The organism is Microvirga sp. BF8 (assembly GCF_059888585.1).
In genome coordinates, this window is the sequence record NZ_CM187619.1 from 2666734 (window position 1) to 2897419 (window position 230686).

The 230686-nt window shown below is 63.8% G+C and carries 210 protein-coding genes, 2 tRNA genes and 1 pseudogene (2 of these 213 running past the window's edge); 84 read left to right on the top strand and 129 right to left on the bottom strand.

All coding sequences use genetic code 11. The features are described from left to right. On the bottom strand, positions 1 to 44 hold the 5' portion of the coding sequence (locus AC522E_RS12715; protein WP_500746631.1) for an ADYC domain-containing protein. Its footprint begins 760 nt before the window's first position; the window shows 44 of its 804 coding nt (coding positions 1-44); the start codon lies at positions 42 to 44; its stop codon lies beyond the left edge, outside the window. A 58-nt stretch (positions 45 to 102) separates the two neighbouring features. Continuing rightward, a complete protein-coding gene (locus AC522E_RS12720) occupies positions 103 to 303 on the bottom strand; it encodes a hypothetical protein (RefSeq protein WP_500746632.1) in 201 nt (66 codons plus the stop codon). A gap of 527 nt (positions 304 to 830) precedes the next feature. Between AC522E_RS12720 and AC522E_RS12725 the strand changes: the two genes are divergently transcribed. Both AC522E_RS12725 and sigJ read left to right on the top strand, forming a co-directional pair. Beyond that, positions 831 to 1145, top strand: a complete 315-nt coding sequence (locus AC522E_RS12725) for a putative quinol monooxygenase (RefSeq protein ID WP_500746633.1) — start codon at positions 831 to 833, stop codon at positions 1143 to 1145. Between the two features lie 17 nt (positions 1146 to 1162). Further along, on the top strand, positions 1163 to 2050 hold the full coding sequence (gene sigJ / locus AC522E_RS12730; RefSeq protein WP_500746634.1) for an RNA polymerase sigma factor SigJ: 888 nt from the start codon (positions 1163 to 1165) through the stop codon (positions 2048 to 2050). Positions 2051 to 2265: 215 nt separating this feature from the next. Here the strand turns inward: sigJ and AC522E_RS12735 are convergent, their stop codons facing one another. Then, entirely contained in the window at positions 2266 to 2499 is a 234-nt protein-coding gene (locus AC522E_RS12735; protein WP_500746635.1) for a hypothetical protein, read from the bottom strand. 185 nt (positions 2500 to 2684) lie between these two features. Further along, the gene (gene dusA / locus AC522E_RS12740) at positions 2685 to 3701 is read right to left on the bottom strand and encodes a tRNA dihydrouridine(20/20a) synthase DusA (RefSeq protein WP_500746636.1); all 1017 of its coding nucleotides are present in this window, start codon (positions 3699 to 3701) and stop codon (positions 2685 to 2687) included. A gap of 239 nt (positions 3702 to 3940) precedes the next feature. Between dusA and AC522E_RS12745 the strand changes: the two genes are divergently transcribed. Beyond that, positions 3941 to 4744: a phospholipase A2 family protein gene (locus AC522E_RS12745; protein ID WP_500746637.1), complete on the top strand. Its 804-nt coding sequence runs from the start codon at positions 3941 to 3943 to the stop codon at positions 4742 to 4744. A 57-nt stretch (positions 4745 to 4801) separates the two neighbouring features. On the opposite strand, the gene ybaK is transcribed toward AC522E_RS12745, so the two are convergent. The 7 genes from ybaK to AC522E_RS12780 form a co-directional block, all read right to left on the bottom strand. Beyond that, positions 4802 to 5272, bottom strand: coding sequence for a Cys-tRNA(Pro) deacylase (gene ybaK, locus AC522E_RS12750; RefSeq protein ID WP_500750677.1), 471 nt, complete (start codon positions 5270 to 5272; stop codon positions 4802 to 4804). Between the two features lie 34 nt (positions 5273 to 5306). Beyond that, a complete protein-coding gene (locus AC522E_RS12755) occupies positions 5307 to 5915 on the bottom strand; it encodes an urease accessory protein UreE (RefSeq protein WP_500746638.1) in 609 nt (202 codons plus the stop codon). 58 nt (positions 5916 to 5973) lie between these two features. Further along, positions 5974 to 6459 (bottom strand): nucleoside deaminase, encoded by a 486-nt coding sequence (locus AC522E_RS12760; protein ID WP_500746639.1) that lies wholly within the window; start codon positions 6457 to 6459, stop codon positions 5974 to 5976. A gap of 133 nt (positions 6460 to 6592) precedes the next feature. Continuing rightward, the gene (gene xdhC, locus AC522E_RS12765) at positions 6593 to 7573 is read right to left on the bottom strand and encodes a xanthine dehydrogenase accessory protein XdhC (RefSeq protein WP_500746640.1); all 981 of its coding nucleotides are present in this window, start codon (positions 7571 to 7573) and stop codon (positions 6593 to 6595) included. Further along, positions 7570 to 9882, bottom strand: coding sequence for a xanthine dehydrogenase molybdopterin binding subunit (xdhB, locus tag AC522E_RS12770; protein WP_500750679.1), 2313 nt, complete (start codon positions 9880 to 9882; stop codon positions 7570 to 7572). Before xdhB ends, xdhC begins: the two co-directional genes overlap by 4 nt. Positions 9883 to 9931: 49 nt before the next feature. Continuing rightward, on the bottom strand, positions 9932 to 11410 hold the full coding sequence (gene xdhA / locus AC522E_RS12775; RefSeq protein WP_500750680.1) for a xanthine dehydrogenase small subunit: 1479 nt from the start codon (positions 11408 to 11410) through the stop codon (positions 9932 to 9934). A 132-nt stretch (positions 11411 to 11542) separates the two neighbouring features. Continuing rightward, on the bottom strand, positions 11543 to 11983 hold the full coding sequence (locus AC522E_RS12780; protein ID WP_500746641.1) for a VOC family protein: 441 nt from the start codon (positions 11981 to 11983) through the stop codon (positions 11543 to 11545). A 193-nt stretch (positions 11984 to 12176) separates the two neighbouring features. On the opposite strand from AC522E_RS12780, the gene pepN reads away from it, so the two are divergent. Both pepN and AC522E_RS12790 read left to right on the top strand, forming a co-directional pair. Continuing rightward, entirely contained in the window at positions 12177 to 14828 is a 2652-nt protein-coding gene (gene pepN, locus AC522E_RS12785; RefSeq protein ID WP_500746642.1) for an aminopeptidase N, read from the top strand. A gap of 194 nt (positions 14829 to 15022) precedes the next feature. After that, positions 15023 to 17350: a sensor histidine kinase gene (locus tag AC522E_RS12790; protein WP_500746643.1), complete on the top strand. Its 2328-nt coding sequence runs from the start codon at positions 15023 to 15025 to the stop codon at positions 17348 to 17350. Between the two features lie 191 nt (positions 17351 to 17541). On the opposite strand, the gene AC522E_RS12795 is transcribed toward AC522E_RS12790, so the two are convergent. The 19 genes and pseudogenes from AC522E_RS12795 to AC522E_RS12885 all read right to left on the bottom strand — a co-directional run bounded on the left by AC522E_RS12795 (position 17542) and on the right by AC522E_RS12885 (position 40892). Beyond that, the gene (locus AC522E_RS12795; RefSeq protein ID WP_500746644.1) at positions 17542 to 20529 is read right to left on the bottom strand and encodes a bifunctional [glutamine synthetase] adenylyltransferase/[glutamine synthetase]-adenylyl-L-tyrosine phosphorylase; all 2988 of its coding nucleotides are present in this window, start codon (positions 20527 to 20529) and stop codon (positions 17542 to 17544) included. A gap of 89 nt (positions 20530 to 20618) precedes the next feature. Beyond that, complete coding sequence (locus tag AC522E_RS12800) at positions 20619 to 22067, bottom strand: HAMP domain-containing sensor histidine kinase (protein WP_500746645.1); 1449 nt, start codon at positions 22065 to 22067, stop codon at positions 20619 to 20621. Next, a complete protein-coding gene (locus AC522E_RS12805) occupies positions 22064 to 22762 on the bottom strand; it encodes a winged helix-turn-helix domain-containing protein (RefSeq protein WP_500746646.1) in 699 nt (232 codons plus the stop codon). The genes AC522E_RS12800 and AC522E_RS12805 overlap by 4 nt, the downstream gene beginning before the upstream one ends. A 146-nt stretch (positions 22763 to 22908) precedes the next feature. After that, the gene (locus tag AC522E_RS12810) at positions 22909 to 24117 is read right to left on the bottom strand and encodes a trypsin-like peptidase domain-containing protein (RefSeq protein WP_500746647.1); all 1209 of its coding nucleotides are present in this window, start codon (positions 24115 to 24117) and stop codon (positions 22909 to 22911) included. Between the two features lie 113 nt (positions 24118 to 24230). Further along, on the bottom strand, positions 24231 to 24680 hold the full coding sequence (locus AC522E_RS12815) for a cytochrome c-type biogenesis protein (RefSeq protein ID WP_500746648.1): 450 nt from the start codon (positions 24678 to 24680) through the stop codon (positions 24231 to 24233). A gap of 3 nt (positions 24681 to 24683) precedes the next feature. Further along, positions 24684 to 26666 carry a heme lyase CcmF/NrfE family subunit gene (locus tag AC522E_RS12820; protein WP_500746649.1) on the bottom strand — a complete coding sequence of 661 codons (1983 nt, stop codon included), beginning with the start codon at positions 26664 to 26666 and terminating at the stop codon, positions 24684 to 24686. A gap of 13 nt (positions 26667 to 26679) precedes the next feature. Continuing rightward, on the bottom strand, positions 26680 to 27159 hold the full coding sequence (gene ccmE / locus AC522E_RS12825) for a cytochrome c maturation protein CcmE (protein WP_500746650.1): 480 nt from the start codon (positions 27157 to 27159) through the stop codon (positions 26680 to 26682). Next, on the bottom strand, positions 27156 to 28256 hold the full coding sequence (gene ccmI / locus AC522E_RS12830; protein ID WP_500746651.1) for a c-type cytochrome biogenesis protein CcmI: 1101 nt from the start codon (positions 28254 to 28256) through the stop codon (positions 27156 to 27158). The genes ccmE and ccmI overlap by 4 nt, the downstream gene beginning before the upstream one ends. Before the next feature lie 72 nt (positions 28257 to 28328). Then, a complete protein-coding gene (locus AC522E_RS12835) occupies positions 28329 to 29708 on the bottom strand; it encodes a sensor histidine kinase (RefSeq protein ID WP_500750681.1) in 1380 nt (459 codons plus the stop codon). Between the two features lie 14 nt (positions 29709 to 29722). After that, on the bottom strand, positions 29723 to 30394 hold the full coding sequence (locus AC522E_RS12840; protein WP_500746652.1) for a response regulator transcription factor: 672 nt from the start codon (positions 30392 to 30394) through the stop codon (positions 29723 to 29725). A 14-nt stretch (positions 30395 to 30408) separates the two neighbouring features. Beyond that, positions 30409 to 30723 (bottom strand): PepSY domain-containing protein, encoded by a 315-nt coding sequence (locus tag AC522E_RS12845; RefSeq protein ID WP_500746653.1) that lies wholly within the window; start codon positions 30721 to 30723, stop codon positions 30409 to 30411. Between the two features lie 97 nt (positions 30724 to 30820). Beyond that, on the bottom strand, positions 30821 to 31030 hold the full coding sequence (locus tag AC522E_RS12850; RefSeq protein WP_500750820.1) for a hypothetical protein: 210 nt from the start codon (positions 31028 to 31030) through the stop codon (positions 30821 to 30823). Between the two features lie 83 nt (positions 31031 to 31113). After that, positions 31114 to 31662, bottom strand: a pseudogene (locus tag AC522E_RS12855) (glycoside hydrolase family 108 protein); the annotation flags it as partial. Next, a complete protein-coding gene (locus AC522E_RS12860) occupies positions 31604 to 33139 on the bottom strand; it encodes a DUF2793 domain-containing protein (RefSeq protein ID WP_500746654.1) in 1536 nt (511 codons plus the stop codon). The gene AC522E_RS12860 and the pseudogene AC522E_RS12855, both read right to left, overlap by 59 nt. Positions 33140 to 33265: 126 nt before the next feature. Continuing rightward, positions 33266 to 34405 carry a GGDEF domain-containing protein gene (locus tag AC522E_RS12865; RefSeq protein WP_500746655.1) on the bottom strand — a complete coding sequence of 380 codons (1140 nt, stop codon included), beginning with the start codon at positions 34403 to 34405 and terminating at the stop codon, positions 33266 to 33268. 151 nt (positions 34406 to 34556) lie between these two features. Further along, positions 34557 to 38426, bottom strand: coding sequence for a baseplate multidomain protein megatron (locus tag AC522E_RS12870; RefSeq protein ID WP_500746656.1), 3870 nt, complete (start codon positions 38424 to 38426; stop codon positions 34557 to 34559). 19 nt (positions 38427 to 38445) lie between these two features. After that, on the bottom strand, positions 38446 to 38865 hold the full coding sequence (locus tag AC522E_RS12875; RefSeq protein WP_500746657.1) for an NlpC/P60 family protein: 420 nt from the start codon (positions 38863 to 38865) through the stop codon (positions 38446 to 38448). A 321-nt stretch (positions 38866 to 39186) separates the two neighbouring features. Then, positions 39187 to 40077, bottom strand: a complete 891-nt coding sequence (locus tag AC522E_RS12880) for a phage/gene transfer agent baseplate hub protein (RefSeq protein WP_500746658.1) — start codon at positions 40075 to 40077, stop codon at positions 39187 to 39189. Positions 40078 to 40253: 176 nt separating this feature from the next. Further along, positions 40254 to 40892, bottom strand: a complete 639-nt coding sequence (locus tag AC522E_RS12885) for a phage distal tail protein, Rcc01695 family (RefSeq protein WP_500746659.1) — start codon at positions 40890 to 40892, stop codon at positions 40254 to 40256. Positions 40893 to 40977: 85 nt separating this feature from the next. On the opposite strand from AC522E_RS12885, the gene AC522E_RS12890 reads away from it, so the two are divergent. Then, on the top strand, positions 40978 to 41220 hold the full coding sequence (locus AC522E_RS12890; RefSeq protein WP_500746660.1) for an HP1242/YdcH family protein: 243 nt from the start codon (positions 40978 to 40980) through the stop codon (positions 41218 to 41220). A gap of 7 nt (positions 41221 to 41227) precedes the next feature. Here the strand turns inward: AC522E_RS12890 and AC522E_RS12895 are convergent, their stop codons facing one another. From AC522E_RS12895 to AC522E_RS12925, 7 genes are all read right to left on the bottom strand, one after another. Next, complete coding sequence (locus AC522E_RS12895) at positions 41228 to 41905, bottom strand: phage tail tape measure protein (RefSeq protein ID WP_500746661.1); 678 nt, start codon at positions 41903 to 41905, stop codon at positions 41228 to 41230. 336 nt (positions 41906 to 42241) lie between these two features. Further along, the gene (locus AC522E_RS12900) at positions 42242 to 42445 is read right to left on the bottom strand and encodes a rcc01693 family protein (RefSeq protein WP_500746662.1); all 204 of its coding nucleotides are present in this window, start codon (positions 42443 to 42445) and stop codon (positions 42242 to 42244) included. Next, complete coding sequence (locus AC522E_RS12905; RefSeq protein WP_500746663.1) at positions 42442 to 42789, bottom strand: gene transfer agent family protein; 348 nt, start codon at positions 42787 to 42789, stop codon at positions 42442 to 42444. The genes AC522E_RS12900 and AC522E_RS12905 overlap by 4 nt, the downstream gene beginning before the upstream one ends. 13 nt (positions 42790 to 42802) lie before the next feature. Then, positions 42803 to 43213, bottom strand: coding sequence for a phage major tail protein, TP901-1 family (locus AC522E_RS12910; RefSeq protein ID WP_500746664.1), 411 nt, complete (start codon positions 43211 to 43213; stop codon positions 42803 to 42805). A 242-nt stretch (positions 43214 to 43455) separates the two neighbouring features. After that, positions 43456 to 43866, bottom strand: a complete 411-nt coding sequence (locus tag AC522E_RS12915; RefSeq protein ID WP_500746665.1) for a DUF3168 domain-containing protein — start codon at positions 43864 to 43866, stop codon at positions 43456 to 43458. Next, the gene (locus tag AC522E_RS12920; RefSeq protein WP_500746666.1) at positions 43863 to 44198 is read right to left on the bottom strand and encodes a phage head closure protein; all 336 of its coding nucleotides are present in this window, start codon (positions 44196 to 44198) and stop codon (positions 43863 to 43865) included. The genes AC522E_RS12915 and AC522E_RS12920 overlap by 4 nt, the downstream gene beginning before the upstream one ends. A 192-nt stretch (positions 44199 to 44390) precedes the next feature. Continuing rightward, a complete protein-coding gene (locus AC522E_RS12925; RefSeq protein WP_500746667.1) occupies positions 44391 to 44951 on the bottom strand; it encodes a head-tail connector protein in 561 nt (186 codons plus the stop codon). Positions 44952 to 44972: 21 nt separating this feature from the next. On the opposite strand from AC522E_RS12925, the gene AC522E_RS12930 reads away from it, so the two are divergent. Both AC522E_RS12930 and AC522E_RS12935 read left to right on the top strand, forming a co-directional pair. Continuing rightward, the gene (locus AC522E_RS12930; protein WP_500746668.1) at positions 44973 to 45710 is read left to right on the top strand and encodes a S1 family peptidase; all 738 of its coding nucleotides are present in this window, start codon (positions 44973 to 44975) and stop codon (positions 45708 to 45710) included. Between the two features lie 85 nt (positions 45711 to 45795). Next, a complete protein-coding gene (locus AC522E_RS12935) occupies positions 45796 to 46605 on the top strand; it encodes a S1 family peptidase (protein WP_500746669.1) in 810 nt (269 codons plus the stop codon). An 18-nt stretch (positions 46606 to 46623) separates the two neighbouring features. Here AC522E_RS12935 and AC522E_RS12940 read toward each other — a convergent pair whose 3' ends face one another. The 7 genes from AC522E_RS12940 to AC522E_RS12970 all read right to left on the bottom strand — a co-directional run bounded on the left by AC522E_RS12940 (position 46624) and on the right by AC522E_RS12970 (position 51347). Next, a complete protein-coding gene (locus AC522E_RS12940; protein ID WP_500746670.1) occupies positions 46624 to 47859 on the bottom strand; it encodes a phage major capsid protein in 1236 nt (411 codons plus the stop codon). A gap of 75 nt (positions 47860 to 47934) precedes the next feature. Then, entirely contained in the window at positions 47935 to 48141 is a 207-nt protein-coding gene (locus AC522E_RS12945) for a hypothetical protein (RefSeq protein ID WP_500746671.1), read from the bottom strand. A gap of 100 nt (positions 48142 to 48241) precedes the next feature. Then, the gene (locus AC522E_RS12950; protein WP_500750683.1) at positions 48242 to 48766 is read right to left on the bottom strand and encodes an HK97 family phage prohead protease; all 525 of its coding nucleotides are present in this window, start codon (positions 48764 to 48766) and stop codon (positions 48242 to 48244) included. Between the two features lie 11 nt (positions 48767 to 48777). Continuing rightward, positions 48778 to 48930, bottom strand: coding sequence for a hypothetical protein (locus AC522E_RS12955; protein ID WP_500746672.1), 153 nt, complete (start codon positions 48928 to 48930; stop codon positions 48778 to 48780). Next, positions 48927 to 49127 (bottom strand): hypothetical protein, encoded by a 201-nt coding sequence (locus AC522E_RS12960; RefSeq protein WP_500746673.1) that lies wholly within the window; start codon positions 49125 to 49127, stop codon positions 48927 to 48929. The genes AC522E_RS12955 and AC522E_RS12960 overlap by 4 nt, the downstream gene beginning before the upstream one ends. Positions 49128 to 49263: 136 nt before the next feature. Further along, on the bottom strand, positions 49264 to 49665 hold the full coding sequence (locus tag AC522E_RS12965; RefSeq protein WP_500746674.1) for a VOC family protein: 402 nt from the start codon (positions 49663 to 49665) through the stop codon (positions 49264 to 49266). A 503-nt stretch (positions 49666 to 50168) separates the two neighbouring features. Further along, entirely contained in the window at positions 50169 to 51347 is a 1179-nt protein-coding gene (locus AC522E_RS12970) for a phage portal protein (protein ID WP_500750684.1), read from the bottom strand. 132 nt (positions 51348 to 51479) lie between these two features. Here AC522E_RS12970 and AC522E_RS12975 point away from each other — a divergent pair, with 132 nt between their 5' ends. Continuing rightward, positions 51480 to 51869, top strand: a complete 390-nt coding sequence (locus AC522E_RS12975) for a DoxX family protein (protein ID WP_500746675.1) — start codon at positions 51480 to 51482, stop codon at positions 51867 to 51869. Between the two features lie 9 nt (positions 51870 to 51878). Here AC522E_RS12975 and AC522E_RS12980 read toward each other — a convergent pair whose 3' ends face one another. From AC522E_RS12980 to AC522E_RS12995, 4 genes are all read right to left on the bottom strand, one after another. Further along, a complete protein-coding gene (locus tag AC522E_RS12980) occupies positions 51879 to 53195 on the bottom strand; it encodes a DNA-packaging protein (protein ID WP_500750688.1) in 1317 nt (438 codons plus the stop codon). Then, positions 53140 to 53697 carry a hypothetical protein gene (locus AC522E_RS12985; RefSeq protein WP_500746676.1) on the bottom strand — a complete coding sequence of 186 codons (558 nt, stop codon included), beginning with the start codon at positions 53695 to 53697 and terminating at the stop codon, positions 53140 to 53142. Before AC522E_RS12985 ends, AC522E_RS12980 begins: the two co-directional genes overlap by 56 nt. Before the next feature lie 325 nt (positions 53698 to 54022). Continuing rightward, positions 54023 to 54511 carry a DUF1772 domain-containing protein gene (locus AC522E_RS12990; protein ID WP_500746677.1) on the bottom strand — a complete coding sequence of 163 codons (489 nt, stop codon included), beginning with the start codon at positions 54509 to 54511 and terminating at the stop codon, positions 54023 to 54025. A gap of 347 nt (positions 54512 to 54858) precedes the next feature. Next, the gene (locus AC522E_RS12995; protein WP_500746678.1) at positions 54859 to 55884 is read right to left on the bottom strand and encodes an endonuclease/exonuclease/phosphatase family protein; all 1026 of its coding nucleotides are present in this window, start codon (positions 55882 to 55884) and stop codon (positions 54859 to 54861) included. A gap of 162 nt (positions 55885 to 56046) precedes the next feature. Between AC522E_RS12995 and AC522E_RS13000 the strand changes: the two genes are divergently transcribed. From AC522E_RS13000 to AC522E_RS13025, 6 genes are all read left to right on the top strand, one after another. Beyond that, positions 56047 to 56196, top strand: a complete 150-nt coding sequence (locus AC522E_RS13000; RefSeq protein WP_500746679.1) for a hypothetical protein — start codon at positions 56047 to 56049, stop codon at positions 56194 to 56196. 128 nt (positions 56197 to 56324) lie between these two features. Further along, positions 56325 to 57767, top strand: coding sequence for a sensor histidine kinase (locus AC522E_RS13005; protein WP_500746680.1), 1443 nt, complete (start codon positions 56325 to 56327; stop codon positions 57765 to 57767). Between the two features lie 182 nt (positions 57768 to 57949). Beyond that, positions 57950 to 59038, top strand: coding sequence for a TRAP transporter substrate-binding protein (locus AC522E_RS13010; protein ID WP_500746681.1), 1089 nt, complete (start codon positions 57950 to 57952; stop codon positions 59036 to 59038). 142 nt (positions 59039 to 59180) lie between these two features. Next, positions 59181 to 59783 carry a DUF2939 domain-containing protein gene (locus AC522E_RS13015; RefSeq protein ID WP_500746682.1) on the top strand — a complete coding sequence of 201 codons (603 nt, stop codon included), beginning with the start codon at positions 59181 to 59183 and terminating at the stop codon, positions 59781 to 59783. Positions 59784 to 59813: 30 nt separating this feature from the next. Further along, the gene (locus AC522E_RS13020; RefSeq protein WP_500746683.1) at positions 59814 to 60200 is read left to right on the top strand and encodes a hypothetical protein; all 387 of its coding nucleotides are present in this window, start codon (positions 59814 to 59816) and stop codon (positions 60198 to 60200) included. Between the two features lie 51 nt (positions 60201 to 60251). After that, positions 60252 to 61346: an AI-2E family transporter gene (locus AC522E_RS13025; RefSeq protein ID WP_500746684.1), complete on the top strand. Its 1095-nt coding sequence runs from the start codon at positions 60252 to 60254 to the stop codon at positions 61344 to 61346. A 148-nt stretch (positions 61347 to 61494) separates the two neighbouring features. On the opposite strand, the gene AC522E_RS13030 is transcribed toward AC522E_RS13025, so the two are convergent. Continuing rightward, positions 61495 to 62445, bottom strand: a complete 951-nt coding sequence (locus AC522E_RS13030) for a class I SAM-dependent methyltransferase (protein ID WP_500746685.1) — start codon at positions 62443 to 62445, stop codon at positions 61495 to 61497. Between the two features lie 481 nt (positions 62446 to 62926). On the opposite strand from AC522E_RS13030, the gene AC522E_RS13035 reads away from it, so the two are divergent. The 3 genes from AC522E_RS13035 to AC522E_RS13045 all read left to right on the top strand — a co-directional run bounded on the left by AC522E_RS13035 (position 62927) and on the right by AC522E_RS13045 (position 64389). Beyond that, positions 62927 to 63286, top strand: coding sequence for a hypothetical protein (locus tag AC522E_RS13035; protein WP_500746686.1), 360 nt, complete (start codon positions 62927 to 62929; stop codon positions 63284 to 63286). A 187-nt stretch (positions 63287 to 63473) separates the two neighbouring features. Beyond that, positions 63474 to 63902 (top strand): nuclear transport factor 2 family protein, encoded by a 429-nt coding sequence (locus AC522E_RS13040; protein ID WP_500746687.1) that lies wholly within the window; start codon positions 63474 to 63476, stop codon positions 63900 to 63902. Positions 63903 to 64128: 226 nt separating this feature from the next. Beyond that, on the top strand, positions 64129 to 64389 hold the full coding sequence (locus AC522E_RS13045) for a winged helix DNA-binding protein (RefSeq protein WP_500746688.1): 261 nt from the start codon (positions 64129 to 64131) through the stop codon (positions 64387 to 64389). Between the two features lie 60 nt (positions 64390 to 64449). Here the strand turns inward: AC522E_RS13045 and AC522E_RS13050 are convergent, their stop codons facing one another. Together AC522E_RS13050 and AC522E_RS13055 are read right to left on the bottom strand one after the other, a co-directional pair. Next, positions 64450 to 64695 carry a hypothetical protein gene (locus AC522E_RS13050; RefSeq protein WP_500746689.1) on the bottom strand — a complete coding sequence of 82 codons (246 nt, stop codon included), beginning with the start codon at positions 64693 to 64695 and terminating at the stop codon, positions 64450 to 64452. 415 nt (positions 64696 to 65110) lie between these two features. Continuing rightward, a complete protein-coding gene (locus AC522E_RS13055) occupies positions 65111 to 65617 on the bottom strand; it encodes a YcgN family cysteine cluster protein (RefSeq protein ID WP_500746690.1) in 507 nt (168 codons plus the stop codon). Positions 65618 to 65832: 215 nt separating this feature from the next. On the opposite strand from AC522E_RS13055, the gene AC522E_RS13060 reads away from it, so the two are divergent. From AC522E_RS13060 to AC522E_RS13080, 5 genes are all read left to right on the top strand, one after another. Then, positions 65833 to 68055, top strand: a complete 2223-nt coding sequence (locus AC522E_RS13060; RefSeq protein ID WP_500746691.1) for a transglycosylase domain-containing protein — start codon at positions 65833 to 65835, stop codon at positions 68053 to 68055. Between the two features lie 239 nt (positions 68056 to 68294). Continuing rightward, positions 68295 to 68888, top strand: coding sequence for a DUF1214 domain-containing protein (locus AC522E_RS13065; protein WP_500746692.1), 594 nt, complete (start codon positions 68295 to 68297; stop codon positions 68886 to 68888). Continuing rightward, positions 68885 to 69460, top strand: coding sequence for a DUF1254 domain-containing protein (locus tag AC522E_RS13070; protein ID WP_500746693.1), 576 nt, complete (start codon positions 68885 to 68887; stop codon positions 69458 to 69460). Before AC522E_RS13065 ends, AC522E_RS13070 begins: the two co-directional genes overlap by 4 nt. Further along, positions 69460 to 69966 carry a GNAT family N-acetyltransferase gene (locus AC522E_RS13075; RefSeq protein WP_500746694.1) on the top strand — a complete coding sequence of 169 codons (507 nt, stop codon included), beginning with the start codon at positions 69460 to 69462 and terminating at the stop codon, positions 69964 to 69966. Before AC522E_RS13070 ends, AC522E_RS13075 begins: the two co-directional genes overlap by 1 nt. Positions 69967 to 70463: 497 nt before the next feature. Next, on the top strand, positions 70464 to 71468 hold the full coding sequence (locus tag AC522E_RS13080) for a hypothetical protein (RefSeq protein ID WP_500746695.1): 1005 nt from the start codon (positions 70464 to 70466) through the stop codon (positions 71466 to 71468). 5 nt (positions 71469 to 71473) lie between these two features. On the opposite strand, the gene AC522E_RS13085 is transcribed toward AC522E_RS13080, so the two are convergent. Then, a complete protein-coding gene (locus AC522E_RS13085) occupies positions 71474 to 71815 on the bottom strand; it encodes a DUF1491 family protein (protein WP_500746696.1) in 342 nt (113 codons plus the stop codon). 52 nt (positions 71816 to 71867) lie between these two features. Then, complete coding sequence (locus AC522E_RS13090) at positions 71868 to 72662, bottom strand: peptidoglycan-binding domain-containing protein (protein WP_500746697.1); 795 nt, start codon at positions 72660 to 72662, stop codon at positions 71868 to 71870. Between the two features lie 383 nt (positions 72663 to 73045). Between AC522E_RS13090 and AC522E_RS13095 the strand changes: the two genes are divergently transcribed. After that, complete coding sequence (locus AC522E_RS13095; RefSeq protein WP_500746698.1) at positions 73046 to 73393, top strand: hypothetical protein; 348 nt, start codon at positions 73046 to 73048, stop codon at positions 73391 to 73393. A gap of 69 nt (positions 73394 to 73462) precedes the next feature. Next, positions 73463 to 73888, top strand: a complete 426-nt coding sequence (locus AC522E_RS13100) for a SufE family protein (protein WP_500746699.1) — start codon at positions 73463 to 73465, stop codon at positions 73886 to 73888. 375 nt (positions 73889 to 74263) lie between these two features. Here AC522E_RS13100 and AC522E_RS13105 read toward each other — a convergent pair whose 3' ends face one another. Continuing rightward, complete coding sequence (locus tag AC522E_RS13105; RefSeq protein WP_500746700.1) at positions 74264 to 75229, bottom strand: DUF6456 domain-containing protein; 966 nt, start codon at positions 75227 to 75229, stop codon at positions 74264 to 74266. Positions 75230 to 75399: 170 nt separating this feature from the next. Then, on the bottom strand, positions 75400 to 75843 hold the full coding sequence (locus tag AC522E_RS13110; RefSeq protein ID WP_500746701.1) for a rhodanese-like domain-containing protein: 444 nt from the start codon (positions 75841 to 75843) through the stop codon (positions 75400 to 75402). Positions 75844 to 75931: 88 nt separating this feature from the next. On the opposite strand from AC522E_RS13110, the gene ftrA reads away from it, so the two are divergent. Beyond that, the gene (ftrA, locus tag AC522E_RS13115) at positions 75932 to 76975 is read left to right on the top strand and encodes a transcriptional regulator FtrA (RefSeq protein WP_500746702.1); all 1044 of its coding nucleotides are present in this window, start codon (positions 75932 to 75934) and stop codon (positions 76973 to 76975) included. Positions 76976 to 77028: 53 nt separating this feature from the next. Here the strand turns inward: ftrA and AC522E_RS13120 are convergent, their stop codons facing one another. Next, on the bottom strand, positions 77029 to 77457 hold the full coding sequence (locus AC522E_RS13120) for a Ros/MucR family transcriptional regulator (protein WP_500746703.1): 429 nt from the start codon (positions 77455 to 77457) through the stop codon (positions 77029 to 77031). Between the two features lie 430 nt (positions 77458 to 77887). Here AC522E_RS13120 and AC522E_RS13125 point away from each other — a divergent pair, with 430 nt between their 5' ends. The 3 genes from AC522E_RS13125 (at position 77888) to AC522E_RS13135 (ending at position 83051) form a co-directional block, all read left to right on the top strand. Further along, complete coding sequence (locus AC522E_RS13125; protein ID WP_500746704.1) at positions 77888 to 79999, top strand: S9 family peptidase; 2112 nt, start codon at positions 77888 to 77890, stop codon at positions 79997 to 79999. Positions 80000 to 80102: 103 nt separating this feature from the next. After that, positions 80103 to 82493 carry a PAS domain-containing protein gene (locus AC522E_RS13130; RefSeq protein WP_500746705.1) on the top strand — a complete coding sequence of 797 codons (2391 nt, stop codon included), beginning with the start codon at positions 80103 to 80105 and terminating at the stop codon, positions 82491 to 82493. Positions 82494 to 82496: 3 nt separating this feature from the next. Then, positions 82497 to 83051: an isochorismatase family protein gene (locus tag AC522E_RS13135; RefSeq protein ID WP_500746706.1), complete on the top strand. Its 555-nt coding sequence runs from the start codon at positions 82497 to 82499 to the stop codon at positions 83049 to 83051. Here the strand turns inward: AC522E_RS13135 and AC522E_RS13140 are convergent. Next, positions 83044 to 84060: a hypothetical protein gene (locus AC522E_RS13140; protein ID WP_500746707.1), complete on the bottom strand. Its 1017-nt coding sequence runs from the start codon at positions 84058 to 84060 to the stop codon at positions 83044 to 83046. The genes AC522E_RS13135 and AC522E_RS13140 overlap by 8 nt on opposite strands. Positions 84061 to 84232: 172 nt before the next feature. On the opposite strand from AC522E_RS13140, the gene AC522E_RS13145 reads away from it, so the two are divergent. Further along, a complete protein-coding gene (locus AC522E_RS13145; protein WP_500746708.1) occupies positions 84233 to 84832 on the top strand; it encodes a superoxide dismutase in 600 nt (199 codons plus the stop codon). Between the two features lie 94 nt (positions 84833 to 84926). Here the strand turns inward: AC522E_RS13145 and AC522E_RS13150 are convergent, their stop codons facing one another. Then, positions 84927 to 85541 carry a 3'-5' exonuclease gene (locus tag AC522E_RS13150; protein WP_500746709.1) on the bottom strand — a complete coding sequence of 205 codons (615 nt, stop codon included), beginning with the start codon at positions 85539 to 85541 and terminating at the stop codon, positions 84927 to 84929. Positions 85542 to 85619: 78 nt separating this feature from the next. Beyond that, on the bottom strand, positions 85620 to 86495 hold the full coding sequence (locus tag AC522E_RS13155; RefSeq protein ID WP_500746710.1) for a ChbG/HpnK family deacetylase: 876 nt from the start codon (positions 86493 to 86495) through the stop codon (positions 85620 to 85622). 110 nt (positions 86496 to 86605) lie between these two features. Between AC522E_RS13155 and AC522E_RS13160 the strand changes: the two genes are divergently transcribed. Next, the gene (locus AC522E_RS13160; protein ID WP_500746711.1) at positions 86606 to 87592 is read left to right on the top strand and encodes a glycosyltransferase family 2 protein; all 987 of its coding nucleotides are present in this window, start codon (positions 86606 to 86608) and stop codon (positions 87590 to 87592) included. A 3-nt stretch (positions 87593 to 87595) separates the two neighbouring features. Further along, the gene (murJ, locus tag AC522E_RS13165) at positions 87596 to 89122 is read left to right on the top strand and encodes a murein biosynthesis integral membrane protein MurJ (RefSeq protein WP_500746712.1); all 1527 of its coding nucleotides are present in this window, start codon (positions 87596 to 87598) and stop codon (positions 89120 to 89122) included. A 4-nt stretch (positions 89123 to 89126) separates the two neighbouring features. Here the strand turns inward: murJ and AC522E_RS13170 are convergent, their stop codons facing one another. Together AC522E_RS13170 and AC522E_RS13175 are read right to left on the bottom strand one after the other, a co-directional pair. After that, entirely contained in the window at positions 89127 to 89843 is a 717-nt protein-coding gene (locus AC522E_RS13170) for a DUF1194 domain-containing protein (RefSeq protein WP_500746713.1), read from the bottom strand. A gap of 165 nt (positions 89844 to 90008) precedes the next feature. Continuing rightward, the gene (locus AC522E_RS13175) at positions 90009 to 90884 is read right to left on the bottom strand and encodes a branched-chain amino acid aminotransferase (protein WP_500746714.1); all 876 of its coding nucleotides are present in this window, start codon (positions 90882 to 90884) and stop codon (positions 90009 to 90011) included. Positions 90885 to 91048: 164 nt separating this feature from the next. Here AC522E_RS13175 and AC522E_RS13180 point away from each other — a divergent pair, with 164 nt between their 5' ends. After that, positions 91049 to 91732, top strand: coding sequence for a haloacid dehalogenase type II (locus AC522E_RS13180; protein ID WP_500746715.1), 684 nt, complete (start codon positions 91049 to 91051; stop codon positions 91730 to 91732). On the opposite strand, the gene AC522E_RS13185 is transcribed toward AC522E_RS13180, so the two are convergent. From AC522E_RS13185 to AC522E_RS13195, 3 genes are all read right to left on the bottom strand, one after another. Then, complete coding sequence (locus AC522E_RS13185; protein ID WP_500746716.1) at positions 91729 to 92424, bottom strand: glutathione S-transferase family protein; 696 nt, start codon at positions 92422 to 92424, stop codon at positions 91729 to 91731. The two genes, AC522E_RS13180 and AC522E_RS13185, sit on opposite strands and share 4 nt — an antisense overlap. Positions 92425 to 92429: 5 nt before the next feature. Continuing rightward, positions 92430 to 93812, bottom strand: a complete 1383-nt coding sequence (locus tag AC522E_RS13190) for a M20/M25/M40 family metallo-hydrolase (protein ID WP_500746717.1) — start codon at positions 93810 to 93812, stop codon at positions 92430 to 92432. A gap of 573 nt (positions 93813 to 94385) precedes the next feature. Next, on the bottom strand, positions 94386 to 95927 hold the full coding sequence (locus tag AC522E_RS13195) for a helicase HerA-like domain-containing protein (protein ID WP_500750690.1): 1542 nt from the start codon (positions 95925 to 95927) through the stop codon (positions 94386 to 94388). Between the two features lie 124 nt (positions 95928 to 96051). Here AC522E_RS13195 and AC522E_RS13200 point away from each other — a divergent pair, with 124 nt between their 5' ends. Then, positions 96052 to 96432 (top strand): DUF2267 domain-containing protein, encoded by a 381-nt coding sequence (locus AC522E_RS13200; protein ID WP_500746718.1) that lies wholly within the window; start codon positions 96052 to 96054, stop codon positions 96430 to 96432. 39 nt (positions 96433 to 96471) lie between these two features. On the opposite strand, the gene AC522E_RS13205 is transcribed toward AC522E_RS13200, so the two are convergent. Together AC522E_RS13205 and gstA are read right to left on the bottom strand one after the other, a co-directional pair. Continuing rightward, the gene (locus AC522E_RS13205; RefSeq protein WP_500746719.1) at positions 96472 to 97155 is read right to left on the bottom strand and encodes a glutathione S-transferase family protein; all 684 of its coding nucleotides are present in this window, start codon (positions 97153 to 97155) and stop codon (positions 96472 to 96474) included. Positions 97156 to 97226: 71 nt separating this feature from the next. Then, a complete protein-coding gene (gene gstA, locus AC522E_RS13210; protein WP_500746720.1) occupies positions 97227 to 97847 on the bottom strand; it encodes a glutathione transferase GstA in 621 nt (206 codons plus the stop codon). A gap of 147 nt (positions 97848 to 97994) precedes the next feature. Between gstA and AC522E_RS13215 the strand changes: the two genes are divergently transcribed. The 4 genes from AC522E_RS13215 (at position 97995) to scpA (ending at position 103573) form a co-directional block, all read left to right on the top strand. Further along, the gene (locus tag AC522E_RS13215; RefSeq protein WP_500746721.1) at positions 97995 to 98906 is read left to right on the top strand and encodes a LysR family transcriptional regulator; all 912 of its coding nucleotides are present in this window, start codon (positions 97995 to 97997) and stop codon (positions 98904 to 98906) included. A gap of 83 nt (positions 98907 to 98989) precedes the next feature. Continuing rightward, positions 98990 to 100858, top strand: coding sequence for a methylmalonyl-CoA mutase family protein (locus tag AC522E_RS13220; protein WP_500746722.1), 1869 nt, complete (start codon positions 98990 to 98992; stop codon positions 100856 to 100858). 40 nt (positions 100859 to 100898) lie between these two features. Further along, a complete protein-coding gene (locus AC522E_RS13225) occupies positions 100899 to 101294 on the top strand; it encodes a hypothetical protein (RefSeq protein ID WP_500746723.1) in 396 nt (131 codons plus the stop codon). A 110-nt stretch (positions 101295 to 101404) separates the two neighbouring features. Then, entirely contained in the window at positions 101405 to 103573 is a 2169-nt protein-coding gene (gene scpA / locus AC522E_RS13230) for a methylmalonyl-CoA mutase (protein WP_500746724.1), read from the top strand. A gap of 40 nt (positions 103574 to 103613) precedes the next feature. Here the strand turns inward: scpA and AC522E_RS13235 are convergent, their stop codons facing one another. After that, positions 103614 to 104240, bottom strand: a complete 627-nt coding sequence (locus tag AC522E_RS13235; RefSeq protein ID WP_500746725.1) for a LysE family translocator — start codon at positions 104238 to 104240, stop codon at positions 103614 to 103616. A gap of 316 nt (positions 104241 to 104556) precedes the next feature. Then, the gene (locus tag AC522E_RS13240) at positions 104557 to 105537 is read right to left on the bottom strand and encodes an alpha/beta hydrolase (protein ID WP_500746726.1); all 981 of its coding nucleotides are present in this window, start codon (positions 105535 to 105537) and stop codon (positions 104557 to 104559) included. A 162-nt stretch (positions 105538 to 105699) separates the two neighbouring features. Between AC522E_RS13240 and AC522E_RS13245 the strand changes: the two genes are divergently transcribed. Then, positions 105700 to 106464, top strand: a complete 765-nt coding sequence (locus AC522E_RS13245) for a DUF3750 domain-containing protein (RefSeq protein ID WP_500746727.1) — start codon at positions 105700 to 105702, stop codon at positions 106462 to 106464. A gap of 88 nt (positions 106465 to 106552) precedes the next feature. Then, positions 106553 to 107539 carry a methylmalonyl Co-A mutase-associated GTPase MeaB gene (gene meaB, locus AC522E_RS13250; RefSeq protein ID WP_500746728.1) on the top strand — a complete coding sequence of 329 codons (987 nt, stop codon included), beginning with the start codon at positions 106553 to 106555 and terminating at the stop codon, positions 107537 to 107539. Positions 107540 to 107555: 16 nt separating this feature from the next. Here the strand turns inward: meaB and AC522E_RS13255 are convergent, their stop codons facing one another. Further along, positions 107556 to 108563, bottom strand: a complete 1008-nt coding sequence (locus AC522E_RS13255) for an asparaginase (RefSeq protein ID WP_500746729.1) — start codon at positions 108561 to 108563, stop codon at positions 107556 to 107558. Between the two features lie 156 nt (positions 108564 to 108719). Between AC522E_RS13255 and AC522E_RS13260 the strand changes: the two genes are divergently transcribed. Next, a complete protein-coding gene (locus AC522E_RS13260; RefSeq protein WP_500746730.1) occupies positions 108720 to 110027 on the top strand; it encodes a UDP-glucose dehydrogenase family protein in 1308 nt (435 codons plus the stop codon). Between the two features lie 96 nt (positions 110028 to 110123). Next, positions 110124 to 110360: an Lrp/AsnC ligand binding domain-containing protein gene (locus AC522E_RS13265; protein ID WP_227383279.1), complete on the top strand. Its 237-nt coding sequence runs from the start codon at positions 110124 to 110126 to the stop codon at positions 110358 to 110360. A gap of 57 nt (positions 110361 to 110417) precedes the next feature. Here AC522E_RS13265 and AC522E_RS13270 read toward each other — a convergent pair whose 3' ends face one another. Continuing rightward, positions 110418 to 110849 (bottom strand): cupin domain-containing protein, encoded by a 432-nt coding sequence (locus AC522E_RS13270; protein ID WP_500746731.1) that lies wholly within the window; start codon positions 110847 to 110849, stop codon positions 110418 to 110420. 59 nt (positions 110850 to 110908) lie between these two features. Between AC522E_RS13270 and AC522E_RS13275 the strand changes: the two genes are divergently transcribed. After that, a complete protein-coding gene (locus AC522E_RS13275; protein ID WP_500746732.1) occupies positions 110909 to 111394 on the top strand; it encodes a MarR family winged helix-turn-helix transcriptional regulator in 486 nt (161 codons plus the stop codon). Positions 111395 to 111397: 3 nt separating this feature from the next. On the opposite strand, the gene AC522E_RS13280 is transcribed toward AC522E_RS13275, so the two are convergent. From AC522E_RS13280 to AC522E_RS13290, 3 genes are all read right to left on the bottom strand, one after another. Beyond that, positions 111398 to 112489, bottom strand: a complete 1092-nt coding sequence (locus AC522E_RS13280) for a transglycosylase SLT domain-containing protein (RefSeq protein ID WP_500746733.1) — start codon at positions 112487 to 112489, stop codon at positions 111398 to 111400. Between the two features lie 160 nt (positions 112490 to 112649). After that, positions 112650 to 113096, bottom strand: coding sequence for a Crp/Fnr family transcriptional regulator (locus AC522E_RS13285; RefSeq protein ID WP_500746734.1), 447 nt, complete (start codon positions 113094 to 113096; stop codon positions 112650 to 112652). Continuing rightward, positions 113093 to 115816: an ABC transporter transmembrane domain-containing protein gene (locus tag AC522E_RS13290; protein ID WP_500746735.1), complete on the bottom strand. Its 2724-nt coding sequence runs from the start codon at positions 115814 to 115816 to the stop codon at positions 113093 to 113095. The genes AC522E_RS13285 and AC522E_RS13290 overlap by 4 nt, the downstream gene beginning before the upstream one ends. A 179-nt stretch (positions 115817 to 115995) precedes the next feature. Here AC522E_RS13290 and AC522E_RS13295 point away from each other — a divergent pair, with 179 nt between their 5' ends. Genes AC522E_RS13295 through AC522E_RS13330 form a run of 8 tightly spaced genes read left to right on the top strand, consistent with a single transcriptional unit; the run spans position 115996 to position 127573 of the window. After that, on the top strand, positions 115996 to 117237 hold the full coding sequence (locus AC522E_RS13295) for a glycosyltransferase family protein (RefSeq protein ID WP_500746736.1): 1242 nt from the start codon (positions 115996 to 115998) through the stop codon (positions 117235 to 117237). Between the two features lie 10 nt (positions 117238 to 117247). Next, positions 117248 to 118525: a glycosyltransferase family 4 protein gene (locus tag AC522E_RS13300; RefSeq protein WP_500746737.1), complete on the top strand. Its 1278-nt coding sequence runs from the start codon at positions 117248 to 117250 to the stop codon at positions 118523 to 118525. After that, positions 118522 to 119652, top strand: coding sequence for a glycosyltransferase family 4 protein (locus tag AC522E_RS13305; protein WP_500746738.1), 1131 nt, complete (start codon positions 118522 to 118524; stop codon positions 119650 to 119652). The genes AC522E_RS13300 and AC522E_RS13305 overlap by 4 nt, the downstream gene beginning before the upstream one ends. Next, a complete protein-coding gene (locus AC522E_RS13310; protein ID WP_500746739.1) occupies positions 119649 to 121574 on the top strand; it encodes a glycosyltransferase in 1926 nt (641 codons plus the stop codon). Before AC522E_RS13305 ends, AC522E_RS13310 begins: the two co-directional genes overlap by 4 nt. 41 nt (positions 121575 to 121615) lie before the next feature. Continuing rightward, the gene (locus AC522E_RS13315) at positions 121616 to 123481 is read left to right on the top strand and encodes an ABC transporter ATP-binding protein (protein WP_500746740.1); all 1866 of its coding nucleotides are present in this window, start codon (positions 121616 to 121618) and stop codon (positions 123479 to 123481) included. Continuing rightward, positions 123478 to 125397: an ABC transporter substrate-binding protein gene (locus AC522E_RS13320; protein ID WP_500746741.1), complete on the top strand. Its 1920-nt coding sequence runs from the start codon at positions 123478 to 123480 to the stop codon at positions 125395 to 125397. Before AC522E_RS13315 ends, AC522E_RS13320 begins: the two co-directional genes overlap by 4 nt. Beyond that, complete coding sequence (locus AC522E_RS13325) at positions 125394 to 126413, top strand: ABC transporter permease (RefSeq protein WP_500746742.1); 1020 nt, start codon at positions 125394 to 125396, stop codon at positions 126411 to 126413. Before AC522E_RS13320 ends, AC522E_RS13325 begins: the two co-directional genes overlap by 4 nt. Next, the gene (locus tag AC522E_RS13330; protein ID WP_500746743.1) at positions 126410 to 127573 is read left to right on the top strand and encodes an ABC transporter permease; all 1164 of its coding nucleotides are present in this window, start codon (positions 126410 to 126412) and stop codon (positions 127571 to 127573) included. The genes AC522E_RS13325 and AC522E_RS13330 overlap by 4 nt, the downstream gene beginning before the upstream one ends. Before the next feature lie 152 nt (positions 127574 to 127725). Here AC522E_RS13330 and AC522E_RS13335 read toward each other — a convergent pair whose 3' ends face one another. Then, positions 127726 to 128199 carry a VOC family protein gene (locus tag AC522E_RS13335; protein ID WP_500746744.1) on the bottom strand — a complete coding sequence of 158 codons (474 nt, stop codon included), beginning with the start codon at positions 128197 to 128199 and terminating at the stop codon, positions 127726 to 127728. A 495-nt stretch (positions 128200 to 128694) separates the two neighbouring features. Between AC522E_RS13335 and AC522E_RS13340 the strand changes: the two genes are divergently transcribed. Then, positions 128695 to 129312, top strand: a complete 618-nt coding sequence (locus AC522E_RS13340; RefSeq protein ID WP_500746745.1) for a hypothetical protein — start codon at positions 128695 to 128697, stop codon at positions 129310 to 129312. A gap of 439 nt (positions 129313 to 129751) precedes the next feature. Continuing rightward, positions 129752 to 130447, top strand: coding sequence for an OmpW/AlkL family protein (locus AC522E_RS13345; protein WP_500746746.1), 696 nt, complete (start codon positions 129752 to 129754; stop codon positions 130445 to 130447). Positions 130448 to 130515: 68 nt separating this feature from the next. Here AC522E_RS13345 and AC522E_RS13350 read toward each other — a convergent pair whose 3' ends face one another. After that, complete coding sequence (locus AC522E_RS13350; RefSeq protein ID WP_500746747.1) at positions 130516 to 130902, bottom strand: ArsR/SmtB family transcription factor; 387 nt, start codon at positions 130900 to 130902, stop codon at positions 130516 to 130518. Positions 130903 to 131021: 119 nt separating this feature from the next. Between AC522E_RS13350 and AC522E_RS13355 the strand changes: the two genes are divergently transcribed. Together AC522E_RS13355 and AC522E_RS13360 are read left to right on the top strand one after the other, a co-directional pair. After that, positions 131022 to 132242, top strand: coding sequence for an MFS transporter (locus AC522E_RS13355; protein WP_500746748.1), 1221 nt, complete (start codon positions 131022 to 131024; stop codon positions 132240 to 132242). A gap of 87 nt (positions 132243 to 132329) precedes the next feature. Next, entirely contained in the window at positions 132330 to 132707 is a 378-nt protein-coding gene (locus AC522E_RS13360) for a putative quinol monooxygenase (RefSeq protein ID WP_500746749.1), read from the top strand. 73 nt (positions 132708 to 132780) lie between these two features. Here AC522E_RS13360 and AC522E_RS13365 read toward each other — a convergent pair whose 3' ends face one another. After that, positions 132781 to 134244: a DEAD/DEAH box helicase gene (locus AC522E_RS13365; RefSeq protein WP_500746750.1), complete on the bottom strand. Its 1464-nt coding sequence runs from the start codon at positions 134242 to 134244 to the stop codon at positions 132781 to 132783. 329 nt (positions 134245 to 134573) lie between these two features. On the opposite strand from AC522E_RS13365, the gene AC522E_RS13370 reads away from it, so the two are divergent. The 4 genes from AC522E_RS13370 to wecB all read left to right on the top strand — a co-directional run bounded on the left by AC522E_RS13370 (position 134574) and on the right by wecB (position 139987). Continuing rightward, the gene (locus AC522E_RS13370; RefSeq protein WP_500746751.1) at positions 134574 to 135770 is read left to right on the top strand and encodes an MFS transporter; all 1197 of its coding nucleotides are present in this window, start codon (positions 134574 to 134576) and stop codon (positions 135768 to 135770) included. Positions 135771 to 135860: 90 nt separating this feature from the next. Further along, entirely contained in the window at positions 135861 to 137381 is a 1521-nt protein-coding gene (gene glpD, locus AC522E_RS13375; RefSeq protein ID WP_500746752.1) for a glycerol-3-phosphate dehydrogenase, read from the top strand. 31 nt (positions 137382 to 137412) lie between these two features. Continuing rightward, positions 137413 to 138897, top strand: a complete 1485-nt coding sequence (glpK, locus tag AC522E_RS13380) for a glycerol kinase GlpK (RefSeq protein WP_500746753.1) — start codon at positions 137413 to 137415, stop codon at positions 138895 to 138897. Positions 138898 to 138946: 49 nt separating this feature from the next. Further along, on the top strand, positions 138947 to 139987 hold the full coding sequence (wecB, locus tag AC522E_RS13385; RefSeq protein ID WP_500746754.1) for a non-hydrolyzing UDP-N-acetylglucosamine 2-epimerase: 1041 nt from the start codon (positions 138947 to 138949) through the stop codon (positions 139985 to 139987). 329 nt (positions 139988 to 140316) lie between these two features. Here wecB and AC522E_RS13390 read toward each other — a convergent pair whose 3' ends face one another. After that, complete coding sequence (locus AC522E_RS13390; RefSeq protein WP_500746755.1) at positions 140317 to 140742, bottom strand: HIT family protein; 426 nt, start codon at positions 140740 to 140742, stop codon at positions 140317 to 140319. A 179-nt stretch (positions 140743 to 140921) separates the two neighbouring features. Between AC522E_RS13390 and AC522E_RS13395 the strand changes: the two genes are divergently transcribed. Further along, positions 140922 to 143690, top strand: coding sequence for an FG-GAP repeat domain-containing protein (locus AC522E_RS13395; RefSeq protein WP_500746756.1), 2769 nt, complete (start codon positions 140922 to 140924; stop codon positions 143688 to 143690). Positions 143691 to 143806: 116 nt separating this feature from the next. Here the strand turns inward: AC522E_RS13395 and asnB (AC522E_RS13400) are convergent, their stop codons facing one another. The 15 genes from asnB (AC522E_RS13400) to AC522E_RS13470 form a co-directional block, all read right to left on the bottom strand. Continuing rightward, positions 143807 to 145702, bottom strand: coding sequence for an asparagine synthase (glutamine-hydrolyzing) (asnB, locus tag AC522E_RS13400; protein ID WP_500746757.1), 1896 nt, complete (start codon positions 145700 to 145702; stop codon positions 143807 to 143809). A gap of 5 nt (positions 145703 to 145707) precedes the next feature. Beyond that, positions 145708 to 147264, bottom strand: a complete 1557-nt coding sequence (locus tag AC522E_RS13405) for a glycosyltransferase (RefSeq protein ID WP_500746758.1) — start codon at positions 147262 to 147264, stop codon at positions 145708 to 145710. A 54-nt stretch (positions 147265 to 147318) separates the two neighbouring features. After that, positions 147319 to 148599 carry a polysaccharide deacetylase family protein gene (locus AC522E_RS13410; protein WP_500746759.1) on the bottom strand — a complete coding sequence of 427 codons (1281 nt, stop codon included), beginning with the start codon at positions 148597 to 148599 and terminating at the stop codon, positions 147319 to 147321. Positions 148600 to 148650: 51 nt separating this feature from the next. After that, entirely contained in the window at positions 148651 to 149535 is an 885-nt protein-coding gene (locus tag AC522E_RS13415) for an AAC(3) family N-acetyltransferase (protein ID WP_500746760.1), read from the bottom strand. A 49-nt stretch (positions 149536 to 149584) separates the two neighbouring features. Next, positions 149585 to 151117 carry a hypothetical protein gene (locus tag AC522E_RS13420; RefSeq protein ID WP_500746761.1) on the bottom strand — a complete coding sequence of 511 codons (1533 nt, stop codon included), beginning with the start codon at positions 151115 to 151117 and terminating at the stop codon, positions 149585 to 149587. Positions 151118 to 151350: 233 nt separating this feature from the next. Beyond that, a complete protein-coding gene (locus AC522E_RS13425) occupies positions 151351 to 152892 on the bottom strand; it encodes a hypothetical protein (RefSeq protein ID WP_500746762.1) in 1542 nt (513 codons plus the stop codon). 67 nt (positions 152893 to 152959) lie between these two features. Then, a complete protein-coding gene (locus AC522E_RS13430) occupies positions 152960 to 154498 on the bottom strand; it encodes an ABC transporter ATP-binding protein (RefSeq protein WP_500746763.1) in 1539 nt (512 codons plus the stop codon). Positions 154499 to 154509: 11 nt separating this feature from the next. After that, entirely contained in the window at positions 154510 to 155322 is an 813-nt protein-coding gene (locus AC522E_RS13435; RefSeq protein ID WP_500746764.1) for an ABC transporter permease, read from the bottom strand. Between the two features lie 22 nt (positions 155323 to 155344). Then, on the bottom strand, positions 155345 to 156418 hold the full coding sequence (locus AC522E_RS13440) for an NAD-dependent epimerase/dehydratase family protein (protein WP_500746765.1): 1074 nt from the start codon (positions 156416 to 156418) through the stop codon (positions 155345 to 155347). A gap of 19 nt (positions 156419 to 156437) precedes the next feature. Next, the gene (locus AC522E_RS13445; RefSeq protein ID WP_500746766.1) at positions 156438 to 157379 is read right to left on the bottom strand and encodes an NAD-dependent epimerase/dehydratase family protein; all 942 of its coding nucleotides are present in this window, start codon (positions 157377 to 157379) and stop codon (positions 156438 to 156440) included. Between the two features lie 9 nt (positions 157380 to 157388). Then, positions 157389 to 158336, bottom strand: a complete 948-nt coding sequence (locus AC522E_RS13450; RefSeq protein ID WP_500746767.1) for an NAD-dependent epimerase/dehydratase family protein — start codon at positions 158334 to 158336, stop codon at positions 157389 to 157391. 15 nt (positions 158337 to 158351) lie between these two features. Then, the gene (asnB, locus tag AC522E_RS13455) at positions 158352 to 160289 is read right to left on the bottom strand and encodes an asparagine synthase (glutamine-hydrolyzing) (protein WP_500746768.1); all 1938 of its coding nucleotides are present in this window, start codon (positions 160287 to 160289) and stop codon (positions 158352 to 158354) included. A gap of 100 nt (positions 160290 to 160389) precedes the next feature. Further along, the gene (asnB, locus tag AC522E_RS13460; protein WP_500746769.1) at positions 160390 to 162291 is read right to left on the bottom strand and encodes an asparagine synthase (glutamine-hydrolyzing); all 1902 of its coding nucleotides are present in this window, start codon (positions 162289 to 162291) and stop codon (positions 160390 to 160392) included. Positions 162292 to 162294: 3 nt separating this feature from the next. Continuing rightward, positions 162295 to 163611, bottom strand: a complete 1317-nt coding sequence (locus AC522E_RS13465; RefSeq protein WP_500746770.1) for a glycosyltransferase — start codon at positions 163609 to 163611, stop codon at positions 162295 to 162297. 17 nt (positions 163612 to 163628) lie between these two features. Beyond that, positions 163629 to 163859, bottom strand: a complete 231-nt coding sequence (locus AC522E_RS13470; RefSeq protein ID WP_500746771.1) for a hypothetical protein — start codon at positions 163857 to 163859, stop codon at positions 163629 to 163631. Between the two features lie 172 nt (positions 163860 to 164031). Here AC522E_RS13470 and AC522E_RS13475 point away from each other — a divergent pair, with 172 nt between their 5' ends. Beyond that, entirely contained in the window at positions 164032 to 164226 is a 195-nt protein-coding gene (locus AC522E_RS13475) for a con-10 family general stress protein (RefSeq protein WP_500746772.1), read from the top strand. A 160-nt stretch (positions 164227 to 164386) separates the two neighbouring features. On the opposite strand, the gene AC522E_RS13480 is transcribed toward AC522E_RS13475, so the two are convergent. The 6 genes from AC522E_RS13480 to AC522E_RS13505 form a co-directional block, all read right to left on the bottom strand. Next, entirely contained in the window at positions 164387 to 164935 is a 549-nt protein-coding gene (locus tag AC522E_RS13480) for a hypothetical protein (RefSeq protein ID WP_500746773.1), read from the bottom strand. A gap of 27 nt (positions 164936 to 164962) precedes the next feature. Further along, the gene (locus AC522E_RS13485; RefSeq protein WP_500746774.1) at positions 164963 to 165199 is read right to left on the bottom strand and encodes a hypothetical protein; all 237 of its coding nucleotides are present in this window, start codon (positions 165197 to 165199) and stop codon (positions 164963 to 164965) included. Between the two features lie 285 nt (positions 165200 to 165484). Next, a complete protein-coding gene (locus AC522E_RS13490) occupies positions 165485 to 166213 on the bottom strand; it encodes a PRC-barrel domain-containing protein (RefSeq protein ID WP_500746775.1) in 729 nt (242 codons plus the stop codon). A 283-nt stretch (positions 166214 to 166496) separates the two neighbouring features. Continuing rightward, entirely contained in the window at positions 166497 to 168329 is a 1833-nt protein-coding gene (locus AC522E_RS13495; RefSeq protein ID WP_500746776.1) for an ABC transporter ATP-binding protein/permease, read from the bottom strand. 40 nt (positions 168330 to 168369) lie between these two features. Next, a complete protein-coding gene (locus AC522E_RS13500; RefSeq protein ID WP_500746777.1) occupies positions 168370 to 168819 on the bottom strand; it encodes a hypothetical protein in 450 nt (149 codons plus the stop codon). 285 nt (positions 168820 to 169104) lie between these two features. Beyond that, the gene (locus AC522E_RS13505) at positions 169105 to 169908 is read right to left on the bottom strand and encodes a response regulator (RefSeq protein ID WP_500746778.1); all 804 of its coding nucleotides are present in this window, start codon (positions 169906 to 169908) and stop codon (positions 169105 to 169107) included. A gap of 182 nt (positions 169909 to 170090) precedes the next feature. Here AC522E_RS13505 and AC522E_RS13510 point away from each other — a divergent pair, with 182 nt between their 5' ends. Both AC522E_RS13510 and AC522E_RS13515 read left to right on the top strand, forming a co-directional pair. Further along, complete coding sequence (locus AC522E_RS13510) at positions 170091 to 170309, top strand: NepR family anti-sigma factor (protein ID WP_500746779.1); 219 nt, start codon at positions 170091 to 170093, stop codon at positions 170307 to 170309. Further along, positions 170306 to 170851: a sigma-70 family RNA polymerase sigma factor gene (locus AC522E_RS13515; RefSeq protein ID WP_500746780.1), complete on the top strand. Its 546-nt coding sequence runs from the start codon at positions 170306 to 170308 to the stop codon at positions 170849 to 170851. Before AC522E_RS13510 ends, AC522E_RS13515 begins: the two co-directional genes overlap by 4 nt. Positions 170852 to 170964: 113 nt before the next feature. Here the strand turns inward: AC522E_RS13515 and AC522E_RS13520 are convergent, their stop codons facing one another. Beyond that, entirely contained in the window at positions 170965 to 171138 is a 174-nt protein-coding gene (locus AC522E_RS13520) for a DUF1328 domain-containing protein (protein ID WP_109596226.1), read from the bottom strand. Positions 171139 to 171334: 196 nt separating this feature from the next. Between AC522E_RS13520 and AC522E_RS13525 the strand changes: the two genes are divergently transcribed. Then, positions 171335 to 171538, top strand: a complete 204-nt coding sequence (locus tag AC522E_RS13525; RefSeq protein ID WP_500746781.1) for a hypothetical protein — start codon at positions 171335 to 171337, stop codon at positions 171536 to 171538. A gap of 63 nt (positions 171539 to 171601) precedes the next feature. Here AC522E_RS13525 and AC522E_RS13530 read toward each other — a convergent pair whose 3' ends face one another. Next, complete coding sequence (locus AC522E_RS13530; RefSeq protein ID WP_500746782.1) at positions 171602 to 172462, bottom strand: SDR family oxidoreductase; 861 nt, start codon at positions 172460 to 172462, stop codon at positions 171602 to 171604. 136 nt (positions 172463 to 172598) lie between these two features. After that, positions 172599 to 173933 (bottom strand): solute carrier family 23 protein, encoded by a 1335-nt coding sequence (locus tag AC522E_RS13535; RefSeq protein WP_500746783.1) that lies wholly within the window; start codon positions 173931 to 173933, stop codon positions 172599 to 172601. Between the two features lie 160 nt (positions 173934 to 174093). Here AC522E_RS13535 and AC522E_RS13540 point away from each other — a divergent pair, with 160 nt between their 5' ends. Further along, positions 174094 to 175113 (top strand): alpha/beta hydrolase, encoded by a 1020-nt coding sequence (locus AC522E_RS13540; protein ID WP_500746784.1) that lies wholly within the window; start codon positions 174094 to 174096, stop codon positions 175111 to 175113. A gap of 5 nt (positions 175114 to 175118) precedes the next feature. Here AC522E_RS13540 and AC522E_RS13545 read toward each other — a convergent pair whose 3' ends face one another. From AC522E_RS13545 to AC522E_RS13565, 5 genes are all read right to left on the bottom strand, one after another. Then, positions 175119 to 176063 carry an NAD(P)/FAD-dependent oxidoreductase gene (locus AC522E_RS13545; protein ID WP_500746785.1) on the bottom strand — a complete coding sequence of 315 codons (945 nt, stop codon included), beginning with the start codon at positions 176061 to 176063 and terminating at the stop codon, positions 175119 to 175121. 71 nt (positions 176064 to 176134) lie between these two features. Continuing rightward, on the bottom strand, positions 176135 to 177358 hold the full coding sequence (locus tag AC522E_RS13550; protein ID WP_500746786.1) for a fumarylacetoacetate hydrolase family protein: 1224 nt from the start codon (positions 177356 to 177358) through the stop codon (positions 176135 to 176137). Positions 177359 to 177488: 130 nt separating this feature from the next. Beyond that, positions 177489 to 178028, bottom strand: a complete 540-nt coding sequence (locus AC522E_RS13555; protein ID WP_500746787.1) for a methylated-DNA--[protein]-cysteine S-methyltransferase — start codon at positions 178026 to 178028, stop codon at positions 177489 to 177491. Between the two features lie 180 nt (positions 178029 to 178208). Continuing rightward, the gene (gene asnB / locus AC522E_RS13560) at positions 178209 to 180056 is read right to left on the bottom strand and encodes an asparagine synthase (glutamine-hydrolyzing) (protein ID WP_500746788.1); all 1848 of its coding nucleotides are present in this window, start codon (positions 180054 to 180056) and stop codon (positions 178209 to 178211) included. Positions 180057 to 180058: 2 nt separating this feature from the next. Next, positions 180059 to 181177 (bottom strand): glycosyltransferase family 2 protein, encoded by a 1119-nt coding sequence (locus tag AC522E_RS13565; RefSeq protein WP_500746789.1) that lies wholly within the window; start codon positions 181175 to 181177, stop codon positions 180059 to 180061. A 436-nt stretch (positions 181178 to 181613) separates the two neighbouring features. On the opposite strand from AC522E_RS13565, the gene AC522E_RS13570 reads away from it, so the two are divergent. Then, complete coding sequence (locus AC522E_RS13570) at positions 181614 to 182222, top strand: acyltransferase (RefSeq protein WP_500746790.1); 609 nt, start codon at positions 181614 to 181616, stop codon at positions 182220 to 182222. A 39-nt stretch (positions 182223 to 182261) separates the two neighbouring features. Here the strand turns inward: AC522E_RS13570 and AC522E_RS13575 are convergent, their stop codons facing one another. The 9 genes from AC522E_RS13575 to AC522E_RS13615 all read right to left on the bottom strand — a co-directional run bounded on the left by AC522E_RS13575 (position 182262) and on the right by AC522E_RS13615 (position 193234). Next, positions 182262 to 183203 carry a lysylphosphatidylglycerol synthase transmembrane domain-containing protein gene (locus AC522E_RS13575; protein WP_500746791.1) on the bottom strand — a complete coding sequence of 314 codons (942 nt, stop codon included), beginning with the start codon at positions 183201 to 183203 and terminating at the stop codon, positions 182262 to 182264. 28 nt (positions 183204 to 183231) lie between these two features. Beyond that, positions 183232 to 185112, bottom strand: a complete 1881-nt coding sequence (gene asnB / locus AC522E_RS13580) for an asparagine synthase (glutamine-hydrolyzing) (protein ID WP_500746792.1) — start codon at positions 185110 to 185112, stop codon at positions 183232 to 183234. A 110-nt stretch (positions 185113 to 185222) separates the two neighbouring features. After that, on the bottom strand, positions 185223 to 186170 hold the full coding sequence (locus tag AC522E_RS13585; protein WP_500746793.1) for a class I SAM-dependent methyltransferase: 948 nt from the start codon (positions 186168 to 186170) through the stop codon (positions 185223 to 185225). Beyond that, a complete protein-coding gene (locus AC522E_RS13590) occupies positions 186163 to 186930 on the bottom strand; it encodes a class I SAM-dependent methyltransferase (RefSeq protein ID WP_500746794.1) in 768 nt (255 codons plus the stop codon). Before AC522E_RS13590 ends, AC522E_RS13585 begins: the two co-directional genes overlap by 8 nt. Positions 186931 to 187144: 214 nt before the next feature. After that, on the bottom strand, positions 187145 to 189133 hold the full coding sequence (locus tag AC522E_RS13595; protein ID WP_500746795.1) for a hypothetical protein: 1989 nt from the start codon (positions 189131 to 189133) through the stop codon (positions 187145 to 187147). A gap of 222 nt (positions 189134 to 189355) precedes the next feature. Beyond that, on the bottom strand, positions 189356 to 190159 hold the full coding sequence (locus tag AC522E_RS13600; protein ID WP_500746796.1) for a class I SAM-dependent methyltransferase: 804 nt from the start codon (positions 190157 to 190159) through the stop codon (positions 189356 to 189358). Next, positions 190149 to 191324 carry a glycosyltransferase family 4 protein gene (locus tag AC522E_RS13605; protein ID WP_500746797.1) on the bottom strand — a complete coding sequence of 392 codons (1176 nt, stop codon included), beginning with the start codon at positions 191322 to 191324 and terminating at the stop codon, positions 190149 to 190151. The genes AC522E_RS13600 and AC522E_RS13605 overlap by 11 nt, the downstream gene beginning before the upstream one ends. Before the next feature lie 13 nt (positions 191325 to 191337). After that, complete coding sequence (locus AC522E_RS13610; protein ID WP_500746798.1) at positions 191338 to 192780, bottom strand: hypothetical protein; 1443 nt, start codon at positions 192778 to 192780, stop codon at positions 191338 to 191340. 379 nt (positions 192781 to 193159) lie between these two features. Further along, positions 193160 to 193234 (bottom strand) — tRNA-Gln (locus AC522E_RS13615). A 153-nt stretch (positions 193235 to 193387) separates the two neighbouring features. On the opposite strand from AC522E_RS13615, the gene AC522E_RS13620 reads away from it, so the two are divergent. Further along, positions 193388 to 193464, top strand: a tRNA-Pro gene (locus AC522E_RS13620). Positions 193465 to 193840: 376 nt separating this feature from the next. Further along, on the top strand, positions 193841 to 194866 hold the full coding sequence (curA, locus tag AC522E_RS13625; protein WP_500746799.1) for an NADPH-dependent curcumin/dihydrocurcumin reductase: 1026 nt from the start codon (positions 193841 to 193843) through the stop codon (positions 194864 to 194866). A gap of 206 nt (positions 194867 to 195072) precedes the next feature. Here curA and AC522E_RS13630 read toward each other — a convergent pair whose 3' ends face one another. The 4 genes from AC522E_RS13630 to AC522E_RS13645 all read right to left on the bottom strand — a co-directional run bounded on the left by AC522E_RS13630 (position 195073) and on the right by AC522E_RS13645 (position 200601). Then, the gene (locus AC522E_RS13630) at positions 195073 to 197262 is read right to left on the bottom strand and encodes a tetratricopeptide repeat protein (RefSeq protein WP_500746800.1); all 2190 of its coding nucleotides are present in this window, start codon (positions 197260 to 197262) and stop codon (positions 195073 to 195075) included. A gap of 424 nt (positions 197263 to 197686) precedes the next feature. Then, positions 197687 to 199177, bottom strand: coding sequence for a M81 family metallopeptidase (locus AC522E_RS13635; RefSeq protein WP_500746801.1), 1491 nt, complete (start codon positions 199175 to 199177; stop codon positions 197687 to 197689). Continuing rightward, positions 199174 to 200097 carry an SIS domain-containing protein gene (locus AC522E_RS13640; RefSeq protein ID WP_500746802.1) on the bottom strand — a complete coding sequence of 308 codons (924 nt, stop codon included), beginning with the start codon at positions 200095 to 200097 and terminating at the stop codon, positions 199174 to 199176. Before AC522E_RS13640 ends, AC522E_RS13635 begins: the two co-directional genes overlap by 4 nt. 27 nt (positions 200098 to 200124) lie before the next feature. Then, positions 200125 to 200601: a RidA family protein gene (locus AC522E_RS13645; RefSeq protein WP_500750691.1), complete on the bottom strand. Its 477-nt coding sequence runs from the start codon at positions 200599 to 200601 to the stop codon at positions 200125 to 200127. A 192-nt stretch (positions 200602 to 200793) separates the two neighbouring features. Between AC522E_RS13645 and AC522E_RS13650 the strand changes: the two genes are divergently transcribed. Further along, entirely contained in the window at positions 200794 to 201822 is a 1029-nt protein-coding gene (locus AC522E_RS13650) for a pyridoxal-phosphate dependent enzyme (protein ID WP_500746803.1), read from the top strand. Further along, the gene (locus tag AC522E_RS13655; protein WP_500746804.1) at positions 201819 to 202835 is read left to right on the top strand and encodes a succinylglutamate desuccinylase/aspartoacylase family protein; all 1017 of its coding nucleotides are present in this window, start codon (positions 201819 to 201821) and stop codon (positions 202833 to 202835) included. The genes AC522E_RS13650 and AC522E_RS13655 overlap by 4 nt, the downstream gene beginning before the upstream one ends. Here the strand turns inward: AC522E_RS13655 and AC522E_RS13660 are convergent. After that, positions 202825 to 204108: an ABC transporter substrate-binding protein gene (locus AC522E_RS13660; RefSeq protein ID WP_500746805.1), complete on the bottom strand. Its 1284-nt coding sequence runs from the start codon at positions 204106 to 204108 to the stop codon at positions 202825 to 202827. The genes AC522E_RS13655 and AC522E_RS13660 overlap by 11 nt on opposite strands. 379 nt (positions 204109 to 204487) lie before the next feature. Between AC522E_RS13660 and AC522E_RS13665 the strand changes: the two genes are divergently transcribed. The 5 genes from AC522E_RS13665 to AC522E_RS13685 are packed head-to-tail and all read left to right on the top strand — an operon-like array spanning position 204488 to position 208605. Beyond that, entirely contained in the window at positions 204488 to 205321 is an 834-nt protein-coding gene (locus AC522E_RS13665; protein WP_500746806.1) for a carbohydrate ABC transporter permease, read from the top strand. Next, complete coding sequence (locus tag AC522E_RS13670) at positions 205311 to 206144, top strand: carbohydrate ABC transporter permease (protein ID WP_500746807.1); 834 nt, start codon at positions 205311 to 205313, stop codon at positions 206142 to 206144. Before AC522E_RS13665 ends, AC522E_RS13670 begins: the two co-directional genes overlap by 11 nt. Before the next feature lie 47 nt (positions 206145 to 206191). Then, positions 206192 to 207082, top strand: coding sequence for a DUF6772 family protein (locus AC522E_RS13675; RefSeq protein ID WP_500746808.1), 891 nt, complete (start codon positions 206192 to 206194; stop codon positions 207080 to 207082). Further along, complete coding sequence (locus AC522E_RS13680) at positions 207082 to 207414, top strand: hypothetical protein (protein WP_500746809.1); 333 nt, start codon at positions 207082 to 207084, stop codon at positions 207412 to 207414. Before AC522E_RS13675 ends, AC522E_RS13680 begins: the two co-directional genes overlap by 1 nt. A 21-nt stretch (positions 207415 to 207435) precedes the next feature. Next, a complete protein-coding gene (locus AC522E_RS13685; RefSeq protein ID WP_500746810.1) occupies positions 207436 to 208605 on the top strand; it encodes a mandelate racemase/muconate lactonizing enzyme family protein in 1170 nt (389 codons plus the stop codon). A 591-nt stretch (positions 208606 to 209196) separates the two neighbouring features. Here AC522E_RS13685 and AC522E_RS13690 read toward each other — a convergent pair. Beyond that, positions 209197 to 209610 (bottom strand): hypothetical protein, encoded by a 414-nt coding sequence (locus AC522E_RS13690; RefSeq protein ID WP_500746811.1) that lies wholly within the window; start codon positions 209608 to 209610, stop codon positions 209197 to 209199. 588 nt (positions 209611 to 210198) lie between these two features. On the opposite strand from AC522E_RS13690, the gene gdhA reads away from it, so the two are divergent. After that, entirely contained in the window at positions 210199 to 211548 is a 1350-nt protein-coding gene (gene gdhA, locus AC522E_RS13695; RefSeq protein WP_500746812.1) for an NADP-specific glutamate dehydrogenase, read from the top strand. 400 nt (positions 211549 to 211948) lie between these two features. On the opposite strand, the gene AC522E_RS13700 is transcribed toward gdhA, so the two are convergent. After that, positions 211949 to 212767: an IclR family transcriptional regulator gene (locus AC522E_RS13700; protein ID WP_500746813.1), complete on the bottom strand. Its 819-nt coding sequence runs from the start codon at positions 212765 to 212767 to the stop codon at positions 211949 to 211951. Positions 212768 to 213117: 350 nt separating this feature from the next. Between AC522E_RS13700 and AC522E_RS13705 the strand changes: the two genes are divergently transcribed. Genes AC522E_RS13705 through AC522E_RS13725 form a run of 5 tightly spaced genes read left to right on the top strand, consistent with a single transcriptional unit; the run spans position 213118 to position 218334 of the window. After that, entirely contained in the window at positions 213118 to 214710 is a 1593-nt protein-coding gene (locus tag AC522E_RS13705) for an ABC transporter substrate-binding protein (protein WP_500746814.1), read from the top strand. 39 nt (positions 214711 to 214749) lie between these two features. Next, positions 214750 to 215691: an ABC transporter permease gene (locus tag AC522E_RS13710; RefSeq protein WP_500746815.1), complete on the top strand. Its 942-nt coding sequence runs from the start codon at positions 214750 to 214752 to the stop codon at positions 215689 to 215691. Then, positions 215688 to 216569 carry an ABC transporter permease gene (locus AC522E_RS13715; protein WP_500746816.1) on the top strand — a complete coding sequence of 294 codons (882 nt, stop codon included), beginning with the start codon at positions 215688 to 215690 and terminating at the stop codon, positions 216567 to 216569. Before AC522E_RS13710 ends, AC522E_RS13715 begins: the two co-directional genes overlap by 4 nt. Next, on the top strand, positions 216566 to 217384 hold the full coding sequence (locus AC522E_RS13720; protein ID WP_500746817.1) for an ABC transporter ATP-binding protein: 819 nt from the start codon (positions 216566 to 216568) through the stop codon (positions 217382 to 217384). Before AC522E_RS13715 ends, AC522E_RS13720 begins: the two co-directional genes overlap by 4 nt. Further along, positions 217381 to 218334, top strand: a complete 954-nt coding sequence (locus AC522E_RS13725) for an oligopeptide/dipeptide ABC transporter ATP-binding protein (RefSeq protein WP_500746818.1) — start codon at positions 217381 to 217383, stop codon at positions 218332 to 218334. The genes AC522E_RS13720 and AC522E_RS13725 overlap by 4 nt, the downstream gene beginning before the upstream one ends. A gap of 3 nt (positions 218335 to 218337) precedes the next feature. Here the strand turns inward: AC522E_RS13725 and AC522E_RS13730 are convergent, their stop codons facing one another. The 7 genes from AC522E_RS13730 to AC522E_RS13760 form a co-directional block, all read right to left on the bottom strand. After that, on the bottom strand, positions 218338 to 219285 hold the full coding sequence (locus tag AC522E_RS13730) for an ABC transporter permease (RefSeq protein ID WP_500746819.1): 948 nt from the start codon (positions 219283 to 219285) through the stop codon (positions 218338 to 218340). Positions 219286 to 219288: 3 nt separating this feature from the next. Continuing rightward, positions 219289 to 220164 carry an ABC transporter permease gene (locus AC522E_RS13735; protein ID WP_500746820.1) on the bottom strand — a complete coding sequence of 292 codons (876 nt, stop codon included), beginning with the start codon at positions 220162 to 220164 and terminating at the stop codon, positions 219289 to 219291. Further along, the gene (locus AC522E_RS13740; RefSeq protein ID WP_500746821.1) at positions 220161 to 222212 is read right to left on the bottom strand and encodes an ABC transporter ATP-binding protein; all 2052 of its coding nucleotides are present in this window, start codon (positions 222210 to 222212) and stop codon (positions 220161 to 220163) included. The genes AC522E_RS13735 and AC522E_RS13740 overlap by 4 nt, the downstream gene beginning before the upstream one ends. 43 nt (positions 222213 to 222255) lie before the next feature. After that, positions 222256 to 223803 carry an ABC transporter substrate-binding protein gene (locus AC522E_RS13745; RefSeq protein ID WP_500746822.1) on the bottom strand — a complete coding sequence of 516 codons (1548 nt, stop codon included), beginning with the start codon at positions 223801 to 223803 and terminating at the stop codon, positions 222256 to 222258. A 263-nt stretch (positions 223804 to 224066) separates the two neighbouring features. Then, positions 224067 to 224864 carry an IclR family transcriptional regulator gene (locus AC522E_RS13750; RefSeq protein ID WP_500746823.1) on the bottom strand — a complete coding sequence of 266 codons (798 nt, stop codon included), beginning with the start codon at positions 224862 to 224864 and terminating at the stop codon, positions 224067 to 224069. 59 nt (positions 224865 to 224923) lie between these two features. Then, positions 224924 to 226225, bottom strand: coding sequence for an alanine racemase (locus tag AC522E_RS13755; protein WP_500746824.1), 1302 nt, complete (start codon positions 226223 to 226225; stop codon positions 224924 to 224926). Continuing rightward, positions 226216 to 227679: a M81 family metallopeptidase gene (locus AC522E_RS13760; protein ID WP_500746825.1), complete on the bottom strand. Its 1464-nt coding sequence runs from the start codon at positions 227677 to 227679 to the stop codon at positions 226216 to 226218. Before AC522E_RS13760 ends, AC522E_RS13755 begins: the two co-directional genes overlap by 10 nt. 321 nt (positions 227680 to 228000) lie before the next feature. Between AC522E_RS13760 and AC522E_RS13765 the strand changes: the two genes are divergently transcribed. From AC522E_RS13765 to AC522E_RS13775, 3 genes are all read left to right on the top strand, one after another. Next, positions 228001 to 229500 (top strand): M81 family metallopeptidase, encoded by a 1500-nt coding sequence (locus tag AC522E_RS13765; RefSeq protein ID WP_500746826.1) that lies wholly within the window; start codon positions 228001 to 228003, stop codon positions 229498 to 229500. Continuing rightward, positions 229497 to 229886 (top strand): RidA family protein, encoded by a 390-nt coding sequence (locus AC522E_RS13770; RefSeq protein ID WP_500746827.1) that lies wholly within the window; start codon positions 229497 to 229499, stop codon positions 229884 to 229886. The genes AC522E_RS13765 and AC522E_RS13770 overlap by 4 nt, the downstream gene beginning before the upstream one ends. Before the next feature lie 107 nt (positions 229887 to 229993). After that, positions 229994 to 230686 carry the 5' portion of an aspartate aminotransferase family protein gene (locus AC522E_RS13775; protein WP_500746828.1) on the top strand. It continues 675 nt past the right edge of the window, so the window shows 693 of its 1368 coding nt (coding positions 1-693); it begins with the start codon at positions 229994 to 229996; the stop codon falls past the right edge of the window.

Sequence of the window (230686 nt, forward strand, 5' to 3'; positions counted from 1 at the left end):
GATCCGAGAAGAAGCGACAGAGCAATGGTTGCCAGGTTTCGCATGGGAGCCTCGCGGAAGACGGAGCCTTCCGTTTCCGGAAGGCTCCGGCAGTGTTGTCGTTCAGCGAAGGCGGACGGCCGCCCCATCCTGCAACCGAAGGGTCGCGGGCCGCGAAGCGGCAGCGACGAGGCCCCGGGCCTCACGGCCATTCACGCTGAGTCCATTGACGCTAAGGCCATTCGCAGTCTCGTGGGCCGTGGCGGCAGTTGCCGACAAGGCCATGGCGGTCCCGAGCAGCACACCATGAAAATGCTTCAACATCGTTCTTCTCCATGAAAGGGTTTTGGAAGGAAATTTGCTGGCGTAGCCTGACAATGGCCCCGCTGACGCAAGTGACTATCAACGTGATATCGTTATAGTCAAGTTATTTCGTTTCATTTTACAGTGTTATCGTTTTCAATTCGTGTAAATACATTCTTAGATTATGTATATTGACGCGTTATCAATCTTAGATTGCATGTCGCATCGGACGTTAAGAGAATGTTAACTCTACGGCCACAGCCACAATTTCACAGAAATGAACGGTGAAGGCCCGAGTTGCCCTTCAGGCACCTCACCGTGCAGGCAGAAAAAGCGGCATTCGGAAGCAAAAACACCAACTGCCCCCTGCCTGTCTCCGACAGGGCAAGCTCACCCGGCCTCCGGCCGACCTGACGCTCGATCAAAAAGTGGCGTGAATTTTTGTGGGGCGGCGTCACAACCCTGCCCGCTGGTCCGTCATAGGACCAGATGGCTGCGGCCGAGCCGCGGGACATCTCACCATCGATCAGCACAACCCGGAGGTTCCGATGAACAAGGCCGCTCTTCTTATCACGCACAAGACCCTTCCCGGAAAACGTGACGAGGTTCGTCAGGTCTGGGAGAGGCACCTCAAGCCCAACATTGCCGGCAACCCGGCGCATGAGGCCTATTTCTATTGCTATGACGACAATGATCCCGACGTCATCTGCGCCTTCCAGCAGTACAGGGACCGCGTGTCGCCGCAGGACTTCGTCAGGGCTCCGTGGTATGCCGCCTACATCGAGGAGGTGACACCCCTGATCGCCGGAGCGCCGGAGGTCCGCGCCATCACCCCGGTGTGGGTGAAGGGTGGATCGAACTGACGCCGGGAGACCACGTGATGCTGGAGCGCAATGACATCCTCGCCTTCGAGCAATCGAGGTCCAGGCTCCTGGGACTGGCCTATCGCATCCTCGGCTCCAGGGCGGATGCCGACGATGCCGTTCAGGATACCTTCCTGAAATGGCAGGGGACCGACCGGGGCCTGATCGAAAATCCGGCATCCTGGCTGACAACCGCCTGCACCCGGCGCTGCATCGACATGCTGAGAGCCCCCAACAAGGCCAGGGTCGACTATGTCGGCCCCTGGCTGCCGGAGCCGATTCAGACCGTTACCAGCGATTTCCCGGAGGACGGGCTGCCGCTCGCGTCCACGCTCTCGACCGCCTTCCTGCTGATGCTGGAGCGGCTCACGCCCAAGGAGCGGGCCGCCTACCTGCTCCACGACATCTTCGAGATGCCCTATCCTGAAATCGCGCAGACGCTCGGCCTTCAGGAGGTGACCTGTCGCAAGCTCGTCTCGCGAGCCCGCGAGAACATCGCCCGGAGCAAGGTCAGGCACGTCACGCCGGCCGCCCGGCAGGAGGAACTTCTCGCCGCCTTCGAGGCTGCGATCGCCAGCGGCACCGCCGATCCGCTGGCGGCCCTGCTGTCGGACGAGATCGAACTCAGCGCCGACAGCGGTGGCAAGGTTCCCACCATCCAGCAGATCCTGCACGGCAAGGCCGCGGTGCTCGCATTCCTCGACCAGGCCCGCCAGTGGTGGAGCACCTATGACTGGGTGGCCGCGGAGCTCAACGGCGGCCGGAGCATCATCCTGCGCAAGGACGGCGCGACGACGGCATCGATTTCCTTTGCCTACGACGAGCGCGGCCACGTCACCAACATCTACATCATGCGCAATCCCGACAAGCTCTCCCGGCTGCACGAGGCGCAGCCGCTCGAATGAGGTGCGCTGACGGCAAGGGCTGCCACGCGGAAAACCCATTCCAACCAGCGGCATGCTTGCCCCTTGACGGTCTTTGCTTCCGAATGCCGGAAAATGCAGCCGAAGGATGGTCCCTCCTGGCGTGACGCTCCGCACGAAGTGACCGACTTCACCGACGAAAAAGCCCTCCCGCCACGGCGGGAGGGCTTGTCGCGACGTGGGATCGGGAGAGGTCGCTATTTCAGAGAAACGGACGAGCCGTCCGGCAGGACCACGCCCTTCACTACGGTCGCGCCGGATCTCACTCCATTCGTGGCGAGGCCGTTTGTCGAAAAGCCATTGAGGGTCAGTCCATTGAGGGTCAGACCATTGAGGGTCAGGCCATTCGCAACCACAGCTGCCCCTGCCTCCGTGGCCAGAGAAAGGCCCAGGGCTGTCGCGAGAATCGCGGCGCCGGTAGAAAGACGCATGTTCGTACTCCCTTTGTAGGCGATTGAAGTCTCGCATGAGACCAACCTTAACAGGGAGCAATCCTAATGCGAATATTATTACATAAAAGGGGTGTCGGGATCAGGGAGGCGTTCGGCTGTGCAAAAACGCACCTGCCCGTCACTTAAGATTGCAAATCGCAACCTGGGCGGGCATTCTTTGAGGGTCACTCCTCCGCCATGACAGGAATCCTGTTGCCGGATGCAAGGCGCTCCGTCGCGCGCGATACATGGGCGACCGCGTCGCGCAGGGTCTCGAGGCCAGCTCCGGGCTTGACCGCCTCGGTCGCCAGATGGCGGCGATAGGCCCGGGCGCCGGGGCGGCCGGTGAAGAGGCCGAGCATGTGACGGGTCATGGTGTGGAGGCGCTCGCCCTCAGCGAGACGGGCCGACAGATAGGGTTCGTAGGCCTCGATGGCTTCGAACCCGTCCGCGACGGGCGGCGTTTCCCCATGGAGTTCCGGATCGACCGCGAGCAGGATCTCCGGCTCCTGGTAGGCCACCCGACCGAGCATGACGCCGTCCACGTGGCGCAGGTGCTCATGCACCTCCGCCATAGTCTTGATGCCGCCATTGATGGCGACCGGGAGCCCTGGGCGGGCCTGCTTCAGCCGGTAGACCCGCGGATAGTCGAGGGGTGGGATATCGCGGTTCTCCTTCGGGGAGAGCCCTTGCAGCCAGGCCTTGCGGGCATGGACCGTCAATTCGTCGCAGCCGGCGGCGACGACAGCATCGGTCAGCCGGTCCAGCGCCGTCTCCATATCCTGGTCATCGACCCCGATGCGGCACTTCACCGTCACCGGCAGGGTCACGGCCGCCTTCATGGCGGCAACGCAGTCTCCCACCAGGTCCGGCTCCTGCATCAGGCAGGCACCGAAGCGGCCGTTCTGCACCCGGTCGGACGGGCAGCCGACATTGAGGTTGATCTCGTCATAGCCGAAATCGGCGCAGATGCGCGCGGCCTTCGCCAGCTCCGCCGGATCGGAGCCGCCGAGCTGCACCGCGACCGGGTGCTCCGAGGAATCGAAGCCGAGCAGCCGCTCCCGCGGTCCGAAGATGACCGCGCCCGTGGTCACCATCTCCGTATAAAGCCGCGCCCGGCGCGACAGAACGCGATGGAAGGCCCGGCAGTGCCGGTCCGTCCAGTCCATCATCGGGGCGACGGTGAAGAATTTCTGATCCATGGCGAGACAAATGACCCTTGAGGCGGGCTTTTCCAACAGGACGGCTGTGATCTCAAGGAAAATCAGCGGATGCCAACGTCACAGACGGCACCGGAGCGCGCTGCGGTGCCCTCCTACAGCCAAGGCAACGCATTGTCGCCCGATTGGCTCTCTTAGCTGGCTCTCACGGCAGGCCTGGGAGCACAGCCTGTCTCCAGCCGAACATTTTTCATGCGACTTGCAATCCAAAGGGAATATTCATGTCGATCAATTGGCTCATCACGGCTCAGAGCGCGCAGGACATTCCGGTTCCGACCTATGGCAATTACGGCGGCCCCGATTACTCCGGGGGGGATATTATCGGCCCCGGCGAAACACCCGATTTCACGGTGCAGCCGACAGACCCGCTGGACCAGCTGTTCCAGCAGCATGACGAGGCCTATTACGACCCGGATGCGACGCAGGAAGATCTCGCGAATGCCGATCTCGCTCTGATCCAGGGCATCCTGGCGCTACCGGACGACGCGGTGACGGGCGAAGGCGACCTCTATGCCGGGGCGGCCGTCCTGGCCCTGATCTATCAGATCAGCGTCGTCAACGAGCAGCCGCAGCTCCTGACCCAGCTCGATCTTCCGGAGGTCGTGCAGCAGGCTGCAGGCCTCATCGAGCAGGGGCGCGTCGAGCCCGATGCGCAGGAAATCGCCGCGATCGTTCCGTGGATCGAGAGCACTGGCCGGGCCCTCGCATCGACAGGAGATCCGAACCTCGCCCAAGCTGCGCGGATAATCGAGGATCTCGCAGCCGCCCTCGATCCTGCGGATGCGGCACATCTCCAGGCCGTCCTCCAGGACAATCCGTTCGACTTCCTTTCCGATTCGACGCCGCCGCTGGAGCAGGTGGTGGATTTCATCGCCGGGCTGCCTCTCGACACCCTCGGGAGCCACGTTACCGGCAATGATTCCGGCCCCGGACAGCAAGCTGTTGCCGACACGGCTCTCCCGGCCGACCTGCAGGCCTTCGTGCAAAAGCTGGCCGGAGCGGCGCATCACGACTTCGTGCTATAGGCCCGACTGCATCCCTGAACGTATCCCTGGACCCGCGGCGCGGTCGTGTCGCGGGTCTCAGATCAGGCCGACGACCTTGGCATCCAGAGCCTTGACGGCGTCGGCCGGTCGGAGTCTCACCTGAAGCCCGCGCTGGCCGCCATTGATGAAGACGCTTTCGTGGGCGATAGCCGTTTCCTCAACCAGGGTCGGGACCTTTTTCTTCTGCCCGAACGGACTGATGCCGCCCACGTGGTAGCCGGTCACGCGCTCCGCATCCACCGGCTTCATCATCTCGGCGGACTTGCCGCCGAGAGCGGCAGCGAGCTTCTTCAGGTTCACTTCCCGGTCGGAGGGCACGACCACGCAGGCCGGCTTTCCATCGACCGTGACCATCAGGGTCTTGAGCACCCCGTTGGGATCGACGCCAAGGGCCTCCGCAGCCTGCAGGCCGATGCGCTCGGCGTGAGGATCGTAATCGTAGGAATGCACCGTGAAGGAAACGCCCGCCTTTTGAAGGGCGAGCGTGGCGCGGGTCGTCCTGGACATGATCGGCCTCTCGGGAACCTGACCGCCGGCGCGGTCAATGTTCGTGCTTGTGCCCATGGTCATGGCCGCATCCGCAGCCGGGGCCGTGATCATGGTCATGATCGTGCCCGTGCTGATGCTCATGATGAGCATGATCGTGAGCGGCATGATCGTGAGTGTGATGGCCGTGATCGTGTCCATGGTGATGATGGCCATGGCCGTGATCATGGTCGCAGTGATGGACGCTCTGCTCGGGTCTGAAGGGGCGGTCGACCGGCGTCGCCACGCATCCCTGCCCGCGGGCAAGCTCCGCCAGGGCGGGGTCGTTCTCGATGTAGAGGGCGTCCGCCGTGATCTCGGCAAGGCCGTGCTGGCTGCCGAGATGCCAGGCGAGGCGCATGAGGCGCAGGGGATTCTCAGCCCGGACTTCGAGGAGGGATTCCGCCGCCGCCTTTACCTGCACGAGGCGCCCATCCTCCAGCCGCAGGGCGTCGCCATCGTTGATGACGGTCTCCATATCGAGATCGAGGTGGATCTCGGTGCCGCCTTCGCCCTTGAGATGGGCATGGCGGCGGCTGCGCTCGGCATGACCGAGGGTGATCGTGTCGACGACGCGATCCGGCTTCACGGCGGGCTTGCGGACGATGGTGGCGACGCGGTGCATGGAATGTCTCGTCAAAAGCTGCAAACGGAATGGGAGATGGGGATCGTCGGGCTGCCTGCTAATAGGCCATCTTGTCAGGCTTTTCGGCCCAGGCGTCAAACACCGCCTTGGCCTCCAGGCTCGGGACGTGATCCATCGGGATGATGCGCTCGGAAACCGGCTTCGGAATCTCCTCGTAGATCAGGCTGTCGTCGAAGCCGATCTCGGCGGCATCGTCGCGGGTATTGGCATAGACGATGCGGGAGACCCTCGCCCAATAGGCCGAGGCGAGGCACATGGGGCAAGGCTCGCAACTGGTATAGAGGACCGCTCCCTGGAGCGCGAAATCGCTCACCGCCTCGCAGGCCCGGCGGATCGCCACCACTTCCGCGTGGGCGGTCGGATCGTTCGTAGAGGTGACCTGGTTCCACCCCTCGCCGAGAACGCGGCCATCGCGGACGACGACGGCCCCGAACGGTCCACCGGCCCCGTTGTGCATGTGCTCCCGCGACAGGGCGATGGCGCGCGACAGGTAGCGCTGGTCTTCATTCTTGATATCGCTCATAGGGCGGTTTTACCGTTTGACGGGAGGGGAAGCGAGAATTTTTGATGGTCGCTCATTCCGGGGCGCCGCAGGCGAACCCGGAGTTTATAGGCGCTGACAGTGCAGAAAGAAGACCAACGGCTGCCGTTGCCCTTCATCCTGAACCTGTGGAGGTTACGGATTCCTGGCCCGCAATGACGGCGGTGGAACTGGGAGGGATTCGCTCCCGCACCTGCAGGAGCTGCGCCGCGACGGAGGCCGCGATGACGGCCGGCTCCTTGCCGGCGATCCCGGGGACACCGATGGGACAGATCAGGTCTCGGAGGCGCTCCTCCCCCAGCCCAAGCTCGCGGAAGCGCTTCTCGAACCGGGCCCGCTTGGTGGCGCTGCCGATGAGGCCGACGAAAGGGAAGCCCCGGCTCAGGGCGCTCGCGGTGATCGCCATGTCGAGGGGATGATCGTGGGTCATGACCAGGATGAACGAATCCGGCGGTGCCGCGGCGATCTCAGCCTCCGGATCCTTCATCAGGACGGGCGTGGCGTGGGCCGGGACGTGCGCGGGAAACACATCCTCCCGCGTGTCGAGCCAGCGGATCTCGAAGGGAAGCGGCGCCAGTGCCAGAACCAGCGCCCGCCCGACATGGCCGGCGCCGAAGAGAAGGAGAGGCGTGCGCGCCTCGCCGTGAACCTCCCGCCACTCCGTCCAGGTATCGTCGCCGACGGAGGAGGAGATCTCGCGCCTGACGCGGCCGTCCTCGAGGCGGCATTCGACCGTGAACAGGCCGCCCTCCGCCTCCTGCGCCGCCATCGCCTCGATATCCTTCCGGTCGCGCCTGTCGAAAGTCTCGACAAGAATTTTCACCCGCCCGCCGCAGCATTGGCCGAGATCGGGGCCGAGCGCCTGGTCGAGGATGCGCGCGGGCTGGCGTCCCTGTTTCAGCATCTCCTGCGCGATGGCGAGCATCTTCATTTCGAGCTGCCCGCCGCCGATGGATCCGTAGAATCCGCCATCCGGCCGCACGACCATGCGCGCATCCGTCTCTCGCGGTGCGGACCCTTTGACTTCGTGGACGCTCACGAGGGCGGCGGCGCCGTGTGCGCCGAGGAGTTCGGCAAGGCGATGCCAGATCCTCACCCCAGCGACCTCCCCCGCAGCGCCTCGCAGGCGCGCAGGATCGCCTCGGGCGTCGCGGGCGCGTCGAGGGGCACGGGTTTCAATGGATCGAGGGAATGTACCGCGTCGCTCAGTGCGCAGAACACGCTGTTCGCCAACATGATTGGCGGCTCGCCGACGGCCTTGGAGCGATAGACCGTCTCCTCGCGATTGGCATTCGGGAACAGCGCCACACGGAAATCGGCCGGCACATCGGAGGCGACGGGAATTTTGTAGGTGGAGGGCGCGTGAGTGAGGAGGCGCCCTTCGCTGTCGAAGACGAGCTCTTCCGTCGTGAGCCAGCCCATGCCCTGGACGAACCCGCCCTCGATCTGGCCGATATCGATGGCCGGGTTCAATGAACGGCCGACATCGTGAAGAATGTCGGTGCGCAACAGCCTGTTCTCGCCCGTCAGGGTATCGATGACGACCTCCGAGCAGGCCGCGCCATAGGCGAAGTAGAAGAACGGACGGCCCGTCGCCTTCTCCCGGTCCCATGTGATTTTCGGCGTGCTGTAGTGACCCGCTTCCGAGAGCGGAACGCGCGCGAGAACGCATTTCCTGGCAAGCTCGGTGAATGTGAGGCACTCATTGCCGGCGAAGATCCGGTCATCCCGGAATTCGATCTGGTCCTCCGGGACACCGAAGAGACCCGCCGCATGCGCCGCCATGCGCCGCTTGATGGCGCCGGCGGCGATCCGCGCCGCCATGCCATTGAGATCGGAGCCGGAGGACGCCGCCGTCGGCGACGTGTTGGGCACTTTCGCCGTCGATGTCGCAGTGATGCGCACGCGCTCGATGGCGATGCCGAATTCCTCCGCGACGACCTGTGCCACCTTGATATAGAGCCCCTGCCCCATCTCGGTGCCGCCGTGATTCAGATGCACTGATCCGTCCTGATAGACATGGATCAGCGCGCCCGCCTGGTTGAGATGGGTCAGCGTGAAGCTGATGCCGAACTTCACCGGATTGAGGGAGATTCCGCGCTTCAGGATCGGCGAGGACGCGTTGAACGCCGCGATTTCCTCGCGGCGCGCACGATAATGGGACGTGCGCTCCAGGCGGCGCACGAGGTGGCACAGCGTGTCGGTCTCCTCGACCTCCATGCCATAGGGCGTGAGATTGCGCCCCGGCGCGTAGAAATTGGCATAGCGCACGTCGAGCGGATCGCGCCCCGTCGCCCAGGCGATCTGGTCCATGACATGCTCGATGGCAAGCATGCCCTGCGGGCCTCCGAAGCCACGGAACGCCGTGTTCGACACCGTGTTGGTCTTCAGCCGCTTCGAGGCCACCCGCACGGCAGGCATCCAATAGGCATTGTCGGCATGGAACATAGCGCGGTCGACCACGCCGCCGGACAGGTCGGCGGAATACCCGCAACGGGCGAGAAGGTCGATCGCGTATCCCGCGATGCGGCCATCGTCGTCGAAGCCGACCTGCCAGTCGCAGCGGAAATCGTGCCGCTTGCCAGTGAGGATGAAGTCGTCGTCACGGTCGAGCCGCAGCTTGCATGCCCGCCCGGTCAGCCGCGCCGCGAGCGCGGCCATCACGGCCCATTGCGTCGCCTGGCTTTCCTTGCCGCCGAAACCGCCTCCCATGCGACGCGTCTCGCAGACCACGAAGGCATCGGGCAGGTCAAGCACGCGGGCCACCACATGCTGCACCTCGGTCGGATGCTGGGTGGAGGAATAGACATGGATATCGCCATCTTCGCCGGGCACCGCGAGGGCAACCTGACCTTCGAGATAGAAATGCTCCTGCCCGCCGACGCGGAATTGCCCGTCGAGGCGATGCCTCGCTTCCGCGATCGCGCCGTGCGCATCACCGCGCCCGAAGGCGTAGTCGGGCAGCACGGTCTCCCCGCGCGCAAGCGCATCCTCGACGGTGATGCTCGGCGTCTCCGCCTCGATCTCGACGATCGCATGCCGGACGGCACGCCGCGCCGTATCACGGCTCGTGGCGACGACGGCGAACAGCGCCTGACCGAGGAAGCTGATCTCGCTGTCGGCGAAAAGCGGGTCGTCTCCGAAGGCCGGGGAAATATCGTTCTTGCCGGGAATATCCGCCGCGGTCAGCACAGCGACGACACCCGCCTGCACACGCACCGCCGTCAGATCGAGAGAAGCGAGCCGCCCGCGCGCCTTCGGCGACTGTCCGATGGCAATGTGAAGCGTGCCATCCGGCTCACGGATGTCGTCGATATACTGCGCCGTGCCCTGCACGTGCTTGACGCCGGAATCGTGCGGCAGCGGGCGATGGACGTGGCGGAGCGGATCGGCATGCTCCTGCATCGAGGGAGACGTGAGGGACGCGCCGGTTTTGACCGTCTCGTTCATCGCCCTACTCCGCCGCCTGTAGCGCTTCACGGCGGCCGGCGATGCGTGTCGCATTCGTCTCGCCCGACGCAACCTCGCTCAGTGCCTTGAAGAGAAGGTTTCGCGCAACCGTGGAGCGGTAGTCGGCCGACGCCCGATGATCGTCCATCGGCTGAAAGTCGCGCCCGAGCGCTGCCATCGCTTCGCCCCAGGTCTCCGGCTCGTCGAGGGAGATGGCAGCAAGCGCCCGTTCCGTCGCATCCGCCCGTTTCGGAATGCCTGCCATGCCGCCGAACGCGATGCGGGCCGACGCGACCCGTCGCCCGTCGAGCAGGAACCGGAAGGCACCCATGACGGCCGAGATATCCTCGTCGAAGCGCTTCGACACCTTGAAGGCGCGAAAAGCCTCGCGCGGCCGAAGTTTGGGCACGAGAATTCGACGGAGGAATTCCCCGGGCGCGCGGTCCTGCCGGCGATACGCGATGAAGAAGTCCTCGAGCGGGATGGTGCGCAGCGTATCGCCGCTGCGAAGTTCAATCGTCGCGTCAAGGGCGATCAAGGCCGGAGCGAGATCGCCGATGGGCGAGCCGTTGGCGATGTTGCCGCCGACCGTGCCGGAGGCACGGATCTGGGCCGAGCCGAATCGGCGGACGAGCTCGCCGAGATCGGGATCGGTGCGGGCCAGGCTCGCATGGGATTCCGCGTGGGTCGCGGTTGCGCCGATCGCAAGGAGTTCGGCGCTGTCGTCGATCACGTCGAGTCCGGCCACGCGCCCGAGCCAGATGACCTTGCCGAGATCCGCCATGGCCTTCGTGACCCAGAGGCCGACATCGGTGCTTCCGGCCACGAGAGTGGCGTCCGGGTGCCGGGCATAGAGCGCTGCCAGGGAAGCTTCGGTGGCTGGAGCGGCGAAGAACCGTGTGTCGCTCCCGACGAAAACGTCGTGGCCGTCGGACAGCGCGGTCAAGGCCTCTATCGTCCGCTCCGCATTGGCATGGAATGCATCGGAGGGATCGCCATCGCAGGCTTTCGAAGCCGCTTCGACGATCGGACGATAACCCGTGCAACGACAGAGATTGCCCGCGAGCGCGTCGTTCACGCTTTCACGGCTCAAGGGGCGTTCGCCCGCATGGTAGAGCGCGAAGAGACTCATGACGATGCCGGGTGTGCAGAAGCCGCATTGCGAGCCATGGCTCTCGGCCATGGCGGCCTGGACCGGATGCAGCCGGCCGCCGGCCGCGAGATCCTCCACGGTCACGAGCTCGGCGCCATCGACCTGGCCCAGCAGCAGGATGCAGGCGTTGACCGGCTCGTAGTGCATGCGCCCGCCGCGGATGCGTCCGAGCACGACGGTGCAGGCTCCGCAATCGCCCTCGGCGCAGCCTTCCTTGGTTCCGAAATGGCGCTGCTGCAGTCTCAGGTAATCCAGAAGCGTAGTCCGGGGGTGAAAATCGGCAATCTCGACCAGCCGTCCTTGCCGCCAAAAGCGGATCGCTTCCCGTATCACATTCGTCCTCCGCCGGAGAACCCGGCTCGCCATGGTGAGCCGGGTCGCCGGAGGGAGCAAGGCCTTTTCGGCAAATATCCCACTTCCGGGAGGCCTCGAGGAGTCCCGGTCCGCGCAGAGCGGCTCAGCTTACCACGTTCCGGTATTCGGCATGGACGTCCAGGGCTCCTGCGGCGGCTTCGGTTCGCCACGCTGGAGAAGCTCGATGGAAATGTTGTCCGGGGTCCGGATGAAGGCCATGTTGCCGTCGCGCGGCGGCCGGTTGATGGTCACGCCTGCGTCCATGAGCTTCTGGCACGTGGCGTAGATATCATCGACGCGATAGGCCAGGTGGCCGAAATTCCGCCCGCCGGCATAGTCGTGCTCGTCCCAGTTATAGGTGAGCTCCAGCAGCGGCGCCCGGGATTCCTTGGCTTTCTCCACGTCGCCGGGAGCGGCCAGGAAGACCAGGGTATACCGCCCCTTTTCGTTGTCCATCCGGCGGACCTCGACGAGGCCGAACTTGTTGCAGAAGAAGTCGAGTGATTGCTCGAGGTTCGAGACCCGAACCATCGTATGCAGGTACTCCATTATCGTCTCCCATATGATCGCGGGTAGGTGATGGCGCATTTGGCGCATAGATCAAGTCCCGGCCTTCCGGATCGGGCATCGCGCGCTCATTATTCAGAAGTCGTTTACCTTTCCCTGCCTTCCTCTGCACGGCCTTGCGGAATTCGGCATGGGCCCTATTTCGTAATATAATTTCACTTTGATGAGAGAGCGCATGCGGCCCGACGAGTCCCACATCATCCAGCTCAAGGATTACCGGCCGAGCGATTTCCTGATCGATCGGGTCGAGCTGGACGTACGCCTCGATCCGCGGGCGACACGGGTCACGGCCACGCTCACGGTCCGGCCCCATCCGCGAGGCCGTGCCGATGCCCCGCTCGTGCTCGACGGCGACGATCTCAAGCTGAGGAACGTCACGCTCGATGGCCGATCCCTTCCCGACAGCGAGTTCGAGTCGAGCCCGCATTCCCTGACGATCAGCCAGCCGCCGCGCCAGCCCTTCACCTTGACCGTGGAAACCGAGCTCGATCCGACCGCCAATACCAAGCTGATGGGACTCTACAGGTCGGGTGGCAATTACTGCACCCAGTGCGAGGCCGACGGCTTCCGGCGCATCACCTATTTCCTCGACCGTCCCGACGTGCTCTCCGTCTACACGACGCGCATCGAGGCCGATCGGAACGAGGCGCCGGTCCTGCTCGGCAACGGCAACCCGGTCGAAAGCGGTACGGTCGAGGGCACGAGCAGGCACTATGCGGTATGGCACGATCCACACCCGAAGCCATCCTATCTCTTCGCCCTCGTCGGAGGCCGGCTCGGTCATGTGGGCAAGGACTTCGTCACCATGAACGGCCGTCCCGTACGGCTGAAGGTTTATGTGGAGCCCGGCAAGGAGGATCGCGCCGGTTACGCCCTCGACGCCCTCGAGCGCTCGATGCGGTGGGACGAGCGGGTCTTCGGGCGGGAATACGACCTCGACGAGTTCAACATCGTCGCGGTGTCGGACTTCAACATGGGCGCCATGGAGAACAAGGGTCTCAACATCTTCAACGACAAATACGTGCTCGCGAGTCCCGAGACGGCCACCGACGCGGATTATGCCAACATCGAAGCTATCATCGCGCACGAATATTTCCATAACTGGTCCGGCAACCGGGTCACCTGCCGCGACTGGTTCCAGCTCTGCCTGAAGGAAGGCCTGACGGTTTTCCGCGACCAGGAATTTTCCTCCGACGAGCGGTCGCGGCCCGTGCACCGCATCGCCGAGGTGAAGACCCTGCGAGCGCGGCAATTCTCCGAGGATGCGAGTCCCCTCGCCCATCCGGTCCGGCCGCAGCAGTATCGCGAGATCAACAACTTCTATACGGCGACCGTTTACGAGAAGGGAGCCGAGATCGTCCGCATGCTCAAGACGATCATCGGCGACGAGGACTTCCGCCGCGGGATGGATCTCTATTTCGAGCGTTGCGACGGCACAGCGGCGACCGTCGAGGATTTCCTCGGCGCCTTCGCGACGGTGACGGGCCGGGACCTGACGCATTTCGCCCGCTGGTACGCGCAGGCCGGGACGCCACGGGTCGGCGTCCGCGGCACATACGATCCTGCCACGCAGACCTACCGGCTCGATGTCAGGCAGGCGACCCCACCCACACCGGGACAGCCGGAAAAGGAGCCCATGGCGATTCCCATCGCGCTGGGTCTCGTCGCCCGCGACGGCTCGACGCTGACCGCCACATGTGATCGGGTCGGCCCGCAAGGTGTCTTCCTGTTCGACAAGGCAGAGGACAGTCTCGTCTTCACCGGCGTCTCCTCGGCCCCGGTGCCATCGGTCTTCCGGGACTTCTCCGCGCCGGTGAGGACATCGCTGGATCTCACGAACGAGGATCTCCTTGTCCTGCTGCGCTACGATACGGATGCGTTCAATCGCTGGCAGGCGGCCCAGACGGTCGCCATGCGCCTGCTCGCCGGTCTCGCCACCGGGACAGCGCTTCCCGAAAACGGTTTAGATGGCCTCGCCTCGGCCCTCCGCGCCTTCCTGGAGAGAGATGCCCAAAAGGATCCGGCCTTCGCCGCCCTGGTCCTCACCCTGCCCAGCGAGACAGACGTGGCGCAGGAGATCGGAGCCGATGTCGATCCCGACTCCATCCATCGCGCCCGCCTGCATCTGCGCCACGCCGTCGGCGCAGCCTGCGCGGGCAAATTACAGGATATCTACGAATATCTGGCCGAGACCGGCCCCTACAGCCCGGATGCCGCGAGCGCCGGGCGCCGGGCCCTGCGCAACACCTGCCTCGACTTTCTTGCCGCCGCCGATCCGGAGCGTGGCGAACAGCTCGCCAGCACGCAATTCGCGGCAGCGAGCAACATGACCGACCGTCTCGCGTCCCTGGGCGTCCTGATGACGTTGCCGGGCGCGGCACGGGAGAATGCGATCGCGGCCTTTGGCGAGCGCTATCGCAACGAGCCCCTGGTTCTCGACAAGTGGTTCACGCTTCAGGCGGCGATCCCGGAGCACGATACGCTCGAGCGGGTCAGGCGCCTGATGGACCATCCCGCCTTCTCGATCGGCAACCCCAACCGCGTCCGCTCTCTCGTGGGCAGTTTCGCCATGCTCAACCCGACTCAGTTCAATGGACCCGACGGACGTGGCTATGATTTCGTGGCCGACATCGTCCTGCGCGTCGATCCCCTGAATCCACAGCTCGCGGCTCGGTTGCTGACGGCCTTCAGCGCTTGGCGGATCATGGAAAAGGGCCGTCGCGAGCACGCAAGACGAGCTCTTGTCCGCATTGCGCAAAACGCGAGTCTTTCCCGTGATGTAGGCGACATTGTGCAACGCTCTCTCGAAGAAACGTCGGCTAAATAAGGTTTTGAAAAGAATTATCTTTCGGCGACAGGCATCCGTCGCCATCTTTCCTAACGAAGCATTAAAAATTTTGGGGTCCTAGGCCTTTGCATAGCTAGACAAATCACGCGGCGATGATTCTATTGTTAGTGATTCGGGAAGATGCGGCACGTCCTTCCGAATAGGGACAACGAGGGATTCCGGAGGGAGATCGCATGGCGGGCGCGGCGACCGCATGCGTACCCGCACGCGCGGGTACAATTCTAGGGGTGACGCGGACGGACGCGCATCCGACCTATCGTCGGCTTGAGCAATACGAGCCTTTGCTTCGTCTGGCAGTTCCTGCTCTGCTCGCGCTTTTTCTCGTCACCCTGGCGGCGAGTGCGTGGATCCAGGTTCGCAATGGCCGCGAGGATACCGTTCTCGACGCCATCGGTGACATTGACGTCATCGCGTCGCTGTCCGCTGCGAAACTCGGCGCGCACAAGGCTCCTGCCAACACGGCCGAGGCCGGATCGCAGCTGCAGAACCTCGTCAAGGGCATGCCCGCAAGCGCGCTGTCTCAGAACCGCATCCTGCTGCTGGCGGATGCGTCCGGCCTGGTGATCGCGGTCCATCCGGCGACGAAGAACGCACCCAAGTCTCTCAACGAAATTCTCGGTGACGCGCAGCCTCTGACGACTTTTGCCGACCGGGCCGGCGTCATGACCATCAGGCTCGCTTCCGGCGACCAGGGCATCGCCACCGTGCGCTCGCTTCCGGCATCGTCGGGACAGATCGCCATCGTGCAGCCGCTCCCGCATGTTCTGTCGGGCTGGTGGACGCGCACCATCGGTCACGTCTCGCTGCTCGGCGCGACCATCGTGGTCCTGCTCGGCATCGGCATCGCCTACGTGATGCAGGCGAACCGCGCCCGCGCCGCCGACGAGGTGTGCGAGAAGGTGCGCGACCGGATCGACTCCGCCCTCAATCGCGGCCGCTGCGGACTCTGGGACTGGGACATCGGACGCGGACGACTCTACTGGTCCGACTCCATGTACGAATTGCTCGGCTACGAGCGGCAGGACGAGTTCCTGTCCTTCGGCGAAGTCAACGCCATGATCCATCCCGAGGATCAGGATCTCTATACGCTCGCCGAACAGCTCGCCTCCGCGAAGACCTCGCTCGTCGACTACGAATTCCGCATCCGCAGCGCCGGCGGCGAATGGGTGTGGCTGCGCGCCCGCGCCGAGCTGATGAGCGATCCGGACGACGCGGCGAGTCACCTGGTTGGAATTGCCGTGGACGTGACGGAGCAGCGCGGGCTCGAAGAGAAGACTGCGAAGGCCGATGCGCGCCTGCATGATGCCATCGAGGCCATCTCCGAGGCCTTCGTCCTCTGGGACGCGAACAACCGCCTCGTGCTGTGCAATTCGAAATTCCTGAAGCTGCACGAGCTTTCGCCGGACGCCGAGATCCAGGGCAAGTCCTATGCGGATGTCATGGCCCAGGGCCGCCCGCCGGAAATCCAGCACCAGTTCATGCGCGCCCAGAAGCAGGATGTGGGTGCCCGCAGCTACGAGGCGCGCTTGCAGGACGGCCGCTGGCTGCAGATCAACGAGCGGCGTACCAAGGACGGCGGCTACGTCTCGGTGGGTACCGACATCACTGCGTTGAAGCGGCACGAGCAGCGTCTCGTCGAATCCGAGAAGGAGCTGATCGCGACGGTTCTCGACCTCAAGCAGTCGCGCCAGAAGCTCCAGGCGCAGACACAGCAGCTCGCAGATCTCGCCGAGCGCTATCTTGACCAGAAGGCCCAGGCCGAAAGCGCCAACCGCGCGAAATCCGAGTTCCTGGCCAATATGAGCCACGAGCTGCGTACGCCTCTGAATGCCATCATCGGCTTCGCGGAAGTGATGCAGAGCGGTATCTTCGGAGCGCTCGGATCCGACAAGTATGAGGAATATTGCAGCGACATCCGCTCGAGCGGCGAGTACCTTCTCTCCGTCATCAATGACATCCTCGACATGTCGCGCATCGAGGCGGGCCGGACCAGCCTCACCAAGCAGCCTATCGAGGTGAACGCGTCGATCCAACGTGCGCTTCGCCTCGTCAACGAGCAGATCAAGGCGAAGAACCTCTCCATCACGGTGGACGTCAACCCGGAGGACATCATCGTCCCTGCCGACGAGCGCGCCATCCATCAGATCCTCGTGAACCTGTTGCAGAACGCCACCAAGTTTACGAGCGATGGCGGCTGCATCACCGTGCGCACGCGCCAGGCGGGCGACGCGATCAACATCTATGTCGAGGACAACGGCATCGGTATCCCGGCGAGTGCCCTGCACAAGCTCGGCCAGCCCTTCGAACAGGTCGAGACGGAGTTCTCCAAGAGCTACAAGGGTTCGGGGCTCGGCCTCGCCATTGCCCGCTCCCTGACCGAGCTCCATGGCGGCACGCTACGCATCCGCAGCCAGGAAGGCGTCGGCACCATCGTGCTGGTCCACCTGCCCCTGACGGAGGCGACGAGCGCCGTCATCGCGCTGGCGGACGCCGCGGCATGACGATGGCCTGAGGCCGGCAGGGCCGCACGAAATCGTCGTTGAGAGGACATCACATCGGACTGATCCGGGCGGCGATGCTGCGTCTGACCCGTGGGGCACCGGTCCCTCGCCTTGTGCGGCCCGACGGACAGGTTTCGTCCGGAGCGATACCACCGCCCTCGCTTTCCAGGGCGGGTCCCACAGCCTGCCGTTCAGGTCCTCCGGCCCGTGGATTTCCGGCCCGACGCAACCGCCAATATCCGCTCGTAGAGGTTCCCCACCCGCGCCTCCTTTTCCCTGAGCTCATGGAGGAGCACCTTCGAATTCGGCAGGCCAGCGACGGTCGCGAGACGCTTCAGGATGGCGGGCGACACGGATGTGGGGTCGAAGCGTCCTTCGATGGTGAGGCGCTGCCATTGGAAGATGGCCTGATACAGCCGGTGAGCCTCGACCAATTCCCTCGCCGCGTCCTCGCTGATCAGGCCCGCCTTGCAGGCCTCCATGAAGGTTTCCTCCGGCGCGTGGCCGAGAAGGGCTGCATGGTCAGCGCCATGCGCCAGCACCAGGGCCTGTGCGATGAAATCGAGATCCGTCAGCCCGCCCCGCACCAGCTTGAGATCCCAGGGATCGTCGTCGCCCTTCTCCTGGGCGATGAGTTCGCGCATGGACCGCACTTCCGCGAAAACATTCGCGGCATCGCGTGGCGCTCCGACGATGTCACGCACGGCATCCTGCACGATGCTCCCGAAGTCCTCGTCTCCGGCCAGCACACGCGCGCGGGTCAAGGCCATGTGCTCCCACAGGTCGGCCTCGCTTCTCTGATAGGCGAGGAAACCCTTGAACTGCGAGGCGACGGGCCCCTTCCCTCCCTGCGGGCGCAGGCGCAGATCGACCTCGTAGAGCAGCCCGCGCCGGGTCGGCACGGTGAGTGCCGCCACGAGGCGTTGCGTCAGACGCGTGTAGTAGACCACGGCGTCGAGCCTGCGCAGTCCGCTGCTCTCGCGGTTGTCCTCGTCGAAATCGTAGATGACCACGAGGTCGAGATCCGAGCCCGCCGTCAATTCGCGGGAGCCCAGGCGGCCAAGGCCGAGGACGGCAACCTTTCCTCCCGGCACCGTTCCATGCTCCGCTTCGAACAACGCACGGACCTGCTCCAGAGACGCCCGCAGGATGGCGCGGGCAATCGCGGCATAGGCACGACCCATCTGCGCCGGAGAGAGAATGTCGGAGAGAAGCCGGGCGCCTGTGATGAAGCGCATCTGCCGGGCAGCATCGCGGGCGCGGTCGAGGAAATCCTCGTAATCCCCCGGGCGGCCGATGATCTGCCGGACCTGTTCCTCGATGCCGTCATCGTCGCTCAAGGGATCGACGAAGGCGGGATCGATCAGCGCATCGAGAACGTGGGGCGATTGCGCCACCGTATCGGCAAGGCGCGGAGCCGTGCCGAGCAGATCCGCGAAGAGCAGGCGCAGGCGATCGTGCGACTGGAGAATGGTGAGAAGCTCCACGGCCGCGGGCATGCGTCCAAAGGCGCGGTCGAGCGCGGCCAGGGCACCGTCCGGATCGGCCGTTCCGCCCAGGGCGGCGAGAAGGGCCGGCACGAGCTCGGTCAGCACCTCGCGGGCGCGGTTGCTGGTAATGGCGGACCGGCGCCCGAAATGCCAGCCGCGCACCGTCTCCGCAACGCGCGCGGGATCGCGAAAGCCGAGACGTTCCAAGGTCGCCAGCGTCTCGGGATCGTCGGATGTGCCCGTGAAGACCAGATTGCCGACGTCGGAGGCGAGTTCGGGCCCCTCCTCGAACAGAAGCGCATAATGTCCCTGGACAATGCGCGCCTGGTCGGTAAGCGCCCTCGAAAAGGCATCGAGGCTGGGATAGCCGCAGAATGCGGCGAACCGCGTCAGCTCCTCCTCGTCGGAAGGCAGGCGCTGGGTCTGTTCATCGGCCACCATCTGCAGGCGGTGCTCGATGCCGCGCAGGAAACGATAGGCGTGGGAGAGCTCGTCGCGCGCCTGCGCGGTGATCCAGCCCTCGTCATGGAGCGCACCCAGCATGTCGAGGGTGCGGCGACCCCGCAAGGCGGGCCGGCGCCCGCCGAAGACGAGTTGCTGCGTCTGCACGAAAAACTCGATCTCTCGGATGCCGCCGCGCCCGAGCTTGATGTCGTGACCGGCGACCGCGATCTCGTCATGGCCGCGAACCGCATGGATCTGCCGCTTCATGGCATGCACGTCGGCGATGGACGCGAAGTCGAAATACTTGCGCCAGATGAACGGCCGCAGATCGTCGAGGAAACGTTCGCCGAGGCCGAGATCGCCCGCCACGGGCCTCGCCTTGATCAGCGCCGCGCGTTCCCAGTTCTGGCCGACCGTTTCGTAATAGGTATAGGCGGAAGGCAGCGAGACGGCGGTGGGCGTCGAGCCGGGGTCGGGACGCAAGCGGTAATCGACCCGGTGCACATAACCGTCCGGCGTACGCTCCTGGAGCAGGCGGGCGAGCTGCTGCGCGACCCGGGTATAGAAGGTGGCCGCCTCGGCGTTCTCGGGCAGCGCCGTCGCTCCCGGATCGAAGAACACCACGAGGTCGATGTCGCTCGAATAATTGAGTTCGCCCGCCCCATGCTTTCCCAGTGCCAGCACGGTAAAGCCGGATCCCTCGCCCGGCGCATCCGGATTCACGAGGGCGATGCGGCCGAGATCGGCCATCTCGGTGAGGACGAGGTTGACGCCGCCACGGACGGACGCATCCGCGAATTCGGAAAGGGCGCGGGTCACCTCCTCCATGCCCCACAGACCGCCGATGTCGGCGAGCGCGACGAGGAGGGCATGGCTATTGCGGTTGCGCCTGAAGGCGCTGACCACGTCATCCCGCGACAGTTCTCCCGCCCTGAACCGGAGGAAGAGGCTGGCCTGGTCCTCGACGATGGCGCGATGGCTCTCCTCCGGCGGCCGCGCCGCGAGACCGGCAAGGCGCGCGGGTTCGTTGCGGATCAGCTGCCAGAGAAAGGGAGAGTGATCGGCGATGGACAGAAGCAGGTCGCGCAAGGGCCCGCCCTCGAGCGCGGGCAGGACGGCGACCGCCTCGGGGATGTCATCAGCCCGTTCCAGGAGGTCCGCCAGCTGCGCTTTGGCCTTCCCGCGGTCCGACACAGGCGGGGCCTGCTTCAGGCGGCTGAGAAGGGATGAATTCACGTCCGACACGGCCCCTCCGACGAATCCTGGGTGCGGGCCAAGTGTCCATGCCGCGGGAGGCGAGGCAACCGAAATGTTGGTCCGGCCCGCGCTTCCGATCAGGCGCCGATTCCCGCCATGAGAGGCGCCCCCGTCGCCGGCCGCAGGGGAAGGACCAGCATGGCGCGCAATCCCGGCTCGTTGTCTTCGAGCCGCAGCGAGCCGCCATGGAGGCGCGCAACCGCGGTCGCGAGGCTGAGGCCCAGGCCGAAGCCGGGGCGCGACCGCGCCGTCTCCAGCCGGACGAACCGCTCCAGAACATGGCCGCGCTCGGCCTCGGGAATTCCGGCTCCCCGATCCGCTACCACGATCTCGGCAGAGGAGCCGACCCGCCGGGCCGTGACCGTGACCGGCTCGGCGGCCTCGTCGGCACCGGTCGGCGCACCGTATTTCAAGGCATTGTCGAGCAGGTTCGCGACCGCCTGCCCCAGAAGCTCGCGACTGCCGTGAAGGGGCAGGTCGCCCTGAATATCGACCTCGAGGGGAACGCCTGCTTCCTCGGCAAGCGCCTCATAGAGTTCGGCGATGTCGCGCACCGCTTCGGCGCCGTCGAAATCCGACAATCCCTCCTGCGCATTGCCCGCTTCGAGCCGCGCGATCATCAGGAGCGCGTTGAAGATGCGGATGAGGTTGTCGCTCTCCTCGATATTGGCCTCGAGCGCGACCTTCAGTTCGTCCGGCGTCTTGGCGAGGCGCAGGGCCTCGTCGGCCTTGTTGCGCATGCGCGTCAGCGGTGTCTTCAGATCGTGCGCGATGTTGTCGGACACTTCCTGCATGCCGTGCATCAGCTCGCCGATCCGATCGAGCATGTCGTTGAGATTGTTGGCGAGCCGATCAAGCTCGTCGCCCGTCCCCGCGACCTTGACGCGCCCACTGAGATTTCCCGCCATGATGGTACGGGTCGTATCGGTCATGTCGTCGATGCGCTTCAGGACGCGGCGGGTGATGAACCAGGCGCCGCCGCAGCCGAGGACGCCGATGAACAGAAGCGAATAGGCGAAGGCGCGCCGGATCACGTCACGCAGGCGGGCGCTCTCCTCCATGTCCCGTCCGACGAGGAGGCGAAATCCTCCGGGGAGAAGATAGACGCGCACGAGGGCGTGGCTCGGCGGAGCGTCCGCGTCCTCGGTACGGGCATAATTGGTCTCGAACTGGCCGGGATGGTCGATCGCGCCCGGTGGCAGTGCGGCGACATTGCCCGCGATCTTCTCGCCGGCATTCGTCGTCACGAGATAGAGGGAGGCGCCGGGCGCGCGCGAGCGCCGCTCGACGATGTTGACGAGGCGGCGAAGGCCGCCGAGCCGGTACTGCTCGGACAGGCCGTTGATCTCCGCGTCGATGGTCGAGGTGAACTGGTCGGAGAGCAGGCGCTGCGCATTCCAGGCCACATAGCCCAGCGCGACGAAGGCGAAGAGCGCGAAGACCAGCAGATAGGCGAAGGACAGCTTGAAGGCGGTCGTGCGGACGAGAGCTCCGAGGGCAGAGAGCGCCGATGCGGGCCTGCTCATTCCTCGCCCTCGGCGGGGCCGACCCGCACCGTGTAGCCCGCGCCGCGGATGGTATGGATCAGCGGCTTCGCAAAGCCCTTGTCGATCTTCGCCCTGAGCCGCGACACGTGAACGTCGATGACATTGGTCTGGGGATCGAAATGGTAATCCCACACATGCTCCAGAAGCATCGTGCGCGTCACCACCTGGTTGGCGTTCTTCATGAGATATTCGAGGAGCCGGAATTCCCGGGGCTGGAGCACGATCTCCTGGCCGGAGCGGGTGACGCGATGGGAAAGCCTGTCGAGTTCAAGATCGGCAATGCGATAGACCGTCGCTTCCACGTTCGGCGCGGTGGCACGGCGGCGCGAGAGCACCTCGACGCGGGCCAGCAGTTCGGAGAAGGCGTAAGGCTTGGGCAGGTAATCGTCGCCGCCGGCGCGCAGGCCCTTCACCCGATCGTCGACCTGGCCGAGGGCTGAAAGGATCAGCACGGGTGTTTCCACCTTCTGCTCGCGCAGGGACCGGATCAGCGACAGGCCGTCGAGCTTCGGCAGCATGCGGTCGACCACAAGCACGTCGTACTCGCCCGCTTCGGCCATGGCGTAGCCGTCGAGACCGTCCGCTGCATGATCCGCGACGTGGCCCGCTTCCCGAAACGCCTTGACGAGATAGGAGGCCGCCTCACGGTCGTCCTCGATGATGAGAATCCGCATGGCCGTGCTTATAGCAAAAATTGAGCCCGACGGCAGACCGGCCTTGGAGGGGTGGCCGGCCTGCCGCGGGCGAAGATACCGGGCTTGACGCGAGGGACAAGCGACAGGGGGAAAGCCCGGTATCCTAGGGGTTACCGAAAAGCGCGTCAGGCGCCCTTCGGCTGGTTCCCGACCTCGACGGTGACGGTGCGTTCCTTGCCGTCGCGGTAGAGAGTCAGGCTGAGGCTCTTGCCCGGGGCGACCTGCGCCACCTTTCGGGAGAGATCCTTGGCCTCCTTGATGGTTTCGCCATCGGCGGCGACGATGGTGTCGCCGGTTTTGATACCCGCCTTCTCGGCCGGGCTGCCCTTGACCGTGTCGGCGACGAGGGCGCCCTTGGGTTCCTTCAGGCCGATGGCTTCCGCGATCTCCTTCGTCACCGGCTGCATCTGCACGCCGATGAAGCCGCGGGTGACGGTGCCCTTGTCCTTGAGGGACGCGACGACCTGCTCGACGGTGCTCGCCGGGATGGCGAAGGCGATGCCGACGCTGCCGCCGGAGGGCGAATAGATGGCCGTGTTGACGCCGACCACCTCTCCGGCGAGGTTGAAGGTCGGTCCGCCCGAGTTGCCCTTGTTCACGGGCGCGTCGATCTGGATGAAGTCGTCATAGGGACCGGCGCCGATGTCGCGGTGCTGCGCGGAGACGATACCCGCCGTCACCGTGCCGCCGAGGCCGAACGGATTGCCGACGGCCAGGACCCAGTCGCCGATGCGGGCCTTCTGGGGCGCCAGACGAACAAACGGGAAGTCGTTGCCGCCATCGACCTTGATCAGGGCGAGATCGGTCTTCGGGTCGGTGCCGATGACCTTCGCGCTCAGCTCCTTGCCGTCGTCCATGGTCACGGTGACGGACGAGCCGTTCTCGACCACGTGATTGTTGGTCACCGCATAGCCATCAGCGGAGATGAAGAAGCCGGAGCCGAGGGCCTGGCCGAACTGGCGGGGCTGCTGCCGCTGGCCGCGCGGACCACGCTGATCGGGCATCTGGTCCCGGAACTGGCGGAAGAATTTCTCGATGCCGGGAGGCAGGTCCTGCATCCCGAACTCTTCGCCGTCGTCGCCGTTGTCCCGGCTCGCCACGTTCTGAACCTTGACCTTGACGGCGATCACGGCGGGCTTCACACGGTCGATGACGTCGGCGAAGGACGGCATGCCCTGAATGGGCTGGGCCATGGAGCGCAGTTCGGCGTGGGCGGGATTGGGTGCCACGAGCCCGCTCTCGACGGCGCCGCCGGCGATCAGGGCGGCGACGGCAGCGGCGCCGAGCCATTTGGTGACGCGCTTGCGGGCGGGCGTGGAAGCTTTATCCAACATGGTGTCTCTCTCCTCGAGGAACCTCTCGGGTTCGCGATGAGAGCAAACATGGCCCTTCCCCCCTTACGGTTCACTCACCCCAGCATGAAATGTTCGTAAGGTTCGGACGGGCGTCATTCGCGCTTGAGCAGGGCATCGAGCGCCCTGCGCTCATCCTCGTCGAGGGCGGCGCTGGCCTTCGGGCGCCGCCGCAGGGCCACAGCGGCACCGATCCCCCCGACCACGAGGACCAGGAGCGGCGCGAGCCAGAGCACGAGGGTGTGATTCCCGAAGGTGGGCTTCAGCAGCACGAATTCGCCATAGCGCTGGACGAGGAAATCCCGCACCTGCCGGTCGCTGTCGCCGGCGGCGAGGCGCTCGCGCACGAGGAGCCGCAGGTCGCGGGCGAGCTGGGCGTCGGAATCGTCGATGGACTGGTTCTGGCAGACCATGCAGCGCAGGCCCGCCGAAATCTCGCGGGCCCGATGCTCCAGGACCGGATCCTTCATCACCTCGTCCGGCTGCACGGCCAGGACCGGGCCGCCAAGGACAAAAGCCAGGAGAAGGGCCAGAACGACGCGCATGTCCTACTCCGCCGGAACTGGGGCGACGGGCGCCGCCTTCGCCCGCGCGGGAGCGGCGATCCGCAGGCGGCGGTCCGTGAGGGAGAGAGCTCCCCCGAGGGCCATCACCACCGCGCCGAGCCAGATCAGCAGCACGAGCGGCTTATAATAGAATCTCACGCCGATGGAGCCATCAGGCTGCACCTCGCCAAGGCTGGCATAGACCTGGCTCAGGCCGGAGGTCATGATCCCCGCCTCCGTCGTGGGCATGCCGCGCGTGACATAGAGGCGCTTCATGCTCTCGAGGGTCCCGAGTTCCTGTCCGTTCCGGAACACGCGGAAGAGCGCGGCATCCTCGCGGTAATTGGCCTCCTGGCGCGGCACAACGCGCTCCAGACGCAGCTGATATGGACCAACGCCGAGACGATCGCCCGGCTTCATGGTTCCGAGGGTCTCCACGTCCCAGGCGGTGGCGGAGATCCCGAGCACCATGAGCCCGACACCCGCATGGGCAATGGCCGTGCCCCATGTGGAGCGCGGCAGGCCGCGCGCCTTGGCCCAGGCCACGCCCAGGGGCTTCCCCCGGCTCCAGGAGCGCGTCACGATCTCGTTGAGGGACCCCAGCATCAGATAGACGCCGAGACCCACGCCGAACGGCGCAAGCACGGGACCGCCGCGCGTGAAGGCAAGCGTCGCCAGCACAACGAGGATGGACAGGCCGAAGACCACATAGAGCCGCTGGGCCGTGCCGAGAAACTTGCCGCGCTTCCAGGCCAGCGTCTGCCCGAGGGGCAGGAGCAGGAGCAGCGGCAGGATGAGAGGCAGGAAGGTGAGATTGAAGAAGGGCGCGCCGACCGAGATCTTGTCGCCGGTCAGCACCTCGAGCGCGAGCGGATAGAGCGTCCCGACGAAGACCGTGGCGCAGGCGCTCGCCAGGAAGAGGTTGTTCACGACCAGCGCGCCCTCCCGCGAGATCGGTGCGAACAGGCCACCCTGCTGCAACATCGGCGCCCGCCAGGCGAAGAGGGCGAGCGATCCGCCGATGAAGATGACGAGGATGCCGAGGATGAAGGTCCCGCGGGCCGGGTCCACGGCGAAGGAATGGACCGAGGTCAGGACGCCGGAGCGGACCAGGAAGGTGCCGAGAAGCGACAGGGAGAAGGTGAGGATGGCGAGGAGGATCGTCCACACCTTCAGGGCATCGCGCTTCTCCATTACCACCGTCGAATGAAGCAGTGCGGTGCCAGCGAGCCAGGGCATGAGGGAGGCGTTCTCCACCGGATCCCAGAACCACCAGCCGCCCCACCCGAGTTCGTAATAGGCCCAGTAGGACCCCATGGCGATGCCGAGCGTCAGGAAGCACCACGCCCCAAGCGTCCAGGGGCGGACGATCCGTGCCCAGACCGCATCGATGCGGCCATCGATGAGGGCCGCGCAGGCGAAGGCGAAGGAGATCGAGAAGCCGACATAGCCGATATAGAGGAGCGGCGGATGGATCGCGAGACCCGGATCCTGCAGGAGGGGGTTCAGGTCCTGTCCCTCGGCGGCAGCCGGCACGAGGCGCCGGAAGGGGTTCGAGGTGATGAGGATGAACAGCAGGAAGGCCACGGTGATGGCGGCCTGGATCGCCAGGGTGTTGGCCTGAAGCCGCATGGGGATGCTGTTCTTCGACAGCGCGACGACGGCGCCGAAGAGGCAGAGGATCAGGACCCAGAGCAGCATGGAGCCCTCATGGTTCCCCCATACGCCGGAGATCTTGTAGATCAGAGGCTTGGTCGAATGGGAGTTCTCGACCACGTTGAGGACCGAGAAGTCGGAAGCCACGTAGGCGAAGGTCAGGGCGAGGAAAGCGAAGGCGACGCACCCGAGCACGGCCAGGGCGGAGGACGGCGCCACCGCCATCAGGACCGGATCGTTCGCCCGCGCGCCCCAGAGCGGAACCACGAACTGGATCAGGGACAGGCCCAGTGCGAGCGCAAGCGCGAAATGTCCGGCCTCGACCAACACGAAAGGCTACTCCCTAGTTCTGCTGCGTCTGCTGCGAGGCTTTTGCTTCGCCCTGCCAGTGGCCCTGGCGCTTCAGTGTATCCGCAACTTCGCGCGGCATGTAGTTCTCGTCATGCTTGGCGAGCACCGTATCGGCCCGGAAGACGCCGGACGGTTCGAGACGTCCCTCGGCGACGACGCCCTGCCCTTCCCGGAACAGGTCCGGGAGCAGCCCCTGATATGTGACGCGGAGCGAACTCTGCGCATCCATGACCTCGAACTCCACCTGTTGCTTGTCGCCGCGGTGGACCGAGCCTTCCTTCACAAGGCCGCCGAGCCTGAACCGGGTGCCGGGAGCAACGTTCTTCGCCTGCACGTCGGCGGGCGAGTTGAAGAACACGATGGTATCGTTCATCGCATAGAGTACGAGACCCAGCGCGATGGCGAGCACGCATCCGGCGACGGCGATCAGAGTCAGGCGGCGGGTTTTGCGGGTGCGGATCTTGCGGGTCATGGTGTGGAATCGGTCAGCTTCAGTTCCTGCGCCATCGCGTCGACGGCCTGCAATCCGGCCTTGTCCTGCGCCAGCGCCTCGCGGGCGCGCTTTGTCGCGGCCACAGCCTTATCACGCTGCCCGAGAACCGCATAGGAACGCATGAGGCGCGCCCATTCCTCAGGCGTGCCGCCTTGCGATTCCAACCGGTTCGCCAGACCCTGGACCATGCCGGCGATGACGTCGGCATTGGGACCTTCTCGCACGTTTTCCTGGGTGCCTCTTTGATCCCCGTCAATCCGGGCGATCTGCTCCTGGACGAAGCTCCGCCATGGAGCATCCGGCGGCGAGGATGAAAGAATCGCCTGATATTCCGACCTCGCCTTCTCGACCTGGCCATCCTGCTCGGCGGCTCTTGCGAGGTAAAGCCGCGCTTTGGCCGAGGACTTGTCGAGAGCGAGCGCCTCCTGGAAGGCGGCCTGCGCCTCCGCCGTGACCATGCCGTCGCGCGCGATCACGAGCGCTTCGCCATAATTCGCCAGGCGTCCCGCATCCCGCCCCTGATAGCGCAGGGCCGCCTCGTATGCCTTGACCGCCTCGTCCGTGCGGCCCATTCGCAGATAGACGGGAGCGACCACGTCCCAACCGCGGCCATCCTGCGGATTCTTGGCGAGGTGGGCTTCGATCTGGGCGACCGCCGATCCCAGGTCGAGCTTGTCCGCGTCGCGGCGCAGCTGGACCCCGGGAGGCTCGCTCAGCAGATGCGGGGAGCCATAGGCCCCGTAGACCGCCAGGGCGACGATGGGCAGCACCGACAGGGCAAGGGTGGAGACGGCGCGACGGCGACGCAAGGCCGGCTCCCCAACGGCGAAGGTTTCTGCATTCTTCGCGCCATTGGCGCGGAGCAGGCGTCGCCCCGCCTCCGCCTTTGCGGCTTCCGCCTCCTCGGGCAACAGCATTCCGCGGTCCCGGTCACGCTCGATCTCGGCGATCTGATCCCGGTAGAACTGCGTGTTCGGATCGACCTGTCCTGCCAGTGCGACCGAGCGCGACAGCGGCCACAGGACCGCCATCACGGCCGCGGCCGTCATCGCCATGAGAATGACCCAGATCATCATAAGAGCCTACTTAACGCGGGCCTTGCTGAAGCACGACGGTGGCACGGTGTCACGCGCTAATCTTGTCCACCATCAATTTCGGTCGCCCGGCAGATCAAGAACGGCGCGCAGCCCGCCCAGGGGCGAAGCATCGAGCCGGAGCGAGCCGCGATAGAGAACGGCGAGGTCGCTGACGATGGAAAGTCCGAGGCCGGAGCCCGGTTTCGTCTCATCGAGCCGGCGGCCGCGCTTGATCATCTCGGTCCTGGCCGCCTCCGGCAGGCCCGGGCCGTCGTCGTCGATCAGGAGGCGGATGCGCGAGCGCTCGTCGCCGTCGCGCAGGAACTCGGCCGTCACGGCGATCCGGCTCGAGGCCCATTTCGCCGCATTATCGATGAGGTTGCCGGCCATCTCCTCGAGATCCTGCCGCTCGCCGCGGAATCGCAGGCCCGGCGGGACCGTCACCTCGATGTCCAGATCCTTGTCGCGATAGATCTTGGTGAACGTCCGCGTCAGTCCGTCGATGACGGGCTCGACCTCCGTCAGGGTGCCGAGGGTCCCGGCGAGAGCCGCAGCGCGCGCGCGGTCGAGATAGTAGTTCACCTGATCGCGCATCAGGGCCGCCTGTTCGCGGATCTTCGCCGCCACGTCGCCCGGCGCGCCCTCGGCTTCGTTGACGATGATACTCAAGGGGGTCTTGAGGGCGTGGGCGAGGTTGCCGACCTGGGTCCGGGCCCGATTGAGGATTTCCCGGTTCGTGTCGAGGAGCAGGTTCAGATCTTTCGCCAGCGGCGCGATGTCCCGAGGATATTCTCCGACCACGCGCTCCGCATCGCCCCGGCGGATGGCACCGAGCGCATTGCGCAGGTTCGCCAAGGGCCTCAAACCGAAACGGATCTGGAGAAGGGTCGTGAAGCCCAGCGCCAGGCCGAGCAGGGTGAACGTGATCGTGAGCGCGAAGAGGAAGCGGCGGACGTCGTTGACGATCTCGTCCGCGGGACCGGCCACGCGGATGATGAAGCGCCCATCCTCCCCGAGATCGATGTCCCGCTCGATCACGCGCAGCTCGCGTTCGTCGGGAGCCTTGCCGTAGCCGCGCCGGATCTGGCCGAAACCGTCCTCGCCCGGCATGGCAAGCGCCGGCAGCTGTCCGCCGAAGAGCGATTTCGAGGACCTGACGTCGCGCGGAGCCGCGTCAGGTCGGCCGACCTGCCAGTACCAGCCGGACAGGGGCAGCTCGAAGCGCGGATCGCCGACCGGACCGAGGTCACGGTCAGGATCGCCCGGCGCCACGAGGTTGGAAGCGAGCGTATTGGCATAGACCAGCAGGCGCTGGTCGAAGGCTCGTTCGGTATTGTCGCGATAGAGGGTCGAGAGAATAAGTCCGGCGATCAGGAGGATGGCGAAGCTCCAGAACACCGCCGACATTGCCAGTCGGACGGCGATCGAGCGGCTTGCAAGCCGCTCGAGGATCGACGGCTTCGCGGTCACGTCCTGGTCTGGCCGGTATCGAGGAGGTAGCCGAGACCGCGCACCGTCTGGATGATGTCGACGCCCAGCTTCTTGCGCAGCCGGCCGATGAAGACCTCGATGGTGTTGGAGTCGCGGTCGAAATCCTGATCGTAGAGATGCTCGGTGAGCTCCACGCGCGATACGATGCGGCCCGTATGATGCATCAGGTAGGACAGCAGCCGGTATTCGTGCGAGGTGAGCCTGATCGGGTTGCCGTCCACCGCGACGCGGCCCGAGCGGGTGTCGAGCTTGACCGGGCCGCATGTGATCTCGCTCGTGGCGTGGCCCGTCGCGCGGCGCAGGAGCGCGCGCACCCGCGCCAGCAGTTCCTCGATATGGAAGGGCTTGGTGACATAGTCGTCGGCGCCCGCATCGAAGCCCTGGACCTTGTCGCTCCAGCGGTCGCGCGCGGTCAGGATGATGACCGGCATCTTGCGCCCCTCCCGTCGCCAGGCGTTCAGGACGGAAACCCCGTCGACCTTGGGAAGGCCGAGATCGAGGATGGCCGCGTCATAAGGTTCGGTCTCGCCCAGAAACTGCCCCTCCTCCCCGTCGAAGGCGGAATCCACGGCATAGCCGGCATGTTCCAGGGCCGTCACGATCTGCTGATGGAGAGTCCTGTCGTCCTCGACAACGAGAAGGCGCACGCTTCAAGCTTCCTTTAGTGAACCGATTTGACCTTGCCCGACGGACCGTCGATCGTCACCTGGACGATCCGCCCGTTCTTCTGCAGGGCCATGATAACATAAACGAGAGCGTCGTTGCTGCGACACAGGCTGGCGCGCACCACATCGGCATTGGGAACCTGGCGACGGGCGGTGATCACGGCAGAGGCCGGCGCGACGATGCTCTTGGAGGCGACGGCCTCCTGCATTTCGCGCGGCAGCAGGCAGTTCCCGACCGATGACGTCGCGCTCTGCGCATGCAACGCACCCATCAATCCCCACAGGGCTATGATCGACAAAACCAGACGCATGCGGGGACTTTGCCGCAGGAGCTGTGAACGGTTCCTGAATGTAATATTGGATCATTTCCGTTCCGATGGGATCGCGCCGCCGGGCGCCGCGTCCCTCCTAGTTCAGGATCTGCTTCGTCGCCAGGATACGAAACACCGTCGAAGCGACAAAGCTCGCCGCAGCGACGATCTGCATGACAGCCCCGATGAGGGGTTCCGTTTCGAGCCCGGAGACGTCGAAGCCGAGGATGCCGAGCAGGAGGGCGGCCAGCCCGATGAGATTGGACCAGACCGTGCGGCTGGCGAGGATCGTCTTGGTATCGGGCATGTTGGTTGTCCGTTTCGGGAAGGTGTCGAGACAGAGGCGAGCCGGATGGCCTCGCGCTCGGTGGAGAGGACCCGCCTGCGCCATCCGCGCCCGAACACGGGCCATGCCGCGAGGCGGGAGAGAAACCCGAGCCGCTTGCGGGTCAGGGCACGGACGACGTCCGCGGCATTGGTGGCGCGAGCGGCTTGGAGCGTGCGCGGTCCGGGAATGCCGTCCACAGGAATGCGCAGGACCTCCTGAAGCAGGCGTACGGCGCGGACGGGTCCGGAATTGACGGCCATGTCGAAGACGACGAGGCCGAGGCCGGGCGGAAGGTCGTCGCCCCGGATCACATCCCAGTAGAAGCGGCGGTAGATCGATGCCGCCTCGACTCGGGCGAGCCCGCGCACATCCTCTGCGGAGGCGGACCGTCCCCTCGCCTGGGACAGGGTCTGTCGCGTGATGCCGAAATTGGTGGCTCCGCCGGCATCGCGCGGATGCCGGACAAAACCGCCTTCCAGCGCGAGGACATGCGTCAGGGCGGATTCGAAGGATGGGGAGAGTCGGGGCGGAGCCGCCATGGGTGCCGCCATGTCAGATTTCCGCCTGCAGCCCGATGTAGCCCGATGATCCAAGATAGAGATTTCCGACATTGCCGGCCGTGCCGCTGAAGGCAGCGCCGGCCTGGAACCTCAGGATGATCGACGACGGTGTGGGGAGCCCGGCCAGGGATGCGACAACACCTCCGGTCTGATTGATCCATGCGCCTGCGACATTGTCGAGGAAGCCGAACTGATGGCCGCTGGGAGACGCACCGGACCAGGAGAAAGCGTTTGTCAGCAGCGTCGGCGCGGCGCGCATGGGGATGGGGAGCATGAGGGGAAAGTCGATCAGGTTGACCGATCTTCGCTGTCCGAGAACCGGCAGAACACCCGGCGCCGTCCCGACGGGGACGAGCCTCTGGTAGTAGCGCCGGCACCGCACCTCCTCGATTTCGTCAGGCTCCCGCAGCCAGGGCGTCGAATTCGGGCCGATTTCGAGCTTGATGCGCCTGAACGTGACGCCGTTCCCGCTCGACAGCTGCAACCTGACATGGCCGGTCTCGGAGGCATCCAGTGTCACGGTGGCAGAGCTTCGCCCAGGGCCGGCGGGGAGCATCGTCTCCTTCGCGCCGATGGTCGCCAGGATCGGCAGCGTGAGGTCATCGACCGACAGCGTCAGGGTGCAACCGCCGAAATCACCCGCCTCGAGCAGAGACTCGGCGAGGGATACGTCGACGACCTGTTCGAGTGTTCCCGCAAAAGATACCGTGCCATCCGCGCTGCGCGAGAGGCTGCAGCCGCCCGGGCCGCCGCGCCAGCGGTCGAAACCATAGGCACCTGATCCGAGAGAGCCGCCTGCGAAAGCACGCTGGTTGATCGAGAAACCGGAATTCATCAGCAGGTTGTCGCCGACCGGCGTGGTGCCGCACGGGAATGTCACCACCCCCGAGAGGCTGTCGACCACCATCGCATCCCGCCATAGAACTCCATCCGACGAAACGCGAAGGCTGAAGTCGTCGCGGCCGATCAGGCCCGCTTCCGCCCTCCCGCCATAGGCGCTCTGGTACAGCAGCGAGAGGACGCCGGAGGATAGCGGCTTGTTGAGAACGAGGCGCAGATCGTCCGTTCCGCCCTGCGCGATCCTCTGCGCATCGAAGAGAGCGGCATTGAGCCTCGCGGCGAAACGGTTAAGGTCGTCGGCCGCCGTACCGATCCCAAGGCGATCGAGTTGCTCGATCGCGTGGACGTAGTGGCCGATCCCGTTCCATGCGGCACCGTCGAAGACCACGAGCGCATCCTCGGCTTCCACAAAGGCGCGCCAGCCGGGCCGCGGAGGAAAGAAGCGCCAGACTCCGAGATCGAACAGGGCGATATCCCCATCGTGACCTTCGAAAATCCCATCCGCACCGGCGCCGATGAGATAGCGGTCCCCCTCCTCCGGCGCGACGGGTGCGCTCGTACGATTGCGCTCCTTGACGGAGAGATGGACGAGGGCATCGAGGAAGGCGATGGCTTCATTGTGGGTGACGTGCTTCTGCGCCTGCGCTGCGGCAAGCAGCGGCAGCGCCAGATGAGGCGTTGTCGACATGGAAAACCTGTTGTTGGAAGGCGAACGAACGAGTGCGGCCGGCCCTGGCCCGTGCAGGGCCCAGGACGGGGCGGTTATGCCCGGAGAGGAGCGAGGCCTCGTGGCCGGAGGAGGCGGGCCCGGTTTCTAGATTTCGGCGCTTCTGAACGAAGCCACGGCATTGCGACCGTCCGCTTTTGCGCGATAGAGCGCGACATCGGCCTTGCGAAGGAGATGTTGAACGGTGGAGCCGACGCCCGTCACGCAGCCGACGCTGACGGTCACCTCGACCCTGAGGCCGAGCACGATCTTGCCCACCGACGAGAAGGAATGCCGAACCTTCTCGGCCAGCGCTTCGGCCTCCGAGGCTTCCAAGGGCGCCATCGCCGCGAATTCCTCGCCGCCCAGGCGACCGAACACCCCGCCGGGAAGATGGTCCGCCAGGACACGGCCGAAAAGCACGAGAATATGGTCGCCGACTTCGTGGCCAAAGCCATCATTGATGGCCTTGAAATTATCGAGGTCGAAGAGAAGGCAGCTGACGGGCGCATCCTCGTGCCGGGACAGCAAGGTCGTGGCCTTGGCGAAGAAGGCTCTCCTGTTCGGAATGCCGGTCAGGGAGTCGACGAGCGCAGCCTGCTTGTATTCGTATTCGAGCTGTTCCTTCGCCATGGACAGGAAGACGAAGGCCAGAGTGGGCATGAACGTCGCCATCGCGATGGCCATCTGGCTCGTCCAACGCTGGGGGAAACCATCCAGCCAGAGCGTTTGGGCAAGGGAGAAACCGAGCATTGCGCGAAGCGCGTTGTATCCGACCAGGCCGACGAGCAGACAGATGGCAATCATCTGCGAGGCGAGGCGATGCCGGGCATGCTGCCAGAGCTCCCAGGCCGCCAGGGCCGCATAGCCTCCCGAAACCATCGCTACGGCTACGAGCCGGACCGCCGAATGTTCCATGATGAACGGGAAGGCGAGGCACCAGAGGCCCACACCGGCAAGCATGGATACCCATGTCGGCGATCGCCCGTTGAAAACCCGGCAGCCGGTATAGAGAACTCCATAGGCCAGCAGGAGGGAGCTGTTGGCCACCCACAGAATGAACGGCGTCGGTTCGCCACCCCCGAGGCTCACGAGTCCGATGGCGATGAGCACCAGAAAGAACGCCACTCCCCACCAGGCGAGCGCCTGGACTTTGCGATTGAGCGCCCATGAGAACAGCAACAACGCCCCGAGGACTGCCGTCATCTGCACAAAGACTGCGCTGAGAGTGTAGAGATCGAGCGTCATGAGGCGCTGTGTGATGTTGCTACGTTAGGAAGGGGAGTCGGAACTTTGCATTTTATTATTTGAAGTTTGAGATTTTCGCCTCCTTATCACTATCGGCACGAGCTTGACCAGCGATCCCTTTATTGTGTGCGGTGAACGACGCTCCGTCCGCTCAGGCGACCCTCAGCGTCACGGTTCGCTCGAAGCCTCGCCCCGCGGCGGCGCTGATCTGCATGACGCGACAACTCAGGAAGGCTTGCGGAATGCCGAAGTCGGCCATCTCCTGCTCCGCCGTATAAAGAACAGCAGGCTCGGTGCTCGAGAGCGTGCGCCTGACGATGCCGCCGGCGAGAATGTCGATCTCGTAGCGCTCCCCGTCCTCGGCGACCGGCACATCGACCGTTTCCCAGGAATCGCCGTTGCGACGCGTGCGGCGTATCCAGGCCAGTCGGATTCCCGAACCCTCCCGCCGTCCGGTCACGTGAACCGGGCTCAATGGTTTGAGGGCCTCCCGCCCGGGAGCAGCGGCGAGTTCGACGACCGACGGATCCGCATGGTCCCGCCCTGCCGGAGCGATCCGGTAGATGTATCTCTGTCCGAGGTCGTCGGGATCGCTCGTCAGGGGAACGACCGCTTCGTCCAGCCGGACGATGACGGCTCCGGCGGGCACCGTGCGGCCCGCCTCGGGCTCGCTCCCTCCGAGCCCGCGCAGCAGGCGCGAGAGTCGGAAGCGGCGTTCGCCGATCAGTTCCGCCCGCGCGGCCGAGAGAATTTCCCAACGTCCACCGCCGCCCCTGATGGCGAGGAGGTTGCCGCCGCCCAGCGCGGCTTCGTCGTCGACGGCACTCAAGGTTCCGGACGAGATTTCGACCTCGAAGGCCGAGAGGGGATCCCAGCGCCAGAGCGGCCCCGGTCCGAGATCCGACAACGTGGTTCCGATCACCGCCGGCAGCTCGATGAACCGATGAAGCGTGAAGGTCGCACCGTTGACGGAGCGCCAGACCGCCATGGCACTCGGCCAGGGCGAGGCCGCGATCGCCGCATATTGCAGCGGGCTCGGGTCGGCGGGGCTCACGGGCAGATCGAGGATCACCGCATATGGCTTTCCCGCCACCGGCGGCGGCCGCCGGGGTGGCTTCGGGAGGGACGCGCCCGGCGTCTCGAAGACCGCGGGCTCGACGGCGCGCGTCGTGACCTTGCGGGTCGGGCCGTCGACGATGCGCAGGATGCGATGAAGCTTCGCGCCCGCGTCGGTCGGCACGGCGATGACGTCGCCGGGCTCCAGGTCGATGCGCCGCGGCGACAGTTCGAATTCGGCGCTTTCGCGCCCGGCCCAGAGATCCTGCAGCCAGGAATCGGCCAGGCGCTGCGCCTCGCCGCGGCGGGTGACGATGGCGCTGTCGGCCCGCGCCTCACGCCTGCTGACGCCTGCCAGGCGCCGCGAGGCGACGGCGGCGCGGCGATACTCGCCCTCCCCGTCCGTGTACCCTATCTCCACCTGCTGCGGCAGATCCGTTTCCTGGGCGCGGGTGAGCTTGAGGGTCGGGTTGCGCTCACCCATGACAAGATCGTCCCGGTCGAGCGTCACGACGGCCCGGCCGCCACGCCCGCGCCAGGCGATGCCACCGCCGCTCGCCACCGCATCGACGCCGAAGAGCCGCATCAGCGGCTCCAGGGCGCCACGGGCGGACATGGGGCGATCGATGACATAGCCGTCCACGAACCCGTCAACGGGCAGCGACTTCGGCGCAGCGAGGCCGAAATCCTTCAGGATCGCCACGATGAGCCTGTCGAGCGTCGCACCCTCTACGCGGCCCGTGATCCAATGCCCGGTTTCCCAGTTGCCGCCATCGGCCCAGACGGACGTGAAATCGGGAAAGGCGGGAAAGGGCCGCGCATCCCAGGCCCAGACGAACATGTGGCCCGGATCGACCATGCGCCCGCCATAGGCCGGCGAGACGGGATTGTCTTCGTTGGAGAACCCTTCGAGCGCGGGATCGAAGCGCGACAGGATCGCCTCCAGGCCACGTGCCTGGGCGAGGTCGTCGCGCACGCCGCGGGAAAACGGCGGATAGGCCGACTCCGAGGATTTCGGATCGGGAAAGACATTGGGCCCGTTCGGCCCCTTGTCCACGGCGGGAATGCCGATCTCGGTGAGCCAGATCGGCTTCGCCTTCGCCCGCCAAGCCGTAGTGCGGATTTCCGCGCCACCGACGCGCTCCACATGCGGATTCGACCACCAGGAGACGAGGTCCTTCGCGCGGTAGATCCACGGCTTGTCGTAGGCGCCGTCGGTGATCGGCCTGCGTCTCTGCGCATTTCGGTCGGCGGCGTTCGCGTAGTACCAGTCGAAGGCTTCGCCGCTTCCGAGCCTCCGGCGCAGATAGGAAACGTCATAGGCGCTGCGCGCATCGGCAAGATCCGAATGGTCGGGACCGTCGCGCCAATCGGAGACGGGCGGATAGTAGTCGATGCCGATCGCGTCGATGGCATCGTCCGCAAACAGCGGATCGAGGGGAAAGCGCACCTCGTCGCCGCCGTCCAGCACATGGGCGCCGTATTCCGTCCAGTCGGCGGCATAGACGATCTTCGTGCCCGACCGGAGGATGGCCCGCACGTCTCCCGCGAGGGCCTTGAGTTCGTTCACCGCCGGATAGGCGCCGGGCGCGGACCGGACACGGGTGAGGCCGACCAGTTCGCTGCCGAGGATGAAGCCCTCGACGCCGCCCGCCTCCTCCGCGAGCTTCGCATAATGCAGCACCAGGCGGCGAAAGCCCCAGCTCCGGTCGAACCATTGCGAGACCTGCGTCGCCGCGGCAGCGGTCCCGTCGGGCGAGCCCGGCTGGCCCGGCGCCGGGTGGCAGGTGATGCGCCCGCGCCAGGGATAGGCCGCCTGCCCGGTCCTTCCATAGGGATCCGGCAGCGCATTGCCGATGGGAACATCCATCATCACGAAAGGATAGAGGACGACCTTTAGGCCACGCCCCTTCAACTCGGCGATCAGCCTGAGGACGGTTTCATCCGAGGGAGTGCCGCCATAGGCCGGCATGCCGTTCACCCGCGAGACCGGCTTCGCGTCCGCGCGGGCCAGGCCGGCAACGGACCACGTGGCGCCGTCGGTCTGCTTCGTGGTCACGTCCACGCGCGGCTCGACGATGCAGGACCCTGCGCGCAGATCGCTGCCGAACCAGCTGACGACGAGAGACACGCGTTCGAGATTCGGGCAGAGGGATTGCAGCGCATCGAGGGAGGCGTTCACGTCCGTTGCGCGCTGCAGCTGATGACGGTTTTCCGGCTCCGTCGCCCCCAGCCCCAGGACCTTCATGACGAGCGTGTCGTCATAGCCGAATTCCGTGGCGCCGGGGATCAGGCAGACGGCCCGCAGCATGCGGTTCAATCCATCCACGGGCCGCACGACCTCGAAGGAGAATTGCGGCACGCGGTTGCCGTAATCGGCCAGCGGCAGTCGCTCGAACACCACATAGGCGAGGCCGCGATAGGCGGGTGCGTCGGCGGCCCCTTCCTTCGCGACGATCAGCGGGTCCGCGCTCTGCGTCTCATGGCCTTTATGGATGCGCATGACGATGGCGTTGAGATCGACCTCGCGGCCATCCGCCCAGACGCGGCGGATGAAAGCGATGGGACCTTCGCACAGACCCACCGCGAGGTTCGCATAGTAGGAATAGGTCACGGTCTTTGTCTGGGCACCCTTGCCGCCCATGCTCTTGCCGCCCTGGGCACCGGAGCGCTCGGCTTTGGTGTTCGCCACCTCCTCGAGCCGCGTCGCCCAGATGAGCTGTCCGCCGATGCGCGCGCGGCCATAGACCCTCGGGATCGGTGCGCCCTCGGTCGAGGTGAGCCCGTCGATCTCCTTCAGGCGCGGCCCCTCGACGACCTTGCCGCCGTCGGCGGACCCGAAGAGCGCATTGTCGATGGCGGCGCCAGCAAGTCCGCCGAGCGCACGCCCTGCAAGCGCCCCCAGGGGACCCGCGACCATGCCTCCGACGACGGAGCCGACAGTTTGAAGAACAAGTGTGGCCATGACGATCTTTCAATGGCTGTCAGACGGGAAAGCGGAACACGTGCGCGAGGTGCCGCCGCCACCAGGGGCGGAACGCCACCTCCGTGACGCAGGCGCCGTCATGGGCATGGACCATGGTGTCGGCGGAGGTCGCGATGGCGCAGTGCTTGACGGGACGGTCCGCGCGCCAGCGGAACAGCAGCACGTCCCCCGGAGTGACGGAATGGCCTGCCTCGATCAGGTGCCGGCGCGCCGCCGCGAGCAGCGTCTCGCCGCCTGATTCCGCCCAGTCGGGCGAGTAGGGCGGCGGCAGTTCCGGCTCTGCCCCCATAACCTCGCGCCACACGCCGCGCAGCAGGCCGAGACAATCGCAGCCGATCCCTTTCAACGAGGCCTGATGCCGATAGGGCGTGCCGATCCAGGCGCGGGCGGCACTGACGATGAGAGCGGGTGCGGGCATGACGAATTTTCAAAGATCGGTTTTCTGGAACCACGGGTGCGGGGAGACACGCCATCGTCACTCCGGGATGGTCGACGGGACCAATCCCGGAAATCATAGGCGCCGACGTTGCACAATTCGGCGCCGTGGCTGCGGTGGCTCGCTATCCTGTGACGCTGGTGGTTATGGGTTCCGGGCTCGCCTGCGGCGCCCCGGAATGACAGCGTGAGAGCATGAACCTCCGTCATTCCGGGATGGCCCGCAGGACCAGGCCCGGAACCCATAAACGCTGACGATGCCGGAGAAAGTGCAGCGGCCGCCGTAGGACTTCATCCTCGCGCCTCACCGGAAGAAGCTGCCGCCGTCGAGGCCGGGCTCGCCCTGGCGCGGAACGCGGATGATGAAATCGTTGCCCGGCATGTGCGGGAAGCCGCGGAAATTGATGGCGTTCCTGAATCTGTCGCGACAGGCCGCATGGGTCTTGCCGCATCCGGCCGTGACCCGGAACGTATCGCCGACCGAGATCGTCTGCGGCGCGCGCTGCCAGAGGTCGAATTCGTCCGTGCCGCCGACGGCACGATGAACCTTCACCTCGACGGAGACGCCCGCGTTCGGGCCGGTGAGCCATGTCAGGCGACCGCCGGTACACCAGCCATCGGCGAAGCCGATTCCGGATGCCGCGATTGCGAGCGCCCCGTCCGTCCGGCTGACGGCGCCCGTCTCGGAATAGGTCGACGATGACAGGTTCACGCCGCACCGCGCGTCGCCGAGATCGGCGGAGCAGGTAGCACGGAACAGGCGCCCGCGCTCCTCGTCGAGCCGGTGCATGAGCCCCCTCACCTCGGCGACGAAGCCGCCATCCGTGCGGCGGATCTCGCCGATGGAGCCGATGTCGAGGAGGAGCCTGTGCCCCACGTCGCTCCAGTCGACGAGCCAGGTTTCCACGCTGGCATCGTCGTAGAAGCCCGACGAAATATCGTCCTCCGTCAATCCGGCGGAGACGAGCGCGCCCGAGACCTCGCCGCCGCCGACCGCGAATCCGAGCTCCGACGCCGCCTCCGCGGCTTCGAGACCGGAGCGCGCGGCGTAGACCGTGCCGCCGAAGGAGAGATCGCCATCGTGATCGGTGAATCCGAAAACCGTTCCATCGCGGCGGATGAGCTTCCAGCAATGGCACAGATGGGTCGCGCCTTCCGCCAGATGCGCGGCGAGGCCGAAAGGGATGGTTCGCATGGGACACTTTCGGTTCTGGCTCGTGATTCCGGGACGGCGCATAGAACTGCGCCCGGAACCGATAACCACCAGCGTTGCAGGATCGAGAGCGGCGATCTCCGCTGCTCTTCATTCTGCACTGGCAGCGTTTATGGGTTCCGGGATCGCCTGCGGCGCCCCGGAATGACGGCGAGGGGTTACGGCACGACCTCGATGAGCGGGATCTGCGGGATCGCGCCTGCGTCGAAGGCGGAGAGGTCGATATCGAGTTCGTCCGTATCGAAGCGCACGGGCACGTCGAAGGCGAACCCGGCGGTGATCGCGACCCCTGGAGCCGGCGGCGCGACGAACGTCACGAGGCCTGTCGTGGGATCGCAAGAGAAATCCGGGCCCGCCGCCTGCTCGACGCCGTCGAGTGCGACGCGGACCGTGGCACCGTCGGGCTTCGTGATGACCCGGCGATAGGGCGCGTAGGCCGCCCCGTAGGTCTTGGCGAGCTGGAACTGCCGCGCCGCGCCGTCCCCCGTGCCGATGCGCTGGTCGAGGGGCGTCGGCGCATGGGATGGCGGCCCGGACCGCCAATCGGCGCGGTCGCGGAAACGGAAGCCGACGAGGCGGCCGCGCCGCTCCTCGAAGAAGGCGATGACCGCGTGAAGGGCATCGATGCTGCGCACCCCCAGCCCTGCATCGTAGCGGCGGCGGGACTGCGCCCAGCGGCTGTTGCGATGCTCGCGCCCGGAGGCTAGCGTGACGATGTCGGTGCGCCGCACCGGCCCTCCCCTGCTGCCGAGGCTGACATCGAGGGGGAAGCGGACCTCGTGAAAATCGGATGCCATGGTTCATCCTTGACGATCATGAAACGGAAAACGGGCGCGTGACGTTGTCGTCGCGAAGCTTCACCGACGAAGGAGACGAGACTCGATGACGAACACCCCGAACCTCGCCGACGATTTCCCCGGCCAGGCCGACCGGATTCATCGGCTGAAGACCAGCAACAACCATTTCGCGCGGCTCTATGACGAATACGACGAGCTCAACCGCACCATTCACCGGGTCGAAAGCCGCGTGGAGCCCACCACCGAAGACGTGGAAGAAGAATTGAAGCGTCGCCGCGTCCAGCTCAAGGACGAGCTCGCGGCCATGCTCGCCGCCGACAAAGCCTGAAAAGCCATCACATGCCACGCTGGCCGCGCGCGACGGCGCGGGCCAGCGCCGCGGAGACCTGCGCCTCCGAGCGGCGAAAGCTGTCCGCATCCGGCGTCGAGACGTTCACCGTCACCGACAGGGGCCGCCCGCCCCCGCCGGACCGGACACCGAGGCGCCCGTCGGGCCCCCGTGCCAGCGGCATGACCGCCTCCGCGCCCTTCTCGCCCATCACCCCGAGGCCATGCCCCAAGGGAAAATAGGACGGAGCGCCGACGACACCGCCCTGGGCGAACGGCATCACCATGCCGCGGGAGAACACGCCGCCCCTGGCGAAGGGCGACGGGGCATCGGCGCCCGAGCCGAAGAGCGAACCGATCCCTTTGAAGAGCCCGCCGAGCATCCCCCCGAAATCGAGCGGCGTCGCACTGCCCAGCCCCCCGGTCGAGATCGACTTGGCGCTCTGGCTCAGGGCCGTCTGCAGGGGCGCGAGAGCCAGGTGTAACCCTGTTTCCACAAGAGACTGGCGCAGCGATTTCAAAACCCCGTCGAATTTCTTGCCTTCTGTAACATTCTTCGCAAAAGCATGAGACAGAGAGTCACCGAATTTTTCGGAGAGTCCGATGAGCGTATTGAGCTGGCGATCCTTGTCGCCGAGGACTTCCCTGCTCTTTTGTTCATTCCTTGAGTCGGTTGAATCGGCCATCTCGCGCACCTTTCCGAATTGCGTTTGTCTGCTTTCCGTTCTCGCGGTCGCGGCCTGTCAGCACGAGAGCCCGTCGCTGGTCTTCGACACCGCCCGCCTTTCTCAAACGGAATGGATACGGATGCAGGAGGAATGCGATTACGAGGCCGAGAAGGCCACGGGCTCTGCCGCACCTGAGATCAGGTTCTCCCGCTGGCAGAGAATCTACATCGCCTGCATCGAATTGAGGGGCATCAGGTATCTCGGAACGACGGATCAGTTTCCTCATCTGAAGAGGCGGCGCCCCGGCGAAGGCTGATCGACCGACGAGACCTCGCGGCAGCGGGACCCTGTCCGTCACCGTTCGTCCGGAAAGCTTTTCATCAGGCGAGCAAGGTCGCTTCCGAGCGCGGAGGCTCTTCCGGCGCCGCGCTGTGTCGAATCGAGCGCCGCCATCACCTCGCGCGGCGTCGCGCGCCAGAATTCAGCAGGGCTCCACCGCAGGAGGCCGAGGCCGAGATGCATGACGTCATCCCAAGGGAAGGCCTGCTTCTCGCTCACACCTCCTGCGGCTGCGGAGGGTTTGTGGGCGGCGCCTCGCCACCGAAGGTCACGATGAGCAGATCGGCAATGGCTTGCGCAACGGGCCCGATACCCTCATGCAAGGGCAGGCTCGCCGCCTCCGCGTCGCTCACGTCATGCCCGCCGCCACGCAACGCGACGACAAGCATCGTCAGGAGATCGCGGCTCGAGAGACGGCCGCTGCCGAACCGCTCGGCGAGTGCATTGAGATCCTGCACGCCGAACGCATCCTCGAGTTCCGCGAGGGCGCCGAGAGTGAGGCAGAGCGTGTAGCGCCGATCGCCGAGGTCCAGCGCCACTTCGCCTCTTCGTCTGTTGGCCATGGCCGAACTCCTGTCAAAGCGCGACGAAAGTGAGCGCGCCGGCGGATTCGAAGGCCATCTCGAACGTCACTTCGCCCGCATGGTCGCCGCGATATTCCAGGCTCGTGATCTGGAACGGCCCTTCGATGCGGCCGAAATCGGGGATGACAATCTGGTAGGTGAGGATGTCGCCGTCGAAGAAGACCTGGCGCATCCGCGCGTCGGAGGCTTCGTCCTTGAACACGCCGGAGCCGGTGATGCCGGCGCGGCGCACGCCGACGCCGGCGAGCAGTTCGCGCCAGCGCCCGGAGGATTCCGAGTTCGTCACGTCGACGGTCTCGGCGTTGAAGGCGACCTGGCGCGTGCGCAGCCCCGCCACCGTGACGAAACCCGAGGCCCCGTCGCCGATCTTGATGAGCAGATCCTTGCCCTTCTGAGCAGGCATGGGGTGTTCCTTATATGCTGGGGAGATGGATGAGAGGGGATTGGCGCTCCGGCGGACGTACAGTCACTCCGGGCACGGGGCGCCGCCATTGTCATTCCGGGGTCGCGGCAGCGGAGCCCGGAACCCACAACCACCGCGGTTCAGAACGAGGGGTCATGGTTGCCTTTGCTCCCGATCCTGCGCTGCCGGTGTTGATGGGTTCCGGGCCTGGTCCTGCGGACCATCCCGGAATGACACATGGCTCAAACCGCCTCCGTCACGGCGCGAAGGCGAAGCGTCACGCGGGTGAGTTGCGTGTCCTTGTCGCGGATGGCGGCAAGTTCCGTCGCTCGCAGATTGACGAGACGGTGGGTGTCGAGAGAGAGCGCCGCATCGTCGAGGATGGCGGCGAGGCGCTCTGCCACGGCGAGCGCCGTCCTCGCGGTGCCCCGCTCCGCCCAGACCACGACGGCCAGGACCTGCTCGTGGCCGCGGTCGAAATCGGTCGACCAGTCGGTGGCGGTGACATCGCCGAAGAGGGCATAGACGGGCGGCGCGGCGCGGGGCGGTTCGTCATAAAGACGCAAGGCGCCGCCCATCAGGGTCCTGAGTTCGTCATCCGCCGCCGCGGCATCGAGGATGGCACGGCGCAGGGCAAGGATCGGGCTCGTCATCCTTTCACCTCCTCCACGAGGCAGACGAGGTCGCGCCGGGCCCCGTCGGGATCGGCGGCGGCGCGGATCGCGAAACGCCGCAGGCCGGAGGTGAGCCGCATCGCCCCGGTCACGCCGTCGCGATAGCGCAGGGTGACGCGGTGGGTGAGCGTCTGCTCCGGCCTGTCGGCGCGGACACGTTCGACGCCCGAGAGCATCTCGATCGCTCCCCAGAGCTGCGGTCCCGGCGCATAGGAGCGGATCACGCCGCCGAAACCGTCCGGCCTGTCGAGCGGCAATTCGAGCACGAAGCGGCGCGAACGCGCGCCGATGGGCAAGGTTCTGGTTTTCATGAAATGGCCAGGAAGAAGAGGGGAATGTGTTGGATGCGGAAGTGACATTCGTTCGCCACTCCGGAGATCGGGACCAGAAACCGCTGACGATGCAGGAGCGGGCACAGATGCGGCCGCGATTCTCTGTTCTGAACCGTGAGCGGCTATGGCTTCCGGCTCGCCTGCGGCGCCCCGGAATGACGGGAAATGATTCTAAAGCCGCGCCCGCTGGAAGGGGGCGACGAGCGCGAGGGCCTCGGGCGGGACAGCCTGGACGCCGGCCACGTCGCCCCGGTTCTCATGCCAGCGCGCCACGAGGATCTTGATGGCGAGGCGCAAGGTCGCGGGCACCGCCTCCGGCGTCGCGCCGAAACCGGCGCGCAGGTCGATGGCGATGCCGTTATGATCTTTCCCGGGGGGCGGCATATCCCGGAACAGGATGCGCGGCGGATCGCTCATGCCGTCGCTCTCGTAGGCATCGGGCGGCAGGGTGGCAGGCGCGCCGGAGGCGTCGTAGACCTGGACCGCGTCCACCGAGAGAAGCGGCGAGATCGGCAGCAGCACCTCGCCCCCCTGGGGCCAGCGATGCAGCATGAGCCGCCACCGCTGCGCAATGAGGACGCGGCGCGCGCCGGCCTCCACCATCAGGCGCGCGGCCTTGACCAGCCCGACGATCAGGTCGTCCTCCGCATCGTCGTCGATGCGCAGATAGGCCTTCATCTCGGACAGCGGCACGGGCTCGACGGCTGGGCCTTCGACGAGTATCGGAAACATGAAACGGGAATCCTTCTTGTCATGAAACGTGTCATCCTTTCGCTCTTCGCGACGGCCCTCTCCGTCGCTCCCGCGCAGGCCATCGTCGGCGGGGCGGAAGACCAGGGCCCCCTCTCCCGCGCGAGCGTGATGGTGCTGGGTTCGAACGGCGGCGTGTGCAGTGCCGTCGTCGTCGCGCCGGACGCGGTGCTCACCGCCGCCCATTGCGTGACGGGCGCGGCGGAACACCGGGTGCATTTCCGCGACGAGGCGGGGGAGCCGATCCTGATCGTGCCGGCGGCGAAGGCGGTGCATCCGGGCTACGACGCCAAGGCGATCGCGGCGCGGCGGCGCTCCATCGACCTCGCGCTGCTGCGCCTTCCGGAACCCCTGCCCGGCCGGTTCGGGACGGCGGTGCTCGGCATGGCGCAGCCCCGCGCAGGCGCAGGCGTGAAGGTCGGCGGCTACGGGCTCGCCCGAGAGGGAGAGGCCAGGACGACGGGAACCTTCCGCATCGCCGACCTCGCCGTGGTCGAGCCCTACGGGCCGAGCAGCATTCTCCTGTGGTCGCAGGGCACCGGCGCCATGGGCGCCTGCCAGGGAGATTCCGGCGGTCCCATGGCCTCGGGCCAGACGGTGGTCGCCGTCACCAGCTGGTCCTCGGCGGCCAAGGGGCGAAGCTGCGGCGGTATCACGCAAGGCATTCTGGTCGGACCGCAGCGAAACTGGATCGACCGGATTCTGAGTGGCTGGAATCGCGCCGCGCGATGGAACGAATAGCAGCCGGCGGGGTCATCCACACGGGATCCGTCGCCCATCCGTCACTTCCCTTGCGTAAGCTCCACTCAGATCTCAAAGTCCCAAGATGCGGTTCCAATCCATCACCGGCGCCATCGCCGGCTTTCTCTCCCTCATCTGTCTCGGCCTTCCCGCGCACGCGGTCGTGCAGGGTACGCCCTTGCGCGATCCGAATGGGCTGCGCCGATCCGTCGTGGCGGTCGAGAGCAGCGGCGGCGAGCTGTGCTCCGGCGCCCTCGTGGCGCGGGACCTTGTCCTCACCGCCGCCCATTGCCTCACCGACAAGGCCTCGTATCGCGTCGTGGCGGTCGGCCGGTCGTTCAAGCCGCAGCGTGTCAACGTGGTGGCCATCGCCGTTCACCCGACCTTCGTGGCCGGAACCACGCCGCGGACGCAGCCCGGGACCGACCTCGCCCTCCTGAAGCTCGCGCATCCCTTCGGGGCCGATTTCAGCCCCTTCGATCTCCGGGCCGCGGGCGCGATCGGCGAAGGCGACATGGTCACCATCGCCGGCTTCGGCGTGTTGTCGGAGCGGCTGAAGAACTCGGCGCGCGTCCTGCGCCAGACCCAGCTTCTCGCTGTCGGGACCGTGCAGGTCGCCAACCGGGTGGTGATCGCCACCGACCGCGACAGCCTGGCAGAGACCGCGGGAGCCGGCGCGTGCCGGGGCGATTCCGGCGGTCCGGTGCTGACCGCGGCGCGCGGCGGCTATCGGCTCTCGGGGATCGTCAGCTGGTCGAGCGGCGCCCTGCGCACGAACGGACCGAGCGCCTGTGGCGGGCTCACCGCCGTGACCTCCCTGGACGACCACATGGGCTGGGTCCGTCAGGCGATGGGAAGCCTCGACAGCGTGGAAGGGACGTGGACGCGGCGCTGACCCCGTCCACGACGTGGATCAGGCCGCGAACTTCAGCAGCTTGATCGCAGCATAGTCCTGCACGCCGCCGCCGACGCGCTTCGTGGTGTAGAACAGCACGTAGGGCTTGGCGGAATAGGGATCGCGCAGCACGCGCACGCCGGCGCGGTCGACGACCAGGTAGCCACGCCTGAAATCGCCGAAGGCGATGGCGCAGGCATTGGCCGCGATGTCGGGCATGTCCTCCGCCTCGACGATGGGGAAGCCCATCAGGGTCGCCGCCTGGCCGAGGCTCGCGGGCGGAGCCCAGAGATACTGGCCGCTGTCGTCCTTGAACCGCCGGATGGCGCTCTGGGTCCTGCGGTTCATCACGAAGGAGGCGTTCTGGCGGTATCCCGCCCTGAGGGCATAGATCAGTTCCACCAGCACGTCGGACGGGTTCGCGGCGGGAAAGTCGGCACCGCCTGTCTGCACGGTGCCGAGGCGGCCCCATTCCCAGATCTCGTCCTCGACGGTGTCGGAGGCGAGGAAGCCCTTGGGCTTGTTGACGCCGTCTCCGTTCACGAAGGCTGCACCCTCCTGCTCCGCGAAGGCGGCCTCGACCTCTTCAGCGATCCAGCGGTCGATGTCGACCACCGCATCGTCGAGGAGCGTCTGGGTCGCCGCGGGCATGGCATAGAGCTCCATGGCCGGAAAGTTCATCTCGGAAAGGCCTGGCCCCGACGTCTGCGGCCGGGGCGCCGTTTCGCCGACCCAGCCCGAAGCCGGACCCGTGGCGGAAAAGGCGCGCTTGTACTGGCCGCCCGAGATCACCTTGACGGAGGAGATCGCCCGGATCGGAGAAACGCTCGCGAGACGGCGCAGCACCTCGCGCTCGACCACGTCGGGCACGAGATACCCGCCATCGGGTCCGCTGCTCGCGGACAGCGCCTTCTCCTCCAGCCGCTTGAGGCCGGAGGCCTCGCCGCTGCGCATATAGGCATGGAAGGCCTGCTTGTGCTCGGCGAGAAGCGGGTCGCCCGGGCTCTCGCTCCCTGCACCGAGCGGCGGACGCGAGCGCTCGAGCGACAGGCGGTCGATGCGGCGCTTGGCGTCATCGAGAGCGGTGTCGATGCGCATCAGCTTCTCGTCGGTGACGACATCGCTGCCCAGCCGCGTCTCGATCTGCCCGAGGCGCGTGTCGTTGGTCTCCTTGAACGCCTCGAAGGCGCGGGCGAAGTCCTCGAACGCGGAGGAGACGTCGTCGGACGTCGATTTGGTTTCTACAAAGGTCATGATGGAAATCACCGGGTTGTGAGAAAAGAAAAGCCCGCCGGGCGGCGGGCTTTGTGGTTGACGGGCGAAACAGGATCAGCGGGTCGCGCGGCGAACCGTGCGGGTGGCTGCCGGCCCGGTCGCGGCGCCGACCGCGCCACCGGCCACGGCCCCGACCGGACCCGCAACGGCACCGACACCGGCGCCGACGGCTGCGCCGCCGACCCGTTCCTGCGTGGTGGTGCAGCCTGCGAGGGCGAGAGCGGCAAGAGTGGCAAGAGCGGCGAAAGCGAGTGTCTTCATGGCGAACCTCCGAATGAGCGGATACGGGACCCGCCCGAGGGCGACCCGCGGCCTCCGCTCTTCCACGGGCTCATGCTTAACGCCGCTTCCCGGGCGGGGTTCAGGAAAATAGTCGAGAGGCGGCGCTGCGGATCCTGTCCGCCAGGTCCTCCTTCGCGTATTTGACCCTTTCCACCCGCGCACCGGGCAGCATCGGGAAGGTGACGATGGAGATCTCCCACAGGTCGAGCTTTTCGAGGCGCCTCAGGCCGGTGGGGCGTTCGGCGCGGGCGCGCTCGACGCGAAAGCCGATGGACAGGCCGTCGACGGCGCCCTCGCCCAGCAGAGCATGGATCTCGCGGGCGCGCTCGACCGCGAGATTGAGTTTGCCGCGCACCTTCAGGCCGCGCCGGTCCTCGACGATGGAGAGCCATCGCCCGATTGGCTCGGACGGATCGTGCTGCCACAGCAGGCGGATGTTGCCCGTGCCGCGCTTCTTCAGGCTGTCGGCGAAGGCGCCGGGCACGACGACGTCCTTGCCGAGATCCGCGATGCCGAACAGGCTCGCATATCCCTCGAAGACACCTTCGACATCGATGGTCTGCAGCGGCCCGGACAACAGCTTCATCTCGCGCACAATGGGCATGCCGCGGCGCATCAGCGGCCTCCCTGGCGGACGACCTTCGGTGCCCGTGCATCGAGCTTCTCGAGCTGGCGCACGAAATCGCGAAACACATGCGTCGCGGCGCGGCCCTGGGCCTCGCGCACGGCTCTGGGCTTGCGCACGGCGCGCGCGGTGGAGCGGTTCATGACGGATCTCCCGATTGACGGCGGTTGAAGAGGGACAGCTCGCGCACGAACTCGTCGAAGCGGCGGTTGGCCGCGAACAGGTCGCGAAGGGTCATGGCGAGGAGCGTGGAGGCTCCGCTCGCCCAGACGAACAGGGCAAGATGAGCAAGGTCGCCGCGGCTGATCACAGCCTCGGCGATCCGGTCGAATATGTTCATGATTTGTTCCTGACATGGATTGACTTGTTGATGACGGTCAGGAGACGCAGGCATGGGGGATCGCGGCCGCTCGGCCTGGATCCTTGTCCCTCGAAGGCCGGGTCCTCCGGCAGAACGCCGGAGGAAGGTACGGGAACTAGGGCAGGTTGAGCTGCCAGGACACGCCGAACCGGTCGTTCACCCAGGCGAATTGCTGGCTGAAGCCATAGGCACCCTTCGGCATGAGCACGGCTCCGCCTTCGGACAGCGCGTCGAAGAGCTTGGCGAACTGCTTTTCGTCCGCGCATTCAACGAAGAAGGAAAAGGAGGGCGTGAAGCTGAAATTGTGCTTCACGAAACTGTCCGAGCACATGACCGTCTGACCGGCGACGGTAAAGCTTGCCACCTTCACGGTGCCCTCGGGGCCCGCTTCACCGGGTCCGTAGGCAGTGGCGCTGATGATCTCCCCGTCCGGGAACAGGGACAGATAGAAGTTCATCGCTTCGACTGCGGCGCCTTCAAACATCAGAAACGGGCGAACGGTGGTCTGCGTCATCATCCATCCTCTCGGCTCATTCGATCGCCTCCTCTGGAGCATGGCCCGCCTCGGTCGGGCGGAACTCCAAGCGATCGCAGGTGAATCGATTTCGGAAGCCGGCCCCCTCGTCAAGCTTCCTCAGGGTGGTCATGTACGGCGACCTTGAAGACGCGCAGGAGCGCGACAACGGCGGTCATGAGGCGTCCCATGCTTTCGAATGGAAGGCGGAACGCCGTATATTGTCATTCCCACCCTGTCATTCCGGGGCGCCGCAGGCGGGCCCGGAACCCATCACCCCGACATGGCCCGGTGAAGCATCGCGGCTGCCGTCTCATCTCATCCTGCCTCATCAGCGGCTGTGGGTTCAGGATCAAGCACCGCGGATATCGCACCCCCGATCCTGAAACGCTGGTGAATATGGGTTCCGGACTTGCCTGTCGGCAATCCGGAATGACGGTGCAGTGAATCGGTGCGTCCCGGCATGACTGCGGGCAGTTCCGGACCGGCCGTCGCTGGTCGACGCTTCAAGCCAGTGCCCTCCCCTTCCCTGCGGCGGCTCCCTTGACGCGTCCATAGCCCACCGCCTCGCGCTTCTCGTCCTCGCTCAGGAAATCCGCCGCCGAGACGCGGCGCCAGAGGCTTTCGCGCTCGCTGGACAGGGCCTCGATGGCGTCGAGGTCGGGTTCGAGGCGAACGTCCTCGCCGAAGGCCGGGGAGAGCCACTGCGCGAGGGCCTGCGCCGTGCGCTTCACCAGCGGGATCACGGTCTGGCGGTAGAAGGCGCGGTTCGCCTCCGCATAGTTCGCATGGGTGTTGTCGCCCGGCAGGCCGAGCAGCAGCGGCGGCACGCCGAAGGCGAGCGCGATGTCCCGCGCCGCAGCGGCCTTCGCCTCGACGAAATCCATATCCTTCGGCGTGAGCGCGAGCGGCACCCATTGCAGGCCGCCTTCGAGCAGGAGCGGACGCCCCGCATTGGCGGCGCCCTGGTAGTTCGTCTCGAGTTCCTCCTTGAGGCGGCCGAACTGCGCCTCGCTCAGCACGCCACCGCCGACGACGAGGGCGCCGGAGGGGCGCGCGGCGTTGTCGAGCAGCGCCTTGTTCCAGGCCCCCGCCGCGTTGTGGATGTCGAGGGCGGTCGCCGCCGCCTCCATCGGCGACAGGCCGTAATGATCGTCGGCCGGATGGAAGAGGGTCAGGTGCAGCACCGGCGCTACGACATCGCCCACCCCTTGCGCGAAACGGATGACCTGCGTGCCGACTGCGTAGTCGTAGGCCATCGGCCAGCCGTCCGCTCCCGGCACGATGCGCATCCGGTCGGGCCGCAGGGCATAGAGCTCCCGCGGCGCCCCATCGACGCACGTTGCCTCCACATAGGCGTTGCCCGAGACAAGCAGGTGACCGAACACGCCTTCCAGGAAGCGTTGCCCACCCTCCCGCCCGTTCGGATGCGCGAGAAGGTCGAGGAGCGGATGATCCGTCACCTCCCCGCCCCGCTCCTTCAGGACGAGCGGCAGGGACGCGGCGGCCTCCGACACGAGCCGCACGGCCCTGTGCACGACGGCGTTCTTCTGGAAGCCCTCGCGCGCGAGGGCCGCATAGTCGCGCGGCGTCCAGACCGCCTGACCGGCGACGTAGAGCGCGACGCTCGACGGCGCGCGCGAAGCCTTGGCTTCCGGGGGGTCCCGGAACCAGCGGGTCAGCATCGTCAACATGAAAATCTCCGGCCCATCGGCGCGTAGGAAAAGAATGGTTTGCACAGTGCCGCGCGGCGCTGCAAATTCAGCATGGGACCCGGGCGTGGGATCGGCCCGCCACATCAAACGAGGAGCGGTTTCATGCGCGACACACTTCTTCTGATCGGCCGCATTCTCCTGGCCGCCATCTTCATCATTTCCGGCATCACCAAGTTTTACGCGCTCGGCGCGACCGCCGGTTACATCGCCTCGAAGGGCCTGCCCGTGGCCTGGCTCCTCGCACCGGTCACGGCGGTGGCGGAAGTCGCTCTCGGCCTTGCGATCGCCGTCGGCATCAAGACCCGCTGGGCGGCGCTGGCGCTCGCGGTCTTCACCCTGCTGACGATCCCGTTCTTCCACGATTTCTGGAACATGGTCGACCAGGAGCGCAACATGAACCAGATCAATGCGATGAAGAACCTGGCCCTCGTCGGCGCCTTCCTGATCCTCATCGGATCGGGGCCGGGACGGCTCTCCGTGGACCGGAACTGAGGCCGCCACTCACAGCATCCTCACCCGCGGCTGCGCCGTCTCGCGCAGCATCAGCTCCGTCAGCGCCCAGACGAGCGCGTCCATCCGGTCCGGGGACCGGCCCGAACTCAAGCCGCCCGGGCCGAAATCGCAGAGCTCGTCCTCGAGCTCCGGAAAGACGCCCGCGTGGCGAACGCGGTCCCGCGCATAGAGAACCGAGACCGGCTCGGCGCGCAGGTATTTTCCGCGCGTCGCGCGGACTCCGATCACCGGCACGCCCGCATCGATCTCCCGGATGACCTGGATCGCCATGTCGCCGCCCTGGTTGGTCTCGACCACCAGTGCGTCCGCCTGCAGACGGCGATAGAGCGCGACGGCTTTCTCGCCCCATTGCGGTGGCTTGAGGCCCGAGGCGGTCTCGTCCGCCAGCACGTAGGCCGTGCCGCCCTCGTCGATCCCCGCAGCGACGATGCCGCAGGCATCCGCGCGCCGGGACGAAGACGCCGGCGGATCGACCGCGACGACGACGCGCATCAGCGCCGGCGCCGCGTCGCAGCGGCTCAATTCTATTCCCTCGCGAGTCCAGAGCGCATCGGCGCGATCCTCGATGATCTCGCCCTCAAGTTCCTGGCGCCCGAGACGGGTGCCGGCATAGCGGCCGACCACATGATCGAGGAATGCCGGCGCGAGGTGGTCCGCGTTGTCGGCGGTCCTCGCGCGCGACACCGCGACCAGCGGATCGGCGAGGAAGCGCTTGAGCAGAGGGATGGGACGCGGCGTCGTCGTCACCATCTGGCGCGGCTGCGCGCCCAGGCGCAGGCCGAACTGCAGCATGTCCCAGGTTTCGTCGGCGTGCCGCCACTTGGCGAGCTCGTCGGACCACGCGGCCTCGAATTGCGGACCGCGCAGCGAATCCGGATCCTCGGCGGAGAAGACCTGCGCCACTGCGCCGTTCGGCCATTCAAGCTTGCGCAAGGACGGCGACCAGGACGGCCTCTCGGAGCGCGCGTGCACGGCGAGGATGCCGGCTGGCCCCTCCACCATGACGCTGCGGGCATCGGCGAAGGTTTCGCCGATCAGCGCGATGCGGCCGAGCGGTGCCTGCGCGAAATCAGGATGCCCGAGGGCGATGCCACGCACCCATTCCGCGCCGGTGCGCGTCTTGCCCGCGCCGCGTCCGCCGAGCATGAGCCAGGTGGTCCATGGATCGCGCGCACGGCTGACGCCGGGCGGGCGCTGCGCGTCGTGGCAGCGGATCGGCCAATGGCTCAGGGCGCGTTCGAAATCGCGCTCACACCAGGATGCCGTCGCCTCCGCGAGCTTCCTCCTCCGCCACAATGCGCTCAAGGTGGCGAGAAAGCTCGTCGCGGAGGTCGTGGATGCTGCGGGCCGGGGCCGCGTCGTGGTGATGCCCGGTGTCATCGAGCCTGTCATCGTCCTGTTCCAGAAGCGCCTGCGCGGCGGTCAGCGTCTTGGCATAGGCCGCGAGCGTGCGGGCCGCCCTGTCGTGATCGAGGGGCGCGTTCGAATGCTGTTCGCGGACAAGCGCGTCGATCCGCGCGCGTGTCACCGCCGCCAGCGACAGCGCCGCCTCGCGCAGGCTCGAGGGACCGCGAGTGGAGGCGACATGCGCGTCGCCGATCGCTCCTCCGGCCTCCGGCGATGCAGGGACGGAGGATGTCAGCGCTTCCGCCCGTGGCGGCCAGCACCAGGCCCGCCGCAGGCGAAAGAACGTCGCGGGACTGATGCCGAGGAAGGATGCGATGGACTTGATCGGGACCGACCGGTGATGAACGTAATAATCGAAGGCCCGCTGCTTCATGTCAGCGGAGATCGCAATAACCGTCATGGGAAAACCAATAAAAAAAACCGCTCAGGCACGAGGCCGGAGCGGTGATGGACCGACGTGAGCGACGGGGGGCTGTGTCACTCACACTTTGTCAGTGTTCTTGTTTTGTACTCTAAGAGCGCGACGCTGTCAAGCCTGCCATTGATGGGGCGGTGTCATTTCAGGGCGGCCCGAAGAGACGCGCCGGCACGTGGCCCCCTGAGCATGATCGAACGGCGCAACGGTGCCGTGATTCTCTGTTGCGAATCGCCGCGCTCATGGATCCCGGGTTCGCCATCGGCGCCCTGCAAGGACGGCTGACCGTGGGAATGCGGGGGAAGCGCTTCTAGTGCATCGGCGTCGAGGTCTCCGGCGGGTGCAGGACCGACAGGACAAGGGCCGTGAACCCTGCCAGCTTGAGGGTCGCGATGACGATGTGCCCGAACTCCCAGCGGTTGCGCAGGGTGAAGAAATCGTCGGGAATCGGTCCCGGCTGCCAGGTAGCGAGCACGGCATTGACCGGCGCGACGACACTCAGCCAGACGGCCAGGCTCGCCAGGAAGAGGAGCGTACCCACCAGCGCGTACCAGAATCCCGGCCGGTCCCGGCGCATCCCATAGGCCAGCACGGCCGCGGCCAGGATCGCTCCGCCGTCGAGGGGCCCGCCGAGGAGGCCGAAGAGCTGGTACTGGCCATTGAACACGGTGGCTTCCCGCCACAGCTCGGGCGGCCACACGCTCAGCCGCGGGGGCGCCTCGAGCGCATGGGCGAAGGACGGACCGAGACTGAGCGCCGCGACCACCAGCGTGAGGCATTTCCAGACGAGCAGCCTCATGGAAAGCCCCTCCCCGCGATATGGTGGACATCGACGGCAAGAAACAGGCGGAAACCATTGTTCGCTGTTTGTGCCGATAGGTCAGGTGTGATGGATAAAATTTCGTGATGCGCCGATCAGAAAGTGAACACAACGCAAATAGAAAATGAACAAATACAACCGTTACCGCACAATTGTGGACGATATATATTTATATAGCAGCATTAATACAAAGCGTCAAATGGAATTACATACCAGTTGCTTTCTGCGACCTCAGAGTTGCTCACGCGATATCACGCGCCAGCGCAGATACCGGCGCAGCGTGGCTCCTTCCCCAGCGGAAGGCTCGGCCGTCGCGCACTGTGCTGTCAGAACGTGAAATCCGCAGCGATCATGTCGTGGTCGGAGATCGGCTTCCCCTGCCCGTCGAGGGCGGGCAGCACCTGCGGCTTCGCCGAGCGCACCCCGCGGGCGACCAGCCAGTCGAGCTTTCCGAAGGGAGGCCTGTGCTTGCCCTGCGGACCGGCGCGCTGCGTCGGCGCCGCGACATTGGCGCCGGTCCATGTGAAGCCTGCCCGCCTGAGGTCCTCGAACAGCGGCTCGTAGCGCTCGGGCCGATCGAGGAGACGGTGGCGCTCCTCCGGCTCGCGCGGCAGAGCCTTGGTGTTGAAGTCGCCGCCGATGATCCAGGCAGCGGAGGGAGCGAGCCTGTCGATGGCTCCGAGCAGGGCCCGGATCTGCGATTGGCGATCCGTCTCGTCGGTCTTGCTTTCGAGGTGAAGGCTTGCAAGCCACAAGGGCCGGGGCGCGTCCGCCACGCGCGCCGCGACCGCGATGCGTCCGCCGATGCGCCTTTGCGCGCCGCCTTGTCCGGCAAACCAGAAGCCGCTTTCCTCGAGCGCAATCACATGGGCATCGGCCAGGGCCAACGGCGTGACGAGGGCGTTGCCGTGAAGGCTGCGCGCATTGCGCTCGCCCGCACGCTTGCGCATCTCCTCGGCATCGCCGAGGTCGAGCTCCACGTACTCGACGCCGTAGAGATAGCCGGCGCCCGACGATCCGATCATCTCGCGCAGAGGATGTCCGTTCCCCGACCGGGCCATGCCGAGATCGACTTCGCTGAAGAGACCGACCTGCGCGCCGGACGCTGCGAGAAGGTCCCGCGCCGCCGCGGGCGATTTCATCCGTTCCGCGTTGAAAGCCGCGACGCGCGGAGATCCGGGCCACGGGAGCGGATCACGCGGGGGCCGCCGTTCGACCACATGAAGCGCTTCGATGTCACGGAGAAAGCGCGCATGGCGATCCGGCGTCGCCGGCGCTTGCCGCGCCAGCGCCAGCAGATCCGCGTCGGGAGCCGGCATGTCGGCAACGATCCTGTCGATCAGGGGGCGCATGGGCGGTACAGCCGAAGACGGGACGTTTACCCTATCGGAAATAGGGCGCCGCCGGTCGCGGGCGAAAGCGACGTAACGTCAAAAAAGTTTTCGACGGTCGGAACTTCTTTTGCTAAGGGGAGTTTATCGGCGGGACCAAAGATCTTCTTGGGGAGATAGCCCATGCTTACCTGGGCTGGAATTGTTGCGCTTGCACTCGGCGTTCTCACCTACTTTTCCGGTGATGCAGCCGCGATTCTTCGAGGCGCCGCAGAACTCGGCGCCGTGATCGCGCTCTTCACGCTTGTCTGCGCCGCCGAGGCGTTCAACTGAACCCTCACCTCGCCACCTGAACGCCCTCGCCCTGATCGCGGTTCCGGACCGCCCCGCCTGATCCCCTTACGTCCCGTCCGGTTCATGCCTCAGTCGATCCTGTCATTGCAACGTTATCTCGTCAACATATGAACGTCGATCCCGCCTTCCCCGAGCCTGCCCCGGACTCTCATCCATCGCCGCCGGCCATTCCCCGGAGCGCGGCCCCGGAGCCGTCGGAGGCGGAGGCGGAGCAGCGGTTAGCCGTCATTCTCGAGCAGATCGGCAGCCCGTTCTATGCCCTCGATGGTGGCTGGCGGGTCACGTCGATCAACCGGGCCGCGGAAACCTATTACGGGGTTCCGCGCCAAGCGGTGCTCGGCCGTGTCGTCTGGGATCTCATTCCTGCATCGGCGTCGCTGCGTGCGGCCTATGAAAGGGTCCTGGCAACCGGCGAGCCGATCCTCGTCAGGACGGAGGCCCGGAGCGCCTCCGCCCCGCTCGCGGTCAAGGTCTTTCCCTACCATCGGGGCGTCGGGGTCAGCTTCAGCGAGTGGGATGCGTGGCATCGGGCCGAGGAGGTGATGCGCGAAAGCCAGGCGCAGCTCAGCGCCCTCGCGGACAATCTGCCGCTCGGCGTCGTCTACCAGATGAACGACGCCGTCGGCTTCGAGGAGCGCCGATTTCTCTACCTGTCGGCGAGCTGCGAGCGGCTGAACGGAATCCCGGCGGAACAGGCGCTCGAGAATCCGCACCTGCTCTTCGAGCTCATCCTGCCTGACCATCGCGAGGCCGTGGCGCGGAAGCAGTTCGAAGCCCACCGCGACCGGACGCCGTTCGACATCGAGTTTCCGATCCGCCATGCCAAGACCGGCGAGATCCGCTGGCAGCGGATCGTCGACGCGCCGCGCCAGCTCCCGAACGGGGCCTATGTCTGGGACGGAATCCAGGTCGACATCACGGATCACAAGCGTGCCGAGGAGCATCTGCGGCTTCTCGTCAATGAGCTCAACCACCGGGTCAAGAACACCCTCGCCACCGTGCAATCGCTCGCGGCGCAGAGCTTTGCCCGCGTCGAGTCCCATCCGGACGACGCCTTCGCAAGAGCCCGCCTGGCCTTCGAGGCCCGCCTTTTCGCCCTCGCCCGCGGCCACGATGTGCTGACGCGGGAGAACTGGGAGGGTGCCCGCCTCGCCGACATCGTGAACCAGGCCTTCGCGCCCTATCAGCATCGCGCGGCCGGCTCCGACGCCATCACCACCTCGGGACCCGACCTCCGGGTCCCGCCGTCCATTGCCCTGAGCCTGTCGATGGCCCTCCATGAGCTCTGCACCAACGCCCTGAAATACGGCGCCTTGAAGGAGCCGGGCGGCCAGGTGCGCATCGTCTGGACCGTGGCCGTCGAAGAGGACGCGCGAAGGCTGCGGATGCGCTGGGAGGAGCGCGGCGGACCGCCCGTGGCGCCGCCCTCCCAAAAGGGTTTTGGCTCGCGGCTGATCGAAGACGGCCTGTCGCGCGAGCTCGACGGCACGGTTCATCTCAGTTTCGAGACGGCAGGCCTCGTCTGCACCATCGACGTGCCGCTCCGCTAGGCATGAGGCCCGGCGCCCGAAAGCGTCTTCCGAGCCGGTCCCGCCGGGTCCGCAAGGCTGTCCGGAGCGGAAGCGTCTCAGCCATTGGTCGATAGGGCCTTGAATCCGTCTTGCAGGGGCATCCAGTTTTGTTGTCAATACGAGCCAAGTGACACAGTCACGAATCCAGGGAGGAGTAACCCATGAAACGTCGTCAGTTCCTGCAGGCCGCCACGATCGGTGCGGCCTCGACGGCCGTCGCCGCCCCGGCGATCGCCCAGTCGATGCCGGAAATCAAGTGGCGCCTGCAGTCCGGCTTTCCGAAGTCTCTCGACACGATCTACGGCGCCGCCGAGGTGATCTCGAAATTCGTCTCGGAAGCGACCGACGGCAAGTTCCAGATCCAGCCTTTCGCCGCCGGTGAAATCGTCGGCACGCCGCAGGTGGCGGATGCCGTGGGCAACGGCACCATCGAGATGGGGCATACCTGCTCGTACTACTATTTCGGCAAGGATCCGACCTTCGCCCTCGGCACGGCAGCGCCCTTCGGCCTCAATGCCCGCCAGATGAATGCGTGGCTCTACCACGGCACCGGCAACGATCTGCTCAACGAATTCTACGCCAAGCACAATCTCTACGGCATGCCCGCCGGCAACACGGGTGTGCAGATGGGTGGCTGGTTCCGCAAGGAGATCAAGACCCCGCAGGATCTCCAGGGCCTGAAGATGCGCATCGCGGGCATCGCCGGCATGATGCTGGCGAAGCTCGGCGTGGTTCCGCAGCAGATCCCGGGCGGCGACATCTATCCGGCCCTCGAGCGCGGCACCATCGACGCGGCGGAGTGGGTCGGCCCCTACGACGACGAGAAGCTCGGCTTCGCGAAGGTCGCGCCCTACTACTACTATCCCGGTTTCTGGGAAGGCGGCCCGGCCATCCACCTGTTCATCAACCAGGGCAAGTGGAAGGATCTGCCGAAGCCGTACCAGGCGGTCCTGACCGCCGCGGCCGGCTACGCCAACGCGGACATGCTGGCGAAATACGACGCCCGCAACCCGGCGGCTCTGCGCCGCCTGCTCGGCGCCGGCACCCAGCTGCGCCCGTTCTCGCAGGAGATCCTCGAAGCCGCCTACAAGGCCGCCAACGAGGTCTATGACGAGGTCTCGGCCAAGAACCCGGACTTCAAGAAGGTGTACGAGAGCATGCGCGGCTTCCGGAACGAGGAATATCTCTGGTTCCAAGTGGCCGAATACTCCTACGATACGTTCATGATCCGCGCCCGTGCCCGCGGGTAAGGCTTTCACGACTTCGTGAGCAGAGGGCGGCCCCCGGGCCGCCCTTTTTTATCTGCCGTCGAGCTTTATCTGGAGGACATTCATCGGTCCTCCACCCGATCTGCGGAGGCCGCCACGCGCAACCGGCCGGGGGATCGGCACCATGATCTGGACGCTCCGCGTCAGCTTTCTGCTCTTCCTGGCCTGGCTGATCTTTCTCGTCTCGCCCTTCGTCGCGCTCTACGACCTCGCCCAGTCGATCCAGGCGCGGGACACCGCGCGGATCGAGCAGCGCCTCAACGTCCACGCCCTGCGGGTTTCCTTCTCCCGGCAACTCCTCGGCGAATACCTGAAGACGTCCAACGGGGAAGAGATCGGCGGTTTCGACCGGAATGCGGCCGCCAGTGCCGGGGCCGCGGTGTTCGATCCCTATATCGAGAAGCTGGTGACGCCGCAGGCGATCGTGGATCTCCTGGAGAAGGGCTCGCCCCAGCAAGGGCCCGGCGCGACCTCGCCCGATATTCTCGCCTTCGACATGACGTCGCTGAACACGGAAAACCTCCGCAAGGCCTGGGATCTGTTCATCGCGTCCGAGTCGCAGGGTTTCCGCAGCGTCGTCATGCCGCTGCCGCCGGACCGGCCGAAGGACGAGCAGTTCAAACTGACCTGGCGCCTCAGCGGCACCACGTGGCGCCTGACCGGGCTCGACCTCCCCAAGGCCCTGCGCGAGGAGTTGATCAGGCGGATGCCACCGCCCGCGGGCTAGCGCACCGCGCGGCCCCGAAAGAGCGGACCCTTGGAAGTGGGCACTGGTTTTCCGGGGGCGCCGATGCGCTGCCTTCGTGAGAAGTTTTTGGTGAGGATGGATTGGACGGACCCGAAAGCGATTTCACTCTCGGATCCGATGCTCAAGCCGGTCAATAGCGGCCGGAAGTGCCGCAAAACAGATATTGACGCGCGCAGGATCAGCTTTGCAGAAGAAGCCACCCCACGGTTGCAAGTGGAAATACGGTTCCAAGCAAGAAACAGATCACACCGGAAGACATTTCATAACCCTCCTGTGCTTGAAAACTCCCTCGTTAACCTTCTGTTCCTAGCGTTCTACCGCGTCATTCTGCTCGCCGGCCCAAAAGGGGCTGTCGATACGGGCATCCACCCTGTGTCGGCCTTCCGGCGCCGGTGAGGAACCGAGCATGGCGATCCCGATTGTCTGAACAGGCCAGGGGACGAAATCATGAACCATCGGAATGACCCACCAGGGGAGCGCATCAGCAACGAGGAGTTCATCCGCAAGACGCTCATCCTCATCGCTCTCGTCGTTTTCGTCCTGATCCTCTGGCAGCTGTCAGCCGTTCTTCTGCTGGCCTTCGGTGCGATCCTCGTGGCCATCATCCTGCACGCGGTCGCCGATGCGCTTGTGGCCTATTTGCGTGTTCCGTCGCGATGGAGCCTTGCAACGGCAAGTCTCCTGATCTTCGCGCTGTTCCTGGGGCTGGCCTTCCTGTTCGGCGCCAATATCAGGGCGCAGCTGAGCAATGTCGCGGAGCAGTTGCCGGTCGCCCTCGATGCCTTCGGGCGCAAGATCGGTGTCGGGCCGATTTCCGACAGCCTCTCGGAGATGGTGAGCCAGATCCCGAGCACCGGCCTCGCGCAGCGGATCGCCGGCATCGGCGGCACGATTCTCGGCGGCCTCACCGACTTCGTGCTGGTGGTGATTTCCGGGCTTTACATCGCCGCTTCCCCGCGCCTCTACGTCACAGGCTTCGTGAAGCTCTTCCCCATCAGCCAGCACGAGCGCATCGAAGATGCTCTCGACGCCTGCGGCCAGGCCCTGCGCCTCTGGCTCCTGGCCCAGTCCATCGCCATGATCTGCGTCGGCCTCCTGGCGTCGTTCGCGTTCTGGATCATCGGCCTGCCCTCCCCCTTCGCGCTCGGCCTGATCGCGGGCGTCCTGGACTTCATTCCCTTCATCGGCCCCGTCCTCGGAGCGGTCCCGGCGGTCCTGATCTCGTTCACGTTCGGCGGTGACACGATCGTCTGGACTCTGATCGCCGTGGTCATCGTGCAGCAGCTCGAAGGCAACCTGATCCTTCCGCTCGTCCAGCGGAAAATGGTCAGCATCCCGCCGGCACTCGCCATGTTCGGCATCGTCATCGGAGGCGTCGTCTTCGGGACGCTCGGCCTGATGCTGGGCTTCCCGCTGGTGGTCGTGATCTTCGTTCTGGTCAAGAAGCTCTACGTGCGGGAGGTTCTCGGCGAGGCGACGCCGGTTCCCGGCGAGCCCAAGGACGCGGAGAAGTCCGCGCCTTCCGCGAGTGCGGGACATTGATTGCGCAAGAGCGGGTCTCCCTGTCGCCGACGTGACCCTCCGGTTCCATGCCCTGGCTCGCGTTGCGGCGAGCGATGGTCGAGACAATCCGTTCCGTGAGAGGCGCGGTGTCGGGCCTTATCCGATCCGTGCGAGTGAGCTTACAGTGTCATGGGACCGAGGGGGCTTGTGGCGCATTGCCTACCGGCGCGTCGACCTCGTTGTCCTTTCGCCAGGACACGCTGAATCCGTGGGTCAGCAGTTCCTCCATCGTGTAGTCCGCCAATTCGCCCTGCTGCTGGAGGGCAAGCGCGGTGGGGCGCAGGATCGCGGCATTCGGCTGGTGCAGCTCGATGGTTGGGTTCGGCAGATTCGCTTCGATGCGCTGGCGCCATTCCGCCAGGCGGAGTTTGTTCAGCCAGGCATTGCCGCTGACCCGATGCGCGTGACCGGGCCGCAGATGCGCCCAGTAGGGAATTTCGCTGCGGTCGCCGCTGTAAAGGCGCGGATCCAATGATCCGTTCTCGCTCGTATAGAGGTGCACCGTAAAGTACCCGACGGCGCCGGGGCGAAGCACACGGTTCATTTCCCGCAAAGCAACGTCCACGTCGGGCACACACTGGAGGACGGTCGCGCAATAGACGAAATCGAAGCTGTCGGAGGGCAGCGCCATGGCGGTGACATCCATCTGCAGGACCGGGAGATCCTCGGCCGTGCGCCCCAGCTCCCGGCGCAGGGCCCTGTGATATTTCCTGTCGAGGCCAAGAGCCTTGCGAGCGAGAGTCTTGATGACGCGATTGGCACCGTTTGCGCGCCACATCCTCAGATAGGGCCGCGGCGACCAGCCTTTGGGTATGACATCGAGATCGATGCCGACAACACGATTGTGACGGGCAAACCAGGCCGATTGAAGTTGCTGCTGACCGGTGCCGATATCGAGAATGTCGAGGTCCTCGAGAGTGAGGTCATAGCGCGCCTGCAGCATGGCCGCGAGTTCCTCCAGGTCCGCCATCGTCTGTCGCACCCGCGCGACGGCCTGCTCGACATGCCACCGGCGAATCCGCTGCACCTCGCGGATCTTCGTCACCAGGCTCGTGTTACTGGTGTAGGATGTCATCATCAACACACACCAATTCGCCGGAGAGTTACCGGGCCAGCGTTACTGCGGCATGGTTGGCCTGCCTAGCCGCAATTGTGGCTGCTCATCCGGAAGGTGCGGTGCTCATCCTTTGGAGATCGGACGATACCTTTCGAGATGAAACGACCGCATCCTGGCGAGCGAGCAAGGAGGGAGCCGATGACGTTCCGTCCCAGCCGACGGCGAACAGGATTTTTTCCCCTCCGGGACGACCGGAGAGTGAAATTCCTGGTGAAGGAGTCTCATAGGTTACGCCGGTATACGGGTATGACATGGGCGGCCCGAAAGGAGAGATCCTCCGGTTCTCATTCGGCGGCCGTTCATGCGGCTGCGCGATCCTTCCGGACATGTCAGGTCGCAATCCTGTCCGCATTCCTGAACGCAAATCGCGAGCGACGAGTGCCATTGCTTTTCGTGCTCGCGAGCGCTGCTCGCGTGATATGCTTTCCGCGGGAGCTGCCTCATGCGCCTTGGGACAATCGCGGCTAACGTGACGGCCCTGTCGTTCTGCCTGGCCGTTTGTGCGTTCCTGGCCGTGCTGATGGTCGCTGTCGGCTTCCTGGCGGTTCTCGTGACTGGTCTTGTCGCCCTGGTGATCGCCTATAACGTCGAGATGGAGGACGGCTCGGCGATTGGTCATCCCCGAACGCCGGAACTCTTTGCGATGCAACAGCGGCGGCTGGAGCAACCGGAAAGTCCGGAAGAATGGGCTGCGCGACAAGCCGAACGCAGCGAGAGGCGAAGGATACTCAGGATCACCAAGTGGGTCGGCGCCGCGCTCGTCGCAATCGGCGCGCTCGGCTTTTTCTTCGTCCAATTGTAGCCCCTACCAGCTCGCCGCCGCCTGCGCCCTGTCGATGGGCTCATCGGAACGTGTGGGCAGCCGGCGAGCAATCCTCTTCCTGCGACTCTTCCGGCAGGAAACGGGTGTTGCTTCCTGCATCCGGCTTCTAGGCATCCTCATTCCACAGTTCGGAGCTGGCATGGCCAGCCCATTGGCGAGGATGACGATGAACGAAACGACCCAAATCCGGCTGACCGCCATGCAGCTTCTCGAGCGCATGTTCGAAGTCGAGATGACATTCATCCAATCGGGGGCGGATGATGTGGAGGCTTTGGCTAAAGCCTTCCATCCCGATGTGGTGGTCCACGAACCGGCGTCTCTGCCCTATTCAGGTGACTGGAAGGGTTTCGCAGGCGTCGGCGCCCTCTTTCATCGCATGCGGCAAGTCTGGAGCGATATGAGAGTCGAAGGTCTCACCGCAATGCGGGAAGGCGACACCGTATTCATGGCGTGCACCCTCCATTTGACGTGCCGCAGCAGCGGGGTGGCCATCAAGCAACCTTTCGCGGAGGTCTTACGGTTTCAGGATGAGCTCCTGATTGAAGGGACGCCCTTCTACTACGATACCAGTGAGATCGTATCGGCTCTCGGATAGGAGGGACGGCAGACCCGGAAAGCCGGCGACGCGGACTTCTCATTCAGCCGCCGTGTCCCTCAGCAGTTCCATGAGCGGGCTGATCGGCAATTCGGACTGTCAGGTGTCGATCGGCCGCGGCCCTGACGAGACTGCCCCGGGCCAGGCACCCGGGGCAGGTTTCGCAGATCCGCGTCGTGAGATTTACCGGGCGAACGCGGACTTGAGAGCTGCGCTGGCCTGAGCGATGGCAGCCTTCGCGGCCGGGGTGTCGGCGAGCACATTGAGCATCACGAAGTCATGGATCGCCAAGCGGACCAGGGACAAGAAGGACGAGCGCGTGGTGCGGATCAGCCTTACTGAGCAGGGTCGGTCTCTCAAGACAAAGGCGGCTGCCGTGCCGGAGGAGATTGCTGCCATCATGGCGCCTTCCAGCGTACAGATCGAGGAGTTCCACGCCGCGCTCATCAACCTCCGCGACGGAATCAGAGATCAGTCCTCGTCATGAGCGGCCTCTCGGGCCCTCTCCGCCGCCCGTCACGCGCGAGCCGGGCCAGGGACGTCATCTTCAGCGCGGCATCACCATTCCCATGACCGGCAGGATCTGATCGCGCTTGAAGCGCTCTGCGCGGTCACGCTCCTTCGCCTCGATCTCCTCGGCCGACGGTTCGGAATCGTCCCCGCAATCCTTGAACCTGAAGGCGACTTCGCCCGCTGCCTCGGGCTGGTCAGGGACGGGTTCCTGCGCACCGAGGAGGCCCGGGAAGGGCCAGTGCGAGATGCGGGTCCGGAGCCTGCGGATCAGTGTGCCCATGGCACGCGCCTCATTCCAAAAGCCTGCTCTGTTCAAGATGGGCAGGGATCGCCGGGTTTCATCAACGGCCATGACGATGCCCCTCGCATGCAAAAGGAGCCGCCTTCGCGATAAAGGACGGCCCCTTGAGCGGCGACATGACCATGCGCCAGGATTATTCCGGATATGTATCCGGCAGTGGAACATAAGTTGTCAGGCTAAGGTTGGGCAGTTGTGCGACGTTTGTCATACCGTCACCAGCACAACGACCCTTCCGAAAAGCTGATCCGGTGGCGTCATTATCGTAGCCTCCCTTCCGAGTGGCACATCGATAACTTTCACCCAATCTCCGAAGAAGTCAATCGCCCGTCGCAAATCTTCCGAAGAGACTTGCTTCATGCCGCCACTTCTACGGATACTTGCGTAAAGCTTGAGTTTAAGCTGCCTCAGTGTCCTCTGTACCGTCACTCTGGGGCCAGTCGACGAGGCGCTCGAGGAGTTCTCGGACGGTAAACTCTTCCTCGGGTCCTGCCACCCGGTCGCGCACCGAAATCCCGGCGGCATGCACGGTCTGCGGATCGCCGGAGACGAGATGGTGCCACCAGTAGAGATCGCGCCCCTCGGCGACGAGCCGGTAGGCGCAGGTGGGCGGCAGCCAGGACAGGCTGCGCACGGCCTCGGGCGTCAGGCGGACGCAGTCGGGCACCTTGGCCTGACGGTTGGGATAGTCGCGGCAGCGGCAGGCCCCGTCGTCGAGCAGGGTGCAGCCGACATCGGTGTAGAGCACCTCGCCCGTATCCTCGTCCTCGAGCTTGACGAGACAGCAGCGCCCGCAGCCGTCGCACAGGCTCTCCCACTCCTCGGACGACATGGTTTCCAAGGACTTTACTTTCCAGAAGGGCAAATCTTCAGGCTTTGATGGCGCGAGAGCTGTGGTATCCATAAGGAAGGTCTCAACCCTTTCTTTACGGCACTTTGAAGGAGGCGGGGGCGGCGGGTTTTCGGGCTTTCATCGTGAAGCGACGAAACCATATGAACCGTCAAGCCTTTTCGTGAGTTGTTAATAGAAGCCTCGGGGGCGACGACCTCGCCTCTCGGCGCCTTGAGGATCATAACAAGCCCATCCAGGTCCAAAGACCTTCCCCAAAGGACTCTCCCGTGCGCCCGCAGCCTCGTACGCCACTCAAGACAAGGATCAAGCGCGCGGCCCTGGCGTTCGACGCCTGGCTGAACACCTCGCTTTTCCAGAGCGGCAGCGGGCTGGCCCGGGGGTGGGAAACCTATACGGACTGGGCGAAGTGCCTGCGGTTTCGTGGCGCACCCCGGGTGGTGCTCGACCTGACGAGCGAGGCCGTGACCCTGGGCCTCGTCGGCGGCATCCTCATGCTCGCCCTCGCCCTGCCGGCCTTTCGCGAGACCGAGGAGGACTGGCTCAAGACCCAGGACCTCGCCGTCACCTTCCTCGACCGCTACGGCCAGGAGGTCGGGCGGCGCGGCATCCGTCTCGACGATTCCTACAAGCTCGAGGATTTCCCGGACTACCTCGTCAAGGCCGCCCTCGCGACCGAGGACCGCCGCTTCTACGAGCATTGGGGCATCGACCCGATCGGCACGTTCCGCGCGCTGGTGGTGAACGCCCAGGGCGGGGGCGTCGTCCAGGGCGGCTCCTCGATCACCCAGCAGCTCGCCAAGAACCTCTTTCTCACCAACGAGCGCTCGCTCGAGCGCAAGATCAAGGAAGCCTTCCTCGCGGCCTGGCTCGAATTTCACCTGACCAAGGACCAGATCCTCAAGCTTTACCTGGACCGCGCCTATATGGGCGGCGGCGCGCATGGCGTCGTGGCCGCGGCCGATTACTATTTCGGCAAGTCGGCGAAGGACGTGACCCTGGCGGAAGCCGCCATGCTCGCCGGCCTGTTCAAGGCCCCGACGAAATACGCCCCGCACATCAACCTTCCCGCAGCCCGCGCCCGCGCCAACGACGTGCTGCACAACATGGTCGAGGCCGGGTTCCTGACAGAGGGCCAAATCCAGACTGCCCTGCGCAACCCCGCGACGCCGGTCAACCGCAGCCGCGAGACGACGCCCGACTTCTACCTCGACTGGGCCTTCGAGCAGGTGAAGCTTCTCGCAGCCGAGAAGAAGTTCGGCAATGACCGGGTCCTGACGGTCAAGACGCCCCTCGACACCGCCCTCCAGGCCCATGCGGAGGAGACCCTCGAGACCATGCTCCGGCAGCATGGCCGCGAGTACAAGGCCGGTCAGGGCGCCATCGTCGTGATGGACGTGGACGGAGCGGTGCGCGCCATGGTCGGCGGGCGTGATTACGGCCAGAGCCAGTTCAACCGCGCCACCGATGCGCTGCGCCAGCCCGGCTCGTCGTTCAAGCCCTTCGTCTACGCCGCGGCCCTGACCGCGGACCCGAAGCTGACGCCCTCCTCGACCGTGGTCGACAAGCCGATCTGCCTCGGGAACTGGTGCCCACAGAACTACGGGCGCTCCTTCTCGGGGAGCATGCCCATGGTCTCGGCGCTGGCCCGGTCGATCAACTCCATCCCGGTCTGGATGTCGCTGCAGATCGGCAAGGGCAACGCCAAGGCCGGACGGGCGAAGATCATCGAGATGGGGACGAAGATGGGCCTGACCCATCCCCTGACGGATTCGAGCTCCCTGCCGATCGGCGCCGCCGAGGTGACGGCGATCGACATGGCCTCCTCCTATGCGGTCTTCGCCAATGGCGGGCGCAAGGCGCCGCCCTACGCCACGTGGGAGGTGCGCAACTCGCAGGGCGACATCATCTATCGCCACGCGACCGACACGCCGCAGCCGCAGGTCCTGGAGCCCCGGGTCGTGAACGCGATGAACTTCATGCTCAACAAGGTCGTGGAGGAAGGCACCGGGAAGCGTGCTCAGCTCGAAGGCATCCGCGCCGCGGGCAAGACCGGCACGACGAACGCCTATCGCGATGCCTGGTTCGTGGGCTACACCGGCAACCTCGTCGCGAGCGTCTGGTACGGCAACGACGATCACAGCACGATGAACAACATGACCGGCGGCACCCTCCCCGCCATGACCTGGCAGCAGGTTATGAGCGTCGCGCATCAGAACCTTGAGATCCGCCCGATTCCTGGCCTCGAGCCGGCGGGCGGCGCGAAGGTCGCCGCCGCTGGCAGCCATGTGTCGGACGAAACGTCCGCCATGCAGCAGGCCTATCTCGCCGGCACCCTGTCGCGGAAGTCTTTCGAGGTCCTGGGGACCATCGGCAACCTCTTCCAGTCCGCGACCCGCGCCCCTCCAGCCGCCAAGCGCAACGGTCCCCTGCGCACCTCCGAGACGAGCGACGGCGCGGCGGCCGCGACGCGGCGCTTCGCCATGCCGTAAGGTGGGGCGGAGCGGAGGAGCCGGTTTCATTGTCGTGGGATCGCAGGAAAAGCGGACCCGGCTTTCCGCACAGGCGATGCGCCGCTTGAAGAACGCGCATCGGTTCGATCCCAAAGGTGGATTCCACTTTCGGGTCCGATGCTTTAGTCCATGGCTTCCGGTCGCCTTCCGACTCCCATTCGACCGGTTGCGCTCTAGATCGAGGGTCTCGATGCCCGCTCCCAACGCTGCTGCCGCCCGTGACCGCTAGACCCATCCCGTCCGCCGCTTTGATCGTCTACGCCCTCCTGCTCGCCCTGGGGCTCGGCATCGGCTCGGCCTATGCCGTCATGAACGGCAATCCGCCCTTCGGGAGCCGCCACCTCGGCCCGTGGCAGACCTGGCCCAAGCTGGGATCCGCGGAAGCCGACCCGTACATGCGGGCGATCGTGGCGCGACGGAGCAACATTCCCCTGGCAACGGGAGAAGGGCTGGCCCTGACGGCCCTCGTCGACAAGGAGGGGCGCGAGCTCGATTCCGCCTGCACCTACCGGATCGGCACCGCCATGCCTGCCGCGCGGTGGTGGACCCTCACCCTCTACGACGAAGACGGACGGCTTCCCGCGTCAGAACTCGGACGCAGCGGCTTCACCTCGTCCGAGATCGTCCGGAATCCGGACAACGGCTTCGTCGTCGCCCTGTCCCGGTCCGTCACGCCGGGCAACTGGCTTCAGCTGCCCGCCTCCGGACGCTTCATCCTCGTGCTGCGCCTCTACGATATTCCGGGAGCCGCAGGCCTGAACCTGGATGCGGAAGACCTGCCCACCATCGAGCGTGGGGAGTGCGGAGCATGAGCAATCTGACCCGGTTCCTCCTCGCCACGACCTGCGGGCTCATTCTCGCGGCGGGCGTGCACATCGCCGTCATCTTCGCGGCGCCCGCCTTCGCCGAGAACGATGCGTTCGGCCGCCTCCAGGAGACCCTGTCGGAGGATCAGGCGCAGATCATCAGCCCGGTCGGCGGCGATCCGACCTGGCTTCCGCTTCCCGATCCCGCGACGGCGGTGGCCGCCTGCGCCTTCGACCTGTCCGAAGGGCCGGTGCGCGTCACCGCGAAGACGGGGCAGGACTTCCTGTCCTTCTCGTTCCATACCAAGACACGCGGCGTGTTTTTCGCCGTCACCGACCGCGCCGCCATCCGCGGCGAACTCGAGCTCGTGGTCATGACTCCACGACAACTGGACGAGGCCCGCGCCGCGGAGGACGAGAACGACCCGTCGCGCGACGTGCGCATCGTCGCGCCGCAGGAGCAGGGCTACATCGTCGTGCGCGTGGCGGCGCCGCGGCCGAGTCAGAGGGCCCAGGCGGAAGCGGCCGCGAAGGCCGTGACCTGCACGGTCGACGAGGACGAGGACGAGGCCAGCTGATGCCGTCGCGACAGTTCTGGCGCCCCATGACGGAGACGGACCTCGCCGCCGTGAAGGCCCTCGCGGACCACATCCATCTCGATCATCCGGAGGACATGCCCGTCTTCGCCGAGCGGCTCCGGCTCTATCCTGCCGGCTGCCTTGTGCTGCCCGGACACGGCCGCATCGCAGGCTATGCGCTGAGTCACCCCTGGCGGCTCGGCGAGCCACCTCCCCTGAACACGCCGCTCCAGCGGATCCCGGCGGATGCGAACACCTTCTACATTCACGACGTGGCGCTGCTTTCGGAGGGGCGCGGCAGAGGCCACGCGAAAGCCATCGTGGAGCATCTCGCGGAGCACGCCGGGGCAGCGGGCTTCGACAACCTCTCATTGGTGGCTGTGAACGGATCCAAGGACTTCTGGCAGGGATGTGGATTTCATGCGGCGATGACAGCCGCCCTGCGGGATAAGCTCGCTACTTATGGCAGCGACGCCCTGCTGATGCGTCGCGAACTTTCGGCATAGGGCACAGAGCGGGTCGACGGACCTGCCGCGCCCGTCAGGGATTCGATCAGGATCTCCGGCGGGTGCTGTCCGACGCGAAGGGGCGCGATGGGCCGGGATTTGGCGCGGGTCTTTCATAGCGCACGCCGGTGAAGAGCAGGATCTCTCCTCTTGGCTCGTTCAGGGGCAAATCCGGGCGCTGCGGGCGGGACGCGGCATCAGGAAAAATGACGACCGTCCCCGGCGATCTCCTCCAGATATCCTTCATCGAGGTCCTCCGTATCGCTCAATTGTCTGCTTCGACGGTCCCCTCACAAAATAACGCCATGGTTAACAGACCGTTTCCAGCAGGCCGACTTTCGCAGGAAAGCTTTGCCTGGTGCGGAATCAACAGGCGTTGACAGCCTTCGGTTCCTTGCGAAAGCGAGTCATATCTTCACGCCGAAGCGATCATTTAACAATTCGCTAAAGATGCGACTTTAGGGTTCTCGCGAAGTCGTGTTCGAAGAGTTGCGTAGATGGCGTCCACTGTCCCACAGGAGCATTGGCCGGACCTGTCGGGTCTCGGTTTGACGGGCGTCCGGAATGCGGATTCCCGCGCGGCGCTTCTGGTCGTGAATGCGGAAATGTTCGTCGACGCTCCGACCCGCGACCGCGATATCATCGAGACCTTTGAGGCACTTGCGCTGGGTTTCCTCCCGCGCATGGATGACGCGACGCTCGTAAAGCTCGCAAGAATCGTTGCGCCCTGCGAAGACACGCCGCCATCGATCCTCGATCATCTTCTTCAGCACTCGCCCGAGACGCGCGACATCGTCATCGCCCACATGACGCACTTTCCGCCGCCGCTCGTGAAGCACCTTCTCGGGACGGCGGATGGGCGTTTGCGGCTCGCGCGCCACCCTGCGCTTGCGCCCGCGACCGTCGATCAACTCCTCGTGATGCGTGAACACGCGGTCGACGATGCGCTGGCTGCGAACCGCTCGATCGCGGCCGCCTCGCCCGCCATGCGCGAGCTCGTGCACCGCGGGCGATGGCGCCTCCCTCTCGGCTCGGTCCTTCTCGAACGCGCGGCTCTGATGCCGGCGGACGAGGCATCTCTCTATCTCGCCGCGGACATGAACCGTCGCAGACGAATCCGGGATCGGCTCGCTGCGTCGTCCGGAGGCAGCCCATCGTCCGCCCGCACGCTCATCGAATATGAGGTCGCAGCCTTTCTCGCGGCGGCGCAGGCCGGCGACGTCGCGCATTTCGAAGCGCTCATGACCTACGCGTTCGGATTTCCGGCCGGGACACGGTGGCACGTTCTCGCCGCCGGCCGGCAGATCCTGCTGCCTCTTGCCCTCAGGGCCCTGGGCTTCGTCGAGAAGGACGCGATCAGGGTCTTCCTGCACCTGCACCCTGCGCTTGCCCATTCCCTCTCGAATGTGATCGGTCTCGTGCGGGCCATGCGCGAGGTGTCGCCGCCCGTCGCCGCTCTCGTCGTGGCGGCGATCGTCTCCCGGGACGGCCCGTCGGCCTGACGACGTCAATCCTCGCTTGCGAGATCGAGAAAATGCCGGCCGTCGCGATCATCGACTTCGACCAGCCAGAGGTCGGGGTCGAAGCGCAGCTCCCGCGCCATCCGTTCCTCCACATCGAGAGGCATGACGCCCTGCATCACAGGCGAGAAGAGGCGTTCGCCGCTCTCGTCGAGAAACATCTGCGGCGCGGGCCCATAGAGGCTCGCCGTGCCGTCGAGACGATCGACCTTCACGAAGACAGCTCCCGCCTCCGACGCCCCGCGCTTGCGCAAGGCGGCCTCGACGCCTTCGATGCCGCAGCGACGAAGATAGGCGGATACCCAGAAGTCCGATCTCAGACGCGCCATGGTCGGCCCCTCTGGCATTGCGCCTTGTCCAGGACAACCGGATCGGCTGCCATCACGGCATCGGCAGGCCGGAGAGGGACGCGAGTTCGCGCAAGGTCCGCGAACCGAACTCGCCCGTCACCGGCAGGCGGCGATCGCGCTCGAACCGCTCGATGGCCTGGCGCGTCTCGGAGCCCATGATGCCGTCCGGCCTGACTCCGTAGCCGAGCTTCGCCAGGGCGCGCTGGCCGAGCAGGACGGGGTCCGCGTCGGACTTGCCGACGGCGGCCGGCGGCACGGGTACCGGACCGCCCATCCGGATCATCTCCGCGATGGAGTCCTGCGCTGGCTGAGGCTGGGCCGGCTGGGGCTGGGCCCGCAGGGGCGCCGGCGCGACGGGCGGCGGTGGCGGCGCAGCGGTGACGCGCTGCGGCTGGGTGACTTCCCCCTTGGCGATCAGGTCCGCGATGGCGCCGCGCGACGGCTTCGCCGGGCCGACCGGAACCGCCGGCGTCGCCGCATGGGACGCGGGCGCTTCGGCGGCAGGGGCGTCGACGATCGCGGCAGGCCGCGACGGCGGCAGCAGGGTCGGGAGAGGAGCAGCGCTCCCGGCCGGGTGTTCCGAGGCGCGGGTGAAGAGCGGAGCCGGGTGCCGGACGGTCTGCAGGGCCAAGGCATTCCAGGCGATCGCAGCCGCGCACCCGGTCAGAAGGAGAGTGACGAAAGTCTCGCGCGGGCGCTGAAGGACAAAGCCGAGCGCCTTCGCGACAAGACCCGGCTCCTGGCGCGCCCTCGCTGGCGCGGCCCGGCGCGGCGACGCGGGACGCCGGGCGGGCGTGGGACGCCGCGCCGGCGGGGAGGACGTCACGAAATCATCATCGGAGCGAGCGGCGAGGGCTTCACGCAAATCGGACTTCCCGTCTTGATGGGATGGCAGCCGATTCCGGCGTCCATCGTCGTGGGGCAACCCTGCCAGAGGCCGCTTAAGCGAACCTAAAGGCGGGGCGCGCCCCGTCGCGATCCTGCCCCATCCCTGCCACACCTTCACTGGGAATGCGCGTCGCACAGGTCCGCCCCCCTGCCCTTTTTCTTTCATGATTTTCATGAATCCGGCCGCATTCGGGCAGCGTCCGCGTGGCGTCAACCTTTTGTTCATCCTGATTCAAGCTTCCCGCCCCGCGCCCTACGAGCCGGGTCGCGCAAAGGTTATGGTGAAGCATCTTTCCCCACCCGGGCAGCGAGGAGCGGGTCATGTTTTCTCTTCTGCGCACCGTGCTCATCATCGGGGCGATCTTCTATTATTCGCCCGTCCGCCAGAACGACGGCGACGCCTCGCCTCTCGCCGGGCTTCTCGCCTGGAGCACGCAGAAGGGCGGCTCGCTTCCCGCGGCTGCGGAGGGACTCGCGACGGATGCGCCGGCGCGCCTCGAGACCATGTGGAAGGCCCTGCCCGACAGCGCCAAGCAGGCGGTGCTCGACCGGATCATGGCGACCTCCGGCCTGGGCGCCGGCACGCCGCCCGTTCCCGCGGGCGATACGCTCAAACCGAGCGACCGCCAGCCGCCCTGGCAGGGCGAGGCGAAGAAATCGAGCTCCTGACGCCGCATGGCGTCGCCAAACCGCGCTCGAACACCTATATGACCGGCGGAGAACACGAGCCGGAACGCCATGCTGCCGCCGATTGACGAGATTGTTTCCAACTTCGAACTCCTCGACGAGTGGGACGAGCGCTACCGCTACCTCATCGAGCTTGGCCGCATGATGGAGCCGCTCCCCGAGGATGCGCACGTCGATTCCAACAAGGTCCGGGGCTGCGCCAGCCAGGTCTGGCTGGTGACGCATCGGGACGAGAGCCGGGGTGAGCCGCGCCTGCACCTCGTCGGCGACAGCGACGCCCATATCGTGCGCGGCCTCGTGGCCCTCCTGATTTCCCTCTACAATGGCAAGACCGCCGAGGAAGCGCTCGCCACCGACGCGCTCGGCCTGTTCAACTCGCTCGGGCTCGCGGAACACCTGACGCCGCAGCGCTCCAACGGCGTCAGGTCCATGGTCGAGCGTATCCGCCACGATGCGCAGGCGGCCCTGGCGGCCTAGACGCGAATCGTCCCGTCCATCCGGAGTGTCCGCTTGAGCGGAGCCGGACAAGATGCAACGGCCATCTTCGAATATTATCCTGAACCGTCGTGTTGATGGGTTCCGGGCCCAGCGCGCTGCGCTGTCCCGGAATGACGGTGAATACTGGGAGTGCGGTGGGTAAAGGTGACGAGCGGGATCGACCCGTTTCATTCCGGATTGCCGTCAGGCAAGTCCGGAACCCATAGCAGGTGACGATGCAGGAGAGAGCGCAGCGGCGATCGAAGGTCTTTCTCCTGAACCGAGAGCGTCGATGGACTTCCCGCTTCGCGTGGCCGTCGGCCCGGAATGCCAAGGGTGTCACCTTCACCTCTCCCGCACCGTCCTCCGATCTGCTCAGAGCCTCCCGCCCTCGATCACCACCGCCTTCCAGGCACGGATGCCGCGCGATGCGGCGGGCCCGTGCGCCACGGTCTCGATGCCGTAATGCTCCGCCAGCCGCGCCAGGGCGATCCGGACCACGACCTTGGCGGAACGCGGGGGCCAGTGCCGTTCGCGCTCGATGAGTTCGAGACCCTTCAGGAACCCGCACAGATCCATCAGCAGATCGCTGAAATCGCCGCCCACCGCGTCGAAGGCGCTGCGGATGCGCTGCCGCGCCGCGACCATGCGATCCGTCGCCTCCGCCGGCGTCCCCGGCCCGCCCTGACCCGGCGCCGCGTCCCAGCGGGCCGTTACGCCCGGGAGCAGGCCCGCGAGCATGATATCGGTGCGCAGGCGCTCGCCGGCCGCATAGGAGGCATCGTCGATCAGGGGCCGTCCGTCACGGCCCTTGCGGCGGCGCAGCCAGGTCAGGGGACTTTCCTCCGCATCGACGCGGACGCTCCTGCGCCCCGTCCCGGTGTCGACACTGACGACCTCCGTCTCCCGGTGCTGGTGGAAGAAACCCGTCCCCGGCTCCGGCGCGTCGGCGCGGCGCAGATGGGCGCGGCCCGCATCGGTCAGGCGCAACGCCTCCGCGCCTGCCGAGCCGCGATCCCAGCGGGCGAGGTCGTTCCGGGCGAGCGCATCGGCGGCAGCGCGGGAAAAGCGCCCGGCCCCGACCGAGACCGCCGCCCGGCGCCTGCGCAGGATCACCTCCGCCGCGTCCGTGGGATCGACGAAAGCCTGGGCCTCGGGCAGGCCGAGCGCCGCGAGCAGCCGCTTCGCCTCACGGGTCAGTGCGCCCGCGGGCCGGACCAGATTGCTCCCGTCGCCCGCTTTGCGGCCCTTCCCTCGCGGGCGCTTCTCCTGACGCTTCGTCGGCAATGGCGTCGGCGTCGAACCCTGTTCTCCAATGTCACAACTATCCTTTTTGTTCATGTTTTGTTCCTAACAATAAATTAAGAAGGGACGAGTCCCTTCTGTGGAATTGTGAGCCCATATTCCTACCTGTCAAGGCGCAGCGCCTCTTGTGGATAAGTCTGGGGACGGAGACGCAGGGCCCGCCCCTCCCGGTGCGAAGAGCGGAATTCCGTTGGAAACGTGCGGTTTCACGCGGCCCTGGCGGGCCGCGGATCGCCGGGCTCGGAACCGGTCGCGACGGGAAAGGCCTCGTCCGCCCAGCCGGTCAGGCCGCCGATCATCACCTTCACGGCGCGGCCCAGGGAAGCAAGCTTCAGGGCCGCCTTGTCGGCGCCGTTGCAATGCGGCCCGGCGCAATAGACGACGAACAGCGTGCCCGCCGGCCAGTCCCCGAGACGCCGGGCATCGATCTCCCGCGTCGGCAGGTTCAGCGCGCCGGGAACATGCGCCTCGGCGTAGGACACCGGCCCGCGCACGTCGAGCAGCGCGAAGCCGGGATCGTCCCGTCGCATTGCCTCGTACACGTCGGCGCAATCGGTCTCGAGCGACAGGCGGCGGTCGAAGTGCGCGGCGGCCTCGGCAGGCGATGCGGCGGCAATGCCGGTGACAGGGTTGGCGAGGGTCTGGGGCATGTCGAACTCCTTGTGGAAAACCCGTGGCGAGACTTCCGCAAGCGAGGCATGGTGGAAAGTGGCGCTATCGCCAATGTACGATCAGATCATGCCAAACCGTCTCGTCGTCGCGCTCGCTTATGACCGGCTCTGCACCTTCGAATTCGGAATCGCGGTCGAGGTCTTCGGCCTTCCGCGTCCGGAAATGGGGCCGGACTGGTATCGCTTCGCGGTCTGCGCGGTCGATCCCGGCCCTCTGCGCGCCACCGGCGGCTTCCAGGTCATGGCCGATGGCGGGCTGGAGCTCCTCGATCAGGCGCACACCATCGTCATTCCGGGCTGGCGGGGAGCGTCGCCGCATCCTGCGGAAAGCAGGCCCCGCTCGTCCGCAAGCAATGGCCCGGCCGAACCGGTCCCGCCGGAACTGATCGCGAAACTGCGGCAGGCGCATGCGCGCGGGGCACGGCTGATGTCGATCTGCTCGGGCGTCTTCGTGCTTGCTGCCGCGGGACTGCTCTCCGGCAGGCGCGCCACGACTCACTGGCGCTATGCGGATCTGCTCGCAAAGAACTACCCCGACATCCGGGTTGAGCCGGACGTCCTCTATGTGGACCAGGGAAGCGTCCTGACATCGGCCGGGAGCGCTGCGGGGATCGATCTGTGCCTGCATGTGGTCCGCCACGACTTCGGGCCCGAGATGGCCAACCGCCTGGCCCGGCGGCTCGTGGTCCAGCCGCACCGGGAGGGCGGGCAGGCGCAGTTCGTGGAGCGGCCGGTGCCGCCGGCACGGGAAGGGATGCGCCTCGGCCCCCTCTTCGACCGTATGCGGGCACGGCTTGCGGAGGCGCAGTCCATCGCCACGCTCGCGAATGAATCCGGAATGAGCCCGCGCACCTTCCTGCGCCGATTCAAGGCCGCAACCGGTATGCCGCCGGGAGAGTGGCTGCTGGCGGAGAGGCTCCAGCGCGCCCGGGAACTGCTGGAGACCACGGCGGCGAGCGTCGAGGACATTGCGGCCGCGGTCGGGTTCGGCTCCCCGGTCACGCTGCGCCACCACTTCCGGACAAGGCTCGGCACGAGTCCAGCGGCTTATCGCAAGCAATTCGCGCGGGAGGCCGGTCCATCACAGCCCAACCGGGCCGTGGCTCGATGAACGAAAAAGGCCGCCCCTGGCGGGCGGCCCTTTGAAAGTCCGGACGGGCCGTCTCAAGCCCGGGCGGAACGGCGCTTGCGACGCTGCTGCCCGAGACCCATTTCCTTCGCCAGCTCGGACCGGGCCCGGGCATAGTTCGGAGCCACCATCGGATAATCGACCGGCAGGTTCCACTTCTCGCGATATTGCTCGGGAGTCATGTTGTATTGCGTGCGCAGATGGCGCTTGAGGGACTTGAACTTCTTTCCGTCCTCAAGACAGACGATGTAATCCGGCGTCACCGACTTCTTCAGCGGAACTGCGGGCTTGGGTGCCTCGAGCGGTGTCTCGGCGGTGCCACCGCCGACGCGAATCAGGGCGGAATGGATCTCATTGATCAACGCGGGCAGTTCCGCCGTAGGAACCGAGTTGTTGCTCACGTACGCCGACACGATATCCGCCGCCAGTTCAATGTAATTCGATGCAGCGCTGGTTTCACTCATTGTACTTTTCTTCCTTTCCGACCCCGGACTCTACCCAAACCTAGAGCAAGCTCATATTGGGATAGTTTCACGAGAGACGTTGCTTGCTTCGCCTCTCAACCGCATCGTAATCGCACAGAAATCGTGCCCGCCCGACCACCTATGCTAGATTCCTACCGATTACAAGATGTTCGACCTGAAATCTTCCAAAAAACTTTATATCATCTTAGAGCTCCCAATAAAACCGTGCGGTTAAAAGTCTTAACCATCACCATAGGTAAACAGGATGAGAAAATTCGCAGTTTCTCAACCGGAAGAAGTAGCTAGAAATCGTTTGCTCGAATTGCTTGGCATTTGCCTAAAGGTCGGCCGCGGACCTGGAACGGCAAATCTGAGTTATGTATGAGATGGCTTAGCCTTTCCGGCACACCTTCGAAACTGGATTTCCCCGATGAAACGCGAACGTCTGTCGCCGCCTCCGCTGCCGCCTGCGCCCACGATCCCGTCCAAAGACCATCAATACGAGGTTCATGGCGTGCGAATCGGCGACGATTACGCTTGGCTGAAGGCTGACAACTGGAAGGAGGTGTTGAAGGACCCCGACGCCCTGTCCCCTTCCATTCGCCGATGCTTGGAGCGAGAGAACGCGTATGCGGCGGAAGCATTCCGGGGGACGGAGCCGTTCCAGGAGAAGCTCGTCGCGGAGATGCGCGGCCGCATCAAGGAGGATGATTCCTCGGTCCCGGCGCCCGACGGCCCGTTCTCCTACTTCACCCGCTACCGGGAAGGCGGGCAGCACCCGCTCGTCGGCCGGATGCCGCGCGACGGCGGCACGGAGACGATCCTGCTCGATGGCGACAGGGAGGCGGACGGCCATTCCTTCTTCGACCTCGGCGGCGCCGATCATTCGCCGGACCATCGGTTGATGGCCTGGTCGGCCGACGTGAAGGGTTCCGAATACTTCACGATCCAGGTGCGCGACCTCGAAACCGGCCGGGATCGCAGCGACTCGGTGCCCCGCACCTCGGGCGATGCCGTCTGGCTCGGCGATTCCTCGGGCTTCTACTACGTGGAACTCGACGACAATCACCGCCCAGTACGCGTCAGGCGCCACATCCTCGGCGCGGCCCCTGGAGCGGACGAGATCGTCTATGAGGAGCGGGATCCCGGCTTCTTCGTGAAGGTCGGCGTCACCCAGTCCAACGCCTATGTTCTGATCGAGGCCAGCGATCACGAGACGTCGGAAGTCTGGCTGCTCGACCGGTCGGATCCCTATGCCCAGCCGCGGCTCGTGGAGCCCCGCACGCCACAGCTTCAATACGATGTGGAACATCACGGCGACAACCTCATCATCCTCACCAACGCGGATGGGGCGGAAGACTTCAAGATCATGACCGCGCCCGTCGCGACACCGCAGCGCGCCCATTGGCGGGACCTGGTTCCCTATCGGCCCGGAACCATGATCCTGTTCGTGATGGCTCTGGCGCGCCATCTCGTGCGCCTGGAACGGGAAGACGCCAAGCCGCGCATTGTTCTGCGCACCATCGCAACGGGACACGAAGAGACCATCGCCTTTGACGAGGACACGTATTCGCTGGGCGTCGATCCGGGCTACGAGTTCGACACGGATGTCATCCGCTTCCGCTACTCCTCCCTCAAGACTCCGAGTGAGGTGATCGACTACGACCTGAGGACGGGAAGCCGGACCCTGCGCAAGCGGCAGGAAGTCCCGAGCGGGCACAATCCGGACGATTATGTGACCCGCCGCATCTTCGCCACCGCTCCGGACGGTGAGCAGGTGCCGGTCTCCATCGTCCATCGGCGCGAGGTTACGCTCGACGGCTCCGCACCGCTCCTGCTCTACGGGTACGGCTCCTATGGCGTTTCCATGTCGGCCGGGTTCCGCACCAACATCCTGTCCCTTGTCGACCGAGGCTTCGTCTATGCCATCGCCCATATCCGCGGCGGAACGGAAAAGGGCTGGCGCTGGTATCTCGACGGCAAGCGCGAGAAGAAGACGAACACCTTCACGGATTTCATCGCCGTCGGGGAAGCGCTGATCGCGGAGGGATACACGGCCCGCGGGCGCATCGTCGCCCATGGCGGAAGCGCGGGCGGCATGCTCATGGGTGCGGTCGCCAACATCGCGCCGGATCTCTTCGCCGGCATCATCGCCGAAGTGCCCTTCGTCGACGTCCTCAACACGATGCTCGACGCCGACCTGCCGCTGACGCCGCCGGAATGGCCGGAATGGGGCAATCCGGGCGACGACGAGGCCGCGTTCCGGACCATCCTCTCCTACTCGCCCTACGATAATGTCCGGCCGCAGGCCTATCCGGCGATCCTGGCGCTCGGCGGGCTGACCGATCCGCGGGTCACCTATTGGGAACCCGCGAAATGGGTCGCCCGGCTGCGGGCCGCCATGGCCGGCGGTGGCCCGGTCCTGCTCAAGCTCAACATGGAGGCCGGCCACGCCGGAGCCGCCGGCCGTTTCGACCGCCTGGAAGAAGTCGCCCTGACCTATGCCTTCGCCCTCATCTGTGTCGAAGGATTCCAAAGCTGAGTGGAACTCTCTTACATTTTCGATGTAGTAAGGATGAATGGGTCGACGGGACCCGGCGGAGCCGGTCCGGACCCGCGCAGACGATGATCGAAAGCAGACGTCCATGACCGGACAAGGCAGCCAAACCACCCTCCAGGGCGCCGTCTCCTTCGAGGGAGACGATGAGAGCCGGCTTGCGGACCTCGTGGCCCGCCTGAACGAAACGGAGAGCGCCCTCCGCCGTGCCAACAGCAAGCTGCGCCTTACGCTCGATCTCGGAAAGTTCGGCTCCTGGGAGCGGGATCTCTCCGGCAGCGAAATCGTGGCGAATGCGACGTGCAAGGCCCATCTCGGCCTTGCGTCGGATGAAAGCCTCACCCTGGAGCGCCTGCGGAGGCTTCAGCATCCCGGCGACGTGGAACGCATCGAGAAGGCCATCGCCTACGCCCTCGCGACCAAGACCGATTATCACGTCGAGCATCGCGTCCTGAGACCCGACGGTCGGATCGGGCGCATCCTCGTCAAGGGCCGGGCCTTCTACGAGGGCGACACGCCTGTCCGCCTGGTCGGCATCACGCAGGATCTGAGCGAGCGTGAAAGAATCCGCGAGGAGGCACTGCACGCTCAGCATCGCCAGGAATTCCTCCTGAATCTCAACGACCGGCTCAGGGACTTCCAGGATCCGTACGACATCATGGAAGCGACCGCCCAGAGCCTCGGCCGTCTCCTGAAGGTCGACAGCGTCGGCTATGGCGAATACGACAGGGCGCGCGACGTGGTCATGGTGGAGCGCGAATGGTCGCGGGGGGTGATCAGCAACGAGGGCCGCAGCCATCGCTTCCGCGATCTCCCGTCCTGGGTCGTCGATGACCTGGAGCAGGGGGGCACCCTCGCGATCGCCGACGTCAAGACGGATCCACGCCTGAGCGACGCGCCCATCCAGTCTTTCTACGCCACCCTGAACGTGAGGACGACGGTGACCGTCCCGCTGCTCAACCAGGGTGAATTGAAGGCACTTCTCTACATCAGTTCATCCGAGCCGCATTCCTGGGCCGACGACGACATTTCCCTGATCGAGGACGTAGCCAAGCGGACCTGGATCGCCATCGAAAAGGCGCGGGCGGAGAGCCGTCTGCGCGAAACGCAGGCGCGGTTCGAAATCATCGCGGAATCCCTGCCCGCCCTCGTATGGATCCTGCGCGCGGACCTCAACCTCACCTATACCAACCAGCGATGGGTCACCTATTCCGGCTTGCCGCCGGAACAGGCTCTCGGACACAGCTGGATGAACGCCATCCATCCGGACGACCTGGCCAAGATCCTGGAAGACGTGAAGGGCCTCATTCGCACCCATTCGTCCTATGAGACGGAGGCGCGCTACAGGTCGACCGACGGCGTCTATCGCTGGCACCTGATCCGAGCCGCGCCGCTGCACGATGCGAAAGGCGAATTCACCGGCTGGGTCGGAACGAGCGTCGACATCCACGACATGAAGGAGACGGAGAAGGCCCTGCGCGACAGCGAGGAGCGTCTCTCGCTGGCGCAGCGCGCCGCCGGCATCGGCGTCTTCGACTGGGACGTGCCTTCGGGAAAAGTCACCTGGACCCCAGAGCAGGAGCGCCTGTTCGGCGTCGAGCCCGGCAGCTTCAAGGGCGATTTCGCCGCCTGGGAGGAAAAGGTCCTTCCGGAAGACCTGGGGCCCGCCAACAAAGTGATGCAGGAGGCGCTCGCACGCCACGACGGCGAGGTGAATCTCGTCTATCGCATGCGCCGGCCCGACGGCAGCGTCCACACCATCGATACGATCGCGCTGTTTTTCTACGATGCGGACGGCAAGCCCCTGCGCATGGTCGGCGTCAATATCGACATCACGCGCTACAAGCAGGCGGAACACCGTCAGCAATTGCTGATCCGCGAGCTTCATCACCGGGTCAAGAACACGCTCGCCACGGTCCAGGCCATCGTCGGCTCGACGGCTCGCACCGCATCGAGCATCGAGGAATTCTACCAGGGCTTCGTCGGCCGCATCGTGTCGCTGGCCCGCACGCACAACCTCCTCACCGAGGATTACTGGCAGAAGGCCTCTCTCGACGAATTGATCCAGACCGAGCTCGGGCCCTATGAGGACGAGGCGAGAAACCGCGTCACCATCGAAGGCCCCACCGTCGAGCTGCCGTCGGAGGCGGCCGTGCCGATCGGGATGGCCCTTCATGAGCTGACCACGAACGCCGCCAAGCACGGCGCGCTATCGACCTTCGGAGGCCAGGTGCACGTCAAATGGACCGTCGAGGAAGCGGAAACGGGAAAACCCGTCCTCGTCTTCTCCTGGACCGAGCAAGGCGGGCCACGGGTCACCGAGCCGTCCCGCCAGGGATTCGGCACGCGCCTCCTGCAGCGGGTTCTGAGTGCGCAGCTGAACGCGGAAGTGGATATGGATTATGACGAATCCGGGCTACGCTTTCACATGACGATGCCCATTCCCGAACAGACGGCGCTGTTCAATCCGGAGGCCTGACGCATGCTGCTGCACGCCGCCCGCTCACACCTTGTGGTCATCGACATGCAGCAGCGGCTCATGCCGGCCATTGACGGCGGCGACGCGTTGCTGCCACGGGTGAACCTGCTCTTGCGCGGCGCGGAACGTCTCGGCATTCCGGTGACCGTCACCGAGCAGTACCCGAAGGGTCTGGGGCACACGGTCCCCCCGGTGCTGGACGCGCTTCCCAGGGATGCGCTGATCGTGCCGAAGACGAGTTTTTCCGCGACAGGCGACAGGGCCTTCGCGGACAGTGTCGCCGCCTTGCGGGCCAGCGGTCGCGACCAGATGGTGCTCTGCGGCGCGGAGGCTCACGTCTGCGTGCTGCAGACCGCGCTCAGCCTTCACGCCATGGGACTTGCGGTCTTCGTCGTCGGCGATGCGGTGTCGAGCCGGGCGCCTGCGAGCGTCGCCGCCGCCTGCGCCCGCCTGCTCCACGCGGGCTGCCATTGGATTACGGCCGAGATGGCGATCTTCGAATGGCTCGAGAAAGCCGGGACGGAGGATTTCCGCGTCCTGTCGGCGCTCCTCAAGTAAGGCGGGTCCCGCCCTCCCCGGTGGCGATGAACTCCTTCAGCTCGTCGAGCGACTTGAACTTGAACATGCCCTGCGGGGTCTCCGCCTCGATGGACCCGTCCGAATACATCACATAGCGGTTGTCACCGGAATTGTAGGTGCCGATCACGGTTGCGCCGCTCTCCGGCTCCGCTGCGGCCTGCTCCTCCAACGGAGCCTCGACTCCGGCACCCGTCTCCGCGCCTGCGCCGTGCGATGGCTCCGGCTCGAAAATGTCGTCCTCGCGGGTCGGGATTTCGGGCCCGGGCACGGTTGAAGGCTTCTCGGGCTCGGGAGTGGGTTCGGCGGAAGATCCGGCCGGTTCGGGTTCGATCACGGAAAATTCGGTGTAGGTCGTCTCGCGGTAGCGCTCCGCGATGAGGAAGTCCGGAATGCGCACCTCGGGCTCGCCGCCCTCCTCCGCGGCAGCCTCTTCCCGGGCAGAGGTCGCGGTGCCCGCCTCTGCGGGAGCCTCGGGCTCATGGACCGGCCTCGGCTCGAAGAAGCGCCCCTGGCCGAAGCCTTCGCGAGGCGCGGGCGGCGGCTCCGGGACGACTTCGGATTCGGCCGGCGGGCGCTCCGCCTCCGGCGCGGCTACCGATGACGCGGTTTCGCCGAAGAGAGGCAAGGACGGCTGCTCGCTCTTCGCCGCCTCGGCCACATCGGAGGGCGCCGCCTCGGATGCAGATTTCGCGAGCAATCCTCCAGCCAGGGCCGCCAGCGACATGCCGGCCGCGGCGTCCGCCACATTCGCCGGTTCCTCGTCCTCGACGAGGTTGGCCTGGAGGCGCATGAGTTCGGCCTGGATGTGGGACAGGCGTGACACGACCGCCGCGACGCCCAGGAGCAGCGCACCGCTGGCGGCGCTGATGCTGCCTGCGATGACCATGGTCCAACCGCGCTCGACGAGAACGATATCCCAGCCAAGAATCGCGGCGAAGAGGCCGCCGACGATCATCGCAAAGGCCAGGGCGAAAAGGGCGATGACCATCCTGTCTCCGTTACGCAAAACATAATCTCTCAAAAGGCAGAGCTAGGTTTTTATAGGGCAAAGGCCATATCAAGAAAAGATTGGCCGGAAAAAAGTCGGAAGCTTGGCCGTTGCCCTCGGGGCCTTGCCGCTTTAACTAACCCGCAGGTCGCTCAACTCTAAGGAGACGCCGATGTCGTTCACTCTGCCCGAATTGCCCTACGCCTACGACGCCCTGCAGCCCTACATGTCGCGGGAGACGCTCGAATATCATCACGACAAGCACCATGCCGCTTACGTGAACACCGGCAACAACCTTCTGAAGGGCACGGAGTTCGAGGGCAAGAGCGTCGAGGAGGTCGTCAAAGGCTCCTTCGGCAAGAACCAGGCACTCTTCAACAACGCCGGCCAGCACTACAATCACATCCATTTCTGGCTTTGGATGAAGCCGAATGGCGGCGGTGCCCTGCCCGGCAAGCTGGAGAAGAAGATCGTCGAGGATCTCGGCTCTGTCGACAAGATGAAGGAAGACTTCATCCAGGCCGGCGTCAGCCAGTTCGGCTCGGGCTGGGCCTGGCTCGCCGTCAAGGACGGCAAGATCCAGATCATGAAGACCGCGAACGGAGAGAACCCGCTGGTCCACGGCGCCCAGCCGATCCTGGGCTGCGACGTGTGGGAACATTCCTACTACATCGACTACCGCAACCGCCGTCCCGACTATCTCAAGGCGTTCCTGGAAAACCTCGTGAACTGGGAGCACGTGGAAGAGATGTTCGAGACCGCGACGCGGTAAGCGGACATCTTTTGCGATTGCGAAGGGGCCCCTCAGGGCCCCTTTCTTTTGGCACCGACGGACTGGAGCCATGCCACCCAGGTGGATTGAATGGCTAGGAGAGCTGGAAGATTTCCGGCGCGAGCCTTCCAGCCCTCAACAGATGTTGCAGCGCGTATGTTACGGAAAGGGCATCGTCGAGCGCATCGTGCCCCTGCAGCGGAGGGTGCTCGACGCCATAGTAATCCGCCAGCCTGTTGCTGGGCGTCTTCGCGATATCCTCGATCGGCATCCCAGCCGCGATCACGAGCTTGACCGCATTGTCGAATCGGTGGGCGGGAATGGGCGGCTGAATGCCCGCCACATAGCAGCTGATGGCGATCATGTTCAGTTCGTCCTTGCCCCACGACCAGAACAGCGCTTCGCCCGAGAAGCGATCAACGTCGGCAAGGGCCTCCTGCAACGGTATCCCTTTGGTCTGGATATCGTCTCCGGTGATCCCGGTCAGCTTCGTGAAGTACGGGTCGATCGCATAGCTGTTGCCGAAGCGGTCGACCGGCCGAATGTAGGTCTTGTGCGTATCCAAGAGAGGGAAATCACCCTCCAGCCCCAGCTTCACGGCACCGATCTGGGCAATCACCGGGTCGGGGTCGTGAGCGCCGCACCAGAACCGGCTCTGCGAGCCTTGGACGCAGAGGAACTCGCAGTCGAATATGATGGCCGTCCTCATGGTTCCCCCTCTTCAGTGCTTTATCCACATGCATGGTTGTTCCGGACGTCCGTGCTTGCCGTTCGTCCTTTCCACGTCTTATGCGGACCTTTGGCCCGAGCGCTCTTGAAACGTCGGCTTGTCGACGAGGGCAATCCCCCGCTCCGCGAGCAAGTGCCCGAATGCCTCCGACTGCAGGTAGGACAGTTCCTCGGGGCGGCTCTCCACGGCGGGGTCGAGGCCGCGCAATTCATCATCCACGTAGCCCGGGTGGCACATCACCACCGGACAGGGTCCGAGATCGGTGAGGGAGGTCTCGAAGACACGCCGGGGCTCAATCGTCAGGTCGAGGGGCGCGAAGCCGGAAAAGCCGTCATTGGTGTCGAAACCGGCCGCGCGGGCCTGGGACCTGAATCCTCTCGCCAGCGCCGTGACGATCAGCGCCTTGCCGCGACTGACCGGCCGGCGCAGGATCGAAGCGATCCGGTCGGACGGATCGCGCAGCCAGACCCGTCCCGCATAGCCCCTCTCCCGCAGGACGAAGAACAGCGCCTGCCGGACCGGGGCCAGGACATGGACATGCTGATGGCCGTCGACGAAGTCGGGCAACGCCTCGTGGACCGCCTCGAACGCCACCAGCTGGCGGCGGATCTCGTCCTGGATTTCCTCGACCGACAGGCGTCGGCGCATGGCATTCGACAGCAGAACGCCGAGGGTCGGAAAGGCGCCGTCCGGAGTGAGGTGCGGCATAGGCTGGATCGGCACGCCGACGGTCAGGTTGACGTGGAGGCCAATCCCGATTTTGCCCACATGAGGCCTCAGGCCCGGCGCGGCGCGGCGCCAGCCCGGCATATTGGTCATGGCGCTCGTCGCGGACAGGCGGCCCTGCTCGGCAAGGTCGAGGATCCCCCGGCTGACGCCGTCCGTCAGGCCGAAATCGTCGGCGCAAAGCACCACCTGGCGGGGCAGACTCATTATCACCTCAAAATCGGCTATGCCGCACCCTATCCCTCTTGAGCAAAAGAGAAAACTCGGGTCTCAATGCGGCCCGGATCCATGGTACATCCCGGTCGAAGGAACATTGTGTGGCGTCGCCCAAACTCAGCGTCATCATCCCGGTCCATAACGAGAGCGCCAATATCGCGCCGCTCTGCGCGCGGCTGCTGCCCGTCGTGAACCGTATCACCTCCCTCTGGGAAGTGATCTTCATCGATGACGGCAGCCAGGATGACACCCTCGGCCGCATCAAGGCCCTCAGTCACGACGAACCGCGGATCGGCGCGGTCTCCTTCAGCCGGAACTTCGGAAAGGAGATCGCGATCGCCGCAGGCCTCGACCATGCCCGGGGTGACGCCGTGGTCATCATGGACGCCGACCTGCAGCACCCGCCGGAGATGATCGAGACCTTCGTGGAACGCTGGAAAGAAGGCAATCTCATGGTGTACGGCCAGCGCACCGACCGCTCCGACGAGACCCGGGTGAAACGCGGCTTCGCCCATCTGTTCTATCGCCTCTTCGCGCGTTTCGGCGAGATCAGCCTGCCCGAGGGCGCCGGCGATTTCCGCCTCATCGACAGGAAGGGTGTCGAGGTGCTCCGGAGCCTGGGCGAGAAGGCGCGTTTCTCGAAGGGTCTCTACGCCTGGATCGGCTTCAAGAACACGGGCGTGCCCTTCGTGGTCGAGGACCGGATGCACGGGGCCTCGAAATGGAGCTTCCGCAAGCTCTTCCGCTTCGCCTTCGACGGCATCGCGGCGTTTTCCACCGTGCCCCTGCGGGTCTGGACCTATATCGGCTTCCTGATCTCGTTTCTGTCCATCGCGACCGCCATCTACTTCCTGATCCGGACCCTTCTTTTCGGCACCGATCTCCCCGGCTTTCCGAGCCTGATCGTCTCCGTCATGTTCTTCTCAGGCATCCAGCTCATGTCGCTCGGCATCGTCGGCGAGTATGTCGGCCGGATCTTCGCGGAGGTGAAGCGGCGCCCGCTCTATGTGGTGCAGGAACGGGTGGGCGGTGCCGCCGAGGTCAGCTCGAGTCTCGTCCAGGACGATCCTCGGTTGCGCCGGGCCTGACGCATGTTCAAGAAGATCCTCTCGGTCGGAGGCTGGACGCTCGTTTCGCGCCTGACCGGCTTCATCCGCGACGTGGTGATCGCCGCGGTGATGGGAACTGGCCCGATCGCCGACGCCTTCGTGGTCGCATTCAAGATCCCCAACAATTTCCGCCAGATCTTCAGCGAGGGCGCGTTCAACAACGCCTTCCTGCCGACCTACGCGCAGGTGCTGGAGAAGGAAGGCGAGGAGAAGGCGCGCTCGTTCGCGAGCCGCATCACCACCCTGATGCTGATCGTGCAGATCGCCCTGCTCGTGCTCGCCTTCCTCGCCATGCCGACGGTGGTGGACCTGCTCGCCCCCGGCTTCTCGGACGAGCCGGCGAAATACGACCTTGCGGTGACGCTGACCCGGATCACGTTTCCCTATCTCCTCTTCATCACTCTCGTCACGATCCTCTCCGCGATCCTCAACGCCCATGAGCGTTTCGCGGTGGCGGCCGGAGCGCCCGTTCTCCTCAACCTCTCCCTGATCGCGGCGCTGGCGCTGGCCTTCCTGTTCCCGAATGCGGGGCACGCGGCGGCCTGGGGCGTCACCGTCTCGGGCGTGCTGCAGCTCGCGCTCGTCTGGTGGGACGCGAAGCGCAAGGACATCGCGCCCGGCCTCGAGACGCCGCGGCCCGACCCGGCCATGGGCACCTTCTTCAAGACCCTGGGACCGGCCGTGATCGGCTCGGCCGGGGTCCAGATCGCCATCTTCGCGGATACGATCATCGCCTCCTTCCTGCCGACGGGGGCGGTCTCGTCGCTCTATTACGCCGACCGGATCTATCAGCTTCCCCTCGGAGTGATCGGTATCGCCGCAGGCACGGTGCTGCTGCCGGAAATGACCCGCCGCATCGCGGGCGGCGACGAGGCGGGCGCCCACGCGGCACAGAACCGCGCCGTCGGGCTGACGCTGGCGCTCGCGGCGCCTTTCCTGGTGGCCTTCGTCGCCATGCCGGACCTGATCATGACGGCCCTGTTCCAGCGCGGCGCCTTCGATGCCGAGGCCGCGTCCCGCGCCGGCGCGGCGCTGGCGGCCTATTCCATCGGCCTGCCCGCCGCCGTGCTGATCCGCTCCGCCCTTGCGAGCTTCTATTCCCGCTCCGACACGGTGACGCCGCTCTATGCCTCGCTCACGGCGGTCGCCGCCAACGTGCTCCTGAAGATCGTCCTGATGGGGCCGTTCGGTGTCGTCGGGCTGGCCCTCGGCACGGCGCTCGGCGTCTGGGTCAACCTGGTCCTGCTCCTCATCCTCGCCCGCCGCCGGGGCTGGAACGACCCGAGCTCGGGCCTGATCAGGACCTGCGCCGCCATCGCCATGGCGAGCGCCATCCTCGGCGTCTTCGCCTGGCTCGCCCCCACGCCGCTCTCCCAGTGGACCTCCACCCTCCCGGCCTGGCGCAGCGAGATTCTTCTCGCCGTTCTCGGCGCCTGCGGGGCGGTGATCTACGGAATCGTGCTGCTCGGCGGCATGAAGGTCCTCGGCGTGCGGCTGGCGCGGCGCTGAGCTGTCACCGCGCGGCGAAGCGCGAAGGCGCGTCGCGGCCGGCGACCTCGGTCAGCAGCTTGCGGCGGGCCGCCACCGCGAAGGGGCGCGTCTCGTCGGCGATCTCGACGAAGGCGCCCGGCCCGCCGATGACGTTCCGCGCATAGTACTCTTCCAGTGCCATGCCGCCGGGGCCGCCGGGCCGTCCCCCCGGACGGCGGATCGACAGGGCGTTGATGGTGAAGCCCTTCGCCAGGGCCTCCGCCCGGGCCGAATCGAGGGGCCGTCCGTTCATGTTGGGCCCGTCTCCGGACACGTCGATGACCTTGCGGGCGCCCTGATGCTCGTTCGTCTCCACGAGGCGAACGGAAAAGTCGATGGCGTTGGAGATGGAATTGTAGCCCGTGGCCCCCCGCGGCGCATTCACGAGCTTGTCCGCAAAGACCTTGGCGCTCGCCCCGTCGCGGATCACATGCCAGTCGACGATGAGCACCTGGGAGCTCGGCCCGCCCCATTCCATGAAGGCGACGGCAATGGCGCCGATGGGCCCGTCCCTGATGCCGTCGAGCACGTCCTTGCTGGTGAGTGCATCCGCCCAGCCCTGCCGCTGGAGGCGCAACTCGTCGCTGTCGATGGAGCCCGAGCCGTCGGCGGCGAAGACGAGTTCCAGATCGACGGATTCGGCACTGGCCGCGCCGGTCATCAGGCCGAGGGCGAACAGGGTGGCGAAGGCGACGCGCATCGAAGGCTCCATCCGCAATGCTGAAGCCATCTAGGGCACAAGGCGCGGAGAGCCGCTGGCGGGCCGGATCACGATTTCGTTGAAGACAACCACACCGTCATTCCGGGGCGCCGCAGGCGAGCCCGGAACGACGATGGCGAACGCTGAGGAGGTTCAGCGCAACGATCAAGCCGCCTTGCCGAGGCGCTTGTCGTGGGCGAAGGCCCAATAGAGTTCGCGGGCCTTGTGGAAGAAGGGGCCGGGCTGGAGGTCGCGGCTGTCGATGCGCAGGACCGGCATGACCTTGGAATAGTTCCCGGAGATGAAGATCTCGTCGGCTGTCGCGAAATCCTCGTAACGCAGGACCGATTCCCGCACCTCGACGCCGTCGTCGCGCAGGAGCTTGATCACGCGCTGGCGGGTGATGCCGTTGAGGAACGTGCCGTTCGGAATCGGCGTGTGGACCACGCCGTCCTTGGCCATGAAGACGTTGGAGGTGCCAGTCTCGGCGATGTTGCCGAGGGCGTCGCACACGAGGGCATTGTCGAAGCCCTTCTCCCTCGCCTCGCGGAGAACGCGGGCGTTGTTGGGATAGAGGGCCCCCGCCTTAGCGTCGGTCGGAGCCGAATCGAGGGTCGGGCGGCGGAAGCTCGACTTCATCACCGACAGGCCGCCGGGCACGGGCATCGGCGCTTCGAACAGGGACAGGCAGAACTGGGTCGATTCCGGGTCCGGCGAGATGGTCGCGATGCCTTCCGCCTCACCCCAGTACATGGGTTTCACGTAAAGGGCGGTGTTGGGAGCGAATTTCTTCACCCCCTCATGCACGAGGTCCTGGATCGCCTTGGGATCCATGGTCGGCTTCAGGCCGATGGTCGCGGCGGAGCGGTTCACGCGCTCGCAATGGCGGTCGAGATCGGGGGCGACGCCTTCGAAAACGCGGGCGCCGTCGAAGACCGACGAGGCGAGCCAGGACACATGGGACCGAGGTCCGATCAGGGGCGGATTGCCCTCATGCCATGCACCGTTGAACCAATTCCACGTCTGCGAATACCAGGCCACTTGTCACTTCCTTCAAGGTCAATGTTGCTGCCCTATCGAATCCCCTCGCCGCGCGAGCGTCAATCGCTTGTTTCGTCTCAGGCATAAAGACTTGTGATCGATCCCATGAACGGTCTTGATTTGCTGCCCATTGCACGCGCCCCTGTGCGATGAGAGGATTTGCCATGGCTTCGCTCGCACCCCTCCCCGTCTCCGCCAAGGCCGTCGTCTTCGATGCTTACGGCACCCTGTTCGACGTCCATTCCGCCGTCGCGCGCCACATGCACGAGGTCGGCCTCGACGCGGGGCGGTTTTCAGAGACATGGCGGGCAAAGCAGCTCGAATATTCCTGGGTTCTGTCCCTCGCCGGGCGCTACGCACCGTTCTGGGTTCTGACCGAGCAGGCCCTCGACTATGCCTTCGCGCATTTCCCGAACGTGGACCGCCAAGTGAGATCGGCGCTCCTGCAGGCCTATCGCAGCCTCGACGCCTATCCGGACGCTCGCGCGACCCTCGACGGACTGCGCAAGCGCGGCCTGCGAACCGGCATCCTCTCCAACGGCGATCCCGGCATGCTCGATGCCGCCGTCTCCTCGGCCGGTCTGTCCGCCAGTCTCGATGCGGTGCTGTCCGTCGATGCCGCGCGCGTCTTCAAGACCCATCCTCGCGCCTATGAGATTACACTCCAGGCTTTTTCCGCGACGGCGGAGGACATCGTGTTCGTCTCGTCCAACCGCTGGGACATCGCGGGCGCGACGGCCTTCGGCTTTCACGCGGTCTGGATCAACCGACTCGGTTTGCCGGACGAATACGCGGAGCTTGCGCCCCGCGTCGTAGTGTCTTCGCTCGAGGACCTGCTTGCGACCTAAGCCGCCACCGGCTTGGCGCGCAGATCGTCCAGCCACAATCCGGACTCGCGAGCTTCCGCCTCGTGCCCCGGCTCGCGGACGGTCTCAGCAAGGGCGGCCGCGTACCAGCTGCGCATCGCGGGAAGAGCGAGAAGCCGCGCGACATATGCCATCGAGACGTCATCGAGAGCCAAGCCATAGGTCTGGATACGGAATGCGACCGGCGCGAAGAATGCATCGAGTGCGGTGAAGGATTTTCCGGCAAGGAAGGGGCCGCCGAAGCGGGAAAGCCCCTCGTTCCACAATTCACCGATGCGGGCGATATCCCGCTTCAATGCCTCGGGCATTCCGTCGAGCTGCACGCGGATGCCGCAATTCATCGGACAGCGGTTCCGCAACGTCCCAAATCCGGAATGCATTTCGGCCGCCGCGCAGCGGGCCCAGGCCCGCGCCGTGGCGTCCGCCGGCCAGACACCTTCATGGCGCTCGGCGAGATATTCCGTGATGCCGAGAGAATCCCACACGAGAGTGTTGCCGTCCTTCAGACACGGCACCTGGCCGGTCGGCGAGAAGTCCCGGAACGACTCCCAGCTCGACCCCTCCGCAAACGTCATCTGACGCTCCTTGAAAGGAAGGCCGAGTTCGCGCATCAGCACCCAGGGACGCAAGGACCAGGACGAGTAATTCTTGTTGGCGATGAAGAGCTCGTACACGGCTTTTACTTCGCCAGCGCCGCCAGGATGCGCGCCCAGGAGCGCGTGCCCTTGTGGAAGCTCTTGAGGTCGTATTTCTCGTTCGGCGAATGGATGCGGTCGTCGTCGAGGCCGAAGCCGACGAAGAGCGTATCGAGGCCGAGCGTGCGCTTGAAATCGCCGCCGACCGGGATCGAGCCGCCCATGCCGATGACGATGGGATCCACGTTCCACTCGTCGTGCAGGGCGCTCTTCGCCGCTGTGAGCGCCGAGAAATCGTGCGGCAGCGCGAGGGCGCGGGACCCCTTGTGATGGATGAATTCCACCGAGCAATCGGCGGGAATGCGCTCGCGCACGAAGGCCTGGAAATTCGCGGAGATTTTCTCGGGGTCCTGGTCGCCCACGAGACGGAACGAGATCTTGCAGCGCGCTTCGGCTGCGATCACCGTCTTGGTGCCCTCGCCCGTATAGCCACCGATGATGCCGTTCACGTCGCAGGTCGGGCGCGACTGGATCTGCTCCAGCAGCAGGCGTCCCTTCTCGCCCGCGGAATGCCTGAGGCCGACCTGGCCGAGGAATTCTTCCTCCGTCAGGTTGAGCTTCTTCCACTGGTCGAGCACCTGCGTCGGCGTCTCGTGCACGCCCTCGTAGAAATCCTTGATGGTGATGCGGCCAGTGTCGTCATGAATGGCGGCAATGATTTTCGAGAGCACATGGATCGGATTGCGCGCGGCGCCGCCGAACGAGCCCGAATGCAGATCGCGATCGGCGCACCGCACGATCACCTCCTCGTAGACCATGCCACGCAAGGAAGAGGTGATGGCAGGCGTGTTCTGGTCCCACATGCCGGTATCGCAGACGAGCGCCACGTCCGCCTTCAGCTCGTTCTTGTTGGCCTCGATGAACTCGGGCAGGAACTTCGAGCCGTCCTCCTCCGCGCCTTCCACGAGGAAGGTGATGTCGATGGGAAGCGAGCCGGTCACGGCCTTCCAGGCGCGGCAGGCTTCCACGAAGGTCAGGACCTGCCCCTTGTCGTCCGCCGAGCCGCGGGCGCTGATGGCCTTGCGGCCATCCGGCAGCGTGATGATGCGCGGCTCGAAGGGCGGCCGCTCCCACAGATCGAGCGGATCGACCGGCTGCACGTCGTAATGGCCGTAGAACAGCACATGCGGCTTCGCGCCGCCTTTGGCATGGCCGACCACCGCCGGATGCCCGCCCGTCTCGCGCAGGGATGCGTCGACGCCCAACCCCTTCAGCTCCTCCACCAGCCATTGGCCGGCCTTGCGGCAATGGTCCTTGTAGGCGGGATCGGTCGAAATGGACGGGATCGTCAGCCACTGGAACAGCCGCTCCAGGGAAGAGTCGAGGTCGGTATCGATCTTGGCGAGGACTTGGTCGAGCTGGGACATGGCTTTCCGCTGCATTGGACGAATCGAGGCGGGCGACAAGGTGCGCCGAACGAAAGGGTGCGGCAAGGGGGATGAGGCGCCTCCCCGGTCCGGCGCACCGCTGCTGTCATCCCGGGGCTGCGCTATCAGAGACATCTGTCAAAGCCGGAAGCGTCGCGAGAAAGGCGCAGCGGCTGCCGCTGCTCTTCATTCTTCAGGCCCGGTGGCTACGGGTTTCCCGCTTCGCCCGGCCCTTCGGGTTGGGCTCTCGCTTTGCTCACTCCGGAATGACGGAGGTCGATCCCCTCACGCTGTCATTCCGGATTGCCGTCAGGCAAGTCCGGAACCCATAAACGCTGACGTTTCAGAATGAAGCGCTGTGGCTGCCGTTGCGTTTTCTCCGGCACGACGGAGGTTGATCCCGTTACGCTGTCATTCCGGATTGCCGTAACGGGATCAACGTCCGTGGCTCCGAGGTGAGCAAAGCGGAGCTCAAGGCTATGGTGCTGCCGCGCATTGTCCTGAACCGGGCGCGTTTGTGAGGTGCGGGCCCGGCCCGAAGAGGGCCGTCCGCCGGAACGACGGCGAGGGAAACTACCGCCGCAGCAAACCGCCCAGGGTCCCGCGCACAATGGCGCGGCCGATGGAGCCGCCCTGGCGGCCTGCGATGGATTTGCCGATCTCGGCCGCCAGGGTGCCCACCGTCTGGTTCACCACGGTGCGCGTCACTTCGCGGGTGACACGCTGGCCGACCGTCATCGTGCCCTTGCGCTGCGGACCGCCGGTGCCGAAGAGGCTGCCCAGCATGTCGAGGATTCCACCGCCGCCCTGGGCGGCCTGCGCGTCGGCGGCGGCCTTTTCCGCGCGCTTGGCGAGCATCTCGTAGGCGGATTCGGAATCGATGGACTGCTCGTACTTTCCGCGCAGGACGCTGGAGGAGACAATCTGCTGGCGCACCGACGCATCGATGGGGCCGACCTGCGCCATCGGCGGGGCGATGAGAGTCCGCTCCACCATGGATGGAGCCCCCTTGCCCTCGAGCGTCGAGACGAGGGCCTCGCCGACGCCGAGTTCGGTGATCGCCTTCTCCGTGTCGAAGGCCGGGTTCTGCCGGAAGGTCTGCGCTGCGACGCGCACGGCCTTCTGCTCCCGCGGAGTATAGGCGCGGAGGGCATGCTGCACCCGGTTGCCGAGCTGCGCCAGCACCGTCTCCGGCACGTCGGCCGGATTCTGCGTCACGAAATAGACGCCGACGCCTTTCGAGCGGATGAGCCGGACGACCCGCTCCACCGTCTCGATCAGGGGCTTGGGCGCGTCGGCGAACAGGAGATGCGCCTCGTCGAAGAAGAACACGAGCTTGGGCTGGTCGAGATCACCGACTTCCGGCAATTCCTCGAACAGCTCGGACATCAGCCACAGCAGGAACGTGGCGTAGAGGCGCGGGTTGGCCATCAGCTTGTCGGCGGCGAGGATGTTGACGATGCCGCGCCCGTCACGGTCGGTGCGCATCAGGTCCTTGATGTCGAGGGCGGGCTCGCCGAGGAACTCGTCGCCTTTCTGATTTTCGAGCACGAGAAGCTGGCGCTGGATGGTGCCGATGGTGGCCTTCGAGACATTGCCGTAGGTGGTGGTCAGCTCCTGCGCATTGTCGGCGATGAGTTGCAGAAGGGAGCGCAGATCCTTGAGATCGAGGAGCAGCAGGCCCTGCTCGTCGGCGATGCGGAAGGCAATGTTGAGCACGCCTTCCTGCGTGTCGTTGAGGTCGAGCAGGCGCGAGAGAAGAAGCGGTCCCATCTCCGACACGGTCGCCCGCACCCGGTGGCCCTGTTCGCCGAACAGGTCCCAGAACACGACCGGAAAACGGTCCGCCTTGTAGTCGATGCCGATCTCCTTCGCGCGGTTCACGAAGGCATCCTTGGCATTGCCCTGCGCCGCGATGCCGGACAGGTCGCCCTTGATGTCGGAAGCGAAGACCGGGACGCCAGCCTGGGAGAACCCTTCCGCGAGAACCTGCAGGGACACGGTCTTCCCGGTGCCCGTCGCCCCGGTGATCAAACCATGGCGGTTGGCGAGCGCCAGATCCAGGTATTCCGGTTTGGTGCTCTTGCCGATGAAGATCTTGCCGTCCTGAAGCATCATGGTCCTCCAAATGCCTCTGCCACTTTAAGGAATCCATCCTCGGGTTTCCACTGCCGCACGCCTTGATTTCGAATCCGTCCAGCGCGAATTATCCGCTCCAACGTCACCCAAGGAGATTCCCATGGAAGAGCTCATCGCCCGCGTCACCGAGAAAACGGGCCTCGAGGCCTCGACGGCCAAGAAAGCCATCGGGCTCATTCTCGCCTTTCTCCGCAAGGAAGGTCCGGCGAACGAGGTCAATCAGCTCATCGCGGCGCTGCCGGGAGCCGAGGAGGCCATCGCGCAGGCCGGCAGCGGCGGCGGTGGCGGTCTCATGGGGATGGTGGGTTCCATGGGCGGCGGCGTCATGGCGCTCGGCGGGCAATTGATGGGCGCAGGCGTCTCCATGGGCCAGATGCAGCCGCTCGGCCGCGAGCTCTTCGCCTATGGCCGCGAGAAGGCCGGCGAGGACGTGATGGGCCCCATCGTCGGCGCGGTCCCCGGCCTGTCGCAGTTCGTGTAGGCGCGCGACGATCCGCGACCGCCTTTCCGGGCCCGCTCGTCAACGCGCGTCCCGGGAGGACGGCCCGGCCATCCATGCCGCCATGTAGGAGCGGCGCGTCTCCAGAAAGGTCCGCAAGCGCCCGGGATATCCGGCGTCGACCGCGAGACGCACGCTTTCGCGCTTCGCCAAAGCCTGGCGCCAGGCGCTGACCTTGGGCAGGTCGCCGATGATCCCGGGACCGGTCACGCTGTCGAACAGGTCGAAATAGCGAAATACCGGACCGAAAGCGGCATCGACCATGCTGAAGCGGGCTCCTGCGAAGTACGGCCCCGCATCCAGGGCATCCTCGACCTTCATGAACCGGCGCGTCAGGTCGCCTGCCTTTGCATGGAAAGACGTCTCGTCCGGCGCGTTGTAGAGGCTGCCGATATCGTTGAGGACTGCCGACGCGAACTCCGCCCAGGCCCGGTGCTGCGCGCGCCGCAAGGCATCCGCCGGGTGAAGGCGCGGCGCGATGGTCTCGTCGAGATAGTCGCAGATCACGGCGGATTCGAAGAGGACCTCCTCGCCGACTTTCAGAAGCGGGACCTTGCCGAGGGGCGACAGGGCTCTGAACCAGTCGGGTCCCTCTCCGAGGTCCACGTTGGTTCTGACGAAAGCTGCGCATTTTTCGTGGAGCACGATGGCGACCCGCTGCGCATAGGGACAGAGATGATGGCTGACGAGTTCCAGCGATGGCATGGGATGATCCCGGATTGCTTCTGATGGGAGCCGAGCAGGGCGCACGGCCGCGTGCGCCCTGAGCCGCTGTTTTACGCTGCTTGCTTGAGAAGGCCCTCGGCCAGCATCGCCTCTCGCACGGCCGGACGCGCAGCGATCCGGTCCAGATAGGCGGCGAGACGCGGGAATGGCTTGAGATCCACGTGCAGGAGCTTCGACCAGCTCACAATGGTGAAGGCGTAGGCGTCCGCCACCGTGAACCGTTCGCCGGCGAGAAACGGCTTCGTGCCAAGGCGGTCCTCGAGGATGGCGAACCGTGCCGCGAGCTTCGCATGGACCGCCTTCCTGGTCGCCTCCTCCGTCTCCGGATGCCAAAGCCATGGGCTGAAGCTCTTGTGCAGTTCGGTCGCGATGAAATTCAGCCATTCCTGAACCCGGAACCGTTCCAGCGTGCCATGGGCCGGAAGGAGATCGCGATCGCCGGACTGGTCCGCCAGCCACTGGAGGAGCGGCGCGGCCTCGGTCAGGATCTCGCCATTGTCCAGCTCGAGGGCGGGGACATAGTTCTTGGGATTCACGGTCTCGAGAGGCCTGCCGCCCTCCAGCCGATGCCTGGCAAGGTCGACCTTTACCAGATCGAGCCCGATCCCCGCTTCGCGGGCGACGATGTGCACGGCGAGAGAGCAGGCTCCGGGAGAAAAGTAGAGCTTCATGGGATTTCCTTTCCATCTGAGGCCGACGCGGCAATGACGAGCCGAATGCGGCGATGGACAAGGACTACGACTTGCTGAGATGCATATCCATCGGCGTCTTCAGCAGCAGCGCTTGCATGTCCGCAAGTCCATGCGTAGCATGGCCGGATGGACGACTGGAATGATCTTCGCCTTGTGCTCGCCATTGCCCGCAACGGCAGCCTGACCGGCGCGGCAAGAGAACTCGCGGTGAACCATTCGACGGCCTTTCGCCGACTTGGAGCGCTCGAGGCCGTACTCTCGGTCCGGCTCTTCGAGCGGCTGCCAGGCGGGGTCTATCTACCGACGGAGGCGGGGGAACGCATGGCTGCGGCAGCCGAGCGGATCGAGACCGAAACCGCCGCGCTCGACCGGGAGATCGTCGGCCGGGACCGCAGCCTCTCGGGCCGGCTGCGCGTCACTTCGTCGGAAACGCTGGCCTTTCGAATTTTGACGACGCAGATCGCCCGCTTCCGGCAGCTGCACCCGGGCATTCTGGTCGAGCTGGCGATCGACAACCGGGTCCTCAGCCTCTCCAGGCGCGAAGCCGATATCGCGTTGCGCGTCACACGCCCGCGGGAAGGCGATCTTCACGGACGCAAGCTCTCTGCCATCGCCTGGACGGTCTATGGCTCGCGCGAGCTGCTCGCCGGCGCAACGCCCTTCGAAGGCCTCGCGGATCTCGCCGCCTTTCCCGTCATCGGCTGGGAGGAAACCGTGAGCGGCATCAATGCCGCCGACTGGCTGGCCGAGCACGTGCCGCCGGCGGCGTTCGCCTATCGCACGAACAGCATCGTCAACCAGCTCGTTGCCGCGAAGGCCGGCATCGGCATCGCCGTACTCCCCTGCTATCTCGGTGATCCCGAGCCTGATCTTGTGCGGCTCGTCCGCGAGCCGATCCCCGAGCTGGCCCGCGAGCTCTGGATCGTCACCCATGCGGACCTGCGCCGGACGGCCCGCGTGCGGGCCTTCTTCGAGGTGGTCGGCGACGGGCTGGCGGCGGAGCGCCCCCTCCTGACCGGCCTGTCGCGCCGGGATTGACGAAAGGCGACCCAGCGGGGTCTTTGGTTCGCTCCCCGAACCGGTTACAAGGCCGTCAGCGCCTTTCCAGAGAGTTTTCCGCCATGGATGATCTTGCCCTCGCCTCGGAATTTCCCCAGCCGTCACGCGAGCAATGGCTCAGGCTGGTCGAAGGAGTGCTGAAGGGGGCGGATTTCGAGAAGAAGCTCGTCTCCCGGACCTATGACGGGCTGGCGATCCAGCCGCTCTATCCGAAGGCGGAAGGCGCATCCCCGGTCACCCGGGCCGAAGTGGCGCCCTGGCGCGTGGCGCAGCGGGTCGATCATCCGGACCTCGGCGTCGCCAATGCGCTGACCCTGGCGGATCTGGAGGGCGGCGCGGATTCCCTCACCCTCGTCACCCGCAAGGCGCCCTCCGCCCGGGGCTTCGGGATCGGCGAGACGGTCGATGACCTGGACCGCGTCCTGTCCGGCGTGATGCTCGACCTGATCCATATCCGCCTCGATGCAGGCGGCCATGGCAGAATCGTCGCGGGGCACTTCGCGACCCTGGCGGAGCGGCGCGGCCATGCCCTGTCGCAGATCTCCGCCGATCTCGGCCTCGATCCCATCGGCGCAATGGCGGCCATGGGCCTCCTCTCTGCCCCCTGGCCGGTCGTGGCCGGACGGCTCGGCGAGACCCTTGCCGACCTGACCGAGCGCGGCTTTGCCGGCCGCACGGCGCTCGCCGACGGGCGGCCCTATCACGAAGCCGGAGCCGGCGAAGCCCAGGAGCTGGCGGCCGTGCTGGCCACGGGCGTCGCCTACCTGCGCGCCCTCGAAACATACGGTCACTCGCTCGAGGCCGCGCGCGACACGCTGTCCTTCCTGCTCGTGGCCGATGCCGACGAGTTCCTGACGGTGGCCAAGTTCCGCGCGCTGCGGCGGCTCTGGGCCCGGATCGAACAGGCCTCGGACCTGGCGCCCAAGCCGATCCGCCTCCATGCGGAGACCGCGTGGCGGATGGCCACCCGCCGCGACCCCTGGGTGAACATGCTGCGCGGCACCATCGCCGCCTTCTCGGCCGGCATCGGCGGCGCCGATGCCATCGCCGTCCTCCCCTTCACAGTGGCCCTCGGCCTGCCCGACGCCTTCGCCCGCCGGGTGGCCCGGAACACCCAGGCCATCCTGCTCCATGAAGCGAATCTCTGGCGCGTCGCCGATCCCGCCGCCGGCGCGGGCGGCTTCGAAGCCCTGACCGACGCCCTCTGCGAGAGGGCCTGGGACCTGTTCCAGGAGATCGAGCGTGATGGCGGCATCGTGGAAAGCCTTGTTCGCGGCACTCTTCAAACCCGGATCGGTGAAACGCGCGCCCGGCGCGAACGGGCCGTCGCGACGCGGCGGGAGCCGATCACCGGCACGAGCGAGTTCCCGAACCTCGGCGAGGCGGATGTCGCCGTGCTCCTCCCCCTCCCCCCGCCGGGCAGCAAGCAGGAGGGCGCGCCGTCCGTTCCCGAGGCAGTGCACATTGAGCCGCTGCCCTCGATCCGGACCGCCGAACCCTTCGAGCGCCTGCGCGACCGCTCCGATGCCCTGCTTGCCCGAACCGGCACACGCCCGACGGTCTTTCTCGCCAATCTCGGGCCCCTGTCGGCCTTCGGTGCCCGCTCCACCTTCGCCAAGAATTTTTTCGAGGCCGGAGGGATCGAATCCCTCTCCAACGATGGCTTTTCAAGCTTAACTGAGCTCCAGCAGGCCGCCATCGACAGCAAAGCAAAGCTTATCTGCATCTGCTCTTCCGACGATATCTATCAGGACCATGCGATTGCCGCTGCAAAAACCTTGCGGGAGTCAATCTCTGGACCCATCTTCCTTGCTGGCCGCCCCGCAGATCTGGAACAGGGCCTGAGGGCGGCGGGTATTACCGATTTCATTTATGTGGGATGCGATGTCCTTGGGCTTCTGAACCGGGCCCTCGATCAGGCAGGAGCCTGAGGACCCGGCGACATCGCGCCCTTTCGAAAGGGATTGCGCCATGAACGCCGCACAACATCTCATCGCCGCGCTGAGCCTTGTCGCCCTTCCTGCCGGAGCGGGGATGGCCGCATCCGGCGCCGCCGTCCACAACGGCACCTGGAGCGTGCAGATGGTGACGGATTCGGGGCTGTGCGAACGCAGCTACAACTATTCCATCGCCATCGAGAACGGGAATGTCCGCTACATCCTTGCTCCCGGCGACTCCCCCACGACCGTGAAGGGCGAAGTGCAGCCCAACGGTTCAGTCGACCTCGACATTTATCGCAGCATCGCCAAGGTCGATGCCACCGGCCGATTGGACGGCAGATCCGGTTCCGGCACCTGGAAGCTCAACATGCTCGGCTGCTCGGGCCGGTGGACGGCGCAGAAGCGCTCGACCGTCGTGCAGGGCTGAGACGATGGGCCTATGCCCTGCTCCCTTGCGCCAATGGCATCCCTGAGGCACATGACCTAGAATGAATCCGCACTGATCGGCCATTTTCGCGAGGGGCACCTGCCTTCACCATGACCCGCATTCCGGATTTTTCGAGTGTTTCCTGGGCGGCGGCCCCCATGCCCCATCCGAGGCCCGATCCTGGGGCCGAGCCGTGGCTCACGCCGGAGGGCATCCCGGTCAAGACGGCCTATGGCGCATCCGATCGCGCGGGCATCGACTTTCTCGACACGTTTCCGGGCATCGCACCCTACCTGCGCGGTCCCTACCCGACGATGTATGTCAACCAGCCCTGGACCGTGCGCCAATATGCCGGCTTCTCCACAGCGGAAGACTCCAACGCCTTCTACCGGCGCAACCTGGCCGCGGGTCAGAAAGGCCTTTCCGTCGCCTTCGATCTCGCCACCCACCGGGGCTATGATTCCGACCATCCGCGCGTGGCAGGCGACGTCGGCATGGCGGGCGTCGCCATCGACTCGATCTACGACATGCGCACCCTGTTCGCAGGGATTCCGCTCGACAGGATGAGCGTGTCGATGACCATGAACGGCGCGGTGCTGCCCGTGCTCGCGCTCTACATCGTCGCCGCGGAAGAGCAGGGTGTTCCGGCCCAAAAGCTTTCGGGCACGATCCAGAACGACATCCTCAAAGAGTTCATGGTGCGCAACACCTATATCTACCCGCCGAAAGGCTCGATGCGCATCATCTCGGACATCTTCGCCTACACGTCGGCGCACATGCCGAAGTTCAACTCGATCTCGATCTCCGGCTATCACATGCAGGAGGCGGGCGCGACGCAGGACCTGGAGCTCGCCTATACCCTCGCCGACGGCGTCGAATATATCCGCGCCGGCATCCAGGCCGGCCTGACCGTCGACCAGTTCGCGCCGCGCCTGTCGTTCTTCTGGGCCATCGGCATGAACTTCTTCATGGAAGTGGCCAAGATGCGCGCCGCGCGCCTGCTCTGGGCGAAACTCGTGAAGCAGTTCAATCCGCAGAACGAGAAATCGCTGCCGCTGCGCACGCATTCGCAGACCTCCGGTTGGTCCCTGACCGCGCAGGACGTGTTCAACAACGTCGCGCGCACCTGCATCGAGGCGATGGCGGCGACGCAGGGCCACACGCAGTCCCTGCACACCAACGCCCTCGACGAGGCACTCGCGCTGCCGACCGATTTCTCGGCGCGCATCGCGCGCAATACGCAGCTGTTCCTGCAGCAGGAAAGCGGCACGACGCGCATCATCGATCCATGGGGCGGCTCCTACTATATCGAGCGCCTGACACAGGAACTGGCGGAGAAGGCCTGGGGCCACATCCAGGAGGTCGAGGCGCTCGGCGGCATGGCAAAGGCCATCGAGGCGGGCATCCCGAAGCTCAAGATCGAGGAGGCCGCGGCGCGGACCCAGGCGCGGATCGATTCCGGCCACCAGAAGATCATCGGCGTCAATGCCTTCCGCCCCACGGACGAAGCCTCCATCGACATCCTGAAGGTGAACAACGCCTCCGTCCGTGCGCAGCAGATCGAGAAGCTGAGGCGCCTCAAGGCCGAACGCAACGCGACCGATGTCGAGGCGGCGCTCGCCGCCCTGTCGACGGGCGCCGCCTCGGGCGAGGGCAACCTGCTCGATCTTGCCGTCAAGGCCGCGCGGGCGAAGGCGACCGTCGGCGAGATTTCCGACGCGCTCGAAAAAGTCTGGGGTCGCCACAGGGCCGAGATCAAGGCGATCTCCGGCGTCTACAAGCGGGAGGTCGGCATGGAATCGCCGATGGTGGAGAAGCTCCGCCGGCTCGTCGAGGAATTCGAGGAGAACGACGGCCGCCGCCCGCGCATCCTTGTCGCCAAGATGGGTCAGGACGGGCACGACCGGGGCCAGAAGGTGATCGCCTCGGCCTTCGCCGATCTCGGCTTCGACGTCGATATCGGCCCGCTCTTCGCCACGCCCGCGGAAGCCGCGCGGCAGGCCATCGAGAACGACGTCCACATCGTCGGTGTCTCGTCCCTCGCGGCGGGCCACCTGACCCTGGTGCCCGAGCTGAAGGCCGAACTTGCGAAGTACGGCCGCGACGACATCATGATCGTGGTCGGCGGCGTGATCCCGCCGCAGGATTTCGACGCCCTTACGGCCGCCGGCGCCTCGGCGATCTTCCCGCCCGGAACGGTGATCGCGGATGCCGCCATCGACCTCATCGGCGAGCTGAACCGCAGGCTCGGCTACGGATCGAAGGAAGCGGCCGAGTAAGAAGCCGGCACTCCGCCTGCTTTTCCCGGGAGGGCAGTGCTCACGCCTGCGCCGCCTGGACAGTCACCGTCGCAATTCCGGCGCCGATCAGCAGGCTGCCTCCCACTTTGTTGACGATGCCCATGGTTCGCGAATTGCGCACCGCGTTGCGTGCCCGCGAGGCGATCAGCGCATAGGTGAAGGCGTTGGCGAAGGCGAGCACGAGGAAGGTCGTGGCGAAGATGCCGATCTGCGGCGCGAGGTGCGCTTTCGGGTCGATGAACTGCGGCAGGAAGGCGACGAAGAAGGTGATGCCCTTCGGGTTGAGCGCCGTGACCAGCCATGCGTGGCCGAGCATCTTCAAGGCGGACGCCGCATCCGTCCGAGGCTTGGCGTCGAGCCCGCCGCCGGCCCGCCAGAGCTTGATGCCGAGCCAGACGAGATAACCCGCGCCGACCCATTTCAGGATCGTGAACACGGTCGCCGAAGCCGCGAGCAGGGCACCGAGGCCGAGGAGCGACAGGGTCATGGCCGTGAAATCCCCGAGGGCGACACCGATGGCCATCGGCAGCGCCGTGCGCCAGCCCTGGCCGAGGGCGTACGACACGACGAGAAGGATCGTCGGTCCCGGAATGACGAGCAGGACGGCGGATGCTGCCGTAAAGGCGAGCCAGGTTTCGATGGTCATGGTGGATCCTCACGACGACCAGACTGAGCCACAGGACGGACGAAGTGTCGAGGGTGCCTTTTCGGGATCGGAAGCGGGTGAATCAGCCTGTCAGTCCGGGGGCGAGCGGAGCGGGAGCCCGCAATCCAGAGTCCCTCGGATCTTCCTGTCACACGCAACGGCAACCGCGTGCACGGTTCCGAGGCGTTGGCGTTCGCGGGTTCCGGGCCCGGCCTCGGGCCGTCCCGGAATGACGGTGCACAATCCTCACTCGTCCCTCCGCGAGAGGGAGCGCGACGCGTGTCTCTTCTCCACACGGTGGCGGTTGAAACCGTCCTTACATCCTCTCCCGCTCGATGGCCCGCTTCACGACCTGCTCGACTTCCTTGTTCGACAGGAAGAGATCGTGGTTGATGATTCCGCTGCCGAATTCGGAGGCGTCGGCAACGCGCACACCGAGCGCTTCGAGCCGCTCGCGATCCGCTGCTCCGGCACGGACGATGCCGCCGGCGAGGCGGCTCGACACCGCGAGCGCGCGGTCGTTCGTGGAGCTGATGACCGTGATCTTCCTGGCATCCGGGCCGAGACGCTCGAGACCGCGGGCGAAGAGATCGATGTCGATATCGGGCGCTGCCATCACGATGGCACCGATCCGCTCCATGGCACCCTGCCCTCCATCCGTGCGCAGCATCCGAAGCGCTTCGAGCGTCAGCAGCGTTCCCATGCTGTGCGCCACGATATGAATCCTTCCGCCGCTCGGCGTCTTGGCTATGGCCGCCAGGAGGTCCTCCAGCGAATCTCGCGACCACATGGCGCTCTCGCGGTCGGCCACATAGCTGAAGGTCGAGCCCGCGGACGGCCATGTGAAGAGGCCGGTCACACCCGGAAACCTGATGCCCTCCGAGAGCTGGATCGTCGAGGTGGCGGCGGTCTCGAAGCTCTCGCGGTAGCCGTGGATGTAGAGCAGCAGGTCACGACCCAACGCCGCCTGCGCGAAGGCGCCCGCCGCATTCGACCGTGTGACGGAGTCGATGGACGCGATGCTCCATGAGCTGCGGCCGATCAGCGAATCGCTCGGCGGCGTCAGGCGCGCCTCGGCGAAGATAAGGTCGGGCGAGCGCTCGCTGCTGAACCACGGCTTCCGAACCGGATCGCCCACCGGCAGGCGCGTGGTCGCGACCAGAAGACGCGGATCCCTGGCAAGACCGGGGCGCGGAGCGGAGGGCGCACTGGTCAGGACGGATTCGCCGCCGAGGCAACCCGAGAGGGCGAGGCCGAGGAGCCCCAGGGCGGAGAAACGGGCGATGCGTGGAAACATGAAACCGATGACGCGAAAGGAATCCGGGTCGGCTCTTTCGCCGGGGATGATGGCGAGGACAAGGCGGCGGCCGGATGACGAACCGAGACTTGCCCGACATGGTAAACCTTTGGTGAACGCGGACCGGGCCCGGCTGCCTTGTTGGGGTGCGGGCCCCGCCCTATGCTCGCAACGATGATGCTGCTCGCCCGCGCCCTCATCGTCATCGTCGGCCTTTTCTTCTTTCCGCTCGGGGCGCACGCCGTATGGTGGGCGTTGCGCGTCGACGCGGCGCCGAACTGGCGCGGCGCCGATTGGTCGAGCGCGAAGCTCCTGCCCGCGCCGGAGGCTGCGCCGCAGCCCATTGTCGCGATCTACGCCGCGCGCGTTGGACGCTGGCGCGGGATCTTCGCGCATCATACCTGGATCGTCGTGAAGGAGGACGGAGCAAGCCGCTACACGCGCTTCGACAAGGTCGGCTGGGGCAGCCCCGTCCGCACCAACGGATGGGCGGCGGACGGACGCTGGTTCGGCAATGCGCCGCAACCGATCGTCTATCTCGAAGGCGAGGCCGCCGGACGGCTCATTCCACAGATCCGACAGGCGGTGGCGACCTACCCTTATGCCAAGGCGGGCGATTACAGCGCCTGGCCGGGACCGAATTCCAACACCTTCGTCGCCCATGTGATGCGCTCGGTGCCCGGCCTGAGCGCCGCGATGCCCCCGACGGCCTTGGGCAAGGACTGGCAGCCCTTTCAGGATATCGTCGGCCTGACTCCGAGCCGCACGGGATTCCAGATCTCGCTGGGGGGATATGCGGGGCTCACGGTCGGCTGGGTCGAGGGAATCGAGATCGATCTCCTCGGCCTCGTGGCCGGCCTCGATCTGCGGCGTCCGGCGATCAAGCTTCCCGGCTGGGGGCGGATCGGCATGAATCCGGTCCTCTGAGGAAAAGCCATGGCATGACGGGAAGCGAGCACCGGATCGATTCCAAATGCCGATTCCACTTTCGGGTCCGATGCTCTAAGCCTCTCCCATGACCGGGGGCGATCAGAGACGGAATCACGTTACGGCAGAAGCCGTTGCGAGCGGCGACCGCGCTGCGCTCGCACGCGCCATCACGCTGATGGAATCGCGCCGGGCGGACCACCGGGCCGCGGCCCGCGATCTTCTGCAGGATTTGATGCCGCGGACTGGCAAGGCGGTCCGCGTCGGTATCACCGGCGTCCCCGGCGTCGGCAAATCGACCGCCATCGACACGCTGGGCAGCATGCTCACCGAACGCGGCCACAAGGTCGCCGTGCTCGCCGTCGATCCGAGCTCCACCCGCACCGGCGGTGCGATTCTCGGCGACAAGACCCGCATGGCGCGGCTCTCCACCGATCCCAATGCCTTCATCCGGCCCTCGCCCTCCTCCGGGACGCTCGGCGGCGTCGCCGCCAAGACCCGGGAAACGATGCTGCTCTGCGAGGCTGCCGGCTTCGACGTGATTCTGGTCGAGACCGTCGGAGTCGGCCAGTCGGAAACCGCCGTCGCCGATCTCACCGACTTCTTCCTCGTGCTGATGCTGCCGGGAGCTGGCGACGAGTTGCAGGGAATCAAGAAGGGCATTCTCGAACTCGCCGACATGATCGCCGTCAACAAGGCGGACGATGCCGATGCGCGGGCGAAGGCCGCGGCGGCGGAATACCGCGCGGCCCTGCGCATCCTCTCCCCCGCCTCCGCGGTATGGAGGCCGCCGGTGGTGACGATCTCGGGCCTGACGGGACAGGGCCTCGACGAGGTCTGGACGAAGGTGCTCGATCACCGCAAGCGCCTTGAGGCGACAGGGGAGCTTGTCGCCAGGCGCCGGGCGCAGGACACCAAATGGATGTGGGCGCTCGTCCATGAGCGCCTGCACGACCGCCTCGCCCACGACCCGGCCCTGCGCCGGCGGGTGCCGGAGATCGAACGGCAGATCGCCGCGGGCCATCTCTCGCCGACGGCGGGAGCCGAGGAGATCGTAGGCCTGCTGGGGCTTTGATGACCTGAAACGGCCGCTAGGCCCGGACGTCCGGCGTCACGCGGATGCGGCCGACTTCGATGCCGTTCCAGTTCTTCAGCACCGGCCCGGCGAGGTCCTCGACAACGCTGCGCTCGGTGTCGTCGAGTTGCAGGAAGCGGAGGACGAGAGCGGCCATCACCGCCTCCGCGGCGCGGCCCGCGCCGTCATCCACCTTCAGGGCAACGCCGTAGCCGAGTTCGGGAAAGGCCGCGCAATAGACGCCCTCCGCCCCGACCTTTACGAATGCGCGCTCGCGCAAGGCCTCCATGAGCCTTGTGTCGAACCGTCCCGTGCCCGCGACCATGAACGGATGACGTGCGACGGCCTTGCGGATCCGCTCGGCGGCGGTCTTGCAGCCGGGGGAAATCCCGACCCCGGTGCCGAACTTTGCGAAGCCGAAGGCGAGAGCCGGCAAGGGAATGGCGTAGGTCGGGATCGAGCAGCCGTCCGTGCCACTGACATCGTCCGTATGCGAGGCGCCGGTCAGGTCCTCGAGCGCACTCCGGACGGCCTGCTGGACGGGATGCTGCGGTTTGACATAGCCCTTCGGATCGTCCCCGAGGCCGCAGGAAAGGCAGATGAAGCCGGCATGCTTTCCGGAGCAGTTGTTGTGCAACTGCGTGGGCTGTCCGCCCTTTGCCGCCAGCGCCCGCGCGGCAGCCTCGCCCAAAGGCCATTGCACTCCGCATTCGAGGCATGCCTCGGTCTGCCCGGCCTTGGCCAGCATCGAAGCGGCGGTCGCCACGTGCTCGGGCTCCCCGGAATGGGAGGCGCAGGCCAGCGCGATCTCCTCGTCGGTCAGGCCGTACTTGTCGGCGAGTCCGCTCTCGACGAGGGGGAGAGCCTGGAGCGCCTTCACGGCCGAGCGCGGAAACACGCGCCGCTCCATGTCGCCCAGGGTCAGCACGGTGCTGCCTTCGGCATCGACGACCGCAATGCTGCCCCGATGCCGCGATTCGACAAGATGTCCCCGCGTAACCTCGACGAGAAAAGGATTATCCATGAATGGCCCCGGTTTGAAAGGCGGTGTTTTGTGCGCGGGCGGCCCGGATGTCAAAGGAATCCTTGTTTCAAAACGCCCGGCGGCTCGAACAGGAGGCGCTTGCGGCCAAGGCGCCTACCCCTTAAACCCACCCGCGAAGAAGGGTGGGATATCCTGATGCATATCGCGATGATTGGCGCCGGCTATGTCGGCCTGGTGTCCGGGGCGTGCTTTGCCGATTTCGGCCACGACGTGTGCTGCGTCGACAACGACCCGGCCAAGATCGCTGCCCTCGACCGCGGCGAGATCCCGATTTTCGAGCCGGGACTGTCCGACCTCGTGGCCAAGAACGTCCGCGAAGGCCGCCTGACGTTCTCCACGAGCCTTCCCGCCGCCGTCGCCGCCGCCGACGCGGTGTTCATCGCGGTCGGCACCCCGTCGCGGCGCGGCGATGGCCACGCGGACCTGTCCTACGTCCACCAGGCTGCCCGGGAGATCGCCGCGGCGATGGACGGGTATACGGTAGTGGTCACGAAATCCACCGTGCCGGTCGGCACCGGCGACGAGGTCGAGCGCATCATCCGCGAGACCCGCCCCGACGCGCCCTTCGCCGTGGTCTCCAACCCCGAATTCCTGCGCGAGGGCGCGGCGATTGCCGATTTCAAGCGGCCCGACCGCATCATCATCGGCACGGAGGACGAGGACGCCGTGCGGGTGATGACCGAGGTCTACCGCCCGCTCTATCTCAACCAGGCCCCCCTGATCGTCACGTCGCGGCGCACGGCCGAACTGACCAAATATGCCGCCAATGCGTTTCTGGCGACCAAGATCACCTTCATCAACGAGATCGCCAACCTGTGCGAGCAGGTCGGCGCCAACGTCCAGGATGTCGCCCGCGGCATCGGGCTCGACAACCGCATCGGCACCAAGTTCCTGCATGCGGGACCGGGCTATGGCGGCTCATGCTTTCCGAAGGACACGCTGGCGCTGATCAAGACCGCGCAGGATTACGAGGCGCCGATCCGCATCGTCGAGACGGTGGCCGCGGTCAACGACCAGCGCAAGCGTGCCATGGGGCGCAAGGTCATTGCCGCCTGCGGGGGCTCGGTGCGAGGCGAGACCATCGCGGTTCTGGGCCTCACCTTCAAGCCCAACACCGACGACATGCGCGAGGCGCCCGCCATCGACGTGATCCGCACCCTCCAGGACGCAGGCGCCCGGATCCGCGCCTACGATCCTGAGGGAATGGACGCGGCGAAAACGGTCCTGGCGGATGTGGGATATGCCAAGGACGCCTATGACTGCGCCCGGGGCGCGGCGGCGCTGGTGATCGTGACCGAGTGGGACATCTTCCGGGCTCTCGACCTGCCGCGCCTGAAGGCCGCGCTGGCGAAACCTGTCGTGGTCGACCTGCGCAACATCTACAGGCCCGACGACATGAAGAAGCACGGCTTCACTTACTTCTCCGTCGGAAGGCCGCAATAAGACGCGGCCACCTGTCCCGTCACCGGTTCACGCGGACGCCGTCCCGTGTCATATGACAACGGCCCGCAGATCCCCTCTCGCAATTCGGAGCGCCCGATGCAGACCTTCTTCGTCGAGATCAAATGCAAACTCGGGAAGACCTACGAGGTGGCGAGCCAGCTCGCCGACCGGGAGATCGCTTCGGAGATCTATTCCACGGCCGGGAATTACGACATCCTCGCCAAGTTCCACGTGGATGACGACGTCGATATCGGCCATTTCATCGCCAAGAACGTGCAATCCATCTCCGACATCGCCGACACGCACACGATCATCACGTTCAAGGCGTTCTGAGCCTCGTTCCTGTCCGCGATCGCCACCATCGAGTGTTTGGCCGGCGAATTGATCCGTTCAGGCTGGAACGAGCCCGTGACGGAGCATGATCTCCTTCAGCTTCGGCAGGTCCGGCTTGCCCGGCACGTTCACCTCCCGTGCCATCTCCTCGAAGTAGCCGCGGCCGATTGATCCGGGCGTCATGACGATCAGGACACGCGCGGTCCCGTCGTGCGGGTTCTCGTGATGATGCACGCATCCCCGGCGAATGAAGAGGCTGTCTCCCGCGCGGAGCTCGTGCTTCTCGCCATCCACGGTCGTAGTCAGGGTTCCATCCAGTCCATAGACGACCTCATCCGCATCCTTATGGAAGTGCGGTGCCGGCACGCGGGCATTGGAGGGCACCGTGAACTCGAACATCACGACGGACCCGGCGCTCTGGATCTCATCGATGAGGAAGTCGAGTTCCAATCCGCCGATTCGAACGGTCCCGCTCTTGCCTGCTTCCATGGCACGCCTCCCCGATGTAAAGTGGCTTTACACTACCAGACGTAAAGAGACTTTACAATATGCCGACCGATCCTGAAATCGCGAACCGGACGCTTGCCGGTCCTCCGCCCGCACCGCCCTATGTGGGCGCGCTCCTGCGGCTCTGCTGGCAGAAGGCGCGGCGCCATCTCCAGGAGGCCGTGAGAGAAGCTGGCTTCACGGATCTTCAGGAAGCGCATTTCTCCGTCTTCTCATACCCGCTTCCCGATGGTGTGAAGCCTGCCGACCTCGCTCGCCGCATGCACATGTCCCGGCAGGCGACCAATTATCTCGTCGGCCAGCTGGAGGAGCTCGGGTATCTCGAGCGGCGCGCCGCACCGGGGGGCGACCGCCGGCTGGTCTACCTGACAGCGCGGGGGTGGAGTGTGGCGGACACGATTTATTCGTCCATGCGCGACCTCCAGGAGCAGTGGTCCGCAACGGTCGGACGCCAGCGCTTCGGCGAGGTCATGGAGGTGCTGAGGCTCTTGGCGTCGGAGGATCGGCCCGCGGCCGGCTCCCGCTGACCTTTATTGCGTGAGCGCGTTCGCCTCGATGGTCCGCTCGACCATCCGCGGCTGCGGGTGGGAGATTTCAGCGATGAGCGGGCCGATATCCTCATACCGGTCCATGCGCCGCACGATCTTGGTATCGATGCGGTTGTAGAGTTCGGCGACGCTCACCGCGCGGCGCCTGCGCCCCTTCCCTTCCATGAACAGGGTCGCATTGGCCTTGGCCGCCTGCGGGAAGAGCTTTGCCGCCTTGGTGTTCGGATCCTTGTCGAGGGTCTCCAGGAACCGCACGGCGCTGCTGGCGCCGAGGAAATGCGCGAGATAGAGCTCGGCCTCGGCAAGCTCCCTTTCACCCTGCTGCCGCAAGGCGAACTCCACGTCCTTGATCAGTTCCCCGGCCATGAGGCCGGAGAAATAAGGGTCGCGGCGCAGACCCAGGATCCACTCTTTGTCCTTCTCGTCGGCGACGGTCGGTTCGCCGTCGACGATCTTGATCGCCTTCGCGGCGGCACCGAAGCCATAATCCGACGCGTGGGCGTACACGGTTTCAAGCCAGGTGCTCTCGATGAACTGGAACAGGCCTTCGGCGGAAGAGGTCGGCGCCTTGGCCCCCGGCGACAGGCTCGATTCCACATCGGCCAGGGTCATCATGTAAACCGGATCGACCCCGGTCACATGCGCGGCCTTCAGGATTGAATGGACGAGCCAGCGCGGCGCGCTCCGGCCGCTGAACGGGATGATCTCGTCCGGGTTGCCGATGCCCTCGACCAGGTCGGCCTCGACCCGCAGCGGGGGCTCGCGCAAGGACTTCCCTTTCGGAAAAGCCTCCTCGAGGATGGAGCGGAAGAGATCGGGATTCCTGCCGAGTTGCGGTGAGAACGCGACGACTTGCGACGAGAAGGCCTCTGCTGCGGCGAAGGGCCTCGCCATGACGGCGCTCGGCAGGGTCGCAACGGCCGCGGGACCGGCAGTCAGGCCCTGAATCCCTGCGATGATGGTGAAAGCGAGGAGGACATGGAACGGGCGACGGCCATGTCGTCCATATGTTTTGAACGCATTCCGTACGGAACGCGGAGCAGCGCCTTGCGGCGTCCTCACATCGGTCGGCATCTCTTTTTCCCGCAGAGCCCCGCCGGACGGCAGGACCCTTCCCTTGTGTCATTCTGGGACAAGGGTTGGCCGGGAGATGTGTCCATAATCGGTCAGCTTGACCGTAAGAATGTGAATTTCCTGGGGAATTTCCGGTTAATGAAGGATTTCCATCCCAAAATCAGGAGCCGGACTGGGCCACGAGCTGCGCATTGGTCTGCTCAAGGCGCTTCGCCAGCTCGCGCATGACCGCAAGGGCCATCTGCGGAAACTGGGCCATCAGTTCGAGGAAGACCCGCTTGTCGATCCTCAGGGCCGTGGTCGGGATGGCCGCCATGATCGTGGCCGAGCGCGGTGTGTCGGACAGAATGCCCATTTCCCCCACCAGGGCGTTCTCGCCCAGTTCCGCCACCCGGATCTCCCCGTGCGGGGTGTCGAGAAGCACCTGGGCCCGCCCGTCGAGAATGACATAGGCCGCATCCGCGGCGTCTCCCTGGGAGAAGAATCGTTGCCCGCCGGCGAACTGGACCCGCTCGCTGGTGAAGGCGAGAAGCTTCAATCGGGCCGGGTCGACGTCCCGGAACATCGGCACCTGGCGCAGTGATTGAACCTCGGCCTCAAGGGTCATGCAACCTCTCCTGCTATCGATCGGGCGGCCTCGTGGGCCGGCCTTCCGGCCTTCCTCGCCGGGCCGCCCCGTTCTTCTATCTGGATCTGTCCGTCGCGGATGCGCATCAGAACATCGAAGGGACCGGCCTGTCGATCATTGGGCAGCACCATGAACAGGCTTCTCCCTTCCGCAATCTCGAAAAGCACCTCGGTCATCTTCTGGACGCGGGCCTCGTCGAAGGATGCAAGCGCGCCGTCGAGCACCAGGATGTCGGGACGCTTCACCAGGCACCGCGCAAGGTTGACGCAGGCGCGCTCCTGCGGTGTGAGGAGCCTGCCCGCGGTGCCGACCTGATGGTCGAGGCCGATCCGCTCGATGTCTTCCAGCAATCCCATGTCCCGAACGACGGTCGATACCGCCTCGGCAACCCGTGCCTGCGCGTTGGCGACCCGGTAGCTGATGCGGCCGAAAAGGAGATTATCCCGCAATGGCGCGGCCGCACAGATCTTTTCCGGATCATAGAACTCGACGGCGCCTGCATCCGCCTCCTCCAGCATCTCGCGGACGAGCCGTCGCGCGTGCACCAGGGACAGCTTCAGGTGATCGTCGAGAAGCCCGAGGCGGTGACGCGGCTCGATATAGGCAAGGGGCAGCGACATGAGCTTCGCCCGCTCCTCCTTCGAGAGCCCCGCTCCGGCCCGGGCGTGCCTGCGCACGAGCGCCTCGAATTCCGTGAGCTCCTCCGCTCCGATGAAGGAAAACTGTTCGAACAGCGAATGGCCGGGGGGCAGGCCCTCGAAGATCTCGGTCATCGTTTCGGCGATCTGCAGGCCCATATGCACGAGATCGTCGCTGAGCCCGGCCCGTTCGACGGCATCCCGGAAATCCGGATTGTAGGCGAGGTTGCGCCCCTTGAAGTCGTCGGACTTCGGAACGCCGAAGAGCAGGTTCTCGGCGACCGTCGTCTGGTCGTTGTAGGCGTTGGGATCGAACGGATCGACGAGATCCGCCATTCCCTCGGCCTGGAAGGTCTGGCGCAGGCGCCGCCGCGCCTCGACGATCCGCTGCGCGAATTCCGGATCCTCGTCGGGATCGATCCGCTCGGCGAGGCCGAAGAGATAGATCTCTCCCCCCATTCCGAGCCTGCTGAGCAGGGTCACGAGGATGTGGTCGAGATCCTCCGCATCCTTGGCACCGATCCGTTCATAATCGATCCAATGATCCGTGATGCTTTCCACGGGATTGCCGGTCCTTTTGGCCTCCGCGATGCGGCGCATTTCCTCGCGGGAATCCTCCGCCTTGACCCGGTCGAGCGGCATGTGGCGCAGGCCGTAGATCAGGTTCTCGCGGATCGTGCCGGGGAACAGGATCGGGTCGATTCCGGCATAGGCGACTCTTTGGCCGATGACCGCGAGCGGAATCTGATGAAGGTCGCGTTCGCCGATCCGGATCTGTCCGCTGAAACCCTGCATCCGCCGCGCCAGGATGCGCGCCAGCACGCTGGCGGCGCCTCCACCGCTCGAAACGACGGCGACTTTCGCAGGCAGTTGAATATCGAAGGAGGCATTGTCGAGGATCATGCCGCCATGGGGATCGCTGACGCGAAGCTCTTCGGCATGGAGAAGGCCGGTCAGCGGCTCGTCCTGCACCTTTTCCTCGCGCGGCGACACGAATGGCAGGAGCCTCTCCTCGGCGAAATGCTCGGTCACCTGATCGTACTTGACCTGGACGTCGAGACGCTGCTGATCCCAGTCGATCAGCTCCTTCAGGGGCGGAGGCAATTCCCGATACGCGCCGATGACGGCGACGAGCTGTCCGATGTCCAGGGTGCCGCGGATCGCGAGATAGCCGCCGATCGCATAGAAGAAGAACGGCGTCAGCTGCGAGAGGAAATTGTTGAGGAATTTGACGATGAATTTGCGATTGTAGATCCGGACGCGGAGGTCGAAGAGGCGAAAGAGGCGCTGGCCGATTTCGGCCTTCTCCCAGCCATAGGCGTTGTGGACATGCACGGCCTCGATGCCGTCGAGCACCTCGCCGACTCGCCCGGCCAGCTCGCGGGACGCAAGCTGACGCTGCTTTCCGAGGCGAAGCAATTCCCTGCGCAGATAGGGAATGACCGTGAACTGGACGCCCACCACGGCAATGGCCATGAGGCCCAGCCACAGGTTCTGCACGATGATGAAGAAAAGGGCAGTGAGAGCCTGCGTCCCCAGGAAAATCGGGGTGATGAAGGCATCCCCGATAAATCCGCCCACCGGCTCGACCTCGTCCTTGATGATAGTCGCCGTTTCCGACGATTTCACCGTGCGGAGGGCATCGGGCGTGAACCGCAGCACCATGGTGAACAGGTCGAACCGCATGCGCCTCAGCATCCGCTCGCCGAGGATGCCTTTCGCGACGTTGATCCAGTACTTGAAGGCGCCGTTGATGATCACGAAGAACAGGAACAGGCAGGAGAGCCCGAGCAACAATCCGATGCGGCTCAGTTGAAACCCGTCAAAGATGTGGAACGACTGGCCGCCGAGCCAATCCGGAAGATGCAGGTCCAGTTTGAGAAAAGGGGCAGTGGCCTGCCCCTCCCGGAAGGCCTCGCCCTGGATGGCTTGGTTGACGATCTGACGCGGCAGGTCGAGGGACGCGAAATAAAACGGCTGGGAGGCGAGCACGACGGCGCACACGATCAGCTGATCGCGCTTCGAATGCGTCCAGATATATCGGAATAGGCTCTTTTCCATTGCGCCGACGATACCATTTTCGATCCGTCAAACCATCCCTCTTCGCCCCTTTCCCTCCGGGGGTGAGCGCCATAGGTTCTTCCTGTGGAGCTATTGCAACGCTAGAGGGGGGTGTCCTAACGTCCGCCGGCACCAACCCAATGGAATGCCCTTATGGCAACCCTGCTCAGGACTTGAAGATGGACCTCCCCTCGCAGCTTCCTTTGAGGCACCCGAGCGGCGCGCGGGTCCTGATCTACAGCCACGACACGTTCGGGCTCGGCCATTTGCGCCGCTCGCGGGCGATCGCCAACGCCATCGCCGAGGAGCAGGCCGACAGCTCCATCGTGATCATCTCCGGCTCGCCGGTCATCGGCAACTTCGAGTTCGGCAGCGGGGTCGACTATGTCCGGATTCCGGGCGTGACGAAGCTGCCCGACGGGGATTACCGCAGCCTCAACCTCAACGTGAACCTGGACGAGGCCGTCGGCCTCCGGCAGGACCTGATCCTGCAGGCGGCAAAGTCGTTCCGTCCCGACGTCTTCATCGTCGACAAGGAGCCGACCGGCTTTCGCGGCGAGGTCGTCCCCGCCCTCGATTATCTGCAGGGCCAGGGCTGCCGCCGCGTGATCGGCATCCGCGACGTCCTGGACGAGCCCGCCCTGCTCGTACCCGAATGGGAGCGCAAGGGCGCCAAGGAGACCCTGATCCGCTCCTATGACGAGGTCTGGGTCTACGGCCTGAAGGACATCTATCGCCCGCTCGCCGCCCTCGACCTGCCTCCGGACGTGGAGGACCGCATCACCTATACCGGCTATCTGCGCCGGGAGATCCCCGCCACTCCCTCGCTCACGCGCTATCCCAAGATCACAAAGCAGCCCTTTATCCTGGTCACCACCGGCGGCGGCGGCGACGGGGACGACCTGATCGACTGGGTGATCTCGGCCTATGAGCAGGACGAGGCGATTCCGATGCCGTCCCTCATCGTGTTCGGCCCGTTCGTGAACCGGGACATGCGCGGTTCGTTCATGGAGCGGATCGCCCGCCATCCCAAGCTCGATGCGATCTCCTTCGACACCAAGATCGAGCACCTGATGCAGAAGGCCGAGGCCATCGTCGCGATGGGGGGCTACAACACCTTCTGCGAGATCCTCTCCTTCGACAAGCGCGCGCTGATCGTGCCGCGCACGCGGCCGCGCCTGGAGCAGCACATCCGGGCGGTCGAGGCCGAACGGCTGGGGCTGGTCAGCATGCTCAGCGACTACGGCGCGCCGCGCACCCCCGGGCGGATGGCCGAGGCCCTGCGCGGTCTGGCGACGCAGCCGCGCCCCTCCGAGGTGGTCGTTCCCGGACTTCTGGAGGGGCTTGACCGGGTGCAGGAGCGGCTTAAGGCTCTGCTGCAACATGGCTCTTTTGTACAAGCCCGCCAGGCCGCCGAGTAAAATTCCAGGAATGCCACTCTCTCCGTCGCAACGACGCATCGCCGTCACCGTCAAGGGCTACCCGCGCCTGTCGGAGACCTTCATCGCCCAGGAGATCCTCGCGCTGGAGAACCGGGGCCTCGATCTCGAGATCTGGTCGCTCCGCCATCCGACGGAGAAGGCCGTCCACCCCATGAACCGCAAGATCCGTGCGCGGGTCTCCTATCTGCCGGAATATCTCTACGAGGAGCCCCTGCGGGTCCTGAAGGGCGCCTTCTGGAGCATGCGGCAGCCCGGATTCGGCGCGCTGATGAGGGCATTCTGGGCCGATCTGAAGCGGGACCTCAGCGCCAACCGTATCCGGCGGCTGGGTCAGGCCTTCGTGATGGGCCGGGAATTGTCTCCGGACGTCGGGCACCTTCACGTCCACTACCTGCACACTCCCGCTTCCGTCGTGCGCTACGCCGCCCTGTTGACCGGACGCAGCTGGACCGTTTCGGCCCATGCCAAGGATATCTGGACGACGCCCGACTGGGAGAAGCGCGAGAAGCTGGACGAGGCTCTGTGGGGTGTAACCTGCACCGCCGAAGGGGCCCGGCACCTCCAGAGTCTCGCCCCCCGGCCCGGTCATGTCACCCTGCTCTATCACGGGCTCGACCTGTCCCGGTTTCCATCCCCGCCGGAGAGCCATTCCATGCGGGACGGCTCCGATCCGGCCGATCCGGTCCGCATCGTCTCCGTCGGCCGGGCCGTGTCGAAGAAAGGGTTCAGTGACCTTCTTCAGGCTCTCGCCGCCCTGCCCCCTGACCTGCACTGGCGCTTCGCCCATGTGGGCGGCGGAGACCTTCTCGAGTCCCTCCGGGCGCAGGCCAAGCGGGACGGCATCGGCGACAAGGTCGCGTTCCTGGGGCCCAAGGCGCAACCCGACATCATCGCCCTCCTGCGCGAGGCGGATATCTTTGCCCTGCCGTCCAAGAAGGCGCGCTCCGGCGACCAGGACGGCCTGCCGAACGTGCTCATGGAGGCGGCGAGCCAGAAACTCGCCATCGTCGCGAGCGATTTCGCCGGGATTCCGGAATTCATCCACAACGACGTGGAGGGCCAGCTCGTCCCGCCGGGGGATTGGGGGGCATTGTCCAACGCCCTGAACCTGCTCGCGCGCGAACCGCGGCGGCGGGCCACCTACGGCGCGGCGGCCTATGAGCGCCTGCGGCGCGACTTTGCCATGGAGGGAGGCATCGACGTGCTGGAGGGGCGGTTCCGCGCCCTTGCCGCGGGCCAGGGCCTGAACGATCCGGTGGCCGTGTGAGCGGGCCGCAGCGCGTCGCGTTCTACGCACCCCTGAAGAGCCCGAACCACCCTTCCCCCTCGGGCGACCGCACCATGGCGCGCCTGCTCATGAAGGCCCTCGGAGCGGCCGGTTTTTCCGTGTTTCTCGCGAGCGAGATGCGGACCCTCGACAAGGGGGGCGACCCGGCGCTCCAGGAAGGTCTGAGGGACGAGTCCGAGGCGCTGGCAGCGAAGCTGACGGAACACCTCGGCTCCCTGAATCCGCGCGAGCGCCCCGCCCTGTGGTTCACCTATCACGTCTATTACAAGGCCCCGGACTGGATTGGGCCGCGGGTCGCGGCTGCCTTGGGGATTCCTTATGTGATCGCCGAAGGATCCCGGTCCGCGAAGCGCGCCCAAGGTCCCTGGGCCCTGGGCCATGCGGGCGCCGAGGCTGCCCTGGACCGGGCCGATGCGATCGTTACGATGACGGCCCGGGACCGCATCGCTCTGGAGGCCGCGAGACCCGCGCGACAGATCCTTGTCGACCTGCCGCCCTTCATCGACCCTGCCGATTGGGGATATCCACCGCTTCCGGCACGCCCGGAGGGCGTTCCCCGCCTTTTGACCGTGGCGATGATGCGCGAGGGCGACAAGCTCGCGTCGTACCGCATCCTTGCCGCGGCCCTAGCGAAGATCGGGCACCTGGCCTGGACCCTCGATATCGTCGGAGACGGCGAGGCGCGCGGCGAGGTCGGGAGCCTGTTCGCCTCGCTCGGACCACGCATCCGCTTTCACGGGCAGATGGAAGCGGGTCCAGCTCTCCGGTCTCTCTACGAGCGCGCCGATCTTTTCGTCTGGCCCGCGGTGAACGAAGCCTATGGCATGGTCCTGCTCGAGGCACAGCTTCTCGGCTGCCCCGTGGTCGCCGGGGACTATGGCGGGGTCGCCAGCGTGGTGAAGCACGACGCAACCGGGTGCCTCGTCCCTCCCGGCGATGCTCACGCCTTCGCCGGAGCCGTCGCCGGCCTGATCGGGGATCGCGACCGGCGGCTCCGCCTCGGGGAAGCGGCCTATGCCTTCATCGATCGGGAGCGCGGTCTGGATCAGGCGGGAGCGACGCTGCGCCATGCGCTGGGCGCCGTCATCGTGGAGGCGACATCGTGAGCCTGCGGATCCTCATCGCGGTGACACATCTTCTCGGGGCGGGCCATCTCACCCGCGCCGCCGCCCTCGCCCGAGCCTTTGCCCGGGCCGGCCATGAGACTGTGCTCGTCTCCGGAGGACGCCCGGTCGCCCTGCCGTCGCTCGCGGATATACGCTTCGTGCAGCTGCCGCCTGTCGGGACAGCGGGGACCGACTTCAGGACCCTGCTCGATGAAACCGGCACGCCCATTGCGGACGACCGATTGACCGCGCGCCGCGCGCTCCTGGTCGAAACCGTGAAATCCACGCGGCCGCACGTGCTCATCACCGAGCTTTTCCCGTTCGGCCGCCGGGTTCTCGCGGAGGAGTTCGACGCTCTACTGAAAGCGGCGCACGCTTCGGTCCCGCGGCCCCTCGTCGTGTCCTCGATCCGCGACATTCTCGTCGCGCCGTCGAAGCCGGAGCGGATCGCCGAAACACACCGGCGGCTCTCCCGGTTCTATGACGCCGTTCTCGTGCATGGCGACCCGGCCCTTGCCGCCCTCGATGCGTCCTGGCCTGTGGACGACGCGCTTCGGGAGCTGCTGCACTATACCGGCTATGTGGATGAGGGCCAGGAAGCAGAGGCCGCGGGCGCGCGGGCCGGGATCGTCGTATCCGGCGGCTCCAGCGCCACGAGTCTTCCCCTGTACCGTGCGGCCCTCGATGCCGCGCATGACATCGCCGACCGGCCCTGGCGCATCCTGGTCGGTCGCAGCGTCGCCGAAGCGGATCGGGAGGAACTCGCGCAGCGCGCGCCCCCTCACGTCGCGGTCGAGCGGGCGCGTCCCGATTTCCGGAGATTGCTCGCCCGGGCGGAACTGTCGATCAGCCAGGCAGGATACAATACCTGCATCGATCTGCTTCGCTCCGGAATCCGCGCGCTCCTGGTGCCGTTCGAGGCGGGGCGAGAGACGGAGCAGCGCCTTCGTGCCGAGCGCCTTCAGGCGCTCGGGCTTGCCGACTTCGTTTCCGAGAAGGGCCTTACGGGAGACGTCCTTGCCGCGGCGGTGCGAAAAAGCCTCGCGATGCCCCTGCCGGCGCCGGCCTCCCTGTCCCTCGACGGGGCGCGACGCAGCGTCGCAATCGTCGAGAGCCTCGCCTTGGCTGCTCCCGCCGGCCACGGGCGCCTCGACTGGTCGCCCCTCGATCGCGCCCTGGAGCGTGCGAAGGACAGCGCCTGTCCAGTCGCGTTCTGGTGGCGGGATGACGACGCGGTGGCGCAGACCCCGCAGCTCGACCGGCTCCTGAACCTTGCGAATTCCTTCCCCGCCGGCATCGCCCTCGCCTGCATCCCGATGGGGATCGAGGCCTCGCTTGCGGACCGCCTCGCCGGCGAGGCGCGTGCTTTCGCGCTGGTTCATGGCCTCAGCCATGCCAACTATGCTCCCGAGGGCGAGAAAAAGGCCGAATTCGGCGCCCATAGGCCCCTGGGGATCCTGGCGGCGGAGGCGGCGGAGGGTCTCGAGCGGGCACGAGCCCGGCTCGGCGCCAAGCTGCTGCCGGTTTTCGTGCCGCCCTGGAACCGGATCGCTCCGGCACTGATCGCATCGCTGCCATCCCTGGGCTATGCCGCACTGTCCACCGTCAAGGACCGGGTCCCCAGGGCGCCGGGCCTGACAGTCGTCAACACCCATGTCGATCCCATCGACTGGCATGGGACCCGCAGCCTCTGCGACCCCGAGGGGCTCATCCGCAGTCTCGCGGATGCGGTCGAGCGTAGGCTTTCGGGGCGTGCCGATCCAGCAGAGCCAATCGGTTTCCTTACCCACCATCTCGTGCATGACGAGAGGGTCTGGACATTTTGCGAGAAGCTGTTGGTGTATCTGTCACGGAACGATGCGACTTTCGCATCAGTCAGCGAGTTATTCTGTGACGAAAACAGGATCGTCGCCGACACATAATGCGTTATTGTGGAGTGACGCGTAGCCTCCTGGAGGAGTTCATGGACCAGCCGCTCCTGTCGATCCGCGACCTGGCGGTCGATTTCGAGACCGAGACCGGGACCTTCCGGGCCGTCGATGGGCTGTCCTTCGACATCCCGAAGGGCAGGACGGTGGCGCTGGTCGGGGAATCCGGCTCCGGCAAATCCGTCACGGCGCAGGCAATCCTCCAGATTCTCCCGAAGAAGGCTCACATTGCCGGAGGCACGATCGCTTTCAACGATCCAGCGCGGCACGACAGCATCGAGATCGCCGGACTGGATCCCGCCGGCGCCGCCATGCGCGAGCTGCGCGGCGGGCGCATCTCCATGATCTTTCAGGAGCCGATGACGTCCCTGTCGCCGCTGCACACCATCGGGGACCAGATTTCCGAGGCCTGTCTCATCCATGCGAAGGTATCCCAGGCGGAGGCACTGGAGCGCACGAAGGAGGTGCTGGCCCGTGTCGGCTTCCCCGATCCGAGGCGCGCGCTGACGACCTACCCCTTTGAATTGTCCGGCGGTCTGCGGCAGCGCGCGATGATTGCGATGGCGCTGATCACGAATCCGGCGCTGCTCATCGCGGACGAGCCGACGACGGCCCTCGACGTGACGACGCAGGCACAGATCCTGGACCTGATCAACGAGCTCCAGGCGGAGACCGGCATGTCGGTCCTGCTCATCACGCACGATCTCGGCGTCGTGGCCAATGTCGCCGACGAGGTCGTCGTCATGTATCGCGGCCGCGTCATGGAGTCCGGTCCGCGAGACGCGATCTTCCGCCACGCGGAGCATCCCTACCTGAAGGCCCTGATGCGCGCTGTTCCCCGTTTCGCGATGGCCGAGAATGAGAGGCTTACGCCGATCCGCGAGGTGAAGAGCGAGACGCTCGCAACCGCTCATCGGCCGGAGCGGGCGGAGCCCAGGGGTCCGATCCTCAGCGCCGAAGATCTCATGAAATCCTTCGTGCTGCGATCCGGCTGGCTCTCGGGCAAGACCCGTACCATCCACGCGGTCAACGGCGTTTCGCTGACCCTTCCCGCCGGAAAGACCCTCGGCCTCGTCGGCGAATCCGGCTGCGGCAAGACGACGGTCTCGAAGATGATCATGCGGGCTCTCGCGCCCGATTCCGGCCGCGTTCTCTTCGACGACGGGAACGGTCCGCAGAACGTGTACGAGCTCGAGGGCGATGCACTGAAGAATTATCGCCGCAGCGTTCAGTTCATCTTCCAGGATCCGTTCTCGTCCCTGAACCCGCGCATGACGGTCTACGAGATCCTGACCGAACCCTTGCTGATCCACGACGTCGGCGATGCGGAGATGCGCTATCATCGCGCCAAGCAGCTGCTCGACATGGTCGGCCTCGACCGTCGCTCGCTCCGGCGCTATCCGCACTCCTTTTCCGGCGGCCAGAGGCAACGGCTCGGCATCGCGCGGGCATTGGCGCTGGAGCCGCGAGTGCTGATCTGCGACGAGCCCGTGTCGGCCCTCGACGTATCGGTGCAGGCGCAGGTGCTCAACCTCCTGAAGGACCTGCAATCGGCGCTCGGATTGTCCTATCTGTTCGTGTCGCACAATCTCGCGGTGGTGGACTATATCGCCGATACCATCGCCGTGATGTGCCGGGGCTACATCGTCGAGCAGGCGCCGAAGACGTCGCTGTTTCGGAACCCGGTCCATCCCTATACCCAGGCGCTGCTTGCCGCCGTTCCGGATCCCGATATCGACCGTCCGCTCGATTTCGAGAAGCTGCGCGCCGACCGCTTTTCCCACCCTGGCGAATGGCCGGAGCCGTACCGCCTTCGGGACGGCGAGCCCGGAATCATGAAGGAAATCGAGCCCGGCCACCTGGTCCGGATGGGGAGGCTCCCCGTCGAGGAGGCTGCATGATGTCGAAGAGCTTTCGCCTGAGGACCGGCCTGCTGGCGCTTCTGCTCGCTTTTCCGGCCTTGCCAGCCCTGGCCGCCGAATTTCTGGAGCAACCCTTCTTCGCGGAGAAAGTCGCCGGGAAGGAATTGCCGCCCGTTGCCGAACGCGTGCCCCAGGCGCCACTCGTCTCCGAGCAGGCGAAAGGCGCCTATGGCGGGGACATCGTCACCCTGGTCGCCCGCGCCCGGGACATCCGGTACATCTCGACCTATGCCTATTCGCGGCTCGTCGGCTACGACCGCAATCTGGAACTGCAGCCCGATCTTCTCGAAAAGTACGACGACGAAGACGACCGCATCTTCACCTTCACCATCCGCGCCGGTCACCGGTGGTCCGACGGGCATCCCTTCACCGCCGAGGATTTCCGCTATTACTGGGAAGACATCGCCAACGACAAGGACCTGTCGCCGGCAGGCGTGCCGGAATTCATGATGGTGGAGGGCAAGCCCGCCCAGTTCGAAGTCCTCGACGAGCGGACGGTCCGCTACACGTTCGACAAGCCGAATCCCCGCTTCCTTCCCAATCTCGCGGGACCGGTCGACCCTGGCATCTACCGTCCCGCCCATTACCTGAAGCAGTTCCATGCCAAATACGCGGACAAGGCGAAACTCGACGAGGCCGCGAAGGCGCAGAAGCTGAAATCATGGGCCGCCCTTCACAACCGTCTCGACGACATGAAGGAGCATACCAATCCGAACGAGCCCGTGCTCCAGGCGTGGCACGTCACCACCAAAGCGCCGGCGAACCGCTTCGTCTTCGAACGCAATCCCTATTACCACCGGGTCGACGGACAAGGACACCAGCTTCCGTACATCGACCGCATCATCATGGACGTGTCGTCCGGAAGCCTGTTTGCCGCCAAGGCCAATGCAGGAGAGGTCGACCTCCTGTTTCGCGGCATTTCCATGAGCGACATCCCTGTCCTCAAGCAGGGCGAGAAGGCCCAGAACTACACGACGCTGCTGTGGCCCTATGCCCGTGGCTCCGAACTGGCGCTCTATCCCGACCTGAACGCGAAGGATCCCGTCTGGCGCGCCCTGAACCGCGATGCCCGCTATCGCCGCGCCCTGTCGCTCGCCATCGACCGCAAGACCCTGAACAACGTGTTCCTCTTCGGCCTGGGGATCGAAGGCAACAACACGGTGATGGAGCAAAGTCCCCTCTCCTCCCCGTGGCTGCGCAAGCTGAATGCCACCTACGATCCGGCCGAAGCCTCCCGTCTCCTGGACGAGATCGGCCTGAAGAAGCGCAATGCGGCGGGCACGCGTCTCCTTCCGGACGGGCGTGAACTCGAAGTCATCGTCGAGGCGGACGGGGAAAGCACCTATATCGTCGACGCGCTCACCCTCATCGGCGAGTTTTGGCGCGAAATCGGCGTGCGGCTTTTCGTCAAGCCACAGGATCGGACGGTGCTGCGCAACCGCGCCTTCGCCGGCCTGACCAACATGGTCGCCGCGCAAGGCTTCGACAACGCCATTCCGACAGCGATCATGCCCCCGACCGAATATGTGCCCATGCGTCAGGACAATTACGCCTGGCCGCAATGGGGGCAATACGTGGAGACCAAGGGCAAGAACGGCGAGCCGGTCGATATTCCGGAGGCGCAGCGCCTTCTCGACCTGTACAGGATCTGGATGAACACGGCGAACCGCGGCGTCCAGCGGGACGCCTGGACGGAGATCCTGCGCAATCATGCCGAGAACCAGTGGTCCATCGGCACGGTGGCGGGCGCCCTGCAGCCGATCGTGGTGCGCAACGGCCTGAAGGGTCTGCCGGCCAAGGCTCTCTACAGCTGGGAGCCGACAGCACTGATCGGCATCCACCGGATGGATGAAATGTACTGGGACAAGGCTGCCCTGAAAGAGGCTCGCAGATGATCCGTTTTCTGTTGCGTCGCTTCGTCACGATGCTCGTGACGCTTCTGATCATCTCGGCCTTGGTCTTCGTCATCATCAAGCTGCCGCCCGGGGACTTCTTGTCCAACCAGATCGCCGAGCTGCGCGCCCAGGGCGAAGCGGACGCCGCCGCGAAGGCGGAGTTCCTCATCAAGCAGTACGGGCTCGACAAGCCCGTCTGGCAGCAATATCTCGTGTGGCTCGGGGTGATGCCGGGCCAGAACGGCTTCTCCGGCCTGCTGCAGGGCGACTGGGGCTGGTCGTTCGAATACGACCGCCCCGTGTTCGAGGTGGTCGGCGACGCCCTGTGGCTGACCCTCGTGGTCAACGTCACCGTCGTGATCTTCATCCACCTGATCTCGATCCCGATCGCGATCTATTCGGCGACGCGCCAATATTCGATCGGCGACTATGTCGCCACCTTCATCGGCTATCTCGGTCTCGCGACGCCAAGCTTCCTGCTGGCGCTCATCATGCTCTATTACTTCAACCGCTGGTTCGGCATCTCCATCGGCGGCCTGTTCGACGCGCGCTACGCGGGCGAGCCCTGGACATGGGGTAAAATTCAATCACTCCTCGCCCATCTGGTCGTGCCGACCCTGGTCATCGGTCTTGCCGGCACGGCGGCCATGATCCGGCGCATGCGCGCAAACCTTCTCGACGAGCTCGGCAAGCAATATTACGTGACAGCGAAGGCGAAGGGACTGGCCCCGGGCAAGGCCCTGCTGAAATATCCCTTCCGCATGTCCCTCAATCCGTTCATCGCCGATATCGGCAACCTCCTGCCGCACCTGGTCTCGGGCTCCGTGCTCGTCTCCCTCGTGCTCAGCCTGCCGACCGTCGGGCCGATCCTGCTCAGCGCCCTGAAGAGCCAGGACCAGTTCCTCGCGGGCTTCATCCTGATGTTCGTCGCAGTGCTCACCGTGCTCGGCATGCTGGTCTCCGATCTGCTTCTCGCGTGGCTCGACCCGCGGATCCGGATGGGAGGCGGCCGATGAACGAGGCGATGCCGCTCAAGCGGCACTACGTCAACAAGGACCCCTTCGACCCCGGCGCCACCGAGCCGGCGGGGATCGAGAACGAGAGCTTCTACCGCGCGTCATCCTGGCGCCTGATGTGGTGGAAATTCCGCCGCCACAAGGTCGCGGTGGCAGCGGCCTTCGTGCTCCTGGCCTTCTATCTCCTGATTCCATTCGTCGAGGTGATCGCGCCCTACAATCAGACGAAACGGAACGGCGATTTCATCTATGCGCCGCCGCAGCGGATCCACCTCATGCATGAGGGGCAATTCGTGGGGCCGTTCGTCTATCCCTACGAATTCACCTTCGACCTGGAGAGCTTCCGGCGAGTCTACACCACCGACACGACCAGGCCCGAGCCGATCCGCTTCTTCTGCCGTGGCGACTATTACGAGTTCTGGGGTCTCGTGACCTCGAACCTGCATCTGTTCTGCCCGCCCGAGAACGGCACCCTGTTCCTTCTCGGGACCGACAGGCTCGGGCGCGATCTCTTCTCGCGCATCATCTACGGCGCGCGGATCTCGCTCACCATCGGCATCGTCGGGATTGCCGTATCGTTCACGCTCGGTCTTTTCTTCGGCGGCCTCGCGGGCTATCTCGGCGGGTGGGTCGACCACGTGATCCAGAGGCTCATCGAGATTCTGCGCTCCCTGCCGGAGCTGCCCCTGTGGCTCGCTCTCTCGGCGGCGCTACCGGCCAACTGGAGCCCGATCCTCGTCTTTTTCGGCATCACCATCATCCTCGGCATGCTCGACTGGCCGGGCCTCGCCCGCGCCGTGCGCTCGAAGCTCCTCTCCCTGCGCGAAGAGGACTTCGTCAAGGCGGCGGAACTCATGGGCGCCTCGAAATCGCGCATCATCGCGCGCCACCTCATCCCCAACTTCATGAGCCATCTCATCGCCTCGGCGACCCTCGCCATTCCCTCCATGATCCTCGGCGAGACGGCCCTCTCCTTCCTGGGCCTGGGATTGCGCCCGCCCGTGACGAGCTGGGGCGTGCTGCTCAACGAAGCCCAGAACCTGGCCGCGGTGCAGCTCCACCCCTGGCTTCTCTTTCCGATCGTACCGGTGGTGATCGTCGTGCTCGCCTTCAACTTCATGGGCGACGGCCTGCGCGACGCAGCGGACCCCTATCACTAGGCCATCGCGAAGCATCGAGCCGCGCAACGCAGGAGCACCTGAAGCCCCGTTGGGACCACCGGGCTGGTCGCCCATGGTGCCGACCCGAAGGGCAACGCCAGTGACGAGCGGGTCCGATTCCGCAGACGATGTGCTGTCCTACAGGGGAAGGGTCAACCGCGCCGCGCCGCCTCGATCGCGGCGACGTCGATCTTCGTCATGTGCATCATCGCATCGAACGCGCGTTTGGCCTGGTCGCCACCTGCCGCCAGCGCCTCCATCAGGACGCGCGGCGTGATTTGCCAGGACACTCCCCATCTGTCCTTGCACCAGCCGCAGGCGCTTTCCTGGCCGCCATTGCCGACGATGGCATTCCAGTAGCGGTCGGTCTCGGCCTGATCGTCGGTGGCGATCTGGAACGAGAAGGCTTCATTATGCTTGAACGCGGAGCCTCCGTTGAGGCCGAGACAGGGAACGCCCGCAACGGTGAATTCGACGGTCAACACGTCGCCCGCTTTGCCAGCCGGGTAGTCGCTGGGCGCACGATGCACCGCCGTCACCACGCTGTCAGGAAAGGTCTCGGAATAGAAGCGGGCGGCAGCCTCGGCGTCCTTGTCGTACCAGAGGCAGATCGTGTTCTTTGCCATTGCGTGCTCCTTGTGCGTTGAAGCCATTTCTGGGCTTTTCCCCGCCGCGCCTCCGAAATGGGGAGCGGTCGTCCGCCCCGGCATCGCCATGGGCAGGCAATTTAGAGCGTCGGGATCCGGTGCTCGTCAACCGGGGATGCTGAATTCGTCAAGGGTATGTCCCCAAACCCTCGAGTTCCCGACGGCCGCGCCCTGCACGCGCCCACAGGCTCCAAGCGGCGGAAGTGCATGTCAGACTGCGACGAAATCGTTCCGCAACGATGAACACGGGTCATGAAGGTCGACGGATGATGGCTTCTGCCGCAGGGCACTTCGTCCCACGCCAGAGAAGGGGCTCCGGTTCCCTGTCGAAACATGCGGCGCAGCAGGGAGAGCAGCTTCCCGCAGGTGGAGATGGCGTCGGGAAGCCGCACTCAAGGGACCGTCCTGTTGACGATTTGTTAATCCTACTGCGTCAAAACTCGCGGCGAATTGTCCTCAGCGAGATTGCCGCCCATGCGTGTTCCTTTCGAGAAGGTGCTCTGGCAAGTGGTGCGCGCCAACAGCCGGACGGCGGACGCGGAACGGCCGCGCAACCTGCGCATGGAGGATATCCTCCGCAGGCGGGACGCTTTCGCGGGCCGCGTCGCTCTCGGGCTCGTCTGCACCCTCGCCATATCCTCGATGGCTTTCGCGGGCTATGCGCTCCAGGGCGGCGTGGGGAGATCGGACTTTCCCATGGCCGTGCCGTCGCTCCCCGGCGCGGAGCCGAGCAGCGAGGGACGCATCGCGTTCCGGTTCAAGGATCAGGACCCGGTCACGACCGGCTCGGTTGGCAGCACCTCTGCCGCTGCGGACGATCAGGCCCAGGGCGAGATGGACGCCGACGCATCGGACAAGAATGCGGGTCGGGGCTATGTTCTGCGGAAGATCCTGAGGCGAAGCGCATTGGTGGAAGGCCCGGGCGGGATGCGCGAGGTCACGCCGGGCAGCTTTCTTCCGGGCGCGGGCCGGGTCGTGTCCATTTTCAGGTCCAGAACCGGTTGGGTGGTCGTGACCTCGGAGACGATCATTCGGGAAGGTGCTGTACTGGGCCTCGGAGCCACCGCCAACGCCCCACGCAGGTCGAGCTGACGCGCACGGCACCGGACCGAAACGCCCTCGATCGTCTGCTGCCGCCATCGCCGCATCGCGGTCCCTTACCCATTCGCGGACTGCCTTCCGCAGGGAACATGAAGCACTTTCGACAGTCTTCCTCTGCCGCATTCTCTGACGGTGGCCCGGCTCCCGCTTCACAGGACAATGCTCTGGTCGCGTGACCTCGATAGCGCGTCCGACACTGTCCGCGCTGGCGCTTCGTCCTTCCTTCGGCGAACGTGCAGCAGGGACCGGCACATCCCGTGGCGAAGCCCTCATGTTGTTTAACAGCCACGGGTTTTTGCAAAGGACGCGACCTCCCGCCGAAATTGATTCAGATCAAGTCCGACTCACGGCGCGACGTGCATGACCGTCTGGCACGTACCCCGCGCGGAACCGGATTCGGGACCGCGCAGAACTGGAGTCTTTAAGCGTCATGCCTCGTTCCAATTGCGTCGCGGTCCTCGCCGCGGCCATGCTCTCCGCCATGCCCTTCGTCGCCAAGGCGGGCGATCTTCCGACCCGCAGCGCGGCTCCCGCGCCGGTTGCTCCGCCTGTCGTCGAGACCTGGAGTCCCTGGATGATCCGCGGGCGCGCGCTCGTCGTGAATCCGCAGGAGGATGCCAGTCTCAAACTCGGTGGCGTGCGCGTGCCCGGCGGCGATGTCGACATCTCGACCTCCGTGGTCCCGGAACTGGACATCACCTATTTCTTCACGCCCAATCTGGCTGCCGAGCTCGTCCTCGGCGTCACGCCCCACCGTGTGAAGGGCGCGGGCACCCTGGCCGGCACGCGGATCGGCGATGCATGGCTGCTGCCGCCGACCCTGATGCTGCAGTATCACTTCACGGGGCTGGGCAACGTGAAGCCCTATCTGGGCGCGGGCGTCAACTACACCGTGTTCTTCAACGAGAAAGCGAAGGGCGGCTTTAACAGCTTCGACCTGGACAACACCTTCGGCCTCGCCCTGCAGGCCGGCGTCGACATCATGATCGACAGGCATTGGGGCATCAACCTCGACGTGAAGAAGCTGTTCCTCGAGCCGAAGGTCAACGTAAACAGCGGCCTCGTCACGGGCAAGGTGAGGATCGATCCGTGGCTGATCGGCACGGGCGTCACCTATCGCTTCTGAATGCGGGTGTGGCAGCAACACGGAAGGGGGCCATCCGGCCCCCTTTTCTTTGCGCCGGTCAAGGGAAATCAGCTCTTTGCGGACGCCTCGCGAGGCCCGTCCGACGTCACAGGCTGATCCGCACCGGCCTCCTCGCCCCGGAACGCCGTCGACCGAGCGGAAGCGATCAGCTGGTCGAGCAATCCGGGAAAAAGCGTTTCGATGTCGTCGCGACGCAGAGACATATAGCGCGATGTCCCCTCGTTTCGGACGTTCACGAGGCCCGCTTCCCGCATCTTCGCGAAATGATAGCTGAGGTTGGACTTTGTGCCGATGTCGCCGAAGCTGCCGCACCGGACCTCCCCGTCTGAATCCGCGATGCGGACCAGGATGGTCAGACGGGTCGGATCGCTCAGGGCGGACAGGATCGCAGACAGGTCGAGGGAATCCGCCGGAGGATGGAAAGGATCGCGCATGACTCTCATTTAAGCGAGGCTTGCGGAAATCTCAATGTTCAACGATCTTTGAATAAGCCTTGCCAAGACCCGGCGGATGGTTCATTTGTTCAATGATTGTTGAACAAATGGGATTCGTCATGTTCTCTCAATTGATCTGGCTGGCGCTCGGCGCCTTCACGGTGGGAACGGAAGGCTTCGTCATCGCGGGCCTGCTGCCCGAGATTTCCGCGGAAGCGGGGATCTCGATCGCCCAGGCAGGCACGCTCGTGACGGCCTTCTCCCTCGCCTATGCCCTCGGCACCCCGGTCCTCGCCACGCTGCTCGGCGGAGTCGACCGGCGGCATGTCCTCGCCGGAACGATGGCGCTCTTCGCCGCCGGCAACCTGATGGCCGCCCTCGCCTCGGGCTTTGCTGCCCTCCTCCTCGCCCGGATTCTCATGGCCGCCGCTGCCGGGCTCTACGCGGCCACGGCGCAGGCGACAGCTATTGCCCTGTCGCCTCCCGATCGCCGGGCGCGCGCCATTTCCGTGGTCGTCGGCGGAACCACGGTCGCAGTCGCCCTCGGGGCACCGATCGGCGCCCTGCTGGCGACCGTGACGGGATGGCGCGGCACCTTCGCCGCCATCGCCGTCCTCAGCGCCTGCGCCGCTCTCGCCCTTCTGGTCAAGATTCCGGGTAACCTCCGCGGATCGCGCATTCCCCTGGGACAGCGCGCAGCCGTCGCCCTGCGTCCGGGCATGCTGCCGCTTCTTGGGACGACCTTCCTTTGCCTGACGGGCGGCTTCACGGTCTTCACTTATATCGCGCCGCTTGCTGTCGAGGGTGCCGGCCTGTCGATGGCGACGATTCCCGTGCTGCTGCTCGCCTTCGGAATCGGTTCGGCGCTCGGCAACATTCTCGGCGGGCAGGCGGCCGACCGTTTCGGCGCGCGCCCGACGCTGATCTTTTCGACGCTGTCCGTCAGTGTGGTGCTGGTCCTGATGTCGGTCGTCGTCAAGACCCTGTCCCCGCCCCTTGCCGGGCCGGTGCTGCTGGCCCTTACCGTCCCGTGGGGGATCTTTGCCTGGATGGTGCCTCCGACCCAGGCCAGTCGCATCGTCGCCCTCGATCCGGAGAGCGCCTCCGTCTCGCTCTCCCTCAACGCCTCCGCTCTCTATCTCGGCGTCGCCTTCGGCTCGCTGGTCGGAGGCCAGACCATGGCGCTCGGACGCATGGCCGATCTCGGCTTCGTAGCGACGATCTTCCCGCTCCTCGCCCTCGCCATCGTGCTGGCGGTCCGAGAGAAATCGGCCCTGATGCAGCGAAATCCGCAGCCCCGTGGCTGCACGCGCACATGGCCAGCCCTTTCCCGGGAATAGGCTGGCTCATTACCTCCCAGGTTATGTCCTTCGCATCGATCCGACGGCATTCTCCGCGCATCACGGACCGAAGCGAAGGACTTGACCATGAAACACGAAACGCCAATCGACATCACCGGAGCCCCGGCACAGACCTCTCCCAGCGGACCGCTCGCCTTTATCGTTAGCTTCCGGCTCAAGCCCGGATGCGGCGAGGAATTCCTGGCCCTCCTGACGCCCGTTCTTGACGCCATGCGGCACGAGCCGACCTTCATCAATGCGGTGCTGCATCAGGACCCGGAGGATCCGAGACGGTTCATGCTCTATGAAACCTGGGCCGATCTCGACGACGTGACCAATGTGCAGATCGGACGCGAGTATCGGAAGGCCTTCTGGGACCGCCTGCCCGACCTGCTGGCGGAGCCGCGCCAGGTCCAGACCTGGCGGCCGATGCGCTCGGATTTCGCATTCTTCTCACGGTGGTGACAATTCCACACCGATTCCAACAAAAGAAAAGGCGCCCGGAGGGCGCCTTTCAGGGTTTTGCAACCGCAGTCGATCAGCGGCGGGGACCCTTTTCGAGCCATGCCACCTGCGCGCCGTCACGACGCCCGTCATTGCGCGCGCGGTTCGGCTGGCCTTGGGAGGGACGCTGAGGCTGCCGCTGGCCCTGAGCGTTCTGGGCCGCCGGGCGCTGGCCGTTCGGCTGACCGGCGGCAGGCTTCTGTCCGCCGCGACCACGGCGGCGCTTGGGACCCCGCTCGGCGTTCGGATCCGCATCCCGAGCCTGACCGTGGCCCTGGTGGCCACGGGCGTGGGGAGCCGGACGGCCACGCTGCTGCTGCGGCCTGCGCTGCGGCTCCGGAGCCTCGTCGGCGATAGGCCCGGCCGAAAACCCTTCCGGCAGCGCCGCGACCGGCACCTGCATGCGGGTCAGCTTCTCGATATCCTTCAGGTAGGCGCGCTCCTCACCGTTACAGAACGAGATCGCGAGCCCGTCCGCGCCCGCCCGGGCCGTGCGGCCGATGCGGTGAACATAGGATTCCGGCACGTTCGGAAGGTCGTAATTGATTACGTGGCTCACGCCGTCGACGTCGATGCCGCGGGCGGCGATGTCGGTTGCGACGAGTACCCGGCACGTGCCGTTGCGGAAAGCGGCAAGAGCGCGCTCACGCTGCGGCTGGGACTTGTTGCCGTGGATCGCAGCGGCGACGATGCCCGCCTTGTCCAGGGACCGGACGACCTTGTCGGCGCCATGCTTTGTGCGCGTGAAGACGAGGACGCGATCGATGGCCTTGTCCTGCAGGACAATCTCGAGCAGCGCCTGCTTGCGGCCTGTGGCCACGAACATGACGCTCTGCTCGACCCGCTCGGCGGTGGTCGCGACCGGGGTCACGGCGACCTTGGCGGGATTGCGCAGGAACGCGTCCGCCAGGGTCGAGATCGTCTTCGGCATGGTGGCCGAGAAGAACAGGCTCTGACGCTCTTTCGGCAGCAGGGTGACGATGCGCTTCAAGGCATGGATGAAGCCGAGATCGAGCATCTGGTCGGCTTCGTCGAGAACGAGGATTTCCACATCGCGCAGGCTCAGGGACCTGCGGTCGACGAGATCGAGCAGGCGGCCCGGCGTGGCCACGAGGATGTCGACGCCCGTCGACAGCTCACGCTCCTGCTTGCCGATGGTCACGCCACCGAACACCACCGCGGTGGTGAGCTTCAGGTTGCGGCCATAGGTGCGGAAGCTGTCGGCGATCTGGCCGGCGAGCTCGCGGGTCGGGCTCAGCACCAGGACCCGGCAGCTCTTGCGGATGCGGGCACGGGGCGTCTCGTTGAGGCGGTTGAGGATCGGCAGGGCGAAGGCCGCCGTCTTGCCGGTTCCCGTCTGCGCGATGCCGCAAACGTCGCGGCCTTCCATCGCATAGGGAATCGTCTGCGCCTGGATCGGGGTCGGTTTCTCGTAGCCTTCGGCCGTCAGCGCGTTCAGGATCGGCTGTGCCAATCCGAAATCGGTAAAAAGAGTCAAGGATTCGGTCTTTCGAACAGATGCGGGGAGCCGCAAGGCAAGGTCTGCCGTTGGGAATGGGCGCTGCTTGGGCTCGGGGCGACAACCCGCGTGATGGGGCTATCGTACGGTCAAGCGATTGAAGAAGGGGGCCGGGGTCTCCACTTTGGGATATCCGTCACGCAGCCCCGCTCAAGCGGCTCCGGGAGGAGCGCTGACGCCGTCCCTGTGCATATGAGGCTTCGAGGCCTGTTCGTCAACCGCAACGGCTGACATAAAGCCCATAGCCGACCAACAAACGCGCGGTCCCGCCGGTGGGGCCGCGTGCTGGAACGGCAAGGCCACCCTCGATGTCCTCCCCCGTCCGCATGCCCTGGGGCTTCGTTTCCGCCCTGTCCCTGACCCAGCTCGTTTCCTACGGGTCGATCTTCTATGCCTTCGCCCTGTTCATCGAACCCATGGGCCAGGAGCTCGGCTGGTCGAAATCGGCCCTGACCGGGGCCTATTCCATGGCCCTGGGCTCCTCCGCCCTCTCGGCCGTGACGGTCGGCCGGCTCATCGATCTCGGCTATGGCCGCGCCGTCATGACCGGCGGCTCGGTCCTTGCCGCTCTCCTGCTCGCGCTCTGGTCGCGAATCGAGAGCTATCCCCTCTTCGTCCTGATCTGGATCGGGCTGGGCACCTGCATGAGCGCGGTCCTCTACGAGCCCGGCTTCGCGATCCTTGCCCGGCGGCTCGGCCCTCTCGCCCGACGCGGCATCACCGTGATGACCCTGGTCGGGGGCTTCGCCAGCACGGTCTTCATTCCCCTCACCCATCTGCTGATCGATTCCCTGGGCTGGCGCAGCGCCCTTCTTGTGCTGGCGGCCTTTAATCTCGGCGTCTGCGGCGTGATCCACGCCCTTGCCATTCCACCCGCCGCGGGCCGCAAACAGGCCCATGCGCCCGCCAACAGACCTCCGCCCGCCGACCTCAGGCATCTCCTGCGCAACGCCTCCTTCTGGTGCTTCGTGGCGACCTCGATCGCCCAGGGCATGATTTCGACAGGCGTTCCACTCCACCTGATCCCTTTGCTGATCGAGCGCGGGTTTACCCTGGACGCGGCGGTCGCTGCCTTTTCCGTGATCGGGCCGGCGCAGGTGGTCGCGCGCCTCGCCATGGCCTTCGGCGAGAGATCGGTCAGCATCTGGGCCCTTGGGGTCCTGACCATGGTCTTCAGCGTGCTGGCCTTTGCCCTCCTGCCTTTCATCCCGCCCGGATCCTGGCTGATCGCCGTCTTCGCCGGGCTCTACGGCGCCTCCAACGGCATGATGACCATCGTCCGGGCGCTTCTGCCGCCGGAGCTGTTCGGGCGCGAGAACTACGGGGCGATCCAGGGCATGATCGCCACGCCCGTGCGGATCGCCATGGCCACGACGCCCTTCGCGTTCGGTGCCTTATGGGTCTGGTGGGGCGGGTACGGCGCGGTGCTCGTGGCCTGCCTCGCCATGGCCCTCTGCGCTCTGGCAGCTTTTGTGCTAAACCTCGCCCTCGCCCGCCGGGCGTGAACATAGTTCAGTTTTTGCTTGCCTTAGACGGCTAAAGGAAACATGTGCAGAGGGCCGGGAGGGCCCCGGCTCGAAGGAAAGACCCGTTTCGTGACGACAGTGACAGATCTTCTGATTGTAGGCGGCGGCATCAATGGCGCGGGCATCGCCCGCGATGCGAGGGGCCGGGGTCTCTCCGTGGTCCTCTGCGAGCAGGGCGATCTCGCCGGCTATACGTCTTCAGCCAGCACCAAGCTGATCCATGGCGGCCTGCGCTACCTCGAATATTATGAATTCCGCCTCGTACGTGAGGCGTTGTTCGAGCGTGAGCGCCTCCTGGAAGCAGCCCCTCACATCATCTGGCCGCTGCGCTTCATCCTGCCTCACGAAAAGGGGATCCGCCCGGCCTGGTTCGTCCGCCTCGGACTTTTCCTTTACGATCACCTTGCGCCGCGCAAGCGCCTTCCGGGAACCGAGACGATCCACCTGACGCGTCATCCGGCCGGCAAGGCCCTGAAGCCCGGCTTCGATACCGCCTTCGTGTATTCCGACTGCTGGGTCGAGGACAGCCGCATGGTGGCGCTGAACGCGCTCGATGCCGCCGAGCGCGGGGCGGATATCCGCGTCCGCACCAAGCTCGTCTCCGCCCACCGCGATGGTGAGACCTGGGTGGCGAACCTGCAGGACGTCGAGACCGGCGCGACGACGGAGGTTCGTGCGCGGGTCATCGTCAATGCCGGCGGGCCCTTCGTCGCCGACGTGCTCAACGCCCGGCTCGGCCTCAACACCCAGAAGAACGTGCGCCTCGTCAAGGGCAGCCATATCGTCGTCCCGAGACTGTTCGAGACCGAGCAGGCCTTCATCCTGCAGAACACGGACAAGCGCATCGTGTTCGCGATCCCCTATCAGGACAAGTTCACCCTCGTCGGCACCACCGACATTCCCGTCGAGTCGATCCCCGACAGGAAGGTGACGATCAGCGACGACGAGATCCAGTATCTCTGCAACGTGGTGAACCATCACTTCCAGCGCGAGGTGACGCCGGCAGACGTGGTCTGGACCTATTCCGGGGTGCGCCCACTCTTCGATGACGGCTCGATCAACGCCTCCGCCGTGACACGCGACTATGTGTTCGATCTCGACAGGCCCGAAGGACAGGCACCGGTCCTGTCCATCTTCGGCGGCAAGATCACGACGTTCCGTAAGCTCGCCGAGCACGCGCTCGACGAACTGAAGCCGTACTTCCCGGCGATGAAGCCCGCCTGGACGGAGACCGCCAAACTCCCGGGCGGCGACATGCCGGATGCGGACTTCGACCGTTTCCTCGCGGACGTGAAGAAGCGCTGGCCGTTCCTGCACGAGGCCCTCGCCTATCGCCTATCGCGGGCCTACGGCACGAGGATCGAGGAACTTCTCGGCACCGCCAAGACGATGACGGATCTGGGCGAGGATTTCGGCGCCGGGCTGACGGCGGCCGAAGTGGATTATCTCGTGCGCCGGGAATGGGCACGCAGCGCCGAGGACATCCTCTGGCGGCGCTCCAAGCTCGGTCTCCACGTTCCGGCCGGCACCCCGGCGAAGATCGACCGCTATCTCGACAGGCGCAACGCGACCTCCGTCGCGGCCCAATAAATCGTACGCTCGGAATTCCTGGGGAGACATCATGGCTCACTATGTCGGCGCCATCGATCAGGGCACGACCAGCACCCGCTTCATCGTCTTCGACCGGAGCGGCGGCATCGTCTCGATCGCGCAGAAGGAGCACGCGCAGATCTACCCCCGGCCGGGGCATGTCGAACACGATCCCCTGGAGATCTGGCACAACACGCTCGCCGTGGTCGAAGAGGCCCTGGCAAGGAAGGGCCTGACATCCTCGGACCTCGACGCGATCGGCATCACCAACCAGCGCGAGACGACGCTGATCTGGGACAAGGCCACCGGCAAGCCGCTCTACCCCGCCCTTGTCTGGCAGGACACGCGCGTCGATCCGCTCGTACAGGAATATGCCAAGGACGGTGGGCCCGACCGCCTGCGGGACAAGACCGGCCTGCCGCTGACAAGCTATTTCTCCGGCCTGAAGCTGCGCTGGCTGCTCGACAACGTACCCGGCGCCCGGGACAAGGCGGCCTCGGGCGACGTTCTGTTCGGCACCATCGATACCTGGCTCGTCTGGAACCTGACGGGTGGGCGCTGCCACATCACCGACGTGACCAACGCCAGCCGCACCCAGCTCATGGACCTGCGCAAGCTCGCCTGGGACGACGAAATCCTCGCTCTGTTCGAGATCCCGCGCGCCTGTCTGCCGACCATCGTCTCGTCGAGCGAGGTCTACGGCGAGGCCGTGGGACCCTTGAAGGGCGTGCCGATCGCCGGCATCCTTGGCGACCAGCAGGCCGCACTCGTCGGCCAGGCCTGCTTCCAGCCGGGCGAAGCCAAGAACACCTACGGCACCGGCTGCTTCATGCTGATGAATACCGGCGAGCACCCCTACCCCTCCACCTGCGGCCTGCTGACGACCGTGGGCTATCGCTTCGGACAGAAGAAGACCGTCTATGCCCTCGAGGGCTCGATCGCGATTGCCGGGGCCCTGGTGCAGTGGCTGAGAGACAATCTCGGCCTCATCGAGTCGAGCACCGACATCGAGCCGCTGGCCCGTGGCGTTGCGGACAATGGCGGCGTCACCATCGTGCCCGCCTTTTCCGGGCTCTACGCCCCCCATTGGAATGCGGGCGCCCGGGGCCTGATCGGCGGCTTGACGCGCTTTGCCACCAAGGGGCATATCGCCCGCGCGGCGCTCGAGGCGACCGCATTCCAGACCCGCGAGGTGCTCGACGCCATGACCAAGGATACCGGCATTGCAGCGACGGAACTTCGCACCGACGGCGGCATGGTCGTCAACGAGCTCCTGATGCAGTTCCAGGCCGACATCCTCGACGTGCCGGTGGTGCGTCCGAGAATCGTCGAGACCACGGCTCTCGGTTCCGCCTATGCCGCCGGCCTCGCCACCGGCTTCTGGGCAGGCACGGACGATCTGGTCAGCAACTGGGCCGTGGATCGACGCTGGACGCCGTCGATGTCTGCCGAGGAGCGCGACCGGCTCTATCGTACATGGACAAAGGCCGTCGAGCGCTCGCTGAATTGGAATTGACGTTGCACCCCCATCGGCCGGTACGGCACATGGGTCAGGAAACAAAGAGATGTCACGAAGCGTCTTGACCGTCGTCGGAGCGAGGCCCCAGTTCATCAAGGCCTCGCCCGTGAGCCACGCATTGCGGGCCCATGGCGGCTTCCGCGAAATCCTCGTCCACACGGGGCAGCATTTCGACGCGGCCATGTCCGACATCTTCTTCGAGGAACTCGATATTCCGAAACCGGCCTACAACCTCGAGGTCAACAGTCTTGGCCACGGCGCGATGACGGGACGGATGCTGGAAAAGCTCGAAGAGGTCATGGTTGCCGAGAAGCCCGACTGGGTGCTGATCTATGGCGACACCAATTCGACGGTGGCCGGCGCCCTCGCCGCATCGAAGCTTCACATCCCGGTCGCGCATGTGGAAGCGGGGTTGCGCTCTTTCAATCGGCGAATGCCGGAAGAGATCAACCGCGTCGTGGCGGATCACCTGAGCGCCCTGCTGTTCTGCCCGACGCAGACGGCCGTCGACAATCTCAAGGCGGAAGGCGTCACGAAAGGCGTTCATCACGTCGGCGACGTCATGTACGACGTGACGCTCGCAGCGGTCGAACGTGCCAAGGGGCGCTCGCGCATCCTGGAGACGCAGGGCCTGACGCCGAAAGCGTACGCGGTCGCGACCATCCACCGGGCCGAGAATACGGACGATCCCGCGCGCTTCGCCAGGGTGATGCAATGGCTCTCCGACCGCGGACGCGAGATACCGATCGTCATGCCGGTGCACCCGCGCACCCGCAAGCTGATGGAGAAAAGCGGCCTCGTTCCCGAGGGTGTGCGTCTCATCGACCCGCTCGGCTATCTCGACATGGCCTGGCTGACGCACAACTGCGCAGCCGTCTTCACCGATTCCGGCGGCCTGCAGAAGGAAGCCTATTTCCACCGCGTGCCGTGCGTGACCCTGCGCGACGAGACGGAATGGGTGGAGACGGTGGAGGCTGGGTGGAACCGGTTGTGGACCAGCGATGGCTACAAGCCGCGCGGGGAGATTACGGATTATGGCGCAGGGAAGAGCAGCGAGGAGATCGCCACTGGCCTGGCGAACAGCTGAGCGCTAGGTTCGGCTTCTCTACAAGGTGCCGAAAGTCAGCTCTCCGCCTTCTTGAGAACCCTCCAGCGATGAAGGTATCCTGTCCATGGCGCGATGGGACCCAATTGATCTACCTGCCAGCGCTTTCCCAATAGAGTAAACATTGGCCGCCCTTTGGCGGCATTGCTGTTTTCCGCCGCATGCCCGGCGTGACCCTGTGCGACGAGACGGAATGGGTGGAACCGGTTGCGGACAAGCGATGGCTACAGGCCAAGCGGGGAAATTACGGATCAGGGTGCATGGGAAGAGCAGCGAGAGAATTCCCTTGCAGGTCTCGTGCTGAGGAAGCCCTACTCGGGTAGCGCTTCACGGATTTGTGCGGCGAATTTCGCCAGGGTCTCTGGCTTTGCCATTTCGCCCGTGTGGGGTTTCAGAGCAATGCCATCGAAGCGCGGAATGACATGAAAGTGTAGGTGGAATACTACTTGCCCACCAGCAGTCTCATTGAACTGCTGAACGGTTACGCCATTGGCATTCAGCGCCTGCTTAGTCGCCCGCGCAACTACCTGCACGGCTCTGATGAGCTCCGCCAGGTCATCTGGATCGGCATCGAGAAGATTGCGTGCCTTGGCCTTCGGCACCACAAGAACATGGCCGTCGCCGCGGGGCATGATGTCCATGAAGGCCAGTACGTGCTCCGTCTCATAGACCTTGTGGCAAGGAAGAGTGCCTTCAATGATCTTTGCGAAGATATTCCCTTCGTCATATTCCAGCATTTATCGGCCACTCCTCGGTTCTTCGGTTCCCATCCTGCTTTCTAATCGAGGCGTCACGGGAACAGCAATAGCTTGAGGCTCGTCCACCTCAAACGCATTATATAACGATATTGCATTCCATTAGAGGCTCCTGTATCAGACGTTACGTTATTCCGTTCGGACAGATCCAGGTTCTCACTATGGCATTCTTCTCACCTTCCGTTATTCGCAGCATTAAATCTAACCCCGAGCGCTTTGACGAAGTCTATGCAGCTACGAGAAGCAGTTTCAAACATTATCTTGGTAGCAAGTTCGGCTCTCTTCCGGAGGATTACATAAAGCTGATTTTCAGTGCACAATTCGCCTACGAAAGCGCGCCGTATGGTCCGTCGTCCTCCCGTTCACTCCAGGGCCTTCTCCATGAGAAAGAACTGATGTGTTCAAGTTATTGCGACCTTACTTGGCTTCTCTATGAAAAGCTGGCGCCATCATCCAAATCGAGCGTAGTCCATATCGGTTGGAACTCGAGCCCGGTCGGCGGTCATGCGGAGATGCTGATCTCTCTGCCGGGATACAAGACTCTCATGGTGGATCCCACAGTCCTCGGACTGGTTCTAAATGACGGAATCAATCACCTGACCAGCGGATTGGGTATTCCCGAAGAGGACCAGCTGTACCTGGGCTGGAGGACGAATGCGCTTACGCCCAGTGGCTCGAAGGTCGAGGAGTTTGCTACTAGCGTTCAACACGCATACAGCCACGGAGACTTCCGCGCCGGCCATCTCTTCTACTGGTATGAATACTCGAACCGGGATCAGGTGTACGGCGGGACCAGCGCGAAACTTCCCACGCCTCAAGCGGAGGTCGCAACCTTCGGCGTAACGAACAACAAATCCATTATTCCATTTCACGACAACTTCAATCAGCGAAAATACAGCAACGGAAATGACAAGATTGTCGCGACTGCTGCAAGCGATAAGATTCAAGGCTTTGACGGCAATGACATCATTTTCGGCGGAACATCGCGTGACGAGGACGGATTTAAAGACTTCACAATCGAGAAGGCGAGATCCGGAGCGTTCGTTTCCTCAGGGGATCTCGCCGCGGTCGTAGCCAATCCAAACGCGATTCTCTCGATCTATGTTAAGTACAAGGCACAGTTCAAAGCATTCCTCGGCAGTGCGTTCAGCAAGCTTCCCGAAACCTATATCCGCCTTGCCTTTGCATCCACGCTCGCCCACGACCTGAAAACCTCGGGAACGAACGCGGCTTATACGCTTGGCGAAGCGCTTGCGACGGACGGCTTGGATGCACCGAGCCTGACCGGCCTGGCATGGGACCTTTTCAAGCTCATGATACCGGGCCAGAACTACGGCGTAGGCTACAAGGGTCCCGATGTTTCGATGGTCGGGTGGTATGGTGAGGCGACCGGCTTGGACGTTCAGCTGATCATCAGCCAGCCGGGCAAGAAATCGCTGGTCGTCGATCCGACAATGGGCCATGTGGCGCTCGTCACCGACTTCAATTCCTTCGCAGCAGGCGAAACGGTCGGCAGCGCAGCCATCAGATCCTCCTATTGGCGTGGCGATCAGGATGCTCAGCGGACCAAAGTTCTCACGGCTCTTGAGGAAGGCAGCTTCCGAACAGGCAATATGCTGTTCTGGTTCGAGACTCCGGACGACATCGGGCGCTATTTCAAGGAGATTCCCCACTGGGCGACTCCGCAGGGCGAAGCATACCTCTTCGGCAAGCAGGTTTCGTCAGCCATCGGCAAGGTTCAGGCGTACGACCAGATCGACGGCGGCGCCGGGGCCGATCTGCTGGCCGGCGACGGCTTCACGAACAAGCCCGTCAGCTGGAGCACACCGAAAGGCGGAGCCTGGGCCTTCAAAGCAGGTGACTTCGACGGCGACGGGCGTGAAGACCTGATCCGCACGCAAACCGGCAAGCCCGCCGAGGTCTTCCATTCCACGGGTTCCAAATTCGTCGGCCAGGGAAACTGGACATTGAGCGGCCCCAGGGACAGGGCCTGGTATGTCGGCGACTTCAATGGCGACGGAAAGGACGACGTGCTACGCTACCTGCCCTCCAAGGGAGGCTATTACGGCGCGGAGGTTGCGCTCTCGGACGGCACGAAATTCGGGGCGCCCACAGTGTGGAGCACCGACGGGCTCGCCCACCACAATCAATGGTATGTCGGCGACTTCAACGGCGACGGAAAAGACGACCTGCTCCGGGCCAATCAGGACACCGGCCCCGAGGTCCTGCTGTCTGACGGCGCCAGATTCGGCACGCCGACCATCTGGACGGGCTCGAAAAGTGCGGCGCCCTGGTATGTCGGCGATTTCAATGGAGATGGAAAGACCGACATCGCCCGCTACAGCCAGAGCACGCATAAAACAGAAGTCTTCCTGTCGAACGGGTCAAGCTTCGTCTTCGCCCGGGCATGGAGCACCCACGCTCCTGGGAAATCGGGATGGCTTGTGGCCGATGTCAACGGGGACGGACGGGACGATCTGGTGGGTAATTCCAACGACATCCAGGGAGTGTCGACTGTTCTGCTCTCGAGCGGAAACCACTTCTCACTGACGAAATCCTTCGCTCCTTTCGATCTCTCAAGCCTGATCACGCCGGGCGACTACAACGGCGACGGCCGAGACGATTTTGTCGTGACCAACAAGCAGACGAAAGCATCCGAGATCTATCTCGGCATAGGAACACGCAACAAGGACAAAGACTACTTCATCATGGAGGCTGGCCACGCCAACGGCGATACCATTCTGGACTTCGCCGGGTCCGGTGCAAGTGGCGACGTTCTCGTCCTCAAAGGCTACGGCGAGAAGAACAACATCTCGATCTCCCACAGCGGCGACACATGGACGGTAGAGAATGCCTCGATGAAGATTTCGGATACGTTCCGTGTCCTCGGTGTCTACGGGTTCGGATCGGACGACATTCTGTTTGCCTAAGGGGCCGGATTCAACAGACGCGCGCCCTCCCGGGTTCTGTTCGATGATCCCTCATGCGCCGACAAGCTCGACTTTCCGGGAGCCGCTCCGAGCTCCCGGATCGCCTTCTCGAGACGTCAGGCGGCCAATCCGAACGTCTTGCCCCAGATCCCAAGATTGACGATGCGCCAGATCGTGAAGTCAACGGGACGCGTGCCGTCAAGCATTTCACGTGCCAGACGGCGTGTTTCAGCAGCGTCGAAGAGCGGACCGAAACGGGACAATGTCTCCTCGACACCTGCGAGCATGGCTTCGCGGAGAGGTCCGCGGTACCAGTTCTGCTCGGGAGCGGCAAAGCCGATCTTGTCGCGTCGCTTGGCGATCTGTGGTGGCAGAACGTCTCCAAGAGCCCTGCGCATGACGCGTTTGGTTTCCCCGCCTTTGATCTTATGCTGATCACCGATACCGATGCAGAACTCGACGAGGCGATGATCGAGGAACGGCACCCTCGCCTCGATCGAATGGGCCATGGAATTCCGGTCCTCCCAACGTAGAAGCATCGGAAGATTGGACGTCATGCTGGCCAGACAGAGCGCGCCGATCGAGTTTACCTGAGGCAGTCCCTCGCGTGCCACGAGTGCGTCGAAGGGGCTGACTCGGCGCAGTTCAGATCCCCAGACACCAGAACCGAGCCAGTCGATAGTCGGTGGAGCGCTGGCGGGCTTCGCACGCGCCCGGAGCAGACGCGCTGCGTTGCGTGGCCAATCGAGCAGCTTGATCTGGTCTGCGAATCCAACCCCGTTGTAGATCCTTCTCTCGATCATCCCCCGGAGCAGTTCGCCGTAACGACCTTCGCGCGCCAGCCCCCGGAAATGGTAGAAGAAGCTGCCGTGATAGCCTCCCAGGATCTCGTCGGCCCCCTGGCCGTCAAGCATCACCTTGATACCCTGCGTGTGCGCCTCCTGGAAAACGCACCATTGCGCGAAGATGCTGCTCGAACCATAAGGCTCGTCCTGGTGCCAGGTGATCTTCGTGGCCGCGTCGAGCACATCCGCATAATTAGGGAACGTCTTGTGCGAGATCGCATTCGTGGCGCGAACGACCGTATCTATGAAAGGCCGCTCATCCACCGCCCGATCGTCGAAACAGGCGCTTACCGTGTTGAGGCGGACATCCGTTCCGGCAAGTTCACGATCGATCTGCGCAACGATCGCCGAGCTGTCGAGACCTCCCGACAGACAGGAGCCGATTTTCACGTCCGAGCGCAGGTGGATCTGAACCGCGGACTCGAACAGCTCACGGAAGCGCTGGGCCGCCTCGCTCTCGGACATCCTGAGCGAACCGGATTCAGGCAGCCTGTACCAGCGCCGGATCGGCAACGTCTGACCAGGCCGCCAGGTCTGCAGATCGAGCGTGAGGCACTCGCCGGGCCGGATGTGGTCGACCCCGAGAAACATCGTATCCGACGCGTGATCGGTCAGACCGGAGTAGAGGTAGTCGTACGTCCGCGCCAAGTTCAGGCGACGCTCCAGGCCCGGAAGCTCAAGCACCTGCTTGATCTCGGAACCAAAGCCCGCGATATCGCGGCCATTGTGGAAATAAAGCGGCTTGATGCCGAACCGGTCACGTGCGGCAAACAGGACCTTGTCGCGGGCATCCCAGATCGCGAAAGCGAACATCCCCAGGAAGCGGTTCAGACACTCTTCGCCCCACTGGATGTACGCCTGAAGCAGAACTTCGCTGTCGGAATGGCTCTGGAAGCGAACACCCTTGGTTTCGAGTTCCGCTTTGATCTCGACGTAGTTGTAGATCTCGCCGTTGAAGATCAGGTGATATCGGCCCGTAGCATCGGCCATCGGCTGCAGCCCGGCATCCGAAACGTCGATGATCGATAGACGCCGATGCCCCAGGGCGACCGGTCCAGCCGGACTCTCGAAGACTTTCCAGCCGCGCCCGTCCGGGCCACGGTGGGCAACCACGTCAATGAATTTGGGATCAGGCGAACCGCCGATCGAAAACCAGATTCCGCACATTGGGACTATCCGACCAGTTTCAGGGTTTCGTTACAGGCGCGCACCAGCTTTGTGCGCTCGGCCTGCCAGCACAGCTCTTCAGAGGCCGCGATCGAATTCCGCTTGTAGGAGTCGATCGTATCTCGATCGAGGGCATTCACGACCGCCGCGATGTCCTGCGGTCCAGTCGTCGGCATGAGGACGCCCAACTTATAGCGATCGACGAGTTCGGCCATGTCCGGACAGCTCGTTACGCAGAGTGCGAGACCGGAATTGATGTACTCGAAGAACTTGTTGGGAAGAGCGAACTTGTTGTGTGGGGAATTGTCCGGGAGTGCGAAGAAGCCCACATCGAACTCCTTGGCGGCCCTGACAAGCTCCACCATGGGCACGGGCGGAGCAATCCTCACCCGATCGTTCACCCCCATCCTGCGGATCAACTTGCGGAGCGACGCCACGTAGGCGGGACTGCCCGGACCACGGATCGTGAGATGGAACTCAGGCCTCCAAAACGGTATGCTCTCTATTGCGGCCTCCAGTCCCCGTTCCGGAGACAGGATACCGTGATAGAGCACCCGTATGACGTCGCCGGTGGGGCGGAACGTCGGATCTTGCCGTAAGGGCATGTTCCTGAGAACCTCGCAGGGAGGATTCAGGGCATAGAGTTCGTTGAGTGCCTTTGCGATTCCGGGCGATACGGAGAACCGCCTCTTCGAACCACGGATATATTTCTCTTCCACTGCCTTCGCGATCGGCTTCGTGAAGGCGACCCAATGCGGGTTGTTCGGGTACTCCTCGGTAGCGAACTCGTGACTATCGTAGAAATAAGTACCACCCTTCTCCTCGACGATGCGGGCGATGATCGGCAGCGTCGACCAATCGTTCGCAACCCAAAGGTCTGCATCGACCTGACGGGCCTTCTCGTACATCTCCTGCATGCTTGGCCACGACCAGTAAATCTTCAGGGCATGCTCCCGGTCAACATGGGCCCTGAGTAGCCTTATGTAAGGGATGAACTCGCGCCAGGTCCGCACATTCGGGAGGATTCTGCTCGCACCCGCCGCGCGCAGGGATGACATCTGCAGGTGGTCGGCCGCCGTCATAGCCCGGCGCATCGCAGCCCGCGCAAGTCGTCCGGTCGTGGTTCCAGGTGCGACCGATCCCTTGACGGCGCCTTTGAAGGCGCCTGCGGTAGAGCGCGCCTTGCGCACGGGAGGGCCGACCACACGGCCGACAACCCACCGCGACCGCCAGTACGCAAACTTTGCGATCCGCTTTGCGAGATGCTGGCGCACGGGGGCGTGTGGCGCTGGAACCTCGACCACATCCTCGCTGATGGCTTCGGGGATCTGGGTCCCCGCCAGATCGATTTCCTCTGCACCCGATGCCGCTTCCGCGACGCGGTCGATCACGGTCCAGGCCGGCGAATGGGACTTCGCCCCCGGCAGTCCGACCGCGACGACGCTCCATCCCTCCTCATGCAGCACATCGCCGTGCCGACGCACGCGTGCGTCATCCGCGATCGGCGAGAACGAAACGAAGCAAACGGCGGGCTTCTTATCCGCGAGTGGAGATGCTGACATTATTTTCTCATTCGGCGTGGCACGCATGGTCCGGCAGGGCACCCCGGAAAGGTGTTAGGCGCTGAGGGATTTTGCATTCAGCTTCGCCGTCCGGTCCCGCCACCAATTCTCGATCTGCTTGAGCGAGGCACCCCACGCTCCCTTCTCCATGCAGTACGCCGTGCATTCCCGGTAGAGACTGTATGTTACCGGATTTGCAAGATTTTCCGGATGAAAGAGAAGCGACGCGCAGCCACCCGTCTCGATTATGCGATCGATCAGATCGAACGCGATCTGTTTGGCCCGCGGCAAATCGAGCTCGAGCGCCATCGTCGAGAAGACCGATCCGTCCATGAGGACCATCGGAAGCTCGACGAGATCCAGCTGTTCGTCGGCTGCGACATCGTAAAAGAAATAGGGCTTCGATGTTCCTGCCCGGAAGCCGATATTCCGGTTGTAGCCGAGAGTGGAATCGGCGGTAATTCCGGCCTGAAGCTGAATGCGGGGCGTCACGCGAGCATCCCAATGCAGCCAATGCTGGCGCGTCGTCGTAATGCTCAAGCCGGTCTCGTCCTCGATCAGGTGCTTTTCGTGCAGGAAGTTCTCCAGGCTCAACGCCGTGTGGTAGCCGCCATGCAGGCCGACATCGAAGCCTTCTTCAGCGAGCTCCAGCATAATGTCCCGCGCGGTCATGACACGCCCCAGATAAGTGTAGCGGTCATCGGCGGTGTAGAGGCAGTCGTAGGGACTGTCCACTTTGGGTGGCCAGATTGGGAAGAAGTAGGACCCCTTGATTCCGAAATCCTTCTCAACCTGGATCGATCGATCCATGGATTCCACCGCCGAGGAGGGGCGCTCCGACGGGCGCAGGCTCTCTAGCCGTGTGCTTTCGGCCTCGAAGGCGGTCAGGAAAGAACGGTCGGCGCCCGCAAGCGCCGGCTTTCCCAGCAGTTCTCGCCTTTTCAGCCTATGGAGCTGCAAGGCGGAGTACTGAGTGCTGATCGCGTCCACATCATGCGACAGGCACAAGGCGAACTTGTGCCCGTGCGGCCAGAGCGGTTCAGTCTGCACTGTGGATGGCAACGCACCGCGGATGCTGTCCATCCATTCGTCAACTTCCGGAATCCATAACGTGCGCCGGCGCGTATTGTCCGCCAGCCCATGTTCGAAATTGCCCCACTGGTCTCTGGACCCGATCTCCCACTCCTCGCAACGCAAGAAGAGGCGTGCGAGATTGTCCGGCATCTCTGGGACGTGCGCGGCGTCATCCTTGTGCACACCCAGCCATAGACGGACCGTCTCTCGAACATGGCTGCGGGCAGCCTCTGTAATCGGACGTTGCTCTTGAAAAGACATTTGGAAGTTCACCGCCAGAAGCGGCCCTCGAATCTTCGCGTTAGATGTTCTTCAGCCAGTTCGGAGAGCACGGAAACGGTTCTTCACCTTGCGCGCTCCCTCCTTCGCCCAGTAAGCGGGCCAGTCCTGCTTGTTGTAGTTCCAGATTCCGCGGCATCCGAAGCATTCCGGTCGGTCGCACAGGGCTGCGGTGACATCCTTTTCGAGCTTCGCGCGCTCCACGGTGTAGGCCGCCTTGGCATCGATACCGATGGAATAGGCCTTGCCGATCATTGCGGTCCGCAGGAGTCCTTCTCTGACATAGTCGGCGTAGAACTTGGAAAAACCCATGCTGCAGCCCGGCTCGTCAAGGCGGGCGAACCACTCGACTTTGCCGTCATGCTCGAAATAGGTTCCGAAGAGGCCGGGCCGGATCGTCTGGGTAGAGAGGCCGAGGTGCTCTTGGGCGAGGTGGACCGTGCTGAAGCCCGGGCTCGACTCAACGCATCCGACCAGGATCATCTTGCCGTTACGCTCCAGAAGCTTGTTCATGGGATGGAAGCAAGGCTTGGTGTGATCATGATCCGCAAGGATGTCCTGTGCATGGCGACCGATCGCCACGAAGCCATTGGTCGGGTGCAGGCTGCGGACGGCCCTGGGCCAGCCGGCCATTGCGGCGGCGAGCCCTCCGGTCGCACTTGGGGTCGCCGGTGTCCAGACATGGTCGGGATTCCGGCGCCAGGACGGACAGGCCGGCGTGAAGGCCAGGCCGAGAACTGTGCCTTCCGGGCCGAGCAGTTCCAGCAGCGCCTCGATCAGCAGATCGGCTGCCCTGCCCTCCGTCGGCCCCATGGCTTTGACGGCCGCGCGAACGAGCACCGTGTCACCCGGTACCAGGCCAAGCGCCTCCAGGCCTTCGATCAACGTTTTTCGGTCTAATAGTTGGGTCATGGTCATGAATACATTCGCTCAAAGTTCATAAAATTAACCCTCCTAAGAAGCAAGCTTACGGCGATCGTTTAAGACGTCGCAGCAACTCCCCTTTGAGAATCTCCCGCAGTCGCGAAACCAGGGCCACAGGGCGGGTATACAAAACTTCATATTTCGCACTCAAGGAAACATAGTTATCTTTCAACTCATTGAGATCTTTTTCCAGATCCTCGATATGCTTTGACGCGACTACCTTATAGGCGCGATATTCGGAAGAAGTCTCTTGGTATCCCCGATTTAGACGCTCCCATCGGTCTCCGAGAACTTCGATCGCCTCCGAGAATCGGGATACGTCGATGGGCGCATCGGCCACGCCGGCCAGTGCTTCGGTCGCACCACGGATGAGGGCCTGCTTTTCGCTCAAGCGGGACCAGATCTGCTGCTCCACCACGTGTTCAACGCTTAGATTGGCTCTGCCGGACGGACCCGCCAGCCCCGCGCCCCGTCCGATCGTTTCCAGGGCACGATCGACCAAGTCGGCCGCATGGCGGTAATGAAGAGAGGTGTCCGTGGTCACCAAAGCATAGCAGTTGTCGGCGATGCGCTGAGCCTCGCCGATATCCTTCATGCGCGCCACGACCTCATCCAGGTTCGAGAAATCAGGCTCGATGGCAATGTAATGCCGGTCGGGCACAAGAGGACCATATTCCCCGCGAACCAGAACCTGGCATGTCCGGGTCAGAGCCGCCTCGAGGCATCGCGGCGATATCGCCGCCATCCAATGGCGTGCCGCATCCTCCGGGATGCAGTGGGCATAGACCTCATCGAACGAAGCCTGAGGATGTGTAGCCACGAACTGGCCGACACAATCGCCGATCTCTCCTGTCGCATCGAGAACGCTCGAGCCGCTCGGGCTTCCGAGCACGAACTTCGACGACCCAAGAAACTCGAGCCACTGGCCGCCGAAGATGGTCGCGGACGGATCGGTGGACAAGTCCGTGCGGAAGCCAGCCTCTCGGAATTTGGCACCGGTCCTATCCGCGACGAGGGTCTTGAGCTGCCCCAGGCGCCCGAAATTTGCCGGGAGCGGGCGGGCCCGGTAAACGACATCGATGGTGCGCTCCGCAAGGTTCGAGCCGAACCGCGCCCCGATCCCCAGATCGATGTCGTCAATGAAGCCCGTCAGGAAAGGTTGTATGAGAGCCTTGGTACGCGTCTTTGGGTAGAGCACGGCCTCAAAATTCGCCAGTGGGGTGCATACGATATCGATACCCCAGGAAGCGAGCCATTCGTCCAGGACGGCCTGATGATCGTAGTCGTCCTGCGGGAAGGCAATCTTGGGCGCAGGGTGCTGCGCAACCCAAGCGTAGGCTTCCTTCATCTTGGCCAGAGCCGAACGCGGCCTTGCCCACCGCCATGCCAGCAACGTCGGATCCAGAAAGATCGCATCGTACTCGGCATCGATCAGGCTCGCGCCGATCGGCTCGCCGACCGAATGCAATATCGTTTCGGTATCCGGACGGTATTTGGGATAGAAGAACGACTGGTTGATCGTCTGCCGGCGCAGCTTGGCCGCTGGAGGAAGATCGTGGATGACGAGCAGTTTCATCAGGAATACCCGTAGAACCCGGTCACCCACCCCGGTGCCTTCGGCCCAGGGACAAGGGTGCTCTCGGAAGGCCTCGAACCACGCAAATGAGCGGTTCTACCCTTGAACCGCGACCGCGCAACCCGCGCCGGCTTAGGCTATCCTTGATCGGGTCGCAACTTCGGGACCCGCAACGCCAAATGGATCCGTGGCCACTTTGGCGCGGCGGTGTCCTGTTCTTCGGCGAAGACAAGCTAGGCCGTTCCGGTGATCCGCTTCAGCAGCAGACCTTTTGCAAGGCGAAACAGACGAGCGAGCAACGCTCGCGGGCGCGTATAAAGCGCCTCATATTCCGCAGAAAGCACGGAATACTTCTGCTCGAGCATCTGGTAGGCCTGCCTCAAGCTCTCGCCCTCGCGGATGATTGAATCGGCTTGCGACGACAAGGTCTGGTAACGAGTGCTCGCCTCATCGAAAGCCTTGTACAGCCGCTGCCAACGGTCATCGATCACATAAGTCAGCTCGGAAAAGCGGGCAATCGAGATCGGACCTCCCGTGACGGCCCCCAGCTGTTCGGCCATGCCCGCAAGGGCGCGATGCTTGTCCCTGAGCCTTGCGGCGAGCTGACGCTCCATGAGCAGTTCGCGATCGACGTCGGGGTCCCTCTGAATCAACGGCTTGCCCTGAGCGATGCGCAAGCGGTTGATGACTTCATCCACCCTATCGGCCATGTGCCGATAATGGAGGTCCTTGCTCGTCGTCACCAGGTCGTAGCATCGGTCGGCGATGCGTTGCGCCTCCGCGATATCGCGCATGCGCTCCATGACCTCGTCCAGATTCGAGAAGTCTGCCTCGATCGGGATGTAGTGCTTATCGGCCTCCATGGGACCATACTCGCCGCGTACGAGCACTTGGCAAGTGCGGGTCAGTCCCGCCTCCATGACCCGCGGCGAGATCGCAGCCATCCAGTGGAGGGCGGCGCCATCCGGCACGCAGGCACAGTAGACCTCGTCGAAATCGGCCTGGGGGTGGTCCGCAATGTACCGGTCGATCCGCTGACCGATCTCGCCGACCGGGTCCAGTACGCTGGACCCGCTCGGGCTTCCGAGCACGAATTTCGACGAACCGAGAAACTCGAGCCATCGATCGCCGAAGATCGTTTTCACCGGGTCGGTTGAGATGTCGATCTTGAAGCCGGCCTCCAGGAGCCTAGGGGCGAAGTCCTCGGCCACCGCGGACTTGAGGCGGCCGAGACGGCCGAACTTGGCGGGTAGCAAACGCGCCCGATAAACGACATCCATGCTGCGCTGCGCAAGCGGGGTATTGAATCTCTCGCTCTGCCGAATGTCCGCATCATCGACAAAACCCGTCTGAAAGGGCTCGATCAGGGCCTTGGCGGCCATCTTGGGAAAGAGAACGTCCCCATGCGAGGCGAGCGGTGTGAAGACGGCATCCACGTTCCAGTCGGAGAGCCACTCATCGAGCACCTGATGATGATCGTAGTCATCTTGCGGAAACGCCAGCTTGGGCGCTGGGGAAGCAGCCACCCAGCTGTATTTCTCGATAAAATCCTTGAACGTGATATGGGACCGCGTCCACCGCCAGCACAGGAAGGAAACATCCAGGAAGATCGCGTCGTATTCCCCGTTGACGATGTCGTCACTCAAAGGATCGCCGACACCATGCAGCGTCACTTCGGCATCGGGACGATACTTTGGATAGAAGAGTGTCTGGTTGGCCAGCGCGCGTCGCAGGATCGCCGGGCTCGGTAGATCATGAAGGATCAGCACTCGCATCGAGCACTCCGCGTTGGCATACGTTGCCCGGCATTAAAACGATATGCTGTTTCTTTTCAACCTGTATTTAAGGCGTTCCCGTCTGAACTTCCGCGTCCATGGCTTCGATTCCCTTCTGCGCCTGTACCCGCCATGTGCACGGATGATGGAAGATCGCCTGTTCAGACCGGATCGTGTCGACCACGCGGAATCGGAAGCTGAGGCTGAGATTGTCGTACCGCGTGCTGAATTGGAGTCGATCGAGGTCATGATCGTCGAAAATTCCCACGGTCACGATGTACTCGCCGTTGCTTAACTGCAGCCGATCGAGAATGAGATCGACATCGTATCGCACTGGGTCATCTCCCACCTCGATCACGTGAACCGGGCTATGAAAGCGGCAGACGGTGCGAAGATCTTGCGTGTAGATCATCACGGAGTAACGACACCGATAGTGGCCCGCTTCGGCGCAGTTGACCTGCAACTGCAGGGTCATGGTGTCGCCGGTGATCAGCTGCGAAGTGGGTCCGAACTGGCTCGATAGGCTGACCTGCCCAACTTTCGGCCCGGGCGCGCCCGGCCAACGGGACACGCCGCCCTCCGATACGAATTCAGGCGCTTCCTCCTCTCCCAGAAGAGCCAGCCGTTCCGGCGTCTCCTCCTCGCGCTGCTTGGGCGAAGGGCCAGTTGATGGAGAGGCATCCGGCTTGTTCCCCGGTATTGTTTCCGTCGCCTCCGCCCTGTTGGTGAGCACCCTGCTGATGATTTGGCTGCGCAGCCACTCATTGTTCTCCGCTAGGACGCTCCCGGACGCCCGTGTCAGGCGGGTATCGTCAAGTTCACGGATGAACTCGTCGTAAAGCTTGACGACCTCGAGGGTCTTCCCCTGGCTGACAACGCGCCCCTGCTCCAACCAGACGGCGGTTTCGCAGAACTGCATCAGTTGCGCGGTCGAATGCGACACGAGGATCAGTGTGCAACCCGACCCGGTGAGCTTCTTCATCCGCTCCGCCGACTTGATGCCGAAATAGGTGTCGCCTGCGCCGAGAACCTCGTCGATGATGAGGATGTCCGGCTTCACGGCCGTAGCACACGCAAAGTAGAGCCGCGATTTCATGCCGAGCGAATAGGTCTTCAGCGGCTGGCCGAGGAAGGGGCCGAGCTCGCAGAAGTCGATTACGTCTTCGACCGCAGCCTCGAAGTCCTCCCGCGGAAGACCATTGAAGGAGAGAGAGGACCGGATATTCTCCAGCCCGGAGAACTCCGGATGGAATCCGGCACCGATCTCGATGAGGGCAATCACCTTGCCATTGACGCTCAAATGACCGGAGGTGGGGAGGAAATTCCCGGTCAGCAGCTTCAGAAGCGTCGTCTTCCCGGCGCCGTTGCGACCCATGAGACCGAGGCGCGCGCCTTTCGGGACCACCAGATCGACGTCGGCAAGCGCATGGAACTCCTTGGGTTGGGCCGACTTCGGCACAGCCCAGCGCATCCCCATGGCATCCAAGAACTGGTGCACGGGCTTATCGTAAAGCCGATATACTTTCGTCAGCGCGCTCGCCTCAATTGCGTTCTCGGGAAGAGAAATCCCAATATCGGCCTTGCTGTAACTATCGCTGATATTCATGACATACTCACTTATGTCGCATAGTCACTCAAGATGTTCTTGACGCGCACCATGAACAGGTGCCCGAGACAGAAACAGCCCAGGCAGGCAACCGCCATGATTATGAGCGAGCTTGCCTTCGGGACCTGCGAAAAGACGAGGGCGCTCTGGACGGGCGCCATGAAATAAGCGAGCGGATTAAAGTAGATCACGGCCTTGAGCAAGTCCGGGACGTCCTTGATGAAAAAAGCGATCGGGCTGACGATCAGCAGGACCATGTTCACGAATTTCAGGATTTCCGGAATGTCTCTCATGATCAACGAGAACGCCGCTAGCAGCATTCCGATGCCCAACAGAAAAAAGACCATCATGATCAGAACGAAAGGTACGATGAAGATAGCAGGACTGGCCTGACCGATGGCGACCGACAGGACGATCGCAATGATCATGCTTACGAATCCCGGAACCTGACTGGCGGCGATCGAACGGACAACGATCAGCTCGGCCGGAAAGACCGAATTTGAAATGAGCGCCTTGTTCTGCAGTAGAGACGTCGCACCTGAAGACAATCCCTCCGCAAACATCTGCAAGGTGAAAACACCGCAAAATATATAGAGAATATACTGCCGGAGGCTAATGCCGTCGAAATTCAACTTGTAGATGTAAATATAAACCAGCGCATAGAGGCCAAGAAAGATCAGCGGATTAATGAAAAACCACGCCCGGCCCAATACAGAACCGGCATATTTCTGCCGGATATCCGTCGCGACCGTATTGAGCAGCAGATACCTGTTTGAGAATATACTCCTGAAAGGATCCAATACCTGATGCGATAAATTGTACATGGTCTATCCTTTGAACGCCCAATCAGCGCGCGGTCGATTCATATCGACGCAGCTCGGGCAAGAAATGAACGTGCTGCATCATGCAGCGCAGGATGTACGGCCGAAACTCGCGCACCCATTCCACCGTGCGGCGCAGCCCCTCAAGATGGGGCACCTGTGCCTCGAAGCCGAGCTTTTCCCGTGCCTTTGACGGATCTCCGAAGCGTTGGCCGGAACGATCCCAATCGCGGGCCGGCGTCATTGCGATCGCTGTATCATTGGCGCTCAACTGGTTGACGCGTTCTGCCAGCTCGAGGATCGTCGTCTCGACGCCTGAGCCGAGATTGTAGATCTCGCCCGCTTCGCCCCGCAGGCCGCACGCCATCAATCCGCGTGCCATGTCTTCCACGAAGATGAAGTCTCGGCTCGCGATGCCGCCATTTTCCACCGGCAGCGCCTCCCCGTGGAGGGCCTTCCAAACGAAGGTCGGCGTCACGTTCCGCCATACCGTGGCGGGCGTTCCGCGCCAGCGCCCCGCACCCAGGATTTCGCCCGGTCCGTAGACGTTCTGGAAACGAGCTTTCACGAACGGCATGCCATGGCGCATGAAGTAGTAGTTGCCATACATCTCGCCCACGAGTTTCGAGATCGAGTACGGGCTGTCATGAAACAGGGAGACAGGCGCATCTTCCTTTGTAGCCTGAGCTCCGTCGAACGTCTTCGCCGCGACGGCACAGCCCGCCGCCGCGTAGACGACCTTCTTCAGTGATTTGACGTCCTTAAGACGCTCGAAAAGCTTGAGGCTCGTGATGTTGTTGTTCTCATGGTCCGCAAGCGGATCATGAATCGATGACTGGTTTCCGTGATAGCATGCGAGATGGTACGCGTAGTCGAGGTCGTCATCGAGATCGCGCAGAATGCGATCATTCGTGATCGGACCTGAAACGAGTTTAACCACCGGATGCTGGGGGACGTTCACCGGATCTGCAGACAGAAAATTGTCGACGATCGTCAGCTTCCGCGGTTCCTGCTTTAGAATGAGGCGGACAAGGTTTGACCCAACGAAACCTGCCCCACCCACGACCAGGACGTTCTTGCCTTCAAAGCTCTCGGTCATCTTCTAGTTCCGTACAATGTCAGCGCCCCGGGGCAGGCGCCTTCAGATGGCTGTAGATGGCGGTAACGCCATGACGATCATACCAGTCCAGCATTCTTCGAATGGTATGTTCGAATGTGTACTGCGGTTTCCATTTGAAGGAGCGAATGGTCTCGGATGGATCCAAGACAACTGCGGGCACATCGTCGTCTCCCGGCTCGACTTCCGGAACGGGCTCGGAAAGGGTGATGCCGAGGTGATCGACGACGATATCGAAGATCTCCTTGATCGTGTGCCCGGATCCCGTCGAGACGTTGTAGATGCCGGTCGGAGCGCCATCCTCCATCACCAGGTCCATAATCGAGAAGAAATCGTCCATATCGATGAAATCGCGGACGGTTCGTGAGCAGAAGCATGCCTTACCTGCCTTCAAACGCGTGTAGAACGTCGGAATAGGCCCGATCGCGAGACGCGGGCCTGTGACGTTGGCAAGGCGCAGGGACACATAGGGTAGGCCCGAAATGGCGAGGTAATTTTCGCCAGCCTGCTTGGAGATCCCGTAGCTTGTAAATGGCCGTGCTGGAGCGGACACCGGAATCGGCACAGTGTCGGGCCGGCCGTATCCGAGCGCGGTGTGATAGTTGACGAAGCGCTTTACTCCGGCCTTGCGAGCGGCCTCAGCAATGTGAATCGTTCCCTCAACATTCGTTCGCGCGTCCTCGATCCAGTTATCGGGATCCTTGTAGGCCGCCGCCGAGTGGATGACGTGGGTAGGCGCAAAATCAGCAAAGACCCTGTCGACCAGGGCACGGTCGTAGACCGAGCCTTCGACGATCGTCATCTGTGGGTGCGTCTCGGGCAAGGAGCCGCGCTGTCCCGTCGCGAAATTATCGAGGATGCAGGCCGCATGGCCTGCCTCCAGATATCGCTCGGTCAGGTTCGAGCCGAGACAGCCGGCGCCCCCGGTGATCAGGATTCGCATGCTCACATCTCAGCTCCGGATCTCGGCACGTGCTTCCTTGAGATGAGTATAACCGCCCACGACCCCCTCATTCTTCCACCGCTCCACGGAGAGACGCGCAATCTCATCAAGCGGCGTGAATTCAACGGCGCCGAAATCCGCAAAGGTTCTGGACGGATCAAGGAGAATGGAGGGAGCATCATCCGGACCAAGCGGCTTCACTTCCGGCTCCGGATAATCGTTGAGCTTCATCGCTTTGACGACAGAGTCGTAGAGCTCCTTAATCGCGACGTCCTTGCCGGACGAGAAGTGATAGGTGCCGTGACCTTTGCCCTGTGCAGCCTGCACGACCACCTTTGCCAAGTCGCCCGCATAGCAGAAGTCACGCCGGGCCGGCGTGATGAAGCACTTCTGGCCTTTGGATAGGCGTCCATAGAAAATCGGAAGCGGGCCGGACACGTTCCTAGGGCCGATGACGTTGGCGAGACGGAATGTCACCCAGTCGACGCCAGAGAACTGGACGTAGTGCTCGCCGGCCGTCTTCGAGATGGCATAGCTCGAATTTACCGGATTAATCGGGTGATCGAGGCCGATCGGCTGCTGGATCGGCTTCGTGCCGTAGCACAGCGCCGTCTGGAAGTAGATGAGTCGGTCGACCTTATGAACCTTGCATGCCTTCGCGATATTGGCGGTTCCCACGGCATTCACGAGAGCATCGGTCTCCCAATCCTCTGGATCCTTGTAGGAGGCAGCCGTATGGACGACGACTTGCGGCTTGAATTCGCTGAAGAGGCGGTCGACCAGTGAACCATTAACGATCGAATCTTCGACCAGCGTCAGGTGCGGATGTGCGGAGAGGTTGTCACGTCGGCCTGTCGCGAAGTTGTCGATAGCGAGAACTTCATCGCCGCGAGCAAGGAGCATGTCCACGACAGTCGAGCCAACTTGGCCGGAACCTCCAGTTACAAAAACCTTCATTTCGTGCCCCTGAAATTAGAGTACCGCAACCAACTGCGGAGAAGTTTCGTTGACCAAGCGCTTATACTCGGCGGCACGATCATGGAAGATCTGATGCCACAATTCGAGACTGAGAAGTCCCCAGGTTTTCCGCGAGAAACGCTCGCCCTTATCGAAATTGCCGAGGATCGCATCCGTGTTGAAGTATGGTCGGGAGCGACTCTTCTGCGTTTCAAAGATATCCTGCACGAAATCGTGCAATTGCCCCGAGAACCACTCCTTGAGGGGAACCGGAAAGCCCATCTTGTCCCGACGCTGAAGCAACTCCGGGGGCAGATCTGCATCAAACACTGTTTTGAGAAAATGCTTCATTTGGCCGCCCTTGAACTTCACATCAGCAGGAACCGTGGCGGCAAACTCGACAATTGAATGATCCAGGAGGGGGACGCGGGACTCCAGTCCATGCGCCATAGACATCCGGTCCTCGACCTGCAACAGGGCCGGCAACAAGCACTTGAAGTCAAAATGGGTCATGGAATCGAAGTATGCCTCTTTGCGGACATTCCGTTCCGAATTGAAGATCGTTTGAAAGTTCGCGAATACCTCATCCTTGTTAATGAGGTTCCAATCCACCTCAGCTTCCATATCAGTGGATCGATCGATGAGGCGGAAATACCTTTCGTCGAGTGGGCCAAAAAGCCCCTTCGAGAAAAACTGCCGGATGAGGGGCTTGTACTCCTGCAAAGACGTCAGATGAGGAATGATCGACTCGGGAGTTACGACGAAGTTCCCGTTCCTATGAGTGCCGTCGATCGCAGAATTGATAGCCTGCTCGAAGTAAGCGATGAGATATCGGGCATATCCGCCGAAGATCTCGTCACCGCCCTGCCCGCCCAGCACAACTTTCACATGTTCAGCGGCAAGCTTCGATACCATATATTGCGGAAACGAGCCTGGACCCGCAACTGGATGATCCAGGTGATAGATTACTTTCTCTATGGAACTACGGAAATCCTCTGGAGTAATGGTTACCTGTTGCAGGTCGATGGCGGCTCGGCCCGCCGCAATCTCCGCATAAGGACTTTCGTCGTATCCAGGAAATTCTGTAAATTTTCCGTGAAATCCAACTTTTCCGAAAGATCTCTCCCGCGAGGCGAGAGCAGCGATCAGACTGGAGTCAATACCTCCGGACATATAGGCCCCAACCGGAACATCAGAGCGAAGGTGGACAGCGATGGAATCATGTAGAATTTCTTGCATTCGGCTTGCGAACCACCGAGGCGTGTGATCGAAATCTATATCATAATGCACATCCCAATAACGCCGAACGCGAATACCTCCTCTTTCCACAACAATAGCGTGACCGGGGAGCAAAGCATGGACATGCTTGAACAGAGTCTTATCGCCAATAGTGTATTGGAATGTAATATATTCTCCTAGTGCATCAGGATCGGTCTCGATATCGGGCAATATTGGAAGCAGAGCCTTAATCTCTGATGCAAAATAGAAAACATCGTCTACGACAGCATAGTAGAATGGCTTAATACCAAAGCGGTCTCGTGCCGCGAATAGCCGATCTCCATCCCACAGGGCAAAGGAAAACATCCCCCGGAGGTGATCGAGACAGTCAAATCCCCAACGGTCGTAGGCCGCAAGGATGGTCTCCGAATCTGATTTCGACTGGAAGCGCCAATTCGCCTGCAGTTCGTCGGCCAGTTCAAGGTAATTGTAGATCTCTCCATTGAAGGTCAGCATCGAACCGTTCTGCCCTCTCATGGGCTGATGCCCAGAGGTTGAAAGGTCGATAATCGAGAGGCGGCGATGCGCAAGACCACAGACATCACCAGGGGCTTGCCAATAGCCTTGGCCGTCGGGACCACGGTGTGCGATAAGCTTTCCCATCACGCCCAGGACCGATGACAAGTTCCGAATAGGCGAGCGGTCTAATGAGACAGCCCCTGCAATTCCACACACTGTACGTGGCCCCGTTTAAGCGTTTCTCGACAAACGCATCGATGTTTCTCGCTGCGGCGCACCTTTATCAGGTCGTGCGGTAAAGCGCCAACAATGTTCGCTACAAGGTAACAGAGAACCTTTCTCCCCATAAGCCTAGATTGACGATCCGCCAAAGGGTGAAATCAACGTTGCGGCGCCCGTCCAACATGTCCGCGACAAGGGCGCGGGTACCCTTGGGGTCCAAAAGATCCGGGTAGCGTCTAAGGGTTGATTCGACCCCTTCCTCAATCAGCCCTCTGAGGGGGCCCCGAAACCATTTTTCCTCCGGGGTTTGAAAGCCAAGCTTGTCACGGCGTTCCCTGACGCTTTCCGGCAACACATTTCGCATGGCACGGCGAAGGACGCGCTTCGTATCTGCGCGGACAATCTTATGGGAGTTGCCCAGAGCGAGATTGAACTCCACCAAGCGATGGTCAAGGAACGGTACTCGTGCCTCAATGGAATGCGCCATCGAGTTGCGATCCTCCCAGTGCAGAAGCATCTGGAGATTAGAGGCGAAGGTGAGCACCACACAAAGAGACGCGATATCGGTCACAGGTGGAAGACCGTTGACGCGAGCCGCAGTTTCAAGGGCAGATGGCTGCGATTTCAGAGGGCGAAGAGCCTCGGAGCCCATCCAGTCGTGATTTACCAGTACTTGGCGCTGCCGAAGCAGGAAGCCTCGCACCTGCGGTGGTAGAACCGGTCCGATAAAGCGCTTGAACTGCTCGAAAAACGAGACGCCATGGATCCTGTCCCGCTCAACCATTGTGCGGAGTAGCGTAACATAGTCGCGGCGTCGAATCAGGTCGGACATATAGTAGACGTAGGACGAGTGGTAGCCCGCCAGTTGCTCGTCGGCACCCTGGCCGTCGAGCATGACCTTGATGCCGGCCCTTTTTGCTTCTTCGAAGACGCACCACTGGGCAAAGATCGAAGTGGAGCCGAATGGCTCGTCCTGATGCCACGTGATGTCGCTCGCACGTTGAAACACGTCCTCGGCGCGCGGGAAGATATAATGGGGATTTGCGCCGGTCTTGCTGACAACCGCCTCCATGAAAGGCTTTTCATCGACGCTCTTCTCTGCGTAGCATGCAGAGACGGTATTGACCCGGGCCCCCTTTCCCTCCTCTGTCAGCATTTCCGACATCAGTCCAACGATAGAAGAGGAGTCGAGGCCACCTGACAGACAGGAGCCGACCGGAACATCCGAGCGTAGATGCATCCTCACAGAGTCACGCAAGAGCTCCTCAAAGCGATCCGCCGCCTCGGCTTCCGAGATATCCAAAGTCGAATGCGCGGGAATTCGGTACCAGCGACGAGGGGCACATTGCCCAGTCCACGGCCGTGATGCCTCTATGGTTACGCAGCATCCGGCCTGAAGCTGCACAACGCCGTCGAACATCGTCTCAGGCGTATGATTGCTGATGCCGGATGCGAGAAAATCCCTGATCCGTGCCAGGTTCATACGGCTTTCGAGGCCAGGCAATCCCAGAAGCTGCTTTATCTCGGATGCGAACGCGACTCCCTTGTCATTGGCGGCAATGTACAGCGGTTTGATCCCAAACCGGTCACGGGCCGCAAAAAGGCGTTTCTCGCGTTCATCCCAAATCAGGAATGCAAACATTCCCAGGAACCGATCGAGACAGGATTCGCCCCATTCCCGATAGGCAGTGAGCAGAACCTCACTGTCGCTGTTGGACTTGAAGACATATCCTTTGGCGCGCAGCTCGTCTCGCAGTTCTATGTAATTGTATATCTCTCCATTGAATACGAGATTGTATCTGCCGGTATCATCCGTCATCGGCTGAAGTCCGGCGTCGCTGACGTCGATGATGGCGAGCCGACGGTGGCCCAGTGCAATCGGTCCGGCAGGGGATTCAAACTCCTCCCACCCTGCTCCATCCGGCCCGCGGTGAGCAATGAGGTCAATGCGCATTCGCTCAGGGTGAAAGCCGACCGATCCGAATAATCCGCACATTCTTTAAGACCTTCTCCTGGCATCAAGAAGCTGAGAACAAAGAAAAACGAGCTTCTCGCTTTCTTTTTGCCAGTTTAGACGCCGAGCTGCCGCCAATGATTGACGCTTATAATTGTCTATCGATGTCCGATCGAGAGAATTGATAGCCGAGCCAATGGCCGATGGCTCCATTCCCTTGAAAAGAAGCCCAAGGTTATGCTCCTTAACCAGTCGAGACATTTCCGGGAGATCGGAAACGCACAAGGCCAAGCCTGCCATTGTGTACTCGAAGAACTTATTCGGCAGAGCGAAGCGGTTGTGCCGGGAGTGATCCGGGAGGGCAAACAACCCGATGTCGTGCTCATTGGCCCTCAGTACCAAGTCTACCATCGGGACGGGCGGAGTGAGCTCCACCCGATCCTGAACATTGGCACGAGCGATGAGCTCTCCGAGTTTCGTGCGGTAACTCTCCTCTGCGGGACCGCGGATGGTGAGGCAGAACTCTTCCCGCCACAGGGGGACGCTAAGGATCGATTCCTCAAGACCGCGACCTGGAGCGACGATCCCGTGATAAAGAACTCTGATGCGCTCTCCTGTGGGGCGGAAAGGCATCTCCTGGAAGACGGGAGTATTGCGGATGACCTGCGGTCGATCCTTCAAACCGTAGAGCTCCTGGAGCCTGTCCGCGATGCCGTCAGAGACGCAGGTGACCAGGGCAGCGTCCCTTAGCCCCTGTCGCTCCACCGCCATTGTGACCGGGCGATGAAGAATCTGCCAGCGCAGACGTTGTGCGTACTCGTCGGCCGCGAGTTCATGGGTATCATAAACAAGGATGCCGCCCTGCTCACGGACCAACCGACGGGCGATCGGAAGAGCAGTCCAGTCGTTGGCGAGCCATATCGATGGCCTATGCCTTGTGCCAAGGTCATAGAAGCTCGAAGAATCCCGACGGTGTTTCCAAAAATGCCGTTCAGCGTATTTCGGCCAAACCCGTGGGAGTTGCGTGCCCATCAAATACTCGGCCTGCTTGAACCGTCGCATTCCTTGGCGGAAACCCCAGGATAAGAGCCGATGACCGGCAGCTGTCTGAGGCTCCGATTCTGACGGAAGGGGTTTCACGATGCCCGAATCTGCGCTGGCGAATACCGGCCAGGCCGGGGCTGAGGATCGGGCGTCAGCCAGCCCGATTCCTATGGTATCCCAGCCTGCACTCGAAAAGGCATCGCCTTGGCGCCTGACGCGGGGGTCATCGGCAATCGCAGAAAAAGCAATAATTCCTATAGAACGATCAAACGGATCTCGATTGCCCGCCGACGCCGATGATGGAACGTAATCAGTCATAGGATACGACAGTAAACTCAGCGCAATGACAATCCATTTAAGCGAGCGGCAGGCAATAAGAGATTGGCACCAACCTGTCCAGAGTCGTTCGCCTCACCCGGCGGCCGCAGACTTCGGTCAAATCCGAGGTTCGGCACCAGAAAGTCTGTCGCTTTTAGGCGAGAAAGCGCCATCTCGCAGTCCACATTGGCTAAATTCCCTGTGTCGGCGCTCTCATGAAGCAGCACGAACGAGGCGAATTTATTCACTTTTCGCTTCACCAAGAAAATATTGCTGTCGAGGCCAAGCTCACGAAAGCAAGAACGGCGTGTCTATGCTGCTGAAGCGGTCGAAATAAGCTTAGAAACTGTTAAGACCAACCGGAACCATCCCATAGGCCCGTGGTTTTCAAGGCAGAGTTAACCGCTTAGGAGGCTTGTGATGGCGACAGGAAGTTCGACTTCGAAGCGTGGCTTCGCGTCGATGGATGGCGACCGGCAGCGGGAGATTGCGAGCAAGGGCGGGAAGAGCGTCCCGGCCGAAAAGCGCTCGTTTTCCCAGGACCGCGAATTGGCTTCGGAGGCAGGCCGGAAAGGCGGCCAGGCATCCGGAAGCAACCGCTCCACCCAGGAATAGCAGAAATTGTTTCACACACCTAAAGGGGCCCTTCAACGGCCCCTTTATTCTTGCGCTCGACTATTCTTGTGCTCGACCGGCGGATCGACTGTTTTCACCGCGAGGATTGCCCCGCTCTCCGCCTCGGGCCCGCAAACCCCTCGTCCTCTGTGAAAAATCCCTAGCTCTGAAACCTGAACCCCGACGGATCGCCTAGAGGATTGACGAGCCGGTCGAAAAACTGGCCGTCGCCGACGATAGCTCGAAACTCCGCGGCACTCGGCCGCTCAAGCGTCAGATGGCCCAGGTCAATCTGACGCAGGACGTCCCTGGCAAGCGACAGGATGAAGTCGAAGGACAGGATTCTCAGGGCGGCGGCAGCCTCGAAGGCCAGCTCCGAATCAGGATCATGAGATGCTGCGATCAGGGTCAGGATACAGTACTCGTCCAGACTGCCCTGCCGCGATTTCAGGGGCCGGTGCAACAACGGCTCCGTGCGCTGGCGACCCAAGGCGAAGGCCAGGAGCATGGCGTCGGACACGATGGCCCTTGCCGCGTCATGGGCGACGAACTGGGCAAGATCATGCTCCGGCTGGTCAAGGACATGGACATCATACCCAGCCGAGAGAACCTCGAGCGACCGAAACGCGTCGATAAGCGGGACGACGGCCGGGCGCAACAAAACGACGACAGCCCCGTCCGCCGCCTTCTGGCTTTCGATATCGATCATGGAACCTACGCTGCGGGAGGCGGGAGATTAGAGGTGGCGCCCGGCCTCTCCGGCCATACTCGACCGGGACAGGGGAACGAGAAGATGCCGCCGGAGCATCAGAGGACACATCACGCCGTCCTGCTGGCGCACCGCGACGATACCGCTGAGCATCGAGGCAACGAGAGGCTTGTCGCGATAAGGCGCACTGGACGCCAGCCGGCAGAATTCGTCCGGAACCATTTCCTGGGCGAGAACCGCGTCGAGTTCGTTGGAAGCCGTCATGGATTTCCTCCGCATCCATGGGGCAAACGTGCCGGCCTCTGCCCAGTTCCTGCTGCGGCAATGCGTCCCTTTCGGCGTCTTTGCGAAATTTTCGGAATTATCCCGGAACCGTCGCCGATCGAACGCGTTCTCAGCTCAACCGGTTCAAATGCCCCCTGAGCCGGCACCTTTTGAGGCGCGGTCCCCGGACCGCGCCTTTTTCTTGATGGTCCTGGCGCATCGCACAAGGGAAAGGCGGCGCCCGATCGCCGGGCACCGCCTTCCGAAACGCCTCGTCCGGGTCGATTACTGCTTCGGAGCAGCCGTGCCGGTCGCGCTGCCGTCATGAGCATTCTTGTCGAACTTCGGGGCAGCCTGAAGCTCGGCCTTGGTCATGCGCAGGATCACCCGTTCCGGCTCGTTGTCGGTGCTGCTGGCCGAAGTCCCCGCCGCGGTGGTGGTGGAACCGGTAGCATTCACGGCGTTGTTTGAGGTCGTGCCGGTTGCGGTCGTGCCAGTTGCGGTCGAGCCGGTCGTCGAAACGTTGCTGCCGCTCTTGCTGGCATTCATGGCGTTGACCTGCTCGCGCGTAGCAAATTCCAGCGACTTGAACGGAACCGCCACGTCCTTCTCACCAATGCCGAGGAAACCGCCGACCCCGACCACAGCCGCGATGGCCTGACCATTGCGGTCGACGATCACGTCATTGATGTCGCCGATCGATTCATTGTTGGCGCTGATAACCTTCGTACCGATCAGGTCGGATGCCATCATCTGATCGGCCTGCATCCGGGTCATGAACTGGCCCTTGTCGGCCTGGGACATCGTCGCGGAACCCGCCGTGCTCGAGGAGCTCATGGACGAACCGCTGCTGCCAGGCTGCATGGCCGGCGAACCCGACGTGGTGGAACCGGAGCCCGTCGCGGCCGGACGATCCGTCGCTCCGGAGGACGGCGCAGTCGTCGAGGTCTGAGCGAAAGCAGGCGCCGCGAAGATGGTGGCGAAGAGGCAGGCAGCCATATGCTTCTTAAGCATTGTGAATCTCCTAGAATGAATATTTCGCATGTTACGCCTGAGCGCGTGTCGGTTTAACGCAATCTTGACGTTGTCGTTCCGACGAACCGCGCTTAAAGTGAGACGTTTTTCTGCAATCAACTTCACTATGGCTAAGGTTTATCCATTCCTGGCGGGGCACGGCATTCCTTAACAAATGAAATACTATGCCGCTCGCTGCAAGCGAGCAGCCTGACATCGGATTTGGGTCAACCGCCGCACGCTCTGATGGGTTCCCACCGTTGTTTTCGTCCGCTGGAGCGACCTATCCCTTGGACGCGCGGGACGGCCTGCGGAAAAGGATCGCGATCGCACGGCGGAGCGCGAAGGTGGACGGTGACAGGACTTCGTCGGCCACGAGCCTGGCGCCCTCGTCGCGGCGGGCCAGAACCAGGCGCCGGTTGTGGAACGCTTCCAGTTCAGGACGATGCCCCACGCTGATGATCGCCGCATCGGGAAGGCGCTCGATGATGCGCTCCATCAGGACATCCTGGGTTTCAGGGTCAAGGGCGGAGGTCGCCTCGTCCATGACGATGATGTCGGGCCGCTGGATGAAGAGTTGGGCGAATGCCAGGCGCTGCTGCTCGCCGCCCGAAAGGGTCCTGTCCCACGGCTCGCCCTCATCGTTGATGCGGTCCTGCAAGTGGCTGAGGCCTGCGCTTTCAAGTGCTTCCGCAACGGCATCGTCCGTGAGGCTGTCGGTTGGGTTCGGATAGGCCACCGCGTGCTTCAGCGTGCCGATGGGGACATAGGGACGCTGGGGCATGAAAAAGAGCTTCGCGCCCTTTCTGATCAGGATTTCCCCCTCCCCCCAGGGCCACAGGCCGGCAATGGCCCGGATAAGAGTGCTCTTGCCGGCTCCGGATTCTCCGACCACCAGAACCCGCTCTCCGGAATTGATCGCAACCTCGGTCTCGCCGACGACTGCCGTTCCATCGTCGAGCGTCACCGAGACCCCCCGAAGCGCGAGCGCCGCCTGCTCGCTCTCTTCCCGGCGCTGGATATGTCCAATGCCGGGCCGTTCGGCGTGCTCCAACTTGTCGAGGGAGACGATCAAGCCGGCGACGCGGTTTGCGGAAGCAGTCCAATCGGCCAGCTTGGGGTAATTTTCCACCAGCCAGTTGAACGATTGCTGGACAGTGACGAAGGCGGTCGCTGCCTGCATGACTTCGCCGAGGCTCATGGATCCGGCGAGATATTTCGGCGCGCAGAGGATGAGAGGGATGACGGGCGCCAGAACGAAATTTCCATAGGACACGACGGTGGTGCGAAGATATTGCCCGCACAGTTCCCGCCATTGCGCGATCACATGTCCGAGGGCAATGCTGAGGCTGCTGCGCTCCTCCGGTTCGCCGCCGAGCAAGGCGATGCTCTCGCCGTTCTCACGCAATCGCGTGACCGCATAGCGAAACTCGGCCTCGGCCTGGTTCTTGTTCTCCGCCACATGGACGAACCGGCGACCGATGAAGATCATCGCCGTGGTCGTGATGATCGAGTAGACCACGGCAACGAACACGAGGTAGCCGGGAATCGTGACGGACATGCCACCGAGATCTAACGAGATGGCGCCGCCGACCGCCCAGAGCACGCTGATGAAGGTGACGGCTGTCAAAACGGCGGTCGTTACGCCGAAGGCGAAATCGACCGGCGATTCCGTCGCGATGCGGGTATCGTCGGCGATGCGGAATTCAGGGTTCTGGTGCTGCCCCTTCACCAGATTGAGCTGGTAATAGCGCCCGTTCTTCAGCCAACGGTCGATCTGGTAATCCGTGAGCCAGGCCCGCCAGGCGCGCTGGGTCGTGAGACGCCCCCAGACCGAAGCCACATTGAAGGCCACCGCGGCAAGGGCGAGCGGCACAAACAGGAGGGCGAGCCAGCCAACCAGGCCCACATCCTTCTTCTCCAGGGCATCGAACACGTCCCTGTTCCAGACATTCAGCCGGTATTGGACGAAGAGCTGCCCGAGAATGACCGTCAGAAGCGTCAGGGTGAGAAACCAGGCCTCGTGTCGCCTCACCCCGGTCCAGAAACCCGACGCGGCCTGCCAGAACCGGGCAAACAGGCGACGTCGGTCAAGGGCCCGCCCCTTTTGGATCACGCAACCCTCCGATCCTCTGTTGCCACGCCCTCAGGGCCGGTCAACCTAGAGAGCGCCCATCGGCGCGCCGAGCCAGGCACAGGCTCGGATGCTGGTCGGCGGAGGCCTGCGCCAGGGGACTGACGGACGTCATACACCCGAAGACCTGGAGCCGCCGCTTCTTTTCCTTCTGTGGCTCGTCCCTGCTCTCGTGGCGCCGGACGTCGGGCTTCGAAGCCGAATTCCGCTGCTCCTCCTTGAGGGTCACGACAGGCTTGTTCATGCGCATCGAGAGATAGTTCGTATTCACAACCGAGTCGGTCCCGAACAGGATCTGACCGTCGAAGCCGGAGCGAACAAGGGACGCTGCCGGAGCAATCGTCCTCTCCTTCGTCGCAACTGCATCGAGAGCAGGGTAGGAAGGGTGCACCTCGGTCAGGTCGGATACAAGGCTCGCGACAAGGAACGCGCTTCCTACGGCTCCAACCATGATCGCAGGCATGTTGCGCATCTTCCTCTCCCGACAGCTTGGCCACTCAGGCAGAACAACGCGGCCATATCGGCGATGTTCCTGCGCATTTACTTTTCAGAAACCAAAGAACATGAGCGGAACCTTTCACCGCGCCCCGGCGTTACTGAAGCACCGGCCTCCTGGTCCTCCCCGCATTCCCCTTGTGCATTGGCCGGCACCTTTAGACGGGCTTTTTAGCCCGTCTTTTTTATTTCCATGGCTGAACGAACAAAAGAAATGCCCGGTGCGAAGCCGGGCATTTACTTTGAGAACAGGGGATTGAGGTTAGGCCGTGGCACGGACCTCGCGACGGCGGGCGCTTTGCTGGAAGAACAGGGCCTGGCTGATCACGGCCGAGACATTCGCAGGTTGGAATGGCTTCGCGATGAGGAAGGCCGGCTCGGGACGCTCGCCTGTCAGGAATCGCTCCGGGTAGGCGGTGATGAAGATCACCGGCACTTCGAAGGCCTTGAGGAGATCGTTGACCGCGTCGAGGCCAGAGCTGCCGTCCGCGAGCTGAATATCGGCGAGGATCAGACCGGGACGCTTGGTCGAGGCGAGTTTGACCGCCTCGGTGCGCGTCCGCGCGACGCCTGTGACGTTATGACCGAGACCTTCCACGAGGGCCTCGAGATCCATGGCGATGAGGGGCTCGTCCTCGATGATGAGAATGTCGGTCGCCATATCGGCAGCAAGTTCACGGCCGGCCTCGTCGACGAGATCGCGGACGGTCTTGGTGTCCGTATCGAGGATCTGTCCGACTTCCTCCTCCCCGAAGCCTTCGAGGCAGGACAGCAGGAACGCCTGGCGTGGCAACGGCGTGATCTGGCCCAGACGAACTTCCGCAGGGAGATCCCGCTGCACCTGTTCGCTGCGGCCATTCACCGAAAGCGAGTTCCAGATCCGGGTGAAAACACGGAAGAGTTCTACCTTGACGTTACCGGAAGGACTGATGGTGTCCGGTTCGCTGACAAGGGTTTCGAGAGTGGCTGCCACATAGGCGTCGCCGGCCATCTGGCTGCCGGTGAGAGCGCGGGCATAACGGCGAAGATACGGCAAGTGCTGGACGACAAGCTGCGCTGTCGACATTCGCTTCCCCTTATAATTTTTGACTCGGTTTTCACTACGGACCATTAAACTCGACCGAGGGAAGAAAGTTCCATTTTTGGGAACTCCCGGCGACAAACGGCGTTATTGCTCGAAAATGAATATACAGATACTGCCAAGGTTAACCATCTTCAATCAGCCTTGGGTATCGCAAGGGGACCTCAATGACAGGTGAGAAGGCAAACAAGCTGGCTCGGGTCATTCCGGAGGAGTCGTTGGACGACAAGCTTGTATCGGAACCACAGCTCGACAAGACGAGCCAGAAGCGAATCGGCGACCAGCTGCGGGCCATGTACGACGAGTTGGTCCAGCAGCCCGTGCCGGACCGGTTCAAGGATCTCCTCGAGAAGCTTGAGAAAAGCAGCGTGGAGAAGACAAAATGACTCCGGAGCCGGCTCTCCGAGACGCTCTTCTCGCTGCCGTTCCCAGTCTGCGCGCCTTCGCGATTTCATTGTCAGGTCAGGTCGACCGGGCCGATGACCTCGTCCAGGACACCTTGCTCCGGGCCCTCTCCAATCTCCACCGTTTCGAACGTGGCACCAATCTCAATGCGTGGCTCTTCACGATCCTGCGCAATCTCTTCCATTCGGAGTATCGCAAGCGCCGCCGTGAGGTGGAGGATCCGGAAGGATCCTATGCCAGTCGCCTCAGGGTTCAGCCCGAGCAGGGAGCCCGCCTGGATTTCGAAGATTTCCGTACTGCTCTGGCAAAGCTGCCGCCCGACCAGCGCGAGGCGCTGCTGCTCGTCGGCGCTTCGGGCTTCTCCTACGAGGAGGCTGCGAACATCTGCGGCTGTGCCGTCGGCACCATCAAGAGCCGCGTCAACCGGGCGCGCTTTCGCCTCGCCTCCCTGCTCAATGTCGACGACGTCGAGGACCTGGGTCCCGACAGCATGACCCGCGCCGCCCTCCAGAGCATCGGCTGACGTCGGCCTGCCTTCCTGCGGCCGGTGCGTTGACGACCGGTCCACACCCAGTTCCGCCGACACGAAAACGCCGCCCTGAGGGCGGCGTTTTGACGGACCGGAAAGATCCGGGATCAGAGTGGGTTTCGTCCGCGCAAGAGACCGATGACGGCCGAGATGGCGAAGAGCACGATGGCCACGAAGAAGATGAGTTTGGCGATCTCGACCGCCGTGCCGGCGATACCGCCGAAACCGAACAGGGCCGCGACCAGGGCGATGATCAGAAACGTGACTGCCCAACCAAGCATGATGTTACCTCGCTGACTGATGGATCGGCCGCAGCCGATGATGTGCAATCAACGCGAAGCGCGACTGTGGGGTTCCGTCTTTCTGACTCATTTGCCTGTTTCGTTCTGGCACGTTCAAGTATTGGAAGGAGATCCCCACAGTATGGAACCCAGGACAAACAGGCACGTTTCCCAAAACACTTGGGAGATTGCCCCGATGAACCGCTCAATTGCACTCCGCGCATTCTTTATTTTTACGATCCTGACGTCCCTTGCGGCTACGGTCGGGTGGGCTTCCCAGGTGGAGATTGCAGAGGTCGTCTTCCTGATCGGCGCATCCCTTGCGGCGCTGATGCTGTTCTTTGTATGGGCCGTGCCCGCCCCGGCGCCGGTGCCCGTCAGAATTCGCGATCGGCGCTGAACCGGAATTTACGAAAAGATTGGACATGAGTTCAGGGCGGCCCCGGGGCCGCCCTTTCCTGTTTCAGGATTCCGTAGGGTCACCACCATTGGGATGGAGCACCGAACCCGTGATGTAGGACGCATCCTCGCAGGCGAGGAAAAGGTAACAGGGCGCGACCTCATTGGGCTGGCCGGGGCGCTTGAGCGGTGTATCGGCTCCGAACTTCGCAACTTTCTCGGCAGGGAACGTCGAGGGAATCAGAGGCGTCCAAATCGGACCTGGCGCGACCCCGTTCACCCGAATTCCCTTTTCTGCGAGCTTCTTTGCCAGGGAGCGCGTAAAGGCGAGAATCGCACCTTTGGTCGCGCTGTAATCGAGCAGTTCCGGGCTGCCGCGATAGGCGGTCACGGAGGTCGTATTGATAATGGCGGCTCCCTTCGGAAGATGCGGCATCGCGGCCTGCGTCATGTAGAAATAGCCGAAGATGTTCGTGCGGAAGGTCCGATCCAGCTGGTCCGGCGTGATGTCTCGTATATCTCCCTGCGGGTGCTGCTCCGCGGCGTTGTTCACCAGGATATCGAGCCGGCCGAACTGCTTCACAGCCTGCTCCACTACAGTTTTGGCAAAATCCGGCTCGCACACGTCGCCTGCGACCGTAAGGCACTTCTGCCCTTCGCGTTCGACGAGCCGCCTGGTCTCCTGCGCGTCCTCGCCCTCGTTGAGATAGACGATCGCGACATTGGCGCCCTCCCTTGCGAACAGCACCGCAACCGCCCGTCCGATGCCGCTGTCGCCTCCCGTGATCAGGGCGACCTTTCCCTTCAGTCGCCCGCTGCCTGGGTAGCGTGGTTCGTAATCGGGTCGTGGATGCATCTCCGTTTCGTGACCCGGCTGCCGGTCCTGGGTCTGCGGTGGCAAGGTCGTGGTCTGTTGGGAGTTCATGGCGTCATCCGCTTCGCATTGTGGGCGCGGCCGGCCGGATCGGGGCCGCTCAGGGATCAGCCGGGCTCAAAAGGAAAGCCCGCGTTGGTTTCCCAACGCGGGCCTCTCGCAGCGTGTTCCTAAAGGGAAGCCTCTTCTATTCCGCCGGCTGCGGCCGCTCCGCAGCAGCTGACTGCCCCGCATGAAGAATATGGTAGAGGATGATCGCGCCGAAGGTTGCGGTCCCGATCCCATCGAGGGTGAAGCCGCCGAGCGTGAGCTTGAAGTTGCCGGCGCCGAGGATCAGTGCCACGGCCACGGTGATCAGGTTGCGCGGATTGGAGAAGTCCACCTGGTTCTCCACCCAGATGCGTCCGGCCGTGGCGGCAATGAGCCCGAACACGACGATCGACAGGCCACCGAGCACCGGTCCCGGGATCGTGCCGATGAAGGCGCCGAATTTCGGCGACAGGCCGAGGACGAGGGCGATGGCGGCGGCGACCACGAAGATCAGGGTCGAATAGATCCGTGTCACCGACATGACGCCCATGTTCTCGGCGTAGGTGGTCATGCCTGTGCCGCCAAAGGAGCCGGACAGCATGGTGGCGAGGCCGTCACCCATGAAGGCGCGCCCGAGATATGGGTCGAGATTGCGGCCGGTCATGGCACCGATCGCCTTGATATGACCGAGGTTCTCGGCAACGAGAATGAGCGCGACAGGAGCGATCAGGCTCATGGCACGCATGTCGAAGACCGGGCTGTGAAAGGTCGGCATTCCGAACCACGCGGCCTGGCCGACTTTCGTGTAGTCGATGGCCTGGCCCATGCCGAGGACATTGGCGCAGACATAATAGGCGAGATAGCCGACGGCGCCGCCGATCAGCACCGGCAGGCGTCGCCACATGCCCGGCGCATAGACGGCGACGAGGCCGACCGCGACGACGGTCGTGAGTGCGATCCAGCGGGCAAAGTCGGAGCCCGCCTGATTGTCCGGCGTCGTCCCTGAAGCGCTGGAGATGGCGATCGGAGCCAGGACAAGGCCGATGGCGGCGACGATGGCGCCCGTCACGACCGGCGGCATCAGCCGCTCGACCCAGCGATGGCCGGCCATCTGGACGACGAGGCCGATCAGGAAATAGAGCGCGCCGGCCGCGATGATGCCGCCGAGCGCCAGGCCGATATTGGGATTGGGGCTGCCGACCGCGGCGCCGGTCGCAACCAGGACCGGGCCGATGAAGGCAAAGCTCGACCCGAGATAGCTGGGTACGCGCCCGCCCACGACCAGGAAGAAGAGCAGCGTGGCGATGCCCGAGAAGAGGATCGATACGTTCGGATCGAACCCCATGAGGATGGGGGCGAGCACTGTCGCGCCGAACATGGCGACCACATGCTGCAGGCCGACGACGAGGGTCTGCCCCATGGGCAGGCGCTCGTCCGGCATGATGACGCCTTCGGTCTTCAGTGTATATTTCGGCAGGTAACTTTCAGCCATCGTCGATCCCCCAAACAATCCTTTTTCGTGAATCACCGTAGCGCCGAGAGCGGTGAAATGGCTAGGTCCGGAAAGGACTTATTCACGGCGCGAGAGGCCGCGGAACTGGACAAAGGCGTCCTCCCCCGTCACCGTTCGGCCTTCAGCAGACGAGGTGACTATGCGGAAGGATTACAATCAGCCGGAAGGAACCGTGCACAGTCTCTGGCTCGACAGCCAATGCCTGAGAGGCAACCTCCTCGGCGATCCGGCACGCCGGCGCATCGACGTCTATGTACCGGCGGGCCAGGACGGGCGGGGGCTCCCTCTTCTTGTCGATCTGGTCGGCTACACGGCGGGCGGCCCGGGCCACACGAACTGGAAGAATTACGGCGAGAATGTCCCCGAGCGTCTCGACCGGCTGATCGGAACGGGAGCCATGCCGCCGGTCGTCGTCGCGTTCCCCGACTGCTTCACGCGGCTCGGCGGAAATCAATATATCGACAGCGCTGCCACCGGCCCTTGGGAGACCTTCCTGATCCGGGAAATGCTGCCCTTCGTCGAGGAGCGCTTCTCATGCGGCGGAGAGGGCCGCAGGGGCGTGTTCGGAAAGAGTTCGGGCGGCTATGGCGCCCTCGTCCATGCCTTGCGCCATGGCGGATCCGTGTGGTCGGCGGCGGCAAGCCATTCGGGCGATGTCGGCTTCGAGTTCCTCTACCATCTTGGGGAATTCGCCAACACGCTCCGACACCTCGCGGATCACGGCATGTCCACCGAGACCTTCATCCGCAAATTCGAGGCCGGCCCGAAGGCCAAGGACGCGGACTGGCACGCGATGATGATCCTGGCGCAGGCCGCGACCTTCGACCCCGCCCCGGAGGAATTCTATGGTGTCCGCCTGCCCGTGGATCTGCAGACCTGCGAGCTGATTCATGACCGCTGGGCCAACTGGCTGCGCTGGGACCCGCTGCGCATGGCGGACGACGAGCAGCATCGCGACGCGCTCCGCAAGCTGAAGTGCCTCTACATCGATTGCGGCGACATCGACCAATACAACATGGTCTATGGCTCGCGCCTTCTGCACCGCAAGCTCGATACAGCCGGGATCGCCCACATTTACGAGGAGTTTCACGACAATCACTCCTCGGTGGATTACCGGATGGACACGAGCCTGCCCCTCCTCGCCAAGGCGCTGAGCTGATGGTCTCACGCGCCGCCGGGCTCGTCCTCCGTCGGCATCTCGCAATGGTTGTGAATATCGATGGCGGCGGTGGCGGCGTGGCCCATGGCGATGACGATCTGGTCGAGTCCGCGCACGATGTCGCCGGCCGCATAGAGGCCCTTCACGCTCGTCTGACAGTGGTTGTCGACGATCAGCCCACCGGAGGGGTCGTGGTCGGCTCCGAGCGAGAGGGCGAGATCGGAACGATACTTCAACCCTAGCGCGGAGTAGAGGACGTCGAAGCGAAGCTCCTGACTCCCTGCATGGAGCGCCGCGATGCGGTCGCCCTCGAGATCGAGCCGCTCGACCGGATCCTCGATCACGGCGATGCCGAGCGCATCGATCTCCTCCTGCCGTTTCAACGGCTTCTGCAGAGGCTCGCCCAGGGTGAGCAGAGTCACGTCGCGTGAATAGGTGCGCGCAATGAAGATCGCTTCCCCGAGCCCGTGGTCGCCATAGCCGATCACTGCGATCCGCTTGTCACGCGATTCATAGCCGTCGCAGATCGGGCAGTAGCGCACGAGGCCGCGTTGAACGGCGTTGGGAAGGTCCGGCAGATCCGGCTCTACGTCAATTCCGCCGGTTGCGAGAAGCACCCGTTTCGCCGCGATCGGGCGGCTGCCGCCCTCTCCTTCGACGACACCGATGAACCGATCCGTCTCCTTGCGCAGACCCGTGACCGTTCCGGTGATGGGCCTGACCCCGTATTGCCCGAGCGTGGCCTGCTGCCGGGCCAGAAGTTCGGACCCCGAGATCCCTTCCGCAAAAACGGGAATATTGTGGCTCTTCGGAATCCACGCCGCCCGCGGGTCGCCCCCGTCGATGATGGCGAAACGTCGCTTGAGCCGGGCGAGATAGAGACCGGCCGTCAATCCTGCCGGGCCTCCTCCCACGATGAGACAATCGAGAATCCTGTCGTCCGCCGTCATCCTCGCCCGCTTTCCGATGAACCGTGTCAGACACAACACGCGAGGCGCGGAAAAGATCGCAAGCCGACCGTTCAGGGGCGGCCGGGCGTATCGCCCTCTCGGATTCCAGGATCCGCCAGCGACCTGAGCAGGCCGCGCTGGGCGAGGTTGGTCATGAGCGCACCGAGACCGAAGGTCCAGGGCTCGCATTCCGAACTCGGCTTCATGCGGTTCGTCAGCGCACCGAGGCCGGGCGCGGCGATGGTGACGATGTCGCCGGGCTTGTGCGTAAAGCCCATTCCCGGCACGTCGCGGTCTTGTGTCGGCGCGAACATGGTGCCGAGGAACAGGACGAAGCCGTCTGGATATTGATGGTTCGAGCCGATGGTCTGGGCCACGAGGTCTTCCGGGTCGCGGCTGATCCTGGCGATCGAGGACGATCCCTCGAGCCGGAAGCCGTCTTCGCCCTCCACGGTCAGGCTCACCGTCATGCGCCGCACGTCGTCGAGAGAGAAGCCACCGTCGAAGAAGCGGATGAAGGGACCGATCGCGCAGGAGGCGTTGTTGTCCTTGGCCTTCGAGAGGAGCAGCGCCGAGCGCCCTTCGAAATCGCGCAGGTTGACGTCGTTGCCCAGGCTCGCCCCGACGATGCGCCCCTGCCCCGTCACGACCACGACGACTTCCGGCTCCGGGTTGTTCCAAGTGGATTTGGGATGGAGGCCAGCCTCCATGAGAGTCCCGACCGCCGACAGGGTCGGCGCCTTGGTGAAGACCTCCGCGTCCGGGCCGATTCCGACTTCCAGATACTGGCTCCAGGCGCCTTGCGCCACGAGCACCGTTTTGAGATCCATGGCTTCCTGCGAGCCCGGCTTGAGACGGCTCAGGTCGTCGCCGACGAGACGGGTGACCTCGGCGCGGATCGCGGCGGCGGAGGACGCATCGCCCCGGGCCCGTTCCTCGATCACCCGTTCGAGCATCGACACGGCAAAGGTCACGCCGGCGGCCTTGATGACCTGGAGATCGACCGGTGCGAGAAGCCATGGCCTCGCCGCATCGCGGGTATCGGGCGGCGTATTGCCGAGAATGTCGTCCAGCGAACCGATCCGCTCGCCCGGCACGGTTTTCACGGCATGGGCCGGGTCTGACGATGCGCACAGCGCACTCATGGTGGCAAAGGCGTCCGAAATGTCGAACACCCCTTCTGCCCGGATAGCCACGACCGACGGCCCGATGCCGGGACGCCACACCCTCCCCGCCAGGGCAGCCTCCCCATGATCGGAAGGAAGCGCCTTCAAGAGATCCGCATTCAGTGACATTCGACCCGTGCCCGATTCCCGCTTTGCGACGGGAGCATATTGCCCGCGAATGCTGCCGCTTGTCTGCCCTGAATGGACAAGCCTCCACAAGTGGAGAGTTCCGCCCGGGACGGCCGCGCGTCGCTCCGCTTCAGAGCAGACGGAGCTGATCCCGGGGGACGGCCCCCTCATGGGCCAAGAGCCATTGCTTTCGATGCAGGCCGCCGCCATAGCCGGTCAATGAGCCGTCGGCACCGACGACCCTGTGGCAGGGCACGACCACGCTGATGGGGTTGGCGCCGTTGGCGAGACCGACGGCGCGGACCGCTTTCGGCATTCCGATTCTCACGGCGAGCGCACCGTAGCTCCATGTGGCTCCTGGCGGGATCTCGGTCAGCGCGGCCCAGACCCGCCGCTGAAAAGGCGTGCCGCCCGTTGCCCATGCCAGCCCAGCAAAAGCTCCGCCGTCGCCGTCGAAATAGGCGGCGAGTGCCTGATGGATGCGGTCCGGAACCTTGCCCTGTTCCATCGCGATGCCGTGGTAGTGAGAGCGGATACTCCGAAGCATCCGCTCCTCGAACCCGTCGAAGAACAGTGCGCGCAGAACGTCCCTCTCGTCTGTCGTCACGAGCGCGACGCCGATCGGCGTGTCGAGCCTTCCAACCACGAGGCGTTTCGGGATGAATTCCATTCTTCGCTCCTTCGCCCCCACCTTGTCCGGGTTTGCGGCAAAGCTGATGCGATCATGAACACGAGGTCATGATGCCCGAGTCGACGATGGACGTCTCGCGGATTTCGGACTCGGTCAAACAATCCGGTCAGGTGGAATGCTCGGGAGCAAATCCTTTCAAGATAACTCGGTAGATTAGATTCATCCTACGGTATTATCGAGGACGAAACGACACCAAAGCCCGCCTCGATGATCTTTCTGGCGTGCCCGATGTTCCATATCCCACTTATGGAATATTCGGTCATCCAAACCTGGGATTGGCTTCCAAACAGGTGTATTCATTTGCCGCAGCCATTGAGCAATCGGAATACCAAACCCTTTTTTCCGGCGCTTCAGTACCGCCGGTGGCAGGACTCCTTCGAGAGCCTTTTTCAAGATCCACTTCGTAGTTCCGCCGCGAAATTTCGTATGGAACGGAAGCCTTCTTGCATAATCGGCAAGCTCTGAATGGAGGAATGGCGCCCTGATTTCCAGGCTGTTCATCATTCCGGCTCGATCCGACTTCACCAATATGTCATCTGGCAGATAGAGGTTCGTATAGAATTCAAGCGTTCGATCGACAGGACTTGCGGCTCGGGAGCTATCCCAAAGCGTGATGGCGTCTTCATAGAGTTCGTCAATAGCAACACGCTCTCCGAAGATGCGGGTGATATCGTCAGGGTCGAGCGCGGCAAGCCAGACGGGGTTCCAAACAGATGGCTTGTAAGACATCCCGCGCAGAGCTCGATTCAACTTGAAATCGAAACTCATATTGGCATCCGCAATGGGGAGTCTTGCTGCGATCATGCGCATCGCGGCGTGGACTGGGCGTGGCACCAGCCCCTGATAAAGCTTCGCGAGCCTCAGAGCTTTGAATGGATCGTAGCCCGCAAAGAGTTCGTCTCCACCATCTCCGCTAAGAGCAACCTTGACATGATGAGCAGCGTGTGCCGACAGGAGACATGTCGGGATGAGTGATGGATCGCCTAGAGGCTCCCCAAGTCTTTCCAGGATTTTCTGGGCAGACTTGAGCATGAACGCCACGTCGCACTGCTCGACATGATGCTTTGAGCCGATGTACTTGGCCATCTCTTCGGCATAAGCGGATTCATCATATGACGCCTCGTTGAATCCAATCGTGAATGTCGAGACTCCTGTGTGGGGGCGCCCCTGATGAGCGAAGGCGGCAATGGCGCTGCTGTCGATGCCGCCTGAAAGAAAAATGCCAAGCGGAACGTCACTCTCGAGGCGCGACAGCACAGCCTCCTGAAGAAGCGATCTGACCCTTTCGATCCAGTCGGCCTCATCACCTTCGGGCCGGACATCGGGCTCTATCGAAAAACGCCAATAGCGCTTTTCCTGCAGGTCACCATTCGCGATATCGTACGAAAGTATCGCACCGGGCAGAAGTTTATGGACGTTCTGATAAGGCGTCGTGCGGCCGGGAAGGAAAGAGTATGCGAAGAACTTCTGAAGCGATCGGCGATCCAGCGGAAGATGTGCAACGCTGGGATGCTTTCTTAAGCTTGATAGTTCGGATGCAAATACGAGACCTGAGGGCGCCGCATGATAAAAGAGCGGCTTCTCGCCAAAGCGGTCCCTAGCGAGAAGGAGCTTTCCGCGCTTTGCATCATGGATGGCGAATGCAAACATTCCATCGAGACGCTCGACAACGGCATCACCCCACTGGTCGTAGCCCCGGATGATGACCTCGGTATCGGAATGATCCGTGATGAAGCGCTGCCCGAGAGACTCGAGCTGGCGCCTCAGCTCTCGGTGATTATAGATCTCTCCGTTGAACACGATCGTCGTACCGGCCTCTCGGTGCGACATCGGCTGCGTGCCACCTGCGACATCAATGATCGCCAAGCGTCGATGGCCGAGGAAGACCCGATGTGCCGGATCGATGAAGGCCCCACTTCCATCCGGTCCTCGGTGCACAAGGGAACTGATCATCGCATCGAGATCTGCTTCCGCTCCGCTACCAACGAAGCCTGCTACTCCGCACATGATTACTTGATAGGGGCTATATTCAGTGTCGAGCCGATGATGTAGTGCGTCCGTCCCTGCGATTCAAAATAGGTTCGCACCAGAACTTCACTGATAAGTCCCAGAAGAATGCACATCATGCCGCTCATGAAGCCGGTCACGAAGAGCAGGGGCAAGGGCGTCTGAATGAAGGCGGTTCCCTCCGCGATCTTCAGGAACACAGCATAAAGCCCCGCAACGAACGCGACAGTGAAGAAGAGCACGGCAATGAAGCCAAAAACATAAATCGGCTTCGCTTGGTACTTCGTCAGGAAACGCACGAGGATCAGATCGAGCACCACTTTGAAGATACGATTGAGCCCGTACTTCGATACCCCGAACTGGCGGGCGCGGTGATTAACAGGAAGCTCTGCGATTCTCCCGCCCTGCCAACTTGCAAAGATAGGCACGAACCGGTGCAACTCCCCGTAGAGGCGGACACCAGAGAGAACATCGCGACGGTAGGCCTTGAGAGTGCAGCCGTAGTCGTGGAGCTTGACCCCTGAGACCCAGGAAATGATGCGATTGGCAAGCCAGCTTGGAACCTTGCGGACGATGAGCTTGTCCTTCCGGTCCCTCCGCCAGCCAGAGACGACGTCGTAACCCTCGCCAAGCTTTGCGAGAAGGCGCGGAATATCGGCGGGATCGTTCTGAAGATCGCCGTCCATGGGAATGATGATGTCACCTCTTGCATGATCGAATCCGGCCATCATGGCCGCCGTCTGACCGGCATTCCTGCGGAGGTTGATGACTTTGATCCGCTCATCCCGCATAGCGATTCCTGCGATGATTTCGCCGGTCCGATCACGGCTGCCGTCGTTCACAAGAATGACTTCGAAGTTGCCTCCCAGTGTCTCCATCGCCGGCAGAATGCCGTCCACGAGAAGCTGAACATTTTCCTCCTCGTTATAAAGTGGAACGATAATCGAAAGGGAAGGATTGCTCATAGAGGCGAGTGTTGAACTCGTTTTCTGGGGCGCGACGCCCCTACGGTCAGCATAGCTTTCTGAATAAGATTCGGCGTTCATAATAAAGCCTCGGCACACCACGGCTAATATCCGCATAAAAGCGGAGGCGCAAGGACTTGGTGACCATGAATTCAATCATCGCAGAAGGTGGTTGTGGCCGCTCATCAGGCGAGGGATTTGTATACGTTGGCTTATTATTTCGGAAGAAGGCATGCTGGACGTAGGACCCTATCCGAATCCGCGGGAAGGGCCAGCCTTGCCATGGCACCTGTCCTGCCGTGCTCGGACTCTGCTCGGAGAAGGGCGCCAATGCACTTAGGCCCAGCGGCTCTGCGCTTCGGCTGGCCAAGGCCTGCCCGCTCCTTCCAGTTTTACAAAAATGAGCGTCCGTCAATCGACGCAGCCGCTCCAGCCACCTGTGAGGTCAGCACGACGTGGTCCATTTGAGGGCCCCCCAGGGTAAGAGGGTTGATTGGATGTGTGCCGGCCTGTACCACGGCTATACTCTCATTTGCTCAGCGATATCACGTCGCATGGACGGCGTCGGGCGGGTCGATTCAGGGAGCGTTTCGTGAGGGCCATTGGAAAATTGCTGTTCGAGGCCCTCAGGGCACGTCCACTCCCTCATTGGCTGACGGCCGTGTATCTCAGCCTGCGCTGGCAAGCCTTCGTGTCCCCGGACGCACGCATCTACTATCCATTCCGGATCAGGATCGGCCGAGGGAGTCGCTTGATCGGACGTGTAACCCTAATTGCAAATGGCACGATCGAGATGGGATGCGGCGTGGAACTCTACGAGGGTTGCTTCATCCAGTGCCAGAGCGGAACCGTTCACATTGACGACCAGAGTGCACTCGGTCCGTATGTAATCATTTATGGCGGAGGTGATGTCGACATCGGACGGGCATGCAGCATCGCCACTCACACGACCATTGTCTCCACTACTCACGAATTCAGCGACATCACACAGCCAATCCGCAATCAAGGCTCGACGGGCAAGAAGATCGTCATCAATGACGATGTCTGGCTTGGGGCCCATGCGGTTATTCTGGCGGGCACGCACGTCGGGAAAGGCAGCATCGTAGCAGCAGGAGCGGTGGTTCGGCAGGACGTTCCGGCATTTGCCGTGGTCGGAGGGGTACCCGCCCGCCTGTTGCGCGAGCGTCCCAGAAAAGCTTAAGCGCGTTTTGCCTGAAGCGGGACACACCCGACAGGTGGATCAGGTCCCCGCGACCGGCTCTGCCCGATGCCGCCAAAGCAACCCAATCCAGAGAAGCCCCGGCAGGCTGACACAGACCGTAATGAGCCGGATCGCAATCGCCGCAACGGCAGCGCTCTCCAAGGTCCAACCAACCAACGAGAGACATGTCGTCAGCAGGCCCTCCTGGATGCCCAATCCGTTGAAGGAGATGGGAATTAGTTGCGCGACCATTACGAGGCTGATGATGGCCAAGATGGGTACAAATGTCTGCTCGCCGGGCAGGTCCGGCAGAAGGAGCTGGATGGTGATCGCCCCAAGCACGAGAATACTGAGGCTAAGGGAAACCGCCCCTACCATCAACCGATACTGATTGCGACAGGATGCAGCTATCTCTCTAATCACGCTCAACTGCTTGGCGAGGAACGAACGCAGACGCAGTGCGACGACGCCGACGGCTACCACCGTCACGCAAAGAAGTGCGAATACAGCCAGTGGAGCAGTGCCAATTGCCTGCGTGACGCCGACGAGCTTTGGAACGGCTAGCATTGCTGGCAGACTGAGTAGAGTCGCCAAGAGACTTACGACGCGGTTGAGGACGAGACCCATCACGGATCTCGCGACGGGACGGCCGAACCGCGAGAGAGCAACGATGATCAGTATATCCCCCCCAATGGTCGAGGGAAGGATGTTGCCGGATGCCAATCCCAGCCAGCACAAACGTGCAGCCTCACCAAATGGCAGGACCACTCCTACAGCCCGCAGCATGAGCTGCATGCGCCACGCGGCAAGAAGCTGGGCCGCAACGAAAATCGAGGTCGCTCCGGCTATCGACGGAAATCCAAGATCCTTAAGTGCGATCAAGGCTCCTCGCCAGTCGATTACCAAAGCCAGGAAACCCAGGCAAGCGATCGAAATGGCAATCTGTGCAACAATGAGAAGCGTTCGAATATTCCGTGACATCGTGATCTTTTCGAACCCTCAGCGCAAATCAAGCTCGCAGAATGCCGTCGTCGGGCTTTGCGAGGAAACGATCCAGAACATGCCGGGCCCAGAGAAAGCTCCGGTGATCGGATTTCGAGGCAAGATGCTCCTGGCTCCATCGCCGAACCACCTTCTTCCTGAAAAGGCGGTCTACGCCCAGTTCCGTTGGAACCGGCAACGTTCCGCTAGCCATCCATTGCCCGATCGGCACACCGAAACCCTTCTTTGGGCGATACACGACATCGTCCGGCAGCAGCGGGGCTACGGCTTTCTTAAGGATATATTTGGTTTCGTCCCCCCGCAGCTTGTATCGGCCTGGCATCTTCCTGACGAAATCGACGACATCGTTATCGAGGAACGGTGAACGCACCTCCACAGAGTGCATCATGCTCGACCGGTCGACTTTCGTCAGGATATCATCCTGAAGATAGAGTTTGGCGTAGAACTGCATTGTTCGGTCGAGGAGAGTGCCCTGACTGCACTTGCCCCACTGCAGAAGCGCATCTTCATACACCTCCTCGATGTCGACCTTGGCCTCCATGACCTCCCCTAGTTCCTTGGGCGAGAGAGGTCCGATCCAGCTTGGAAGCCACAAGGGCGGTTCGACGGATAGTCCGCGAAGTGTCCTCTTGACCCGAAAGTCGAAACTCATATTCCGGTGGGAGAGTGGCAGCAGACCAGCGACGAACTGGATCGGATCCCGCAACCGGGAGGGAACAAGCCGGTTATAGAGTTGTGCCCAGCGCAGTGCCCGAAAAGTGTCGTAGCCAGCGAACAACTCGTCGCTTCCATCCCCGCCCAAGGCAACCTTCACGTGATTGGCCACGTGCCGGAAGAGCAGAAAGCAAGGAAGCAGGGACGGATCGGCCATCGGCTCATCGAGCCTCCTGAATACTTCCGTCATGATTTCGATCGCGCTATCGCCTCTCAATCGGTCGGTGTGATGTTCGGAGCCGATGGCTTTTGCAACCAGTTGCGCATAGGAGGATTCGTCAAAGGTCTTCTCGGCAAAGCCCATCGAGAACGTCTTGATCGGGGTAGAGCTGTGCCGAGCCGCAAGAACCGCGATCGCCGACGAATCGACGCCACCGCTCAGAAGGATCCCGATTGGCACATCAGAGACCATACGCTGCTTGACGGAGCGCGACAGAAGGAAGCGCAGCTCATCTGCATATTCGTCCTCTGCGCGATCGGAAAGCCGCTCCTGAGGCTCCAGGACGAAATCCCAATATTGTCTGATGGTAGTTTGTCGAGAGGAGAGATCATAGCGAAGACTGTGACCTGCCGGCAGCTTCATGACCTCTCGGTAAATGGAACTCGGCGCAGGGATGAAACCGAGAGCGAAGTACTTCTGAACCGCAAGCGGCGAAATCGTCGGGGAGACGCCTGGATGCAAGACTAGAGAGTGGAGCTCCGAGGCAAAAACGAACGAGGACGGTGTGTTGGCATAGTACAGCGGTTTTTCGCCGAACCGGTCGCGGCACATCCAAATGGCCGCGGCTTCACGATCGTAGATCACGAACGCCCACATGCCGTTCAACCGGTTTGCAATGTCCTCTCCCCATTCACGATATCCATGGAGAAGGACTTCGGTATCGGAGTGATCGCTGACGAAGACGTGCCCTCTTCTTACGAGTTCCTGGCGCAGTTCAGCGTGATTATAGATTTCGCCGTTGAAGATCACTCCGAGAGTACCGTCCCGGGTCCACATCGGCTGAGTGCCGCCACCAAGGTCAATGATGGAGAGGCGTCGGTGGCCGAGATAGACGCCTGCCCTCTCATCCACCCAATGGCCGCCTGCGTCGGGACCACGATGAGCGAGTGCTGTTGTCATTTTGCGAAGGGTGGTTTCCCCTCCCGCTCCAATGAAGCCGGCTATTCCGCACATCGCCCCTCAACCTTTCACTTGCAAGTCCACTCTCTCGGAAGTCCGGAGACATCGGTTGACAGGAATTTTCCGCCGAGCGGCCGGCAGCACTGACGCCCGCAGGTGAACTTCTAAGCCGCTGCTACGTTTTTGCGCACCGCAAGGACCAGCGGGGTCTCCCAGTGACACACACGCGACAAGGCAATGGCCGGTTCGACCAGACGCAGCCTGTGGACGATCTGGGCGATTTTTCTTGCCGTGGCCAGAGCGGCCCAGCCACTGAAGCTCAGCCCGCGGAGGCGCTCTTCGAAAATGGAGAACCCCCAGTCGAGAATTTCCACCTTTCCTTCGTGCGGCCGCAGAAGCTTCTCGATCCTCCCTTTGCTCAACAGATTTAGGGTGTCAATGTAGTGCGGGTCCCGACCGAGCATCCGAACATAGATTTTCGCCAGCTGCGCCGGCAGATGCGGAATCCAGAGAGTTCCGTAGTGCCCCTCCCACCAGGAGCCATAGTTCGGCACTACGAAGAGAAGAATCCCTCCAGGCTTCAGAACGCGCAGCGACTCGTTAATTACGTCCTGAGGAGATTGAACATGTTCAAGCACGTTGGACGAGTAGACCATATCGAAATGCTCGTCCGGGAATGGAATGTCTTCACCGAATGCGTCGCGCAGAGCATCCGTGGGCAGGCCGAAATGTGAGAGGAGACGCTTTCCAACATCTAATGTTGCGGTGAACTCGTTTACACTCGGCTCGATGCCGTAAATATCGAGCCCATAGGCCATGCGGGCCCGCGTTACCAGGGCGCCACAGCCCGAACCAACCTCGAGGATCCGCTTTCCTTCGAGGGTCATGTAACGGCGCATTTCTTTAATCTGCTCGTCGATTCGATTGTCGGACAGCATGTCGCGGACGACATGAGGCAGAGGAACGCGTGTCACCTTGTCGAAGCCGGTTTGGACGAAACCGTCGATCAGGATCTGCTTCAAGTCTTCAAACTCAGGGTGATCGCTCAGCTTGCGACCGCCGCTCGGCCCCAGCGGGACTCCGGATCGATTGGACTCCGACAGTTCAGCCATTCCGCACCGCTTTTATGACGAAGATCGTTGCGCTCTTGATTCGGCCGACGCGGTCCTGGATGCATTGCGCTTCGAAGCCGTTCTGTCGGAAAAGCTCGACGATCTCCTCAATGGAATAAAAAGTCTTATAGGGAGGATAGTACCAGTCCTCCACCTGCGCCTGGATTGAAATGTTGTCCGCCCGAAGGTTCGTTTGGGAGCCAACAATCCTGCCATGCAAACTGGTCAGGGCCGTGAAGAAGTCGCAGACTAACTTCTTTCGGCGTGGACCATTCATGAAGGTGCGGCAGAAATGGCGTGTCAATTCATGAACCGGCGAAAGCCACGTTTTAAGATAAAGCCCCAGGTAGACGGTTCCGCCGGGCTTTGTCACACGCATGAGATTGCGCATGACCTTCATCGGGTCGGGCGCCATCATCGCAACGCCCCAGCACCAAACAAGATCGAAGCTTGCGTCAGGAAGCGACAGGTTTTGCAGATCCTCGCGCTGGAAGGCGATGTTGTGTCTGTTGAAACGAGCCGCCTGCTGCCGTGCCGTCTGGATACATTCGGAAGACACGTCGACCCCGACGACCTCATCCGCACGTTCGGACAGAACGACACTGCAAAGACCATGTCCGCAGCCCGCGTCCAGCGCCCGCGACACATGGGCCTCTGTAACGGTCTCCATAATGTATTCGCGCGTCTTGTCCAGGATCGGCACCGACTTGGGCCAGAACTGATCATAGAACTCGGCGGTCTTTGTATCGATTTGGGACATTGTCCCTTTTCCTCATCTTAAAACTGCGCCGGCCAACATTCGCTAAAATTCTTTGCTGAACTTTCGCCAAAAGCGCACCAAATCCATTGTGTCTGGGAGATTTAACGTCCGCCATTGAAGGCGTCAAACGATGTTTCGCATGCAATCTCCAGGATAGGCGGCCAGGTTCTGGGCAACTCGTTCGAGTGCATCCCACGACCTCTACAGCATCGCCTTATGGTTCAGCTTTGAAGCCAATCTCTCTCAACTGGTCGCCGCGCCAGACCCAACCCAGGGTATATCCTCTCGCGGTCAAAGCATACTCTGGCTTAATTGTTGGTATAACCATGCCCTGCATGAGCGGCAGGCGCCCGATAACGTAGTAATCCTGCTCAGTCATGGTCGATGGGTCTCCTACCGGAAATGTCGGAATAATGCTGATTACCTTTGGGCCAGGCAGCCATCGGCCAAAATACTTTACTGGTCGCAATGTTATTTTGTTGCAGACAACTCCATTCAATCGGCCGTCGTTTCGGATACAATCTGCCTCCAGCCGTTTTCCGGCCAACATGACTTCCTCGCCCCATCCGACCCAGGAGGGATTAAGTCCGCCGGGTTCTGCCTGCTCGCTGCTCGGATATTCTACCCAGAACGGGCGGAATGCGGCGAAGCTCGGACGGAATGGAAGAAGCTCAAGGACAATGACCGCCACTATTGCGGGCCCGACGATTGCTAGGCCCAGGCGGGATCTCTCGAGGAGAGTCATAACTATCAGAGCCGCTAGCAGACCGATTCCAGCCAAGCCGATGTTGATGTAGCGATTTGAGACCGGAACATTAAGAGCCGCTGAGGCAACGATTTGGACGACGATGTAAGCTGCGAAAATTGCGACCAGAGGATGAAAACGCCCCAGCACACTCTTGGCAAACACCAAGGAAGCACCCAAAGCTAATGACAAGATCGTTGGCATCGAGACCAGAACAATCGTCGCACTATAAAGAAAATGACGAATGTAATGTTGAACAGCCGTGCGCTCATCAAAGTGTATTACAACGCCATTAACTGGAAAATACTCTTGTAATGCGGAGGCTTCATTGGGGTGGTAAGGCGACCACCAGGCGCGCACTTGGTACAAGCCAACTACCCCGCATGCCATCAGAACACATATGGATGCTACGGCGAGAGGTGCCCAGTTCCGCTTCGCGATATGCTGCTCAACCAGCGGCCACAGGACCCGAGCAATCCCCGCCATTCCAAGAACTAAAGCGAAACAGCAGCCTGCGACCATCGCCCGATGTTGCAGAAAAGCCGTTCCACCCCCCAGGAACATGAGAGGCGCCCAAGTCCAGCTCACAAGGGCATCGGACCAACTCCACCAGAAGCCTTGCGGAAACGGACCTGATGGGCCAATCCATGCGAAAAAAATCGTCGATGAGATCGTCACAACTGCGGCGGTTGCCAGTCCACGAAGCGCCAAAAGGGTGCCGTCTTTGAAGCGCTGGCGGCCGCAATCGTCCGAATTTAGCTTTGTAAAAACCGAAGCTGCGATAATAATTATAAGTAGTACTGGAGAGGCACTGAGTTTTTCTTGCGCAGCAAGGGCAGCGGATACGATTGCGAGTGTTGGAAAATGGCCACGCCTGACCGCCCGCGCTGCCAGCACCGCGCCGTAGATCGCGAGCGAGAACGACAGGAGATCATAGTTGAGCGTCTTGAAAGCTAGATTGTTGATCGGAAGAAGTATTAGTATCGCGGCAACGAACAGCGACTGGCTGGGGATATAACGGTCGTAGCCCGCTAGAAAACTAGCCTGGAGAGCGATCAGAATCATGGCGCTCAATCCGACAAGAAGCCAGACAGCTTTCAGCAACATGTGAATCGCAGCAGGAGAAAGACCGGCTCCCTCCGCAGCGCGGGCAATTGGAACCAGTATGAGAAGACCGGTATGAAATGCTCCGTAGGCCCACTGGGAAATGCCTCTATCGGCAGGGATCAGGATCTGGTCGGCAAAGACCTGATCGTCAACAGTCAGATATTGCGTCGCTTCTTTGGCGGAGAGAAACGCTGCGACGACGAATACAGCTCCGAACAACAGAGAGCGGATGCTGACATCCCATGCACCATCTTTATACAGGACCGGCCGCGCCCAGGTCACACAGATTAGCAGGACGGCCGCGATTTCCAGCGCATTGATGGGCAGGCTCTGGCTGATCAGAAGCAGCATGTAAGGCTACCCCTACACAGCGACCCGTCTTGGCCGCAGCCACCATCGACTGCACGATCATATATTTCCGACGCCAGTGCTTCTGGGAGGCGCCTTACGCCCCAACACACAAACGTCCTCATTGATCCACTCCCGGCACGGTGCCGCAACCGTGTCATCAACATACTTGGCGAAGACCTGAACAGCTCAAAAATCTCTCGGGAATTCACCCCGACCTCGACTTTAATCGTGACTACGCCTGAACACGAACTCATTACATCCTGTCGGCACTTCCGCCGAATACTCTGCAATACACTTGAACCCAAGTGCGCCGACCATGCGCTTGATCTCGTCACGGGAGCCGTACTCGTATGGATAGCCCCCGACCCAGTCAACGACATTGTAGTAAAAGTCCATACCACGGGTTTGGCGGCTTGGCGGCTTACCGGTGACGGCAAATTTCGCAACCCAGATCACGGGATAGAGTGCTGCAATAAGCAGCTTCTGAATCCAGGCCGGTGATTTGCAATAAAGCCATTTGATCAAGAGCCATGGCAGCGACGTCCAGTGACGGTTGTAAATCGCAAGCACAAAATGCCCGTCCGGAGCGACGAGCGATGCCGCATTTGCAATCGCACGTTTCATCTCTCCTGTGTGATGCAAAACGCCCCAGGAATGTACAACGTCGTATCCGTCGGCTCCTGCAACTACCGGGTGCTTGCGCAACTGCCGGACGGTCCCATCGTCGAGAACGGACCCGATCACGAGCGAGACCTGCGATGTAAGATCCCTATCGAAAAACTGGGACGTCGCATCGAGCGCCTCCGCGCATCTCGGATTAATGTCGCATCCGACCACCCGTGCGCCCGCTTCCGCAGCGAGGAGTAGGCTCAATCCTTGACCAAAGCCAATATCGACAAATGATCGGCCCTTGAGCGGGACTTCGCCCAGCAATCTGCGGAAGTCGTCGCGAGCCTGCTCAACCTTTTGAGCGTTCAGAGCACTGTTGCTGAAGTTCAGCCAATTTTTGCCAAAGTCAAACTGCATTGACAATCCTATTTGAGGAAGGCCGGGACTGGCCCGGCGTATCTTGCGCCATGTCGAGATAGGCTTCTGCGACAGCTCGCCACGTGAATTCGCGCTCTACACGACTTCTCGCATTACGACCAAAGGTATTTCTCAGGGCGACATTGTCGGACAGCTCCGCAAGAGCCTTTGCTAGTGCTTCCTCATCGTCAGGCAGAACGAGAAATCCGGTCTCGCCGTGTAGGACGAGGTCTTCCGACCCGCTGATGCGCGTCGCGACCGCTGGCAAGCCACTGGCCATTGCCTCCAGAAGGACGTTCGGCATTCCCTCATCGCGCGATGGGAGAACGAAAACATCAGCGGACCGGTAGAGCTCAGGCAATTCGGCCCTTTCGGCCCACCCGTGGAAAGTGACATTGCCTTCAAGAGAGAGCTCTGCGGTCAAGGAACTGAGCAGATGCCTGTCGGGACCATCGCCAATGATTAGGAGTTCGAGGTCTCGCCGTGCGAGTCTTCCAAGCGCACGGAGGAGAACGTCGACACCCTTCTGGTGCTGAAGGCGCCCTACGAAGAGGAGACGGACCCGGGGGCGCGGCTGGCGCCCGCCACCTGGGTGGAATCGCACCGCATCGACCCCATTTGGCACGATCAGAATGGGAAGGTCAGGTGTCGATCGGTTGGCGAGGACGCGCAATCCGCTGCTGTTGGCCACGACGACCCTGGCGCGTCGCCACAACGCCACGATCACCGGACGGAGAAGTCTATGGTAGAGACCTAGATCATATGGCTGATAACCCGGGACATCCCCTCCCCGCAGAGAGACAATGTAGGGCACTCCGAACATGGCTTTGCCGAGCCAGGCGATTGGCCCCGACGGGATTCCAAAGAAAGCGACGACAATCGATGGCCGATTTTGCCTGATGAACCGAGGTAGTGCAGTCATGGCGGACACCATGAACACGAGCATTTCCAGAGGCGTGCAGCGATCGGCTCTTCGACGGATCGTCCAGACGCGGCGCACGCGATAGCCATCGATGACTTCCGCTTTTGGAAGCTCCTTGTAATGCGAAGTAAGAACTGTGACCTCGTGCCCAAGGGCTGCCATCTCGCGAGCAATGTTGGCCGTCGCATTGCCCGCGCCGCCGCCAAGGGGCGGAAGCTCATAATTGACAATAGTGATCCGCACTCTCCCGCCTCCCTCAGTTTGCCGGTCGAGTCGGGGGGCCGAGCTTCCTGCGGATCATGTCCAGAGGGTCCCCGTAGCCCGTCAGTCCGGTATTCTGCAATTGAACCTTGATCATTCCGGGACGGGTGATGTTACCAATCAGGAAAACTGCCCACACCGCGCAGGCGAGTGCAAGATAGGTCCGGCTTGAGGAGATTTTGGACTTCACGCCCTCAAGCAACAGACTCACAAGGAGCGCCACCCCGAGAATGCTGATGATAGCTTTGTAATGAAGGGCGGGTGTGCTGTTATAAGGACGGAACTTAATGAGCAGATAAGTACAGCAGCCTGTTGCGATGATCAGCATACAGCAAACCACGGCCGCGTGAAATCCCGACTGCTCTTCAATCGAAATCCAGAGGGCACGATAGAAGGCAAACAGGAACCCAGCCACCCATACGCCTGCTAGGAAGCGCCAGAAGAAGAGGTGGTTCATCACCGCTAGATGCTGGAACTCGGGATGATAACCATTCTGGCCAGCAAGGATCTGGTCAGCGCCGAGATAAGTAAGGGAATTCGATGATGCGAGGAAGGATGGTAGGAAATTCGACAATGCCATGTAGAGGAACGTGAAGAAATTCGTAATGAAATCTTCCACCATCAAAACAAAGCTGTTGTAGCTAAAGATCAGCTCTTCCTCGGCTCCTGGCAGCATGTATTGCCGCGCCACGGTCATGCGGATGGCAAGATAGAAGCCCAGCATAGCCAATACGACGACCGCCACACTACGAGACACGGACGCGATGGATTTGTTGTGCCCTGCCCGTGCCCAGAATGAGAGAAATGCGCAGCTGAGCAGAAGCCCGAGCGCGTAATTGATCCATAGCTCAGTGGAAAGCATGAGCAAAGTAAGGCTCGATACAAATAGGGACAATGACGCAAGAGATATCCCTCTCCGAACACAAACCCCCACGGCATACATATTCAGCAAAATATAAGTCACGACCAAGTAGTGCAGAAGCGTCAGGCCAAGCGTAGACCCATAGCTCAGTTGCGTCCCAAACATAAGCAACAAAGCCAACGTAATGGCAAAGATGCGTGGGCGCCCAGACAGTCGTGACAACATATAAGCTGTAACGCCTGTCAGCGAGCTTAGGACAAGATAGATTTGGAAGGGCGATAAATGCTGCGACAGTGCATAGAATGGGAGAAGGCTTGTGGGTACCCAATGAAATCGTCCAGGCTCGAGTTCCTCTGGCAAAAGGGCTCGCAATGGGCTTTCCCGCAAGATTAGCGCGACGCTCTCCAAAATCTTCTGATTTACATGATAGGGATATGATGATTCAAAAATCAGCTTGAAAGCAATGCTTAGACTGACGAGTAGTATAATGATCGCAATGTCCTGCCACTGGTGACGGCCGACATTCGGACTTCCTTCACGCACGCGCGTGACATTTCTCGGAAGGGACTGATCCACTGCTCATCCTGCTGAAAGCTGGGAAGTTCTTAATTTTATATGGTCGGTCGACTCCATATAGCACTTGGAATCCTCACTCAAGCGCGGAGAAAGGGCTGCGAACCAAGGGATTTGCCCCGAACAATCCATGTTCAATGTCCCTAAGAAGGGCTGGAAGGCAATCGAGGGGTAACATGACAGTCACGGCCTATGCCTGCATAGACCGAACATGAGGTTGCAGGTGGCCATCACACCGCGATGAACGACGGAATCGCGGAGGCGGTTGACGAAGCCGTCAGCAAGGCCTTTGGCGCCGCGCTTGAGCGCCCCCAAGGGCGAAGGACGCAAGCTTGGACCTCGTCCTCGCCCTGCCGGCGGCTCGCGTGCTTCAATGGAAGCGTGGCTGGGGCGCCAGGATTCGAACCTGGGAATGGCGGTACCAAAAACCGCTGCCTTACCGCTTGGCTACGCCCCAATGCTTTGCGAAGTGCGGTGTACATAATCGCCGGACGCAAGGCTGGCAACCGCGATTTCGCGGGCTTGGCAATATCGCGGCCGAGCGTGTTTTCCCTCTTGCGGCGCAGGGTGCCCCCCGCTATAAGACCGGCCTTCCCGATGATTTCGGTGTCGGAGTGTAGCGCAGTCTGGTAGCGCACCACGTTCGGGACGTGGGGGTCGCAGGTTCAAATCCTGCCACTCCGACCATTCAACCGATTGAGGGCTAAGGCCTTTTCCCGAGGGCCTTCCCGGGCAAGTTTCTCCCGAGTAAGGGTTCAACCGGACAGTCCTTCGAATTCGGAGCTTGTTCAGGCCGTCCCTTTTCGCCCTCCCTGCCCGCCCACCGCCTTGCGCGCGCTCCTTGTGCGTCGACGCATGGTGCCCGTAGCAGCCCTCCAGCACGTCCGTGGTCATCCCGAGGGCAGGCGAGTTCCCTCGGGTCGCCGCACTCCGGCGGGTGCTGCGCGGCCTTCAAGTCGATCGGCTCGTCTGGCCCGGCGCGCCATGATATCGTCTCGGGGGAGTCCTGCGCCTGTGACCAGCACGGCAAGCGTGTTTCGGGACCAGCCATGAGGAGGCATTCGTGACGGAGCCGACGAATCGCCGGATCGTTCTCGCCGCTCGCCCGGAAGGCGAGCCCGCGACGGACGATTTCCGCCTCGAATCCGCACCCGCTCCGGAGCCCGGCCCTGGTCAGGTCCTGATCCGGATCCTCTGGCTCTCGCTCGACCCGTATATGCGTGGCCGGATGAGCGCCGCCAAGTCTTACGCCAAACCGGTCGAGATCGGCGATGTGATGGAGGGCGGCACCGTCGGGGAAGTTGTGACCTCGAACCATCCTGGCTTTGCGCCCGGAGACTTCGTGCTCAGCCATTCGGGCTGGCAGGAATACGCCGTCGCAGATGGCGACGGCGTTCGCAAACTTGATCCGAACCTGGCACCATTGTCGACAGCTCTGGGCGTCCTCGGCATGCCGGGCATGACAGCCTACACAGGGCTGCTGAACATTGGCCGGCCCATGCCGGGCGAAACCGTCGTGGTCGCGGCCGCAGCTGGCCCGGTTGGTTCGCTTGTGGGCCAGATCGCCAAGATCAAGGGCTGCCATGTGGTCGGCATTGCCGGAGGCCCGGAAAAGTGTGCCTACCTTCGGAGTGACCTCGGTTTCGATGCCGCCATCGATCATCGCGCGCCCGACCTGTCCGGGAGGCTTGCCGAAACCTGCCCGAATGGCGTCGACGTTTATTTCGAGAACGTGGGCGGCGAGGTCTGGAATGCCGTGTTCCCGCTGCTCAACGACTTCGCACGCATCCCGGTCTGTGGGCTTGTTGCCCACTATAATGACACCGCCCTTCCCTCTGGCCCTGATCGGACGCCGCTTTTAATGCGGGCGATCCTGAGCAAACGGCTGACCCTGCGCGGTTTCATCGTGAGGGATTTCGCATCGCAAGCCGATGAGTTCCGGCGCGAGGTTGGCGCATGGCTCCGGGCGGGACAGATCAAGTACCGCGAGGACGTGGTCGAGGGGTTGGAGAATGCTCCTGGAGCATTCATCGGCATGCTGAAAGGGCGCAACTTCGGCAAGATGCTCGTGCAGGTGCGTCGGAGCTGAGCCCGATCACGATTGTCGGGACAGCCGCACGCCCGCCGGCAGCTCAGTTCGATACGGCATTCGGTAGCAAAAGCCGCCAAATCTGATTTGGCTTGCCCGGCACCCTCCGGGTCCTCTGGTGTTGTGTGGAACGTGAGAGTTGAAGAGGAAGAGAGGGCAGCCAGCCGTCCTTATTGTCCTAGCCTGAACGCGCTTTCAGCCACGGGTCACCTGTTCTCGATCTCCTTCACGGCATCCCTCGCATCGGATCCGAGCAGGTCATCATCCTGGACGGACGCAAGGGCAGGGACGGCCGCCCGCGCCGCAGGGCCGATCTTCCTCAAGGCAATGACGGCTTGCCAGCGCACGGCAGGTTTCCCATCCGCGAGCACGCGGATCAGGGCTGGAACCGCCTCCACAGCTTGGCTCCCAAATTGCCCCAGAGTTTTTGCCGCCCATGTGCGCTCGAACTCGGTGCCTTGTTCCAGAGCGGTTACGAGACTCGGTATCGTCACCTTCATCGGCAACGCGGCAACGGTGAGGCCGTCGGCCAGCCGCTCCTCCGTTTTGGACCCGGCCGCAGACCACCTGTACGGAATATGATAGGCAACCGGATAATACTCCAGCTCTGATTGGTGCGCTCGCGGCTTCAACATCAAGAGCAGTTCGCGTGCCTCCTGCCGCCGCCCGAGGCGTGCGTATGTCGCGGCGAGGGGAGGCACCAGTTCGATGGCCTGCGGGTCGGCCTGGATCGCCCTTGCGAATACACGCGCAGCCTCGTCGAGATCGCCTTTCGCAAACAAAGCGATACCCCGGGCCAGGACGTAGTGGCTGGGGTAATTTGGATTGAGCCGCATGGCGGTCTCGATGAATTCCAGGCCGGCTTGCGGCTTGCCCGTGGTGATCATGGCCCAGGCCATGCCGAGATGGGCTTCGGGGTCATTGGGATCGAGTGCAAGAGCTCGCGCTGCCTCGACGAAGGCGTCGTCATGTCGCCCGGCGTACAGGTTGAGATGCGCCGCGGCGACATTCGCAAGAGATGACGGCCGCGACTTCGCCTCACGAAGGTAGAGGTCGGCCGTCTCGGACGCTTGGCTGGCGTTCATTCCCAAGGCTTCGTTCCACTCCCACGCACAGCCCCAGATATAAACCAGCGCCAGGGCGGCATAGGCCCTCCCGTAGTTCGGATCGAGAGCGATCGCGGCTTTCAACTCGCTCACCGCCTGTGCGTTCGCCGCAGGCGTAAAGCGGAGATAGCGTTCCCAGCCGCGCTGGAAGGCCTCACGCGCGGCGATGCTCTTTGTCTGCCCGCGGCCGATTTCCTTCTGCTCGTCGTTTGAGAGGTTGAGCGCCAAAGCCTGAACGATGATCTGGACGAACTTGTCTTGGACGGCGAATATGTCCTTGGTGCTGCCGTCGTGACGCTCGGCCCAGAGGGACCCGCCCGTGGTCGCGTCGATGAGCTGTGCATTGACACGCACTTGGTCATCGGCCCGGCGCACGCTGCCTTCCAGTACGTAGCGCACGCCCAACTTCTCCGCCACCTCACGCGCGGTCACGGCTCGGCCCTTGAACGGAAAGACCGAGTTCCGGGCGACGACGAACAGGCCCGCGACCTTCGACAGGTCGGTGATGAGGTCCTCGGTCATGCCGTCGACGAAGTACTCCTGCTCCGGATCGCCGCTCAGATTTGCGAACGGCAGGACGGCAATCGACGGCTTATCGGGGAGCGGCAGTGCCATCCGCTCGACGGATGCGGGCTCCAGCCGTGGTTCCCAGGGGCGCAGCCAGAGTATGGGTCCAATGACCAGCAGGACCAGAACGGCCGCCCCAGTGGCGATCCATCTGCGAAAGCGCCGCGCGTGAAGTCGCAAGCTCGGCCGCGAGCCGTCCAGCCGGACCCGATAGGTTCGCACCCGCCGGCTGATGTTCTTCACCCGTTGCTCGCCGACGAAGTTCAGGGTCAGGTCAAGCTTGCCCTGAAGCTGATCATAAGCCGTGCCGGAGACCAGAACCCCACCCGGCTCGCACAATTGCTCCAGCCGGGCCGCCACGTTGACCCCATCGCCGAGGAGATCCTCCCCCTCGACCACGACATCGCCAAGATTGATGCCAATGCGAAACACGATCCGGCGCTCGGCCGGCACATCGGCCTGCCGCTCCGCTGCGCCCTTCTGCACGCCGACCGCGCAGGCCACGGCGTCGACCACCGAGCCGAACTCGGCAATGGCCCCGTCGCCCATCAGCTTGACGATTCGGCCGTGGTGCACCGCCAGCAGCGGCTCGATGACCTCGCGTCGCAGGTCCTTCAAGGCCGACAGGGTGCCAGCCTCATCCTGCTCGACGAGGTGGGAGTAGCCGACGACATCCGCCGCCAGGATCGCCGCAAGCCGCCGCTCGACCCATGCTGTTGCCATAGCCGTCTCTCCTCGGAGAGATCCGCTGGGTAGGTCCCTGACGCGTCCGCCGCCGGTCCCTCAACGCGCGGGACGTCTCAACGCTCTTGCCATGATACCAGTGGTGTTTCGCATTGGCGATAACACCGGATGGGCTGTTCCCGCGGCCGTGAGAGCTGTTGCGTCAACAGGACCAGGGACATGGCAATGGACGATCTGGTGGCGTTTGCTACCGAATGCCGGTTCGATATAGGCCTTCGCAAGTTCTGGAGGTATGTGATGTTCGAAGGATCGTTATTTTGACTGCTCGCTGATCTGACTCAGCGTGTGATGTTTGTAGCGGAAGGGCTTGCTTAGGCGGGCCCGTCTGCACAATTCGCTTTCATGCGCAGGTTTAGGTGACACCACCGGCGCGAGGCCAGCCCCCCTGACCGCCCCTTAAAACTCATGCTTTCCTTGTCTTTTCCAACCCTGGTCCGACCCCGGGCGTATCCATCGGATCGAGTGGTGCAATCGGACGGCGAATTTTTGTGTAAGGTATCTTCGCCGGGTCTGGCGGATAGGGCCCACCGCAATTCACATAGATGATCTCGCGGGCAATGGGAGCAAAAGCCGCGTGGAAGTGGCTGGCCGATTTGACAACAACGACCTTCTGAACAGCGAGATCAATGCCGAGGTTGCGGAAGACATCTGGATGAAAGGTCTGGACCCGCTTCGACGCCAGCACCACGGACAGCTCACCGATCCGGACGGCAGCGGCGGCACCGAGCGAGACGAGGCTCTGCTCGAAGGGCACGACAAGATTGGGCGTCACGGCCAAGATCTCCACCCTGGCATCCACTGGCGGCCCGGAACTCGGCGCAACTTTACCGCCGATACGGAGGGCCAGCTGTGCCCCTGCTCCCGCAGCGAGGCAGAACTGCACCGCGACCGGATCCCATAGCGCCCCGACCGCCGCGCGGGTCCCCGGGTGCTTCAGCAATTCATGGATCAGGAATGTGCTATCCCCGCCCACCCCGCCGCCCGGGTTATCCCAGCGGTCGGCAAGAATCACCGGCCCGCCCTCGATCGCAAGCGCCGCCTCCACAGCCTCTACAGGCGACGGCATCGGCGGCAAGCGGTTGCCTCCGAAACCGAGAATGTCCTGGGCGAGACTGCTGGCGAGGATCTCGCCCGTCTCGGGAGCAGCATCGGAAACGACGATGATCTTTGTGCCGACATCGTACACATCCGCAGCGGGAAACCCGTGAACGACGGAGATGCTGAGGATCCCGCCCTGCCCCTCCAGTCGCTTGATCCGGTCGATCAGCGAGCGTCCCGGTTCGCGACTCGTGATGAAATTGGCGATGGCGCGGCAATCGACAACCGAGATGGCCGGCGCGATCTCACCCCGTGCCGTGCGCAGGGTGAGATCAACCAGATCCTCTGCGCGCTCGAGGAAATCGGTATGAGGCACTTCCTTGAAGGTGACGATCACGGTGGAGGCCGCAACCATGGCGTCGCTGAGATGGCAATGGGGGTCGAGCTCGATGCCGATCACCGTATCCGGCCCTGCAATGGCACGGGCACGGGTCAGCAGATCACCCTCGCAATCGTCGTAGCCGTCCGCGACCATCGCGCCGTGCAGACCGAACAGGGCGATGTCCACCGGGATGCACGCCCTGAGCTGGTCAAGAATCTCATCGCGCAGGCTTTCATAAGCTTGGCGGCTCACGAGGCCCGCCGGCTCCGCCCAGGTCGCAGTGCCCTCGATGAGGGTGAACCCGTCCCTGCGGGCTCGGCGACGGGCCGCAATGAAAGGGGCGGAACACAGGGTCGGCGTGTCCGGGTGGCGCCCGGGCGGAGCATAGAACGCATCCTCGAATGCGGCGCGGTCGGTCGGGATGGGAGAGAACGTATTGGTTTCGGTCGCGAGAGAGGCAACGAAGACCTTCATTTCCGGCCCCTTCGGGATGAGCTGGCCTCGCCATCGCGGCGGGACGGCAGTCGCAGATCGGCAAGACTATCCTTGACCTCCCGCAGGCGCATGAGCATGGGCTCGCCGAAACTCAGGGCCAGCGCTGTCGCAATCACATCGATCAGCACCGCATGGGCGACGCGGGAGGTCATCGGCGCATAGACCTCGGTATTCTCCTGCGCGTCTACCGCAAGCAGGACATCGGCAGCGCTGGCGAGCGCCGTATTGGGCCGCGTCACGGCAATGACAGACGCCCCGACCTCGCGGGCCTTCTGCGCCATCTTCACCGTGTCCCGCACCTCGCCCGTATGGGAAAAGCACAGGGCCGCGTCGCCCGGGCGCAAGGTGGCCGCCGCCATGCGCTGGAGATGAGTGTCGCCATAGGTCACGACCGGAATGCCGAGACGCATCAGCTTGTGCTGTGCCTCGATGGCGAGGATGCTTGCTGCTCCTGTTCCGAAGCAATCGATCCGTCTCGCCTTGTGCAGCATCTCAATGGCATTCCTGAGCGCCGCCTGATCGATGGACTGGCGGACTGAATTGAGCACGTAGACGCTGGAGTCGAAAAGCTTCGCGACGATGGTGTCGAGCGAGTCGTCTGCAGCGACTTCGCTGTGCAGAAAGGGCGTGCCGGACACGATGCTCTGGCCGGTGAGCAGCTTCAGTTCCGGATAACGCTGGAGGCCGAGCGCGCGCACGAACCGCAGCACTGTCGGCTGGCTGACGCCGACCGTTTCCGCGAGCGTCGCGATCGACATGCGGATGACCTGCTCTGGATGATCGAGCACGAAATCGGCAACCCTGCGCTCGGAGGGGGACAGCTGCGCCCGTTGGGCGGCAAGCTTCTCGAGGAAGTGATTGGTGCCCGGGAGGGGATCTGCGACGGCCTCAGGCTTCATACCCCCCTCCATCCACAAGCCGCTCTGTCACGGCGCCGCGACTTCTAGGATCGCCTCCACCTCGACGCAAGATCCCAGCGGCAGCGTCGCAACGCCGATCGTCGTGCGGGAATGGCGACCTCGCTCGCCGAAGATCTCGACCATCGCATCGGACGCACCGTTCATGACCGCCGCGAGATCTGTGCAATCGGGCTCAGCGTTGACGAAGCCGCCGAGACGGATGCATTCCCTGACCGCATCGAGGGAGCCGACAGCGAGACGGGCATGGGCTAGTACGTGCAGAAGGCATAGGCGCGCAGCGGCATATCCATCCGAGACCGTAACTTTACTCCCTACCTTCCCTATGTACTGGGGTGGAATTTTTCCATCGGGCCCGAAGCATAATTGGCCTGAAATATATAAAAGATTCCCAGATTGTTTCGTATGAATGTAATTCTTTGTGGATTCTAGCACAGACGGAAGCACGATCTGGCATTCTTTCAATCTTTGTTCGGGACTACCGATCATTCATGTTTCCGCTTCTGGATCGTTTTACTTATGATGGAACATGCGAATGCTTGTCATAAAATTTGGCCTTGCCACCGCCTGACGACCGTGCACGGGTTGACTCGACCTCACATGTAATTAATCTACACACACCTGGAACGAGGCGCAATGCGTCGGTCTGGAATTGATCGGCGTGCGAGATTTCAAGCCATGACGCAGATTGTCCGCGATGCCACCACCGGGCTTGACCGCCTGGTGCTGTCCCGCCTGCCGACGCCGCTCGAACCAGCACCCAAGCTCGCCGCCGCCCTCGGCTCGGCGCGGCTATCGATCAAACGAGAGGACATGTCGGGCTATGCGCTGGGTGGCAACAAGCTGCGCCAGCTCGACTTCATTCTCGCCGAGGCCCTGGCAGCCGGCGCGGACATCCTCGTCACCACGGCGGGCAGCCAATCCAACTTCTGCCGCTCCCTCGCCGGGGCCGCCGCGAAACTGGGTCTCGGCTGCCATCTGCATCTGCGGGCGGCCACCGGTACGGCGCTCGTCGGCAACCTTCTGCTCGACGAAATTCTCGGCGCCACCGTCACCTTCACGCGGGTCACGGACCCTTGGGATCCCCAGGTGGCGCGGGAGCTTGCGGGCATCGCCGAGGGATATGAGCGAGAGGGCAGAAAGCCGTTCATCGTTCAACTCACGGGAGTCAGTGCCTCGACCGCCATTGCCGGATGGATGTCGGGCGCTGCGGAACTGCTGCATGATGCAGAAGCCGGCCCGGGAACTCCCGATGCGGTGGTTTCAGTCTGCGGATCCGGACTGACCCTGGCGGGGCTTGCGCTCGGCTTCAAGCATCTTTCCTGCACCACCCGGCTGATCGGCATCAGTGCGCAGCAGCCTGCGGAGCGGCTCAAGTCATGGATCGTCGCCGCCGCTGGCGAGGCGGCAGCCCGGCTTGGCCTTGCCTGCCGGCTGGAGGCCGAGGATTTCGACATCGTCGACAGCGAGATTGGCCCGGGTTACGGCAAACCCTCCGCGGCCAGCATTGACGCCGTGAGGCTTGCCGGGCGGACGGAAGGCTTGTTGCTCGACCCCGTCTATACGGGCAAGGGGCTCGCGGGCCTCCAGGCGGCGCTGCGGTCCGGCTTGGTACGGCCGACCGATTCCGTGGTCTTCATTCATTCGGGCGGCACGCCCGGCCTGTTCGCCCACGCCTCCGCCTTCCGGACGGATCGGGCCGCATGAGCGCACAAGCGGGACCGGCCCGTCTCGACCTTCCACTCGACCGCCCGGGACGCAGTTTCGGCGCTCTGCGCCTGCCCTGGTCGCACGATCGTTCTGCCTATGGGCAGATCGTCGTTCCCGTCATCGTCATCCGGAATGGCGACGGCCCGACGGCCCTTGTGACCGCGGGCGTTCATGGAGATGAATATGAAGGGCAGATCGTGCTCGGCGCGCTCGCCCGCGGCCTCGCGCCGGAAAGGGTGAGCGGGCGCGTGATCATCCTTCCGTGCGTCAATCCGGCGGCGGCGCTGGCGGGACGGCGCACGTCTCCTCTCGACGGCGGCAACCTCGCTCGTCTCTTTCCTGGCGACGCGCAAGGCGGACCAACGAGCCAGCTCGCCGAAGGCATCACACGGCTCCTGCTGCCGGAAGCGGATTTCCTCGTGGATTTCCATAGCGGCGGCAGCACCCTCGATTATCTGCCCTGCGCCTTCGGCCGGCTGCCGCCTGACACGGCGCTCGCGGAACGGGTCCTGAACCTGCTGATGGCGTTCGGCGCTCCGACAACGGCCGTCGTGCGACGTCCCGAGGCGCGCGGCACCCTGGTCGCCACCGCCCTCGCGCAGGGCGTAGTGGCCATGGCGACGGAGCTGGGCGGCGGCGGCGGCGTCACGCGTGAGACCGTGGCACTGGCCGAACAGGGCCTCATGCGGGCGCTGGCACATATGGGGATACTCGAACCGGCTGGTGGGACACCTGGAACGCGCCTCCTCGCCGTCGAGGCAGCACATTTCGTCCGCTCTCCCGGACGGGGCTTGTTCGAACCAGCCTTCGTCCTCGGTCAGGAAGTCGCTCCCGGGGACCTGGCCGGGCGCCTGTCTGATCCCGAGCGTCCCGACCGGCCACCGGAGGAGATCGTCTTTGCCGCTGGCGGCGTGGTCCTGTGCCGCCGCGTGCCCGCTATCGTGGAGCCCGGCGACGTCCTCGTCCATCTGGGCGAGGACGTCGATCGGGATTCGCTGATCAGCCGATGAGCTTCTGAACCCGCGCGGTCAGATCGTCCATGGCCTGCTGCGGACTCTTCATGCCGAGCACCGCTGCTTCGGCCTCCTCCTTGAAAAAGTCCGCGGCCCGTGCCGCATTGTCGAAGGCGGGCAGCGGGACGCGCGACACTTTGAGGACCTTTCGCTCCGCCTCGGCATAGGGCAGCTCTGCCTTGATGCGCGGATCGTCGTAGGTCGAGCTGCGCACCGGGCCGTTGCCGTTGAGCGCGGCGGCCAGCGCGGCCTCCTTGGAGGACATCGCCTTGATGAAGCTCCAAGCCAAGTCCTTGTTCTTGGAATTATTCGGGATCGCCATGCTCCAGAACTCGACCTTCGTCGGCGCGACCTCGTACTTGCCCTTCAGTTCCGCCGCGACGGGGAAGAAGGTCGTCTTGATCTTTCCAGCGACCTGCGATTTTGCCGGGTCGTTGTAGAGGCCATTCCGGCTCATGGAGCTTGCCGCCATGGCGGCCCGGCCGTTCTGCATCCAGGTATTGGCGTCCTCGGCTTTCATGCCGGTCAGGTTCCTCGGAATCGCGCCCGAGGTGTAGAGGTCGCGGATCATCGTCAACGCCGCGACCATCGGTTTGGCATTCGCCACCACCTTCATGTCCGGCGTGATGAAATCCGCATCCCATGCCCGTGCCAGGGCGATCACCTCCGGATAGGCGACCCCCGGCAGGATCATGCCGACCACCGGCGTTCCGTCGGGGCGGGTATAGGTGCATTTCTTCGCCACCTCGACAAATTCCTCGATCGTCTGCGGTGGCCCTTTGATGCCGCGCTCGGCGAAGATTTCCTCGTTGTAGTGAAGCCCTGTCGAAGCGTGCCGGAACGGCATCGCAAAAAGCTTGCCGTTGAGCGTGACGCCCTTCATCAGGCCGGGGAAGATATCGTCAGTGTCCGGGATGGGATCCTTCGCCATGTAGGGCTCGAGCGCCTGGAACATCGAAGAGACCCTGGGCGTCGCGTAGGTGTTGAGGATGAAGGCCACGTCCACCGTCGATTCCCCAAGGGAAGCCTCGCGGAAGAGCCGGTCGTGCAGCGGGCCGGTCTCGAAGGTCACCCAATTGACGGAGGCGCCAGTCGCCTTGGTGAAGATCTGCGTAACGTCGCCACCCTTGGTGCCATTGGATACGTTCTGCAGCACTCGGTGGGCGAACACGTTGATCTGCTTGCTCTGGGCGCGGGCCGTGCCCCCGAAAGCCGGTAGCGTCGCTGCCGCCAAGCCGCCCGCCAGAATGTCTCGTCTCGTCACGACCATGATGCTCTCCTCCCGATCCGTGTTCTGCATGCGCTGCGTGCCGCGTCCGTTTTTATGCTGCACCCGCCGGACCGCCGGGCGTATCCACTGTCGGCGCCTTTCCGACGACGCTGTAGAATTGTTACAGGAAAATGCCCAATTTCAAGAGAAAACTTGACATCCAGCCAAAGCGTTTTTTAATTTTACTACATGATTGCCCTGGCGATCGCGCCCTCCTGCGACCGGATGATTCCGCCATGACCCCCATGCGCATGATGACCACCCTAAATCCCACCCCGGCATGGGCATGAAGGCGGGTCGGGCATCATCGCTGCGGGCTGCATCCGGGGTTCCGGGACGGATCCCCACGCCCTGGCCGGCGCTTCTCCTGATTTCACCGGTGCAGCTTCTCATCGCCGCGATCATCTTCGTGCCGGCACTGTACGTGGTCTGGCTCAGCCTGACGCAATCATCCTTTGGTCAGCAACCGGTCTTCATCGGTTTCGACAATTACGTCCGGGTTCTCGGCGATCCCTATTTCTGGCGCGCCCTCGGAAACACCGTCCTGGTGGTCCTCATCGTCGTCCATGTGGAGCTTCTGCTCGGCCTCGGCGTCGCGCTCCTCTTCGCCAGCGGTCTGCGGGCAACCCCGCTGCTGCTCGCGGCGGTTCTGGCACCCTATGCGGTGAGCGAGGTCAGCGCCGTCGTGATGTGGCGCTACCTGTTCGACCTCGATGTCGGCTTCGCCAGCCAAGCCCTTGCAGCACTCGGACTGCCGCCGCTGGAATGGGCCATCAACCCGACGCACGGGCTGATTCTCGTGGCCCTCCTCAGCATCTGGCTGCACCTGCCCTTCACCTTCGTCATTCTCTACGCAGCCCGGCTCGCGATCCCGGGTGAACTCTACGAAGCAGCGGACGTCGACGGCGCCACACCGCTGCAGCAATTCAGGCGCGTGACTCTGCCCCTTCTGATGCCAGCGATCCTGATCGCGGTGCTGTTCCGATACATCTTCGCCTTCCGCCTGTTCTCGGAGGTCTGGCTCCTCACCGGCGGCGGTCCTGCGCGACAGACCGAAGTCCTGGCAGTCTATCTCTATCTCGAAGCGTTTCGCTACAACGCCTTCGGTGAGGCGGCCGCCACCGGCTGGCTGCTCGTGCTCGCCTCTTTGATCCTCGCGCTGTGGTATCTCCGCCGCCTCTACAGGGACATGTTCGCGACCTATGCGCCGTAGATCGATTCCCCGCACCCTCTTCAAGATCGTGGCCGTGATGGCGGTGCTCGCCTGGTCGCTCGTGCCGATCCTTCTGATCTTCCTGTCGTCGTTCAAGGCGGATCGGGACATCTTCGCGGTGCCGCCCCGGCTCGCCTTCACCCCGACGCTCGCCAATTATACGGCGCTCGTTTCTCGCTGGGGCGACTTCTTCAGCGGCCTGCTCAACAGTTTCATTGTCACCGTGGGTGCGACCCTCCTCGCCGTCCTGACGAGTGCGATGGCGGGCTACGCCTATTCGCGCTTCCGCCACCGCCTGCTGGCGGGCAGCGCATTCTTTCTCATCTTCATCCGGCTCATTCCGCCAATCGTCATCACGCTGCCGCTGTTTCCCGCCGTCAACGCATTGGGCCTGAGCGACACACATTTTATCCTGATCGTGCTCTATGCCACCTTCTTCGTGTCCCTCGGCACGTTGGTGATGCGCACCTTCATCGATCAGATTCCGAAGGAAATCGACGAGGCCGCCCATATCGACGGTGCGACTCGCGGACAGATCCTGCGCAAGATCATCCTGCCGCTTTCGGCGCAAGGCATGGTGGCCGTGGCGGTCTTCGTCATTGTCTATGCGTGGAACGAGTTCCTGTTCGCGTTCATCTTCACGACCACACGGGCGAAGACCGCGCCCCTGGTGATCTCCGAAATGATCGGCGCGGTCGAGGGGGTCGAATGGGGCGTTCTGTTCGCCGCGTCGACGGTGCAGCTCCTGCCCATCCTCCTCTTCGTCGTACTCGCGCAAAAACATCTCGTCGCGGGTCTCACCGCCGGCGCGACAAAGGGCTGATCGAAACCCATTCCGTCCGGATTAAGAGAATTGAGGAGAACTGATCGATGCCAGGCCATCCCCCCACGGCGCACCCGCTGGCGAGCTCGGCGGACCCGGCGTTGAGCCGCTTCGATCCCCTGCCGCGGATCATCTGCCTGGACGATTTCGATCGCGGCTTCTGCGGCTGGACCCAGCTCGTCGGCAATTACGAGGGCAGCCTCGATTCCATGCTTCCAGGCTATGCGCAGCACACCTCGCCCATGCTCTCCAGTCTCGCCCATTGGGATGCAGGCTCCCACAACGCCATGGACGGCAACTACGCTTTGAAAATTGCCACGCGGCCGCGCCGGGGGGCCCAGAATGTGGCGATCAAGCGTCTGACCTTCCGCGAGGCCGGCCCCATCCGCCTGGAGGCCTATGTGACCTTCAAGCCGGAGGCCACCGAGCTCAAGCTCTCGGAGACCGATATCCGCTCCTTCGGCTTTCTCTTCGACCTCCAGGTCGGCGACCGGCACGGCGCGGGCGGCGAACGGGTTATGCCGCATCTCCGCTTCCTCAACGCAAGCGATGGCGAGCACGTGCAGCGCTGGCAGTTCAAGCGTCGCTCCGTACCGATCATTCCGCTCGGCACCGAGAACAAGACGATCAGCCATTATCACCTCGCTCCCGAGGACTGGGAGGATCTCCCCGGCGGCGATCAGCGACTTTGCTACAATGAAATCCCGACCAAAGTGAACTGGCACTATATCCGGTTCGATTTCGACCTCGCCTCGATGACCTGCACGGGCTTCCGCTGCAACGACAGGATCTTCGATATGGCGGGCTTCGATTCTTTGCGCCTGCCGGCGATGAAGAATCTCTGGTGCATGCTCAATCTGGCGTTCTTTGCCGAGACGGATACTGACAAGCGCGCCTTTCTCTATCTCGATTCCGCCTGTCTTTCGGGAGATTTCTGATGCGCACCAGCACGAGCGCGATCGTCGCACGCAACGAAACCTGGGTCGGCCAGACGGCGACGGAGCCCTATGAGGCCGGCTGGGCGCAGGAGGCGATCATATTTGTCCGCTCCCTCAAGGCGCCTGCGGGCACGCAAGGACGGGCGCGCGTCGAAATCTCACCGGACGGCATGAACTGGGTGGCGGAAGGCACGGAGATCACTCTCCCGACCGAGAAGGATGCGGTGGCCTTCGCGCGAATATCCCATTTCGGCACGTGGCTGCGCCTGTCGGCGCACTTGCCGGAGGGGAGCACCACAACCGTCCTCGTCACCATCCACCTGAAGAGTTGAGTCCCCGGAAGGACCTGCGCGATGTCCGTCTCTCCTAACGAGCCCTTCGGCGACGCTTCTCCCGGCGCAGATGTGACCGGGCGCATCCGCCGGGTGAGCGCCCACCCCTTGCGGGTCACGCTGCCGAAAGCACAGCGGACCTCACAGGGGGATTTTCCCGCGGTCGAGATCCTCGTGGTCGAGGTCGAAACGGAAACGGGAATCGTCGGCATCGGCGAAGGTCTTGCTCGCCGGGGGTCCCGCGGCTATGCGACACTTGTCAGCGAGGTCCTGGCACCGCGCCTGATCGGGCAGGATGCCCGCGACCGTCGCCGCCTGTGGCGGCTGATGCGGGGGGCTCTCACAGGGCGGCCGGGCGGCCAACTGGTCGAAGCCATCGCTGCCCTCGACATCGCCTTCTGGGACATCGCCGGCAAGATTGCCGGGGAGCCGGTGCATCGCTTGCTCGGCGGCATGGGCCGCACCCACGTGAACGCCTATGCCTCCTCCATCAACTGGCTCGACGATGCCACTGCCGAGGCGGAGGTGGGCCATGCTCTTGCGCTCGGCTTTCGCGAGATCAAGGTGAAGCTCGGCCGCCCGGTGAAGGATGCCGTCGCCCGAGCGGCCCTCATCCGCCGACTCGCTCCTGAGGCGCTGCTCGGCGTCGACGCGAACTGGGCCTATGACGTGGACGAGGCTATCGCCGTCGGACGGGCCTTGACGGATCTCGGCTACGACTTCTTCGAGGAACCGATCGCTCCGCATGACCGCGCCGGCTATCGCAGGCTCGCGCAGCATCTGCCGATCCGCCTTGCGGCGGGGGAGAGCGACTACGTGGCGGCCGAGGCTCTCATTTCCTTGGAGGACCGTTCCCTCGGGATGATCCAGCCTGACGTCACCCGCTCTGGCGGGATTACCGAAACCTGGCGGATCGCGGAGCTGGCCGCGGCTCACCATGTGGCTTATGCGCCCCATGTCGGCTGGTCCGGCGCGATCTGCGTCGCCGCGAGCCTGCACCTCGCCGCTGCCGCCGAGACCTTCCGCAGCTTCGAATGCATGGTCTACGATAATCCGCTGCGCGACGCCCTTTGCTCGCCGCTCGTCGGCAGCGCTTTTCACCTTGTTGACGGCGGGCTTGCCGTGCCGCAGGCACCGGGCCTGGGCGTCACGCTCGACCGTGCCGTGCTCGAAGCCCACCGCCTTTCTTAGCATTCCTCCGATAGCTTGTAGCGCCATCGGACTTGCTCCGTGTTGCTGTCGGTGGTTCAAAGGCAAAGCCAAACTCGCAAGACACGGCGGAACCATCGGACGTCACCGTGCTCGGTCGGAGTCTCCGAGTCTCGTCCGATGGCATGACCAGGACCGCCATGCGACAAGTGCCGTCGATTTTTGCTTCAGATCACCGCTCATGCGGAGTGATTGTATCTCAGGTTCGATCGAAGCTTTCGGCTCACTGCGAAGATACTTCCCAAGCGCGGGATTACCGTGTCGTCCGAGATGCTGCCGTCATCAGCATTGCTGGTGAGAGATCCTGGCTGGTGCGTGAATGCAGACTACCTGCGCGCGTGCCTGCGAGGCCGTGGCTGGCGCGTCGCTTGACAATGACAACATCGAGGCCGCTTTCCGGATGCGAACGCCGTGCTGTCTCTGCACTGGTACTGCAAATCACGCTCGAAATGGCCGAGCAAAGAGCATGCTAGCTGGGATCCATCCAATCGGGGGGAGATCAATCGATCCCAACGTGAGGCTTCGATTGATCCTCCGGTCGCTTTCGCGAATTGGCGTCAGCGCAATCACCGCCTAGGAGGCGGCGCGCTCCTTCAGCCAAGTGCGATGGCGCGACGATCGCCGGTTTTCCAAGACGTCGAGAAGAGCATTGAGTGCCTCGTCCGTCAGAGGCAGGTCCGGCATCGGTGCCAGCCGTGCAAGGGCCAGGGATTGATTGCGGAAGCGCGCATCCGTACCGACCTCAGGTCCGAACCATGCCGGCGGCTGAAACTCTCCTGCCTCCTGCTCGTGCTCGAACGTCATATCGATCAGGTCGAACCGACTGGGCACCACGAACCGGCAGACCTGAGCTTCGTAGCTGTCGAGGAGCAAAGAGGCCCGGAAGTACTCCAGTTCGCCCGCCGTGACGGCCAGCAGTGCCTCGGCATGGGCCGGCGGAATCTCTGCGGCTTCCTCCGCAGGTCCATTGGATCCATATGTGGTCAAAATGATACTTCCGATGCGTCCATCAAGACGCACACAGGGGCATCGGCCATCCCGCTCCGGGAAATAGCCTTCGAGGATCCTCTGCCCTCCCCGTTCCGTTTGGATCAGTCGAGCCAAGGACGAAGCAAGGAGGAAACGCCGGCTGGTGCTCATGGATCGTGCCCCCGACAATGGTAACCCGCAGCCTCGAAGGCCAAGTTCGGAGAGATTACCGCGCAATCTCCAGGACAGAAGCACCTTGGCACCTGGTGCTGCCCACGTGGTTAACGGCGCCGGTCCGAGGCCGACAAGCCGCCGGACGGAGACCCGGACGCACCAGTCCTCGTGCCGAGGCCAGGCGTATTAGGGAGATCCCTTGACTGGCGCTCTGTGCAGTCGTCAGAGACCGAGGCTGGCGGCTCCTACCAAGATTCAAATGTAACGAATTTTCCTTCCATGAAATGTCTCCGTGGGAAGCTCGTGGAAAAACAACCTTGCGGATGCCGGGCCGACGAAACCCCATTCTTGGGGTTTTCGGGCACGGATTATCTCATGTAAGGCTCTCAAACACATGACGACTATGCCATTTCACATATTGGAGGTCAGAAATTGCCGACCGTGGACGAGAAACTTGCACCCATCCTGGCCGAAGTTCTGCGCCGCAACGCCGGCGAAGCCGAATTCCACCAGGCTGTCCACGAGGTGCTGGAGAGCCTTGGCCGTGTCATCGCCAAGCACCCCAATTACGCCGACGATGCCCTGATCGAACGGATCTGCGAACCGGAGCGGCAGATTATTTTCCGTATTCCATGGGTCGACGACAAAGGACAAGTCCAGATCAACCGCGGCTTCCGGGTCCAGTTCAACTCGGCGCTGGGGCCCTACAAGGGCGGCATCCGGTTCCATCCGTCCGTCAATCTCGGCATCATCAAGTTCCTCGGCTTCGAGCAGACCTTCAAGAACGCACTGACGGGCATGCCCATCGGCGGCGGCAAGGGTGGTTCCGACTTCAATCCGCGCGGCCGCTCGGACGGCGAGATCATGCGCTTCTGCCAGTCCTTCATGACCGAGCTTTACCGCCATCTCGGTGAATATACCGATGTTCCGGCCGGCGACATCGGCGTGGGCGGGCGCGAAATCGGCTACATGTTTGGCCAGTACAAGCGCTTGACGAACCGCTACGAGGCCGGCGTTCTGACCGGCAAGGGCCTCGTCTATGGCGGCTCGCGCGCGAGAACGGAAGCAACAGGCTATGGTGCCGTTTCCTTTGTCGAACGGATGCTGGCGACAAAAGGAACTGGTTTCGACGGCAAGCGCGCGATCGTGTCCGGTTCCGGCAATGTGGCAATCTACACGATGGAGAAGATCATCGCGTTCGGCGGCATCATTGCGGCCTGTTCGGACTCGAACGGCTATGTCGTCGACGAGAACGGCATCGATCTCGATCTGGTCAAGGAGATCAAGGAGGTCCGTCGCGGGCGTATTTCCGAGTACGCGCGGCTCAAGGGCACGGGCGCGCATTACGTCGAAGGCGGCTCGATCTGGGATGTGCCCTGCGACGTCGCGATGCCGTCTGCGACCCAGAACGAACTCACCGGGAAAGATGCCAAAAAGCTGGTGGAGAACGGTGTGCTTGCGGTAGGCGAAGGCGCGAACATGCCTTCGACTCCCGAGGCGGTGCGCATCTTCCAAGAGGCTGAGGTCTTGTTTGCCCCCGGTAAAGCCGCGAACGCGGGCGGGGTGGCCACCTCTGCGCTCGAAATGCAACAGAATGCCTCGCGCGACAGCTGGACCTTCGCTGAGACCGAGGGGCGGCTGGCGACGATTATGCACAACATCCACGACATCTGTGCCGAGACTGCAGACCGCTATGGCGCGCCTGGGAATTACGTGCTGGGCGCCAACATTGCCGGCTTTGAGCGCGTGGCCGAGGCCATGCGCGCACTTGGCGTGATCTGAGGGCGCGTCGCAAGTCGGAAGAGCAGGCAGGAAACAGACAAACGCGTGGTAGCGTGTTCAGGCAGCAAGCAATGCTCAGCTTCTGAACGGTTTGCGACGGAACGTGAAGGAGCGGCCTCGGTATCCGGTACGGAGGCCGCTTCTTCATCAGATACTTATGATTGCCGCGTGATCCTGCCGGGCAGGATCCGGATGACCCGCTGCCGATGATCGTGGAGCGGGCGCGTCAAAACGCAATGACAACACCTGCGATCCAGGGCGGCGCTCTGCTCGATCTGCCCTCGATCATCCGCACCTGGAGTGGCTGGAGCAGATCTTTTGCCTCCGACAGCCGAAGACCGAGGCCGGCCCAAGGTTCGTTCCACTTTCGCACTGTTAGCTCGTTCACCTGACGGTGCCCTTAAGCGCTCGGCCTCCCGACCAGATCCGCGGTGATGCGCGGCAGGTAGGTGAGAAGGACATCGCCATAGCGCGAAATAGTGTCAGGGTCGAAGCGCGCCGCCGGGCCCGCGATGCTCACGGCGGCGACCGCCTCCCCCGACGCTCCGAAGATCGGCGCGGCGATGCACGCGCTGCCGAGTTCGTTCTCCTCCATCTCCACGGTCCAGCCGTCGCGGCGGCAGCGATCCAACACGTCCTCGAGCATTTCGGGATCGGTGATCGTGTGCCGCGTCGACGGAGCCAGGGTGCTGTTGCCGTAAATGAACTGGCGGAAATGTCGCGGTTGCCAGGCCAGCAGCGCACGACCGCAGGCGGTCGAGTGATAGGGAGCGCGCGTTCCCGAATAAGAGGAGACGCGCAGCGTGTGGCTTCCCTCGAGACTGTCGACGATCACAGCATCGGCCGGACCAGGCAGCGCGAGGTTCACGGTCTCACGGGTCAGCGTGCACACCGCAATGAGGTGCGGACGGGCCACCGCGCTGACGTCGAGCCGACGCTCGACGGCACGCCCGTAGACGAGGTGCTGCAGGCTGAGACGATAAGCGCCGGCCTGCGCGTTCCGCTCGGCGAGGCCGGTGTCGACCAGCGCCTTGACGAGATTGAATGCTGTCGTCTTCGCGAGGCCCGTGCGGGATGCGAGGTCACGAAGCGAGACCCAGCCGCCGTCCGCCATCACGTCGAGCAGGGCCTTTGCCCGCGCAATGGACTGGATGCGCGCCTCGCCGACAGCTCCCAGCCCGTCCGCGGAAATGCCGTCGTCACCTGCAACCGACTGCATATGACCCTCCTGGTTTCCGCGCACATACCATATTATTGAACGACTATCGACTCACCGAACGGAGAGGACACAAGAACCCGGCAAGTCTCTTTGGCAGGTCTCTCATGAACGTATTGACGCATTCGCGCGTTTGAACCTAATCTTTCCGTAACGAGAAAAGCAAGAGCGCGTTCTACCATATAGGACGCCTTCCGCAGAGGGTTCCGCGCGTTCGTCGATTCAGCCGGTGCGCGGGAATTGGACCACGACGGAGACGAACCGTTCCAGGCGTTCGGCCCGGCCGACTGCGAGACGCAAGTGATCTCGCATTCCGCCGGCACGATGGGCGCCAAGCAAGAAGGGAAGCTCGTGTGACGAAGGACAAGGATTTCTCGACGCTGCCGGACACGGCGTTTGCGCTCGACCGCCGGCATTTCTTCCGTCTTTGGCTCGCCGGCGGCGTGATGGCCGCTTGCCCCTCCGCCTTTGCGGCGGCTCCCGGGGCCGAGGCACCGAAACGCGGCGGCACGCTGCGCATCGGCGCTGATGCGGACCCGATCGGCCTCGACCCGACGACGGTGACGGCGTTTTCCTCCAACGACTTCACCGCCCTCCTCTATTCCGGACTGCTGCGCTGGAACGCCAAGATGCAGGTGGAGCCTGACCTTGCCACCGGATACGAGATGCCGGACGAACGAACCTATGTGTTCAAGCTTCGTCAGGGTGTGAAATTCCACAACGGCAAGGATTTCAGCGCCGAAGACGTCAAACATACCTTCGACCGCATCCTCGACCCGGCAACGGCCAGCCGCCTGCGTGCCCAATATGCCGGCATCGAGAGCGTCACGATCGTCGATCCCTTCACGGTGCGCTTCGCGCTCAAATCGCGCGACGCCGCCTTCCTCAGCTATCTGGCGAGCAATCCGGACGGTGCCATCGTGCCCAAGGGCGTCGAGGATCTGGTCACCAAGCCGGTCGGCACCGGCCCGTTCATCTTCGAGTCCTACCAGCCGAACCAGCAGTTCACGCTGGTGCGCAATCCGCAGTACTTCGAGGAGGGGCAGCCCTATCTCGATAAGGTCGTGTTCAAGTTCTACAAGGATCAGGCGACGCTCTCCTCGGCACTGCGATCCAAGACCATCGACATGACCTGGCTGAAGGATCCCAAGGTGGCGGCCCTGATGGCACGTGCCTCCAAGGACTTCGTCTCGGCGCCGGGCCAGACGTCCCGCACCTTCCCGGTCTGGCTCAACATGAAGGCACCTCCCCTCAATGACGTCAGGGTGCGGCGGGCGCTGAGCTTGGCGACGGACAGGCAGGCATGCCTCCAGACCGTCCTGGGCGGCTCGGGCAAGGTCGGCGCGATGATCCCGGAAAGCCAGGTGGGCGGCTATGACGGCGTCGGCGAGATGCCCTATTACAAGCCCGACCCCGCAGCCGCCAAGGCGCTGCTGGCGGAAGCCGGATTTCCCGACGGCCTCGATCTCGGCGAATACATCGTCGTCGCCGCCAACCCCCTCGATGTCGCGTGCGCACAGATCCTCCAGCAGCAATGGCAGGCCGCCGGCATCAAGGTGAGGCTCGTGCCCATGGAGACGGCGCCCCTGCTCAACCATTGGAGCGCCGGCACCTGGCCAACCCTCCTGTCCGTGGCGCTGTCCTGGACCCCGGATTCCGACGCCATCCTCCAGTACGTCAACTCGCAGAGCAAGTTCGGCAAGGCGATGGGCATCGCCGACGAGTCTCTCGACCGGATGATGGCCGAAGCGCGCACCGAGACCGACAGTTCCAAGCGTGCGCAGAAGAACCTCGCGATCCAGAAGTATATCGCCGACCAGGCATACATTCTGCAGATCTATCAATATCCCCTGCGCTGGGAGATCTGGTGGAATTATGTCGAGGGTTACGTTCCGCTGGCCGCGAACATCCGCTCCTACGTCCGTACCACCTGGCTGAAGGGCTGACGCCTTGGCGGAGAAGATCCAGCACGCTGGTGCGGCGTGATGAGGCGCGTTGTCATCGTGCGGGCGATGTGGATGGTGGCGATCCTGCTCGGGGTCTCCTTCGTCGCCTTCGTGCTCATGAGGGCCCTGCCGGGCGATTTCGTCCTCGCAGCGGCGGGTGCCCAGATGCTTCAGCCGGAGGTGCTCGACGCCACGCGCCGGAACCTCGGCCTCGACCGTCCGCTGATCGAGCAGTACCTCTCCTGGCTAGGCGCGGCCCTGCACGGCGACCTCGGCACTTCGTTCGTCACGCGTCAGCCGGTTCTGCACGAATTGTGGCCGCGGTTCCTCGTGACGCTCGAACTGACCCTGATCGCTGCCGTGATCGCACTCGTCATGGGTGTCGGGACCGGCCTTGCCTCCGCGCGGCTTCGAGGAACGGCCGACTGGGTCGTGCGGCTCTACAACGGGCTCATCCTCGCGGTTCCGAACTTCGTCGTCGGCACGCTGATCGTCCTGTTGGTCGGGCTCTATTTTCCCGAGCTCGCCGTGCTCAGCTACGTACCCTTCCGCGACGATCCGCTCGGCAACATTTCCGGCCTGATCCTCCCGGCCGTCGCACTCGCACTCGCGATTTCGGTCACAATCTCCGAGAACACTCGGGCTGCGGTACTTGAGGTGTCGAGCCAGGATTTCGTGATGGTGGCGCGCGCCAAGGGCCTGCTGCCGCGTACCATCCTTTGGAACTACCTGATGCGGAATGCCCTGACTCCCATCATCACGGTCACGGGACTGCAGGTCGCGACGCTCCTCGGGGGCAGCATCCTGGTCGAAACGATCTTCGCCATACCCGGAATGGGCCAGTACCTGTTCGACTCCATCACGAGCCGCGACTATCCGGCGATCCAAGCGATCGTCCTCGTCGCCGCTGCCTGCGTCGTCTTCGTCAATACGGTGGCCGACATCGCCTATGCCCACGCGGATGCCAGGGTGGAGACATGAGCGAGATGTCAACAACGGACGACCCGGCCATTGCCGGCTCAAGCCCGGCTGCCGTCAACGGGGCGCGGCGTGCACCCGGGCGCCTACTGCTGGGCGTCGGTCTCGCGATGCTGGCAATCCTGGTGCTGGTGACGCTTCTTGCGCCGCTCATTGCACCCTACGATCCATCGGTCACGTCGCCCAATTCGCTCGAAGGATCAAGCGCGCAGCATTGGCTCGGGACCGACGCCATCGGCCGCGACGTGCTCAGCCGAATCCTCGTGGGCGGGCGCACGACGCTCTTTGTCACCTTCACGGCCGTCGCATCGGCTCTCGCGATGGGACTCGTCCTCGGCCTCATGAGCGGCTATGCCGGAGGCTGGGTAGACGAGACGATCATGCGGGTCCTCGACGTGGTCTTCGCCTTCCCGGTCTTCCTTCTGGCCATCGCGGTCGTCGCTGCCCTCGGCCCGACAGTGCCGAACCTCATCCTGACCATCGCCATCGTCTACACGCCGGCCATGTCGCGCGTCGTGCGGGCGCCGGTGCTCAGCGTAAAGAAATGGGATCACGTGGAGGCGGCCCGCAGCGTCGGCATGAGCGAATTCCGGATCGTCACCCGCCACGTCCTGCCGATGGTCGTCTCACCCATCGTTGTGGCGACAAGCCTCACGCTGGCTCAGACAATCTTCACCGTCACGGCCCTGTCCTTTCTCGGCCTCGGCCCGCCGCCGCCGGATCCCAACTGGGGCGGCATGCTGGCCGATGCGCGTCAGTTCATGGAACTTGCCCCACTGACCGTCGTCGGCCCAGCCGTCGCCATCGTGTTTGCGACACTGACCTTCATCGTTCTTGCAAACGGACTGCGCGAGATCCTCGACGTGGGAAGCGACCGATGACGGCACCCAAACCGATCCTGAGCGTGCGCGATCTGAAGGCGCGCATCGTCTCGCGCCGACACACGGTCGAAGCCGTCAAGGGCGTGACTTTCGATATCAGGCGCGGCGAAGCCATAGGCTTCGTCGGCGAATCCGGCTGCGGCAAGAGCGTAACGGCCCGCGCCATCATGCGTCTCGCGCCGGAGGGAATGCGGGTCGATCTCGCCGGCTCGGTCCATTTCGACGGCCGGGACCTTCTCGCCGTGAGCGAACCGGAGATGCGGGCCGTTCGCGGGCGGCGCATCGCGATGGTGTTTCAGGACCCGATGACGTCCCTCAACCCGGTGACCACAGTCGGTGCGCAGATCGAGGACGTGCTGCACCGCCACACCGGCCTCACAGGGTCCGCCGCCCGCGAGCGGGCGATCGAACTGCTCGATCAGGTCGGGATCCCGTTTCCGGCGCGGCGGGCCGACGACTACCCGCATCAGTTCTCGGGCGGCATGCGGCAGAGGGCGCTCATCGCCATTGCGATTTCGTGCGATCCCGACCTTCTCATTGCGGATGAGCCGACGACGGCGCTCGATGTCACCGTCCAGGCGCAGATCCTGCGCCTGCTGCTCCGACTGAGGGAGGAACGGGGCATGTCGCTGATGCTCATCACCCACGATTTCGGGGTCGTCGCCGGAATGGTGGAGAGGGTGAATGTCATGTACGGCGGCAGGATCGTCGAGACCGCCGGGGTCGACGAGATCTTCCGGTCGCCGGCCCACGAGTACACACGGGCGCTCCTCGACGCCGTCCCGCGCCTCCACCGCGACGGAGATGCGCCATGACAACCGCATCGCCCCTCGTTGCCGTGCGGGACCTGTCGGTCACGTTTCCGGCACGCAGCCACCATCCTGCCCTCGTCGCCGTCAGCAGTGTGTCGTTCGATATCGCGCCAGGCGAGACCCTCGGCCTCGTCGGCCAGTCGGGCTCCGGCAAGACGACGACCGGCCGGGCCGTGCTCCAGCTCCAGAAGATCTCAGGGGGGTCGGTGAAGCTCCGCGGGCACGAGCTCACCACCATGCCGACCGGCGAATTGCGCCGAATGCGCCGGCACATGCAGTTCGTGCTGCAGAATCCCTATTCCAGCCTGCATCCGCGCATGACTGTCGCCCAGACGCTCACGGAGCCGCTGATCGTCCACCAATCGGTGCCGAAAACGCGCTACCGCGAGCGCGTGGCGGAGCTCTTGGACCTCGTCAGCATGGACCCGGCCGTGATGGACCGCTACCCCCATGCATTCTCCGGCGGGCAGCGCCAGCGCATCGTCATCGCCCGTGCCCTTGCGGTCAATCCCGACTTCGTGGTCTGCGACGAGCCGGTCTCGGCCCTCGACGTGCGGACGCAGGCCCAGATCGTCGCGCTTCTGCACTCCCTTCAGGAGAAGCTCAAGCTGTCCTACCTTTTCATCGCACACGATCTCGCCATCGTGCGCGAGGTCTGTCACACGGTAGCCGTGATGTATCGGGGAGAGATTGTCGAGAAGGGCAGCGTTTCGCAGGTCTATGGCAATCCTTCCCATCCGTATACGCAGATGCTGTTCGATTCCGCCCCGGTGCTCGATCCTGCCCTGCAGCGTCAGCGCCTTCGCTTGCCGCCACCTGATCCGGCGGTCCTGGTGGCGGGGCATGCGGATGCGGCGTGCGCCTTCGGCGAGGTTCACGGCCGGACAGGTACGCCCGCTTGGCACGAGATTGCGCCGGGCCACGGCGTCTCATGCCGTTACCGCCGGGCCTGACGGCTACTTGTATTCGATGCGGGGATCGATATAGGCGTAGATCACGTCAACCGAGAGGTTGATGAGGATGTAGATCAGCATGATCACGATGATGCAGCCCTGGATCAGCGGATAGTCACGGGTGCTGATCGCCTGGATGAGCAACCGGCCGAGCCCCGGATAGGTGAACACGGCCTCGGTGACGACGGCACCTCCGATGAAATTGGCCATCATCAGGCCCACGATGGTGACGAAGGGCAGGAGTGCGTTGCGCAGGATATGGACGCTGACCACCTGCCATTCCGGGAGTCCTTTCGACCGCGCCGTGCGGACATAGTCCGAGCGCATCTCGGTGACGAGGGAAGCACGCAGGAAACGGGCCAGCACACCCGAGACGTAGAGGCCGAGGGTCACGCCGGGCAAGATGAGGTTGCGCAAGGCCGCGACCGGATCTTCCCACAGCGGCACATAGGCCGACGCGGACGGAAGCCAGCGCATTTCGACCGAGAACCACAGGATGAGCAGGATGCCGAGCCAGAACGTCGGGACCCCGAGGGTCAGTGCATTCCACAGGGAAAGCACTCTGTCGACCCAGGATCCCGGCTTCAGGGCGCTGGCGATCGCAACCGGAATTCCCAGCACGAGGGCGACGAGGGTCGCCAGCAGGGCGAGCTGGAACGTGGCCGGAAGGCGCTCGACGATCAGCGAGAGCACCGGCTCGCTGGCGTGGATGGAGGTGCCGAAATCGCCGCGAAGGGCCCGCCAGAGCCAGTCGGCGTATTGCACCGGAACGGGCCGGTCGAGGCCGTAATGCGCGGTTGCGGCGGCGATCTGCTCCGGCGTCGCATTCTCTCCAACCAGCACCGAGACCGGATCCCCCGGCACCGCGTAGATGATGGCCCAGACGGCGGCGGACCCGAGAAGAAGAACGGGGACGAGGTGCAGCAACCGTCTAAGGATATAGCCGATCATCGATCACGCCGCTCCTTCCGGACTGGACTTGCGCAGCTCGAAACGCGCGCCGAGCAGATCGGCCATCGCTCGTCCGATGGCATCGAACGACAGGATTGTGAGCGTCAGGACGAGACCCGGCAGAACCGCGTAATACGGCGCCTCGTGGAGGTAGGACTTGCCGGTCCGCAGCATCTCGCCCCAGCTTGGGGTCGGCGGCGCGACGCCGACGCCCAGGAACGCCAATGCCGCCTCGAGGAGAATGGCGACCGAGCACAGCACGACAACCTGGACCAGGATCGGACTCCAGGAATTGGGCAGGATGGTCCGGAACATATTATACCGGGCGCTGCCGCCGAAGGCCTCGACGGCCACCACGAAGTCGCGGCTGCGCAATGTCAGGGTCTGGGCCCGCGTGATGCGCGCAAAGCCCGGGATGCCGGTAATGCCGACGGCAACGATCGCGGCGATCTGGCTGCGACCGAGGATCGCGATAAGTGCCATGGCAAAGAGGATCGCCGGCAGAGTCATCATCACGTCGACGAGACGCATGAGGGTAGCATCGCGCCAGCCGCCGAAAAAGCCGCTGACCAGCCCCATCGGCACACCAATGGAGGCCGCAATGACGACAGCGCCCGCGGCGGTGGCCAGGGACGTCCGTGCGCCATAGACGACACGGGCCAGAATATCCCGGCCGAGTTCGTCGGTGCCGAACCAATGGGCGCGGGACGGCCCCTTGAGGGAATCGACCAGGCGCTGCCGGAACGGATCGAACGGCATCAAGTCAGCAAATGCCGCCACGAGCACGATGACGGAAAGAAAGGCGAGCGCCGCTGCCGCCCCCTTGTGGCGACGGAGCAAACGGATGAAGGTCCGCATTCGGCTCGGCGCAGCACTCATTCTCTGAACTCCATCGGAGCATGGCGGCTTGCGGGACGCACGGCAATATCGGGATAATGGCAGGCGACGACGGTTGACGCGTCGGGCAGATGCCGGGCACCCGGCGCATCCCGGTGGCAGCGCTCGTTCGCCCGAAAGCACCGGGGGTGAAACGCGCAGCCCGGTGGCGGCGCCGCCGGATTGGGAATTTCGCCCTCGAGGATGATACGCCGCCGCGTCCGGCCGAGCGACGGGTCGGCGACCGGTGCCGCCGACAGGAGGCTCTGCGTATAGGGATGGCTCGGAGCGCCATAGAGTTCATTCCGACCGGCCTGCTCGACGATGCGACCGAGATACATGACGGCCACGCGGTCCGAAATGTGCTGCACGACCGAAAGATTGTGGGAGATGAACAGGTAGGCGAGCTGGAGCTCCTTCTGCAGGTCCTGAAGCAGGTTGAGCACCTGCGCCTGGATGGAGACGTCGAGCGCCGAGACCGGCTCGTCGAGGATGAGCAGGCGAGGTTTCAGGGCGAGCGCCCGCGCAATCCCGATGCGCTGGCGCTGCCCGCCCGAGAACTCGCTCGGATAGCGACCGAACATCTTTCGCGACAGGCCGACGACCTCGAACAGTTCGGCGATCCGCTCTGCCCCGCCGGCTTCATCATAGAGGCCGTGCAGGCGCAGGGGCTCGGCAACCACCTCCTCCACCGGCAGAACCGGGTTGAGGGCGGCGTAGGGATCCTGGAAAACGTACTGCATCCACCGCCGCGCCTCACGCATCCGGCTGGGCGACAGGTTGAGGGTCGAACGGCCATCGAAGCGCACGTCTCCTCCAGTCGGAGGAACAAGGCCCATGATGGTGCGGGCAGTGGTGGTCTTGCCACAACCGGACTCACCCACGAGGCTCACCGTCTCGCCTACCCTCACCGTGAGACTGACGCCGTCGACTGCGCGCACCCACCCGACGATTCGCTTGAGGATGCCTGCCCGTACGGGAAAGTGCACTTTCAGGTCGTCCACTTCGAGCAGTGGCTGTCCGACTGGGCCCTTTCTCGGAACAAGCGGATCTTCGTGCCGCAGCGCGACCGGAACCCGGGTTTCGTCGGCGAGGTGGCATGCAGTCTGGTGCCCATCTCCCACGGATCGCAGCGGAGGTTCCTCCACCCAGCAGCCGGCACGATCCTTCCCGAGGACGCAGCGGGGGTGGAACGGGCAGCCAGACGGAAGCGCTTCCGCGTTGGGCGGTTGGCCAGGGATGGCATCGAGCCTCCCACCGGGCGCATCGCTCCGCGGGATACTGCGAAGCAGAGCGCGGGTGTAGGGATGCCGGGGCGATGTGAAGATGTCCTCGACGGTCCCGGTCTCAACGATGCGGCCGGCATACATCACCGCGACGCGATGGGCGATTTCCGCCACCACACCGAGGTCGTGCGTTATCAGGATGACGGCTGCGGAGGTGTCCGCCTGCCGGCGCCCGAGGAGCGACAGGACCTGGGCCTGAACTGTCACGTCGAGTGCCGTCGTCGGCTCGTCCGCGATGATGAGCTGCGGCCGCCCCGCCATGGCCATGGCGATGACGGCCCGCTGCCGCATGCCGCCCGAGAACTGGTGTGGATATTGCTGAGCCCGGCTGACGGGATCGGCGATATCGACTTCGCGCAGCAGTTCCGCCGCGCGTGCGTTGGCGTCGGCCCGTCTGAGGCTGCCCCGAGAGACAACGCCCTCGACGATCTGGCGTCCGACGGGCAGGACCGGGTTCAACGTGGTGGCCGGATCCTGAAAGATGAAGCCCAGGTCCCTGCTCCGCACTTGCCGCAGAGCCTCGGGCGTCGCCCCCACGATTTCCGTTCCCCCCAGACGGATCGATCCCGAAACCCGGGCTCCGCCCGGCAGGAGGCCGGCGACCGCGAGAGACGTAACGCTCTTGCCGGAGCCGGACTCGCCGACGATGCAGAATACCTCGTTCGCGAACACATCGAAGCTGATGCCGCGCACGACCGGCACCGATTGCTCGGCGTGGCCGAACGCGACGATCAGATCACGCACGGACAGAACCGGCGTCGTCAACGGCGCGTCCTGTCCCGGCGGAAGACCGTTGCCGCCGGCCTGCTCATTTCTTCAACCCGATCGCACGGGCGACGAACAGGTTGTCGATATCGAGCGTAAAGCCATCGAGCTTCGGCGAAGACACGATCAGTCCGACATCGTAGGAATTGGTCGGGATCGCAAAGGCGCTCTTCACCAACACGCGGTTGAGGTTGTCGTACGCCGCCTTGACGTCCTTCTCGGACCCGTAGGTGGCATTGACCCGCTCGATCGCCGCCACGTAGTCCGGGAACGGATGCGGCTCCTTCAGGACCGGATTGTCCTTGGTCCTGTAGATGCTGTTGGTGGCGACCCTGGACGGGAACTTCTGAATGTTGCCGACACCCCCGAAGGTGGCCTGATACTCGCCGGCGAGCTGAGCCTTCACATATTCGGAGCCCTCCATCACGTCGAGCTTGATGTCGATTCCGACTTCGGCGAGCGTGCTCTGCACGATCTGGCTGATCAGCACCGTCGATTGGTCGGTCCCGTAGACCAGGAGCTTCCAGTTGCTCATCTCCTGTTTCGAAAGGCCAGATTCCGCGAGGAGCGCCTTGGCCTTCTCGGGGTTGTAGGCGAATTCCTTCAGATAGGCGGCGTCGAACGCGGGACTTGCCGGCGCCCAGGGAAGTGCGACCGGTTCGCCAAGGCCCGCATAGCCGACCCGCAGGATGCCTTCACGATCCATCAGGTAGTTGAAGGCCTGGCGGAATTTTTCGTTGTTGAACGGCGGACGGGTGGTGTTGATGCGGAATACTTGCACCAGAGGACCCGGTCCCCGCGACACAGTAAATCCGGCGTCGCGAAGGCGCACGGCGCTCCGGGCACCGCCACCGTAGATGATGTCGGCCGCGCCCGACTCCAGCGCCGCACTCGCGGCAGCATCGTCACTGAAGACGGTGAAGCGAATCTCAGGGCTGACCGGTTCGCCCTCGCGCCAGTATTTCGGGTTGGCCTTGAGCGTCACGCTCTGGCCGACGGTTCGGCCCGCAAGGGTGTAGGCACCGGTGCCGGCCGGCTTGGTCTCCACCGTGTCGATGCCGGCAGCCTCGATCGGCATCGTGAACTGGAGGAGATCCAGGATCTGGCGCTCGGGTACCGGGTTCTTGAAGTTGATGACGAGGGTCTGCTCGTCCGGCGTGGTCCAATCCTGGACGATCCCCATCGTCGCATAGACGTTCTTGCCCTTCGCCGGGTCGGAAGCCTTCTTCAGCGTCGCTGCCACGTCTGCCGACGTCAGAGGCGCACCGCTGTGGAAGAGAACGCCCTTGCGCAGAGTGACGCGGACCGATTTGTTGTTCTCGCCAATGGACCATTCGGTTGCGAGGCTCGGCACGGCTTTCCCGTCGGGTGTGTATTCGATCAGGCTGTCGTAGAGATTCTTGATGAGGTGGAAGTTGACGAGCGAGAACTGCATCGGGTCGAAGTTGGTCATGTCGGCGACGACTGCGACCCGAAGCGTCGTACCCTTGAGCTTCTGCGTCTGAGCGTGGCCCGGAGCGGCCACGGCGGTGACGGCGGCGAGGACGAACGCCCCCAGCACCCTTGTGAATGCGCTACGCCTGTTCTTCATGGCACACGCTCCTGATCCTCTGGTTTATGAACTTTTTTGCACCTTGGACCTGCCGAGGCTGTGCCCCGCCAGGCCGACTTCCGGCTGCTCGACGGCAGCCTTTTGCTCGACGTTTTGCTCCGCCTCCCAGCGCCATGCCGGGCATTCCCGGTCGGGGCGCTCCAGAGCCGCATCGTTTCCGATGCGCGGCGAGCCTTGCAACTAGGCTAGGATTCGGTCGGCACAAGCGTCAACGCCGCCCGGTTCCGTCTTGAGAAACAACATCAGACGAGCGCCGCCCCGTCGAAACGCGCACTGCTGTAGATCTTCTCGACGACCCGGTCGACGGAAGTCCTGAGGGCCGCAGCAGCTTCGAGGCGTCGGGGCGGAGCCAGCCGACATTCCGGAGCGGACAGGCTGATGGCGGCGACCGGCCGCCCGCAATCGTCGAGGATGGGCACACCGATGCACATGTGGCCATCTTCGTTCTCACCCATGTCCAGTGCATAGCCCTGTTGACGGATGTGATCGACCTGCCGGCGCAGGAACCGGCCGTCCGTCAACGTGTGGATTGTCCGCGCCGGGAGAAGCGGCATGCAGAGGTCCTCGAACTCGTCGTCCGGCAGATGCGCTGCGATGGCCTTGCCCAGAGAGGTGGAGTGGATCGGGTGACGCTGCCCCACCCGGGCCTCGGTTTTGGGCGTGCGGCCCTGGTCGACGATGTCGATGTAGACGATGGCCTTCTGTGCCAGGATGGCGAGGTTGATTGTCTCTCCGAACCGCTCCGAGAGAGCGTGCATCTCCGGCTGCACGGCATTCCGCAGTCGCTGCAGGCTGCGGTCGATCTCGGCGAGATGACGGAAGCGCGGCCCCGCACGATAACGGTCGCGCCGCAGGTCGTATTCCAGGAACGAGGCCGCCGAGAGGGTCTGGAGGTAGCGGAACACGGTGGTTTTGGGCAGCCTCAGTTCTTTGACAGTCTCCGTCAGGGTCACATCGCGGCCCTGCTTCGCCACGTAGTCGAGCACCTCCAGCGCCTTCATCACGGGCTGAACGATGTAGTCCTGGCCGTCCCTACGCATCGGTCCCTCCACATCAGGCCGGAGACGCTCCGGCCCTCGCACGTGCCCCCGCCGGGGCTTCAGAAGAACGTCTTCACCGCCTTGATGACGCGATAAGTCTCATCGACGGCCAGCAGCATCGACCAGCGGTCGAACGTGGTGCATGGGTGGCCGATGCCAAACCCGACGAGATCGCCGACCCGCAGGTCGCTCCCTGGCGGCAGTTCCAGATGACAATGCTGATCGTTGAGCGCGGCGGTCCTGAATCCCGGCGGCATCGGTTGCGGGCCCGGCATTCCACCGCCTGGTCGATACCAGTACTGGGGAATGGGCAGGCCCGCATCGAAGCCGACATCGCGCTTGCCCATGGACAGGAGCGCACGCCTCGGCTCAGGCACGGACTGGACCTGCGCCCAGACTTCGAGAGCCGGAACAAGGCCGCCTGGCGGCAGCGCAAGCCGGGTTTCGCGGCAGATCCGTTCGAACGCAGCCGCATATCCCATGCAGTCATGCGTCAGGTAGCAGCCTGACCGAAGCACCCGCAGAACCGGTGCCGGGAACTCGTGGGCATTGAAACGCTCGCCGACCCTGTCGAAGAACGCTGATCCCCCGGCGCTGACGATGACGGTAGCCCCCTTCGGCAGCAGGCCATCGTCGATCGAACGACGCGCAAGGGTGGCAACCTCGTCCAGAAGCGCATCAACCGCCTCGGGCGTCGACAAAAGACCCTCGAAGCACTCGAACCCGGCGAGCGCGAGTCCGTCTGTCGCGGCAATCTCGCGCGCGAGCGCCAGCGCAGTGTCCGGCGAACGGGCGCCGGTGCGTCCACCCGGGAACCCGACCTCCACGAGCACGCGAAGCGGATTGCCGGCCGGAAGCTTGGCGCGGCCTGCCCCTTCTGCGAGCTGCGCAAGTCCCTCTCTGCCGTCGACGAGACAATAGAGCTCGAAGCCCTCGTCCGCGAGGGCGGCAAAGCAGGCATCTACCGCCTGCCGGCCGATCGGCTGGTTGGCCATCAGGACCCGACGCACACCGAAGCGCCGGCACACCTGCATCTGCTGCACCGTGGCGACCGTGATCGCCCAGGCGCCGTCCGCGATCTGCAGATCGAACAGGTAAGGCGCCATGGTCGTCTTGCCGTGCGGAGCAATCACCAGCCCGTTTGCCTGCGTGAATGCGGACATCCACGCGCTGTTGGCTTCCACGCGCGCCTGGCGAATGACCGCAATCGGCATCGGCACGTCGCCCTCCAGGACGTTCCAATCCTGAGCGCCGATATCGCCGAGCCGCATCGGCGGCGCATCGAATGGTAGGCCTTTCGTGAGGGGGTCGACCGGCTGGCCATCGAGCACCGCGATGTCGAGACGGGGAATCAAAGCCATGGGTGGGGATCCAGGGGGGCGATCGGGCGGCGCGCCTTCTGATAGGCGACCTTCGTCGCGTCGTACGGATAGGGACCGCCGGTGTTGAGATAGTGGACCTTGGCGGCGATCGGCGCGAAGGCAGCGTAGAAGTGGTTGGACGATTTGACGACCACCATTTTCTTCTGCGCGAGATCGATGCCCAGCTCCGTGAAGGCAGGTGGACTGAAGGTCTGGGCCCGGCCGCTGACGAGCACGATGTCGAGCTTGCCGATGGTAATGGCCGCGGCCTGTCCGAGCGACACGAGGCTCTCCTCGAACGGGATCACGAGGTCGTCACTCAGTCCACGGACTACGACCTCGGCATCGATCGGCGGCCCGGACTGCGGTGTCGCCTTGCCGCAGAAGCGCAATGGGATGCGGGCACCGATCCCTGCTGCGCGGCAGAGCGAAACGGCGACCGGATCCCACAGGGCACCGATGGCGGCCGGCAGATCGGGATGCTTCAGAAGAGCCTCGATCATCACAGTCGAGTCTCCGGCAACGCCTCCGCCCGGATTGTCCCACCGGTCGGCAAAGACGATCGGCTGACCCGCCTCTGCGCGCGCCTGCGCAATCGCCTCCTCCGGCGGGTAGTGATACGGGCCGGGCGCGGTACGCTGCCATCCGAGGATTTCGCGCCCGAGGGCCTCGGCCAATGAGGTCGCCTTCGCACGGTTGTCTTCGCCGTCGGCCACGACAAGAACTTTGGTTCCGACGTCGTAGACGTCCGCGGCCTGGAAGCCGTGGGCGACCGAAATGCTGAGAATGCCGTCCTTGCCCTCCAGTGCCTTGATGCGGTCGACGAAGCTGCGGCCCGGCTCGCTGCTGGTCATGAAGCCGGACATCGAACGGCAATCAAAGACCGCCGCGACAGGCTTGACCTCGTGATGGGCGGCCCGGAGGCAAAGATCGACCAGGTCCTCTGCCCTGTCGAGGAAGTCGATGTGCGGGAATTCCTTGAAGGTCAGGAGCACATCGGCGGCCGCAACGCGTTTCGGCGTGAGATGACAGTGCATGTCGAGCTCGGCGCCGATTACGCAGCCCGGCCCCACGATATCGCGAGCCCTCGCCAGAAGGTCCCCTTCGCAATCGTCATAGTCACGCGCGACCATGGCGCCATGCAGGCCGAAAAGTGCGATATCGACGGGCATTGCGGCCTTGAGCTGATCGAGAATCTCGTCGCGGAGGGACTCGTAAGCCTCGCGCGAAACCAGGCCGGCAGGCTCCGCCCATGTCGCGGTGCCCTCGATCAGTGTGAAATTGTCCGTTCGGGCCCGACGGCGCGCTGCGACCACAGGCGCCGAGCAGAGCGTGGGCGTCGGCGGATGCTCTCCCGGCCGGCAATAGAATGCTTCTTCGAAGGCGCGGCGGTCGACGAACAGCGGCGAGAAGGTGTTCGTCTCAGTGGCGAGCGAGGCTACGAAGACGCGCAAGTCTGACCCTCCGAAGCAATATTCCATATTGTAGAATGATGATTGCGAATATTGCCAGAAGATTAACCGTCAGGATTTCCCGTCTGTCAACTGCTCTCGCGGTGTACATGCCATTCTGCTCGAATGACGACTTGCATCGTATCGAACCTTCGTGTTCACTTCCTCTGACCCGCTCCGGTAGCGGTTTTATAATGTAGAACGGCTCACGCAGACACCGCACGCGGTGTCTTGGAATGGCACGCCGGACGGAACCTCCGTCCGTCAGGGAACGAGGTCAGCCGCCAGCTGACTCGAACGTTGATTTCAGCCTGGATACGTCACATGGCCAAGCGCAGGATCCTGTTTGCAGGGCTCTTCCACGAGACCCACACGTTCGTCGACGAACTCACGAGGCTCGACGACTTCACCATTCATCGCGGCGAGGACATTCTCCGACGCCGGGGCGACGGTTCTACCACCGACGGCTTTCTCGAAGTCGCTGAAACTCAGGGCTGGGAGGTCGTCCCGACCTGCGAGTACGCGGCGCTGCCATCCGGCACAGTGGATCACGCGGTCTTCGAGGCCTACTGGGCGGAGATCGAAGCCGGGCTGCGCCAAGCCCTTACCAGCGGCGGGCTCGACGGGATCTGGCTCGGGCTGCACGGGGCCATGGTGACGACCGCGTCCGACGATCCCGAAGGCGAGCTGCTTGCGCGCCTGCGCTCCGTTCCCGGCGCAGAGCACCTCCCGGTCTTCGGCGTGTTCGACCTGCATGCGACCTTTACGGCCCTCATGGCGCGGCATGCCAACGTCCTCGTCGCCTACCGCGAGAACCCACATGCGGATGCGCGCGAATCCGCGACACGGTCGGCTCACCTGCTTGCGCGGGCTCTCGACGAAGGGGTCTTGCCGCGGATGTTCGCCCGCAACGCTCCGATCATGTGGCCGCCTCCGGGGACCGGAACGGCGGACAGTCCCATGCGCGACCTCGAAGCGCTCGCGCGGCAGATCGAGGCGGAAGACCGGGACATCTGGGTGGCGAACGTCGTGGCGGGATATTCCTTCTCGGACGTTCCCGACGCGGGCGTCGCCTTCTCGATTGCCACGACGGGAAGCGAGGCAGGCGCAGAGTCCGCACTCGATAGGCTCGAGGCGCTCGCCGTGTCGCTGCGCGATCTCGGCATTCCACAGGAATGGGACCTCGACCGGGCACTCGCCGAGATCAGCCGGCGCGATGGTGGGCCGTGGATCGTCGTGGAGCCTGCCGACAATATCGGGGGCGGTGCACCCGGTGACGACACAGCCGTCCTGCGCGGCTTCCTCCGCCACGGCTTGCGCAACTGCGCAGTGGCGATCGCCGATGCCGCGGCGGTGCGGAACCTCGCGGATGCCAAGTCCGGCGAGCGACGGCGCCTGTCGATCGGCGGCAAGGGCAGCCGTCTCGGAGCCGCCCCACTCGAAGTGGAGGCAGAATTCGTCAGTCGCACCAATGGCGATTTTACCCTGGAAGATCGCCACAGCCATCTCGCGGCGTCGCGGGGGATCCATTTCTCGATGGGGCCCTCTGCGGTCGTCCGCGTCGACGGCGTGACCGTGCTGCTGACGAGCCGGAAGACACCGCCCTTCGATCTGGCCCAGTTCCGCTCGCAAGGCATCGTACCCGAAGAGCTTTTCGCCATCGGGGTGAAGGCCGCTGTCGCTCATCGCAAGGCCTACGACCCCATCATGGCGGGAAGCTACACCGTCAGCACACCCGGCCCCTGTACAAGTGCCATCACGACACTCGACTATCGCCGCCTGCGCAAAGCCGTCTTCCCCATCAGCGATCGGACTTCCCAATGACCATCGAATACCCTGGCGGATCGGACACGCCCCGCTCTCACCTGCCCTTCAGCCCGGCGACTCGTGTCGGCGATCTCATCTTCATCTCGGGGCAGGCCTCCGTCGACAGCACGGGCAAAATCGTCTCCGACACCTTCGAGGGCGAAATGCGCCGTTCCCTCGAAAACCTGCGCAAGGTCCTCGAAGACGCAGACAGCGACCTCGCTCATGTGGTTCAGACCCGTAACTACGTCCGCGACCCCGGGGATGTCGCAGAGTTCAACTGCGTCTATCGGGAATACTTCTCGGAACCCTTCCCTGCTCGCACGACCATCACGAATTGCCTCGGCCCCAACTTGCGCTACGAGATCGACTGCGTAGCCGTTGCGAGGACGAAGCATGTCTGAATGCCAACTTCCGCGTGGGTTTCCGCCCTGCGAAACGGGCAGGCATTTACTTTGCGGGCCGGCTCGGGCCTGTTGCTGGAAAATCCCTTGAGGAGCGTTCAAGCCACATGTCTTCCCTCGCCGAAACGACGCACGGGCGCCGCGACACTCCCCTGTCATTCGATAAATCCGCCGAACTGATCGAACGCAACGCCCAATGGATGGCGGGCGGCGTCAACAGCAACTTCCGCCTCAATATTTCGCCGACGCCCCTGGTCTTCGAGCGCGGCGAGGGACCGTGGCTGTACGACGCGGACGGCAACCGGCTGATCGACTATTACCTCGGCATGGGACCGATGATCCTCGGTCACAGGCCGCAGGCTCTGGTCGATGCCGTGAAGGAGGAGGTCGAGAAGGGCTTTCTCTTCGCCGGCCAGACAGCCGTGGAGGCTGAGGCGGCGAGGCTCGTGTGCGAGCTCGTTCCGTCGGCCGAGCGCATCCGGTTTGGCTGCTCGGGCTCGGAGGTCGATCAGGCGGCGATCCGGCTCGCCCGCGCGGCGACCGGCCGCAAGAAGATCATCAAGTTCGAAGGCCATTATCACGGTTGGTTCGACAATGTCCTGTGGTCGACCGCCCCAGCCCTCAATGCGGCCGGACCCGAGAACGCCCCGATCCCGGTGGCTGGCAGCAAGGGCCAGCTCGAAGAGACGGCTGATGCCCTCGTCGTGCTGCCCTGGAACGACCTTGATCTCCTGGCCGAGCGTCTCGCGCAGGGCGACATCGCCGGCGTCATCATGGAAGCTGCGATGTGCAACGCCGGC

Bases quoted from the DNA above. Each gene is read 5' to 3' on its own strand.
- AC522E_RS13105 (WP_500746700.1), bottom strand. From the start codon at position 75,229: ATGAACAAAAAGGATAGTTGTGACATTGGAGAACAGGGTTCGACGCCG.
- AC522E_RS13395 (WP_500746756.1), top strand. From the start codon at position 140,922: ATGGCATTCTTCTCACCTTCCGTTATTCGCAGCATTAAATCTAACCCC.
- AC522E_RS13415 (WP_500746760.1), bottom strand. From the start codon at position 149,535: ATGACCATGACCCAACTATTAGACCGAAAAACGTTGATCGAAGGCCTG.
- ccmE (WP_500746650.1), bottom strand. From the start codon at position 27,159: ATGACCCGCAAGATCCGCACCCGCAAAACCCGCCGCCTGACTCTGATC.
- AC522E_RS12875 (WP_500746657.1), bottom strand. From the start codon at position 38,865: ATGCCCGCACCCGCTCTCATCGTCAGTGCCGCCCGCGCCTGGATCGGC.
- glpK (WP_500746753.1), top strand. From the start codon at position 137,413: ATGGCTCACTATGTCGGCGCCATCGATCAGGGCACGACCAGCACCCGC.
- AC522E_RS13015 (WP_500746682.1), top strand. From the start codon at position 59,181: ATGATCTGGACGCTCCGCGTCAGCTTTCTGCTCTTCCTGGCCTGGCTG.
- pepN (WP_500746642.1), top strand. From the start codon at position 12,177: ATGCGGCCCGACGAGTCCCACATCATCCAGCTCAAGGATTACCGGCCG.
- AC522E_RS13055 (WP_500746690.1), bottom strand. From the start codon at position 65,617: ATGGATACCACAGCTCTCGCGCCATCAAAGCCTGAAGATTTGCCCTTC.
- AC522E_RS13430 (WP_500746763.1), bottom strand. From the start codon at position 154,498: ATGAATATCAGCGATAGTTACAGCAAGGCCGATATTGGGATTTCTCTT.
- AC522E_RS13075 (WP_500746694.1), top strand. From the start codon at position 69,460: ATGCCGTCGCGACAGTTCTGGCGCCCCATGACGGAGACGGACCTCGCC.
- AC522E_RS13670 (WP_500746807.1), top strand. From the start codon at position 205,311: ATGCGCCGTAGATCGATTCCCCGCACCCTCTTCAAGATCGTGGCCGTG.
- AC522E_RS13630 (WP_500746800.1), bottom strand. From the start codon at position 197,262: ATGGCAACAGCATGGGTCGAGCGGCGGCTTGCGGCGATCCTGGCGGCG.
- AC522E_RS13410 (WP_500746759.1), bottom strand. From the start codon at position 148,599: ATGTCTTTTCAAGAGCAACGTCCGATTACAGAGGCTGCCCGCAGCCAT.
- dusA (WP_500746636.1), bottom strand. From the start codon at position 3,701: ATGGATCAGAAATTCTTCACCGTCGCCCCGATGATGGACTGGACGGAC.
- AC522E_RS12815 (WP_500746648.1), bottom strand. From the start codon at position 24,680: ATGCGCGTCGTTCTGGCCCTTCTCCTGGCTTTTGTCCTTGGCGGCCCG.
- AC522E_RS13440 (WP_500746765.1), bottom strand. From the start codon at position 156,418: ATGACCGAGAGCTTTGAAGGCAAGAACGTCCTGGTCGTGGGTGGGGCA.
- AC522E_RS13540 (WP_500746784.1), top strand. From the start codon at position 174,094: ATGCGGAAGGATTACAATCAGCCGGAAGGAACCGTGCACAGTCTCTGG.
- AC522E_RS13220 (WP_500746722.1), top strand. From the start codon at position 98,990: ATGGATGATCTTGCCCTCGCCTCGGAATTTCCCCAGCCGTCACGCGAG.
- AC522E_RS13030 (WP_500746685.1), bottom strand. From the start codon at position 62,445: ATGATGACATCCTACACCAGTAACACGAGCCTGGTGACGAAGATCCGC.
- AC522E_RS12800 (WP_500746645.1), bottom strand. From the start codon at position 22,067: ATGAGCAGGCCCGCATCGGCGCTCTCTGCCCTCGGAGCTCTCGTCCGC.
- AC522E_RS13170 (WP_500746713.1), bottom strand. From the start codon at position 89,843: ATGCGCGTCGCCTTCGCCACCCTGTTCGCCCTCGGCCTGATGACCGGC.
- AC522E_RS13545 (WP_500746785.1), bottom strand. From the start codon at position 176,063: ATGACGGCGGACGACAGGATTCTCGATTGTCTCATCGTGGGAGGAGGC.
- AC522E_RS13025 (WP_500746684.1), top strand. From the start codon at position 60,252: ATGAACCATCGGAATGACCCACCAGGGGAGCGCATCAGCAACGAGGAG.
- AC522E_RS13715 (WP_500746816.1), top strand. From the start codon at position 215,688: ATGAGCGAGATGTCAACAACGGACGACCCGGCCATTGCCGGCTCAAGC.
- AC522E_RS13530 (WP_500746782.1), bottom strand. From the start codon at position 172,462: ATGAACTCCCAACAGACCACGACCTTGCCACCGCAGACCCAGGACCGG.
- AC522E_RS13515 (WP_500746780.1), top strand. From the start codon at position 170,306: ATGACTCCGGAGCCGGCTCTCCGAGACGCTCTTCTCGCTGCCGTTCCC.
- AC522E_RS12970 (WP_500750684.1), bottom strand. From the start codon at position 51,347: ATGCTGACCCGCTGGTTCCGGGACCCCCCGGAAGCCAAGGCTTCGCGC.
- AC522E_RS13640 (WP_500746802.1), bottom strand. From the start codon at position 200,097: ATGAAGCCTGAGGCCGTCGCAGATCCCCTCCCGGGCACCAATCACTTC.
- AC522E_RS13730 (WP_500746819.1), bottom strand. From the start codon at position 219,285: ATGATCGGCTATATCCTTAGACGGTTGCTGCACCTCGTCCCCGTTCTT.
- AC522E_RS13130 (WP_500746705.1), top strand. From the start codon at position 80,103: ATGACCGGACAAGGCAGCCAAACCACCCTCCAGGGCGCCGTCTCCTTC.
- AC522E_RS13330 (WP_500746743.1), top strand. From the start codon at position 126,410: ATGAACGAGGCGATGCCGCTCAAGCGGCACTACGTCAACAAGGACCCC.
- AC522E_RS13700 (WP_500746813.1), bottom strand. From the start codon at position 212,767: ATGCAGTCGGTTGCAGGTGACGACGGCATTTCCGCGGACGGGCTGGGA.
- AC522E_RS13525 (WP_500746781.1), top strand. From the start codon at position 171,335: ATGAACCGCTCAATTGCACTCCGCGCATTCTTTATTTTTACGATCCTG.
- AC522E_RS13425 (WP_500746762.1), bottom strand. From the start codon at position 152,892: ATGCGAGTGCTGATCCTTCATGATCTACCGAGCCCGGCGATCCTGCGA.
- AC522E_RS13745 (WP_500746822.1), bottom strand. From the start codon at position 223,803: ATGAAGAACAGGCGTAGCGCATTCACAAGGGTGCTGGGGGCGTTCGTC.
- AC522E_RS13035 (WP_500746686.1), top strand. From the start codon at position 62,927: ATGCGCCTTGGGACAATCGCGGCTAACGTGACGGCCCTGTCGTTCTGC.
- AC522E_RS13555 (WP_500746787.1), bottom strand. From the start codon at position 178,028: ATGGAATTCATCCCGAAACGCCTCGTGGTTGGAAGGCTCGACACGCCG.
- AC522E_RS12810 (WP_500746647.1), bottom strand. From the start codon at position 24,117: ATGTTGGATAAAGCTTCCACGCCCGCCCGCAAGCGCGTCACCAAATGG.
- AC522E_RS13685 (WP_500746810.1), top strand. From the start codon at position 207,436: ATGTCCGTCTCTCCTAACGAGCCCTTCGGCGACGCTTCTCCCGGCGCA.
- AC522E_RS13195 (WP_500750690.1), bottom strand. From the start codon at position 95,927: ATGCTTCAGGACGGCAAGATCTTCATCGGCAAGAGCACCAAACCGGAA.
- sigJ (WP_500746634.1), top strand. From the start codon at position 1,163: ATGCTGGAGCGCAATGACATCCTCGCCTTCGAGCAATCGAGGTCCAGG.
- AC522E_RS12850 (WP_500750820.1), bottom strand. From the start codon at position 31,030: ATGCCCGATACCAAGACGATCCTCGCCAGCCGCACGGTCTGGTCCAAT.
- wecB (WP_500746754.1), top strand. From the start codon at position 138,947: ATGTCACGAAGCGTCTTGACCGTCGTCGGAGCGAGGCCCCAGTTCATC.
- AC522E_RS12905 (WP_500746663.1), bottom strand. From the start codon at position 42,789: ATGGCCAACAGACGAAGAGGCGAAGTGGCGCTGGACCTCGGCGATCGG.
- AC522E_RS13490 (WP_500746775.1), bottom strand. From the start codon at position 166,213: ATGCTTAAGAAGCATATGGCTGCCTGCCTCTTCGCCACCATCTTCGCG.
- AC522E_RS13355 (WP_500746748.1), top strand. From the start codon at position 131,022: ATGTTCTCTCAATTGATCTGGCTGGCGCTCGGCGCCTTCACGGTGGGA.
- ccmI (WP_500746651.1), bottom strand. From the start codon at position 28,256: ATGATGATCTGGGTCATTCTCATGGCGATGACGGCCGCGGCCGTGATG.
- asnB (WP_500746792.1), bottom strand. From the start codon at position 185,112: ATGTGCGGAATAGCCGGCTTCATTGGAGCGGGAGGGGAAACCACCCTT.
- meaB (WP_500746728.1), top strand. From the start codon at position 106,553: ATGACCGGGGGCGATCAGAGACGGAATCACGTTACGGCAGAAGCCGTT.
- AC522E_RS12990 (WP_500746677.1), bottom strand. From the start codon at position 54,511: ATGAGGCTGCTCGTCTGGAAATGCCTCACGCTGGTGGTCGCGGCGCTC.
- AC522E_RS12780 (WP_500746641.1), bottom strand. From the start codon at position 11,983: ATGGAGTACCTGCATACGATGGTTCGGGTCTCGAACCTCGAGCAATCA.
- AC522E_RS13095 (WP_500746698.1), top strand. From the start codon at position 73,046: ATGTTTTCTCTTCTGCGCACCGTGCTCATCATCGGGGCGATCTTCTAT.
- AC522E_RS13280 (WP_500746733.1), bottom strand. From the start codon at position 112,489: ATGCCGACCGATGTGAGGACGCCGCAAGGCGCTGCTCCGCGTTCCGTA.
- AC522E_RS13750 (WP_500746823.1), bottom strand. From the start codon at position 224,864: ATGCGTAGGGACGGCCAGGACTACATCGTTCAGCCCGTGATGAAGGCG.
- AC522E_RS13120 (WP_500746703.1), bottom strand. From the start codon at position 77,457: ATGAGTGAAACCAGCGCTGCATCGAATTACATTGAACTGGCGGCGGAT.
- AC522E_RS13520 (WP_109596226.1), bottom strand. From the start codon at position 171,138: ATGCTTGGTTGGGCAGTCACGTTTCTGATCATCGCCCTGGTCGCGGCC.
- AC522E_RS13275 (WP_500746732.1), top strand. From the start codon at position 110,909: ATGCCGACCGATCCTGAAATCGCGAACCGGACGCTTGCCGGTCCTCCG.
- AC522E_RS13505 (WP_500746778.1), bottom strand. From the start codon at position 169,908: ATGTCGACAGCGCAGCTTGTCGTCCAGCACTTGCCGTATCTTCGCCGT.
- AC522E_RS13755 (WP_500746824.1), bottom strand. From the start codon at position 226,225: ATGGCTTTGATTCCCCGTCTCGACATCGCGGTGCTCGATGGCCAGCCG.
- AC522E_RS13190 (WP_500746717.1), bottom strand. From the start codon at position 93,812: ATGTCCCAGCTCGACCAAGTCCTCGCCAAGATCGATACCGACCTCGAC.
- AC522E_RS13770 (WP_500746827.1), top strand. From the start codon at position 229,497: ATGACCATCGAATACCCTGGCGGATCGGACACGCCCCGCTCTCACCTG.
- ftrA (WP_500746702.1), top strand. From the start codon at position 75,932: ATGCCAAACCGTCTCGTCGTCGCGCTCGCTTATGACCGGCTCTGCACC.
- AC522E_RS13205 (WP_500746719.1), bottom strand. From the start codon at position 97,155: ATGCCATCGCTGGAACTCGTCAGCCATCATCTCTGTCCCTATGCGCAG.
- AC522E_RS13315 (WP_500746740.1), top strand. From the start codon at position 121,616: ATGGACCAGCCGCTCCTGTCGATCCGCGACCTGGCGGTCGATTTCGAG.
- AC522E_RS13360 (WP_500746749.1), top strand. From the start codon at position 132,330: ATGAAACACGAAACGCCAATCGACATCACCGGAGCCCCGGCACAGACC.
- AC522E_RS12950 (WP_500750683.1), bottom strand. From the start codon at position 48,766: ATGCCCATTGTGCGCGAGATGAAGCTGTTGTCCGGGCCGCTGCAGACC.
- AC522E_RS13285 (WP_500746734.1), bottom strand. From the start codon at position 113,096: ATGACCCTTGAGGCCGAGGTTCAATCACTGCGCCAGGTGCCGATGTTC.
- AC522E_RS12975 (WP_500746675.1), top strand. From the start codon at position 51,480: ATGCGCGACACACTTCTTCTGATCGGCCGCATTCTCCTGGCCGCCATC.
- AC522E_RS13735 (WP_500746820.1), bottom strand. From the start codon at position 220,164: ATGAGTGCTGCGCCGAGCCGAATGCGGACCTTCATCCGTTTGCTCCGT.
- AC522E_RS13200 (WP_500746718.1), top strand. From the start codon at position 96,052: ATGGAAGAGCTCATCGCCCGCGTCACCGAGAAAACGGGCCTCGAGGCC.
- AC522E_RS13340 (WP_500746745.1), top strand. From the start codon at position 128,695: ATGCGTGTTCCTTTCGAGAAGGTGCTCTGGCAAGTGGTGCGCGCCAAC.
- AC522E_RS13680 (WP_500746809.1), top strand. From the start codon at position 207,082: ATGCGCACCAGCACGAGCGCGATCGTCGCACGCAACGAAACCTGGGTC.
- AC522E_RS12805 (WP_500746646.1), bottom strand. From the start codon at position 22,762: ATGCGGATTCTCATCATCGAGGACGACCGTGAGGCGGCCTCCTATCTC.
- AC522E_RS13335 (WP_500746744.1), bottom strand. From the start codon at position 128,199: ATGGCAAAGAACACGATCTGCCTCTGGTACGACAAGGACGCCGAGGCT.
- AC522E_RS13240 (WP_500746726.1), bottom strand. From the start codon at position 105,537: ATGTTTCCACGCATCGCCCGTTTCTCCGCCCTGGGGCTCCTCGGCCTC.
- AC522E_RS13370 (WP_500746751.1), top strand. From the start codon at position 134,574: ATGTCCTCCCCCGTCCGCATGCCCTGGGGCTTCGTTTCCGCCCTGTCC.
- AC522E_RS13320 (WP_500746741.1), top strand. From the start codon at position 123,478: ATGATGTCGAAGAGCTTTCGCCTGAGGACCGGCCTGCTGGCGCTTCTG.
- AC522E_RS12735 (WP_500746635.1), bottom strand. From the start codon at position 2,499: ATGCGTCTTTCTACCGGCGCCGCGATTCTCGCGACAGCCCTGGGCCTT.
- AC522E_RS13150 (WP_500746709.1), bottom strand. From the start codon at position 85,541: ATGAGGACGGCCATCATATTCGACTGCGAGTTCCTCTGCGTCCAAGGC.
- AC522E_RS13100 (WP_500746699.1), top strand. From the start codon at position 73,463: ATGCTGCCGCCGATTGACGAGATTGTTTCCAACTTCGAACTCCTCGAC.
- AC522E_RS13070 (WP_500746693.1), top strand. From the start codon at position 68,885: ATGAGCAATCTGACCCGGTTCCTCCTCGCCACGACCTGCGGGCTCATT.
- AC522E_RS12890 (WP_500746660.1), top strand. From the start codon at position 40,978: ATGACGAACACCCCGAACCTCGCCGACGATTTCCCCGGCCAGGCCGAC.
- AC522E_RS13390 (WP_500746755.1), bottom strand. From the start codon at position 140,742: ATGCTGGAATATGACGAAGGGAATATCTTCGCAAAGATCATTGAAGGC.
- AC522E_RS13765 (WP_500746826.1), top strand. From the start codon at position 228,001: ATGGCCAAGCGCAGGATCCTGTTTGCAGGGCTCTTCCACGAGACCCAC.
- AC522E_RS13595 (WP_500746795.1), bottom strand. From the start codon at position 189,133: ATGCTGCTTCTGATCAGCCAGAGCCTGCCCATCAATGCGCTGGAAATC.
- asnB (WP_500746757.1), bottom strand. From the start codon at position 145,702: ATGTGCGGAATCTGGTTTTCGATCGGCGGTTCGCCTGATCCCAAATTC.
- AC522E_RS12725 (WP_500746633.1), top strand. From the start codon at position 831: ATGAACAAGGCCGCTCTTCTTATCACGCACAAGACCCTTCCCGGAAAA.
- AC522E_RS12745 (WP_500746637.1), top strand. From the start codon at position 3,941: ATGTCGATCAATTGGCTCATCACGGCTCAGAGCGCGCAGGACATTCCG.
- AC522E_RS13000 (WP_500746679.1), top strand. From the start codon at position 56,047: ATGCTTACCTGGGCTGGAATTGTTGCGCTTGCACTCGGCGTTCTCACC.
- AC522E_RS13005 (WP_500746680.1), top strand. From the start codon at position 56,325: ATGAACGTCGATCCCGCCTTCCCCGAGCCTGCCCCGGACTCTCATCCA.
- AC522E_RS13450 (WP_500746767.1), bottom strand. From the start codon at position 158,336: ATGAAGGTTTTTGTAACTGGAGGTTCCGGCCAAGTTGGCTCGACTGTC.
- AC522E_RS13550 (WP_500746786.1), bottom strand. From the start codon at position 177,358: ATGTCACTGAATGCGGATCTCTTGAAGGCGCTTCCTTCCGATCATGGG.
- AC522E_RS13085 (WP_500746696.1), bottom strand. From the start codon at position 71,815: ATGGCGCGTCTGAGATCGGACTTCTGGGTATCCGCCTATCTTCGTCGC.
- AC522E_RS13010 (WP_500746681.1), top strand. From the start codon at position 57,950: ATGAAACGTCGTCAGTTCCTGCAGGCCGCCACGATCGGTGCGGCCTCG.
- AC522E_RS12790 (WP_500746643.1), top strand. From the start codon at position 15,023: ATGGCGGGCGCGGCGACCGCATGCGTACCCGCACGCGCGGGTACAATT.
- AC522E_RS13180 (WP_500746715.1), top strand. From the start codon at position 91,049: ATGGCTTCGCTCGCACCCCTCCCCGTCTCCGCCAAGGCCGTCGTCTTC.
- AC522E_RS12985 (WP_500746676.1), bottom strand. From the start codon at position 53,697: ATGACGGTTATTGCGATCTCCGCTGACATGAAGCAGCGGGCCTTCGAT.
- AC522E_RS13475 (WP_500746772.1), top strand. From the start codon at position 164,032: ATGGCGACAGGAAGTTCGACTTCGAAGCGTGGCTTCGCGTCGATGGAT.
- AC522E_RS12940 (WP_500746670.1), bottom strand. From the start codon at position 47,859: ATGACCTTTGTAGAAACCAAATCGACGTCCGACGACGTCTCCTCCGCG.
- AC522E_RS12935 (WP_500746669.1), top strand. From the start codon at position 45,796: ATGCGGTTCCAATCCATCACCGGCGCCATCGCCGGCTTTCTCTCCCTC.
- murJ (WP_500746712.1), top strand. From the start codon at position 87,596: ATGTTCAAGAAGATCCTCTCGGTCGGAGGCTGGACGCTCGTTTCGCGC.
- AC522E_RS12965 (WP_500746674.1), bottom strand. From the start codon at position 49,665: ATGATGACGCAGACCACCGTTCGCCCGTTTCTGATGTTTGAAGGCGCC.
- AC522E_RS12860 (WP_500746654.1), bottom strand. From the start codon at position 33,139: ATGTCGACAACGCCTCATCTGGCGCTGCCGCTGCTTGCCGCAGCGCAG.
- AC522E_RS13255 (WP_500746729.1), bottom strand. From the start codon at position 108,563: ATGGATAATCCTTTTCTCGTCGAGGTTACGCGGGGACATCTTGTCGAA.
- AC522E_RS13445 (WP_500746766.1), bottom strand. From the start codon at position 157,379: ATGCGAATCCTGATCACCGGGGGCGCCGGCTGTCTCGGCTCGAACCTG.
- AC522E_RS12845 (WP_500746653.1), bottom strand. From the start codon at position 30,723: ATGCGTCTGGTTTTGTCGATCATAGCCCTGTGGGGATTGATGGGTGCG.
- scpA (WP_500746724.1), top strand. From the start codon at position 101,405: ATGACCCGCATTCCGGATTTTTCGAGTGTTTCCTGGGCGGCGGCCCCC.
- AC522E_RS13215 (WP_500746721.1), top strand. From the start codon at position 97,995: ATGGACGACTGGAATGATCTTCGCCTTGTGCTCGCCATTGCCCGCAAC.
- AC522E_RS13710 (WP_500746815.1), top strand. From the start codon at position 214,750: ATGAGGCGCGTTGTCATCGTGCGGGCGATGTGGATGGTGGCGATCCTG.
- AC522E_RS13080 (WP_500746695.1), top strand. From the start codon at position 70,464: ATGGCGTCCACTGTCCCACAGGAGCATTGGCCGGACCTGTCGGGTCTC.
- AC522E_RS12960 (WP_500746673.1), bottom strand. From the start codon at position 49,127: ATGAACATATTCGACCGGATCGCCGAGGCTGTGATCAGCCGCGGCGAC.
- AC522E_RS13725 (WP_500746818.1), top strand. From the start codon at position 217,381: ATGACAACCGCATCGCCCCTCGTTGCCGTGCGGGACCTGTCGGTCACG.
- AC522E_RS12945 (WP_500746671.1), bottom strand. From the start codon at position 48,141: ATGAAGACACTCGCTTTCGCCGCTCTTGCCACTCTTGCCGCTCTCGCC.
- AC522E_RS12720 (WP_500746632.1), bottom strand. From the start codon at position 303: ATGTTGAAGCATTTTCATGGTGTGCTGCTCGGGACCGCCATGGCCTTG.
- AC522E_RS13720 (WP_500746817.1), top strand. From the start codon at position 216,566: ATGACGGCACCCAAACCGATCCTGAGCGTGCGCGATCTGAAGGCGCGC.
- AC522E_RS12955 (WP_500746672.1), bottom strand. From the start codon at position 48,930: ATGAACCGCTCCACCGCGCGCGCCGTGCGCAAGCCCAGAGCCGTGCGC.
- AC522E_RS13260 (WP_500746730.1), top strand. From the start codon at position 108,720: ATGCATATCGCGATGATTGGCGCCGGCTATGTCGGCCTGGTGTCCGGG.
- AC522E_RS13265 (WP_227383279.1), top strand. From the start codon at position 110,124: ATGCAGACCTTCTTCGTCGAGATCAAATGCAAACTCGGGAAGACCTAC.
- AC522E_RS12865 (WP_500746655.1), bottom strand. From the start codon at position 34,405: ATGACGCTCGATCTCTACACTCTCAGCGCAGTCTTTGTGCAGATGACG.
- AC522E_RS13135 (WP_500746706.1), top strand. From the start codon at position 82,497: ATGCTGCTGCACGCCGCCCGCTCACACCTTGTGGTCATCGACATGCAG.
- AC522E_RS13655 (WP_500746804.1), top strand. From the start codon at position 201,819: ATGAGCGCACAAGCGGGACCGGCCCGTCTCGACCTTCCACTCGACCGC.
- AC522E_RS13435 (WP_500746764.1), bottom strand. From the start codon at position 155,322: ATGTACAATTTATCGCATCAGGTATTGGATCCTTTCAGGAGTATATTC.
- AC522E_RS13485 (WP_500746774.1), bottom strand. From the start codon at position 165,199: ATGACGGCTTCCAACGAACTCGACGCGGTTCTCGCCCAGGAAATGGTT.
- AC522E_RS13420 (WP_500746761.1), bottom strand. From the start codon at position 151,117: ATGAAACTGCTCGTCATCCACGATCTTCCTCCAGCGGCCAAGCTGCGC.
- AC522E_RS13050 (WP_500746689.1), bottom strand. From the start codon at position 64,695: ATGGGCACACTGATCCGCAGGCTCCGGACCCGCATCTCGCACTGGCCC.
- asnB (WP_500746769.1), bottom strand. From the start codon at position 162,291: ATGTGCGGATTATTCGGATCGGTCGGCTTTCACCCTGAGCGAATGCGC.
- AC522E_RS12925 (WP_500746667.1), bottom strand. From the start codon at position 44,951: ATGTTTCCGATACTCGTCGAAGGCCCAGCCGTCGAGCCCGTGCCGCTG.
- AC522E_RS13270 (WP_500746731.1), bottom strand. From the start codon at position 110,849: ATGGAAGCAGGCAAGAGCGGGACCGTTCGAATCGGCGGATTGGAACTC.
- AC522E_RS13295 (WP_500746736.1), top strand. From the start codon at position 115,996: ATGGACCTCCCCTCGCAGCTTCCTTTGAGGCACCCGAGCGGCGCGCGG.
- AC522E_RS13590 (WP_500746794.1), bottom strand. From the start codon at position 186,930: ATGTCCCAAATCGATACAAAGACCGCCGAGTTCTATGATCAGTTCTGG.
- AC522E_RS13225 (WP_500746723.1), top strand. From the start codon at position 100,899: ATGAACGCCGCACAACATCTCATCGCCGCGCTGAGCCTTGTCGCCCTT.
- AC522E_RS13480 (WP_500746773.1), bottom strand. From the start codon at position 164,935: ATGATCGATATCGAAAGCCAGAAGGCGGCGGACGGGGCTGTCGTCGTT.
- AC522E_RS12880 (WP_500746658.1), bottom strand. From the start codon at position 40,077: ATGCGAACCATCCCTTTCGGCCTCGCCGCGCATCTGGCGGAAGGCGCG.
- xdhB (WP_500750679.1), bottom strand. From the start codon at position 9,882: ATGCAGGAGCATGCCGATCCGCTCCGCCACGTCCATCGCCCGCTGCCG.
- AC522E_RS13145 (WP_500746708.1), top strand. From the start codon at position 84,233: ATGTCGTTCACTCTGCCCGAATTGCCCTACGCCTACGACGCCCTGCAG.
- AC522E_RS13635 (WP_500746801.1), bottom strand. From the start codon at position 199,177: ATGAAGGTCTTCGTTGCCTCTCTCGCGACCGAAACCAATACGTTCTCT.
- AC522E_RS13350 (WP_500746747.1), bottom strand. From the start codon at position 130,902: ATGCGCGATCCTTTCCATCCTCCGGCGGATTCCCTCGACCTGTCTGCG.
- AC522E_RS13575 (WP_500746791.1), bottom strand. From the start codon at position 183,203: ATGTCACGGAATATTCGAACGCTTCTCATTGTTGCACAGATTGCCATT.
- AC522E_RS12930 (WP_500746668.1), top strand. From the start codon at position 44,973: ATGAAACGTGTCATCCTTTCGCTCTTCGCGACGGCCCTCTCCGTCGCT.
- AC522E_RS13660 (WP_500746805.1), bottom strand. From the start codon at position 204,108: ATGGTCGTGACGAGACGAGACATTCTGGCGGGCGGCTTGGCGGCAGCG.
- AC522E_RS13535 (WP_500746783.1), bottom strand. From the start codon at position 173,933: ATGGCTGAAAGTTACCTGCCGAAATATACACTGAAGACCGAAGGCGTC.
- AC522E_RS12895 (WP_500746661.1), bottom strand. From the start codon at position 41,905: ATGGCCGATTCAACCGACTCAAGGAATGAACAAAAGAGCAGGGAAGTC.
- AC522E_RS13325 (WP_500746742.1), top strand. From the start codon at position 125,394: ATGATCCGTTTTCTGTTGCGTCGCTTCGTCACGATGCTCGTGACGCTT.
- AC522E_RS13045 (WP_500746688.1), top strand. From the start codon at position 64,129: ATGGCAGCCTTCGCGGCCGGGGTGTCGGCGAGCACATTGAGCATCACG.
- AC522E_RS13600 (WP_500746796.1), bottom strand. From the start codon at position 190,159: ATGCAGTTTGACTTTGGCAAAAATTGGCTGAACTTCAGCAACAGTGCT.
- asnB (WP_500746788.1), bottom strand. From the start codon at position 180,056: ATGTGCGGAGTAGCAGGCTTCGTTGGTAGCGGAGCGGAAGCAGATCTC.
- AC522E_RS13290 (WP_500746735.1), bottom strand. From the start codon at position 115,816: ATGGAAAAGAGCCTATTCCGATATATCTGGACGCATTCGAAGCGCGAT.
- AC522E_RS13300 (WP_500746737.1), top strand. From the start codon at position 117,248: ATGCCACTCTCTCCGTCGCAACGACGCATCGCCGTCACCGTCAAGGGC.
- AC522E_RS12915 (WP_500746665.1), bottom strand. From the start codon at position 43,866: ATGACGAGCCCGATCCTTGCCCTGCGCCGTGCCATCCTCGATGCCGCG.
- AC522E_RS13345 (WP_500746746.1), top strand. From the start codon at position 129,752: ATGCCTCGTTCCAATTGCGTCGCGGTCCTCGCCGCGGCCATGCTCTCC.
- AC522E_RS13465 (WP_500746770.1), bottom strand. From the start codon at position 163,611: ATGACTGATTACGTTCCATCATCGGCGTCGGCGGGCAATCGAGATCCG.
- AC522E_RS12755 (WP_500746638.1), bottom strand. From the start codon at position 5,915: ATGCACCGCGTCGCCACCATCGTCCGCAAGCCCGCCGTGAAGCCGGAT.
- AC522E_RS12870 (WP_500746656.1), bottom strand. From the start codon at position 38,426: ATGGCCACACTTGTTCTTCAAACTGTCGGCTCCGTCGTCGGAGGCATG.
- AC522E_RS12885 (WP_500746659.1), bottom strand. From the start codon at position 40,892: ATGGCATCCGATTTTCACGAGGTCCGCTTCCCCCTCGATGTCAGCCTC.
- AC522E_RS13245 (WP_500746727.1), top strand. From the start codon at position 105,700: ATGCTCGCAACGATGATGCTGCTCGCCCGCGCCCTCATCGTCATCGTC.
- AC522E_RS13155 (WP_500746710.1), bottom strand. From the start codon at position 86,495: ATGAGTCTGCCCCGCCAGGTGGTGCTTTGCGCCGACGATTTCGGCCTG.
- AC522E_RS12995 (WP_500746678.1), bottom strand. From the start codon at position 55,884: ATGCGCCCCCTGATCGACAGGATCGTTGCCGACATGCCGGCTCCCGAC.
- AC522E_RS13140 (WP_500746707.1), bottom strand. From the start codon at position 84,060: ATGGTCATCGCCCTTTTCGCCCTGGCCTTTGCGATGATCGTCGGCGGC.
- AC522E_RS13510 (WP_500746779.1), top strand. From the start codon at position 170,091: ATGACAGGTGAGAAGGCAAACAAGCTGGCTCGGGTCATTCCGGAGGAG.
- AC522E_RS13040 (WP_500746687.1), top strand. From the start codon at position 63,474: ATGAACGAAACGACCCAAATCCGGCTGACCGCCATGCAGCTTCTCGAG.
- AC522E_RS13235 (WP_500746725.1), bottom strand. From the start codon at position 104,240: ATGACCATCGAAACCTGGCTCGCCTTTACGGCAGCATCCGCCGTCCTG.
- AC522E_RS13110 (WP_500746701.1), bottom strand. From the start codon at position 75,843: ATGCCCCAGACCCTCGCCAACCCTGTCACCGGCATTGCCGCCGCATCG.
- AC522E_RS12910 (WP_500746664.1), bottom strand. From the start codon at position 43,213: ATGCCTGCTCAGAAGGGCAAGGATCTGCTCATCAAGATCGGCGACGGG.
- AC522E_RS13405 (WP_500746758.1), bottom strand. From the start codon at position 147,264: ATGTCAGCATCTCCACTCGCGGATAAGAAGCCCGCCGTTTGCTTCGTT.
- AC522E_RS13125 (WP_500746704.1), top strand. From the start codon at position 77,888: ATGAAACGCGAACGTCTGTCGCCGCCTCCGCTGCCGCCTGCGCCCACG.
- AC522E_RS13585 (WP_500746793.1), bottom strand. From the start codon at position 186,170: ATGGCTGAACTGTCGGAGTCCAATCGATCCGGAGTCCCGCTGGGGCCG.
- AC522E_RS13650 (WP_500746803.1), top strand. From the start codon at position 200,794: ATGACGCAGATTGTCCGCGATGCCACCACCGGGCTTGACCGCCTGGTG.
- ybaK (WP_500750677.1), bottom strand. From the start codon at position 5,272: ATGTCCAGGACGACCCGCGCCACGCTCGCCCTTCAAAAGGCGGGCGTT.
- AC522E_RS12760 (WP_500746639.1), bottom strand. From the start codon at position 6,459: ATGAGCGATATCAAGAATGAAGACCAGCGCTACCTGTCGCGCGCCATC.
- AC522E_RS12920 (WP_500746666.1), bottom strand. From the start codon at position 44,198: ATGAAAACCAGAACCTTGCCCATCGGCGCGCGTTCGCGCCGCTTCGTG.
- AC522E_RS13500 (WP_500746777.1), bottom strand. From the start codon at position 168,819: ATGCGCAACATGCCTGCGATCATGGTTGGAGCCGTAGGAAGCGCGTTC.
- gstA (WP_500746720.1), bottom strand. From the start codon at position 97,847: ATGAAGCTCTACTTTTCTCCCGGAGCCTGCTCTCTCGCCGTGCACATC.
- AC522E_RS13675 (WP_500746808.1), top strand. From the start codon at position 206,192: ATGCCAGGCCATCCCCCCACGGCGCACCCGCTGGCGAGCTCGGCGGAC.